Annotated in this window: 205 protein-coding genes, 3 tRNA genes, 1 other RNA gene and 1 riboswitch (1 of these 210 cut by a window edge); of the genes, 87 read left to right on the plus strand and 122 right to left on the minus strand. The window is 55.2% G+C overall.

Features of this window, described 5'->3' with window-relative positions; translation table 11 throughout:
* Positions 1-1094: 1094 nt before the first annotated feature.
* A complete protein-coding gene (locus tag G512_RS0106835) occupies positions 1095-2225 on the plus strand; it encodes an FUSC family protein (protein ID WP_143181393.1) in 1131 nt (376 codons plus the stop codon).
* Positions 2226-2270: 45 nt separating this feature from the next.
* On the opposite strand, the gene G512_RS0106840 is transcribed toward G512_RS0106835, so the two are convergent.
* The gene (locus G512_RS0106840; RefSeq protein ID WP_028481074.1) at positions 2271-2879 is read right to left on the minus strand and encodes a TetR/AcrR family transcriptional regulator; all 609 of its coding nucleotides are present in this window, start codon (positions 2877-2879) and stop codon (positions 2271-2273) included.
* A gap of 168 nt (positions 2880-3047) precedes the next feature.
* Here G512_RS0106840 and G512_RS0106845 point away from each other — a divergent pair, with 168 nt between their 5' ends.
* The 7 genes from G512_RS0106845 to G512_RS20270 all read left to right on the plus strand — a co-directional run bounded on the left by G512_RS0106845 (position 3048) and on the right by G512_RS20270 (position 12490).
* Positions 3048-4211 carry an isovaleryl-CoA dehydrogenase gene (locus G512_RS0106845; protein WP_028481075.1) on the plus strand — a complete coding sequence of 388 codons (1164 nt, stop codon included), beginning with the start codon at positions 3048-3050 and terminating at the stop codon, positions 4209-4211.
* Complete coding sequence (locus G512_RS0106850; protein WP_028481076.1) at positions 4211-5818, plus strand: carboxyl transferase domain-containing protein; 1608 nt, start codon at positions 4211-4213, stop codon at positions 5816-5818. The genes G512_RS0106845 and G512_RS0106850 overlap by 1 nt, the downstream gene beginning before the upstream one ends.
* A 15-nt stretch (positions 5819-5833) precedes the next feature.
* Positions 5834-7819: an acetyl-CoA carboxylase biotin carboxylase subunit gene (locus G512_RS0106855; RefSeq protein WP_028481077.1), complete on the plus strand. Its 1986-nt coding sequence runs from the start codon at positions 5834-5836 to the stop codon at positions 7817-7819.
* Between the two features lie 2 nt (positions 7820-7821).
* Positions 7822-9453 (plus strand): acyl-CoA synthetase, encoded by a 1632-nt coding sequence (locus G512_RS0106860; protein WP_028481078.1) that lies wholly within the window; start codon positions 7822-7824, stop codon positions 9451-9453.
* A complete protein-coding gene (locus tag G512_RS0106865; RefSeq protein ID WP_028481079.1) occupies positions 9450-10310 on the plus strand; it encodes a hydroxymethylglutaryl-CoA lyase in 861 nt (286 codons plus the stop codon). Before G512_RS0106860 ends, G512_RS0106865 begins: the two co-directional genes overlap by 4 nt.
* The gene (locus G512_RS0106870) at positions 10307-11092 is read left to right on the plus strand and encodes a crotonase/enoyl-CoA hydratase family protein (protein WP_028481080.1); all 786 of its coding nucleotides are present in this window, start codon (positions 10307-10309) and stop codon (positions 11090-11092) included. Before G512_RS0106865 ends, G512_RS0106870 begins: the two co-directional genes overlap by 4 nt.
* 108 nt (positions 11093-11200) lie before the next feature.
* The gene (locus tag G512_RS20270; RefSeq protein WP_073833176.1) at positions 11201-12490 is read left to right on the plus strand and encodes a TCR/Tet family MFS transporter; all 1290 of its coding nucleotides are present in this window, start codon (positions 11201-11203) and stop codon (positions 12488-12490) included.
* Here G512_RS20270 and G512_RS0106880 read toward each other — a convergent pair.
* A complete protein-coding gene (locus tag G512_RS0106880) occupies positions 12487-13035 on the minus strand; it encodes a cysteine hydrolase family protein (RefSeq protein WP_028481081.1) in 549 nt (182 codons plus the stop codon). The genes G512_RS20270 and G512_RS0106880 overlap by 4 nt on opposite strands.
* A 115-nt stretch (positions 13036-13150) precedes the next feature.
* Between G512_RS0106880 and G512_RS0106885 the strand changes: the two genes are divergently transcribed.
* Positions 13151-14107: a GlxA family transcriptional regulator gene (locus G512_RS0106885; protein WP_228130486.1), complete on the plus strand. Its 957-nt coding sequence runs from the start codon at positions 13151-13153 to the stop codon at positions 14105-14107.
* On the opposite strand, the gene G512_RS20275 is transcribed toward G512_RS0106885, so the two are convergent.
* From G512_RS20275 to fliI, 13 genes are all read right to left on the minus strand, one after another.
* Positions 14104-14418: a DnaJ family domain-containing protein gene (locus G512_RS20275; protein WP_036488964.1), complete on the minus strand. Its 315-nt coding sequence runs from the start codon at positions 14416-14418 to the stop codon at positions 14104-14106. The genes G512_RS0106885 and G512_RS20275 overlap by 4 nt on opposite strands.
* A 131-nt stretch (positions 14419-14549) precedes the next feature.
* Positions 14550-15473, minus strand: a complete 924-nt coding sequence (locus G512_RS0106895; protein ID WP_028481083.1) for a Gfo/Idh/MocA family protein — start codon at positions 15471-15473, stop codon at positions 14550-14552.
* A gap of 169 nt (positions 15474-15642) precedes the next feature.
* Positions 15643-16686 carry a 4-hydroxyproline epimerase gene (locus G512_RS0106900; protein ID WP_028481084.1) on the minus strand — a complete coding sequence of 348 codons (1044 nt, stop codon included), beginning with the start codon at positions 16684-16686 and terminating at the stop codon, positions 15643-15645.
* A 21-nt stretch (positions 16687-16707) separates the two neighbouring features.
* On the minus strand, positions 16708-17946 hold the full coding sequence (locus tag G512_RS0106905) for an NAD(P)/FAD-dependent oxidoreductase (RefSeq protein ID WP_028481085.1): 1239 nt from the start codon (positions 17944-17946) through the stop codon (positions 16708-16710).
* Between the two features lie 4 nt (positions 17947-17950).
* The gene (locus G512_RS0106910; protein WP_028481086.1) at positions 17951-18844 is read right to left on the minus strand and encodes a dihydrodipicolinate synthase family protein; all 894 of its coding nucleotides are present in this window, start codon (positions 18842-18844) and stop codon (positions 17951-17953) included.
* Positions 18845-19061: 217 nt separating this feature from the next.
* A complete protein-coding gene (locus G512_RS0106915) occupies positions 19062-19490 on the minus strand; it encodes a GNAT family N-acetyltransferase (RefSeq protein ID WP_028481087.1) in 429 nt (142 codons plus the stop codon).
* A gap of 140 nt (positions 19491-19630) precedes the next feature.
* Positions 19631-21121: a glycerol kinase GlpK gene (glpK, locus tag G512_RS0106920; RefSeq protein ID WP_028481088.1), complete on the minus strand. Its 1491-nt coding sequence runs from the start codon at positions 21119-21121 to the stop codon at positions 19631-19633.
* Between the two features lie 116 nt (positions 21122-21237).
* A complete protein-coding gene (gene glpD, locus G512_RS0106925) occupies positions 21238-22737 on the minus strand; it encodes a glycerol-3-phosphate dehydrogenase (RefSeq protein WP_028481089.1) in 1500 nt (499 codons plus the stop codon).
* 239 nt (positions 22738-22976) lie between these two features.
* Positions 22977-25412: a mechanosensitive ion channel domain-containing protein gene (locus tag G512_RS20280; RefSeq protein WP_083605140.1), complete on the minus strand. Its 2436-nt coding sequence runs from the start codon at positions 25410-25412 to the stop codon at positions 22977-22979.
* Between the two features lie 164 nt (positions 25413-25576).
* Positions 25577-27142, minus strand: a complete 1566-nt coding sequence (locus G512_RS0106935; RefSeq protein ID WP_028481090.1) for an aldehyde dehydrogenase (NADP(+)) — start codon at positions 27140-27142, stop codon at positions 25577-25579.
* Between the two features lie 169 nt (positions 27143-27311).
* Complete coding sequence (locus G512_RS0106940; RefSeq protein ID WP_028481091.1) at positions 27312-27758, minus strand: paraquat-inducible protein A; 447 nt, start codon at positions 27756-27758, stop codon at positions 27312-27314.
* A gap of 171 nt (positions 27759-27929) precedes the next feature.
* Complete coding sequence (gene fliJ, locus G512_RS0106945) at positions 27930-28340, minus strand: flagellar export protein FliJ (RefSeq protein WP_028481092.1); 411 nt, start codon at positions 28338-28340, stop codon at positions 27930-27932.
* Between the two features lie 28 nt (positions 28341-28368).
* Complete coding sequence (gene fliI / locus G512_RS0106950; protein WP_028481093.1) at positions 28369-29694, minus strand: flagellar protein export ATPase FliI; 1326 nt, start codon at positions 29692-29694, stop codon at positions 28369-28371.
* A gap of 350 nt (positions 29695-30044) precedes the next feature.
* Here fliI and ctrA point away from each other — a divergent pair, with 350 nt between their 5' ends.
* Both ctrA and G512_RS0106960 read left to right on the plus strand, forming a co-directional pair.
* Entirely contained in the window at positions 30045-30734 is a 690-nt protein-coding gene (gene ctrA, locus G512_RS0106955) for a response regulator transcription factor CtrA (RefSeq protein WP_028481094.1), read from the plus strand.
* Positions 30735-30903: 169 nt separating this feature from the next.
* A complete protein-coding gene (locus G512_RS0106960) occupies positions 30904-31389 on the plus strand; it encodes a TrmO family methyltransferase domain-containing protein (protein WP_143181392.1) in 486 nt (161 codons plus the stop codon).
* Positions 31390-31454: 65 nt separating this feature from the next.
* Here the strand turns inward: G512_RS0106960 and G512_RS0106965 are convergent, their stop codons facing one another.
* From G512_RS0106965 to G512_RS20285, 8 genes are all read right to left on the minus strand, one after another.
* A complete protein-coding gene (locus tag G512_RS0106965) occupies positions 31455-32435 on the minus strand; it encodes an MBL fold metallo-hydrolase (RefSeq protein WP_028481096.1) in 981 nt (326 codons plus the stop codon).
* 212 nt (positions 32436-32647) lie between these two features.
* Positions 32648-33523: a CheR family methyltransferase gene (locus tag G512_RS0106970; protein ID WP_028481097.1), complete on the minus strand. Its 876-nt coding sequence runs from the start codon at positions 33521-33523 to the stop codon at positions 32648-32650.
* Complete coding sequence (locus G512_RS0106975; RefSeq protein ID WP_028481098.1) at positions 33520-34743, minus strand: protein-glutamate methylesterase/protein-glutamine glutaminase; 1224 nt, start codon at positions 34741-34743, stop codon at positions 33520-33522. The genes G512_RS0106970 and G512_RS0106975 overlap by 4 nt, the downstream gene beginning before the upstream one ends.
* A 26-nt stretch (positions 34744-34769) precedes the next feature.
* Positions 34770-35135, minus strand: a complete 366-nt coding sequence (locus tag G512_RS0106980; protein ID WP_028481099.1) for a response regulator — start codon at positions 35133-35135, stop codon at positions 34770-34772.
* A gap of 33 nt (positions 35136-35168) precedes the next feature.
* The gene (locus G512_RS0106985) at positions 35169-35660 is read right to left on the minus strand and encodes a chemotaxis protein CheW (RefSeq protein ID WP_028481100.1); all 492 of its coding nucleotides are present in this window, start codon (positions 35658-35660) and stop codon (positions 35169-35171) included.
* Positions 35657-38467 carry a hybrid sensor histidine kinase/response regulator gene (locus tag G512_RS0106990; protein ID WP_028481101.1) on the minus strand — a complete coding sequence of 937 codons (2811 nt, stop codon included), beginning with the start codon at positions 38465-38467 and terminating at the stop codon, positions 35657-35659. Before G512_RS0106990 ends, G512_RS0106985 begins: the two co-directional genes overlap by 4 nt.
* 127 nt (positions 38468-38594) lie before the next feature.
* A complete protein-coding gene (gene chpT / locus G512_RS0106995; RefSeq protein ID WP_028481102.1) occupies positions 38595-39248 on the minus strand; it encodes a histidine phosphotransferase ChpT in 654 nt (217 codons plus the stop codon).
* Between the two features lie 92 nt (positions 39249-39340).
* Positions 39341-39760 (minus strand): YHS domain-containing (seleno)protein, encoded by a 420-nt coding sequence (locus G512_RS20285; RefSeq protein ID WP_051269052.1) that lies wholly within the window; start codon positions 39758-39760, stop codon positions 39341-39343.
* Between the two features lie 154 nt (positions 39761-39914).
* On the opposite strand from G512_RS20285, the gene G512_RS0107005 reads away from it, so the two are divergent.
* Positions 39915-40529, plus strand: a complete 615-nt coding sequence (locus tag G512_RS0107005; protein ID WP_028481103.1) for a DUF1134 domain-containing protein — start codon at positions 39915-39917, stop codon at positions 40527-40529.
* 123 nt (positions 40530-40652) lie between these two features.
* Complete coding sequence (locus G512_RS20290) at positions 40653-41753, plus strand: hypothetical protein (RefSeq protein ID WP_051269053.1); 1101 nt, start codon at positions 40653-40655, stop codon at positions 41751-41753.
* Positions 41754-41798: 45 nt separating this feature from the next.
* Here the strand turns inward: G512_RS20290 and G512_RS0107015 are convergent, their stop codons facing one another.
* Positions 41799-42593, minus strand: a complete 795-nt coding sequence (locus G512_RS0107015; protein ID WP_028481104.1) for a DeoR/GlpR family DNA-binding transcription regulator — start codon at positions 42591-42593, stop codon at positions 41799-41801.
* Between the two features lie 214 nt (positions 42594-42807).
* Between G512_RS0107015 and G512_RS0107020 the strand changes: the two genes are divergently transcribed.
* Positions 42808-43137 (plus strand): hypothetical protein, encoded by a 330-nt coding sequence (locus G512_RS0107020; protein WP_028481105.1) that lies wholly within the window; start codon positions 42808-42810, stop codon positions 43135-43137.
* 97 nt (positions 43138-43234) lie between these two features.
* Here G512_RS0107020 and G512_RS0107025 read toward each other — a convergent pair.
* The 3 genes from G512_RS0107025 to G512_RS0107035 all read right to left on the minus strand — a co-directional run bounded on the left by G512_RS0107025 (position 43235) and on the right by G512_RS0107035 (position 43892).
* A tRNA-Glu gene (locus tag G512_RS0107025) sits at positions 43235-43309 on the minus strand.
* A gap of 58 nt (positions 43310-43367) precedes the next feature.
* A tRNA-Glu gene (locus G512_RS0107030) sits at positions 43368-43442 on the minus strand.
* A 90-nt stretch (positions 43443-43532) separates the two neighbouring features.
* Entirely contained in the window at positions 43533-43892 is a 360-nt protein-coding gene (locus tag G512_RS0107035) for a hypothetical protein (protein ID WP_028481106.1), read from the minus strand.
* A gap of 64 nt (positions 43893-43956) precedes the next feature.
* Here G512_RS0107035 and G512_RS0107040 point away from each other — a divergent pair, with 64 nt between their 5' ends.
* Positions 43957-44940: an RluA family pseudouridine synthase gene (locus tag G512_RS0107040; protein ID WP_028481107.1), complete on the plus strand. Its 984-nt coding sequence runs from the start codon at positions 43957-43959 to the stop codon at positions 44938-44940.
* 152 nt (positions 44941-45092) lie between these two features.
* The gene (gene rpoH / locus G512_RS0107045) at positions 45093-46001 is read left to right on the plus strand and encodes an RNA polymerase sigma factor RpoH (RefSeq protein WP_028481108.1); all 909 of its coding nucleotides are present in this window, start codon (positions 45093-45095) and stop codon (positions 45999-46001) included.
* A gap of 99 nt (positions 46002-46100) precedes the next feature.
* On the opposite strand, the gene G512_RS0107050 is transcribed toward rpoH, so the two are convergent.
* The 4 genes from G512_RS0107050 to G512_RS0107065 form a co-directional block, all read right to left on the minus strand.
* Positions 46101-47039, minus strand: a complete 939-nt coding sequence (locus tag G512_RS0107050; protein ID WP_028481109.1) for an ABC transporter substrate-binding protein — start codon at positions 47037-47039, stop codon at positions 46101-46103.
* Between the two features lie 14 nt (positions 47040-47053).
* Positions 47054-47812: an ABC transporter permease gene (locus G512_RS0107055; RefSeq protein WP_051269114.1), complete on the minus strand. Its 759-nt coding sequence runs from the start codon at positions 47810-47812 to the stop codon at positions 47054-47056.
* 131 nt (positions 47813-47943) lie between these two features.
* Positions 47944-48047, minus strand: a riboswitch (TPP riboswitch).
* A gap of 125 nt (positions 48048-48172) precedes the next feature.
* On the minus strand, positions 48173-49957 hold the full coding sequence (locus tag G512_RS0107060; protein ID WP_028481111.1) for a hypothetical protein: 1785 nt from the start codon (positions 49955-49957) through the stop codon (positions 48173-48175).
* A gap of 39 nt (positions 49958-49996) precedes the next feature.
* Positions 49997-51289: an adenylosuccinate synthase gene (locus tag G512_RS0107065; RefSeq protein WP_028481112.1), complete on the minus strand. Its 1293-nt coding sequence runs from the start codon at positions 51287-51289 to the stop codon at positions 49997-49999.
* A 325-nt stretch (positions 51290-51614) separates the two neighbouring features.
* Here G512_RS0107065 and G512_RS0107070 point away from each other — a divergent pair, with 325 nt between their 5' ends.
* Positions 51615-52529, plus strand: coding sequence for a DMT family transporter (locus G512_RS0107070; protein WP_028481113.1), 915 nt, complete (start codon positions 51615-51617; stop codon positions 52527-52529).
* A gap of 77 nt (positions 52530-52606) precedes the next feature.
* Here G512_RS0107070 and serA read toward each other — a convergent pair whose 3' ends face one another.
* The 16 genes from serA to ruvC form a co-directional block, all read right to left on the minus strand.
* Positions 52607-54193 carry a phosphoglycerate dehydrogenase gene (gene serA, locus G512_RS0107075; RefSeq protein WP_028481114.1) on the minus strand — a complete coding sequence of 529 codons (1587 nt, stop codon included), beginning with the start codon at positions 54191-54193 and terminating at the stop codon, positions 52607-52609.
* A 103-nt stretch (positions 54194-54296) separates the two neighbouring features.
* On the minus strand, positions 54297-55472 hold the full coding sequence (locus G512_RS0107080) for a phosphoserine transaminase (RefSeq protein WP_028481115.1): 1176 nt from the start codon (positions 55470-55472) through the stop codon (positions 54297-54299).
* A gap of 305 nt (positions 55473-55777) precedes the next feature.
* Positions 55778-56566: an outer membrane protein gene (locus G512_RS0107085; protein ID WP_028481116.1), complete on the minus strand. Its 789-nt coding sequence runs from the start codon at positions 56564-56566 to the stop codon at positions 55778-55780.
* Between the two features lie 212 nt (positions 56567-56778).
* Positions 56779-58125 (minus strand): phosphoglucosamine mutase, encoded by a 1347-nt coding sequence (glmM, locus tag G512_RS0107090; RefSeq protein WP_028481117.1) that lies wholly within the window; start codon positions 58123-58125, stop codon positions 56779-56781.
* A 284-nt stretch (positions 58126-58409) separates the two neighbouring features.
* Positions 58410-60332, minus strand: a complete 1923-nt coding sequence (gene ftsH / locus G512_RS0107100; RefSeq protein WP_028481118.1) for an ATP-dependent zinc metalloprotease FtsH — start codon at positions 60330-60332, stop codon at positions 58410-58412.
* Between the two features lie 233 nt (positions 60333-60565).
* Positions 60566-61885, minus strand: a complete 1320-nt coding sequence (tilS, locus tag G512_RS20295) for a tRNA lysidine(34) synthetase TilS (protein WP_051269057.1) — start codon at positions 61883-61885, stop codon at positions 60566-60568.
* Positions 61869-62813: a tol-pal system protein YbgF gene (gene ybgF, locus G512_RS0107110; RefSeq protein WP_028481119.1), complete on the minus strand. Its 945-nt coding sequence runs from the start codon at positions 62811-62813 to the stop codon at positions 61869-61871. Before ybgF ends, tilS begins: the two co-directional genes overlap by 17 nt.
* Positions 62814-62986: 173 nt before the next feature.
* The gene (gene pal, locus G512_RS0107115; RefSeq protein ID WP_028481120.1) at positions 62987-63472 is read right to left on the minus strand and encodes a peptidoglycan-associated lipoprotein Pal; all 486 of its coding nucleotides are present in this window, start codon (positions 63470-63472) and stop codon (positions 62987-62989) included.
* Positions 63473-63614: 142 nt separating this feature from the next.
* The gene (gene tolB, locus G512_RS0107120) at positions 63615-64979 is read right to left on the minus strand and encodes a Tol-Pal system beta propeller repeat protein TolB (RefSeq protein ID WP_081657400.1); all 1365 of its coding nucleotides are present in this window, start codon (positions 64977-64979) and stop codon (positions 63615-63617) included.
* A gap of 29 nt (positions 64980-65008) precedes the next feature.
* The gene (locus G512_RS0107125) at positions 65009-65944 is read right to left on the minus strand and encodes a cell envelope integrity protein TolA (RefSeq protein ID WP_028481122.1); all 936 of its coding nucleotides are present in this window, start codon (positions 65942-65944) and stop codon (positions 65009-65011) included.
* A 6-nt stretch (positions 65945-65950) separates the two neighbouring features.
* Positions 65951-66403 carry an ExbD/TolR family protein gene (locus G512_RS0107130; protein WP_028481123.1) on the minus strand — a complete coding sequence of 151 codons (453 nt, stop codon included), beginning with the start codon at positions 66401-66403 and terminating at the stop codon, positions 65951-65953.
* 2 nt (positions 66404-66405) lie between these two features.
* Entirely contained in the window at positions 66406-67119 is a 714-nt protein-coding gene (tolQ, locus tag G512_RS0107135; protein WP_028481124.1) for a protein TolQ, read from the minus strand.
* 261 nt (positions 67120-67380) lie between these two features.
* Complete coding sequence (locus G512_RS0107145; protein WP_028481126.1) at positions 67381-67857, minus strand: YbgC/FadM family acyl-CoA thioesterase; 477 nt, start codon at positions 67855-67857, stop codon at positions 67381-67383.
* A gap of 6 nt (positions 67858-67863) precedes the next feature.
* On the minus strand, positions 67864-68913 hold the full coding sequence (ruvB, locus tag G512_RS0107150) for a Holliday junction branch migration DNA helicase RuvB (protein ID WP_028481127.1): 1050 nt from the start codon (positions 68911-68913) through the stop codon (positions 67864-67866).
* Entirely contained in the window at positions 68910-69527 is a 618-nt protein-coding gene (gene ruvA, locus G512_RS0107155) for a Holliday junction branch migration protein RuvA (RefSeq protein WP_028481128.1), read from the minus strand. The genes ruvB and ruvA overlap by 4 nt, the downstream gene beginning before the upstream one ends.
* Positions 69524-70045: a crossover junction endodeoxyribonuclease RuvC gene (ruvC, locus tag G512_RS0107160; RefSeq protein WP_028481129.1), complete on the minus strand. Its 522-nt coding sequence runs from the start codon at positions 70043-70045 to the stop codon at positions 69524-69526. Before ruvC ends, ruvA begins: the two co-directional genes overlap by 4 nt.
* Positions 70046-70301: 256 nt before the next feature.
* On the opposite strand from ruvC, the gene G512_RS0107165 reads away from it, so the two are divergent.
* Entirely contained in the window at positions 70302-70793 is a 492-nt protein-coding gene (locus G512_RS0107165; protein ID WP_028481130.1) for an Lrp/AsnC family transcriptional regulator, read from the plus strand.
* A gap of 62 nt (positions 70794-70855) precedes the next feature.
* Here the strand turns inward: G512_RS0107165 and G512_RS0107170 are convergent, their stop codons facing one another.
* The 6 genes from G512_RS0107170 to G512_RS0107190 all read right to left on the minus strand — a co-directional run bounded on the left by G512_RS0107170 (position 70856) and on the right by G512_RS0107190 (position 74297).
* Positions 70856-71599 (minus strand): YebC/PmpR family DNA-binding transcriptional regulator, encoded by a 744-nt coding sequence (locus G512_RS0107170; protein ID WP_028481131.1) that lies wholly within the window; start codon positions 71597-71599, stop codon positions 70856-70858.
* Positions 71600-71840: 241 nt separating this feature from the next.
* Positions 71841-72662 carry a TIGR00282 family metallophosphoesterase gene (locus tag G512_RS0107175; protein ID WP_028481132.1) on the minus strand — a complete coding sequence of 274 codons (822 nt, stop codon included), beginning with the start codon at positions 72660-72662 and terminating at the stop codon, positions 71841-71843.
* A complete protein-coding gene (locus G512_RS0107180) occupies positions 72659-73267 on the minus strand; it encodes a 5-formyltetrahydrofolate cyclo-ligase (RefSeq protein ID WP_028481133.1) in 609 nt (202 codons plus the stop codon). The genes G512_RS0107175 and G512_RS0107180 overlap by 4 nt, the downstream gene beginning before the upstream one ends.
* A gap of 76 nt (positions 73268-73343) precedes the next feature.
* A non-coding RNA gene (gene ssrS / locus G512_RS22365) (6S RNA) lies at positions 73344-73503 on the minus strand.
* A gap of 43 nt (positions 73504-73546) precedes the next feature.
* On the minus strand, positions 73547-73996 hold the full coding sequence (locus tag G512_RS20300; RefSeq protein ID WP_051269059.1) for a cell division protein ZapA: 450 nt from the start codon (positions 73994-73996) through the stop codon (positions 73547-73549).
* A gap of 4 nt (positions 73997-74000) precedes the next feature.
* Positions 74001-74297, minus strand: coding sequence for a DUF4164 domain-containing protein (locus G512_RS0107190; RefSeq protein ID WP_028481134.1), 297 nt, complete (start codon positions 74295-74297; stop codon positions 74001-74003).
* Positions 74298-74844: 547 nt separating this feature from the next.
* Here G512_RS0107190 and tkt point away from each other — a divergent pair.
* From tkt to G512_RS0107235, 9 genes are all read left to right on the plus strand, one after another.
* Positions 74845-76845 carry a transketolase gene (tkt, locus tag G512_RS0107195; protein ID WP_028481135.1) on the plus strand — a complete coding sequence of 667 codons (2001 nt, stop codon included), beginning with the start codon at positions 74845-74847 and terminating at the stop codon, positions 76843-76845.
* A gap of 110 nt (positions 76846-76955) precedes the next feature.
* Complete coding sequence (gene gap, locus G512_RS0107200; RefSeq protein WP_028481136.1) at positions 76956-77963, plus strand: type I glyceraldehyde-3-phosphate dehydrogenase; 1008 nt, start codon at positions 76956-76958, stop codon at positions 77961-77963.
* Positions 77964-78151: 188 nt separating this feature from the next.
* Positions 78152-79345, plus strand: coding sequence for a phosphoglycerate kinase (locus tag G512_RS0107205; protein ID WP_028481137.1), 1194 nt, complete (start codon positions 78152-78154; stop codon positions 79343-79345).
* A gap of 164 nt (positions 79346-79509) precedes the next feature.
* Positions 79510-80151: a thiamine phosphate synthase gene (locus G512_RS0107210; RefSeq protein WP_028481138.1), complete on the plus strand. Its 642-nt coding sequence runs from the start codon at positions 79510-79512 to the stop codon at positions 80149-80151.
* Between the two features lie 4 nt (positions 80152-80155).
* Entirely contained in the window at positions 80156-81232 is a 1077-nt protein-coding gene (locus G512_RS20305) for a tetratricopeptide repeat protein (protein WP_051269061.1), read from the plus strand.
* Positions 81233-81414: 182 nt separating this feature from the next.
* On the plus strand, positions 81415-81978 hold the full coding sequence (gene efp / locus G512_RS0107220) for an elongation factor P (protein WP_028481139.1): 564 nt from the start codon (positions 81415-81417) through the stop codon (positions 81976-81978).
* A 75-nt stretch (positions 81979-82053) separates the two neighbouring features.
* Positions 82054-82848, plus strand: a complete 795-nt coding sequence (locus G512_RS0107225; RefSeq protein WP_028481140.1) for an inositol monophosphatase family protein — start codon at positions 82054-82056, stop codon at positions 82846-82848.
* Positions 82849-82989: 141 nt separating this feature from the next.
* Entirely contained in the window at positions 82990-83997 is a 1008-nt protein-coding gene (locus tag G512_RS0107230; RefSeq protein ID WP_028481141.1) for a hypothetical protein, read from the plus strand.
* A gap of 3 nt (positions 83998-84000) precedes the next feature.
* Entirely contained in the window at positions 84001-85035 is a 1035-nt protein-coding gene (locus tag G512_RS0107235) for a peptidoglycan -binding protein (RefSeq protein ID WP_028481142.1), read from the plus strand.
* Between the two features lie 98 nt (positions 85036-85133).
* On the opposite strand, the gene G512_RS0107240 is transcribed toward G512_RS0107235, so the two are convergent.
* Positions 85134-85868 (minus strand): DUF1013 domain-containing protein, encoded by a 735-nt coding sequence (locus tag G512_RS0107240; protein WP_028481143.1) that lies wholly within the window; start codon positions 85866-85868, stop codon positions 85134-85136.
* A 181-nt stretch (positions 85869-86049) separates the two neighbouring features.
* On the minus strand, positions 86050-87036 hold the full coding sequence (locus G512_RS0107245) for an NAD(P)H-quinone oxidoreductase (protein WP_028481144.1): 987 nt from the start codon (positions 87034-87036) through the stop codon (positions 86050-86052).
* A gap of 148 nt (positions 87037-87184) precedes the next feature.
* On the opposite strand from G512_RS0107245, the gene G512_RS20310 reads away from it, so the two are divergent.
* The 3 genes from G512_RS20310 (at position 87185) to G512_RS0107260 (ending at position 89522) form a co-directional block, all read left to right on the plus strand.
* Positions 87185-87379: a DUF1192 domain-containing protein gene (locus G512_RS20310; RefSeq protein ID WP_036488972.1), complete on the plus strand. Its 195-nt coding sequence runs from the start codon at positions 87185-87187 to the stop codon at positions 87377-87379.
* Positions 87380-87810: 431 nt separating this feature from the next.
* Positions 87811-88332, plus strand: coding sequence for a protease adaptor protein RcdA (rcdA, locus tag G512_RS0107255; protein WP_028481145.1), 522 nt, complete (start codon positions 87811-87813; stop codon positions 88330-88332).
* 134 nt (positions 88333-88466) lie between these two features.
* Entirely contained in the window at positions 88467-89522 is a 1056-nt protein-coding gene (locus G512_RS0107260) for a hypothetical protein (RefSeq protein ID WP_028481146.1), read from the plus strand.
* Positions 89523-89548: 26 nt separating this feature from the next.
* On the opposite strand, the gene G512_RS0107265 is transcribed toward G512_RS0107260, so the two are convergent.
* Both G512_RS0107265 and rpmE read right to left on the minus strand, forming a co-directional pair.
* Positions 89549-90094 carry a hypothetical protein gene (locus tag G512_RS0107265; protein WP_028481147.1) on the minus strand — a complete coding sequence of 182 codons (546 nt, stop codon included), beginning with the start codon at positions 90092-90094 and terminating at the stop codon, positions 89549-89551.
* A gap of 239 nt (positions 90095-90333) precedes the next feature.
* Positions 90334-90558 carry a 50S ribosomal protein L31 gene (gene rpmE, locus G512_RS0107270; protein WP_028481148.1) on the minus strand — a complete coding sequence of 75 codons (225 nt, stop codon included), beginning with the start codon at positions 90556-90558 and terminating at the stop codon, positions 90334-90336.
* Positions 90559-90801: 243 nt separating this feature from the next.
* Between rpmE and G512_RS0107275 the strand changes: the two genes are divergently transcribed.
* A complete protein-coding gene (locus G512_RS0107275; RefSeq protein ID WP_036488974.1) occupies positions 90802-92604 on the plus strand; it encodes an ABC transporter transmembrane domain-containing protein in 1803 nt (600 codons plus the stop codon).
* 69 nt (positions 92605-92673) lie between these two features.
* Here the strand turns inward: G512_RS0107275 and G512_RS0107280 are convergent, their stop codons facing one another.
* Together G512_RS0107280 and G512_RS0107285 are read right to left on the minus strand one after the other, a co-directional pair.
* On the minus strand, positions 92674-93459 hold the full coding sequence (locus tag G512_RS0107280; protein WP_028481150.1) for an SDR family NAD(P)-dependent oxidoreductase: 786 nt from the start codon (positions 93457-93459) through the stop codon (positions 92674-92676).
* Between the two features lie 102 nt (positions 93460-93561).
* Positions 93562-95475, minus strand: coding sequence for a propionyl-CoA synthetase (locus G512_RS0107285; RefSeq protein WP_028481151.1), 1914 nt, complete (start codon positions 95473-95475; stop codon positions 93562-93564).
* 204 nt (positions 95476-95679) lie between these two features.
* On the opposite strand from G512_RS0107285, the gene G512_RS0107290 reads away from it, so the two are divergent.
* On the plus strand, positions 95680-96447 hold the full coding sequence (locus G512_RS0107290) for a sulfite exporter TauE/SafE family protein (protein ID WP_028481152.1): 768 nt from the start codon (positions 95680-95682) through the stop codon (positions 96445-96447).
* Here G512_RS0107290 and G512_RS0107295 read toward each other — a convergent pair.
* Entirely contained in the window at positions 96424-96975 is a 552-nt protein-coding gene (locus G512_RS0107295) for a hypothetical protein (protein ID WP_143181389.1), read from the minus strand. The genes G512_RS0107290 and G512_RS0107295 overlap by 24 nt on opposite strands.
* A gap of 498 nt (positions 96976-97473) precedes the next feature.
* On the minus strand, positions 97474-97653 hold the full coding sequence (locus G512_RS22370; RefSeq protein WP_073833171.1) for a YdcH family protein: 180 nt from the start codon (positions 97651-97653) through the stop codon (positions 97474-97476).
* A gap of 338 nt (positions 97654-97991) precedes the next feature.
* Between G512_RS22370 and G512_RS0107310 the strand changes: the two genes are divergently transcribed.
* The 3 genes from G512_RS0107310 to G512_RS0107320 all read left to right on the plus strand — a co-directional run bounded on the left by G512_RS0107310 (position 97992) and on the right by G512_RS0107320 (position 99929).
* Positions 97992-98204, plus strand: a complete 213-nt coding sequence (locus tag G512_RS0107310) for a YdcH family protein (RefSeq protein WP_028481155.1) — start codon at positions 97992-97994, stop codon at positions 98202-98204.
* A 102-nt stretch (positions 98205-98306) separates the two neighbouring features.
* Positions 98307-98813 carry a 5-(carboxyamino)imidazole ribonucleotide mutase gene (gene purE, locus G512_RS0107315; RefSeq protein WP_028481156.1) on the plus strand — a complete coding sequence of 169 codons (507 nt, stop codon included), beginning with the start codon at positions 98307-98309 and terminating at the stop codon, positions 98811-98813.
* Positions 98814-98825: 12 nt separating this feature from the next.
* Positions 98826-99929 (plus strand): 5-(carboxyamino)imidazole ribonucleotide synthase, encoded by a 1104-nt coding sequence (locus G512_RS0107320; protein ID WP_036488976.1) that lies wholly within the window; start codon positions 98826-98828, stop codon positions 99927-99929.
* Positions 99930-100006: 77 nt separating this feature from the next.
* On the opposite strand, the gene G512_RS0107325 is transcribed toward G512_RS0107320, so the two are convergent.
* The gene (locus G512_RS0107325) at positions 100007-101401 is read right to left on the minus strand and encodes an MATE family efflux transporter (RefSeq protein WP_028481158.1); all 1395 of its coding nucleotides are present in this window, start codon (positions 101399-101401) and stop codon (positions 100007-100009) included.
* A 91-nt stretch (positions 101402-101492) separates the two neighbouring features.
* Positions 101493-102296: a class II glutamine amidotransferase gene (locus tag G512_RS0107330; protein WP_178378252.1), complete on the minus strand. Its 804-nt coding sequence runs from the start codon at positions 102294-102296 to the stop codon at positions 101493-101495.
* Positions 102297-103064: 768 nt separating this feature from the next.
* On the opposite strand from G512_RS0107330, the gene rpsU reads away from it, so the two are divergent.
* Positions 103065-103289 carry a 30S ribosomal protein S21 gene (gene rpsU, locus G512_RS0107335; protein WP_028481160.1) on the plus strand — a complete coding sequence of 75 codons (225 nt, stop codon included), beginning with the start codon at positions 103065-103067 and terminating at the stop codon, positions 103287-103289.
* A 166-nt stretch (positions 103290-103455) separates the two neighbouring features.
* Complete coding sequence (locus tag G512_RS0107340) at positions 103456-104310, plus strand: tetratricopeptide repeat protein (RefSeq protein WP_051269063.1); 855 nt, start codon at positions 103456-103458, stop codon at positions 104308-104310.
* Between the two features lie 42 nt (positions 104311-104352).
* On the opposite strand, the gene G512_RS0107345 is transcribed toward G512_RS0107340, so the two are convergent.
* From G512_RS0107345 to G512_RS0107380, 7 genes are all read right to left on the minus strand, one after another.
* Entirely contained in the window at positions 104353-105237 is an 885-nt protein-coding gene (locus G512_RS0107345; RefSeq protein WP_028481162.1) for a phospholipase, read from the minus strand.
* Positions 105238-105249: 12 nt separating this feature from the next.
* Complete coding sequence (locus G512_RS20315; protein ID WP_051269065.1) at positions 105250-106545, minus strand: hypothetical protein; 1296 nt, start codon at positions 106543-106545, stop codon at positions 105250-105252.
* Between the two features lie 139 nt (positions 106546-106684).
* Positions 106685-106969, minus strand: a complete 285-nt coding sequence (locus G512_RS0107355) for an aa3-type cytochrome c oxidase subunit IV (RefSeq protein ID WP_081657401.1) — start codon at positions 106967-106969, stop codon at positions 106685-106687.
* Between the two features lie 115 nt (positions 106970-107084).
* Positions 107085-108449 (minus strand): ABC1 kinase family protein, encoded by a 1365-nt coding sequence (locus G512_RS0107360; protein WP_028481164.1) that lies wholly within the window; start codon positions 108447-108449, stop codon positions 107085-107087.
* A 152-nt stretch (positions 108450-108601) separates the two neighbouring features.
* The gene (locus tag G512_RS0107365) at positions 108602-109150 is read right to left on the minus strand and encodes an RBBP9/YdeN family alpha/beta hydrolase (protein WP_028481165.1); all 549 of its coding nucleotides are present in this window, start codon (positions 109148-109150) and stop codon (positions 108602-108604) included.
* 217 nt (positions 109151-109367) lie between these two features.
* Positions 109368-110696: an adenylosuccinate lyase gene (purB, locus tag G512_RS0107370; RefSeq protein ID WP_028481166.1), complete on the minus strand. Its 1329-nt coding sequence runs from the start codon at positions 110694-110696 to the stop codon at positions 109368-109370.
* A gap of 621 nt (positions 110697-111317) precedes the next feature.
* A complete protein-coding gene (locus tag G512_RS0107380) occupies positions 111318-113171 on the minus strand; it encodes a M3 family oligoendopeptidase (RefSeq protein ID WP_051269067.1) in 1854 nt (617 codons plus the stop codon).
* A 218-nt stretch (positions 113172-113389) separates the two neighbouring features.
* Between G512_RS0107380 and G512_RS0107385 the strand changes: the two genes are divergently transcribed.
* The 3 genes from G512_RS0107385 (at position 113390) to G512_RS0107395 (ending at position 118464) form a co-directional block, all read left to right on the plus strand.
* Positions 113390-114913, plus strand: coding sequence for a sigma-54-dependent transcriptional regulator (locus G512_RS0107385; protein WP_028481169.1), 1524 nt, complete (start codon positions 113390-113392; stop codon positions 114911-114913).
* 109 nt (positions 114914-115022) lie between these two features.
* On the plus strand, positions 115023-116672 hold the full coding sequence (locus G512_RS0107390; RefSeq protein WP_028481170.1) for a L,D-transpeptidase family protein: 1650 nt from the start codon (positions 115023-115025) through the stop codon (positions 116670-116672).
* 262 nt (positions 116673-116934) lie between these two features.
* Positions 116935-118464 carry a DUF882 domain-containing protein gene (locus tag G512_RS0107395; protein WP_456095379.1) on the plus strand — a complete coding sequence of 510 codons (1530 nt, stop codon included), beginning with the start codon at positions 116935-116937 and terminating at the stop codon, positions 118462-118464.
* 65 nt (positions 118465-118529) lie between these two features.
* Here the strand turns inward: G512_RS0107395 and G512_RS0107400 are convergent, their stop codons facing one another.
* A complete protein-coding gene (locus tag G512_RS0107400; RefSeq protein ID WP_028481172.1) occupies positions 118530-118796 on the minus strand; it encodes a DUF2312 domain-containing protein in 267 nt (88 codons plus the stop codon).
* Positions 118797-119045: 249 nt separating this feature from the next.
* Here G512_RS0107400 and G512_RS0107405 point away from each other — a divergent pair, with 249 nt between their 5' ends.
* From G512_RS0107405 to pyk, 3 genes are all read left to right on the plus strand, one after another.
* Positions 119046-119954 (plus strand): DMT family transporter, encoded by a 909-nt coding sequence (locus G512_RS0107405; RefSeq protein ID WP_228130488.1) that lies wholly within the window; start codon positions 119046-119048, stop codon positions 119952-119954.
* Positions 119955-120828: 874 nt separating this feature from the next.
* Positions 120829-121218, plus strand: coding sequence for a DUF1036 domain-containing protein (locus G512_RS0107420; protein WP_322782954.1), 390 nt, complete (start codon positions 120829-120831; stop codon positions 121216-121218).
* Positions 121215-122642, plus strand: coding sequence for a pyruvate kinase (gene pyk / locus G512_RS0107425; RefSeq protein ID WP_028481175.1), 1428 nt, complete (start codon positions 121215-121217; stop codon positions 122640-122642). The genes G512_RS0107420 and pyk overlap by 4 nt, the downstream gene beginning before the upstream one ends.
* A gap of 247 nt (positions 122643-122889) precedes the next feature.
* On the opposite strand, the gene G512_RS22040 is transcribed toward pyk, so the two are convergent.
* The 4 genes from G512_RS22040 to cpdR all read right to left on the minus strand — a co-directional run bounded on the left by G512_RS22040 (position 122890) and on the right by cpdR (position 124640).
* Positions 122890-123678 (minus strand): tetratricopeptide repeat protein, encoded by a 789-nt coding sequence (locus G512_RS22040; RefSeq protein WP_051269071.1) that lies wholly within the window; start codon positions 123676-123678, stop codon positions 122890-122892.
* Positions 123679-123750: 72 nt separating this feature from the next.
* Positions 123751-123876 (minus strand): type B 50S ribosomal protein L36, encoded by a 126-nt coding sequence (ykgO, locus tag G512_RS0107435; RefSeq protein ID WP_028481176.1) that lies wholly within the window; start codon positions 123874-123876, stop codon positions 123751-123753.
* 194 nt (positions 123877-124070) lie between these two features.
* Positions 124071-124145, minus strand: a tRNA-Val gene (locus G512_RS0107440).
* 135 nt (positions 124146-124280) lie between these two features.
* Complete coding sequence (gene cpdR / locus G512_RS0107445) at positions 124281-124640, minus strand: cell cycle two-component system response regulator CpdR (RefSeq protein WP_028481177.1); 360 nt, start codon at positions 124638-124640, stop codon at positions 124281-124283.
* 221 nt (positions 124641-124861) lie between these two features.
* Between cpdR and G512_RS0107450 the strand changes: the two genes are divergently transcribed.
* Positions 124862-125773: an N-formylglutamate amidohydrolase gene (locus G512_RS0107450; RefSeq protein ID WP_028481178.1), complete on the plus strand. Its 912-nt coding sequence runs from the start codon at positions 124862-124864 to the stop codon at positions 125771-125773.
* A 338-nt stretch (positions 125774-126111) separates the two neighbouring features.
* A complete protein-coding gene (gene hisN, locus G512_RS0107455) occupies positions 126112-126924 on the plus strand; it encodes a histidinol-phosphatase (RefSeq protein ID WP_028481179.1) in 813 nt (270 codons plus the stop codon).
* Here the strand turns inward: hisN and G512_RS0107460 are convergent.
* On the minus strand, positions 126921-127796 hold the full coding sequence (locus G512_RS0107460) for an alpha/beta fold hydrolase (protein WP_208974968.1): 876 nt from the start codon (positions 127794-127796) through the stop codon (positions 126921-126923). The two genes, hisN and G512_RS0107460, sit on opposite strands and share 4 nt — an antisense overlap.
* A gap of 183 nt (positions 127797-127979) precedes the next feature.
* Positions 127980-128336 carry a hypothetical protein gene (locus tag G512_RS0107465; protein ID WP_028481181.1) on the minus strand — a complete coding sequence of 119 codons (357 nt, stop codon included), beginning with the start codon at positions 128334-128336 and terminating at the stop codon, positions 127980-127982.
* A 305-nt stretch (positions 128337-128641) separates the two neighbouring features.
* Between G512_RS0107465 and G512_RS0107470 the strand changes: the two genes are divergently transcribed.
* Positions 128642-129112 (plus strand): Hsp20 family protein, encoded by a 471-nt coding sequence (locus G512_RS0107470; protein WP_028481182.1) that lies wholly within the window; start codon positions 128642-128644, stop codon positions 129110-129112.
* A gap of 153 nt (positions 129113-129265) precedes the next feature.
* On the opposite strand, the gene G512_RS0107475 is transcribed toward G512_RS0107470, so the two are convergent.
* From G512_RS0107475 to G512_RS0107495, 5 genes are all read right to left on the minus strand, one after another.
* On the minus strand, positions 129266-130297 hold the full coding sequence (locus G512_RS0107475; RefSeq protein WP_028481183.1) for a threonine aldolase family protein: 1032 nt from the start codon (positions 130295-130297) through the stop codon (positions 129266-129268).
* A 72-nt stretch (positions 130298-130369) separates the two neighbouring features.
* Positions 130370-130942 (minus strand): DoxX family protein, encoded by a 573-nt coding sequence (locus G512_RS0107480; protein WP_028481184.1) that lies wholly within the window; start codon positions 130940-130942, stop codon positions 130370-130372.
* 4 nt (positions 130943-130946) lie between these two features.
* Positions 130947-131747 carry an HvfC/BufC family peptide modification chaperone gene (locus G512_RS20325; RefSeq protein WP_051269072.1) on the minus strand — a complete coding sequence of 267 codons (801 nt, stop codon included), beginning with the start codon at positions 131745-131747 and terminating at the stop codon, positions 130947-130949.
* Complete coding sequence (bufB, locus tag G512_RS20330; RefSeq protein ID WP_036489046.1) at positions 131731-132615, minus strand: MNIO family bufferin maturase; 885 nt, start codon at positions 132613-132615, stop codon at positions 131731-131733. The genes G512_RS20325 and bufB overlap by 17 nt, the downstream gene beginning before the upstream one ends.
* A gap of 77 nt (positions 132616-132692) precedes the next feature.
* Positions 132693-132992, minus strand: a complete 300-nt coding sequence (locus G512_RS0107495; protein WP_028481185.1) for a BufA1 family periplasmic bufferin-type metallophore — start codon at positions 132990-132992, stop codon at positions 132693-132695.
* A gap of 643 nt (positions 132993-133635) precedes the next feature.
* Here G512_RS0107495 and gltB point away from each other — a divergent pair.
* Together gltB and G512_RS0107510 are read left to right on the plus strand one after the other, a co-directional pair.
* Positions 133636-138372, plus strand: a complete 4737-nt coding sequence (gltB, locus tag G512_RS0107505; RefSeq protein WP_028481186.1) for a glutamate synthase large subunit — start codon at positions 133636-133638, stop codon at positions 138370-138372.
* A gap of 11 nt (positions 138373-138383) precedes the next feature.
* Positions 138384-139817 (plus strand): glutamate synthase subunit beta, encoded by a 1434-nt coding sequence (locus G512_RS0107510; protein WP_028481187.1) that lies wholly within the window; start codon positions 138384-138386, stop codon positions 139815-139817.
* A 112-nt stretch (positions 139818-139929) separates the two neighbouring features.
* On the opposite strand, the gene G512_RS0107515 is transcribed toward G512_RS0107510, so the two are convergent.
* The 4 genes from G512_RS0107515 to G512_RS20345 all read right to left on the minus strand — a co-directional run bounded on the left by G512_RS0107515 (position 139930) and on the right by G512_RS20345 (position 145395).
* A complete protein-coding gene (locus tag G512_RS0107515; protein WP_073833169.1) occupies positions 139930-141249 on the minus strand; it encodes a methyl-accepting chemotaxis protein in 1320 nt (439 codons plus the stop codon).
* A gap of 133 nt (positions 141250-141382) precedes the next feature.
* Complete coding sequence (locus G512_RS20335; RefSeq protein WP_073833186.1) at positions 141383-142498, minus strand: SGNH/GDSL hydrolase family protein; 1116 nt, start codon at positions 142496-142498, stop codon at positions 141383-141385.
* A 67-nt stretch (positions 142499-142565) separates the two neighbouring features.
* A complete protein-coding gene (locus G512_RS20340; protein WP_036488981.1) occupies positions 142566-143774 on the minus strand; it encodes a lytic murein transglycosylase in 1209 nt (402 codons plus the stop codon).
* Between the two features lie 169 nt (positions 143775-143943).
* Positions 143944-145395, minus strand: coding sequence for an outer membrane beta-barrel protein (locus tag G512_RS20345; protein ID WP_051269075.1), 1452 nt, complete (start codon positions 145393-145395; stop codon positions 143944-143946).
* A 238-nt stretch (positions 145396-145633) separates the two neighbouring features.
* Here G512_RS20345 and G512_RS0107535 point away from each other — a divergent pair, with 238 nt between their 5' ends.
* From G512_RS0107535 to G512_RS0107545, 3 genes are all read left to right on the plus strand, one after another.
* A complete protein-coding gene (locus G512_RS0107535; RefSeq protein WP_028481189.1) occupies positions 145634-146647 on the plus strand; it encodes a KpsF/GutQ family sugar-phosphate isomerase in 1014 nt (337 codons plus the stop codon).
* A 236-nt stretch (positions 146648-146883) separates the two neighbouring features.
* A complete protein-coding gene (locus G512_RS0107540) occupies positions 146884-147654 on the plus strand; it encodes a motility protein A (protein ID WP_028481190.1) in 771 nt (256 codons plus the stop codon).
* Between the two features lie 21 nt (positions 147655-147675).
* Positions 147676-148530: a flagellar motor protein MotB gene (locus tag G512_RS0107545; RefSeq protein ID WP_028481191.1), complete on the plus strand. Its 855-nt coding sequence runs from the start codon at positions 147676-147678 to the stop codon at positions 148528-148530.
* 7 nt (positions 148531-148537) lie between these two features.
* Here the strand turns inward: G512_RS0107545 and G512_RS0107550 are convergent, their stop codons facing one another.
* From G512_RS0107550 to G512_RS0107600, 11 genes are all read right to left on the minus strand, one after another.
* On the minus strand, positions 148538-148990 hold the full coding sequence (locus G512_RS0107550; protein WP_028481192.1) for an NfeD family protein: 453 nt from the start codon (positions 148988-148990) through the stop codon (positions 148538-148540).
* A gap of 6 nt (positions 148991-148996) precedes the next feature.
* The gene (locus G512_RS0107555) at positions 148997-149977 is read right to left on the minus strand and encodes an SPFH domain-containing protein (protein ID WP_028481193.1); all 981 of its coding nucleotides are present in this window, start codon (positions 149975-149977) and stop codon (positions 148997-148999) included.
* A gap of 132 nt (positions 149978-150109) precedes the next feature.
* The gene (gene hemH, locus G512_RS0107560) at positions 150110-151168 is read right to left on the minus strand and encodes a ferrochelatase (protein ID WP_051269122.1); all 1059 of its coding nucleotides are present in this window, start codon (positions 151166-151168) and stop codon (positions 150110-150112) included.
* A gap of 144 nt (positions 151169-151312) precedes the next feature.
* Entirely contained in the window at positions 151313-152554 is a 1242-nt protein-coding gene (locus G512_RS0107565) for a phenylacetate--CoA ligase family protein (protein ID WP_028481195.1), read from the minus strand.
* Positions 152555-152629: 75 nt separating this feature from the next.
* Positions 152630-153646 (minus strand): ribonuclease T2, encoded by a 1017-nt coding sequence (locus tag G512_RS0107570; RefSeq protein WP_028481196.1) that lies wholly within the window; start codon positions 153644-153646, stop codon positions 152630-152632.
* Positions 153647-153748: 102 nt separating this feature from the next.
* Positions 153749-154603, minus strand: a complete 855-nt coding sequence (locus G512_RS0107575; protein WP_028481197.1) for an ABC transporter ATP-binding protein — start codon at positions 154601-154603, stop codon at positions 153749-153751.
* Between the two features lie 87 nt (positions 154604-154690).
* Positions 154691-156004: an ABC transporter substrate-binding protein gene (locus G512_RS0107580; protein WP_028481198.1), complete on the minus strand. Its 1314-nt coding sequence runs from the start codon at positions 156002-156004 to the stop codon at positions 154691-154693.
* A 68-nt stretch (positions 156005-156072) separates the two neighbouring features.
* Positions 156073-157149 (minus strand): branched-chain amino acid ABC transporter permease, encoded by a 1077-nt coding sequence (locus tag G512_RS0107585; protein WP_028481199.1) that lies wholly within the window; start codon positions 157147-157149, stop codon positions 156073-156075.
* An 11-nt stretch (positions 157150-157160) separates the two neighbouring features.
* Positions 157161-158120 carry a branched-chain amino acid ABC transporter permease gene (locus tag G512_RS0107590; RefSeq protein WP_028481200.1) on the minus strand — a complete coding sequence of 320 codons (960 nt, stop codon included), beginning with the start codon at positions 158118-158120 and terminating at the stop codon, positions 157161-157163.
* A gap of 14 nt (positions 158121-158134) precedes the next feature.
* Positions 158135-158953: an ABC transporter ATP-binding protein gene (locus G512_RS0107595; RefSeq protein ID WP_028481201.1), complete on the minus strand. Its 819-nt coding sequence runs from the start codon at positions 158951-158953 to the stop codon at positions 158135-158137.
* Positions 158950-160932 carry an AMP-binding protein gene (locus G512_RS0107600; protein ID WP_028481202.1) on the minus strand — a complete coding sequence of 661 codons (1983 nt, stop codon included), beginning with the start codon at positions 160930-160932 and terminating at the stop codon, positions 158950-158952. Before G512_RS0107600 ends, G512_RS0107595 begins: the two co-directional genes overlap by 4 nt.
* Positions 160933-161180: 248 nt before the next feature.
* On the opposite strand from G512_RS0107600, the gene G512_RS0107605 reads away from it, so the two are divergent.
* Both G512_RS0107605 and G512_RS0107610 read left to right on the plus strand, forming a co-directional pair.
* Positions 161181-163148: a PAS-domain containing protein gene (locus tag G512_RS0107605; RefSeq protein WP_028481203.1), complete on the plus strand. Its 1968-nt coding sequence runs from the start codon at positions 161181-161183 to the stop codon at positions 163146-163148.
* Complete coding sequence (locus G512_RS0107610) at positions 163145-163891, plus strand: response regulator transcription factor (RefSeq protein WP_028481204.1); 747 nt, start codon at positions 163145-163147, stop codon at positions 163889-163891. Before G512_RS0107605 ends, G512_RS0107610 begins: the two co-directional genes overlap by 4 nt.
* Before the next feature lie 92 nt (positions 163892-163983).
* Here G512_RS0107610 and G512_RS22765 read toward each other — a convergent pair whose 3' ends face one another.
* Positions 163984-164121 carry a hypothetical protein gene (locus G512_RS22765; protein WP_178378251.1) on the minus strand — a complete coding sequence of 46 codons (138 nt, stop codon included), beginning with the start codon at positions 164119-164121 and terminating at the stop codon, positions 163984-163986.
* On the opposite strand from G512_RS22765, the gene G512_RS0107620 reads away from it, so the two are divergent.
* The gene (locus G512_RS0107620; protein WP_028481205.1) at positions 164120-164440 is read left to right on the plus strand and encodes a hypothetical protein; all 321 of its coding nucleotides are present in this window, start codon (positions 164120-164122) and stop codon (positions 164438-164440) included. The two genes, G512_RS22765 and G512_RS0107620, sit on opposite strands and share 2 nt — an antisense overlap.
* A 76-nt stretch (positions 164441-164516) precedes the next feature.
* Here G512_RS0107620 and G512_RS0107625 read toward each other — a convergent pair whose 3' ends face one another.
* From G512_RS0107625 to G512_RS0107645, 5 genes are all read right to left on the minus strand, one after another.
* Positions 164517-164903, minus strand: coding sequence for an MAPEG family protein (locus tag G512_RS0107625; RefSeq protein ID WP_036488986.1), 387 nt, complete (start codon positions 164901-164903; stop codon positions 164517-164519).
* Between the two features lie 94 nt (positions 164904-164997).
* Positions 164998-166578, minus strand: a complete 1581-nt coding sequence (locus G512_RS0107630; RefSeq protein WP_028481207.1) for a TRAP transporter large permease — start codon at positions 166576-166578, stop codon at positions 164998-165000.
* Between the two features lie 6 nt (positions 166579-166584).
* The gene (locus G512_RS0107635) at positions 166585-167121 is read right to left on the minus strand and encodes a TRAP transporter small permease subunit (protein WP_028481208.1); all 537 of its coding nucleotides are present in this window, start codon (positions 167119-167121) and stop codon (positions 166585-166587) included.
* A gap of 152 nt (positions 167122-167273) precedes the next feature.
* Entirely contained in the window at positions 167274-168365 is a 1092-nt protein-coding gene (locus tag G512_RS0107640; protein ID WP_028481209.1) for a TRAP transporter substrate-binding protein, read from the minus strand.
* A gap of 702 nt (positions 168366-169067) precedes the next feature.
* Positions 169068-171083, minus strand: a complete 2016-nt coding sequence (locus G512_RS0107645) for a HoxN/HupN/NixA family nickel/cobalt transporter (protein WP_073833166.1) — start codon at positions 171081-171083, stop codon at positions 169068-169070.
* Positions 171084-171310: 227 nt separating this feature from the next.
* Between G512_RS0107645 and G512_RS0107650 the strand changes: the two genes are divergently transcribed.
* Positions 171311-172387 (plus strand): Glu/Leu/Phe/Val family dehydrogenase, encoded by a 1077-nt coding sequence (locus G512_RS0107650; RefSeq protein WP_036488988.1) that lies wholly within the window; start codon positions 171311-171313, stop codon positions 172385-172387.
* Here G512_RS0107650 and G512_RS0107655 read toward each other — a convergent pair.
* The 5 genes from G512_RS0107655 to G512_RS0107675 are packed head-to-tail and all read right to left on the minus strand — an operon-like array spanning position 172384 to position 177617.
* Entirely contained in the window at positions 172384-173325 is a 942-nt protein-coding gene (locus tag G512_RS0107655; protein WP_028481212.1) for a LysR family transcriptional regulator, read from the minus strand. The two genes, G512_RS0107650 and G512_RS0107655, sit on opposite strands and share 4 nt — an antisense overlap.
* Positions 173326-173346: 21 nt before the next feature.
* Positions 173347-174936, minus strand: a complete 1590-nt coding sequence (locus G512_RS0107660; RefSeq protein ID WP_028481213.1) for a gamma-glutamyltransferase family protein — start codon at positions 174934-174936, stop codon at positions 173347-173349.
* 41 nt (positions 174937-174977) lie between these two features.
* On the minus strand, positions 174978-175499 hold the full coding sequence (locus G512_RS0107665; protein WP_028481214.1) for a DUF2937 family protein: 522 nt from the start codon (positions 175497-175499) through the stop codon (positions 174978-174980).
* Between the two features lie 55 nt (positions 175500-175554).
* Entirely contained in the window at positions 175555-176535 is a 981-nt protein-coding gene (locus G512_RS0107670) for a WD40 repeat domain-containing protein (RefSeq protein WP_028481215.1), read from the minus strand.
* Positions 176536-176543: 8 nt separating this feature from the next.
* A complete protein-coding gene (locus G512_RS0107675) occupies positions 176544-177617 on the minus strand; it encodes a CobW family GTP-binding protein (protein WP_028481216.1) in 1074 nt (357 codons plus the stop codon).
* 202 nt (positions 177618-177819) lie between these two features.
* Between G512_RS0107675 and G512_RS0107680 the strand changes: the two genes are divergently transcribed.
* Positions 177820-179001 carry a pyridoxal phosphate-dependent aminotransferase gene (locus G512_RS0107680; RefSeq protein ID WP_028481217.1) on the plus strand — a complete coding sequence of 394 codons (1182 nt, stop codon included), beginning with the start codon at positions 177820-177822 and terminating at the stop codon, positions 178999-179001.
* On the opposite strand, the gene G512_RS0107685 is transcribed toward G512_RS0107680, so the two are convergent.
* From G512_RS0107685 to G512_RS0107700, 3 genes are all read right to left on the minus strand, one after another.
* A complete protein-coding gene (locus G512_RS0107685) occupies positions 178998-179465 on the minus strand; it encodes a hypothetical protein (RefSeq protein ID WP_143181387.1) in 468 nt (155 codons plus the stop codon). The two genes, G512_RS0107680 and G512_RS0107685, sit on opposite strands and share 4 nt — an antisense overlap.
* 86 nt (positions 179466-179551) lie before the next feature.
* Positions 179552-179995, minus strand: a complete 444-nt coding sequence (locus G512_RS0107690) for an AprI/Inh family metalloprotease inhibitor (protein WP_028481219.1) — start codon at positions 179993-179995, stop codon at positions 179552-179554.
* A 464-nt stretch (positions 179996-180459) separates the two neighbouring features.
* Entirely contained in the window at positions 180460-181509 is a 1050-nt protein-coding gene (locus G512_RS0107700; protein WP_036489063.1) for a LacI family DNA-binding transcriptional regulator, read from the minus strand.
* 520 nt (positions 181510-182029) lie between these two features.
* On the opposite strand from G512_RS0107700, the gene G512_RS0107705 reads away from it, so the two are divergent.
* The 3 genes from G512_RS0107705 to G512_RS0107715 all read left to right on the plus strand — a co-directional run bounded on the left by G512_RS0107705 (position 182030) and on the right by G512_RS0107715 (position 185410).
* A complete protein-coding gene (locus G512_RS0107705; RefSeq protein WP_143181386.1) occupies positions 182030-183007 on the plus strand; it encodes an ABC transporter substrate-binding protein in 978 nt (325 codons plus the stop codon).
* A gap of 2 nt (positions 183008-183009) precedes the next feature.
* Positions 183010-184800, plus strand: coding sequence for an ABC transporter permease (locus G512_RS0107710; protein WP_228130489.1), 1791 nt, complete (start codon positions 183010-183012; stop codon positions 184798-184800).
* 76 nt (positions 184801-184876) lie between these two features.
* Positions 184877-185410 (plus strand): DinB family protein, encoded by a 534-nt coding sequence (locus tag G512_RS0107715; protein WP_028481223.1) that lies wholly within the window; start codon positions 184877-184879, stop codon positions 185408-185410.
* A gap of 4 nt (positions 185411-185414) precedes the next feature.
* Here G512_RS0107715 and G512_RS20350 read toward each other — a convergent pair whose 3' ends face one another.
* The 3 genes from G512_RS20350 to G512_RS20355 all read right to left on the minus strand — a co-directional run bounded on the left by G512_RS20350 (position 185415) and on the right by G512_RS20355 (position 187985).
* Complete coding sequence (locus G512_RS20350; RefSeq protein WP_073833163.1) at positions 185415-186455, minus strand: ABC transporter ATP-binding protein; 1041 nt, start codon at positions 186453-186455, stop codon at positions 185415-185417.
* A 71-nt stretch (positions 186456-186526) separates the two neighbouring features.
* Positions 186527-187048, minus strand: coding sequence for a MarR family winged helix-turn-helix transcriptional regulator (locus G512_RS0107725; protein ID WP_028481224.1), 522 nt, complete (start codon positions 187046-187048; stop codon positions 186527-186529).
* A gap of 139 nt (positions 187049-187187) precedes the next feature.
* Positions 187188-187985: an ABC transporter ATP-binding protein gene (locus G512_RS20355; protein WP_051269086.1), complete on the minus strand. Its 798-nt coding sequence runs from the start codon at positions 187983-187985 to the stop codon at positions 187188-187190.
* A gap of 108 nt (positions 187986-188093) precedes the next feature.
* Here G512_RS20355 and G512_RS0107735 point away from each other — a divergent pair, with 108 nt between their 5' ends.
* Positions 188094-188888: a creatininase family protein gene (locus G512_RS0107735; RefSeq protein ID WP_028481225.1), complete on the plus strand. Its 795-nt coding sequence runs from the start codon at positions 188094-188096 to the stop codon at positions 188886-188888.
* 6 nt (positions 188889-188894) lie between these two features.
* Here G512_RS0107735 and G512_RS0107740 read toward each other — a convergent pair whose 3' ends face one another.
* Positions 188895-189254 carry an ArsC family reductase gene (locus G512_RS0107740; protein ID WP_028481226.1) on the minus strand — a complete coding sequence of 120 codons (360 nt, stop codon included), beginning with the start codon at positions 189252-189254 and terminating at the stop codon, positions 188895-188897.
* Positions 189255-189437: 183 nt separating this feature from the next.
* Here G512_RS0107740 and G512_RS20360 point away from each other — a divergent pair, with 183 nt between their 5' ends.
* From G512_RS20360 to G512_RS0107765, 5 genes are all read left to right on the plus strand, one after another.
* Complete coding sequence (locus G512_RS20360) at positions 189438-191159, plus strand: adenylate/guanylate cyclase domain-containing protein (protein ID WP_073833160.1); 1722 nt, start codon at positions 189438-189440, stop codon at positions 191157-191159.
* 242 nt (positions 191160-191401) lie between these two features.
* Positions 191402-192982 carry an ABC transporter substrate-binding protein gene (locus G512_RS0107750; protein WP_028481227.1) on the plus strand — a complete coding sequence of 527 codons (1581 nt, stop codon included), beginning with the start codon at positions 191402-191404 and terminating at the stop codon, positions 192980-192982.
* An 80-nt stretch (positions 192983-193062) separates the two neighbouring features.
* Positions 193063-194043, plus strand: a complete 981-nt coding sequence (locus G512_RS0107755; RefSeq protein ID WP_028481228.1) for an ABC transporter permease — start codon at positions 193063-193065, stop codon at positions 194041-194043.
* 8 nt (positions 194044-194051) lie between these two features.
* Positions 194052-195002, plus strand: coding sequence for an ABC transporter permease (locus G512_RS0107760; protein WP_028481229.1), 951 nt, complete (start codon positions 194052-194054; stop codon positions 195000-195002).
* Positions 195003-195014: 12 nt separating this feature from the next.
* On the plus strand, positions 195015-196742 hold the full coding sequence (locus G512_RS0107765) for a dipeptide ABC transporter ATP-binding protein (RefSeq protein ID WP_028481230.1): 1728 nt from the start codon (positions 195015-195017) through the stop codon (positions 196740-196742).
* 46 nt (positions 196743-196788) lie between these two features.
* On the opposite strand, the gene G512_RS0107770 is transcribed toward G512_RS0107765, so the two are convergent.
* Positions 196789-197409, minus strand: a complete 621-nt coding sequence (locus tag G512_RS0107770; protein ID WP_028481231.1) for a class I SAM-dependent methyltransferase — start codon at positions 197407-197409, stop codon at positions 196789-196791.
* A 140-nt stretch (positions 197410-197549) separates the two neighbouring features.
* Here G512_RS0107770 and G512_RS0107775 point away from each other — a divergent pair, with 140 nt between their 5' ends.
* The 3 genes from G512_RS0107775 to G512_RS0107785 all read left to right on the plus strand — a co-directional run bounded on the left by G512_RS0107775 (position 197550) and on the right by G512_RS0107785 (position 202794).
* Positions 197550-199769, plus strand: coding sequence for a heavy metal translocating P-type ATPase (locus G512_RS0107775; RefSeq protein ID WP_028481232.1), 2220 nt, complete (start codon positions 197550-197552; stop codon positions 199767-199769).
* A 295-nt stretch (positions 199770-200064) separates the two neighbouring features.
* A complete protein-coding gene (locus G512_RS0107780) occupies positions 200065-200817 on the plus strand; it encodes an FCD domain-containing protein (protein ID WP_028481233.1) in 753 nt (250 codons plus the stop codon).
* A gap of 396 nt (positions 200818-201213) precedes the next feature.
* Entirely contained in the window at positions 201214-202794 is a 1581-nt protein-coding gene (locus G512_RS0107785; RefSeq protein ID WP_028481234.1) for a CYTH and CHAD domain-containing protein, read from the plus strand.
* An 11-nt stretch (positions 202795-202805) separates the two neighbouring features.
* Here the strand turns inward: G512_RS0107785 and phnF are convergent, their stop codons facing one another.
* On the minus strand, positions 202806-203549 hold the full coding sequence (phnF, locus tag G512_RS0107790) for a phosphonate metabolism transcriptional regulator PhnF (protein ID WP_028481235.1): 744 nt from the start codon (positions 203547-203549) through the stop codon (positions 202806-202808).
* Positions 203550-203686: 137 nt separating this feature from the next.
* On the opposite strand from phnF, the gene phnG reads away from it, so the two are divergent.
* From phnG to phnN, 11 genes are read left to right on the plus strand one after another with little or no spacing between them, the layout of a single operon-like run.
* Complete coding sequence (phnG, locus tag G512_RS0107795) at positions 203687-204157, plus strand: phosphonate C-P lyase system protein PhnG (RefSeq protein ID WP_028481236.1); 471 nt, start codon at positions 203687-203689, stop codon at positions 204155-204157.
* 2 nt (positions 204158-204159) lie between these two features.
* The gene (gene phnH, locus G512_RS0107800) at positions 204160-204786 is read left to right on the plus strand and encodes a phosphonate C-P lyase system protein PhnH (protein ID WP_051269093.1); all 627 of its coding nucleotides are present in this window, start codon (positions 204160-204162) and stop codon (positions 204784-204786) included.
* Positions 204787-204789: 3 nt separating this feature from the next.
* Positions 204790-205899: a carbon-phosphorus lyase complex subunit PhnI gene (locus G512_RS0107805; RefSeq protein WP_028481238.1), complete on the plus strand. Its 1110-nt coding sequence runs from the start codon at positions 204790-204792 to the stop codon at positions 205897-205899.
* A complete protein-coding gene (locus G512_RS0107810) occupies positions 205896-206813 on the plus strand; it encodes an alpha-D-ribose 1-methylphosphonate 5-phosphate C-P-lyase PhnJ (protein ID WP_036488991.1) in 918 nt (305 codons plus the stop codon). Before G512_RS0107805 ends, G512_RS0107810 begins: the two co-directional genes overlap by 4 nt.
* Positions 206810-207214, plus strand: coding sequence for a FosX/FosE/FosI family fosfomycin resistance hydrolase (gene fosX, locus G512_RS0107815; RefSeq protein ID WP_028481240.1), 405 nt, complete (start codon positions 206810-206812; stop codon positions 207212-207214). Before G512_RS0107810 ends, fosX begins: the two co-directional genes overlap by 4 nt.
* Before the next feature lies 1 nt (position 207215).
* Positions 207216-208016: a phosphonate C-P lyase system protein PhnK gene (gene phnK / locus G512_RS0107820; RefSeq protein WP_036489074.1), complete on the plus strand. Its 801-nt coding sequence runs from the start codon at positions 207216-207218 to the stop codon at positions 208014-208016.
* Positions 208017-208024: 8 nt separating this feature from the next.
* On the plus strand, positions 208025-208723 hold the full coding sequence (gene phnL / locus G512_RS0107825) for a phosphonate C-P lyase system protein PhnL (protein WP_028481242.1): 699 nt from the start codon (positions 208025-208027) through the stop codon (positions 208721-208723).
* 2 nt (positions 208724-208725) lie between these two features.
* On the plus strand, positions 208726-209382 hold the full coding sequence (locus G512_RS20365; RefSeq protein WP_051269095.1) for a DapH/DapD/GlmU-related protein: 657 nt from the start codon (positions 208726-208728) through the stop codon (positions 209380-209382).
* A gap of 25 nt (positions 209383-209407) precedes the next feature.
* Complete coding sequence (locus G512_RS0107835; RefSeq protein ID WP_028481243.1) at positions 209408-210106, plus strand: DUF1045 domain-containing protein; 699 nt, start codon at positions 209408-209410, stop codon at positions 210104-210106.
* Positions 210103-211299 (plus strand): alpha-D-ribose 1-methylphosphonate 5-triphosphate diphosphatase, encoded by a 1197-nt coding sequence (locus G512_RS0107840; protein ID WP_081657404.1) that lies wholly within the window; start codon positions 210103-210105, stop codon positions 211297-211299. Before G512_RS0107835 ends, G512_RS0107840 begins: the two co-directional genes overlap by 4 nt.
* Positions 211292-211912: a phosphonate metabolism protein/1,5-bisphosphokinase (PRPP-forming) PhnN gene (phnN, locus tag G512_RS0107845; RefSeq protein ID WP_208974970.1), complete on the plus strand. Its 621-nt coding sequence runs from the start codon at positions 211292-211294 to the stop codon at positions 211910-211912. The genes G512_RS0107840 and phnN overlap by 8 nt, the downstream gene beginning before the upstream one ends.
* Here the strand turns inward: phnN and G512_RS0107850 are convergent.
* Entirely contained in the window at positions 211900-212544 is a 645-nt protein-coding gene (locus G512_RS0107850; RefSeq protein WP_162143365.1) for a TetR family transcriptional regulator, read from the minus strand. The genes phnN and G512_RS0107850 overlap by 13 nt on opposite strands.
* 133 nt (positions 212545-212677) lie before the next feature.
* Here G512_RS0107850 and G512_RS0107855 point away from each other — a divergent pair, with 133 nt between their 5' ends.
* Positions 212678-213136: a (2Fe-2S)-binding protein gene (locus tag G512_RS0107855; protein WP_028481247.1), complete on the plus strand. Its 459-nt coding sequence runs from the start codon at positions 212678-212680 to the stop codon at positions 213134-213136.
* Entirely contained in the window at positions 213133-215415 is a 2283-nt protein-coding gene (locus tag G512_RS0107860; RefSeq protein ID WP_028481248.1) for a xanthine dehydrogenase family protein molybdopterin-binding subunit, read from the plus strand. Before G512_RS0107855 ends, G512_RS0107860 begins: the two co-directional genes overlap by 4 nt.
* 74 nt (positions 215416-215489) lie before the next feature.
* Here G512_RS0107860 and G512_RS0107865 read toward each other — a convergent pair whose 3' ends face one another.
* Positions 215490-218387, minus strand: a complete 2898-nt coding sequence (locus tag G512_RS0107865; protein ID WP_028481249.1) for an AsmA family protein — start codon at positions 218385-218387, stop codon at positions 215490-215492.
* A 343-nt stretch (positions 218388-218730) separates the two neighbouring features.
* Here G512_RS0107865 and G512_RS0107870 point away from each other — a divergent pair, with 343 nt between their 5' ends.
* Both G512_RS0107870 and G512_RS0107875 read left to right on the plus strand, forming a co-directional pair.
* Positions 218731-219192, plus strand: coding sequence for a tellurite resistance TerB family protein (locus tag G512_RS0107870; protein WP_028481250.1), 462 nt, complete (start codon positions 218731-218733; stop codon positions 219190-219192).
* Positions 219193-219219: 27 nt separating this feature from the next.
* Complete coding sequence (locus tag G512_RS0107875) at positions 219220-219957, plus strand: glutamine amidotransferase (RefSeq protein WP_036488993.1); 738 nt, start codon at positions 219220-219222, stop codon at positions 219955-219957.
* A gap of 48 nt (positions 219958-220005) precedes the next feature.
* On the opposite strand, the gene G512_RS0107880 is transcribed toward G512_RS0107875, so the two are convergent.
* The 3 genes from G512_RS0107880 to G512_RS0107890 form a co-directional block, all read right to left on the minus strand.
* Positions 220006-220611 carry an acetate uptake transporter gene (locus tag G512_RS0107880; RefSeq protein WP_028481252.1) on the minus strand — a complete coding sequence of 202 codons (606 nt, stop codon included), beginning with the start codon at positions 220609-220611 and terminating at the stop codon, positions 220006-220008.
* 229 nt (positions 220612-220840) lie between these two features.
* Positions 220841-224302 (minus strand): pyruvate carboxylase, encoded by a 3462-nt coding sequence (gene pyc, locus G512_RS0107885; RefSeq protein ID WP_028481253.1) that lies wholly within the window; start codon positions 224300-224302, stop codon positions 220841-220843.
* Positions 224303-224582: 280 nt separating this feature from the next.
* Complete coding sequence (locus G512_RS0107890; RefSeq protein WP_028481254.1) at positions 224583-225302, minus strand: LuxR family transcriptional regulator; 720 nt, start codon at positions 225300-225302, stop codon at positions 224583-224585.
* A 923-nt stretch (positions 225303-226225) separates the two neighbouring features.
* Between G512_RS0107890 and G512_RS0107895 the strand changes: the two genes are divergently transcribed.
* The 4 genes from G512_RS0107895 to G512_RS0107910 all read left to right on the plus strand — a co-directional run.
* Positions 226226-229249 (plus strand): helicase-related protein, encoded by a 3024-nt coding sequence (locus G512_RS0107895; RefSeq protein ID WP_028481255.1) that lies wholly within the window; start codon positions 226226-226228, stop codon positions 229247-229249.
* Positions 229250-229259: 10 nt separating this feature from the next.
* Positions 229260-229646, plus strand: coding sequence for an RNA-binding S4 domain-containing protein (locus tag G512_RS0107900; protein WP_028481256.1), 387 nt, complete (start codon positions 229260-229262; stop codon positions 229644-229646).
* Positions 229647-229821: 175 nt separating this feature from the next.
* Complete coding sequence (fdxA, locus tag G512_RS0107905) at positions 229822-230160, plus strand: ferredoxin FdxA (protein WP_028481257.1); 339 nt, start codon at positions 229822-229824, stop codon at positions 230158-230160.
* Positions 230161-230544: 384 nt separating this feature from the next.
* On the plus strand, positions 230545-230686 hold the start of the coding sequence (locus G512_RS0107910; RefSeq protein ID WP_028481258.1) for a CarD family transcriptional regulator. 437 nt of this gene lie beyond the right edge of the window; only the first 142 of its 579 coding nucleotides appear in the window; its start codon is at positions 230545-230547; its stop codon lies off the right edge, out of view.

Below are 230686 nucleotides of genomic sequence, written 5' to 3' on the forward strand. Positions count from 1 at the left end.
TGGATGCCGGATCAGCGCTGCGCTTGTCCGGCATGACAGCTGAGGAAGGAAGAGCAGGCCGCGGGTCACATACCCAACGGCTCACCCCACGCAGGTCATCCCGGCCCCCGAGCCGGGATCCAGGCCAGCAGAGGCACGCCCCGCGAAGGCCCGCTAATCTGGATGCCGGATCAGCGCTGCGCTTGTCCGGCATGACAGCCGAGGGAAAAGGCGATGAAAGGTTCGGGGGCAACGAGGCAGGACGGGGCAAAAGTGAACCGAGCAGAGCAAACAGGATCAGGTCCAGCAGCAACGCGGCGCAAAGATAAAAGGGGTCAGAGCCCTACGATGAACTCTCTGCAAATTGTCCGACCGAAACCCTACCGACCTCATGCTCACGCAAAACAATAAGACCAAGATCCAACCTCGCCCCTACCCCACACACGTCATCCCGGCCCCCGAGCCGGGATCCAGACCGGCAATTACGCGCACCCGCAAAGCCCCGTGAATCTGGATGCCGGAGCAAGTCCGGCAGGACAGCTGAGGGAAAGGCGATGGAAGGTTCGGGGGCAACGAGGCAGGACGGGGTAAAAGTGAACCGCGCAGAGCAAACAGGATCAGGTCCAGCAGCAACGCGGCGCAAAGATAAAAGGGGCCAGAGCCCTACGATGAACTCTCTGCAAATCGTCCGACCGAAACCCTGCAGACCTCCTGCTCTCGCAAAACAATAAGACCAAGATCCAACGTCGCCCCTTCCCCACACAGGTCATCCCGGCCCCCGAGCCGGGATCCAGACCAGCAATTACGCGCACCCGCGAAGCCCCGTGAATCTGGATGCCGGAGCAAGTCCGGCGGCACTAGGGGGTTAGTCCATGTAAGCATTCGCGCACTTGGAATCAGTTGGTGTTATCTGGCGGCGCCCACAGCCACTGAGCGCAAAAAACGGCTTGTCGATCTGTGCTGAGTGCCAGACCCGAGAAACACCCAAGATCTTTCGGCTCGATCGCACCAAGCCCCTACCTGACCGGAAACAGCAAAGCTGCTCTGCAGTATTCGAGATTCAGAAACGAGTTGCCTCCTACTATGAATGGCGGGCCTCGTGAACCGAGGTGCAAGTGCACGACACCAAAACAAAAAGGCCAGACCGTTACCCCATGATTGCTGACCCGCCTAAAACCAATTGGTTTTCCAAACACCGCAGTCAACTGTTTCTGGCCATTCGCCTGCTTGCCTCCGTAATCGCTACGTATATCGTGACCACCCTCTTGGGTATTCCCCAACCACAGTGGGCGGTATTGACAGCCCTGATTGTGACGCAGGGCAGCGTGGGCGGCTCGATCAAAGCCTCTGGTGATCGATTCATCGGCACGTTGGCCGGTGCGGTGTGGGGCGGCGCGGTTGCAGCTGTCATCCCCCATAGTGATGCCGTCGGCCTTGGTGAGGCCTTGATTATCGCAATCGGACCCCTGGCCTTTCTCACCGCGATGCGGCCGGGGCTGCGGGTTGCCCCCATCACCGCCATTATCGTGCTGATTGCCCCGACAGGCATTACCGTGGATCCGGTAGAGTCAGCCGCCATACGTCTGTTTGAAATTACCATAGGCTGTGTGGTGGGACTGGTAACCTCTCTGATCGTGTTACCGGTTCGCTCGCGGCAACAACTTGGCAATGCCACCAACAGCGCCCTTCAGCAAATGGGGGAGCTGATGGGCATCTATATCGCGTCCGCGCTTGGGACCCGTACCGCCTCTGAAAGCGAGGCAACGGAAGAAGCCTTGCAAAATCATCTCGACAAGTTCGGCAGCATCACCACGGAAGCCATTCAGGAGCGGCGCCTTTACCGAGCCGTGGATTACGATCCCGCCCCCATTTTCCGAACCATCATGCGCCTGCGCCACGATCTGGTGATCATCCAACAAGCCACCCATGAACCGCTCCCCACTTCCATCGCCAGTCGGCTGGGGCCATCCCTCAATCGCCTTTCCGCTGTAACACAAGAGTTTCTTCATGAAAGCGGGCTTGCCATGCAAGGAGAAGCGCCGGCCCCTCCGCTGGAGCCAGTGGAACTGGCCATCGACGGGTTCAATGCTGCTTTTGACCAACTACGGGAAGAAGGCGGCACGCGCACTTATCCCAGCGCAACGGTGAAAAGGCTGTTCTCTCTTGGCCATGGGTTTGAGCAGTTCCTGCGCCATTGCACAGATTTCAATGAACGCACCAAAGAGTGGGTTGCGCGCGCTCACTAAGCATCATGCTGGAGAAGACACCCCTAACCTCCGAGAATGTGCAGGCTAAACCGCCTGAAAGTCGCCGCTGACAACGCCGCGCATGACAAGCCCTTGGTGGATCTCGATGATCTGCTCAACTGTCAGGCGTCCTTCCGGTCGGTACCAAAAACAAACGCCTGTCAGCATGGCAAGAATGGCATAGGTCGCCACTTCAAGGTCGGTTTCCGGGAAGTCCCCCGTCTTCACGCCCTCTTCCAGAATGCGCCAAAGGTTCAGCTCATAGGCACGGCGTTTGGCAACAACATCGGCGCGTGCCGCCTCCCCGAGCGAACGCAGCTCCATATTGGCGATGAACACATCTTCCCGCCGTTCCACATGATAGCGAATGTGAAAGGCCACAAACGCTTCGAGCTGCTCATCCGGGGTTTCGCCCTTGTCCTCCAACGCCTCCCACGCATGGATGAGCGTATCCATGTGCTCTGTCATCAGCGCAGCAAGCAACGTGTCCTTGCTTTCGATATAGCGGTAGATAGAGGCCGGTTGCACCCCCACTTCGGCGGCGAGCTGGCGCAGGGTCATGGCTTCAAACCCATGCTTGACGATGAGGGTTTTGGCCGCATCCAGGATTGCTTTTTGTGTTGTTGCTCCGACAGAGCCCTTTGTGCGTGCCACGCTGATGCCTTCTCGTTGCCGCCTACGTGTTTTCGTCTAATGTGTGATTGAATAATACCAAGGCAGCTGTTATTAATCAAACGTACGTTCGTTTAATTAAAGCGGTCTGCACAGATGATGCTGGCATGTGGGAGTGCCCGGCGAAACATCTGATGAGGAGGATATCTGATGTTTTCAGCAGTGATGAACTTCGGGCTCGGTGAAGAAATCGACGCCCTGCGCGACATGGTGCACAAGTGGTCTCAGGAAAAACTGGCCCCACGTGCTGCCGAGATTGACGAAACCAACACCTTTGCCGCGGACTTGTGGCCCCAACTGGGCGAGCTTGGCTTGCTGGGTGTAACCGCGGATCCAGACTACGGCGGCAGCGGCATGGGCTATCTGGCACATGTTGTCGCCATGGAAGAGATTTCCCGCGCTTCCGGTTCCATCGGTCTTTCCTACGGCGCGCACTCAAACCTGTGTGTGAACCAGATCAACCGGCACGGCACGCATGAGCAAAAAACCAAATACCTGCCCAAACTGTGCTCGGGCGAGCATGTGGGCGCGCTTGCCATGTCCGAACCCGGTGCCGGGTCTGACGTTGTTTCCATGAAGCTGCGCGCTGAAAAGCGGAACGACCGCTTCGTGCTGAACGGCAACAAGATGTGGATCACCAACGGCCCCGATGCAGAAACGCTCGTGGTCTACGCCAAGACAGACCCGGAAGCTGGCCCACGCGGCATTACGGCTTTCCTCATTGAAAAGGGCATGGCGGGTTTCAGCACAGCACAGAAGCTGGACAAGATGGGCATGCGCGGCTCCAACACCTGTGAACTGGTGTTTGAAGACTGCGAAGTGCCCTTTGAGAACATTCTGGGCGAAGAAGGCGGCGGCGTGAAGGTGCTCATGTCCGGCCTCGATTATGAGCGCGTGGTTCTTTCCGGCGGGCCATTAGGCCTGATGGCGGCGGCCATGGACGTGGTGGTTCCATACATTCACGAGCGCAAGCAGTTCGGCAAAGCCATTGGCGAGTTCCAGCTGATGCAGGGCAAGATCGCCGACATGTACACCAACATGAATGCCTGTCGTGCCTATGTGTACGCCGTGGCCGCAGCCTGCGACCGGGGCGAAACCACCCGCAAGGACGCCGCCGGCTGCATTCTCTACTCCGCAGAAAAAGCAACACAGCTCGCCCTTGAGGCAATCCAGACACTGGGTGGCAACGGCTACATCAACGAATATCCCACGAGCCGCATCCTGCGCGATGCCAAGCTCTATGAGATTGGCGCAGGCACTTCTGAAGTGCGCCGCATGTTGATTGGCCGCGAGCTGTTCAAGGAAACCGCCTGATGTCTGTGCTGACCTCCAAGATTTCTCCGCGCTCCGAGAGTTTTCAGAGTAACGAGGCGGCCCATCTGGCAGTGATGGAAACCATTCGCGCTGCCAGCCGCACCGCTTTGGCTGGTGGCGGCGAAGGCCCGAGAGAACGCCATGTGGCCCGTGGGAAAATCCTCCCCCGCGAACGGGTGGCGCGGCTGATCGATCCCGGATCACCGTTTTTGGAGGTCGGCCAGTTTGCCGCCCACGGCATGTATGAGGGCGCTGCGCCCTCCGCCGGGGTGATCACTGGCGTTGGCCGCGTCAACGGCGTCGATTGCATGATTGTTGCAAATGACGCCACCGTAAAGGGCGGCACCTACTACCCAATGTCGGTGAAAAAACACCTGCGCGCCCAGGAAATTGCCGAGCAGAACAACCTGCCCTGCATTTATCTGGTGGACTCAGGCGGCGCCAACCTGCCCCAGCAGGATGAGGTGTTTCCAGACCGGGACCATTTTGGCCGGATCTTCTTCAATCAGGCCAACATGTCTGCAAAAGGCATTCCGCAGATCGCCGTGGTGATGGGGTCGTGTACCGCAGGCGGCGCGTATGTGCCTGCCATGAGCGATGTAACCATCATCGTGAAAGAACAAGGCACCATTTTTCTCGCCGGTCCGCCACTGGTCAAAGCGGCGACAGGTGAAGTGGTGAGCGCGGAAGATTTGGGCGGCGGCGACGTACACACCCGCCTTTCCGGCGTGGCTGACTATCTGGCGCGGGATGATGCGCATGCACTGGCCTTGGCGCGGCAAGCAGTGTCCAATCTCAATGCCATGCGGCCGAACCAGCTTCGCCTGCAGGAGCCGGAAGACCCGCTCTTCGATCCATCGGAAATCCTTGGCATTGTGCCCGCAGATCTGAAAACGCCGTTTGACGTGCGCGAGGTGATCGCCCGCCTGGTCGATGGCTCCCGGTTCGACGAGTTCAAGGCCCGCTATGGCACCACGCTGGTGACAGGCTTTGCCCACATTCATGGCATGCCCGTGGGCATTATCGCCAATAACGGTATTCTTTTCTCTGAAAGCTCTCTCAAGGGCGCGCACTTTGTGGAGCTGTGCTGCCAACGCAAGATCCCGCTGGTGTTCCTGCAAAACATCACAGGCTTCATGGTGGGCCAGAAGTACGAGAGCGGCGGCATTGCCAAAGACGGCGCCAAGTTGGTGACAGCTGTAGCCTGCGCCAAGGTGCCCAAGTTCACCGTGCTGATTGGCGGCTCCTTTGGCGCTGGAAATTACGGTATGTGCGGCCGGGCCTATTCTCCCCGTTTCCTGTGGACCTGGCCAAACTCCCGCATCTCCGTGATGGGCGGACCACAGGCCGCGGGCGTTCTGGCCACCGTGCGCCGCGAAGGCATTGAGCGCAAGGGCGGCACGTGGTCGGCAGAAGATGAAGAGACCTTCAAGCAGCCCATCATTGACCAGTTTGAGGAACAGGGACACCCGCTCTACGCCTCTGCGCGTTTGTGGGACGATGGCATCATCGACCCGCGCAAGACCCGAGATGTACTGGCCCTGTCGCTGGCGGCATCGCTCAACGCACCAATCGAAGACACGCCGTTCGGCATCTTCCGCATGTAAGGGGGCGCGGGAAACATGTTCAAGAAAATCCTGATTGCAAACCGCGGTGAGATCGCCGTCCGTGTGGCCAGAACAGCCAAGAGCCTCGGCATCAAGGTGGTTGCTGTGTACTCGGAAGCAGACCGCAACGCGCTGCATGTTGAGGAAGCCGATGAGGCCTACCTGATTGGCCCGGCGCCGGTGAACGAGAGCTACCTGAACAAGGACGCCATTCTGGCGGCGGCCAAGAAGGCGGGCGCGCAAGCAATTCACCCCGGCTATGGTTTTCTTTCGGAAAACCCGGAGTTTGTTGAGGCCGTTGAAGCAGCGGGCCTTGTGTTCATTGGCCCGCCTGCCAGTGCAATCCGCGCCATGGGTCTCAAGGATGCTGCAAAGCAACTGATGGAACATTCCGGCGTGCCCGTGGTGCCCGGTTACCACGGCGAAAACCAAGATGCGGCGTTCCTGAAAACTCAAGCCGACCAAATGGGCTATCCGGTGCTCATCAAGGCCCGCGCAGGTGGCGGCGGCAAGGGCATGCGCCGGGTTGATGCCTCCGAAGATTTTCTCAGCGCCTTGGAGGGTGCCCAGCGCGAAGGTCAATCCAGCTTTGGCGACCCCCGTGTTTTGATCGAAAAGTACATCCAGTCTCCCCGGCATATTGAGGTGCAGGTGTTTGCCGACAGCCACGGCAACGCCGTCCACCTGTTTGAGCGTGACTGCTCATTGCAGCGCCGACACCAAAAGGTGATTGAGGAAGCCCCTGCCCCCGGCATGAGCGAGGAAATGCGCGCCGCCATGGGTGAGGCAGCGGTGAAAGCCGCTCTGGCCGTTGGCTATGAAGGTGCGGGCACAGTCGAGTTCATCGTGGATGGGTCGGAGGGACTGAGGCCCGACCGGTTCTGGTTCATGGAGATGAACACCCGGCTGCAGGTGGAGCACCCGGTAACGGAAGCCATTACCGGCGAAGATCTGGTGCACTGGCAACTTCGGGTCGCGGCTGGCGCTCCTCTGCCAAAGCGTCAGGAAGAGCTGAGCATCAACGGCCACGCTTTTGAAGCACGAATCTATGCCGAAGACGCGGAGGCAGGGTTCCTGCCTGCCACCGGCACCTTGAACGAGCTGCGCTTGCCCCAGCACTTTGCCCGCATCGACAGCGGCGTGCGCAAGGGGGATACCATCACGCCGTTTTATGATCCGATGATCGCCAAGGTGATCGTTCATGGCGAAAACCGTAGCGAGGCACTGAGCAAACTGAGCCAGGCGCTGGAAAAGAGCTGGGCCGTTGGCGCAACCACCAACATTACCTTTCTGCACGCACTGGCGAACCATGAGGGATTTGCGCGCGGTGAGATGGATACCCTGCTCATCGACCGCGAGCTGGAAAGTTTGACCCGCGTTCCGGAACCCACAGCGGAGGTGTATGCCATTGCCGCTGCCATTGATCTGGGTCTGGCGCATGATCGAGGGTATGGCACCACTCCCTGGGAAACATTGGCCGGATGGCGCCTGTGGAGCTCTGCCCACCAGTTCGCCCATTTGCGCTATCGCGACAATCTGAAGGAAATAGCCATTGCCACACATCAAGACGGGACGCTGTCGGCAGCCATTGATGACAGGACCTTGTCCTTCAAGATCCTTCGGTTGGAAGGCTACGAGATCCGCATCAGCATGGACGGCGCCCAGCGCGTTTGCCATTTTGCCAAGACAGCCCACAGCCTCACGCTATTTATCGAGGGGCAAAGCTGGCAGTTCGACCTGCCTGACCATCTGAGCGACGAAGACGAACGGGTCGATGCCGGCAGCGCCATCATCTCCCCCGTCCCCGGTCAGGTGCGTGCTGTGCAATGCACGACCGGCCAGCAAGTGGCCCAAGGTGATGTTCTAGTGGTGACGGAAGCCATGAAGATGGAACACAGCCTGAAGGCCCCCCGTGATGGCGTTGTGCTGGAAGTCATGGTGGCCGAAGGCGACCAAGTGGAAGACGGCGCTCTGTTGATCACGCTTGAGGAGGAGGCCTGATCATGTTGCCGCAAATTCGCTCCTACGAGGGCCTGCGTGAGGCCTTCAAATGGAAGATACCGGAGTTCTTCAACATTGGGGTTGATATTAGTGACAAGTGGGCCGAGCGGGAGCCAAACCGGGAAGCCTTGGTGTTTGTGCGCGAAGACGGAATGGTCAGCCACTACACCTTTGGAGATCTCAAAGAGAAATCCAATCAGCTTGCCAACCTGCTTTCCAGCCGTGGAGTGGCTCGCGGCGATCGGGTTGGCATCCTGCTGCCACAAGCACCCGAAACCGCCTTTGGTCACATCGCCATTCACAAAATGGGGGCCATTTCCATCCCCTTGTTCACCCTGTTTGGTGAGGAAGCGCTGGAGTACCGCCTCAACAACTCCGAGGCCAAGGCCATTATCACCAACGCCATGGGTGCCGAAAAACTCCAGCATCTGCGTGGCCGCCTGCCGCACCTTAAGGTGGTGCTGTGCATCGATGGGGCGTTGCATGGGGCAGAGGATTATCACGCACTGACACAATGGCACTCCACCGAGTTCGAGCCGGTAAAGACGCGGGCGGATGACCCCGCCATGATCGTTTACACCTCCGGCACCACAGGCCAACCCAAGGGGGCCTTGCATGCCCACCGGGTGTTGCTGGGCCATCTGCCGGGCGTTGAGTTTCCCCATGACCTGTTCCCGCAGGAAGGGGACCGATTCTGGACACCCGCGGACTGGGCATGGATTGGAGGACTGATGGATGCCCTAATGCCCGCATTGCATCACGGTGTGCCGGTGGTCGCCTGCCGGTTCCGCAAGTTTACGGGCGAAGCTGCGTTTCAACTGCTGCAGGATCAAAAGATCCGCAATGCATTCATCCCGCCCACTGCACTGAAAATGATGCGGACCGTGGAAAACCCGCAGGAACGCTGGAACTACAGCGTGCGCACACTAGGCAGCGGCGGCGAAGCCCTTGGCGCGGAGCTGCTGGACTGGGGCCGCAAGACCTTTGGTATCACCATTAACGAGTTCTACGGCCAGACCGAGTGCAATCTCGTGGTGGCCACGTGCAGCCAGATGATGGAGACCCGCCCCGGTATAATGGGCAAGGCCGTGCCGGGCTTTGATGTGCGCATCGTTGATGACACCGGCGAAGAGCTGCCGCGCGGCACGCAGGGCAACATTGCCATCAAGACGCCTAATCCGATCATGTTTCTGGAATACTGGCGCAACCCAGAGGCCACCGCAAAGAAGGTGATCAACGGTTTCCTGATGACAGGCGATCAAGGCGTGATGGACGCGGAAGACTGGATCCGCTTCGTTGGCCGGGACGATGATGTCATCACCTCCTCCGGTTACCGCATTGGACCGGGTGAGATTGAGGACTGCCTGTTAAAGCACGATGCCGTGGCTATGGTGGGCGTTATCGGCAAACCGGACGCCACACGCACGGAAATCGTGAAGGCCTACGTTGTGCTGCGTCAAGGCATTGAGCCCAGCAAGGAGCTGGCTGACGAGCTTGCGCTGTTCGTGAAGGAGAGGCTGGCCGCGCACGAATACCCACGGGAAGTGGAGTTCGTGGACGCCCTGCCCATGACCACAACAGGCAAGGTTATCCGCCGCGAACTTCGGCAACGGGCCATGGAGGACGACCGATGAGCGATTACGTCACCCTATTCGAGATGGGGCCACGCGACGGGCTGCAAAATGAAAAGACCCTCATCAGCACCCCTGCGAAGATCGAGCTGATCGACAGGTTATCCGACTGTGGCTTCACAAAAATTGAAGCAACGAGCTTCGTCTCCCCCAAATGGGTGCCGCAAATGGCGGACGCAACAGAAGTGCTTGCCGGTATTACCCGAAAACCGGGTGTAAAATACACAGCGCTTACGCCCAACCTGAAAGGATATGAACGCGCAGTAGCCGCCAAGGCAGACGAAGTCGCCATTTTCGGTTCTGCCTCTGAAGGCTTTTCGCAGGCCAATATCAATTGCTCGATTGAAGAAAGTTTAGCCCGATTTGCCCCCCTTGTAGACCGGGCAAGGACAGAGGGCCTACCGGTGCGCGGCTATGTGTCTTGCGTCGTCCGGTGCCCTTATGATGGAGATACGAACCCGGCAAAAGTAGCCGAGGTTATCGCCCAGCTATTGGAAATGGGCTGCTATGAAGTCTCGCTGGGCGACACCATTGGCGCAGGAACACCGGAAACCATCCGCGCCATGCTCGCAGCGTCGCTGAAGGTCGCGCCTGCGTCACGCTTGGCCGGTCATTATCACGATACCGGAGACAAGGCGATTGCCAACATAGAAGCAAGCCTGGACCTGGGGCTGAGGACGTTCGATACCGCCATTGGAGGGCTGGGCGGGTGTCCTTACGCACCCGGCGCTAAGGGCAACGTGAGTACCATTGCCGTAGCTGAGCGCCTGCATGCGCTAGGTTTTGACACCGGGTTGGATATGGAAAAGTGCCGCGCCGCCCAAGCATTCATTACGGAACTGAAGGAGGGCGCACAATGACATATGCCACGCTCGACATTGAACGGTCCGACAGCGGCATCACCACCCTTTGGCTCGCCCGCGAGGACAAGCACAACGCCATGAGCGCCCAGATGATGGACGAGTTGGTGCGCACCGCAGATGAGCTGGATGAAGACGACAGCACACGCGTTGTCATTCTGGCCGCCAAGGGCAAGACTTTTTGCGCTGGCGGCGACCTGACATGGATGCAGGCACAGGCAGACAAGGACCGCACGGGCAAAATTGAAGAAGCCCGTCGCCTTGCCGACATGTTGAAGCGGCTGGATTCGCTCAAAAAACCGCTTATTGCCCGTGTTCAGGGGCCCGCCTATGGCGGCGGCGTCGGCCTTATGAGTGTTTGCGACCTGGTCGTTGCTGCCCAGGGCACAAAATTCTCCCTGACGGAGACCCGTCTTGGCCTGATACCCGCAACCATTGGCCCGTACGTTGTGCGCCGCATGGGCGAAGGGAATGCCCGGCAGGTCTTCATGAATGCCAAAGCCTTCGGACCGGAACGCGCCCAGTCTCTCGGGCTGGTTTCGCTGGTCGCTCCAGTCGAGGATCTGGATGCCATTGTTCAGGAGGAGGCTCGAAGCTATCTAAACTGCGCTCCGGGTGCGGTGGCGGACGCCAAGGCACTGGCTTGTGCGTTGGCACGGATGCCATCAAGTACGCAGATCGAATACACGATTGGAAAACTGGCGGACCGCTGGGAGACACAAGAGGCCCAAGATGGCATCCGCGCCTTTTTTGCCAAAGAAACACCTGCCTGGCGCAAATAACGTCGCGGCGGCACAACGCCGCCCTTTGGACAACGCGGAAAACCGGCAATTTCACTTTACTTGACTGGCGGCTCTGGTAGACACCAGCGGACCGCCAGCGAGTGAAGAATGCCTGCATCTTTTCTGAAATTTTCAGTTTCCGACAAGGACCACACCCTGTTTTTCGTAGGGTGTACGGCCTTGTTGCACGCAATTGGCGCCGGCCTCATTATTCCCGTGACCCCTCATCTTGTCTCGGAACTGACGGGCACCGGCATTGCGGGCGCTGCTATGTGGGGCGGTTTCATTGCGGCGGTTTATGCCATAATGCAGTTTTTATGCAGCGCAACAGTAGGCGCGCTATCGGACCGGTTTGGCCGCCGCCCTGTTCTGCTGGTATCGCTTGCCGTCCTCGTCGTCGATTATCTCATCATGACCTTTGCCAACAGCATCTGGTTGCTGTTCGCCGGCCGGCTGATTGCAGGCGCAGCCAGTGCGACCTACGCCACCTCGTATGCTGCGGTTGCCGACATTTCCGGGCGCAATAAACGCAGCACCCGGTTTGGCATGATCGGGGCCTGCATTGGGCTCGGCTTCGTTCTTGGACCCGCGGTCGGTGGTTTGCTGGGCGAGTTGGGTATTCGCGTACCCTTTTATGCAGCTGCCGTATTGCTCGCCGTGACCCTGACCTACGGCCTGTTCTACATGCCCGAAACGCTCCGCGAAGAAAAACGACGCCCATTTGAATGGCGCAAGGCCAACCCCGTAGGTGCCGCTCTCTACTTCATGCAGTTTGAAACGCTGCGCCGCTTCTTCCTCGCCTTGTTCCTGTTTGAAATGGCCAATTTCGTTTACGCTGCAATCTGGCCTTACTACACCTTTGAAGCGCTGAAGTGGACAAGTACCCAGGTCGGCCTGTCCCTCGCCGTTGTTGGCCTTGGGTTTTCCGGCGTCAAAGGGGGCCTGATCCGCTGGATCATACCGCGACACGGGGAAGAGCGAACCGCCCTGATCGGCTTTGCGTTCTCCGTGGTGGCGTTGCTGGGTTTTGCTGTTGCTCCCAACACGTGGGTGGTGATTGCACTCCTGCCATTGTCGGCGCTGGGTGCCATGATCGTACCCGCACTAACGGGATTGATCAGCCACTCGGTCACCAGCGATCGACAAGGCGAGTTGCAGGGCGCCTTCGCCAGCATCATCGGTTTGACCGCTGTGCTCTCAACGCTGCTGATGACACAAGTGTTTGCGCTGGCCACCAGCACACCCGACCGCTTTTACTTCCCGGGAGCCCCGTTCCTGTTGGCTGCAGTGTTCATGACCACGGCAGTCTGGCCGTTTTTGCGGGCCATCAGGCAGCAGCGGCCAACTCTAGAGGTCAGCCGCCGCCTGATGCAATATACGGCAATGCGTGGCAACTAGGTTGCCAGGTAGTCGTCCGCGCACAAAATGGTAGCGAAGGCAAAGCCGAGGGCTGCCATGAACGATGCCTGGACTGCCTGGGCCGGGACCACGTTACCATTGATCTCAAGATCCCGTGTTGCGCACGCATCATGCACAACGGTGACCTTGTAACCCATATCGAAAGCGGCACGCACCGTGGAGTCGATACAGTTCTGTGTCATTGCGCCCACAACAACAATCTCTGTAACCCCTGCGGCGTCTAGAACCTCCTTGAGGTTGGTATCACGGAAGGAGTTCGCCTTTGTCTTTTGCACCACGACTTCACCGGCCACGGGCTTGCAATCCTCATGCATCTCAACGCCTTCGGTTCCCTTGTTGAAGAAAGGGGCACCACCAGCTTCAACGACATGCTGGATGTGAACCACGGTTTCACCTGCAGCGCGGGCCTTTTCGAGAAGTCTTGAAACGTTTGCAGCGGCGGCTTCCATGCCAACCAGCTCCCAGGCTCCACCCGGGAAATAGTCATTTTGCACGTCGACAACGACAAGGGCTTTACGGCTCATGATCGGATCCTTTGTTCGTGAAGAATAAGATCACGACACTGTATGAGGCGATGAGGCTTTGAAGACTTGGCAAATTCGACATTTTTCAGGCTATAACTGACAAATGGAACCCGTTTTGCCCCAGCACAACATCGCACTCCTGAACTATCCGGGAGCGCAACTTGCTGCTCTTTATGGACTGAAGGACATGTTTGAGGTCGCCAACCGACTTGCGGAAGGCCAAACCAACAGTGTTTTGAAGCCCCACATCGTCGATCTTTTCGAGGACACTGCAACTCATCTGCATGATCTGCCCACTTGCGCAGCGCTGATAGCCCCACCCAGTTTGAGCGCAGAAAAGCACACCGGACAGGGCGCCGTCCATCATTGGATCAAAACCCAACATCAAAAAGGGGCGCTGATATGCTCAGCTTGCGCCGGCGCTTATTTGCTTGCGGCCACCGGACTGCTGAATGGACGCACTGCAACCACCCACTGGGCACTGAAACAGGAATTTTCTGAAACCTATCCCAGCGTTCAACTCAATACTGATCAGTTGATCGTCGATGAGGGGGACATCATAACGGCGGGTGGAGTCATGGCTTGGACAGATCTGGGCTTGCGCGTAGTTGAGCGATTTCTGGGGCCGGCCATCATGCTGGATCTTGCCCACCAGCTCTTGATCGAGCCGGGCCGATGTGAGCAACGGCTTTTCAGCGCTTTTCGGCCGGAGCTTCACCACGGTGACGCAACCATTCTCAAAGTGCAACACTGGCTGCAAACGACTTTCACCACGCGCGTAACCGTGAAAGGCATGGCAGAGCACGCCGGATTGACGAGCCGCACGTTTCTGCGCCGTTTCTACCGTGCAACCGGCCTCAACCCGAAGGCTTATTTACAATTGTTAAGGGTTGAAAAGGCTCGGCGCCAACTGGAGCTGACCCCCAAGCCAGTCAACGAGATCGCCTGGGCTGTAGGTTACGAAGACCCCACGGCCTTCCGCAGGATCTTCTTGAGAATTGTGGGCCTGCCTCCCGGCGAGTATCGCAAAAGGTTCTCAGTGGAAGCAGCGCGCCAAGCACTGGAACGCTAGCCGCGCATCAGGCCGCGCCGGGCTTCGTTCTCAACGGATTTACGCAATTGAAGATCGGAAATGGCCTTCCGCAATTCTGTCCGTTCATCCTCATCCGTGGCTACTTTCAGTTTTGCCTGAAGGTCCTTTATAGCCGCATCTATGTCGCCGCCTTCTGTGTTGCGCATGGCACGCACGCTGAGCGCCTCGGTCGTTGAGACTTGACGCAGCCCGTAACGGCGCGGCAACGGTTTGCCTGAACCGGCGATGTCTTTGAGATCGCCTTGTGACTGGGCCCGCCGCATTTGGCGTTCAATAAGACGATCGAACATGAAATGGCTCCTTTCGAGCAGAAGTCGTCGTGTTACAGATAGAAAAATAGGAAGCGTTCATGTCGGGTTTAAGGCATTGGGACGAGGTGTCGCGGCAGATTCAGATGCTTGTGCAGAAAACACCTTCACCCTCAAAAGTGAAAGGGCTCAACAAGCACTCTGCCACCCAGTGCAAACGCATCGACGACATGAACAAGAGGCGACAAATCCATGTCGCTGCGCCCCGCCGTTACCAACTCTGACAGGCGTCGATACAACCTTGGATACTCCTCGTTCAGTCCATCATCGACCAAAGTGCCATCCACATACATCTTGGATCCACCATCTGTCAGGCACAGGTGCCCATCAGTTGTTTCCACGTCGATCGTCCACTGTTGCGGCCCCTCTTGGCGCCAGTCAAAGTCAGCACGAACGTCCGCGCCACCGCCATGATGGAACGCTACCGTTGCCGCTATCGGAGCCTGACGGTTTTTCGGGAACAACAATGTGGCTTCCTTGACATGCACCGGATCGGGAAGGATTTCCGTCATGATGGAGACTGCATTAATGCCCGGATCAAAAACACCCATTCCTCCGGGCTCGAAAATCCAATGCTGTCCCGGATGCCAGCGGCGCACGTCCTCATTCCAGGCAATGCGTAGCGATACCAGCGTTTTGTCTTCCAGCCACGCGCGCGCCGCAGGCACACACCAAGCAAACCGCGAATGCCAGGAAGCGAACAAGCCAACGCCTTTCTCTGTCGCTAAACGCTGCAACTGAAGACAGGCGGCAAGACTGTGCGCCGGAGGCTTTTCCAACATCACGTGCCGGCCTGCATTGAGCGCCTTGACAGCAACATCAAAGCGCGGTCGCGGCGGCATGGCGAGCGAGAGTGTGGAGATGTCCGGCCGTGCAGCAAGCAAGGCTTCAATGGTGGGATACGTGTCAACACCGTCCAACGCTGTTGACCGACTGACCACAGCGGCCAGTTCCCATTCTTTTGCACCGTGAATGGCAGGGATGTGCTGATCGCGGGCAATTTTTCCAATGCCGACCAGCGCTATTTTTTCCGCCATAGCCGATGCCTTTTCCGTTTACAAGGTCTACAAACGTACCGGCCGTGTGGCAGGCATGCCAGAAAAACAGCTAGCCTGCCTCACTTTATCAAGAAGAACATACCAACTCGGTTGATCTTGGTCTTGGCGCTGTCGACAAACGCGACACAATGGCGAATGCCCCCTTTGACTAACGTGGTTCATCGGGTCTAGGGAAATGAATAACCCGCTCGCCCGCCAGCTGGAAACCGGTCATGTACGGATCACGGCTATCAAGAAAGAGGGTGTTATATCCCGTCTTGCGTGCCCACCCTTCAATCGCCGGCACGATGGCTGTTTGTGAACCCACAGAAACCTCCTGCATTACCGTTCCAACAAACAGGGAACCGATAATGGATTCATGGGTAAAGGTATCACCCGGAGACAGCCTGCCCTTGGCATGCAAATGAGCCATTCGGGCTGAAGTGCCCGTGCCACATGGGCTCCGGTCCAGGGCCATGTCTCCATAAAAAACGGCGTTTCGAGCATCTGCCCCAGAAACGGTGGGCGTTCCGGTCCATTGGATGTGGCTTATGCCCGCGATCCGTGGGTCTTCTGGATGAACCATCTCGTACTTGGCATTGAGTGCAGAACGAAGACGCGGGCTCCATTCCAGCAACTGGCTGGGCGAAACATGATCCAGACCGGGATAAACGTCCTGGACCTCCACGATGGCATAGAAGTTCCCACCATAAGCCACATCCACTGACACTTCACCCAGCCCAGGAACATCAGCCCATAGCCCCTCGGCGGCAAGAAAACTGGGCACATTGGTCAAGCGCACACTTTCGACATACCCGCCATCCCAGCTGTATTCTGCAAGAACAACACCTGCCGGCGTATCCAGTCGCAACCGCCCTTCTTCCTGAGGTTGGATCAACCCTTCTTCCAGAGCCATGGTCACCGCCCCAATGGTGCCGTGACCGCACATGGGCAAGCACCCAGAGGTCTCAATGTAAAGCAACGCCGCATCGCAATCCGCCCGTGTAGGCTCCAGCAAAAGCGCGCCAGACATCATGTCATGGCCGCGCGGCTCGAACATGAGACCCGTGCGTATCCAGTCATACTGTTTGAGAAAGTGTGCGCGCCGTTCCAGCATGTCCGTGCCATTCAAACGGGGCGCGCCACCCACAACGAGCCGCACTGGATTGCCACAAGTGTGTCCATCTACACAAAAGAAGCTTTTGGATGCCATTTTCCCTCCCCAGAGCCGGATCTAAAACCGCTGCGCCCGATATGGTTCCAAAGACAGAGGTGTGTGCTCCCCGGCTACCAACGCACCAATCAGTTCGGCAGTGATCGCTGCTTGGGTCAAGCCATGATGCCCATGACCGAACGCGTATGTAATCCGATCACTGGCGCTTGATCTGCCAATCACGGGAAGCGTGTCCGGCAATGACGGGCGAAAGCCCATCCACTGTGTGCCTCCCTGTGTTTGCAGGTCAGGTACAATGTGGCGGGCACGGGTGAGCAACGCGTGCGCCCGTTTCCAGTTTGGTGGCAAGCCCAATCCGCCAAATTCGACCGCCCCGCCAACGCGCAAGCCAGTGGCCAGTTGCGACAGAACAAAGCCATAGCCCGGCAGTATAACCGTATGACTAAGATCAACACCCGATTCCGGCAAGGTTGTATTGTAGCCACGCTCTGTATCCAGCGGCACCGGATCTCCCAGTTGGGCTGTCAAAGTGCGAGACCAAGCGCCAGCAGCGATCACCACATGATCACTTTCAACGGGAGCTGCTTCATCATCAAAGGTAATGGACGCGCCGTAGTCCGACGGGCTGACCGCTCGAACAGATGACCGGCGGATTGTGCCGCCCTGCCCTTCAAAAAAGCTGGCAAGATCGGTGCAAAGCTCAAACGGTTCGTCCACGCTACACCATCCAGGTATGCGCGCTCCACCGACAACACAGGCTCCCAGATCGGGCTCCAGTTCGCGAAGTTGATCTCCATCAAGCTCTTCAACGTCAATGCCGAAATCCCGCTGCTCCTGCCATCCACTGCGCGCCCGCGCCAGTTGTCCTGCGTCGTCAAACACATCCAGACACCCCGTGTAGCGAACCCGATGAGCCGTCCCGGTTCGCTGCCACAAACGTTGCCACGCAGGCAAGGCTGCCCCATTGAGCGCGGCTTTCGCCGTCGTGCTCGCTTTGACACGTGTGGGCAGAGACGCGAGACAGAACCGCGCCATCCATGGCAGGACCTTCAAGGCATATGCTGGCCGAACCGAAAGTGGCCCCAAGGGGTCAAACAGCCAACCCGGCACATCGCGCCAGATCCCCGGCGATGCGAGCGGCGCCACATCTGTCCACGCAATAGACGCCGCATTGCCACGCGAAGCCCCCTCCCCGGGGCCCGCGCGATCAATCACCGTAACCTTGTGTCCTTCGTCTTGCAGTCGAATGGCCGTTGCAAGTCCGACAATGCCGGCACCAATAACGTGGACATGGCTCATGCGCTTAGAACTCCGGCAACTGAGGACGACAGGCAATTGCCGCTTTGATCACGCCCTCAACGCGGTCCCGCTCCGCACCGGAAAGCGCGATGCGGGGAGCCCGACACCGATCCGTCGATCCAAGCGCGTGAACTTCAGCCAACTTGATGTTCTGTACAAGGTTGGTCGATACGTCCAGATCAAGCAGCGGTCGGAACCAGCGATAAATGGCTCGCGCTTCCTCCATGCGTCCAGCTTCAACCAACTTCCAGATGGCAACGGTCTCGCGCGGAAATGCTACCACAAGACCAGCCACCCAGCCATCGGCTCCCATGAGCAGGCTTTCCAGTGCCAGATTGTCCACTCCGGTAAACACTGCGAACCGGTCTCCAAACCGATTGATGACTTCCGTAGCACGGCGGATATCATCGGTGGATTCCTTCATGGCGACGATCAGAGGATCGTTTGCAAGTTGAGCAAACATGTCCAGTGTGACATCAACCCCATAGGCCACCGGATTATTGTAGACCATAACCGGAAGGCCAGCCGCCTTTGTGACCTGTTTGATATGTGCGACCGTCTCGTGAGGCTGCGACCGATACGGGACTCCCGGCAAAACCATCAGCCCGTTCGCACCAGCTTCAGCTGCGTCCAGCGCGGCCCGACAAGCGCGCTTGGTGGAGCTTTCGCAAACCGTCATCAAGACCGGCTTCTCCCCGGCAACCCCTTTAGCGACCTTCAGGATTTCAATCTTTTCTTCCGGCTCAAGGGCCATGGCCTCCCCCAAAGACCCGCAGACAATCAGCCCGTCTACACCTGCAGCCATTTGCAGGGCAAAGCACCGCTCCATCTCGGCAATATCAAGCCGATCATCTTCAGTGAATTTTGTTGTTACAGCCGGATATACCCCACGCCACATTGCTCTGCCTCATCTGTTTACTGATATATCAGTCTTGATGAAGCAGTCACAACACGAAGTCAAGTGCCTGATATATCTCTTGCGGCAGTTTTCCTACATTGAGGAAATTTACACTACGATATCAAAGGGATTCGTCTTTACAACCAGCAAGCGCGCTAATGTCTGGAGCCCTCGCAAACGGGAGGACTCTTCCATTTCGAGGCCATGGCGGAGAGACTCAGGACAAATTGCGTGCCGACGTCGCCATGCCAAGGCAACCGGGTGCCGTCTCCTTGAAACCGAATTTGGCGTAAAGGTGATTGGCAGGCACATCGGCCAGCAAGTTCACATAGGCAGACGGGTCTGCGTGCGCTTTCAGGTGCTCAACAAGGGCACTTACAATGCGTTTGCCAAGGCCTTGCCCTTGGTAGGCAGGCTCTAAGGCAATATCGACGATCTGCAGGAAGCAGCCGCCATCCCCAACAATACGACCCATGCCAATCGTCCGCCCTTCAGTGACAAGCACCACCGCGAACCACGTGTTCTGAAGGCCCTTTTCCGCTGCCTCCCGCGAAAAGTTGGAGAGCCCGGCCACCTTGCGCAGGCGCATGTAATCCTCAAGGGACGGTGTGTTCGCGATAACTTCAAAGGAACTTTGGTCTGTCATGCAGGCACCTGATCAAGATGGGATGCAGACCCTTTTTTCGTCATTATTCTGCATCAAATCAAGCGGCGAGAAACACTGCCGCAGAAGGAAGTACCGGCCAGTGAGACGGGTGCTTTTGTTGGGTTTCGGTAAGAGCCCCCTCAGGACCGGGTGCGTTGTACCGCGTCCCGCCAGCCGTCAAGACGCTGGCGACGCTCTTCCTCGCTCATGGACGGCTCAAAGCGGCGGTCCAGATGCCACCGCTGTGAAAATTCCTCCATGGAAGGCCACACGCCCGCCCGCATACCAGCCAGCCAGGCAACGCCCAGCGCTGTTGTTTCCAGAACCATGGGTCGGTCAACGCGTGCCCCCAAGATGTCCGCCAAGAACTGCATGGTCCAGTCAGAAGCAGTCATGCCACCATCAACACGCATCACCATTTCATCATTGTCACCGCCTTTAAAGTCGGCGTTTTTGGCTTCAATCAGATCCACTGTCTGATACCCCACGCTTTCCAGCGCGGCACGGGCAATCTCTTCACGTCCCGTTGCCCGGGTCAGCCCAAAAATCGCACCGCGAGCATCCGGATCCCAATAGGGAGCACCAAGCCCGACAAAGGCCGGCACCATGTAAACTTGACTTTCCGCATCCGCCTTTTCCGCAAGGCCTTGCGTATCCGAGGCCTTGTCCACGATCTCCAGCCCGTCCCGCAACCATTGGACAGTGGCCCCGGCCACGAAAATCGACCCTTCCAGCGCATAAGTCGTCTTGCCATCAAGGCGATAGGCAATCGTCGTCAACAATCGGTTCTTGGAGCGGACCAGCTCCTCACCTGTATTCAAGAGAGCAAAACAACCCGTGCCGTAAGTGGACTTCACCATTCCGGCCTTGAAGCAGGCATTGCCAACAGTGGCCGCCTGCTGGTCACCCGCCACACCAAGAATGGGCAGGGCAGAGCCAAACAGTTCCTCTGGGATTACGCCGAAGTCATCAGAGCAATCCTTGACCTTGGGCAACATGGCGCGCGGGATGCGCAACAGATCCAGAAGTTCCTGATCCCATTCGCTGGTCTCGATGTTATAGAGCAACGTGCGAGAGGCATTCGTGGCATCGGTGACATGCGAACGACCGCCGGTGAACTTCCAGATCAACCAGGTATCGACGGTGCCGAACAACAGTTCCCCCGCCTCTGCCTGTTCGCGCGCACCTTCAACATTGTCCAGTATCCAGGCCACTTTGGTACCAGAAAAATAAGGGTCCAGCAGCAACCCGGTCTTGCGCATGAAGACCTCTTCCAGACCTTGGTCCTTCAGATCCGCGCAAAGATCGGAAGTACGCCGGTCTTGCCACACGATTGCATTATAAACTGGCTTTCCGGTGAGCTTGTCCCATACCAGCGTGGTCTCGCGCTGGTTCGTGATACCCACACCGTGGATGTCATAGGCTTCCAGATTGGAATTGTAGAGCGCCTCGCGACACGTCTCCAACGCCGTGCGCCAAAGGTCCTCCGGATCGTGCTCTACCCAGCCGGGATGAGGAAAGTGCTGCGTGAATTCCTTTTGTCCAACACCTTTGGTCTCGAACTGATCGTTGAACACAATGCTTCGCGTTGACGTTGTGCCCTGATCAATCGCCAGAATCCAGCCGCTCATAGGTCCCCCTCCCTCATCAGCCTGTTATTTTTATACGAATTTCTACGGTATTATCGAAGGAACCCCGAAAGGTCCAGAGCTTGCAAAGGAGTATGTCCCCCTTCGCCATATAGTCTTTAGTGGACTTTCTCCGCAAGATAGTCCGCCAACGCAGCTTTTTGTTCCGCGGAAAACTTCAATCCTAGCTTGCTGCGCCTCCACAGGATGTCATCAGCCGTAAGCGCCCACTCCCGCGCCCTGAGCCATTCGACCTCAACCTGGTACAAACCGGCACCAAAATGCTGCCCTAGATCCGCTTCCGATTTGGCATCCTTCAGGATTTCCAGGGCATCAAGACCGTAGGACCGCAACAACCTCCATGCGACACGATCTGAAAGATAAGGATGCAACCCCTTGAGGGCCTTGAGCCTGTCGTCAAATTCCTCGGGCCCAAATCCGCCTCCCGGCAAAACGGCGCTGGCCGTCCACGGCTTTTGATCAGCGGGCAAGAATGCCGAGAGTTCCTCAAGTGCCGATTCCGCCAAACGGCGATACGTTGTGATCTTGCCGCCAAAAACATTCAACAGCCCCGGCTCGCCCGGCTTGTGCTCATAGTCGAGCACATAGTCTCGTGTGGCCGCCTGCGCAGCCGATGCGCCGTCATCATAAAGCGGGCGCACCCCGGAATACGTGTGTACGACATCCTCCGGGCGGATCGGCTGCTCGAAGTATTCGCTGACCGCTTGGCACAGATACGCCACCTCCTCCTGGCTGATGGCAACCTCGCCTGGGTCTGCCTGATAGTCGACATCGGTCGTCCCGATCAGGGTGTAATCGTGCTCGTAGGGAATAGCGAAGACAATACGTCCATCTGTATTCTGGAAAATGAAACACCGATCATGCTCATAGAGCTTGGGCACAATGATGTGGCTTCCCTTGACCAACCGAACCCGCGATTCCTCATTGCGTCCCAAAGCACGGTTCAAAAGGCTGGAGACCCAAGGCCCCGCCGCATTCACCATGGCACGCGCCTTGACCTGACGGGTCTCGCCTGTGCCGGTATCGCGTAGGGTCACGGCCCACAAGTCGCCCTCTTTCTTGGCATTCACAACTTCGCAATTGCGATGGATTTCCGCTCCGCGTGCCTGCGCATCTCGAGCATTCAGCACCACAAGACGCGCATCATCCACCCAGCAGTCCGAATATTCGAAACCCTTGCTGAAGAGCGGCTTCAAGCTCTCGCGATACGGCCCCTCCTTCAAATTAACGCTTCGGGTACCGGGCAGGATCTTTCGGCCCCCGAGGTGATCATAGAGAAACAACCCAAGGCGAATAAGCCACGCCGGACGCAATCCCTTGTGATGCGGCAGAATGAACCGCAGCGGCCAGATAATGTGGGGCGCTGCGTTCAACAATACCTCGCGTTCAATCAGCGCCTCACGCACCAATCGAAACTCATAGTATTCAAGATAGCGCAGACCGCCGTGAATAAGCTTTGTAGACGAAGAAGAGGTTGCCTGAGCAAAGTCATTCTTTTCTGCCAGAAAAACCGAAGCCCCACGCCCCGCTGCGTCCCGTGCAATGCCGCAGCCGTTGATGCCGCCTCCAACAACAAAAAGATCAAAAACCTGATCCATCCATGACCCCTCGGCGCGGTATCGCCTTGTCTTTTGTTTCTGCTCGCGCCGTGCACACGCGAAACCTCTTACGCATAAATACGAAATAATCCGCGCTTTTCCGAAAGTCAACGAAACAAAACGAAATTCCCACGCCCGCCGCGACAGGGTCACCCATGCCAACACATTGAGTTAAAAAGAAAAAGCGGCCCGCTCGCGAGCCGCTCTCCTGTTTGTAGCAAGTCTAAAGTTGGTGGGGACTACCGTGGCCCATCCCCGTCTGCCCCCTCGGCATCGGCGGTATCCATATCATTGTCCACGCGGGCCCGACCCACCCGTACGGGTTCACGTTCCTCCTCAGAAGGAGGCAAACGCTTTTGCGCCGATACCTTGTCATCCGCATAGTGATAGGTGACCTGCGGGAACGGTATCTCGATGCCACGCTCGTCAAACACCTGCTTGATGTACTCGTTGTAGGCACGGCCAATCGACCACTGGCTTCCGGGCAGCGTCTTTATGCGGGCCCGAATATCAACGGAGGAGGCGCTGAAGGCAATGACGCCCTGCATTTCCAGATCCTCGAGAATAACAAGCCCGTTAGGCGTATCACGCAACCGCTTGAACGCCTCTTGCATGGCAGCCTTGGCATCATTGATATTGGTTGCGTAGCTGACCCCAACCACTGCAAGACAGTAACCGTAGTCCTTGGTTGCATTCGTGACGGTGTCAACCGCCGAGAACGGAATGGTGTGGGTAGATCCATCAATATCCCGCAGCCGAACTGAGCGAATAGTCAACCGCTCCACCGTTCCGCTGATACCTCCCAGAGAGACCCAGTCCCCCTCGTTCATGGCGTTTTCAACCTGAATGAACGCGCCGTTGATAATGTCCTGAACGAGCTTTTGCGAGCCGAACGAAACCGCCAAACCAAACACACCAGCACCGGCAATCAGGGGGCCGATGTTGATCCCGATTTCAGCAAGTGCTAGCAAACTGAACATTACCACCAGCAAGATGGTCAGCGCATTGGAGAACAGTTTGAACAGGGTTCGGCGCCGCGGCGTAATCATGTGTTCGCCCTGATCAGTCAGACGCAGGTCGATCCAGGACATGGTCACAACCCAAACGACCAATCCCATGCCCAGCACAAACAGGGCCGAGCTCAGGCGACTGCCAAAGCCAGTTCCCTCGCCGCCGAACAACCAAGACCAGAACGCTCCAAGCCCCCACACTTCAAGAATGCCGAGAACTGCCCCGATGACAACCAGCGTCCGGAACAACGACAGGATGGTTGGCACGAATGCATTCAATCGCGATTCCATGGTCGGCAACTTGCGCGCCATGCGAGGCGGCAACTTGATACCCCGTCGGATCGCCTTGCTGAGGGTAGCCGTCACCAATACGGACGCTACGAGAATCAACGCGGTATAGCCACTCGCATATACGATCTGCTCTACCGCATGATAGGGACGGCTGAGCCAGACCAGGAACATGGCAACAATGTAGAGGATCGCCACCAGATGCCATGTGGCGGCTAGCAATCCGAGCAACGGCCGTCCAATTTCGGACTGGATCTTTTTCTCGGCATAGGCATCAATCGCATCCTGCACCCGTTCGCGGGACCGCCAGATCACAAGGATCAGATACAACAGGGACAGCAGAACCACAGTCAGACGAATGCTGGCACCCAGGCTATAAGACCAGTTCAGGATGACGAGAGGCACAAAAACGCTTACCCCAAACCCGAAGAACGCCACCACAATGGACAGATGCCGCGACCAGTAAACAGCCTCTTCATCCGGGAACGGGAACACGCGGAGCTTGGGCCGATAGGGAGCAAACACGAACCGTATCGCCACCCGCGCCATTTCAATCAGGAAAAAAGCATTGAGTGTGAGCGTTTCCACCTGGTTGAAGCGGAAAGGCCCCGGATTGGGTGAAATATAGAGCGCCACAAAATAAGCCCCTGCCGCCGCAATGATGACGACGATGATCTCAACACCGCTTGAAAACAGAAGATAGCCACTGCGATGAAGCCAGTTGCCCGCCGTATAACGAGCCTGAAGCCTTGAAAACAGCCGCAAACTGACCTGTCGCAGGACCCACAAAATGATGTAGGCCGGAACAATGATGCTGAAGATGCCCAGCAAACCCTTCAAAAAGCGGTCTGGATCCACAGGCCCTCTGTCGTCCACAATCCTCTGATACCCTGAAAGACCAGCCCAGATCCGCTTTGCCACATCCCAAAGATCCGTACCGAACTTCTGCAGTGAACCGGCAATGGCACCAACTACCGACGATGTGACTTGCCCGACCTCACCCGAACCGGTCTCTGTTGCTGTACCTTCAGCTGATGCTGTCCCTTCGGTCGCACCCTCCGTCGTTGCTTCTGCGTTGGAAGTCCCGTTCGCGCCATCTGTCGCGGGTTTGTCTGTGGCAGCAGCTTTGGCCGCATCGGAACTCCCCTCAGACGACGTCGCGCCTTGAGCGGCGGCCGAGTTTTGCAGGAACTGAATCAAGGACTCCCGCTGCGCCGGGTCTTCCAATACCTTGATCAAGGCCTCTACAGCAGCCGGATCGTTGGGCATGGCCTGTTCTGCCTGTGCCGTTGGCGCAGGCGTGGTAGTTTGCTGAGCAAACGCTGTCCCTGTTAAGGCAAGCAGACATAGGAAGATAGAAATGACAACACGACGCACGGACAAGGAAGGCCTCTCTTGGCTGGTGCCGGTAGGACTTGATTGACGACTACTTTTCTGCGCTTCCAAGAAGCATTGCTTTGGTGACACAAAAAAGGCAGCCTCAGATTGAAGCTGCCTATCGTTAATTTCAATTTATATTCGTGGTTTTCCCGCCTTGAAACCTATCGTTTCTGAAGGACACCATCTTGAAGTCGCGGTAACCCACTGTCATCCTTGAGCATTTCGGGCATCAAGGCCGCCGGAAAATTCTGGAAGGCCACGGGTCTCAAGAAGCGCTCAATGGCTTTGGATCCTACGGAAGTGCTACGCACATCCGTCGATGCAGGATAGGGCCCGCCATGCATCATGGCATGAGCCACTTCAACCCCGGTGGAAAAGCCATTGCACAACAACCGACCAGCCTTGCGCTCCAACACGGGTACGAACGGTCGGGCATTGTCCATGTCGTCTGCATCAACCATCAAGGTGGCGGTCAATTGACCCTCCAGAGCGTCGGCGACGGCAAGCATCTCGGCAGGTGATGAACATCGCACCACCATTGCAGCCGGCCCAAACACCTCATGTTGCAGATCTTCTTCCGCTAGCCACACAGCTGCACTGACCTCGAACACGGCGGGCGACACGGCGCACCCTTCCATCGGCTTGGGCGGCACGGCCGCCCGAACATCATCGGTCCCAGCACGGCGTTCAACCGCCGTCGCATAAGCCTCGGCAATACTTTTGGTAAGCATGGAGTGAGCTTGTGTTTGCTCCAGCGTCTCACTCGCAACCCGGATGAAGGCGTCCATGTCCGTGTTGTCCAAACCGACCACCACACCCGGATTGGTGCAGAACTGGCCAACCCCCATTGTTAGCGAGCCAGCCCACCCCTTGGCCAGCTCTTCAGACCGACTTGCCAGAGCGTTGGGGAACAAGAACACAGGATTGACCGATCCCAACTCTCCATAAAAGGGGATGGGCTCAGGGCGTGAAACCGCCAGATCGAAAAGGGCGCGTCCGCCGCGCAAAGAACCGGTGAACCCTACCGCCTTAATGGATGGATGCTTTACCAAAGCCGCGCCAACCTCATGTCCGGCACCTTGCAACAAGGCAAATGATCCCATTGGCATATCGCAGGCCTTCAGCGCTGCGTGGATGGCCTCTGCGATCAACTCGGAGGTGCCGGGATGTGCCGGATGACCTTTGACGATGACAGGGCAGCCGGCAGCCAGTGCCGAGGCTGTATCACCTCCGGCCGTTGAAAAAGCCAAGGGGAAGTTCGACGCACCAAACACCGCAACTGGCCCAATCGGCCGATTCAACAGCCTCAGATCCGGACAGGGCATGGGCGCCCGGTCTGGAAGTGCTGTGTCCACGCGCAAATCAAAGCAGCTTCCCTGTTCAATATAGTCCGCAAAAAAGCGCAGCTGTCCGGTTGTTCGCCCACGCTCTCCTGACAGACGCGCTTCAGGCAACGCAGTTTCTTCCATTGCTACGCGCGTGATTTCGGTGCCCCGCGCCTCGATTTCATCAGCAATGGTGCGCAAGAAAGCCGCGCGCTCTGGTATGGAAGTGCCAGCGTAGGCATAAAAGGCAGCCCCCGCAGCCGCCGCTGCTGCATCTACTTCCGGGGTCCCTGCGTCGCAAAACTTGCGATCTGTCGCCTTTCCGGTAGCAGCAGCAACCGCCGCAAAGCTCCCCGTGGTTTCCACTGGTTCACCGTTAATCAGATGTCGCCCGTTGAGCATGGTGACTGCCTCCTCGTCCCTGCTGAGAACCATTGATCGGGAGATCGCACCGCCTCCCGTGATATATCATAGGCTCGTTTAACAGGGACATCAGAGCGAGACCAGCCCTTCAAACAGATTACATGCGGAAAAATACGGCCTTCCACGTCAAAGCCGTAGTGTTGTTGCGTCAGGCCGCCCGCGCAACACGCAAACAGAGCGGCGCAGCCAATGCCGACAACAAAGCGGCTGTCCCATAGAACCAAAGACCCGGTAATCCGCTGGCCGAGGCCAAACCGCTGGTCTTGGCTGCAAAGATCACCAGAGCGACCAGCATCACATCCATCATCGACCATTTACCAAGCGCGGACAGGGTACGCACAGCCCAGCCGGCCCGGCGCTGCAGGCAGGCCACGTGAAGTACAAGAATTTTCAGGCCCGGCAACGCGACAGAAAACAGCATGATGGCCACCGCCAACAGGGTATCGCCCTCTTGTTGCAAGCCAATTATGATGTCGATGAGAGATGGCGTGTCTTCGAGAATATAGAGACGTTCCATGCGCACCAGCGGCAGCGTCAACCCGAGCGCGAAGCTAAAGGACATCACCGGCAAGAGAACGCCCAGAATTGCAAGCATGCCAAATCCCCCAGTGGTGACCATTCACAACCGGGTGTAGACGGCAAGTATTCTACGCGCAAGTGCGTAGCAGAATCTCAGCTACTAGCCTTCAGGAAAAGCGGAGAGCCAACGCGACCCCTGGTGGAAGCAAGAACCCGGAGTCGCCAGCAGCATTCTTCCGCACAAGGATCAATTGCGATGAGCGTAACGACCGGCGATCTCGTCCATGTTGTCCTGCTCAATGGCTTCTAGTGCGTCGCGCTCACGCTTGATTTCCCGCTCTTGCATCAACTCCACTTTTTTGAGCTCTGCAATCGCGTCCTTCAACTCATCCTGGGCTTTGGACAACTGGTCCTTCAGCTCATTGGCAGAGTTGACGATGTTATCGCGGCGCTGCGCGGCAGCTCGAGCAAAAGTCGGATAGGCAAAGTGCGAGACATCATCAATCCCCACACGCTCTTGTTCCTGCCGGATCTGGTTGTCCAGCTCCTCCGCCATACGGTCGAAGTCGGCAAGCATCGTTTCAATTTGGGTAACCTGTCGACGTTTTTCATCAACATGGAACCGCTTGAGTTTGATAAGGCCCTGACGGTTTTTCATACGCATTACTCCCTTAACCCGATGGAATTTACGCAGGAGTCATTTCCAAAAGGTGAGCAAGCTGCTCATATCCGGCACTCAAACTCGTTTTTTCGTGCTTTTCTTGGCCTAAAAAGGCTTCAAGCTGTGAATTCCTGAGGATTGCCTCATCTACATCCGAATCGCTGCCTTTTTGATAGGCGCCGAGGCGTATCAACTCCTCCATATCCGAATAGGTTGCCATCAAGGCCTTGGCCTTGCGCAAAATGGGTCGCATCTCCTCCGGCACACACCTTGGCATCATGCGCGAAATCGACTTCAGAATATTGATGGCCGGATATCGCCCCCGTTCAGCAATGGCGCGCTCCATGACAATGTGCCCATCAAGGATACCGCGAACCGCATCCGCCACCGGTTCATTATGATTGTCCCCCTCAACCAAAACGGAAAACAACCCTGTTATGGAGCCGCTGCCGACCTTTCCCGGTCCCGCACGTTCCAAAAGCTTCGGCAGCTCTGTAAACACAGTGGGCGTATAGCCCTTCGACGTGGGCGGTTCTCCCGTGAAAAGACCAATCTCACGCTGGGCCATTGCAAAACGGGTTACAGAGTCCATCATACACAGCACATCATTCCCATGATCACGAAAGTATTCGGAAAGCGTCATTGTCAGGTAGGCCGCTTGCCGGCGCATCAAAACGCTTTCATCAGAGGTGGCGACGACGACAACAGAACGTGCCAAGCCTTCTGGACCGAGATCGTCTTCAATAAACTCCTGCACCTCTCGCCCGCGTTCGCCAATCAAACCTATCACGGACACGTCCGCTTCCGCGTTGCGCGCTAACATGGACATGAGTACGGACTTGCCGACACCCGATCCGGCGAAGATGCCCATACGCTGACCGCGACAACAGGTAATGAAGGTATTCAACGCCCGTACACCCACATCAAGCGGCCCCCCAACCCGGCTGCGCTCAGCTGCCGCTGGGGGAGATTGTCTTAACGACATCGGCGTAGACCCAAATTGCAAGGGTCCTTTACCATCAATGGGTTCCCCCAAAGCGTTAACAACGCGTCCCAACCAAGAACGGCTTGGGTGGATGATGCTCTCGCGCGAAATGAGTCGCGCTTTGGCACCGTGGCCTATGCCTTCGACGCCTCCGAAGGGCAAACACAGGGCAACTCCGTCGCGAAAACCAACGACTTCAGCCTGGACCGACGTTGCGTTCTCCCTGATTTCTAATAGTACGCGGGCGCCAATACTCATTTCGTGCACAGGCCCGGCCACCTCCACCAACAGCCCCCTAACTGCTTCCACAGTACCGTAAATTTCGACCGGAAGGCATTGCTCGATCTCGGTAAAAAGCGACTGCACAGCTCGGACCCCCATTAATCATTTCGAGAATGGTAACCGATCGTTTACGGTTATGGTTAATCTTAATGCTGAGAGTTTTAGCAGCTGGCAGCCCTTTTGTAGGGGGTCGTGCACAATCTGCAGGATCTCAGTAGTGGACAACCCTGTGCGCCGCGCGCGTCAATAAACAGGAACTTCTTCAGGTTGTCCTCAGAAGACTGGTTTCTGCAACGTCAAAGCGCTTGCCTGCGCGAATCGAGTTCTGTTAACCATAACTCAAGTATTGAGTCGGGGTTCAGTATTCCTTCGCAACGGTTCGCGTTTATTTGGCCGGCGCGACTGCCCAGGAAAGGCAACACGAGGGGATTAGCATGCGTGTATTGTTGATCGAAGACGACGGCGCTACAGCTCAAAGTATTGAGCTGATGCTGAAGTCTGAAAACTTCAACGTCTACACGACAGATCTTGGCGAGGAAGGCATCGACCTCGGCAAGCTGTACGATTATGACATTATTATGCTTGACCTTAACCTGCCGGACATGTCCGGCTACGAGGTGCTGCGCACGCTTCGGGTTTCAAAGGTCAAAACACCAATTTTGATCCTGTCCGGCCTTGCCGGTATTGAGGACAAGGTCCGCGGTCTCGGGTTCGGGGCTGATGATTACATGACCAAGCCGTTCCACAAGGACGAACTTGTTGCACGTATTCATGCGATCGTTCGTCGCTCCAAGGGTCATGCGCAGTCTGTGATTGTAACCGGCGATCTGACGGTCAATCTGGACACGAAAACCGTTGAGGTAGGCGGGCAACGCGTCCACCTTACGGGCAAAGAGTATCAGATGCTTGAGCTGCTTTCCTTGCGCAAGGGGACAACCCTGACCAAGGAAATGTTCCTGAACCACCTATACGGCGGTATGGACGAGCCCGAGCTGAAAATCATCGATGTGTTCATTTGTAAGCTGCGTAAAAAGCTGGCATCTGCTGCAGATGGCAAGAACTACATCGAGACAGTATGGGGCCGCGGCTATGTGCTGCGCGAACCAGAAGAGAAGGCTGCGTAAGCCACGCTCTGTTAGTTGAGTTTCCAGAACCCCCGTCATTTCGAGTGACGGGGGTTTTTCATTGGCCGCGGAAACGCACGGCTTTCATCATACCCTCTTGCTCTTTGTTGAATGTCTTTGCAGGCTCAGTGTTGTCGGGCCCGATGACAGACATTCAAACAAGGAAATCATGATGAAAGACGATCTAAAAATGACCGTTATCGGCTCCGTGCAATCGAACACCAACGGTGCTCTCATCGCAATCAGCGATGCATGGATTGAAGGTCTTGTGGGCCTTGCTGGCTTTACGCACGCCCATATCCTCTGGCTGGCAGATCACGAACGCGGTGACTGCATTTTGACCTGTCCCGCGCCCTACACCAGTTCAGCCGACGACATCGGGGTATTCGCCTCTCGTTCGCCTTTCCGCCCGTCTCCCATTGGCTTGTCCACGATCAGAATAACAGCCGTTGATGTGCAGGCCGGGCTTATCGAAACACCTTATATCGACGCATGTGTTGGCACCAAGATCCTGGACATAAAGCCCTACTTCCCGTCAACAGACAGGGTGGGTTCAGCGCTGATACCAGCCCATTTTTCGCATTGGCCGGGAACTCTTGAGGCATCAGCCGAGTTCGATTGGGCCAGCGAGTTCCGTGAACCAGAGAACGCCTAGCTGCAAACAACGACGTGCGCAGTAATCAGCAGGAGCCCCGCCGCCGAGCGGCGGGGTTTACGGCATCAGAGCTGCAGTTGATAGGATGCCGGAACATACCGAAAGCCATTGTCTCGCGCTTCGACATAACCGACCGCCGGAAACGGCATGTGGTATCCAACAAACGGCACACGGTCAGCAGCAAGCATGCCAAATATACGGCGGCGCGTTTCTGCTGCCGCCGTCTTGTCCATGTCGAAACGAACCTCCCAGTCGGGATAGGCCAGAGACCAGACATAATGGTTCGCGGTATCCGCCGCCAACAAGAGAGACTGCCCGCTGGATTCGAGCATGAAGAGCATATGACCCGGTGTGTGCCCAAATGCAGACATCGCTGTAATACCCGAGACGACTGAATCCCCCTCCCCAACAAAGGTCATACGATCAGCCAACGGCGTGACATTGTCCGCGACGAGTTTCGCAACGCCGTTGGACTCCGGATCCATGCCGGCCCAGAAATCATACTCTGTTTGGCCGGTCACATACCGCGCATTCGGGAACGCCGGTGCACCGCCTTCCATCAGGCCACCAATGTGATCTGGATGCATGTGCGTGAGGACCACGACATCGATCTGCTCCGGAGTAAAACCGGCCCCGGCCAAAGCGGCTCGCATATTACCTCGTGCTGGACGCCCACCTTCTCCAACACCTGTATCAAACAGTACAATCTCCTGCCCGGTATCCACGACCGTTGGAGTGAAGAATGCGCGGAACGTCTCATGGGGTATGAAGTTCTCCCGAGAAACTTCAGCAAAGACTTCCGGCTCCTGGTTCATCCCAAATGTGCTTTGTGGATCAGATGCGTTTACCGCGCCATCCAGAAGCGTGAACACCTTGAACTCACCAACTGCATGTTCTGCCGCCAGTGAAGGATTGGGGGCCGGCGACGGCTCCGAAGCCTGAACAAATGTTGAGGAGACCAAGCCTGACGTAATGGTACTTGCGACGGCGGCACCTGCCCCGACAAGGGCCGTTCGGCGAGAAACCTTAATCTTCACATCGTGCATGAAAAACACTCCCACGTTGAAATCTGGAAAGACTTTTTGCAACGGCTGGAAGTTGATTGTTTTATGTCTTGTTCAACCGCGGCAAAGAAAAGTAACGCCACGGATATAGGGCGGTAGACTGGTACTGCGCCCCAAGACACACGAATGTGAACATAAAAAGGGGCCAACCTGAGGTCAGCCCCTTCTTCTGAAATTCACCTGATCCTTAAACCTTAGGAATTCATGGCCTTCAAGGTCGGGAAGGCCGATCCAAGACGCGGACTCGCCGCCGCCCCCTGCTTGCGTGGGCGATACAGCCCGCGATGCTGGGGAACGGGCTCAAACGCATCACTCAGCCCGACAACCGTTTCTGCTGCACCAAGCACCAGGTAGCCATCCTCCGGGATCTGCTTGGCAAGGCGTTGCAGCACATCACGCTTAGTGTCCTGATCAAAATAGATCAACACGTTGCGGCAATAGATGATGTCGTAGGTCCCCAGATGAGAAAAGTTCTCCAACAGGTTCAATTTGCGCCACTGAACCATCGCCCGCAGCTCCGGAGACACCTGCCACAGCTCTCCTTGCTGGGTGAAGTACTTGAGCAACATCTGAATGGGCAAGCCACGCTGCACCTCGAACTGGCTGTAAACGCCTGTGCGCGCCTTCTCCAGCACCTCTGTGGAGATGTCGGTGCCGAGGATCTCGAACCGGAAACCAGCCGTCTTGTGGCGGTCTTCCTGCAGGCACATGCCCAGCGAATAAGGTTCCTGACCGGTCGACGCAGCAGCGCACCAGATCCGGATCCGCTTCTGAGACCGGCGGCCCTCCAGAAGATTTGGAAGCATCGTGTTGCGGAAATGATCAAAAGGCGTCTTGTCACGGAAGAAGAACGACTCATTGGTCGTCATGGCTTCCACGACAGTGTTCTTCAGATCTTCACTGCCCCGCGGACCAAGGTCCGCAATCAACGCACTCAGGTTCTTGTGACCCGTCCGGCGGGTAACAGGGACCAAGCGGCTTTCCACGAGGTATTGCTTTTCGTCAGACAGCACCAAACCTGAACGGCTCTTGAGAAACTGCTTTAAAAATCCATACTCGGAAGGTGTCATTTCGCCGTCCCTTCAAAGATACGCGTTAACTTCGGGCCGATCTGGTCCAATGGCAAAATCGCAGAGCAGCTGCCAGTGCGGGCCGCAGCGCCGGGCATCCCCCACACCACACTTGTTGCTTCGTCCTGAGCAATCACACTGCCTCCCTTCTGCGCGATACGTTCCGTACCTTTTGCGCCATCCGATCCCATACCCGTTAAAACGACAGCCAGGCTGGCCGCGCCATAAATCTCCGCCACGCTCTCAAAGAGCGGGTCAACAGAGGGACGACAGAAGTTGATCGGATCTCCGTCATCCAGTTTGGCCACAACGCCACCATCACTCTTGGCAAGACGCATATGCAGCCCTCCCGGTGCCACATAAATATGTCCCGGTTTGAGGAGCTCGCCATCATCCGCCTCTTTCGAGGGGAACCCGGTCGCTCGTCCAATATGCTCGGCCAAAATGGTCGTGAATGTCCGTGGCATATGCTGGGTAACCACCACAGGCACCCTACTCAATGTGTTCCCTGCAGCCTTCAACATGGCTTGCAGCGCCTGAGGCCCACCTGTGGAACTGCCAATCGCGATCACACGTGGCATTGCCGAAGAGAAGGAACGCAGCGATATGCCATCCTTGCCCACCAAGGAATGGCTACGAGCCTTTTGCATCTCCTTGCGCGCATCCAGTCGATCATGCCGTAAGGCACTGGACGCAGTCTGGCCTTCGTTGGTTTCCGCTCGCATGCGACGAGCCCGGACCAACGGTTCCCCGCGACTGGTTCCACGAACCTGCGCGCCCAAAGAGCGCAATTTTTGCAAAAGCTCTTGGCGAAACTCCACCGAAGTGGACGTCTGGCTTGTACTTTCTGGCTTGGCGACATAGTCCGTCGCCCCAAGAGACAGAGCCTTGAGACTGACCTCCGCATTGCGACGGGTCAGCGTCGAGGCCATGATGACCACCAACCCACGCTTTTTTGCAAGCAGCTTGGGTAGAGCCGTGAGCCCATCCATGATGGGCATTTCAACATCGAGGACCACGATGTCCGGGTTGCTGCGTTCAACGTCGTCTACGGCGAGTTGGCCATTACGATGCGTTGCAACCACGGTGAGATCTGGATCCTCGTCGATCCAGCGTCCGAACAAGCCACGAATGACGACAGAATCGTCGACAATCATGACCTTTGCCGGCTCGGAAGATGGGGTGCTGGCAGCAGCGTCACTACGAAAACGATTGGGCATGTTTTTTGGACCCATTTAGTTGATTGTTAAATAAGTCCAACTTCCTGGAATTTCGCCTCTATGATGTCCCGGTCAAACGGTTTCATGATGTATTCGTTCGCACCGGCCCGCACGGCCTTGGCAATGTGGGATACATCGTTTTCGGTTGTGCAGAAGACGACCAGAGGCTTCTCGCCACCTTCTTCTTCACGGAGTTTGTGCAGGAACTCCAGTCCATCCATGACCGGCATGTTCCAATCCAGAAGAATCGCGTCTGGCATCGACTCCCGACACGCATCCAGAGCCTGCTGACCATCCTCGGCTTCAGAAATAGAAAAATCCATATCTTCAAGGATGCGGCGGGCTACCTTGCGGATGACGCTGGAGTCGTCAACAACCAAACAGTGCTTCATCGAATATCTCTCTTTATGATTTAGCGCGGCGGCTTAGGCCGCCTTCGGTTCGATCAGCGATTGGAGGAGCTTGTCCACGTCCAAAATCACCATGAGCTGTCCCGGCAGGCGATGCACCCCGCCCGAAATCTCCGCCCAGCGCCAATCGAGGTTGGATGGGTTCTCTTCCCGCTCGTTCACCGGCAGGCTGAGAACTTCTCCAACAGCATCAATGACAAGACCATAGCTCTCGCCCTTGAACTCTATTCCGACAGCCATCATGCCCTGGTCTTCTTCCAGCGGCGGCAAATGAAGCCGCCGTCGCATGTTGATTGCCGTAACGATGCGGCCACGCAGGTTCAGGACGCCCTCCACCTCTGGCGGCGCCAGCGGTACCCGTGTAACCTTTTCAGGCACGAACACATCGTGCACCTGCGAGATCTGCAGGCCGAACAGCTGGCCACCAATCACCACCGTGACGTATTGAACGTGCTCGCTGCTGTTGTGCAACTGTTCATTGTTGTTGGTTGCTGCGTAGTTGCTCATGCTGCCACACCCATTTCATTGGTGAACACGTCTTTGAGCGCTGCAATCAGGCCCGGACGGTCGAACTTCGCCACATAGTCGTCAAACCCGGCATCGCGTCCCTGCTGGATCGACTGCGGGGTTACCACAGCGGACAGTGCAATGATCGGCAGATGACGGAACCGTGTATCGCCACGCAGGCTCTCGCAGAACTGATAGCCGTTGATATCCGGCATCTCGATGTCCGTAACGATGGCAGAATACTCTTCACCCTTTTCGAGCAATTCGTAAGCAGCCTGCGCACTGGCACATACAGTCACTTCATACCCAGCGGCCTTCAGAACAGGTGTCAGCATGTTGCGGAAGAACGCACTGTCATCAACGAACAGGAGCGTGCGATGAGACGGGCCTTCCTGCATTTCCTTGCGCATGAACCAGTCATCAAAGGCCAGTGGCAAGTAGTGACCCAGATCAATCACTTCAGTTGCCTTTTCCTTGATAATCGCAGAGCCAAGGATGCCTGAGCGGTCAGACACCACTTCGATCTTCATGCGGTCCTCAACGATGTCGACTATCTCATCCACAACGAGGCCCATGGACCGACCGGAGTCGGAGAACACCAGCATCGGCTGCGTGCCTTCACTCTTATGCTGGGAAGTCTCGTTAATGTAGACGAGAGGCATCAAAGAGCCACGGTACTGGACGAGGTCCCGCCCATTGGACCGTTCGATCTTGGCCACGTCGAACTCTTCCAAGCGCGTAACCAGAGACAGCGGCACGGCCTTGGGCTCTGCCGAGCCCGCGCGGAACAACAACATGGAAATTGGCGCATCGCCGTCCATCTGCTCCTCGCTGATTTCCTCGGCCTTTTCTTCCACTTCCTCAACAAGCGCACCGGATGCGTGGCTGGCCATGGCTGACGCCACGCCGTTCGGGTCTATGATCATGATCACAGACCCATCACCCAGAATGGTGTTGCCGGAGAACATGGTCAGATTTCGCAACATGGAAGACATCGGTTTGACCACGATTTCTTCCGTATGGAACACGCCGTCCACGACAACGCCAAACCGCTGGCTGCCTACCTGCATGACCACGATGAAGCCGTTGTCTTCATCCAGTTGCTCTTCCTGCTCGAAGCCCAGCAACTGGGACATTGGCACCAAAGGCAACAGCTTGTTGCGCAGACGCAGAACCGGCCTGTCCTTGATGCGTTCAATACGGTGCTCGGAATTGGACTGTACGCGAACCAGTTCCACAACAGAAAGCTGCGGGATTGCGAACCGATCGCCACTTGCTTCGACGATCAGGGTCGACACAATCGCAAGCGTCAGCGGAATTTTTATAATGAAGCTCGAACCGCGACCTTCCTGGGAGCGCACGTCGATCGATCCACCGATCTCTTCGACGTTGTTGCGCACCACATCCATGCCCACGCCGCGACCGGATACACTGGTCACCTTGGCGGCTGTCGAGAAACCGGCCGCGAAGATGAACTTCTGGATCTGCTGATCCGCCATCTTCTCCAGCTCAGCCTCGGTGGTCAGACCGTTGGCCAGCGCCTTTTGCTTGATCTTGTCAAGGTTCAGGCCACGACCATCGTCACGCACCTCGATTAGGATGTGCCCGCCTTCGTGGTACGCCGATAGAGTGATCGTGCCTTTTTCTGGCTTGCCCGCGGCAACACGCTCAGCAGGATTTTCCAATCCGTGATCAGCGGAGTTGCGGATCATGTGTGTGAGCGGATCCTTGATCAGCTCCAGCACCTGGCGGTCAAGCTCCGTATCCGCACCAATCATCTCCAGCGAAATCGGCTTCTGCAATTCCTGCGAAAGATCGCGCACGATACGAGGCAGCTTCTGCCAGGCATTCCCGATTGGCTGCATGCGCGTCTTCATGACGCCTTCCTGCAACTCTGCCGTCACATTCGACAAGCGTTGCAGTGGCACCTTGAATTCGCTGTCTTCATGACGACGCACGATTTCCAGGAGCTGGTTCCGGGTCAAAACCAGTTCAGAAACCATCGTCATGAGGTCTTCCAAGGTGTCAACCGCTACACGGATCGACTGATTGGAGACACCCTGACCATTGCTGGACCGGGCCGAAGGATTTTTCACTTCTTCCTTCTTGGCCTCACCCTCGGGTTTGTTGCTGGCAATCTTGATATCGACGCTGTCGCTTTGCGTTACCGGTGCCGGAGGTGCCGCAGGGGTTTCGGTTTCCTGCTCGCTCGCATCGGAATCCTCGTCGTCTTCAGCCGTGGCGACCTCAATCTCGACTTCCGCTTCGCGGAACGCACGCTCAAGCTCGTCCAACGAAACCTCGCCGGGACGAAGGGGGCGTTCCAAAACCTGATAGATGTCTTCGCCTTCGGTAACCGCTTCGTCAGTTGCTGCTTCAGCGGCGGGGACTGTATCCCCTGTAGCCTGGGCTGCCAACTCACCCGAGTCAGCGCTTTCAGACAGACGCTCCAGCTCTTTGATGAGATCCTGGTCGTCTCCAGCCGGTTCCTGCCCGTTGCTCATTTCGAGCTCGCCAAGGATCTCCTTGATGCGATCAATCGAAGACAGAACAAGGGAAACTGATTCTGGCGTGACCGGAACACCATCCCGGAATTTCCCCATCAGGGTCTCGGCGGCGTGCGCAATCGCCTCCAGCCGCGGAAGACCAAGGAAACCGCAGGTGCCCTTAATCGTGTGAACCAGTCTGAAGATGTTATCGAGGATCTTGGCGTTGTTCGGCTCTTGCTCGAATTTCACCAATTCGACGTCGACAACATCCAGACTTTCAAAAGTCTCAGTGAGAAACTCTCTGAGAAGATCGTCCATGGCCTGCACTCACTCAGTTTCAGAAGGGTACCCGCGATTAAGCCCCGGGGCGGGTACTTCACCTTGTTCATACTGAGCGAGTCTTGCGGCAAACTGTTAACATAGGCTGAAAGCCTGCCGACTTTACCTAACTAGAATTCAGTTTTGGCTGCGCCTTGCACATTATTTTTTCCCCATCACTATCCAGGGAAATGGTCATGCCCGCCTCTTCTGCCAAAAGCACGGCGTAAATCGGCTGAACCGTGTGCGCATCGATTCTCTCCGGCTCGCGTCCGTCAATAATCTCCGCAATCATGGTATGAACCCGGGCGTTTCGGCCCTCTGCTGTGAGGGTAAAGACCGGTTCATCCGGCCCGTTTTCCATACCGACGGTAATGGTACCGCCACGTGGTATGCACTGGTTCACGATGAGAATTAAATTCAGCAAAAGCTTTACTTTGTTCTTGGGCAGGAGCATGCGCTCCACCTCCCAGACCAGCTCTGCTTTCTCGTTTTCCATGAAGCCGGTAGCAACGCTTTGCGCATCGCCCAAATCGATCTCCGACCCGGCGGACCCGGCAGCGCCAAAGGCGATGCGAGCGAACTGCAGCTTTGCAGAGGCGTGTCGGGCAGACTTGCGGATAAGGTCCATGGCAAACTCTGCCATGTCTTCATTCCCCTCCTCGTCCAGCACTTCCAGCCCGTTGGTGATGGCCCCCACAGGACTGATGATGTCATGACAGACCCGGCTGGCAACCAAAGCGGCAAGATCGATGGAGGATAGTTCATTGAAGACAGACATTCACGCCCCGTCAGTTGGCACAAAATGGCAGTTTGATTCGAGTAGCGCCGCAAAGGGTTACATGGCTTGGGCGCCGCTGCCAAGAATGTTGGTTAACGAAACCTGTCGCAATCAACCTTTTCCGCGTTTTCGTGCGCCAATCCTATGATTTCTTCAGGAGCTGCCAGAAACAAAAACCGATTGGCTCGCAAACTGAACAAGTAGAGACGGTCATCGTGCACAGCAAAGGCCCGTGGCAAACCTTGCGCCTTCACCCCTTGGGCCAGCGCATAAGGGTCACACCCTGTGAATTGTGGTGCATAAACTTCCGGTGCCTGTTTAAACGCTGCCATATTACCACGATTGGCAAACAACCACAGGCGCCCGCCCCAGTCGACCTGATAGGTTTCGTCCCCGACGCGAGGGCGATGGTCGACCTGAAACGCCACACTATCAAAACCGCCCAAGGCATACTCGTAGCGAATGTCAGCGCCGGCTGGGACCGTTAACCCAAGGAAAAACGCTATACACACAAGAAATCTATGACTACGTGTAGAGCAACTTCGCGAAGTTACCATAAATTCCGCCTAGGGTTCGAATCAGACAATCCAGAACATGTGTGTGGTGGGCACACTACTGTGTTCTGATGACGACAGCCATTTAAATCCCGGTTAAGGAGATTTTTGAATGCTCTACACCACTTTCGGGCGCTTGAGACACATGACCGTTGTGTGCCTCGCACTTCTGGGCCTCGTCTTAGCCAGCATGGGCATGCCGGCATACGCTCAGCAGGCAACATCCGGACAACCGCAGGGCCAATCCACTTACAGCCAGAACGAGATCGTGGACGCAGGCCACAAGTTCTTCGGCAGCGTCTCTTCCGGCTTGGCCACAGTCGTTGAAAAAGCGATCAACAAGTATGGAGAGCCGAACGGTTACATTCTTGGTGAGGAAGGATCTGCCGCCTTCTTCGCAGGAGCCACTTATGGCGAAGGCCAGCTTTTTACCCGTAACGCAGGCATCCACCCGATCTTCTGGCAAGGCCCTTCAATTGGTTGGGATTTTGGTGGTGATGGCGCCCGCACCATGATGCTGGTATATAACCTGCCAACCATTGATGCGATGTACCGGCGTTATGTCGGCGTCAAGGGGTCAGCCTATCTGGTAGGCGGGTTTGGCATGCAGGTGCTCTCGAACAACAACATCTATGTTGTGCCCGTAAAAGCAGGTGTTGGTGCCCGTCTGGGACTAAATATGGGTTATCTAAAATTTACTAGGAAGCCAACTTGGAACCCATTCTGATATAACGGCTTTAACGTGGACTTTAGAGAGCCGCATGTACCTTCCCAAAGCGAGAAGCTTCGGGAAGGGATACGCCGGGGCTTCAACCGTGTATCTTGCCCCGTAATGAGCTAAGGCATTCAGGTGATTGAAACTGCGCTTTACATAGCCCTCGGATTTTTCTCTGCCAGCCTGTTGGCTCTGGGCGCCCTGCCTCTGGTTTGGGGACGCGCCGTACGGCTGACCCGCAGGGCCATCGAAGCATCCAACCCCGTCAGTTATGCAAAGGCCAACATGGCCCGCGACTATCTGCGCGCCCAGCACGCGGTAGAACGGCGCATACTTGAATTGAAGTTGGAGAGCGTTGGACGCAAACATGCAGAGGAGTGGGCGGCACGGAACCGAGCAGAAGCGAAGGTTTTCAAGCTTCAAGATGAAGTGACGGCATTAAACAAGCGGCTCGAAAAGCGGGGCCTGAAGGATCGCCTCACTCGCGGCTTCTGGGCCTCTGAAGAGGAACTCGGCCAGCAGGACAAAAACTCACCCGAGCCCGAACCCGAAACCAAGCCGGCTCCTGCACAATCTTCAGCTTCGGCTCAGGCCTCCAGTTCCACAACCGAACAGCCCGCCAGAACGGCGGAGGTCGTGCCTCTGCCAACAGAGCGCGCTGCGGTCTCGGAAAACCACCCCCTTCAACGGTTGGCACGCGAGATCTCTCGTGAAGTTTCGGAGCTGACGGCCCAGAAGCAACAACCGATCGTTTCCGACACGCCAGAAGAAGCGGCGGAGCAGGCCGGAGAGGCATTCGCACACCTCAAGGAAAACTACGAAAAACTCGAGGCGGAGCGAAACGAACTCAAAGCCAAACTGGATGAAACCGAAAAAGCTTTGAAAGCCAAGCCACAAACGGCGCGCCAGCGGACAACCAAGGCACAGAAAGAACTGAAAGCGTTGCAACTAAAATACGAAGAGGCTCAAGCCCAGATCGCTGCGCTCACCGAGCAACTACGATCCCATTCGGCCTCGGAGACACCCGAAGAGCGTTTCCAGGCACTACGCGAAGAACTCAAGGAACTGGCAGCTCAATTGGCAGCGACCGCTATAACCAAGGACGATGCGCTTTCAGACACCTTCGACTCTATCATGAAAGATCTAGGAACGATCAAAAGCGACGCCAAAGACGACGCCACACCGCAGTTGGCAGAACGTATCGAAGCGGCTCGCAAGACAGGCACCGAAGACTAGGCGTTACCTGCCCTTCCCTTGGGACAGGCGCTCAACCATCCCGTTTCAGGTTAGCGGCCCAGCCGGGTCTTTCTCCTGATCAAGCGCTTCGATCAGCCGGACTTCCCAGGTCTGCATCAGTTTCCGGATCCGAGGATCCTCCATCCGATCGCACACATAGGTATCGATCTGCTCCATGTGACCGACACGCACGGGTGCGGAGCGATCAAACTTGCTGGTATCAGCAACCAGAATAACATGACGAGCATTGGCGATGATCGCCTGAGCCACCTTCACTTCCCGGTAGTCGAAGTCGAGCAGTGCGCCATCCGCATCAAGAGCGGACGTGCCAATGACCGCATAATCGACCTTGAACTGATTTATAAAGTCTACTGCGGCTTCTCCAACGACACCGCCGTCACTGGCGCGCACAACACCACCAGCGATAACAACCTGGTTCTGTGAAAACGGGCGCAGGGTCACAGCCACATTGAGGTTGTTTGTAATCACCATCAAACCTGAGTGCTGAACCAAAGCCCGAGCGACGGCTTCTGTCGTAGTACCGATGTTTACAAACAGCGATGCCCCATTGGGGATGAGTTCCGCCGCTGCACGGCCGATGGCTTCCTTTTCACGCCCAGCCAGGTCCTTTCGGGTTGCATAGCCCACATTTTCAACACCGTAGGCCAACACGGCACCACCGTGCACACGCGACAACAGCCCCTGCTCGCAAAGATCATTCAGATCCTTGCGTATCGTTTGCGGGCTGACGGAGAAGCGCTCCGAAAGATCGTCAACCTCAACCCGGCCGTGGCTGCGAGCCAGATCAAGAATGGAATTGTGCCGCGCTACCAACATTATTCAGGTCCTGTTAAAACTTATTCAGAGCCCACGATAGAGTCTTGCCAAGTCTTTTCAATGAGCTAACGCATATCGCGGAAAAGCCCTTCCTGAATAGCGAATATCCGGCCTCTGGGCTATTGCACCATCTGATGCTTCGGGACTATTAATAGCCCATCATCGGGACTTCAGATTATTCATTTTTTGCGACATTCGACAGAGTTATGGGCAGCGAATGCTGGTCACTGCGAGGCAAACCGTACTGGAGGTCGTCGTTATGAGACAGGGTGCAGAACATAGCTCCGAGCTAACTGACAACACAAAGAACGCATCTCTGTGCACGCAAGTCGCCGCCGCTCAAGAGCGTCTTTACAGCAATTGCGAGCCGGGCAGCGAAACCTTGGATGATTACCGCAAATGGGCTGAGGAGCTGAAAAACTCGCTCGCCGATTACGTTCAACATCAAGACGACCCGGTCGCCGACTACCCCGAAAGCGCCCCGAAATCTCCGAAAAAAAGCGACTGCAGCCATTTGGGTGCTGGCCTCAAAGGGCGTTGGTTCTAATAAGAACGCAAAGACAGCATGGACGGTGACGTCAAACACAACATCGTTTGGCGCTACGACCTGCTAGATATGAAGCTTATTGGAGAGATGAAAAAAGTGGTACGCCCAAGGGGAATCGAACCCCTGTTTCCGCCGTGAAAGGGCGGCGTCCTAACCGCTAGACGATGGGCGCTCACTTAACAAGCGCTGCGACAATTGTCGCATTTCGCGGATCACATGAAGCAAGCGAATGGTACGCCCAAGGGGAATCGAACCCCTGTTTCCGCCGTGAAAGGGCGGCGTCCTAACCGCTAGACGATGGGCGCCTGCGCTTCGCTTCGTGCGATGAGGGGGATTTAATCGGTAACTTCCGGCTTGGCAACCCCCCTTGCATCGATGAATGAGACTTTTTCCACCTATCTTGCCATAAAATCGGTCCGACCCAGTTTTTTACCCGTCACAGGATCCACATAGATTAGCGCTTGGCCGGCTCCTTCATTCACCAACAAGACCAACTGGCCTTCCGACAACGCCACCTGCAAGACTTTCGCATCTGGGCTTAACGCAATCGTCGCGGCAACCGCCTCTGCGCTGACACTATTACTCCCCGCAGATATCTTGTAGAAAATGGCAGCGAACACGGCCACGAAGCCAATAAGCATGACAAGGCTAGACCCCATCAACAGGCGTCGCATTTTTTGCTGGATCCGCTGAGCTGCAGGATCTAATGCCTCGTCTTCAACCAAATCTGCGCTGTCATCAACAGGATCACGCATGAGCAAGTATTCTCCAAACGGCGTTTCGCCTAACCATACATCTGCAGAGCCGGGCGAAGACACCATGGCCTTCACCACTGTCGGGGCACAGGAGGCGGGGAAGCGTTTGGATGCCGTATTGGCCGCGCACCTATCCGACTTCAGCCGCAACCGGCTGCAAGCTCTCATTCGCGCCGGACATGTTCATGTCGGCGATCGCAAAATAGTGGAGCCCAAACACAGGGTCAACGAAGGCGACCTGCTGTCTGTTGAAGTTCCCGAACCCGAGGCGGCCGAACCGCTGCCGCAAAACATCCCTCTGAATATCCTCTATGAAGATTCAGAGGTTATCGTAGTCAACAAGCCGGCAGGGCTTGTGGTACATCCTGGGGCGGGTAACCCGGACGGGACACTTGTAAACGCCTTGCTTCATCACTGTGGTGAAAGCCTGTCAGGAATCGGCGGTGTTAAGCGACCGGGCATAGTTCACCGACTGGATAAGGACACCAGCGGCGTTCTGGTCGTGGCCAAGAACGATGCGGCTCATCAAGGACTGGCAGCTCAATTTGCGGATCACGGCCGCACAGGACCGCTGGAGCGCGCTTATAAAGCATTGGTGTGGGGCGCACCAATGGCCGCACAGGGCATCATAAATGCGAACCTCGCCAGATCACTGGCAAATCGGCAAAAGATTGCTGTGGTAAAAACGGCTGGCCGCGTCGCAATCACCCATTGGAAGGTGCTTGAACGGTTCGGCCCGCAGGACACTGATTCGCTTGCGAGCCTGGTTGAGTGCCGTCTTGAGACGGGACGCACTCATCAAATTCGTGTGCATATGGCCCACTTGGGTCATCCGCTGATCGGTGACATGGACTATGGCGCTGGCTTCAAAACGCGGCACAACCGGTTTGAGGAACCAGCCCGCTCGGCGCTGGCCGGTTTTTCAAGGCAAGCCCTGCACGCTGGCTTGTTGGTGTTCGAGCACCCCCGCACGGGAAAGGTCATGCGTTTCGAAACCCCAGTCCCAGAAGATTTTGCAACACTTCTCTCACTTCTACGGGCTGCTTAGGACAAATTTTCTCCACAAAGAGGTAGCGAATAAGCCATAATACCCCCATATGGTGATGTCTGGTGTGCTCACAGTAGAGGCACTGGAACGTGTTTGCCCAATAGGTGCCACGGGGGCACGGGGAACACTCATGGATAGAAAGGGGTGCTTAGATGGCCCGGAACTTACCGGTAGTCTCGTCCGCAGAGGGCGGCCTCAGCCGCTACATGGACGAAATCCGCAAGTTTCCCATGCTTCAACCGCAGGAAGAGTATATGCTCGCCAAGCGGTACAAGGAGCACGGGGAAGCCGAAGCCGCCGAGCGGCTCGTAAATTCACATCTTCGCCTTGTCGCCAAGATTGCCATGGGTTACCGCGGGTATGGTCTCCCGCTTGGAGAGGTTATCTCCGAGGGCAACGTCGGCCTTATGCAGGCGGTAAAACGCTTTGAACCGGATAAGGGTTTCCGCCTTGCTACCTATGCAATGTGGTGGATCAAGGCGTCGATTCAAGAGTACATACTACGCACATGGTCCCTCGTAAAAATGGGAACAACCGCTAACCAGAAGCGGCTGTTCTTCAACCTGCGCCGCCTCAAGGGCAAGATCCAGGCGCTGGATGATGGCGACCTGCGCCCTGACCAAATCAAGGAAATCGCGACCACCCTCGGCGTTAATGAGGATGAAGTGGTCAACATGAACCGTCGTTTGGGCGGGGACGCATCGTTGAACGCGCCGCTGCGCTCCACTGAAGGCGAATCCGGAGAATGGCAGGATTGGCTGGTCGACGACGGTGAAAGTCAGGAATCCATTCTTGCAGAGCAGGAAGAGTATGACGCCCGCCGCGGCATGCTGAAGGAAGCCATGGCTGTTCTCAATGATCGGGAACGACGTATCTTCGAAGCCCGGCGTCTCTCAGAAGATCCGCTCACGCTGGAAGAGCTCTCCGAAGAGTTTGGTGTGAGCCGCGAACGCGTACGCCAGATTGAAGTGCGCGCTTTTGAGAAAGTGCAGAAGGCAGTGATGCAAGCTGCCCAAGCACAGGCGCAGAGCAATCAGGAAAACCTTTTGGCCAGTTCCTGAGAGGCATAGACCACAACAAAAGTCAAAGACCTCCACAAAGGTGGAGGTTTATTTGGATGCAACAAAGCCCCGAACGCAAGCAGCGCCGGGGCTTTTTTATTAGTAGACAACGCTGGTGTAGGTCTCCACGGGCGGAGTTTGATCAATCAACCCCGCTTCCTTCATGAAGGCCGCAAACCGCTCGTATCGCCCTGCATCCAGAGCTGCGGGGCGTTTTGCAAATCGGGGAAGTGTATCCGCCCACGCGCGGCGATTCAGTTCATCATCCAGGTTGGGGTAGAGCTCAAGGAAAGCCTCCCAGGAATCTTGCGGATGATTGAGCAGGTAGATTGTCGCCTCTTCCAGTGCAGCCATGAATTTGGCAAGCCTTGGATCCCCCGTTTTATCCTTATGAGCAACCATAATCAGCTCATCATAGGGAGGCACCCCATTCTCCTCGGGATAAAAGGCAAGCCCTTTTGATCCTTTGATCTCGAGCTGGTTCAGCTCGAAGTTCCGATAGCCGCCAATGATGGCATCCACCTGACCGGCGAGCAGGCTCGGCGATAAAGAGAAATTTACGTTGATGAGTTCAACATCCTCCACGGCAAGTCCCGCTTGTTGGAGCATGGCACCCAGCATGGCGTCCTCAAAGCCGGACACCGAATACCCAACGCGTTTCCCCTTGAGGTCTTCCAATGTGTCAATGGGGCCTTCCTCAAGCACGATCAGCGTATTCAAAGGCGTGGCAATCAGCGTACCGATGCGAGCCAATGGCATACCTTCATCTATCTGCGCATGCAGGACCGGCTGGTAGGAAATGGCAATATCGCCCTGCCCTGCAGCAACCAGCTTTGGTGGCATGGCGGGATCTGCTGGTTCCAGCAACTCGACCTCGAGGCCGTGAGCCTCGAAGAACCCACGGGACTGGGCCACAGCCAGCGGCGCATGGTCCGGGTTGGCAAACCAGTCCAGAAGCACTCTAAGCTTTTCCTCGGCTTGAGCCTGAAGACCGCTCGCCAGGAAGGCGGCGAAGAACAAAGCGATCAATCGCTTCATGATAAAAGCCTTTCTCACGTTTTTTCCTGTTGCCAGGGAATGAGGCGCACCACTGCCATTTCGACAAGGGCGCGAAGCAAAAGAACCATGATGGCCAGAAGGATCAACGCGGCAAACATCGTGTCTGTTTGCATGCGCGCATTCGACTGCAGCATGATGAATGCCAAACCGCCCTTGGCCCCAACCCATTCGCCCACGACCGCCCCGATCGGGGCAAAAACGGCCGCGATGCGAATGCCGGAGGCCAAAGCAGGCAAAGCGGCGGGAATGCGAATGAACCGCAGCCTTTGCCATCGGTTGAGCCGATACAAGTGCGCCAGATCCAAGAAGGCGGGATCCGTGCGCCGCAAACCATCATGAAAAGTGGATGTAACCGAGAAGAAGATCACGATAACGGCCATGACCACCTTCGACGCCAGACCAAACCCAAACCACAACACCAGCAGTGGTGCGATGGCAAACACGGGCAAGGACTGAGTTGCCGTAATCGGAGGCAACATGAGGCGGCGCATGAGGTCGGAAGCACTCATCATCAAGGCCAACAACACCCCTGCCCCCACGCCAAAGAGAAACCCAAGAACGGTTTCTCCAGCCGTGATGGCGGCATGCTTCATCAGAAAGGCCCATTGATCCACAAATGCCGCATAAACCGAAAACGGCGAAGGCAGCATGAATGGCGGCAGCGCGAATGCCCGGACGACGAGTTCCCAAATCAAAACAAAAACGGCTATCCCCCCGCACAAGCGAAGGGCTCTCCAGACAACTTGTGTCATCACACCGCAACCAAACAGGATGCAGTTTGCCGGCCGCTTTGACAGACCGTTCCGATGAGACTTGAAAGTGGCGTCATGTGGATCTCCTCAAAGTGCACATCGCACGTCGGTAATGGAGACCCGGGAATAAATAGGCTTGGGGTTCCTGTCCCTTCGCCGGCATTACCCGGATCAGGTTCTAAGGGTTCGGCACTGCCATCTCAGCTTCCACACGGAAGCACCCCTCGGATACGCACTAACCTATAGATTATCCGTAAGTTTTCAAGAGCATCAATCGAATTAACCGGAACCGTCAAACAAAAAGCGCCGGCGAACAACACCCGGCGCTTTTGCCTTAGTCACAAAGATCATGCAGCCAGTTTAGTTCCAGCTTTCCATGGCCTTCGAAATCACGCGGTTACCCGCAACACCCTTTTCAAACGTCAGGATCGCACGTTTGCCGTTGTTGTAAAGCAAGGGAATGTCAATCCACTCCCGCTCTTGCAAGCGCTTCATGTTGGTAACGCGTTCAGCTTCGGCATCGGACAAGGCAATCCAGAAAAAATTATCGGAAACCTTGACCGCAGCACCCGCCAACGGTTCGCCCCGAGCCTGTTCGGTCGGCTTCATAATGATGCCCGGCACTTCGGAGATGCCCTGCCCGCTGAAATCACCCGGCAAGTCAAACTGCAGCTCTAACAAATGACTGGCAGGCAAGGAGTCGTCCGTATTTGGCTTGAGCGACATAGTGACGGTAACATTGCGTTCATGCATAACAGCAACGGCCTTTACCATTTGCTTGCCGCTCCCGGCAGGCTCCAGGGTCCAGATCACATTGCCGCGCGAGGCTGTCCCGGATTCACCGGGCGTAGCGGCTTCCTCGTAAAGAATACCTTGCTGAGCCACGGCCGTTTGTGTGTCCTGCTCCGTGATGCGCTCCGCCGGACGAACCGTATCAGTTCGCACGCTCACCGAGTCCAGTTCTTCGGCTGCAGGAATTTCCTGCGGTTGCGGCGCCGCAGGTGTTGGGGCATCCGTTGATGCAGCGTCATCTGTCACATCACGACTGACAGATGTCACACGTTCGGTTGTTACCGCACGCGCATCCGGTGAAACCTGAGACCCATCATCGTTCAACAACCGGTCGGTGTTCTTCTTGATCTGCGGTTCTGCCGGTTGGGCAGGCTCAGCAGGGGGCGCTTCACTGTCGGTTTCTTCCTGAACAGGCTCAATGAGCGCCATCAAATCATCTTTTTGAGAATATAGCGCGTACCCGCCGGCACCGAGCAGCGCGAGTACGATCAACAGGCCAATCAACTGCGGCATGCGCGAAGGTTTGAGACCCTCATCATTGATCGAGGCTGATGCCGACGCAGCCTTTGCCGCAGTGCGCTTGGATTGACCGCGTGGACGCTCCCTGGAGACACTTTTTGGCGTTTCCGGCTTTGGAGAAGTATCGTCATCCCCACGTGCTTGCTTGCGCGCTTCACCAGGCACCCACAAGTCCTCTTCACGAGCAGGACGCTTGGAGGACGCCGGGCTTGCTTTGGCTTCCGGCGATTCTGTTTTGCTCGGCGCTTGGGACGCCTCACTGTCAAATTCAGGCTCACGTTTTTCGCGAGGCGCTTCGGGAAAGTGTTCTCTGGCCTTCTGATTGGCTTGGTGGGCTGCGCTCCCCAAATCGGAGGCTGCCTTGACCGCCTGCTTGAAAACGTCCTGACCTTCATCAGGTTTTTCAGCGGCGTGAGAAGCGGTATCCGCGGACGGCTTTTGTGGACCTTCGCCAGCCCCGGCTGAAGGCGTGGGTTGTGAGCCCGAAGGAGTACCGGCGGGCTGTGTCTCGGTCGGGCCGCCGGTTTTGGCCGCGCCATAGCTGTGCGGCGCAGCCGGTGGTTTCGGTGCCGAAGTTGGTTGTACCGGCTGGGGGGAGGAAGCCGCCCCAAGACCGAGTGAAGCACGCGCGGCTTCAGCTTCGACCTTGCGGATAGCTTCTTCCAGCTTCAGCTGTTCCTCAGTAATCTGCGAGGGCGTCAGAGGTGGATCATAATTTTGCAGCTGCTTAACGATAGCCGAGCGCGCGCGCTGATATACACCGCGCCTCGCAGAGCCCGTATTTTCCTGAAGACCGTTGATTGTCTTCTTTAAAACGGAATAGTAGTCCGCCATTGATCCGTCCATAGCCCCCGCGGTTACTGTGCTAACGGCTTAATCTTGAAAAGGATTCTGAACGAGAATTGTGTCATCTCTTTCAGGACTCGTCGAGAGCAATGCAACAGGCGCACCAATCAACTCCTCAACATGCCGCACGTACTTTACAGCCTGCGCTGGCAGGTCTGCCCAGCTGCGTGCACCCTTGGTAGTTTCCTTCCAACCTGGCAGCGTTTCGTAGATCGGAACAACCCGCGCCTGTGCCCCTTGCGAAGCTGGCAGATAATCAATGCGCTCGCCGTCAAGCTCGTAACCTACACAGATTTTGATTTCATCAAGACCATCTAAAACGTCCAGCTTGGTAAGCGCAATCCCGCTGATGCCGCTGGTACAAACCGTTTGACGAACGATGACAGCGTCGAACCACCCGCAGCGGCGCTTGCGCCCAGTGACAACGCCGAACTCATGACCGCGAGTGCCTAGAAATTCGCCAACCTCGTTCTGCTGTTCAGTCGGGAACGGCCCTTCCCCAACACGGGTGGTATACGCCTTGGTAATCCCCAAAACGTAGTCGATGGAATTTGGTCCAAGACCACATCCGGCAGCCGCCTGCCCGGAAACCGTATTGGAAGAAGTCACAAAGGGGTAAGTCCCGTGGTCGTTGTCCAGCAGTGCGCCTTGCGCCCCTTCAAACAAGATACGCTTACCTGCACGCCGTGCTTCATCAAGAATCTGCCAGCTGCGATCCATGTACGGCAGGATCTTTTCAGCAACGCTTGCCAGCTCTTTGTAAAGGTCATCAGCAGAGATTTCAGGTTCGCCAAGACCGCGCAACAGCGCGTTGTGATGAACCAGCATGCGATCGATCTTGCCCGGCAATGTTTCAAGGTTGGCCAGATCCATCACGCGCACAGCACGGCGCCCCACCTTGTCTTCGTAAGCCGGACCGATACCGCGTTTCGTTGTGCCGATGCGGTTTTCCTTGGAGGCAGCATTTTCGCGAAGTGCATCCAGCTCACGATGAACCGAAAGGATCAAAGTGGCATTGTCAGCGACTCGAAGAATGTCCGGGGTGATCTCCACACCCTGTTCTTTCAAACGTTCAATCTCAGAGACAAGCGCATGCGGATCGACAACAACACCGTTACCGATGACAGATAGTTTGCCACGCACAACACCGGAAGGTAGCAGAGACAGCTTGTAGCTCACACCGTCAATGACAAGAGTGTGGCCCGCATTGTGCCCCCCTTGAAACCGGACGATGACGTCAGCCTGCTCGGAAAGCCAGTCAACGATCTTGCCTTTACCTTCGTCGCCCCACTGGGAGCCGACAACTACGACATTGGCCATGGATTTTCGCCCTCCTACGGCGGCGGTTGGCATAACCTGTTCGGCTATGCCCTCTTATTTGTTTGCTCTGGCACACAAACGTATATCACAACACACGAAACCCCGGGTGGAAAGCCCGGGGCATTTCCTTGGTCTTATAGCCCCAACAAACGCATCTGACGAGTCCTTTGAGCGGTTCTTTTCCCAAGCTTCACTGCGGCTTATTGCTTCCTCTTAAAGGAAGGTGTCGGACGCAACTCGCAAATCGGGTTGTTGTTAGCTGGCGTTGCCTATCTACTCCGCCGTGCCGGCCCGCTCGGGCAAGCCGAATACGATTGGAGTGGACATGACACCTGCCCCCAAAATTGATCTCGTTTCCGCCGCCATGCTGCTCTGTCTGTCACTGCTTTGGGGAGGCTCCTTTTTCCTCGCCAAGATCGCAGTCGAATTCATGCCACCAGTCACCCTTGTGTTTTTCCGGGTCCTGATTGCCGCGACCATACTATGGTTGGTTCTTGTGGTTTTCGGAGAGTCGTTGCCGCTGCACGGCAGTTGGCCCCTTAAATTTCTCGGCCTGGGGCTCGTCAACAACGTTATCCCATTCTCACTCCTGTTTTGGGGCCAACAACACATAGCATCAGGTCTGGCATCAGTTCTCAATGCTTTTACGCCCATCTTCACAATGCTGGTCGCACACCAGATGACCCGGGATGAGCGTTTAAGCACTGCCAAGGTTCTCGCTGGTTTGATAGGCATTTGCGGCGTCGCTCTCATGTTGGGGGCAGACGCACTTCTTGGGGCAACAGAACGCATTGTTCCACAAGTGGCTTGTCTAGGTGCCGCGCTGTCCTATGCCATCGCCGCAACCATGGCAAAGCGCCTTAAAGCACTGCCGCCGCTCACCATAGCTACAGGACAACTCTCAGGGTCCACAGTCATCTTGGCACCCTTGATCTTGTTCACCACCTCGCCCACACAGCTTGCCACCGTGCCCAGTCAGATCTGGGGCGCAATTGCCGTTCTCGCCATTCTTTCAACCGCCTTGGCCTATCTGTTGTACTTCAGAATTCTTCAACGGGCGGGCGCAACGAACGCCGCACTGGTCACTTTTCTGGTTCCTGTCAGCGCGATCCTTCTGGGAACGGTATTCTTGAACGAGAGGCTCGAACCCAACCAATGGATAGGGATCGTTCTGATCGCACTGGCCCTCTTGATCATGGATGGACGCCTCATCCGGCGCCTGAGGGTAGGCCGCGCATGAAAAAGCGGGCCCCGATTCCGGGACCCGCCGACCTTCTGGAAGGTTCTGATTATCTTTTTTGATTCTTTCGCAACCTATTAGAAGTGCAGTTGCTTGACCTGATTCACCTGACCGATCGCAGCAATCTTTTCCAACGCATCTGCGGGAATCTCACCGTCGACCTCCACAAGACAGATCGCCTGTTCACCCTCGGCTTTACGCCCCAGATTGAACGTGGCGATGTTTACGCCTGCTTCGCCGAGGATAGACCCGAGCTGACCAATGAAGCCCGGCTTGTCATCATTTGTCACATACAACATGTTGGCGCCCAGCTCGGCCTCCATGTTGATGCCCTTGATCTGGATGATACGCGGCTTGCCATCAGAGAACACAGTACCGGCAACAGAGCGTTCTTGTCGTTCCGTTATGATCGTCAAGCGAATGTAGTTCTCATAAACACCATGCTGTTCACGCCGGATATCTTCGATGGTTATACCACGTTCTTTTGCCATCACGGGCGCAGAAACCATGTTCACCGTCTGCAGGAGTGGCTGCAAGACACCCGTCACGGCAGCAGCAGTAAGTGCCTTTACATTCATCTCTGCCACATCGCCCTCATATTCGATGCGGATGCCCTTGATCGCCGTCTCCGTGGCCTGACCGGCAAATGACCCAAGTAGTTCGGCGAGTTTGACAAATGGCGTCAACTTCGGCGCTTCTTCAGCAGTAATTGACGGCATGTTGAGCGCATTGGATACAGCACCCTTGATCAGGTAATCCGCCATTTGCTCTGCAACTTGCAAGGCAACATTTTCCTGAGCCTCAGACGTCGATGCTCCAAGATGCGGCGTGCAAACGACATTCGGCGCACCAAACAGAGGGTTTTCCTTGGCAGGCTCTTCAGCGAACACGTCAATGGCAGCACCGCCAACCTTGCCGGAATCCAGAGCAGCCCGTAAGGCAACTTCGTCGACCAGACCGCCTCGCGCGCAGTTGATGAGATAAGCGCCATGCTTCATCTTTTCGATTGCGGACGCATCGATGATATTGCGTGTCTTGTCCGTCAAAGGCGTATGCAGCGTGATGAAATCAGCACGGGCCAAAAGTGTATCGAGATCCACCTTCTCAACACCAATATCCTGAGCCCGTTCCTCGGACAGGAATGGATCAAATGCAATCACGCGCATCTTCAAACCAATCGCGCGATCCGCGACGATGGATCCAATATTGCCGCAGCCAATCAGCCCCAAGGTTTTTGAGGTAATCTCAGTTCCCATGAACTTTGATTTTTCCCATTTCCCAGCCTGAGTGGAAGCATCTGCAGCCGGAATCTGGCGCGCTACGGCAAACATCATTGCAACGGCATGTTCGGCGGTGGTGATCGCGTTGCCGAACGGGGTGTTCATGACGATAACACCCTTGGCCGTCGCCGCGGGAATGTCAACGTTATCAACACCGATACCAGCACGACCGACCACCTTGAGGTTGTCCGCCGCAGCAAGGATCTTCTCAGTTACCTTGGTTGCGGAACGGATCGCCAACCCATCATATTGGCCGATGATCTCAGCCAGCTTCTCCTTGTCTTTGCCCACATCGGGCAGGAAATCAACTTCACAGCCGCGCTCTTTGAAAATCTCAACGGCAGCAGCGGAAAGCTTATCGGAAATCAGTACCTTAGGAGCCATAGGACATTCCTCTCGTGCAGAAGGACAGGCCTGGCACCGTCTGGCGCCAGAGCATTCCATTTCTCTTCAGTAATTCTCAAGAATTAAGGGCGATGCGGCTTGTTCAGCCAGCGGCCACCAACTTTGCTTTTTCCGAGGCAAACGCCCAGTCCAGCCAAGGCAGCAGAGCTTCCACATCGGAAGTTTCAACCGTCGCACCGGCCCAAATGCGCAAACCCGAAGGCGCATCGCGATAAGCACCGATGTCGTAGGCTACGCCCTGTGCGTCAAGCGTGGAGACGATTGCCTTGGCAAACGCGGCCTGCTTGTCTTCCGGCAAAGCGACAACATCTGCATCAACGATTTTCAAGCACACAGATGTGTTTGACCGCGTTGCGGGATCCACGGCAAGGAAGTCTACCCAGTCGGTACGTTCCACCCACATAGCGATTGCATTTGCGTTTGCGTCAGCCCGGTTCACAAGGGCTTTCAAACCGCCAAGGTCTTTGCCCCATTTCAACGCGTCAATGTAGTCTTCGACGCAGAGCATGCTTGGCGTGTTGATGGTGGCACCCTCGAAGATACCTTCGATGAGCTTTCCGCCTTTTGTCATGCGGAAGATCTTTGGCAGAGGCCAAGCTGGAGTATAGGTTTCCAGCCGTTCAACAGCGCGGGGTGACAAGATCAGAATGCCGTGAGCACCTTCACCCCCCAAAACCTTCTGCCAAGAATACGTAATAACATCTAGCTTGGAATAGTCCAGCTCCTGCGCGAACGCCGCGGAAGTAGCATCACAAATCACCAGACCTTCGCGATCCGCAGCGATCCAATCCGCATTCGGTACCCGAACGCCAGAGGTCGTTCCATTCCAAGTGAAAACAACGTCGTGTGCTGGGTTTACCTGTGTCAGGTCGGGAATCTCGCCATATGGGGCGTCCAGTACCCGGGCATCAGTCAGCTTCAACTGCTTGATAACATCAGTTACCCACCCCGAACCGAAGCTTTCCCATGCCAGCATGTCAACAGGACGGGCGCCAAGCATAGACCACATCGCCATTTCAACGGCGCCGGTATCGGATGCAGGTACAATGCCGATACGGTAGTCAGCAGGTACCTCAAGAACTTCACGAGTAAGTTCAATGGCTTCTGCCAGCTTGGCTTTACCAATTTTAGCTCGGTGGGAACGGCCCAGAGGCGCGTCATTCAAAACGGCAGGCGTCCAAGCAGGACGCTTCGCGCACGGGCCCGAAGAAAAGTTCGGGTTTGCCGGTTTAACAGCCGGCACTTCAATATTCGTCATGTGACTACCCTTTCAGATAGGTGCCCCTCGTTGGGGAGGGGTGTCCCACCGACGGGTCTATGTGAAACCAAAGGTTCGGTCAACAAACTTTTGCGCTTCTTCAGTTTTCAGAACTTGCGCGCACACCGAATGCAAAGAAATAAACTTATGAATTTCAAAGGGTTACGACTCAGTATTTTTGACTGTATTTTTTATCCCAAATGATCGAATCACCTTGAGAATCGGTTCAGACGGGCCTTTTGACCGGCAATAAAAAAGGGGCCTGCTGATGCAGACCCCGTTTTGCATTCGCTATTTCCGGCGGATCAGTATTTGGACACGACCGGCCCAGGTGTATAGTCGGCATAGCTCGGACCGAACTCGTAGCGCATTCCAACACGGAACTCATGAGCCGACAGATCGCGGTATTCGATGGAGTCCGTGGCCCCCGCATCAGTGAATTTCTTGGTTTTGGCGTCACCGATGTTCAAGTACCTATAACCAGCGTCGATGTGCCAATGGGGGCTGATTGAGTACCCCACACCAGCCATAAGAGCCCACGAAAAGTTCCAGTTCGAGCCCCCCGGATATGCAACGCGTGCACCGCCATCATTGATCGCTTTGACTGAATCAACATTCACGTAGGACGCACCAATACCCGCCCCTACATACGGCGAAAAGCCGTTGTATTGCCCCAGATCCGCATAGACATTCCAAAGAACCGTCCACACATCGAGGGTGGCATACTCATCCGATGCGGCACTGGAACCTACACAGGAACTGATACAAGCCGCATTCGCATAGAAATCCGAATCCCACTCGTAGTCCAAGGTCACATCAGTTCGCAGGTAGTCATTGAAGCGATAGCCTGCACCAACGCCGACAACACCCGTCGGATCCATATCTTCATCATAGAAACCGACATGCGCAAAACCTGCATCCGGTTGAGTATAAACCTTGTACCCAATGTCACCGCGCAAGTACCAACCGCTGTTGCTTGCTTCCGGCACCACCGGCACATGTTCGATTACCGGCTCGGGAAGATCAGCAGCCCAAACGGCGCTTGCCGCTGCAGCGGCACAAGCGAACGAAACTACGCGAACTATCGATTTCATGTTTCTGCCCCTTCTGGCGGCCGCGCCTCCCGGCTGCAGCCCTACTCAAAACTCGAGGTCAGTAGACATGATAATAATTACCTATAAATTAACTATGGTGATTTACTGTAAATTTTAACGTAAACAAAGAATTAACGCTCGGTAGCACGTTGCCATCAAATAGAAAAGGCTGCCCACGGGACAGCCTTTTGCTTAACAAAGATATGAAATACTCACGCAGCTGCTTCAACAGCTCCCGCAATGGACGCCACCACATCTCCCAGTAGAGCCGCATCATCACACTCACCCATGACGCGGATCAACGGTTCAGTGCCAGAGGCGCGAATAACGAGGCGTCCGCAAGTACCCATGCGCTCCTCGCCAGCCTTGATTGCAGCCTGAACCTCTTCATTCTGCAGCGGCTGGCCGCCGTTGTATCGCACATTCTTCAAGATTTGAGGCACCGGTTCAAACCTGTTGCAGACCTCCGAAACCGGCTTGTCGTGTTTCTTCACGCAAGCGAGCAACTGCAGGGCTGCAACCAAGCCATCTCCAGTGGTCGCAAAATCAGAGAGGACGATATGGCCTGACTGCTCCCCCCCCACATTGAAGCCGTGGGCACGCATGTGTTCCACCACGTAGCGATCACCCACCTTGGTGCGAGCAAGCTGCAAGCCGATGTCATTCAGATACCGCTCCAACCCCAGATTGGACATGACAGTTGCAACTATTCCGGGGGCGGACAAACGATTATCTTCTTGCCATGACTGAGCAACGACCGCCATCAACTGGTCGCCATCGACAATACGTCCGCGTTCATCGGCGATGATAACGCGGTCCGCATCCCCATCCAGCGCTATACCGATATCCGCCCGAACCTCATGGACCTTGCGGCACAACGCATCAACCGAGGTAGAACCACATTCCTTGTTGATGTTAAAGCCATTAGGTTCCACACCAATCGGGAAAACCTCGGCCCCCAGCTCCCAAAGCACTTCTGGCGCCACCTTGTAGGCCGCGCCGTGAGCGCAGTCGATCACAACTCGCATACCTTCAAGCGAAATATCTCGGGGTAGTGTACGTTTCGCGAACTCCATATAGCGATCGCGTACGCCATCAATACGTTTTGCCCGGCCGAGTTCTTCTGGGGGCGCCAACACACTGGACAGATCATCCGCATCAATCAAACGCTCGATTTCAACTTCCGTCTCATCGGAGAGCTTGAAGCCGTCGGGTCCAAAGAACTTGATCCCATTGTCTTCAAACGGATTGTGAGACGCGGAAATCATAACGCCGAGATCAGCACGCAGCGAACGGGTCAACATGGCAACCGCCGGCGTTGGCATCGGTCCCAGAATGAAAACATCCAACCCAGCTGCCGTAAAACCAGCCACCAAAGCGTTTTCGATCATGTATCCTGAAAGACGCGTATCTTTTCCGATCACAACGCGATGGCGATATTTGCCGCGACGAAACGTAACGCCAGCGGCCATCCCCACTTTCAGAGCGATATCCGGCGTAATTGGCCATTTATTTGCCGTTCCGCGGATACCATCGGTACCAAAATATGTTCGCGACATGCGCTTGTCCTATTTACTCTCAGGTGCTCAGATCCGTTGACGCGAAAGCCCGAAGGCGATCAAGCTAGTCACGGCTTGTGTCTGTTGTCAGACGTCAAACCTTACACGGTCAAACACCAAAAACTCGTTGGTACTTGGCTTGATACAATCATCATGGCCGCTTGTGGGGTCAAAAAATGTTTTCTTTTGTTACCAACTGGCAAATGTAGGCAATACAATCCTCTAGAAACGCAAAAACGCCCGGTTTTCCACCGGGCGTTTGCATCTTGTACAAGAGCACTGGCTCAGCCCTGTGGCTGAGGCTCCAGCCCATCGCCACTGGCTTCACCGCCAGAGCGCTTGGATCCGGTAGACGGAATACCGGAAGACCGAGCGGGAGGCACATCATCTCCCGAATCCCGAACAGGCGGCTCGCCTTCAAGCAGTTTGCGAATTTCATCACCAGACAAGGTTTCGTATTCAATCAATCCCTTGGCGATGATGTGCAGCTCATCTTCATGTTCCGAAAGAATGCGCTTGGCAGTTTCGTATCCTTCGTTCACGAAGCGTTTGACTTCTTCATCTACCAGTTGCTGCGTTTCATCAGATACGTTCTGGTTCTTGGCAACCGAGTGGCCGAGGAAGACCTCCTCTTGGTTCTCGCCATACAGAAGCGGGCCCAATTTGTCTGACATGCCATACTGAGTTGCCATGGCACGGGCAAGCTTGGTTGCCATCTGAATATCGCCAGAGGCACCAGAGGTTACCTTTTCGTAGCCAAAAATCATCTCTTCAGCCACACGTCCACCCATTGCCACAGCCAGATCCGCATAACACTTGGCTCGCGTCAGAGATACCTGATCCTTTTCAGGCAAGCGCATCACCATGCCCAACGCGCGGCCACGCGGAATGATGGTGGCCTTGTGAATCGGATCAGAGGCCGGCATGTGAAGGGCCACCAGCGCATGGCCACCCTCATGATACGCCGTCAGCTTCTTTTCCTCTTCGGTCATGACCAAGGTCCGACGTTCGGAGCCCATCATCACCTTGTCCTTGGCGTCCTCAAACTCCGCCATGGTAACCAGACGCTTGGATCGACGCGCCGCCAGAAGGGCAGCTTCGTTCACCAGATTCATCAGGTCAGCACCCGAGAAACCGGGTGTACCTCGAGCAAGAGTTTTAACATCCACATCCGGAGCCAGGGGCACCTTGCGCATGTGCACCTTGAGGATCTTCTCACGGCCCGTGATGTCCGGGTTTGGAACCACGATCTGGCGGTCGAAACGACCAGGACGCAACAACGCCGGGTCAAGAACGTCAGGACGGTTGGTTGCCGCGATGATAATGATACCTTCGTTCGGCTCAAAACCATCCATCTCCACCAGCAACTGGTTCAAGGTCTGTTCACGCTCATCATTGCCGCCGCCAAGACCAGCACCACGATGCCGACCGACCGCGTCGATTTCGTCAATGAAGATGATGCAAGGTGCGTTTTTCTTCGCTTGTTCAAACATGTCGCGAACACGGGAAGCGCCCACGCCCACAAACATTTCAACAAAGTCCGAACCGGAGATCGTGAAGAACGGCACGTTGGCTTCGCCAGCAACCGCGCGAGCGGTAAGCGTCTTACCAGTACCAGGAGGACCTACCAACAAGCAGCCGCGCGGTATTTGACCACCAAGACGCTGGAATTTTTGAGGATCGCGAAGGAACTCAACGATTTCCTGCAGATCTTCTTTGGCCTCATCAATGCCGGCCACATCATCGAAGGTCACACGGCCCTGCGTCTCAGTCAGCAGCTTTGCCTTCGATTTGCCGAAACCCATAGCCTTGCCGCCAGACCCCTGCATCTGCCGCATCACAAAAATCCAGATACCGAGAATCAGCAGCATCGGGAACCAGGAAATCAATGCACCCAGCAATGAGAAGTTCTCGGAGGGCGGCTTAGCATTGATCATGACGCCCTTCGAGCGCAACAATTCAACGTACTGAGCGTTGTCCGGTGCATAGGTCTGGAATGACCCTCCGCTATTGTAGCTGCCCGAAATCTGCTGTCCCTCAATCGTAACCTCTCGAACATCCCCTTGCTCAGCTTGACTGAGAAACTGGGAGAACGGGACTTGATTGTCGCTCGTTCTGGAGGCTGGGCTTTGGAATAGCTGGAACAGAGCAATCAGCAGCAGGCCGATGATCACCCAAAGGGCGAAGTTCCTGAAATTTGCGTTCATTTCGATCCCTTTACCGCTGAGGCGCGGAGGTCTTCGCGTTTCGTATTTTCTCTTGTCGTAACATAGGGGTCACTGATGGACCTGCCAAGGTGGACTCAAGAATGACACGACGACAATTCGATTTTCTTAAGACAAAAAACCTCAGTTAATTGTCAGGTATTCCTGCTCCCTCTCACCTCTGGCATTTCCCCAAAAGGTACGACAGAGTATTGGGTACGTTGAATACCCCAACGTCATGACAATCCAGTATGGAGCAACTTCACGACACAAGTTGGGCAACTCGGTCCGCGAAGGCCAGATATGACGCCACCCGGTTCATCGACTACCGGGATGTAGGGCATCTGTCCCGGAATTACAACAAGCGGCGCACTGGCAAAGGCAGATTTCGGCCATTCCTGAGGGGGCTGAAGTCCAAAGGCGGCAAACCCACCAACCCCTAAAGGTTGAATAACGCTACCCGCTGGCACCTTCCGCGTCTCAAACAGGAACCGATTGTCCCAGTGCCCCACCCCTGTTTCAGGCAAGCTCAATGCATCGGGAGGGTTGCGACCCAATTCTCTAAACAAGAATGCATCTGTCCGTCGCAAGTGTACGCGTACGCCCCCCAATGTTGCGCCACCTGAGGCAAACGACAAATCGATCACTTTTGTGTAAAGACGCTCAATTTTGTTTAATCTCGGCGTGTAGTTACCGCCCCCGACAAGGCGAATGACCCGCGCCAAAAGCCGCAAACCCACCTCTTCAGGCAGCTCAGATAGTGCTCCGCGCGGTAAACGCACTGGCCCTGCCGGATGCATTTCACACTTTTCACGAAAGAAACGCGCGACCCACGCATCCAATGCCGAACGCGCGCGTCCCAGTCGACGTGCCGTATCGGCAAGTTTCTCCGCGGTAAGACCCAACTCTCCAAGCATGGCCATCGATTGACGAATACGCACGCGTTCGTAGTGGGGATCCAAGTTACTGGGATCCTCAACCCACGACAGCGCCTTGGCGCGCAATGTCGCCTCAAGCCGCGCTTTCGGCACTTCGAGCAGAGGGCGCAACAGCATGGGCTCGGTATCAGTTCGCACCCGGCTCATGCCGGCAAGACCGTAAACACCACTGCCACGAGCAAGCCGGTACAAGAACGTTTCAGCCTGGTCATCCAGATGATGAGCAAGCACGATCGCACTCGCCCCACTCTCACACGCAGCTTGTTCCAAGAGATTGTATCGAGCAGTCCGTGCCTTGGCCTGCACATTGCTCGACGGCTTGGGCTCATCCCATGTCACGATACGATGGGGAATGCCCAAATCATCGCAGACCTGTCTGACGACCAGAGCCTCATCAGCTGCTTCGGGGCGCAATTTGTGATCGACTGTGACAGCTAATAGCGCGGGTTTATTGTCTAGTGATCGCCGCCACTCGGCTAACAGCACCAATAATGCTAGGGAATCGGCGCCACCAGACACGGCGACAACAAGAGACTTGAAATCAGCGAGATCGGCAAACAGCACCTCGGCTTCATCTGGCCCAATCGGTGAGTGCGCTCGATCACTTGCAGTTGGCACGGCTTCTTTCGTTCTTTGCCTGACTCAGTACTTCGTTGGAAGCGGATGGAAACTTGGTCAAAAGCTCCGAATAAGTCGCACACGCCGCATCGTTTTCGCCTAGCCCAAACAACGATTGCCCCAACTTCAACAGGCTTTCAGGTGCAATGTCACTCGACGGGTAATCAGTGTAGCTTTTCAAGAAAGCATCAGCCGCCCCCCGATAGTCACGCTGCGACAGTAAGCTCTCCCCATACCAATACTGGGCATTGGGCGCCAAATCATGATCTGGATACATGCCTAAGAATGTATCGAACCCCTCGGCAGCAGCCGGATAGTTACCCGCCATGACCAGATCATAGAACATGTTGTAGTCGGCACGTGGGTTGCCTGTAATGGAAGACTGCACATCACCATTGAATGTCGCTACATCTGGACCACCGGGCGCAACCAGTATGTTCCCATCAGAGGCGTTGCCGCTAGAGGGCGCAGAAGCGGACGGTGCGCCGTTACTACCTTGCGCCAAGGCAGAAAGATCCAGAGGCCCGGCCCCTGTACCTTGCGCCGTATCGCGAATGTTCTGGGTTTGCTCGGTGCGCGATACCCGTGGGCCTGTTTGCTGCGGTTGTTGCTGAGGCTCTACACGCCCCTGCGTGGAAGAGTTTTGTTGCGGGCTTATTGGCGAGCCACCTTCCAGCTGTTGAAGGCGATACTCGTTGTCTTCCTGAGCCCTGCGCAATTGATCTTCCAGTGTACGCACCTGGAACTGAAGCTGTTCCACCTGTCCTGTCAGCGACCGGATTTGTTCTTCAAGCTGTCCAAGACGCGCGCTGGTCTGTGCTGCATCATCCCGATCAGATCCGAAAAGCTGCGCCGACGCGGGAGCCACAACGCTTGCACACAAAAAGAAACTTAAAAAATACGTCGCAACCTTGCGGTTCAGTGTCATCAAAATCTCCCGAGCAGCACCAATTCACTGATGAACTACTAGTAACATGCTGATATCGGCCAAATTTTGACACTTGGCCCTATCAAATCACCATAGGTTATTTTTCGGGCAACCTGAGCTGAAAAAGGGGCGCTTTGGTCAAGTCGCCCCTCTTTACCTCACTTCGCTGTGTATTAGCTGCCAGCGTTGTTGATCACAGTCACAGCACGGCGGTTCTGGCTCCAGCACGACGCAGCATTACACACCGCTACCGGACGCTCCTTGCCGTAGGAAATTGTCTTCAAACGGCTTGGGTTGATACCTTTGCCAACGAGATAATCGTAGGCAGACTGTGCACGACGCGCACCAAGGGCAATGTTGTATTGCCGGGTTCCGCGCTCGTCGGCATGCCCTTCAATGGTCACCGTGTAGCTGGAATACGCCTGCAACCACTGTGCCTGCTTGTCCAAAGTCGCCCGGGCTTCCGGTGACAAAGAAGACTGATCGTTCTTGAAGAAAACGCGATCACCCACGTTCACGACAAAGTCCTGACCAGAGCCGGGAACCACAGAGCCATTAGCGCCGAGTTCCGGGCGGGTTTGAGAACACGCTGCTGCGACAAGACAAACGGTCACCACAGCAACCAAACGCGCCGCACGCGCGAATAGTACATTTGACATCCTAGTACTCCTGATCCCCAAGATTCTATTAGGGTTGACCATTGCTAACCAAACTTGGTTAATCCGCCCTTCACAAGGTTGGTTAATGGTCCGTAAAGATTCATGCAATCCCAAAAGCGCTTGGAGCAGAATTGCCCTCGTTTTAGTTCAGCAACGGCGACCATGCCGGGTCGGACGCGAAATTGGGTGTGTTGACAATCTGCTCGTTATAGCCCGTCAAGTCTACGGTCCATACCTGTGGCCCTCCCTGCGCTCCGCGTGTATCCCGGAAGAAAGTGAGCACACGGCCATTTGGTGACCAAGCAGGCCCCTCGTTGTGGAACCCTTCAGTCAAGACACGCTCACCACTCCCATCTGGACGCATAACCCCGATCATGAACCGACCTTGATGAACTTTTGTGAACGCAATCAAATCACCACGCGGGGACCATACGGGAGTGGAATACCGACCCGGACCGAAGCTGATGCGTTGAGCGTTCTGACCATTGGCATCCATCACATATAGCTGCTGTGCGCCACCGCGATCACTTTCGAAAACGATCCTTTGCCCATCCGGCGAAAACGACGGACTGGTATCGATGGCGGCAGTATTGGTTAACCGCGTTGTACGTCGGGTGCGCAAATCCATAATGTAGATGTTTGCATTGCCCCCTTGCTGCAAACTCATGACCACACGCTGCCCATCCGGAGAAAACCGTGGGGCGAAAGTCATCCCGGGAAAGTTTCCAAGAATCTCACGTTGGCCTGTCTCGATGTTCAGAAGGTAGACTTGGGGGTTCTGTCCGGAATAGGACATGTATGTAATTTCCTGAGAAACAGGAGAAAAACGCGGCGTCAGAACCAGCTCCTCACCATTGGTTAGATACCGCACATTAGCGCCATCCTGATCCATGATCGCAAGTCGCTTGCGCCGAGCATCCTTGGGCCCACTTTCGTCCACGAACACGATGCGCGTGTCGAAGTACCCCTTCTCCCCGGTCAGGCGCTCATAAATCTCATCTGCAATGATGTGAGCCAGCCGCCGCCAGTTCTGAGGTGTGGTGAAAAACTGCTGGCCGATCAACTGCTGACCGGCATAAACATCCCAAAGCCGAAATTCTGCCTTGAGACGCCCATCCGGCAATTGGCTGATCGAACCCGTCACCAACGCTTGCGCGCCGATGGTGCGCCAGTCCCCAAACCGTGGCGAGCTGTTAACATTCATGTTTTGCTGGATGTGGGCAGCAGGATCAATGGGTCGAAACAAGCCCGACCGTTTCAGGTCGGCCGTCACGATGCCTGTGATCTGTTGGCCAAGATCGGCCTGAGGCCCGTTTGTCGCAAACACTGGCAAGGCAATGGGCATGGGCTCCAGATTACCTTGTGTAATATCGATTTCTATCAGTGCATGCGCAGGGCTCAGCAGCGCAACGCTGGCCAGAACCGTCAGGAAAAGGCTCTTCACCCGCGTGACTAAACACCTCAAAAAGGCGTTTCCAGTTTGCTCTGAGGTCGCCTGTACAGACATTGACCTTAGCTCCTTTTCATCCAATCGGCTTAGTATCCAAGCATTTCGCGTGGATCAAAGTTGAGAATGATTGTCTGCCATGATTCGTACTTGGAAATCGGCAGAGAATATGGACCGCAGCGATATACAGCGCGAATTGCACTCTGGGCCGCAGCATTGAAAGCAGGATTGCCATTGGCATTCAGCACTTTCGGCTGGCCCTGAACTTCTCCGTTCTCACTCATGGAGAACTGAAGACGGACCACGAGTTCTTCCGCGCCTACAGCCCCTACTGGCGGGTTCCAACAACGCGCCACCTGCGAACGCAGCGCATCGAGCTCGGATTGGGACATGCGCACGCCGATCTGACCGCGATCTGACCCCAATGACGCAGGCTGCTGCGAGTTTGAGGTTCCACCGCCGCTCGGTGTTGTCTTGTTCAACAAGGCCGCAATATTGTTAGGGTCGAATTGTTCCTTCGGCGGCTCCGGCTCGCGCGGGCGCGGCGGAACACGGGGTTTTATCCGAGGACGAACCTTGACTATTTGCTGCTCCGGCTCTTCGGTGCGGTCGACTTCCGGCCCCAACTCGGCGGTTTCAGAAACGGCCTCCTCCGGTGCCGGCTCCGCTGCTGGCTCAGGCTCGGGTTCGGGCGCAGGAGGCGGCGGTGTCTGCTCGACGGCGGCTTCCTGCACAGGACGATCCGTTTCCGGTCCCGGTGCACTTGTCTCATTGTCACGGGGCCTGTCAGCGGCCTCAGGTTTCTCCTGAGGCGGCTTCTCAGCGGGCTTTACGGCTGCCTCGCGAATTTCCGTCTCTTCCTTGGTGCCCAATTGCAACTGTGTCATCTCGGAGACAGGAACCAGCTCAACCGGCAACGAATCCACCGGCGCAACAGACAGATCCCGCCCGCCGGTGAAGCCAATCACCCCGGCGACGAGAATGGCCAAGTGGCCTACTGCCGATGCAATAAGAGCTTTCCGCATGACCTGTTAGCTACCCTGTTCCTCGAGCGTGACCAAGCCGATCCGCTTGTATCCGGCAGCATTGATCCGCCCCATGACCTTCATGATGACGCCATAATCCGCATCCTGATCGCCGCGCACATAAAGGCGCTGGTCGTATCCATTCACGGCAATGGCTTCCAGTTTCGGGATCAACTCATCCAGCGGTATCTCGGTATCCTGAATGAATACGCGGCCATCCACATCCACAGATATGGCAATCGGCTCCACATCACCTTCCATAGGTGTGGCACGTGTTTCGGGCAGGTCAATTGGCACACCTACCGTAAGAAGCGGTGCCGAAACCATGAAAATGATCAGCAGAACCAGCACCACATCCACAAACGGCGTTACGTTGATCTCGCTGATTGGCGCGCTGTGGCGCCCGCGTCTGCCACGACGCCCGGCTCGTCCGCCGCTGGAGCCCACACTCATGCCCATGTTTACACCCGCTCATCAATGCGGCGAGACAGTATCGCCGAAAACTCGTCTGCAAAGCCTTCCATACGCGCTGCCAACTTACCGGAATCCGATTGCAGCTTGTTATAGGCAATAACAGCGGGAATGGCGGCCATCAGGCCTATCCCGGTCGCAAGCAATGCCTCGGCAATGCCCGGTGCCACCACAGCAAGGCTTGTATTCTTGGATGCCGCAATGGAGGTAAACGAGTTCATGATGCCCCACACGGTACCGAACAGCCCGATGAACGGTGCGGCGGCGCCGACTGTGGCTAAAAACATCAACCGCTTTTGCAAACGTTCAACTTCGCGGGTAATGTTCAGATCCATCACGCGATCGATCCGCTGTTGCAGGCTGGCAATCGCCGGACGCTGGCCTTCGTGCGACCGCTTCCATTCCCGCATCGCCGCAACAAACAACGCAGCCATGCCATTGTTGGCGCGCGTGGAGAGCGATTTGTACAAATCTTCCAGAGACTGGCCGGACCAGAACACATTCTCGAACCGATCCATCTGCTTGCGCGTCCGGCGGTACAAGACAATCTTGTCAAAGATGATCGCCCAACTCCAGATCGACGCCATCAGCAGACCGATCATCACCAGCTTGACGACAATATCCGCCTCGAAGAACAGCGATAGAAACGACAGGCTGGCGCCAGGTGTCGCCAGCGCAACTTCAGAAACGGCTTCAGGATTCATGCAGCAAGGCCCTCTCGCCCCTATGTAACTAGCAAATGCACTCGCGAAGGCAGCCCCTCGCCCCAGAGTGCTTCGACTTTCAGGAAAACTTGGGTGTCTTCCTGCATCCCGAATTTGGCGAAACTTCGACTGGGGCCAACCGGGATCGGCATGACGATAAAGAACTGCTTATGGTTACTGAAGAATTAAGAGGAGAGGAGTTCAATCAACCGTGATTGTAATATGATAAGAAAAAACCAGAGATTTAACAGGGAGCAGCCTTCAGTTTGCCAAGCCACTTGCCACAATCAGGCGCTCTGCCAAATGCCTTGGCATTCGCCGCGGACCGCCGCCGGGCTGGATGACAGCCACGGTAACAACAGCAGAGAACAAGATCTCACCAGCCCGCGTGACGTCCTGACGCAGCACCAATCGTGCACCTTTCAACACTTCCAGTCGCGTAACCACCTCCAGCACATCATCAATCCGCGCAGGTCGCAGAAAATTGATATCCATGTGACGCACTGCGAAGGCCAATGTTCCACCATGGACACCATCCTCCAACTCATGATGATGAATATCGCAAACCCGCAAGAAGTCTGAGCGGCCCCGTTCAATGAACTTGAGATAAGCCGCGTGATACACCACACCTGTAAAATCCGTATCTTCGTAATATACCCGGACCGCCAAAACGTGCCCGTTCGACGTCAAACGCCCGGCAAGGTCTGGCCATTCGTGCTGTGTATCTTGTGTACTCATGATGGATTACAGTTCTTCTTCGCTATCAAAAAACGTCATTTGTGGCACGTTTGTGCTGGAGGGCACAGAAAGGCCCAAATGACGGAACGCAATGGGCGTCAAAATACGACCACGGGGCGTGCGCTGAAGGTACCCATTCTGAATGAGGTAGGGCTCCACGATGTCTTCGATGGCATCCCTTGGCTCAGACAACGCAGCAGCGATGGTCTCTATACCAACCGGACCACCACCAAAGTTTCGGGCAATCTGTTCCAGATAGCGGCGGTCAAGACTGTCAAAGCCTGCAGAGTCCACTTCAAGCTGAAGCAAGGCACGATCAGCCAAAGCTGCATCGATTTCCTCAATCCCGGCCACTATTGCGAAATCTCGAACGCGGCGCAGCAGCCGCCCTGCAATACGCGGCGTTCCTCGCGAACGCTTGGCAATCTCACGCGCACCTTCTGCGCTCATGCCAATACCGAGCAGACGGGCACCGCGCGTAACGATCTGCATAAGCTCTTCTGCGGTATAAAACTCAAGCCGAACCGGAATACCAAAGCGGTCGCGCAATGGCGTCGTCAGCAAACCCAACCGGGTTGTCGCAGCCACCAGTGTGAACTTGGCCAAATCAATCTTGACTGAGCGAGCGGCAGGCCCTTCACCGATAATCAAATCGAGCTGGAAGTCTTCCATTGCTGGATACAGCACTTCTTCCACCGCGGGATTGAGGCGGTGAATCTCGTCGATGAACAAAACATCTCGATCTTCAAGATTGGTCAACAACGCGGCCAGATCGCCTGCCTTGGCAATAGCCGGGCCGGATGTGGCACGAAAATTCACCCCCAGCTCCCGCGCCATGATCTGCGCCAGGGTTGTTTTTCCAAGTCCTGGAGGCCCGACAAACAAAACGTGGTCCAGCGCCTCGCTCCGCGCCTTAGCCGCGCCAATGAAAACCTTGAGATTCTCGCGCGCCTGCCGTTGGCCGGTAAAATCATCCAACGTTTGCGGGCGCATGCCGCTATCGATCTCATCACCGCGGATTTCGGGGGTCACGATGCGCTGATCACTCTCTGTCATGCTGAAAGTTCCTTCAGGCCAAGACGGATCAACGTCTCAGCACTTGCCTCTTCTCCGGCCGTTTTAACCGCAGCGGCAACTGCTGCGGAGGCCTGAGCTGGTTGATATCCCAGATTGGTCAACGCTGATACCGCATCTGCTACCGGGCGGGCTGCGTTATTTTGCTGAACGGACGCGCTGACCTGAATGGTACTGTCATCCACACTCGCAAAATTCGGAGCCTTGTCCTTCAACTCCGACGCTATCCGCTCGGCCACCCTCTTACCAACCCCGGGCGCGCGTGTAATGGATGTCTTGTCGCCCAACGCAATGGCATTGGCAACCTCACTCGCCTTCATCACCCCGAGTATGGCAAGAGCAACCTTGGCACCAACCCCCTGCACAGTCATGAGAAGACGGAACCATTCGCGCTCATTGTCATCCTGAAAACCGTAGAGTTTAATCAGGTCTTCACGCACGACGGTCTCGATCGCCAACACCGCTGCTTCTCCCGCGCGCGGCAAATGCTGCAGTACCCGAGACGGACAATGCACCTGATAACACACACCCTGAACATCCAGCAGAACATAATCCTCACCGAAACTGTCCACCACGCCTTTCAGCTTTCCGATCATTTTGCATGCACTCCAGCTAAGGCCATACGACCTTGCGCGCTGCCCCGATGGTGCGCGTGACAAATGGCGATTGCGAGCGCGTCGGCCGCATCGTCCGAATTAAAAACCGCTTTTGGCATCAAGACCTTCACCATCATGCGGATTTGTTCTTTGTCCGCATGACCCGTTCCCACCACAGTTTTCTTCACGAGATTGGGCGCGTATTCGGCCACAGCAAGGTTATGCAGCGACGGCACAAGAAGTGCAATTCCTCGCGCCTGACCCAATTTCAGTGTCGCTCCCGCATCCTTGTTGACGAAAGTGTTTTCAACTGCAGCCTCTTCAGGTTCGTGCAGTGCGATGACGTCGTGAAGCGCGTCATGCAACTGCCGCAACCGCTCAGCCAAGCTCGCCTTGCTGTCAGACGTAAGTGTGCCACTGGCAATAAAGCTTACCCGATTGCCCTGTGCTTCAATCACACCCCAACCGGTGCGCCTCAAACCCGGGTCGATACCCAGTATGCGGATCCTGTGATTCATAGAACAAACCGGTAACAAATTATTGGGCTACGTGCCACAACAACACCGCGGCGCACAGAGTTTTACAGTGTGTTCTGCACACTAAGCCTTCGATATGACCGAATTCCGCTTCACCAGCAAACCACTCTCTTGAGCATTGCTCTTGACCAAACCGCGAACGATCTAGTCTTTTAGTCCAAACATCTTGTCGTTTTTCGATAATTTGGATAGATTTTTTGAAATATTGTTTTCAGCCATGCGGAAGTTGACATCTTTCATGCCAAAAAACGATCTCGACAAGACTGACCTTGAAATCTTGAAAAACCTTCAGGCCGACGGCCGCCTGACGAATGTTGAGCTTGCAACCAAGATCGAGCTATCTCCCTCACCGTGCCTGCGTCGGGTAAAGCAACTGGAAGAATCCGGCGTAATCAGCGGGTATCAAGCTGCGCTCAATCGCAAGGCGGTGGGGCTGGACATGACAGTATTCGTGGAAATGCGCGTGGTGAAACAAGATCGCGCCCGTGTGATGAGCATCCTCGAGCAACTGACCAACCAGAGCGAAGTTGTTTCCTGTCACCTTGTCTCAGGACAATCGGATATCCTTGCGGAAATCGTGGTACCCTCGTTGGAAGCTTACGACGCTTTCCTCTCTGACTTCCTGATGACATTGGAAGGGGTAGAAGACGTGCGCTCCAACTTTGCCATTCGGACCTTGAAGGCGAACGGCCCTCTTCCGTTGCAACATCTGGAGCGTAGTGACCAATAAAAAGAGCGGTGCAACGATCGCTGCCCGCCCCTTTTGGTCATTCATACTCGCCAGATTTCGGCTCAGCCGAGTTTCGCCATGATCTCATCATCAATGTCGAAGTTGGAGAACACGTTCTGAACATCGTCGTCTTCGTCCAGCACATCCATCAGCTTCATCAGCGTGCCAGCCTTTTCCTCGTCGACTGAAACGAGGTTCTGTGGCTTCCAGATGATTTTTACGGATTCGGCTTCACCCAACTGTTCTTCCAGCGCGGTCGAGACGTCGGAAAGGTCCTCAAACGCACAGATGATCGTGTGGCCGTCTTCATCAGAGACCACATCATCAGCACCCGCTTCAATGCCTGCTTCGAGAATGGCATCCGCTTCACCAGCTTCCGGTTTGTAAACAATCTCGCCGACACGGTCGAACATGAATGAGACAGAGCCTGTTTCACCCATGGAGCCGCCATACTTTGTGAAGTAGGAGCGCACATTGGCTGCGGACCTGTTGCGGTTATCCGTCAACGCCTCAACAATGATGGCAGTGCCGCCCGGACCATAGCCCTCATAGCGAATTTCATCATAGTTTGCAGCATCACCACCCTGGGATTTGGCAATCGCCCGCTGGATGTTGTCCTTGGGCATGGATTGCCCCTTGGCATTCTGAATTGCCAAACGCAAACGCGGATTCTTTTCCGGGTCGGGGTCGCCCATTTTTGCGGCGACGGTAATCTCTTTGGAAAGTTTGGAGAACATCTTGGAGCGCGCGGCGTCCTGACGACCCTTGCGGTGCATGATGTTCTTGAATTTTGAATGTCCGGCCATATAACTCTCAGGCTTGCTGCTTGTCTGTTGTTAAACTCTGAAGACAGGGTTCGCAGATGGCGCACCCGCCGCACACCGTATTCATGTATGCGGAGCGCAGCAGCATCGCAAACCGCCTCAATTCGTCCGTGCGCCGCTTATAAAATGTCAAAGGCGCAAAATCCAGCGCCCACTGACCATTTTTCCGAGATGACACAACGAAGCTGTCGCTTCTGATACCCCTCCGGCATCACTTGGTGAGCTATGACCAAAAATCTGGCATGACCTGAGACAGCCGCCCACCAATGCGCACGGGAGAGATCGCCGTGGCCAGACCCGTCCGGTCATCCGTCTCAACAGCCACACCGGAAATGGTCGCCTCTCCGAGCGACGGCGTGAACCGACCTCCAGGAATCTTGCGCATGAAGCGATTCACCGGTTCGTCCTTGTCCATACCCAGCACGGAATCATAGTCCCCGCACATGCCCGCATCCGACATGTAAGCCGTCCCACCCGTCAGAATTTGATGATCGGCTGTAGGGACATGTGTATGCGTACCCACAACAAGGCTGGCACGCCCATCGCAAAAATGCCCCATTGCCTGCTTTTCGCTCGTTGCTTCAGCGTGCATATCAACGATAATGGCGTCCGCAACTTCCCCAAGCGGGCACTCGTCGAGGATCTGGTCGATTGACGCAAACGGGTCATCCAGCGGATCCATGTAGATGCGTCCCATGACGTTGGCTACAAGCACGTTCGCACCGTTGCGCGCACGATATAGGTTTGCCCCCCGTCCCGGAGCCCCCGCAGGATAGTTGGCCGGACGCAAAAGCTGGGGCTGCCGTTCGATGTACACCATCGTCTCGCGCTGATCCCAAACGTGGTTGCCCGTTGTGACAACATCCGCACCGGCATCGATGACATTTTGGAGGATCTCCTCCGTGATGCCGAAACCAGAGGCCGCATTTTCACCATTCACGACCACAAAATCGAGTTGGTTCGCTTCCACAAGGCTTGGCAGTTGTTCAATCACCGCATTTCGACCAGCCCGGCCGACCAAGTCTCCGAGAAACAGGAGCCTCATTCAATATCCTTACGTGTCTTGGTGCGCAGTGGTCCGCGCTCAGTCAAAATAATATCCAGCATCCGATCATGCGGCTCCACAGGCACCTGCTCCAGCTCCTGACAGGCAAAACCAACGCCAATAGCCAGAACCGGCCCGCCTTTTTCCAATCGCGTCAACGCCCGATCATAAAAGCCCTTGCCATACCCCACCCGTCGACCGGCGCGATCGAAGCCAGCCAGGGGAACGAGCAGAACATTAGGCGCAACTTCAATCGCCCGCTCATCCGGACCATACGTGCCAAAACCCGCTGGCACGAGATCATCTTCACGCCCCAGTTTTCGGAAAATCAGTTCTTCACCCTTTACGATGGGCAAGCAGATCTCCGCCCCTCGTTCTGAGAGCTTGGACATGAGCGGACGCGGATCGATCTCATCGCGAATTGGCCAAAATCCCGCCACCTTGGCAGCAGCTGGTAACGACAATTGATCCGCATATAGCGCAATTTCAAGGGAACGTTCAATCCGCTGCTGCACGGTCAAAGCACGGCGTTGTAACAGCGCTTTCTTACGCGCGGCCTCTTTCGCCTTCTGAAGATCACTGAACTGGGAGTTTGAATTCTGCACTGGCACTTCCGATCACGACACAGTTGGACTAATTGAAAACTGTGCCGGAAAACGAGCGAGTAAAGAAGAAAAAAGGCGCGTGCCGCGTCGGCCGTCGAAAGCGTGCAATCCCGGAGAACCTACAAAGTAGGTGGGCGCCGTTGTGCCCAAGCCCACGGGCCAAGGCAGGGACAGCTCCCTTAGGAATGCGTAAGGCCCCGGGGATATAGTGTTTCTAACGCACCGCGCAGCGACGCTCAGCCCCATATAGTAAAGACTGTTTCGAAATGCCAGCACCACCTATGAATTTGTGCTGGTTTCCTCATTATTCTCTTCGCTTTCATTCGCCTCTGCTGCAGGAAGTGTCGCCAGTTTTTCCGCCAACTGCTCTATTTGCCCTGCCGCGTCCGAGACTTTTTCAGCCAACACCGCTTCACGTCCGGCATGCTCTGATTCAAGACCATCCAAACGCTTCTGCAAGGTTGCCTTTTCAGCTTCAATGCGCTGTTCAAGCTCTTCTTTCTCAGCCTTCAGACTCTCAAAACGACGCTGGGCTTCCGACGCCTGATCTGTAGCCATGATGCCTGCCATCACGGTGAGACGAAGGTCACCAATTTCTCCGAAACTGGACCGCAGCATATTGATATTGTTATCAAATTTTTCTGCCAACCCGAGGAGGCGCTCCTCTTCACCCTCGTCGCATGCCATGCGGAAGCTGCGTCCGTTGATGCTGACGGTAATTTGGGGCATACGTTCAGCCTCCGTGCTTTACAAGAACTGCGCGAATGGTCTCCATCGCGGAAACCAAGCGACGGGACACCTCGCGATTGACCGCCTCCAATCGCTCAGCTTTGGCTTCAGCTTCGTCGAGCGTTGCCGCCAATTGTGAACGATCCTCCGCCAGCCGCTGAAGATCATCTTCCAATGTTTCCACGGACTTGTCGTGAGACAGCCGTCGCCCTGCAGCCGCCTCCAGCTTACTGATGGCGGCAGTCAGGCGGTCAAAGGCCTTATCTAGGTCCTGCCCGTTTTCCATCTCCACCTTCGACATACAAAAACGTTAACCACATCTCTCCCTACAGCCCGCAAGGAGGGTGGCGCAATGCAGAATATGCAATGGGGACCTCACTATGCCATGCTTTATTGTGAAAGCTCGCGGATCGCCTCTGTTATTCACATGATATCTAAACTCTTCAGCCGAAGCCCGGAAAATAGAACAGTTTTTCCAGCCAGAGCAAAACTTGTGTTAAGCTGCAAAACATGGCGATATTTGATCAAAAATGCTCACCTATGCGTTGCTTTATACACAAACACGCACTTCTCCGTACTACCAAGCATCTACAATCTATGGTCCTATCACGGCGATTGTGTGCAGCAGTGATGCAAAAGCCCCGCGCTGCATAGGGTCATTACTTTGAGTCACATTGCCGAGTTTAATTGACTCAATGGAGCGAGGTGGTATTTCTCCTGTCGTTGAAAAATGGTCAGAACATCCGATATGAGAATGCCTCAGGGGCAAAGGCTACGGATGACTGGCTAGAACCACTGTTTCATTGACTGTAACCCGGCGGCCCGCCGGGTCGAGCAACGGGAATAAAATGACCGATCTCGAAAAACACAATCGGATGGCGAATGCGATCCGTTTTCTCTCCATGGACGCGGTCGAAAAAGCTAAGTCTGGCCACCCGGGTCTGCCAATGGGGGCGGCTGACATTGCCACCGTGCTTTTCACGAAATTTCTGAAATTCGACCCCAATGTCCCCAATTGGGCTGACCGTGATCGCTTTGTGCTGTCTGCTGGTCATGGTTCCATGTTGCTCTACTCGCTCTTGCACCTGCTGGGCTATGAAGACTTCACCATTGAAGAACTGAAGCGGTTTCGCCAGCTTGGGTCTCGCACCTGCGGCCACCCGGAATATGGGCACGGCGCGGGCATTGAAACAACCACTGGCCCATTGGGTCAGGGGCTTGGCAATGCGGTTGGCATGGCCATCGCAGAGCGCCTTCAGTCCGTTCGCTTTGGTGAAGATCTCGTCAACCATTACACCTACGTGTTGGCGGGTGATGGCTGCCTTATGGAAGGTATCTCGCAAGAGGCCCTTTCCCTCGCAGGCCATCTCAAACTCAACAAGCTCGTCGTGATCTGGGACAACAACGATATCACCATTGACGGTAAGGTATCGCTGGCGGATTCCACGGATCAGGTTGCGCGCTTCAAAGCCTCCGGCTGGCACGCCATTGAAATTGATGGCCATGATCCGGAAGCCATTGAAGCGGCGTTCACCGAAGCCAAGAAAAGCGACAAGCCAACCCTGATTGCGGCCAAAACAACTATTGGCTTTGGCGCCCCAACAAAGGCTGGTACCAACAAGGCACACGGCTCTCCTTTGGGCGACGCCGAGATCGCTGAGACCCGTAAAGGCTTGGGTTGGGATGCCGAGCCGTTTGATGTGCCAAGCGATGTGCTTGATGCTTGGCGCATTGCCGGTCTGCGCTCCGCACAGGCTCGCAAGGACTGGGAAAAGCGCTTTGAAGACGCTGATTCCGAATTGCGTCTCGAGTTTGAACGGCGCCTTCGCGGCGACCTGCCACTAACCTTCGAGCAGGCTATCCAAGACTACAAGAAGGAACTGGCCGAAACTCAGCCAACGATGGCGACACGCAAGGCATCCGAAGCGGTTCTGAAAGTCATCAATGGTGTTGTGCCCGAAACGATCGGCGGATCCGCCGATCTGACAGGCTCCAATAACACCAAGACTGAACAGACGGCACCTGTTACGACCGACGACTTCAGCGGGCGTTATATCCACTACGGTATTCGCGAACATGGCATGGCCGCTGCCATGAACGGTATGGCGTTACATGGTGGCGTGATTCCCTATTCCGGCGGCTTTCTGATCTTCTCGGACTACTGCCGTCCAGCCCTGCGTCTGGCATCGCTGATGAACCAGCGCGTCATTCACGTCATGACCCACGACTCCATTGGTCTGGGTGAAGACGGCCCGACGCACCAGCCGGTAGAGCATTACGCGGCGCTGCGGGCCATCCCCGGAATGCGCTTTTTCCGTCCGGCAGATATCACAGAGACACTCGAATGCTGGCAGCTTGCGCTTGAGCACAAGTCCGGGCCATCCATTCTGGCTTTGACCCGACAGAACCTGCCAACCGTTCGTAAAGAATACGAAGCCAAGAACCTGTGCGCCAAAGGCGCATATGTGTTAAAAGAGAGCGATGACGCGGCACAGGTCACGATCTTCGCCTCCGGTTCCGAAGTCGAGATCGCTCTTGATGCGAGTGCGAAACTGGCAGAAAAAGGCATTTCCAGCCGCGTGGTCTCCGTGCCGAGCTTTGAACTGTTCGAAGAACAATCGAAAGCTTACAAGGCAGACATCATCGGCGATAGCCCGATCAAGATTGCCGTGGAAGCTGGCATTCGTCAGGGTTGGGATCGCTTTATCGGCCCAGATGGCGGATTCATCGGTATGACAGGCTTCGGCGCTTCGGCACCTTACAAAGAGCTTTACGAACACTTTGGCATCACTGCAGACGCCATTGTGGGCGAAGTCGAACAGCGGCTCCCCGCTGACGCTGCAGACTAAGAGATTGGAAAACCCTGTCGCATGCGGCAGGGTTTTCCTACGTACGGCCGGCGGTGTTGCCGGCGAAATAAAAAAACGCGCCTCGGCGCACACACCGAATGAGGTTTAAAATGGCAGTAAAGGTAGCCATCAACGGCTTTGGCCGCATTGGACGTAACGTTCTCCGTGCAATCATTGAATCTGGTCGCACTGACATTGAAGTCGTCGCCATTAACGACCTCGGCCCAGTTGAAACCAACGCACACCTGCTGCGTTTCGACTCCGTGCACGGCAGATTCCCTGCGGAAGTAACGGTAGACGGTGACACCATCGACGTTGGCCGCGGCCCAATCAAGGTCACAGCAATCCGCGACCCGAAGGAACTGCCTTGGGGCGAAATGGGCATCGACATCGCGATGGAATGCACCGGCATCTTCACCGCCAAGGAAAAGGCTTCCATGCACCTTGAAGCTGGTGCTAAGCGCGTCCTGGTTTCCGCTCCCGCAGCTGGTGCCGACAAGACCATCGTCTACGGTGTGAACCACGACACCCTGACCGCAGAAGATCTGGTTGTTTCCAACGCATCTTGCACCACGAACTGCTTGTCCCCTGTTGCCTCCGTGCTCAACGATACCGTTGGCATCAAGAAGGGCTTCATGACAACCGTTCACTCGTACACCGGCGACCAGCCAACACTCGACACCATGCACAAGGACATGTACCGCGGTCGCGCAGCTGCACTGTCCATGATCCCAACTTCTACGGGTGCTGCAAAGGCCGTAGGTCTGGTGCTGCCTGAATTGGCCGGCAAGCTGGACGGTGTTGCAATCCGCGTCCCAACTCCGAACGTATCCGTTGTAGACTTGGTCTTTGAAGCTGAAAAAGATACTTCAGTGGAAGAAGTCAACGCAGCGATCCGCGAAGCGGCTGATGGCAAGCTGAAGGGCGTTCTCGGTTACACCGACCTGCCGAACGTTTCCACGGACTTCAACCATGATCCGCATTCTTCCATCTTCCACATGGATCAAACCAAGGTCATGGAAGGCAAGATGGTTCGCATCCTGACCTGGTACGACAACGAATGGGGCTTCTCCAACCGCATGGCCGATACCGCCGTTGCAATGGCAAAGCTCATCTAAGGTGATTTTTAAAGGGCCGCTTCTGCGGCCCTTTTTACCTGACATATGACAAATGCGCGTGAACCGGGCTAAGCGCCCCGTCCCCACCCTGTGAGAGATCGGAGCAGCCCGGTCTTAGAACGTGCGATGTTTGATTCTGGACATGTGCGAGCGCCCAAGGCCGCACACAGAAGACTCCGGAGATACTGATGTCTTTCAAAACTCTCAGCGATGCTGATCTTGCTGGCAAGCGCGTGCTGACACGCGTCGATCTCAATGTTCCGATGAAAGACGGCAAGGTAACCGATACCACCCGCATCGAACGCGTACTGCCGACAATCAAGGAAATCTCCGAAGCAGGTGGCAAGGTCATTCTTCTTGCACACTTTGGTCGCCCAAAAGGTGAAAAGGTTCCTGAAATGAGCCTGGCGCCTGTCGCGCCGGCCGTTGCAGACCTTCTTGGCAAGCCTGTTGCCTTTGCCGAAGACTGCATTGGCGATGTAGCCAAAGCAGCAGTCGATGCCATGAACAACGGTGACGTGCTGCTTCTTGAAAACACCCGCTATTACAAGGGTGAAGAAAAGAACGACGCTGAGTTCTCCAAGGAACTGGCCGCCAATGGCGATATCTACGTCAACGACGCCTTCTCTGCGGCACACCGTGCCCATGGATCTACCGAAGGCATCGCAAAGCTGCTGCCGGCATATGCAGGTCGTACCATGCAGGCCGAACTGGAAGCATTGCAGTCCGCGTTGTCAACACCGGTTCGCCCGGTACTTGCAGTCGTTGGCGGCGCAAAGGTTTCTTCCAAGATTGATCTGCTGGAAAACCTCGTTTCCAAGGTAAACATTCTGGTTATCGGTGGTGGCATGGCCAACACGTTCCTTGCCGCTCAGGGCGTGAACGTGGGCAAGTCTCTCTGCGAACATGACCTGGCTGAGACGGCAAAACGGATCATGGTCGCAGCTGAAAAGGCTGGTTGTGAAATCGTCCTGCCAACGGACGCGGTGGTCGCGTGGGAATTCGCTGCCAACGCAAAGAACGAAACCGTTGCACTGGATGCGATTCCAGCTGATTCCATGATGCTTGATGTGGGACCGGCCTCAATCGAGACCGTCAAAGCTAAGATTGACGAAGCCAAAACCCTTGTATGGAACGGCCCGCTCGGCGCGTTCGAGATTGCTCCGTTTGACAAGGCAACCGTTGCTGCGGCTCAGTATGCTGCGGAGAAGACGAAATCTGGCGACCTGAAAACGGTTGCCGGCGGCGGTGACACTGTTGCTGCCCTGAACCACGCAGGCGTTGGGGCTGACTTCTCTTACGTTTCCACCGCGGGTGGTGCGTTCTTGGAGTGGCTCGAAGGCAAAGAACTGCCGGGCGTTACGGCTCTTGAAAAAGCCTGAGCAGCGTCTCAGCGATAAAACACACATGAAGAGGGGCCTCTTGGTCCCTCTTTTTGCCTTTATTGACTTGAATTCTACAACAAGACACTGTTTAGACACACACAGTTCTGAGGCACCCTTATAAGGGGCCTCGCAGTTGCCACGAAATCTCTGGAGCCAATCACGTGCACCCACGTCTATATCTCATCACGCCCCCAGAATTTGAACTGGAGGAGTTTGCAGGCAAACTGGAAGAGGCTCTTGCAGGCGGCGATGTGGCGAGTGTGCTGATCTCTATGCCTAATGCACCAGAGGGAGTACTGCAAAAAGCCGCCAAACGTCTTGTACCTCTCATCCAGGCGGCCGATTCAGCCGCGCTGATTGAGAATGACACGCAGATCATGGGCCGATCGGGCGCGGATGGCTTGCATTTCATTGGAGATGATCAAGGCCTCGAAGAAGTCATGAGCACACTGCGCGATGACAAGATTATTGGCCACGGCGGTGTAAAAACCCGACATGCCGCGATGGTTGTCGCCTCCATGGGCGTGGACTACATGTTCTTCGGTCTTACCAACCTTGAACAAACACCCGAAGCTCACCCCAAGACACTGGAGTTCGGTTCTTGGTGGGCGGAGGTATTTGAAACACCATGTGTCGTATTGGGGGGCACCTCAATGGAATCTGTCGAAGCCTGCGCGCAAACGAAAGCTGAGTTCGTTGCATTGCGCGAAGCCATTTGGGACCACCCGGAAGGCCCGCGCGTGGCGGTTCAACAGGCTAATGCTATTCTTGCCCAAATCGAGCTCCCCGAATTCGAGGACTAAGATAATGCGATATCTACTGCGCCGATTGACCATATTGGCAATGGCCAGCCTGACTGCAGCCCCCTTGGCGCTGCAGTCGACAATGGCGCAGGATCAGAACCAGTTGCCACCACGGAGCGATGCGGCTGGTCCGCGAGATCAAACCATATTGCTATCTCCGTTCATGATTCAGCCACCAATGCGAACAGATGCGCTTGGCGGCAATACGGATATTTCTGCCGGAATTCGACCAGATGCAGATCTCGCCTACGGCGCATTCCAACGCGGCTGGTATCTGACAGCATTGGCTCTGGCAACCAAACGTGCAGAGGCTGGGCACACCCCGGCAAAAACACTGATTGGTGTTTTGTATGAGACGGGACGTGGCGTCTCGCAGGATCTGCCAAAAGCAGCCGATTGGTATGAGTTGGCCGCCAGCGAAGGTGACCCGCAAGCCGCACTGCGCCTTGCCATGCTCTACTTGGCCGGACTGGGCCGCGAAAAGGACACGGAGCAGGCCGCGCATCTTCTTTCCACCGCGGCCGATGCCAACCTGCCGGAAGCTCAATACAATCTGGGTCTGCTCTACCAATCAGGCGATGGCGTCGAACGCGATCAGGCCAAAGCCAAGAATTATCTGGAAGCCGCTGCAGAAAATGGCGATCAAGATGGCATGTACGCCCTCGGCCTCCTCCTACTCGAAGGAGATGAACAGTTCCGCGACCTTCGCCGTGCTGCCTATTGGATCGGCAGGGCAGCGAGACGTGGTGTCGTTGCTGCGCAAGTACAATACGCCATCATGCTGTTCAAGGGAGACGGTGTGGAGCCTGACGAACGCGAAGCCGCCGACTGGTTTGAGCGCGCAGCCCTTGCAGGCAACCCAATCGCCATGAACCGACTGGCCAAGCTCTATGTGAACGGCCGCGGGCGCCCTGTAAATCTCGTGGAAGCTGCAGCTTGGCAGATTCACGCAAGCTCTCTCGGCATATTTGATCAAGAGCTCGACGAAATGGCGCAATCGCTATCACTGGAAGAACAAGAGCAAGTAAGCGAGCGCGCTAGAATACTGGGAACTCAACTGCAGGAGGTACTGCGGCAATAACCAGCCAGTGGCCAGCCGGAAGATATCCCAAGAGCGGGTTCACCTGGTTCGTACGGCGCTTTTTCCTTGAATCTTGACCGGTTTTATGGTGGAGAGGCGCAACAATGATCTTGCTGCGACGACTGTTGATCGCTCCGCGCAAATCATCCCGAATTTCGACACTAAATTGATCGGTATACCCTATGAAACTCAACGGCAATGAGATCAAGCCAGGCAATGTTCTTCAGCATCAGGACACGCTCTGGGCTGTAGTGAAGGTTCAGCACGTAAAGCCCGGTAAGGGCGGTGCATTTGCTCAGGTTGAAATGAAGAACCTGATGGACGGACGCAAGCTGAACGAACGTTTCCGCGCAACTGAAACCGTCGAGCGCGTTCGTCTCGAACAGAAGGATTTTCAGTTCCTTTACGAAGAAGGCGACATGCTGGTGTTCATGGACACCGAAACTTACGAACAGCTCGAACTTCAAAAGGACTTCGTCGGCGAACGTGCTGCATTCTTGCAGGACGGCATGATGGTGACGGTTGAGCTACATGAAGAAAAGCCGATTGGCATTTCCCTGCCCTCTCAGGTAACACTGCAGATCGTAGAAGCTGATGCTGTTGTTAAAGGCCAAACGCAGTCATCTTCTTACAAGCCCGCCGTCTTGGAAAACGGGGTCCGTTGCATGGTACCGCCATTCATTACCGCCGGTGAGCGCATCGTCGTGGACACGGAAGCCGTCGAATACGTGCGCCGTGCCGATTAAGCTTCCGGCTTTGTTGTATTCCCGTCAATAATCGGAGGGCGCACCCGCCCTCCCCAATAATAATGGTGATATAGAATGGCGCGTTCAGCCCTACTCAACGTTATGGTACAGGCTGCCTCAAAGGCTGGCCGCTCTCTGGCTCGTGACTTCGGCGAAATCGAAACTCTACAGGTGTCACGCAAAGGCCCGGGGGATTTCGTATCGCAAGCCGACCACCGTGCCGAAAAGATCGTTCGCGAAGAACTGCAAAAGGCCCGGCCAAAATTCGGCTTCCTCATGGAAGAATCCGGCGAGATCGAATCTCAGGATGGTCAGCATCGCTGGATTGTCGATCCGCTCGACGGCACGACGAACTTCCTCCACGGCATCCCGATTTTTGCCGTATCTATTGCTCTTGAGCGTCAGGGACAAATCGTTGCTGGCGTCATCTACAACCCGATCATGGACGAGCTCTACACCGCTGAGCGCGGAGCGGGTGCCTTTCTAAACGACCGTCGCATGCGCGTTGCCCAACGCAAGGATATGAGTGATTGTGTCATTGGCACCGGTATTCCGTTCATTGGTGCCGGTGACCACGGACGCACCTTGCGCGAGATACGCCATGTCATGGGCGAAGTCGCTGGCATCCGCCGCTGCGGCGCTGCGGCCATTGATTTGGCATGGGTTGCAGCTGGACGACTGGACGCTTTTTGGGAAAATGGCCTGAAGCCTTGGGACATGGCAGCCGGCCTTTTGATGATTCGAGAAGCTGGCGGTTTCGTCACCGATGGCGATGGCCGCGAAAAGATGCTGGATACGGGCTCTGTTATTGCAGGTAACGAATTCACCCATCTTCAGTTGAAGGAATTGCTTGTTAAGGCGCGCGCCTGAGCCACTTTCGGCTGCCGTGCTATTCTTACCAAAACGGTAGTTATAAAAGATCTTTTCGCGTACAGCACGATTTCCGGTTTTCATGAGACCGGAAATCGCGCTATCAACGTGTATCGTTAACCACTTGATACATTCGGGCTAATGGCACGCGATTACGATCCTTACAGTTTGTCCAGTCCACAGATCTATCTGTGGCGCATGATAATCTTTCTGGTGCTGGCGGGCTTCATTGCCTTTGTTCTGATCAGCCAGATTACCGAGGCCTTCATGGCCAACCCGGCGCTCAACGGCCTCATTGTAGGGGTCGGTTTGTTGGGCATCGCGCTTGGATTCAGGCAGGTTATCCGGTTGATCCCCGAAGTGTCGTGGGTCAACGGATTTCGAATTGGCGACCCTCGCCTTGAGGTTCGTCGCCCTCCTGTTCTTCTGGCCCCCATGGCGACGCTGCTGGGAAACAAGGCTGGCGACATGACGCTGTCGCCAGAGACGATGCGATCCATTCTGGATTCGATCGGCACCCGCCTTGACGAGTCACGCGAGATTTCCCGTTACCTCACCCGCCTGCTGGTGTTCTTGGGTCTGGTTGGTACTTTCTGGGGCTTGATGGCGACCGTCTCTGCGGTGGCTGACACCGTGCAATCGCTCAACGTCGGCGGCGATGACGCTACTGTGCTGTTTGAAGATCTGGTGTCTGGCATCACCAGCCAGATGTCTGGTTTGGGTATTGCTTTCTCCTCATCGCTGCTCGGTTTGGCTGGTTCGCTCATACTGGGCTTCCTTGACCTGCAGGCTGGTCAGGCACAGAACCGGTTTTACCTGGAGCTGGAAGACTGGCTCTCCACCGTCACGGATCTGCAATCCGACGAAGGCACCATCAGCGCCAACGCAAGTAGTGCGGACCTCGCATTCGCCTTGGAGAAGCTTCGCTCCACACTTGAAGACCAAAAAGCAGCAAGTGCCAGCGAGGATGAAGCTACCGCAGCCATGAGCAATTTGGCGGAAGGCATTCAAGGTCTCGTACAACATGTGCGCTCCGAACAGAAGATGATGCGCGAATGGGCAGAAGCACAGTCGATGCAACAACGGCGCATTGAGCGGCTACTGAAAATGCTGACGCAGGAAGTAGAACGGGAAAAAGCAAAGGAATAGTTCATGGCGATCTCACGCAATCGCCGTGGCGAGCGCGGCAGTGAAGACTACTGGCCCGGTTTCGTGGACGCCATGTCCGCCCTGCTGCTTGTCTTCATTTTCCTGCTGTCCGTTTTCATGATCGGTCAGTTCTTCTTGTCTCAGCAGTTGTCAGGACGCGATACGGTTCTCAACCGGCTCAATCAACAAATCGCGGAGCTTACAGAACTTCTTGCACTGGAGAAGGCCAACGTAAGCGATCTGGAAGCAACCGTTTCCAACCTCCAATTCGACCTCGGCGAGGCAAATGATGAGCGCCAGCGCCTTCAAGGGCTACTGGATAATCGCTCCGGCGCTATCGAGGATGCCGATGGCCGCATTTCAACACTTCAAAGCCAACTGGAAGGTGAAAAGCAGGTCAGTGCCCGGGCATTGGCACAAGTGGAGTTGCTCAATCAGCAGATTTCCGCCCTGCGCCGTCAAATCGCGGTTCTGGAAGATGCTCTGGAGGCCTCAGAAGAAAGGGACCGTGAGAGCCAAACAAAAATTGCGGACCTTGGCAAGCGCTTAAACGTCGCTCTTGCCCAAAGGGTCCAGGAGCTTTCCAGATATCGCTCCGACTTTTTTGGCCGGCTGCGCGAAATCCTTGCCCAGCGCTCGGACATCGAGGTGGTTGGAGACCGCTTCGTTTTTCAATCCGAGGTTCTATTCTCCACCGGCGCGGATCAGGTGAATGAAGCAGGCAAAGCCCAACTTGATATTCTCGCGGACGCCATCAACGAGCTGGAACAACAGATCCCCGAAGAAATTGAGTGGGTTCTTCGTGTCGACGGCCACACGGACGCCCGCCCGCTATCCGGAACAGGGCGACTACGCAACAACTGGGAACTGTCAGCAGCGCGCGCAATCTCTGTGGTGCAATACCTCATTCAACGAGGCGTAGCGCCGGAACGCCTCGTTGCAGCCGGTTTTGGCGAGTTTCAGCCGCTAGAGGACGGCAATACACCAGAGGCCTATGCTAGAAACCGACGCATTGAACTGAAATTGACCCAACGCTAGCAAGACGCCGTCAATCTCACTTCAACTATCGAACCAAACAAAAAGCCGCCCTCGAAACCCGAGAGCGGCTTTTTTTAGCCTATAGGTAAAACGGCCGCTCAGCGGTTATCGCCTTCCTCGTCTTCATCATGATCAGATTTCATCGCATTCAGTTTGGCGAACACGGCATCTGCATCATATACTTCTTCTTCCGGCTGAGACTTGGGCGCAGGTTTTGCAAATGCAGCGGCCATGGCCTCTTCGGTCGTCGTTTCTTCAACCGGAGCCAGCGTATCAGGCAACGGCCCTTCGCCTTCCGGTTGTTGCGGCTTGTTCTTTGCCGCCTTCTCGACTTCCATGTCCAGCTCGATCTGAGAACACAGACCCAAGGTCACCGGATCAGCAGCTACGAGGTTGGCAGAGTTCCAGTGCGTTCGCTCACGGATCGCTTCAATGGTTGGCTTGGTCGTGCCAACCAGACGCATGATCTGCGCATCCAGCAGTTCCGGATGGTTCTTCACCAACCACAAGATCGCATTGGGACGGTCCTGACGACGCGAAACCGGCGTGTAACGCGGTCCCTTCCGCTTCTGTTCAGGCACACGGACACTGGATTCCTGAACCTTCAAGCGATAGGTCGGATTATTCTGAGCCTTCTCGATTTCTTCGCGGGTCAACTGCCCGGTCAAAACGGGGTCAAGCCCTTTGATCCCCTGAGCAGCCTCACCGTCGGCAATGGCCTTTACTTCAAGCGGATGCAATTTGCAAAATGCCGCAATCTGATCAAAGCTCAGGGCTGTATTATCTACCAGCCAAACAGCAGTTGCCTTTGGCATTAACGGCGCATTGGCCATTGTATATAACCCTCCTGTGTGCTCCCCCTCCCATTTTCAGAGAGAAAAAGCCGAATGTTCTTGGAGTTTTCGGGAAACTTGCGCGCACTATAAGCACACCGTCTCCGAAAATCAAATAGGTTCATGGCAAAGCAGTTCCCTGCCGCTTGGAAAAATCCGGCTGACACTGCTTTGCAAGCGCTCAGGCTTCTGCAACCTTCAGAACGATTTTCCCAATATGCCCGGAACTCTCCATTCGGGCATGTGCGTCTGCGGCGCGTTCAAGATCAAACACATGATCCATCACCACTTTTACTTGGCCACTTTCGTAAAGAGGCCACACCTTATCGCGCAAGCTTGCAGCAATCCGCGCCTTGAAGTCAACGGAGCGCGGACGCAAGGTGGATCCCGTATGGACCAGCCGTTTGACCATCAATCGCGAGAAGTTTACCGATTGGCTTGCTCCGTTCAGCGTCGCAATCTGACAAATACGCCCCTCCACGGCAGCAGCAATCCAGTTGCGCTCTACATAATCGCCGCCCACCATATCAAGGATAACATCGACACCGCGCTTTTCGGTGAGCCGCAGTATTTCTTTCTCAAAGGCGTGCGTCTTGTAGTTGATCGTGAAATCCGCTCCAAGATTGCGGACCGCCTCAGCCTTATATTCTGACCCCACCGTCGTGAAGACCGTCGCCCCGAATGCCTTTGCAAACTGAATGGCCGTCGTACCAATTCCAGATGTGCCCCCGTGAACGAGAAAGCTTTCTCCGCCCCGCAACCCGACCCGATCAAAAACGTTGGACCAAACCGTAAACGCCGCTTCCGCAACTCCTGCAGCTTCAAGGAAGCCCATACCCTTGGGGATTGGCAGCACATGCGAAGCTGGTGCAATACAATACTCGGCATAACCTCCGCCGGGAGTTAGCGCCAGAACGGCGTCACCGGGTTGCCAATCCTGAACATCCTCAGCAACTTCGGCGATCACCCCGGATACCTCGAGCCCCGGCAAGTCAGATGCACCAGCGGGAGGCGGGTATGCGCCCGCGCGCTGTAATGCGTCCGGTCGGTTCACCCCCGCACCAACAACACGTATGAGCACCTCGCCTTGCTTGATCGCAGGCTTAATCCGCTCCTCAATTTGCAAGACCTCCGGACCACCTGGCTCCGTAATTGCAATTGCGCGCATCTTTTCTCTCCCGCGTCATGTCATAGGGGTTGTCTTTCATTTCCAGATTTAGCGACGCAGGCAACCTCTCACAATAGGTGACAGAAACTGTTAGGCTAACAGCCAATGCGTTAGGCGGCATTCAAGTGAGCAAAATGGAGTTGAAGCCATGGGTCTGTTTGACGACGAAGAGCCAATCAAGAAAAACCCTCGTGACATCATTGTGGGTGAAACCTTGGAAAACTTTTCCAGCAGCGAATTGGAAGAGCGCGTCACACTGCTGCGCGCGGAAATTGAGCGGACCGAAAAAGAACTGAAAAACAAGGCATCTGCATCCGAGGCCGCGCATAGCCTTTTCAAGTAATTTAAATCAATGATTGAAATTAAAATTCAAACAACCTCATCTACCCTTAAGGTATTAGATAAGTATATTTAGGATCGTTAACCGCTTATTAAGGAATGTATTCTATAAAAATACATATCCAGCGAGCTGGATTGGAGCGGATCTCCCGCTCCGTTTGACGCCTCCCTGTTAAACCACTTCAGAGCCGCCTAATGCGCGGCTCTTTTTTTTGGCAACACTTGAAATCTTGTAAACGGCCAGCTTGATCCCACCTTTCACACTTCATCACATGGCATAACTTTTGCGCAGCTTCGGTTATCGCGTATCCCTTTGCACCAGACCGGTACGCTCTTAAACTATGCGTCACCAGTTTGGCCCTCGGATGGATATCAGCTGTTCCAATTCGGGACGCGACGGGGTAAGAGTCACTACTGAGCATGAAGAGTCGAGTTATGACTGAGTTACCACATCAAGACCGTCACACGCTGTCCTTTGCAACGAAGCTGGTCCGATCCGACAACTTCAACACCCTCTTCAAGGAAGGCATGGGCTTGGTTGAAGAAACGGCTACGTACCTAGATGGTATAGGGCGTGCCGAATCTCGGGAACTGGACCGTTCTGCAGCACTAGCTTACTCGACCGAGTCGATGCGCCTGACGACCCGCCTGATGCAGTTGGCCTCGTGGCTTCTTCTGCAACGTGCCGTGAATGAAGGCGAGATGTCCCAAGAACAAGCCAGCAATGAGAAGAACAAGGTTCGCCTCGACAGACATGTGACCGGTCTGGATGTTCCGGCATGGGATCAACTTCCTGAAAGCCTTACCGATCTGATCACCCGATCTGTTCGCTTGCAGGAGCGGATCATCCATATGGACACCATGCTCGCACGCGAGAATACGGTAGAGCCGGCAACCGCCAACGACAATCCTGTGGCAGCTCAACTATCCCAGCTTAACGCTGCATTTGGAAAGTAGCACCGATGCCAGCCGCGCTGGCCCTATCAGAATTGCCGGGAGTAACCAGCGGTCTTTTGCGCTAGGGTAACTCAGGCAATCTGAAGCACACGCGCTATCAGCCGGTGTGAAACAGGGCGAGTAAGGATGATCACATGGCGCCAGCTTCCAGCCACGAAGCAAGCATTGTCTTGAAAAATGGCAACGAGCCACTGGCACTACAGTCAATAACGGAGCTTCTGGAGATTTTAAGCGCCGCTGGGGAGGTTTTCGGTGACCTGCTGAACAAGGACCCCATCGCACCCATTGGATTTACTGACGATGGGTTTCCACGCCCGTTGAATGCAGGCCTGTGGTATCATGTTGAAACAAGCTTCGCCCAGCCTGCCTCGCCCCAAGCCTTCCAAAAGCTACCCGACAAATCCGTGCAATATGATGAGAGCAATCTGACGAGCGACTTTGCGCGCAATAGAAGTGTTTCAACAGGGCGCCTGGAGACACTTGTCAGTCTGTACGAGGCGAATCTACCATCCCGGCTTTTGAAATGGCATGAAAGCCCCCTTGCTGCGCTATACGAGGCAATCGCAACCTGCAACGCCCCTGAAACAATTGACGATATGGCACTCTACATTCTGAACGCCTATCGCCTAAATCAACACAACAGCATAACGCTCACCTATCAAGAGATGCCTGGTTCGGAAGATCTGGACACCTTGGTACGGGTTTTTCAGGCAACAACACTCTATTTAGAAGACGCGATACAGCTCGCATTTCATGCACCGAACCTCATTGCGGATCAGCGTACACTGTCGGCGATTGAGGAGATCTCTGAAAAGCTCAAAGGAAAAGACGTGAACCTGATGCGTCAGCTTCACGCCCCAATAGCGTGCCGGTCGCGTTTGGATTGCTGGACACTTCACGGCGGCAAAATAAACCATTTTGAGCATGCACCGGACCCGCAAGCACAAAACCGAAACCTCACGCGAGCCCGTAGCAACTGCCTCAAAGGCACCTGGACCTTTTTGGGACAGCCTCATTCCCTGGCACAAAGCAGTCAAGGCCTGACCTCTGCCCGCTCAATTTCCTGCCTCAAGAAAATCAAGATACCCAAAGAGTCCGTGCCGCGGCTCAAACAAGAGATGGTGCGACTTGGCCTCCCGAGCCTGCTCGGCGAAGACGCGAGGCGCTGGAAGACAGATCCTCTCGGGTAAGCGTGCAAGTGCCAACACCCCGTATTTCAGCGCTTGGGATATGCCGTCAATGTAAACCACTTGCTCTCGGCAGCGTTCCATTTCACCACGAAAGTCATGTTGGTTGGCGTGAATTTGGATGCCTGATTGACCTGCGTACAATAGGTACGCGGCGCTGTGGCATAGGGGTTGTCGGTAGTGACAATACCTCCAGCAACACAATCATAACCAGTGAACGGTGCCATATCCGCTGCAAAATCGCCCGGCCCCAACGTGATGACGACATTGTCGGTTGAAGTTGTCTCATCGCAAGAACCAGCGCCGTTTGTGAGGAAAATATCCTTCACCGCGTCATATTGATCCTCACCTTCGAAAAACGTGCTCGCCATGGTGGGTTTGTCCACCGCGTTGTCGCTGTAGATGCCAAAGCCCGCCACATGCTTGCCAATGTGTGATCCTTCATCTTCGTTGGTATCAAGCTCCGCAGACTGCTGAACGCTCACAAGAGTGATGCACTCTACCGAATGAGCAACCGGGGCCATTCCAAAGATGGCAAGACTGGCAAGAAAAACGAAACGATAGGGTCGGCGCATGATGATCTCCTCTCAATCCGTGATACAGACAAGAGACGGAGGAACGCGCAGCTCGTGAGGAAACCTCTTCTTGGAGGCTTAACAACAGGTTTCCTGTAGGTGATTGAAACCAGATGCTGCGCTTGGCGAAAGAGTAGTGTGCACTACGCTGCCGGCCATCTTTCAAAGCAGCATCAAATCATAAAAAAAACCCCGGCGATTGCGCCGGGGTTTCAAACCAAACTCTGGCCTTGTGAGGCTTAGCTGCCGAGAAAGCCGGAGAATTTGTTCTTGAAGCGGGAAACACGGCCACCACGGTCCATCAGCTGACGGTCGCCACCGGTCCATGCCGGATGGGTGGACGGATCGATGTCCAGCTGCAGCACGTCACCTTCGGAGCCGTACGTGGAACGAGTGATGAATTCGCTACCATCAGTCATCTTGACGGTGATGGTGTGATAATCTGGATGGATATCCTGTTTCATGGCCAATCCTTTCAGCGTCGGCCGCGCCTCCATCTCAGGTCAGGCTGGCTCTGTCCGCATTAACTGAAAAAGAGCCGCAGTCGCTCTCATGACGCGGCTCAGAAATCGTGTCGGGTCTATACCCCATAGTGACTAGGGAAACAAGAGGGCAAACAGCGCTAATCGCCACAGAATCCGCTTGCCATTTCGGGTGATGAGCCCAATCTGTGCGTACATACTGGAAAACCACAGAGCGGGGGCGAGGTGACACAGGCAGACCGGGTAGAATCGGAGACGACAAAACAACGGCGATCCCTGAAACCATTGGCGGCTCTGTTCCCCTATTTGCTGGCCCACAAGGCAAAGGTCATCGCGGCGACAATAGCGCTCGTGACTGCGGCGGCCGTCACATTGGTGCTCCCGGTCACCTTGCGCTACATGATCGATTACGGTTTTACAAAGGACAACCCTGGCCTGATTGCCGACTCGTTTCTCGCGATCTTGATCGTGGTTGCCGTTCTAGCTGTAGCAAGTTCCCTGCGATACTATCTTGTGATGTGGATAGGCGAGCGGGTCGTGACAGACCTTCGAGCCAACGCGTTTTCTCATCTGGCCAATCTCAGTGCGTCGTTTTTCGATCAAAACAAGTCAGGCGAACTGATCTCTCGCCTCACCGCAGATACAACTCTCATCAAATCCGCATTTGGTGCCAGCGCATCAATCGCGCTTCGGCATATGCTCATGTTCGTAGGTGCAACGATAATGATGGTGATCTCAAGTCCGCGCCTGTCGGTCGTGGTCATCATCGCCATCCCGATCATCATCTTGCCGCTGATTGCTTTTGGGCGCTCCGTGCGCACCCGCACCCGAACAGCACAGGACACCCTCGCCCAAGCGATTGCCTATGCAACAGAAGCGCTTGGCGCTGTGCGCACGCTACAGGCCTTCACCAACGAGGCTGCCGCATCCGAGCGGTTTCGCGGGGAAACGGAACAGGCATTTCAGGCTTCCCTGCATGCAACAAAAGCGCGCTCGATTCTGATTGGCACCATCATACTGATCATCGCATCTTCTATTGTGGGGGTTCTGTGGATTGGCGCGATGGATGTCGTGTCCGGGCGAATGACAGGTGGCGAACTCACTCAGTTTCTTATTTATGCAATCATTGCCGCAGGAGCGATGAGCGAGCTCTCTCAGGTCTGGGGGGAGCTTTCACAAGCGGCAGGCGCTGCCGAAAGGCTTTCAGAGCTCCTGCGAGTTGATCGCGAAATCAAAGCGCCGCACACGCCTCTTGTCCTACCTTCGCCTGTACAAGGAGCCCTCTCTTTTGAGAAGGTTAGTTTTTCATATCCCACAGCACGGCAAGCGGGCGTTCTGCATGACGTCTCCTTTGAAATCTCACCCGGTGAGACCGTTGCCATTGTCGGACCAAGCGGGGCCGGCAAATCAACAATTTTTCAGCTTATAACGCGGTTCTACGATCCTCAAACGGGCACCATACGCCTCGATGGGATCAACATTTCACAAACCGACCCGAAGGCCTTGAGAAGCCATATTGCTGTCGTCCCACAAGATACCGCGATTTTTGCAACCACAGTCGCCCAAAACATCAGCTTTGCAAATCCTTCCGCCACACGAGACCAGATCCATCAAGCAGCACGATTGGCACTCGCCGATGAATTCATTCAATCGATGGCGGATGGCTATGACACCACAATCGGAGAGCGTGGAGTGACACTTTCCGGCGGACAACGGCAACGCATTGCCATTGCTCGAGCGATTCTTAAGGATGCACCTGTATTGTTGTTGGACGAAGCAACCAGCGCACTGGACGCCGAAAGTGAGAAAATAGTCCAAGCTGCACTGGATCAGCTGATGGAGGGGCGCACAACACTTGTCATTGCGCACCGTTTGGCAACTGTGCTCAAAGCTGATCGCATTCTGGTCATGGATCAGGGCAATATCGTGGAACATGGCACACACGACAGTCTTGTCGCCAAGGGCGGGCTCTATGCAAAACTAGCCCGCATGCAATTCGACACCGGAGCTCAGGCACTCCCCGGATAGCTGAGCTGTGAAAAGTAACGCCTTGAGGCGAAGGAGCACTGAATACATACTCCCCCGCCACCAAAACACTCAGCTTTCCACTGGCACCGTATAGTTCAAAGGCAAACGGCCACCGTCAGCAAAGATGGTTTGCCCCGTGATGTAGCTTGCATCCGCTGAAGCAAGGAAAGCCGCTATGCCGGCAATCTCGCTTGGCTCCCCAACACGTCCCATGGGCGTACGTGACAAGACACGCTTACGCTTGGTTTCGTCAGAGTTCACAGCGGCCATCAATTCGGTGTTGATGGAACCCGGCCCAATACCGTTGACACGAATGCCATAGGGTGCAAGTGACAACGCGCTCACTTTCGTCAACTGGTTCATGGCGCCTTTCGAGACGCAGTAGCCCACCTGTTCCGGTATGGCGACGACACTGTTAATCGAGGACATGTTGATGATGCATCCTGGCACACCACCGTTCTCGACTTTTTCGACAAAGTGCTTGGCAACAGTCTGAGAACACAAGAAGGCGCCTTTGATGTTGACGGACATAACCGTATCAAAGTCCTCTTCTTTCAAGGTCAGAAAATCGCCGCCAGCAACAATGCCCGCATTGTTCACCAAAACGTCGATTTCTCCATATGTATCCAGCGCTTCGGCAACCAGATTGCGGACATCCAACCGTTCGGCAACATTGCAATGTACAAATGTTGCATCACCGAGTTCACGCAGCTGCTCTTCTGCAACCAGACCCGCCTTTTCATCAAGATCAGCCAGAATGACCTTGGCGCCGTCCACGACAAACCGCTTGGCCACTGCATACCCAATGCCACGAGCGGCACCGGTAATAATGGCCACTTTTCCTGCAAGAGACACTGTGAAACCCCCAGCTTGCTAGTCAAAAATTGCGGCGACTCTAGACTTTTGCCCGAAGCGTGTCGATGAACCACGCCGCGGTATCTGGTGATATCTGCCTAACTACGATGATTTTACAAAGCCTTTTTCGCCCAGTGCAGAGGCTATTTCTTCAAGGATCATCGGATCATCAATCGTGGCCGGCATGTTGAACTCTTGCCCATCGGCGATGCTTCGCATGGTGCCGCGCAAAATCTTGCCAGACCGTGTTTTTGGAAGCCGCTCAACGATTACAACTCGTTTGAATGCCGCAACAGGGCCGATCTGATCTCGTACCATGGCGATCAATTCCTTCTCGACCTCCTCATCGGAACGCACTACCCCATCCTTGAGCACCACAAACCCGCAAGGCGACTGACCTTTGACCTCATCGGCAACACCAATCACCGCACACTCGGCAACGTCTCCATGACCTGCGATCACCTCTTCCATCGCACCGGTAGATAAGCGGTGGCCAGCAACATTGATGATGTCGTCCGTGCGCGACATGATGAACAGGTACCCATCCTCATCCAGCAGGCCGGCATCCGAGGTCTTGTAGTACCCTTCGAATTCGGAGAGATAGCTTTCTCTGAAGCGGTCATCTGCGTTCCATAAACCAGGCAAACAACCTGGTGGTAGGGGAAGCTTTACCACGATGTTGCCAAGCATGCCTGCGGGTTGCGGCTGCCCTCCTTCATCCACAACATCAATGTGATAGCCCGGCATTGGAACAGTGGAAGACCCTCGTTTGACTGGCAACAGCCCGAGCCCAAGTGGATTGCCGGCAATACACCAGCCTGTTTCGGTTTGCCACCAGTGGTCAATCACTGGCACGCCCAGCACGTCCTCAGCCCACATGATAGTATCCGGATCCGCACGTTCTCCTGCCAGAAAAAGCGATCTCAACTCGGTAACCTCGTAGGCTTGAAACAGCTTGGCTTCCGGATCCTGCTTCTTGATGGCACGAAAGGCGGTCGGCGCGGTAAACAACGAGCTCACGCCATACTCCGAAATCACACGCCAGAACGCGCCCGCATCTGGAGTTCCCACTGGCTTGCCTTCATAAAGCACAGTGGTCGCCCCCTGCAGAAGCGGGCCGTACACAATATAGGAGTGCCCCACGACCCACCCCACATCCGAGGCCGCCCAGAACACTTCACCGGGTTTGATGTCGTAGAGCGCATCCATAGTCCATTTGAGGGCGACCATATGGCCGCCATTGTCGCGCACGACACCTTTGGGTTGGCCGGTTGTGCCAGACGTGTAGAGAATGTAGAGCGGATCAGTTGCCTCAACCGGGACACAAGGCACATCCACACCCTGTGTTTTGGCTTGGGCCATCAAATTTGTCATGTCGAAGTCACGGCCGTCTATCAAATCCGCCCGCGCTTGGGGACGCTGCGTTATCAAACAACAATCCGGTTTGTGCGCTGCCTGCTCAATTGCGTCATCCAGAAGAGGCTTGTAGGCGACTACGCGCCCCGGCTCGATCCCGCAGGACGCAGATACAATGGCTTTCGGCTTGGTATCCGTGATCCGGGTTGCCAGTTCATGGGCAGCAAAGCCACCAAACACCACAGAATGAATGGCACCCAAACGCGCGCAGGCCAGCATAGCCATAACAGCTTCAGGGATCATCGGCATATAGATCAGCACACGATCACCCTTGCCAACACCCTTGTCTCTCAGCACCGCAGCCATCGCGACAACATCGGCGAGCAATTGCTGATACGTCATCTTTTTCTTGGTGCCGGTTACCGGACTGTCATAGATCAGCGCAGGTTGGCCGGGTCTTCCCCGAAGCACATGGCGATCTAGGCAATTATAGCATGTATTGGACAAGCCTCCCTTGAACCATCGTCCATAGGCGCCGTCACTGGCGTCGAAGGCTTTGTCCCAAGGCTTGATCCAGTCAATACCCTCCGCGGCTCGCTCCCAAAAGCCAACAGGATCACTCTGCCAAGAACGATAAACCTCGGCATACCTGCTTGTCATTTTCTGCCCTCCCAACAGTCCGTGGCTCACCTGGCCTGATAGGCCTCGATTAGATGACATTAGACTGACACAGGTTTACCTAAAGGCAAGTCGCAAGCTCTCGTAAATTCGACCTAGGATTCGCAAAGAATTGCGCGCACAGATCTTGCCATGGCTCACGCGCAGTGCCACTAGTGACCGCACCAATCAGCACGTCGAGACTCTATGCTTCCCATCACTGATCCTCTTTTTTACGCTTATGCCGTTCCAGCCATACTCATCGTTGGCCTGTCAAAAGGCGGCTTCGGAGGCGGCATTGCGTTGATTGGGGTTCCATTGATGAGCTTGGCAATTTCTCCAATTCAGGCTGCGGGCATCATGCTGCCGATTCTGCTTGTCATGGATGCGGTCGGTCTGCTGTCCTATCGGCATAGCTTCCACAAACCCACGCTGAAGCTCATGATACCTGCCGGCTGTGTTGGCATCGCCATTGGCTGGGCGACGGCAGCATACGTAACGGACGATCATGTCCGTTTGATTGTCGGGCTGATTTCACTGGCCTTCGTTCTGAAGCACTGGTTTGGCCAGTCGGCAGCCGGTGAGGCAGGTGAGCAGAACCGATACTTGGGCGCTTTTTGGGGGATGGTCGCAGGGTTTACCAGTTTCGTCAGCCATTCAGGCGGGCCGCCCTATCAAATGTACACGCTCAAGCTTGGGTTGCCGCCAATCCTTTATGCAGGCACTGCGGTGTTGTTCTTCTCAGTCATCAATGCAACCAAGGTCATTCCCTACTTTTTCCTGGGTCAGTTTGATACTGCAAATCTGGCCACTTCCGTTGTCTTGATGCCGCTTGCTCCGCTTGCCACGTACGCCGGTGTACGCATTGTGCGCGTAATCGACCATAGCGTCTTCTACCGCTTCACATACACCTGCGTGTTTTTTGTCGCTTTGAAGTTGATTTGGGATGGTCTAGTCGGCCTGGGTTATCTGTGATTCTGGCAATATGCTGCCCTTGTCCTCATTGAGAATGATGGCAAGTGAGTGAATAAAGTCTCGTAACGGCATGTCGTACCGAGCGGCCAGTTCACGCACGGTCACGCGAGAGTTCTGGACCTCAATGCCAGCATGCCTCAAGTCCTGTATCAAATCAGTCGGTTCGCGATCCAAACGCCTCGCCAACACGAACAGTGCCTCATCCGACACTTGAGAGACCCGCACTTCGATGAAACGTTCGTAGGTCTGACCATCCATCGCATAGTACACCAACGGAAAGCCCAAAATTGAAAACGCGATGGCCCAGATCGCCAAGCCTTTGCGGATGTTTGGCCACAACGTGCGACGGTTGATGTAGGCGTGGACGACGCCAGGGATGATAACCAGAAGCAACAACCATTGGCGACGGAGCTCATAGTCCTCGCTGTGAGAAAACCAATAGGCACCAATAAACAGGATGACCATGATGCACAGCACGCATCCCGCCAGCACCAAGCTATCTCTGTAATGGTGTAATCTGTTCTGCATTATCGGCTCAGTTGAAACAACCACCCCGGACCTCCGGCCCTATGGGACATTCTTTAGACGCGTCTGATGACGCCCCATTAGTAACCATGATTAAGAGAGATTAGACTTGCGCAAATTGTCGCGAGGTCAAAAACGCACATTGTGGGTAATTCTGATAAGCGACGCAGACATGCCCAATTGCCGCCGTGGCAGCAACACCAAATATTCATAAAAGTTATAAACAAAACTTTCAGTTATACTCGAGACAACTTAAATATCAGGCATCAAGACCAATTACTGGGCAATATATCTGCCATTTTTATCAAAGCGCAGCGAAGTATCCAAACACCAGCCAAGAACATCCGTTGTGTTTTTGGGAACACCAAGCCCCGTTTTCACACCACAGCCCGGCATTCACATCAGTTCTTGTGAACCGCATATCATTATTTTTGAGAATCCGGGCAAGAAAAAAGCGCCACGGATGACTCCATGGCGCCGGTTCAACCTGCCTTTCAGGACCTAGTGCATCTTGTGGGAGGACTTAATCTTCGAAATCTCATCCTTGATCATGAGCTTGCGTCTCTTCATTTGGGCGAGCTCGAGGGAATCTGTAGAAGGATGGAGAGCTGCGTTTTCAATTTCGCGCTCAAGGTTGGCATGACGGCGTTCGAGTTCGGACAGATGTGATTGGATGGACATTGGTGCAAATCCTCCTGCCGTTGATTGTCATCACAACGTCATCTTGGCACTAAATATCGGGCTTGTCGAACGATGAGTGGATGTATTTTTCCTCTGATATACAACGCGTGATTTTTGGTTATAACCTCCCAATGATCTAAGCCAAACTATGTAGCGGGTTAACTTTTTGTTAGCAGTGCCGTAAAACACAATCTTGAAGCGAAACAGCTGACGACGCGACGTGATATTTCTGACTGCGAAAACTGTTGCAACACACGCTGGCAATTCGAGCTATACTCATTTTGATATCAAGCCAATTCCGGCTGCGACGCCATGACACACAAGAGCTGCATCTGATCATGTCTTCCATTCCGTTCCTACAGGATGAACTACGGCAGAAACTTGTCGAACTGCGCCTAGAGCACCGCGATCTGGACAGTGCGATTCATGCACTGATGGAAACCGGCAGATCAGACATGCTTCAGCTACAGCGGCTGAAGAAAAAGAAACTGCAGTTGAAAGACAAGATAAAGCATCTTGAGGCACAACTACGCCCCGACATCATCGCCTAGTTGCGCGCAGCACGCGACGATTCTGCGCCTCGCTTGCGCACCGGCGCGACCTGCATATAATCCGCCCATCTTTTTCCACCCCCAGCCAAGGAACCGCAGTTTATGGCAGAGGCGAGTCGCCCCCCAATCGCAATTATCATGGGAAGCCAGTCTGACTGGGCTACAATGAAACACACGGCGGAAACGCTCGACGCACTCGGCGTTGAGTACGAAGCGAAGATCATCTCCGCGCATCGTACACCAGACCGACTCTATGAGTTTTCAAAGAACGCCAAGGTCAATGGCTACAAAGTAATCATTGCCGGAGCAGGCGGCGCAGCCCACCTTCCCGGCATGACAGCAGCCATGACACCTCTGCCTGTATTCGGGGTGCCCGTACAATCCAAGGCGTTGAGTGGGCAGGACAGCCTGTTGTCTATTGTGCAAATGCCTGCAGGTGTACCTGTTGGCACTTTGGCGATTGGTCGCGCCGGCGCAATCAACGCAGCTCTGCTGGCAGCGGCCGTTTTGGCTTTAAATGACAACAATCTGGCAACTAGGCTGGACACTTGGCGGGACAAACAGCGCGACGGAGTGGCTCTGGCACCGGTCGATGAGAGTGATCAGTAAGGACACAACTTGATGAGTAGTGAAGAAAAGCAACTCAAACCGGGCGATACGATCGGCATTCTTGGTGGAGGCCAGTTGGGACGTATGATTGCCGCCGCCGCAATGCGTCTTGGCCTGAAGGTCCATATCTTCTGCCCTGACGCGGACAGTCCGGCCTTCGAGTGCTGCAGCTTCAAGACGGTGGCTGACTATGAAGACATGGAGGCGTTGCACCGTTTTGCACAATCCGTCTCCGTAGTGACCTACGAATTTGAGAATGTACCGGGTGAAACCGCAACTTTCTTGGAAGAGCATTGCATCGTCAGGCCCGGCCCACTTGCTTTGACGGTTTCACAAGACCGACTGACGGAGAAGACTTTCCTGCGCGAAAAAGCCGGAGTGGAAGTCGCCGGATATTACGCGGTTGAAAACCAAGGGGACCTTGCCACCGGCCTATCCCTGTTCGATGGCATGGGTGTCCTGAAAACCCGCCGCTTCGGATATGACGGCAAAGGGCAAGTCATGATCCGCACGGAGGAAGTTGCAGAAACCGCGCTTGAGGCGATTGGCGATCAGCCGGCGATCCTGGAAGCGCTGGTGCCCTTCGAGAAGGAAATCTCCGTCATTGTTGCGCGGGGAGTTGACGGGGACATTCGCTGTTACGACCCTGCGGACAACCACCATCAAAACCACATTCTGAAAACCTCCAGTGTTCCAGCTGAGATTCCGCGCGAGGTCGCAACGGCTGCGCTTGAAATAGCCGCGCAAATCGTGGCCGCGCTTGAATACGTTGGCGTAATGGGCGTTGAGATGTTCGCCGTACCCAATGCTGAAGAAAGCTACGACCTTGTTGTCAACGAAATCGCACCACGAGTGCACAATTCGGGTCACTGGACCCAGGATGCCTGCCCCGTGTCCCAGTTTGAGCAACATGTGCGTGCGATAGCGGGCTGGCCACTGGGCAATCCAGGCCGCACGAGCGATGTCGTGATGGAAAACCTGATCGGGCACGACGTGGATGCATGGCAAGAGATTCTGCATGAACCAAACGCGCGCCTAACCCTTTACGGGAAAACGGAAACCCGTGACGGACGAAAAATGGGGCACGTGAACCGCCTATTGCCATTGGGCGCTTAATGCAGGCAGCCCGTATCTCGTAAAAACCGAAGTAAAAAAGGCGGCTCAGAGGCCGCCTTTTTTACTTCGAACACCAATCAAAATGGGACAATCTTCCACTCTCGCCGTTTGTGAAAACGCAGCGTCAAACTTACAGCACAAAAAGTGAGGCCCAACGCCAAACCGGCCCAGATTCCTTCGGGTCCGAAACCCAGCGGAAATGCCAGAACATATGCCATCGTAAATCCGATGGCCCAGTATCCGAAAATTGCAATCATCATCGGGATCTTGGTGTCGGACAGACCTCGCAACACACCACTGGCAACCCCCTGAACGCCGTCGGCCAACTGGAACAACCCAGCAATGATGAGCAATGGAACTGCCATGACAAGCACCGCAGCCGCATTCGGATTGCTTTCATCCAGATAAAAACCAATAAGCGCTTCGGGGAAGATCCAGAACAACCCGCCACCAAAAATGGCGAATGCAGCGGCCAAAGAAATGGCACACCAGCCCGCGCGTTGTAATCCATCAGCATCCTGACGGCCGAGCGCCCGCCCAACTCGGGCGATCGCCGCATTCGAAAATCCCACGGGTATCATGAAGGCAATGCCCGTCAACTGAGCCGCAATGCCGTGAGCCGCAAGTTCCAAGGTGCCAATCCACCCCATCATGAAGGCAGAGGCGCCAAACAGGCCGGTTTCCGCAAGCAGCATCAACGAGATTGGCCATCCGAGGCGCAAAATCTCGAAAAATGCCCCCCAATCAGCACGCCACAAACGAACAAACACCTCATAGGTGCGCACCTCCGGCTGCCAGAAAATGTAGATGACCAGAATTATGGCAGAGGCAAATGCGGTCCCGACCGAGGCGATCGCGGCACCCATAATGCCCAGCTCTGGCAATCCCCAAGCGCCAAAGATAAGTCCATAATCCAGTATCGCATTCACCAAGGCGCTGGCGACCGTGGCCCAGAGCACGATTTGTGCCTTCTGAATACAGGTCAAGAAGCTCCGCAGGGCCACGACGAAAAGCGAGGGATACATCGACCATTGCACCACACGCAGATATTCTGCGGCAATGCGTGATACCTCCGGGTCCTGCCCAAGAAAAAGAAGAATGCTCTCCCCATTCCAAAGCCAGGTCATGGCCAACGAGGTATAAGCAAATGCAACCCAAATACCCATGCGAGAGGCACGGCGCACCCCGCGAATGTCTCCCTGCCCCTCAGCACGAGAAGCAAGCGGCATCACGGCCTGAATGATTCCCAGACCAGCCAACCAACTCATGAAAAACAACTGCAACGCCAGCACGGATGCAGCAAGTTGCTGTGCACCAAGCCACCCGATCATGAGCGTGTCTGTTGCGTTGATGGCCATCTGCGCCAATTGGGCCCCGATAAGCGGCAGCCCGAGAACCAAAGTCGCCTTGTATTCGGTAAGCCACAAGGACAAGGCAGGCGGCTGACCGCCGGCGTGCTCGACCCGCGTCATAAGCTGCTCCTAATAAAAGAAACGCAAGAGACACCGGTGCCGTAGACCAGTCATGTATCGTTGCGTGGGAAGTACGTCTGGCTGCCCCGGATCATGCCGGGACGAAAGCCCTATCTGCCAGCTCGGGAATATCGAGCGGCATGAAGCTGGGAGCAGCTATGCCACCAAATGAGAGGAAATGTCCAGTGGGAACTGCATGCCATTGGGCTTCGCCCGTATCCAGCGGCTCAGAGACAACTGTAAGGCTTCGGTTGCACAATCGATAATAAAGACTGGGCACCACTTGATCACTGGAATAACGCAGCGCGTACAGCCGCTCACCATCCGAAAGCGCGGCCGTTACCCGCAAGGCCGATTTTACCCCAGCCGCCAACATGATCTGGCGCACCTTATTCAAGACCGTTTGCATCGATCGATAAGGATCTTCCGCCAAACCATGACTTAACATGGCCAGGAACAGAGCTTCACTATCCGTCGTTCCGACGCGGAACTGATAATGGTGATCGTCAATCAACGCTTCTACTGGACGTCGAACCTGTTCATAGCCCCCGATTTGACCATTGTGCATGAAGAGGTAACGCCCCACAGCAAACGGATGGCAGTTTGCGCGTGATGTGGCTGTTCCGGTCGAAGCTCGCACATGGGCGAAAAATAGGTTCGACTTTATTTGATGCGTCAGGCTTCTTAAATTTTCGTCGCCCCACGCTGGCTGAGTATCACGGTACAAGCCCGGAATTGGACGTTCTCCATACCAACCCAGCCCGAACCCATCGCCGTTCATATCAACTTTGGCCTGTTCACAGCGGCGTGATTGCGCGATCAGCGAATGATCAGGACGGGTAATGAGATCATCCAGAAAAATCTCTTCGCCACGATACGCCAACCAACGACACATGCTGCAACGCCCCCTGAGCTCCTGCTGAAAACGACCCGATGAAACTCACCTTGCAATAGAAAACGTCGGCTGAACAGGACAACTCATGTAGAACAGCACTGATCTGTGTCCTATCGACCGTCACCGCTCAAAAACCATTCAAATGCACAAAAAGCATTCGGCCGTTGCTCTCAAGATCAGCGGAAACGATCGACACCGCCCACTTACAGAATCAACGGCTCACGGGCTATCAGCGCATTCGGGTATTGCCTCATAGCGATCAACGTTTGATAAGCCCCAAGCACATACGGGCATTCGTCTCCAGTAGTCCACAACTTCAGAAGGCCTTCATGAAGGTGTCTTGGATCTGTGAAAGGCTGCGACTACATTCGGGACTGCCTTGCTTGCTGTGATGCGTTTATCTTGACCGATCAAGTTCTTTGCACCCACTAGACTTGCGATATATTTTAAATCCAAGTGCTTACCTCCTCATTTCTCCCAAGCCTCAACATCGGGGGAAATAAACAACAAGGCTGCTAGACCAGCCTGCTATGAATGACTCGTCATTTTTGCGCGTAGTTGCATTTATTCGATGAGATTCCGCCTGTTCACGGTGGACAGACACAAAGCATTCTGCTAGGAACGCGCAACAACAGGCGACGCAAAGGCGGTGCATGTTCGCGTTTGGCCGAACCACTGCTGGTCGCATCGTTTTTTCATCAGTGTCTTGATAAACACGCGCTGGAGGCGAACTAAGACCTCTGGCGTTCGCAGCATAAGGATTTACGCGTGCAGGTTCTCGTTCGCGATAACAACGTCGATCAAGCGCTCAAAGCGCTTAAAAAGAAGATGCAGCGCGAAGGCATCTTCCGTGAAATGAAACTCCGTGGCCACTACGAAAAGCCATCGGAAAAAAAGGCTCGCGAAAAGGCTGAGGCAGTTCGCCGTGCTCGCAAGCTGGCTCGTAAGCGCGCACAGCGCGAAGGTCTGCTAGTCGGCAAAGGCCGTCGCTAAGCACAGCCTTCCTCTTCGTTCCCTGAAGCGAAGAGTGCAAAAACACCGGTTTCTCAAAACGGACCCACCGGCAAACCGGTTGGTCCGTTTGCCTTTTTCATGCTGGCATCCTTTTTGGAACTTTGAGAAACTGGTATCTCTTGGTGGTCAATCTTAGAGGGTGCCGATGCGGCTGGTCACGTTTCTTTGTCAGCAAGCGCCGAAAGCGAAGCTGGTTGGGCTAGGTCTGTTACTTGCCAGTGTTGCTGGCTGTCAAACCGGCGGTTTGGTCTACGACAACGTGGCAACCAATCCCGCAGCAGGATCCAGCGCCAACATAAAGTCGTTGACCGAAGTCATCGAAGCAAACCCTCAGAACGCCAACAGCTACAACACACGTGGCATTGCATACGCGCAAGCAGGACGCCTTGACGAGGCCATCGAAGACTTTTCGCAGGCTATCAAGCTTAACCCCCGCTACTATCAGGCATACGCGAACCGCGCATTGGCAGAGCGTCGCAAAGGCAACACCAGCAAGGCGATCGCAGATTACGATGCCGCCCTGAACGTCAAGCCCGACTATGTGCAAGCTCTTAACGGGCGCGGCAATGCCTATCGCGCTTTGGGGCAAAACACAGCCGCCCTGCGAGACTACAATGAGGTCATCCGGCTGGATTCAGGCAACGCTCGAGCCTACCATAACCGCGGGCTGATCTATCAATCTCAAGGTCAACATCAAGTTGCACTTAATGATTTCTCTAATGCCATTGGCATCAATTCGCGCGCTTATTCACCATTGATCGCGCGTGGTGTCACCTACATGGCATTGAACGACCCAAAGGCTGCGCTGAAGGATTTTGAAGCGGCAACAGCCATTAATGGTCGCTCAGACGCCGCCTGGGCTAACCGTGGGCGTGCCGAAGAAGCCGTTGGGGACGTCACCGCAGCACGCAAATCATACATGCGTGCGCTGCAGCTTTCACGCACCAATCAGGTTGCACGTGACGGCTTGTCCCGTATCGGCGGCAACGCCCCTTCTTGAGGGCTCAAAACCTCTTTAAATGTAAAAACACGCGCTTCAATTTCATTGGGATGTTGGCCGGTTGGTCAGCATCCAGTTCAATGTTTGTCGCCAGTCAAGCATGCGAATAGGCGTTCCATGCGAGCCGGTTTGGAACAGCGCAAAACGCACCGGGTATTGCCGGTGTTTCTTCTGCAAGGCCAAAAACAGTCCGTGCTGCCGGGTCCACGGGTACACCTGATCTGCGCTCCCATGCCCAAAAAAGATAGGCACCTTTCGTTTAACAGCTGCGCTGCCCACAAGCGCATCGTCACGAGCGCCCCCAAGGAACAACAGCCCATCAATCATTGCTGCAGTCACTGCGTTGTCCGCCAATTGATAGCACAACAAGCTCCCCATTGATCCGCAGGCCACATAAACAGCGGCATTTGGTGCCTCTTGCTTGTAGGCGGCGATCAGACTGCCAATTTCCCAATGTCCCCGCTCTTCAAAATTGGTGATGTCTGGAGATAGATACACGCCGTTATTGCGAAGCATCAGGTTTTTGATCCGGTTGAAATTGCCACCAAAGGTCTGATCATCCGCCCCCTGATGTCGATTCCCGCCCTTACCATGCAGATAAAGCGTAATGATCGCAGTCTCCGTGTTCGCGGTGCCGACACGAATATGGGGCAACCTCACTCCGTTAACAGTGATGCTGGTGTCCCGCTCCGACCATCTGGGTTTGTAAGAGACATAGTCCCCGCGCACCCGTCTTTCCGGCTCACTATCGCGCTGGCGCAAATCCCGTTCCAGTTGATAGTCAACGACAACAAGCGATCCGTCTGCCGATTGATCAATCACATCCGGATATTGAAACAAGGAATCTTTATAGGGCGCCAGCGAGAACGCTGAAGCGTTGGAAACGAAGGCGAAGACCACCACAAGAAAGACAATTGGTTTGAGCACGAAACCCCGATCTCATTCAGAACTCATGGAAAGCGACGCACTCACAGGCGCGCGTTCACGGATAAACCCATTTCTGTCCCACAGTGCTTCATGTAGCGCCCCATTGGCGAGCCCATAAACGCGGTACTCAACAGGCTCTGGAGGCTTGCGCGCATCCAACTCGCTTTGAAGCTCCAGCAATGCGGCTCTTTCCCTCAACTCCCAGCCGACGCGATCTCCTGCGATAAAGACCACCAATGCGCCAGAGGCGGTTTGGCCGACGGGCACACCTTGAACCACTTCAAGCGCCGTAATCGCTGCCACATGCTGATGGTAATCTACAGCCATCAACAGCGCCAACACCATATAATTTGCGCCGCTCGGCGCATCCGCCGTTGCAACAAGCGCCACTTGATCTTCAATGCCAGGAAGGGGACCCAGTTGCTGCATAGCTCCAACCAGAACCAGCTTTTCCGCTGGGGTCAAGGCCGACTGCGCCAAGAACGACCGTATCGTGGCATCTCTGACCTCCAAGCCCTCAAGTGCCTTTCGCATGCGTTCGTTCAACACAGCCGGGCTTTCAACCAGCATTTTGCGGAAATCTGCCGAAGTCACGATACCTGTAACGGCTACCCCCGCCGAGCCGGGAATGAAAAGCGAAGCCAATCTCACCACCCGATTGGACGACGCATAGGCCCAAGCGGCCTCATCCAGTTTGTCAGACAATGGGGTGAATGTGGTATATGGATCCACGCCGATCTGGACCGCGATTTCGCGCCGCGCCTGATCACGCCCAACAACCGCCGCCGCCAGTGTTTCAGATGGGCTTTCGCCCGCACGCGTCGGCCCCATCGGCGGTGGGTTTTTTCCAGCCAGAGTATTTACCGTGCCATCAAACATTTCGCCGACCCGCTCCGCACTCTCACTGAGAGTTGTACCGGGGCGGCGGACAAGGTCCCCGAGAAATGTAAGGGGCTTTTTGACCGCTTCAACGGCTCCGTCACCAGCCAGTGCTGTCCAGTCGGTCCTGTTCAACTGCTGTAGAGCTTGAACTTCGGCAAGTCGTTTGCGCATTTGCGCGGTACCCCGAACAGGAAAAGTTCCTTGAGGCGTTTTCAGATGATAAAAAAGGAGAGTTCCACTTCGGGAGATCGGCGGAGAAATCTCAAAGCCCGCCCCGGAAGCTGGCAGGTCCTCCTCCGCAAGCACTTGTTCAAACGACGGTTCAGGAACACCCTGAACCTGAGACAACGCTTGCGCAACCATGGGCGCAAACAAGCCAGCACCAAAGATCCCAACCGCAATAGCCGCTGCTTCAAGCCTGCCCACGCCGCACCTCATAAAAACAATACGCTACGCGTCAGTATAGATGCCAAGTGAGCAACAAAAGGGCAAAAAGTTCAGCAATATCAACCAAAGTCACGAAAACCACAGCCAAAGCTGCGGTTCACATGATTATCAGTTGGCTCTAACTGGCGGTAACTGCCAATGCCAACAAAGATAATGCCAACACAACGCCTGGAGCAGTAATCGCACTCTTTTTGGATACAGCGCCCATAACTGCACCACCGAAACTTAAGATAATCAAGATAGTGCCCAGCACGGATCCCGCCGTGCCCCCAAAAGCGATTGCGGCCAGACACACAATCCATGTCAGCACAACCGCTGCGGCGATGGTTGAGAACTTGATAAAGCCCTCGTAGGTGTTTTCGTGATCGTTATAATCCATTGCCTTAGAGCTCCCGTCAGCCATAAGACTCCCCTCACACACGTATTAATACTGAGATATACCTAGCATCAGTTACGTCAGGATGGCAACTGGCCTTTGGTCAGCGATCACAAGACATTGGATTTTGAACATGAAACGATCATGAAGACAATCCAGCTGCACTCAGCGCCTGACGCTGACGCTGCGCCAATTGCTCAACATCAAATGAATCGATCTGGTCATTAAACAGGCGATAATAGTTCAGTTCGGCCTGAAGGTGGAGAAACACACTCCCAAGACCAATTGCCGCCCTGTCCATGAAGACAAAGTATCGAGGCACGCGAACCGGCCCAAGCTCTCGTAATGCCTGATGCACCCGGAACGCTTCTTTGCGCCCATAAGCGCCCGGAGAAACGCCCTCAGCAATCGGCCGAACACGGTCTGCAAGCAAGGGCCCGTAGATGAAACGAGCCCATATGTTCAGTATTTCAATCAGGTCCTTCGTCAGTCCTTCGAAGCCCCAACGCTCATAAGCCGAAACCACCCGCTGCTCATCGTTCTCAAGCAGCCCCTTGTAAAGATCGACAACCCCTTCGACGAACTCGGGGGGAAAGATGCGTATACAGCCGTAATCCAGCAGGTTGATGCCCTCCGGTCGGCCTTGGTGCTCCACCACCGTGTAGTTCCCCAAATGAGGATCCCCATGAATGACACCAAAGTGGCTAAACGGAGCCCACCACGCCTTGAACATCATCCGTGCAATCTCATTGCGCGCTTCAAGTGACCGCTCCTTGAAGGTCAAGAGAGGATGCCCGGACAACCAGTTCATGGTCAGCAAACGTCGAGTGGAAAGCTCTGTTATCACATCAGGAACGCGGATCTCGTCATCATCAGAGAAAATCCCCCGATAGAGCGCTGCATTATTGGCTTCGCGCCGATAATCCAACTCCTCACGCAAACGCTCAGCGATCTCCTCTCCAATATCCGAAGTATCAATCGCGGGCCGCATACGACGATGTAGGCCAAGCAGCATATCAAACTGAGCAAGATCAGCTTCAACAGCACTATCCATATCCGGATACTGAAGCTTGCAGGCAAGCGGAACCCCTTCATGAGACGTCGCTCGGTGAACCTGACCAAGAGAGGCAGCCGCTGATGGATGATGGTCGAACGAGCCGAAACGCTCTTGCCACCCGGCACCCAGCTCAGCACGCATGCGGCGTTTGACAAAACCCCATCCCATCGGCGGGGCATTGCTCTGCAGGTTTGCCAGTTCGGACGCGTATTCCGGCGGCACCGCATCGGGAATGGTTGCAAGCAACTGAGCCACCTTCATCATGGGGCCTTTCAAATTGCCTAGAACCTCTCTGATTTCCGCTGCATTGGCGGATTTGTCCAGCTCACCACCAAAAAGACGGGCGCTGGCCATTTTGGCAGCAAGACCGCTCATGTTCGCTCCGACACGCGCATACCGCCCGACGCGCGCACTCAGTCGGTTTGATTCCCGATCTCGTTCACTGGCCATTCCTGCTCCCAACCCTTCTCGACAGTGCGGATAGACTCGCTTGAGTCCTCCTGATGCGTGTTCGCACTCTCAATAAGATAGGGACAACCCCGTAGAGGACAACAGCTCACATGAAGCGACCGCAAACCAGAGGAAAAAGACGACAGCAACAGTCAGAGCGCTTTCATGAAATGCGCGAAGGAAATCAAGCCCTCCGGCCACGGCCCCTGCCCGCTCTCTTCATTCAAGTGCCCACTTTCACCAGCATCTTGCAAGAGGATGCCCCAATGCCCTGCCAATTGTTGAGCCCTGTCCCATGAGCAATAAGGATCGCTTCGGCTTGCCGTCAACTGAGCCTTGAAAGGAAGGGGCGAGGTCGGCAAGGGACCGAAATCACGCAGCGACTCAGGCACCCGGCTGCTGTCGTCCACATCAGGACAGGCCACCAAATAAGCGCCCTTCACCCAATGTTGCATCCGGGGTGCGGCATGTACCACGGTAGCCACGCCGAGCGAGTGAGCTACCAAAACAACCGGCTTCGAGGCACGCTCAACATCGCGCACCAGTTGTTCTACCCAGTCGTCTAGTTTCGGGTTTTCCCAATCCTTTTGTTCCACCCGGCGGGCAGTAGACAACTTCGCTTGCCAACGGCTCTGCCAATGGTTTGGTCCAGAACCCTTCCATCCTGCGACGAACAGCGTTTCCACTTCAGAGATTTTCATGGATGGCCTCACACAAATCTGTATCGGTTTGGAAAGAACAAGTCACAGGCTGTCGATTCGCGAGCCTCACACCTGCCACCGGCTTCATCTCAACCCGGGTCGATGAAACCCCATGAACTGGATAGAATCAATTCATCAGGTCCAATCCATTCAATGACAAGCCGCACTCATAGAGCGCGGCTTGTCATTGGAAACCCAGGTCAAGGTTGACCGCCAATCACGCGTCCTTGAAAACCCGGTTGAAAATCGTGTCGACGTTCTTGGTGTGATAACCAAGATCAAACCGTTCGCGCACTTGCTCTTCAGAGAGATATTTGCGCACTTCCTCATCCGCCAGCAGTTCGGTCAGAAAGTCGACCTTTGCTTCACCAGTCGTCTGATAACTGTCCCACACCTTCATCGCGTTGCGCTGGACCAGACGGTAGCTGTCCTCGCGGGAACACCCGGCCTGTGTCAACGCAAGCAGAATACGCTGGGAATGCACCAGACCGCCAAGACGATCCATGTTGCCCATCATCCGCTCTGGATATACCACGAGGTTTTCCATCACATTGGTCAGACGGGCAAGAGCAAAATCGAGCGTCACAGTTGCATCAGGTCCGATCATCCGTTCAACAGAGGAGTGCGAAATATCGCGTTCATGCCAAAGCGCGACGTTCTCCATCGCAGGCAAGGCATAGGATCGAACCATGCGAGCCAATCCAGTCAGGTTCTCCGTCAATACCGGATTGCGCTTGTGCGGCATTGCAGAAGAGCCCTTCTGTCCCTTGGAAAAGAACTCTTCAGCCTCCAATACTTCCGTTCGCTGCAAATGACGAACCTCGGTGGCAAGACGCTCAATCGACGAAGCCACAACACCCAATGTTGCGAAGAACATGGCATGGCGATCCCGCGGGATCACCTGTGTTGACACCGGCTCTACACCAAGACCCAACTTGGCTGCCACATGCTCTTCAACGCGCGGGTCGATATTTGCAAACGTACCAACAGCCCCGGAGATGGCGCAGGTTGCAATTTCCTCGCGGGCCATTTCGAGACGCTTCTTGCATCGATCAAACTCGGCATAAGCCTGAGCCATTTTCATTCCGAATGTGACCGGTTCCGCATGAATGCCGTGTGACCGACCAATGGTAACAGTGTCCTTGTGTTCAAAAGCGCGGCGCTTCAAGGCAGCCAGCAACTTCTCCATATCGGCAATCAACAGATCGGCCGCTCGCACCAGTTGAACATTAAAGCATGTATCCAGAACATCCGAAGAGGTCATACCCTGGTGTACGAAGCGCGCATCCGGTCCGACGATTTCAGCGAGATGGGTCAGAAACGCAATCACATCATGCTTGGTTTCCCGCTCGATCTCATCAATGCGATCAATATCGAAGGTCGCAGGGCCGCCCTTCTCCCAGATCACTTTGGCCGATTCCTTCGGAATCACACCCAACTCCGCCAGCGCATCACACGCATGAGCTTCGATTTCGAACCAAATCCGGAACTTTGTCTCCGGAGACCAAATGGCGACCATGTCGGGCCGCGAATAGCGCGGGATCATGCGTGTCCTCGTTTTTCTGAACAGATCTGGAGCAGGGTTTAGCAGGCCTTTCGCGTAGGCTCAATGCCAACGCGCAGACGGCCCTCGCAAACCCTTGCTACTCATAAGTACCCACCAACAATTTCAGGAGAGAAAAAACGATTCTTTCATGATTGATTAACGACCAAAAGCAAATGCGCGAGACTCCATCTCAACAATCGCTAGAATTTGAAACGAAACAGAATTCAATACTTTCTTTGAAACAGGGACAGGTATGGCTTCACGACACACTGATCATCCCCGAATTCATTTCGAGGACCTGCCACTGTCATTTCGTCTGTTCGTGTACAGTCAGGTTCTACCGATCGCCGCGCTGCTGCTTTATGTGAGCCTTGTCCCAGCGCCCGCATCTTCCACGTCGCTGCTCACAATTTTCTTACCCTTCTTCGCAACACCAGTACTGGCGTTGGAAGGCCTCCTGTTTTGGCGTGGTTTCAAGGATTTGAAAACGAAGTTAGCCTCTTGCTAATCGTCCCCCGTAGCCATGCATTCAAGTTCCGGCCAGGGTAGATCGGAGCGCAGTAAAATGGCCCTGCCACAATACGTGACAAGGCCATCCATCTAGTCAGACTTCAGTTCATGTTACGCGGACGCACGGTCCATTTCTTCCAGCTCATCTATCAACCGCTCAATAACGGACAAACCCTTTTGCCAGAAACCGGGATCGCTAGCATCTAGTCCAAACGGCGCCAAAAGCTCGCTGTGATGCTTCGTCCCACCTGCTTTCAAAAGCTCGAAGTACTTTTCCTGGAAGCCTGTCTCTGCCTCTTCATAAACCGCGTAGAGCGAGTTTACGAGACAATCGCCAAACGCGTACGCATAGACATAAAATGGCGAGTGAATGAAATGCGGAATATACGTCCAGAAGTTTTCATAGCCACCTTCGGTATTAATTGCTGGACCCAGGCTTTCCTTCTGCACGTCCATCCAGATCTCGGCAAGACGCTCTTGTGTCAATTCACCTTGACGTCGCTCTTCATGCACCTGCCGTTCGAAGGTGTAGAACGCAATCTGTCTTACGACAGTATTGATCATGTCCTCCACCTTAGCTGCAATCATGATCCGCTTCTTTTCTGCGGTCTCAGCGCCCGCCAGAAGATCGCGAAAGGTCAGCATTTCGCCAAACACGCTAGCGGTCTCAGCCAATGTCAGTGGTGTCGGAGCCATCAAAGCACCGTTCGGGCCCGCTAGAACCTGATGAACGCCGTGTCCCAACTCATGCGCCAATGTCATGACATCCCGAATTTTGCCCTGATAGTTCAACAACACATATGGATGCGCACTGGGCACAGTCGGGTGCGCGAACGCACCGGGAGCCTTTCCTGGTACAGCAGGCGCATCAATCCAGTTATTGTCGAAAAAGCGCTTCGCAATGTCCGCAAGCTCTGGAGAAAACTTACCATACGCCGTCAATACGGTTTGACGCGCTTCATCCCACGGTATGGTGCGGGTATCCGCCTGCGGAAGTGGCGCATTGCGGTCCCAAAAATTCATTTGCTCCGTGCCGAGCCATCTCGCCTTCATCGCGTAATACCGATGAGAAAGGCGCGGATACGCCTCACGCACGGCCGCTACAAGCGCATCAACGACCTCGCGCTCAACACGGTTTGCCAAATGCCGACTATCCGCGACATCTTCAAAATTGTGCCAACGATCAAACGTTTCCTTGTCCTTGGCCAACGTATTTGTAATGAGGGTGAACACGCTGAGATTCTTGGCAAATGTCTTGGAGAGCGCTTGCGCCGCCGCCTTCCGCTTGGCAGGGTCGTGATCCTGTAAAAGGTTCAAGGTCGGCTCAATTGAAAGCTCCTGGCCATCCACCTCGTAGCGCGACGCAGATATTGTCTCGTCGAACAGCCTGTTCCAGGCCGCCGCACCAGAAACATGCTTTTCGTGAAACAGCTGCTCGATCTTGTCGTCAAGTTGATGCGGCCGTTCCTTGCGAATATCATCCAACCAAGGCTTGAAGTGCGCCAGCTCCGGGTTCTCGGCGGCGGTATCCAACACGACATCCTCAATGCGATTAAGCTCGAGCGTGAAGAAAAGTAGATGCACGCTGGAAGCGGTCAATTTTTCCTGCACATCGCCATAGAACTTCTGCCGCTTTGGATCCGTGGTGTTTTCCGTGTAACAAAGGCCTGCAAACGAGGCGATGCGACCCATCAAATCTTCCAGGGCTTCGTATTCACGGATCACTTTGGCCAGGCTCGCACCCGAGTCCTTTGCAATCTCGGCAAGCTTTCCCTTATAGGCCGCCTCAAACGCCTCTGCTTCATTCTGCGCACGCTCGAGATCGCGGTTCACGCTGTCGTCATCCATTGATGGATAAAGCACTGACAAATCCCAACGCGGGAGCTGGCCCATTTCGCCCGCCACGCCTTCTGACGCTGAAGCCTTTGTTTTTACTGAATGAATAGAGGCAGACAAGTGATCCATTGCGTATCCGTGGAGGTTCGCGAGTTCAAGGATTTGCCGAGCCTTAGGCAACCCGGCAACGTTTCCTTAAATATGACTGCATTTCTTCAGGTTGCAATGGCATGTTTTCGGACCGTCCCCATCGGTCTTGGGCAATTTATTTACTAAACTCCCGTCAGAATGCCCCGCAATGGCACAGCCGAATAGCAAAAATACCGAGATGACAGGTGGGTGAGTATATGAGTGGCCGCATTCTTATCGTCGACGACGATCCAGTCCAACGCCGACTACTCGAAGAAGCGGTGAAGCGTTTTGGCTACAAATCCAACACGGCTTCAGACGGCGCACGCGCACTGGAGCTGCTCACGGGAGACAAGGCAAGCGACTTCGATCTTGTCATCCTCGACCTTGTCATGCCGCAAGTGGACGGTATAGCCGTGTTGACACAGCTGCGAGCGGCGAAAAACAAGATTCCAGTGATTGTGCAAACCGCTCACGGCGGGATCGACACAGTCGTCAAAGCCATGCGGGCTGGCGCGCAGGATTTTGTGGTCAAGCCAGTTGGTCCGGAAAGGCTGGAAGTTTCCATCCGTAATATGCTCAAGGTTTCTGCGCTGGAAGACGAGATTACACGCATCCACAGCCAGACCACCGGTACCCTGACCTTCAAAAATATTGTCACTCGCTCTGAAACCATGGACCGCGTGCTGAGGCTTGGCGAAAAAGCAGCCTCATCCACCATCCCAATTCTAATTGAAGGGGAATCCGGTGTTGGTAAGGAACTTATCGCCCGCGCCATACAAGGTAGCAGCGATCGACGCTCCAAACCCTTCATCACAGTAAACTGCGGCGCTATTCCCGATCATCTGGTGGAATCCATCCTTTTTGGCCATGAAAAAGGGGCGTTCACCGGTGCCGTGGATCGGCATATCGGCAAATTTCAGGAAGCCAATGGAGGCACGCTGTTCCTTGATGAAGTCGGTGAACTTCCGCTTGACGTCCAAGTGAAACTCTTGCGCGCCCTTCAAGAGGGCGAAGTGGATCCGGTTGGCGCCCGCAAACCGGTTAAGGTTGATTTCCGTCTGATCTCAGCCACCAATCGACGTCTTCTGGATCAGGTCAAGGAAGGCAAGTTCCGCGAAGATCTGTATTACCGCCTCAATGTTTTTCCCATTTGGGTGCCCCCCCTCAAGGACCGGTTGGAGGATATACCCAACTTGGTCCGATATTTCATTGCACGCTTTGCTGCAGAAGAGAGCAAGCCTCAGGTTACAGGTATTGATCGGCAAGCGCTACAAATGCTGCAATCCTACGAGTGGCCGGGCAACATTCGTCAGCTTGAAAATGCCGTATACCGTGCGGTGGTGTTGTGTGATGGAGCTCATCTTTCAGTAGATGACTTTCCTCAAATCGCGCAGACTGCTGCACCTGCCAAGACTGCGCCGTCCGATGAGATGATTGCCACACACGAAGTTGGCAATAAAGTCACCCTCACCCAAGAGGACCTTCAGGATCAGGAGTTCATTCAGACCGAAGTCCGCAGCGCTTTTGATAGCAGCACCGCTCCGTTCGGCTTCATGCGCTCCATTGATGACACCGGCCATGTTCGCCGCCTGGATGATGCGGAAGCAGAGTTGATCCGTCTTGCAATCAGCCATTATGGCGGACGCATGACCGAAGTCGCCAAGCGCCTCGGCATTGGACGCTCTACGCTGTATCGCAAGCTTAAGGAGTATGGCCTCGACGATAAAAGCGTTGCTTGAATCTACCGTAGCGATACCCTAGAAGACTTGAACAACCGCGCGGCTGTGGGGCGATAGACAGCTGCGCTTGGAGGAAGCGCAGGGGAACTGCTGAAAATCGGGACAGCAAATGCAGCGTACAATCGGAATTCGGGTCAGCCTGATCGCCATCGGGCTGTTAGCAGCACAAATTGCAACGCCAGCGCGTGCCATCGTGGCAGATGAGGTATGGCCGCAGGACACCACCGCCATATCCCTCATGAACACCCCGGCGCAAACTACGATTCGCGCGGCGTTCCACGAAAATACGGTGCATCTCAACTTTCGGCAAAAGCGCGATCGCGCTGCCGCAGAATTGTTTTATGAACGGCGCGGGTTCCAGCCCGCATGGTTCAAGAATGGAGAGCTGACGTCAGCAGCGCATAACGCCATTGAACAGCTCAAACGCGCTGATGAAGATGGGCTCGCCTCCTCAAACTATCCAATCCCGGCCCTTGCAAAAGATGACGCGCAAGAACTAACACCAGAGCAACTCGCTCGGGCAGATTTCACCTTGACACAATCGGTGCTTGCTTATGCTGAGGATGCCCAATCTGGCACGGTTAGCCCGCGCAGCATCTCATCAAGCATCTCCATAGAACCGTCCAGACCCGACCCGGTGGAAGCCTTGGAGCGCATTCACCGCAGTCCGCAACCAGGAACCATTTTGGCGCAATTCCATCCACCCCATCCAGAGTACAATGCGCTTAAAGAACAATTGGCCATCCTCCGGAAGCAAACATCAGCAACCGCCGATGTTGTGAAGGTGCCGGAAGGCGGTCTGCTGCGTTTTGGATCGACAGGAGACCGAATTGCGGTTCTGCGGGAGAGACTTGCGGCACCCGCAAAAATGCCAGAGGACACCAACCGTTTCACTGAAGATCTGCGTGCGGCTGTAAAAGCGTTCCAACGAGCCAATGGCCTGAACGACGATGGCGTCGTGGGTCCGCGCACATTGCTGGCCCTCAATGCAACAGTTTCAGGAGATCCTGTGAGCGACATCATCGCCAATATGGAGCGCTGGCGCTGGATGCCGAGGGACTTGGGAGACACCTATCTTCAGGTCAATATACCAGAATTCATGGTCCGACTTCGACATGACGGCCAGACCCTCCATGAAACACGGGTTGTAGTGGGAAAGAAATCCAACAAGACACCGGTATTCTCCGACAGGATGAGCCACGTAATCGTCAATCCTTATTGGAATGTGCCTTACTCCATCGCCTCTAAGGAAATCTTGCCGCAACTGCGCCGTAACCCGCAGGCTTATCTGATGCGGGGAAACTACGAGATTCTGGCGGGAGGCAAAGTTGTTGATCCAAATCGCGTGAACTGGGCAGGGGTAACTTTCCAGAACCTGCGCATTCGGCAACGTCCGGGCTCAGGCAACGCGTTGGGAGACATCAAGTTCATGTTTCCCAACAAGCATCATGTCTACTTGCATGACACCCCGTCCAAGTCGCTGTTCCGCCGGTCAACACGGGCATTTTCCCACGGCTGTGTGCGCGTACAAAATCCATTTGAATTCGCGGATGCCTTGATGGACCTGCAAGAAACATTGACGGGCCAGAAAATACGCAGCTTGCTTGGTGGCCGACAAAAGCAGGTAAACTTGGAACGTCAGATCCCAATTCACCTCACCTACTTTACGGCATTCGTTGATTCCAACGGCAATCTGCAGCGTCGACCGGACGTCTACGGGCACAACGAAAAGGTTATTGAGGCGTTGGATCTCCAGTAATCCCTAATTATCCACAGGGAATCACAGGACATACCCCTGCATTACGTTAGGATATCAGGAGTAAAGTGCAGGCGTGTGCTGCATTTAGGCCTTCTTTTGTTGGAATGCTGGAAAACAGATATTCTCAAAATCTATCGTAAAACAGGGTAAATGCTCATTAACCTGTGTCCGTTTAAATGAACCTTTGGGGCTAATGTTCATTTAATAAACGCAAGAAAGCGAGTTTGATTTGCGTAACCGATCACTCTTCGGGCCAAAGGGACTGCGTGGCGTGTTCAGGTCACACCTGATCGCCGTGACCCTCGCCTGTTGCGCGCTCGCTGTATTCAGCACAGCAGATGCCAGCGCAGAGACACGAACCCTGAAGCTGTACAATACCCATACCAAAGAGCGGGCCGACATTACCTTCAAGCGCAATGGGCGGTATATCCGATCTGGCCTCAAGGAACTGAACCATTTCATGCGCGACTGGCGCCGGAATGAGCCCACCGATATGGATCCGGAGCTGTTCGATCTGATTTGGGAAGTCTACCAAAAAGCCAATACGAACGAATACATTCACGTGGTTTCCGGCTACCGGTCCTTGAAGACGAACAACATGCTGCGCAAGCGCTCCAGTGGTGTGGCCAAGAAAAGCCAGCACACGCAGGGCCGCGCCATGGACTTCTTTATCCCGGGCGTCAATGTAGCCAAGCTCAGGTCCATCGGTCTGCGCAAGCACATTGGCGGTGTCGGCTATTATCCACGCTCGAACACACCGTTCGTGCACATGGATACAGGAAGTGTCCGTCATTGGCCGCGCATGACTCGCAGCCAGCTTGCCAGGGTCTTTCCAGATGGAAAGACCATTCATATTCCAACTGACGGCAAACCATTGAAGGGCTACCAGCTCGCACTGGCGGAAATCAAACGGCGTGACAGTGGTGGCAGCCGAACGGCCGTGGCAAGTGCACGATCTTCAGGCAGTAGCAGCGGTTCCAATTTCTTTACCCGCCTGTTTACCGGCGGTGATGAAGATGAAGCTGAAACAACACCCAGTACCCGGCGCAACAACCCCACGGTTCTGGCGCGAGCCCAGTCGAACGACCCGGTCAGCGTAATTCCAGAGCCGAAACGCGCAACATCAACATCCCAGCCAGAACAACCCACCGCCATTCAATTGGCGGCTGCCTCAATCCCGCCGCCAGTCAAGCCGTCCTTGCGCGATGAAGCGGAGACGGCTGCCGAAGCCGAGACAGATGCTGCCAACATCATCGCCATTGCACCGCGTGGCAAGCCAGCTGAGCTCATACAAATGGCAAGTGCCCAAGCCCCGACATCGGCCGTGCCGCATCCTCGGTCTCCGCGTACCGCAGTAGATGCTATTGCCGCATTGGCGGGTGAAGCGCAGCCGGAACGCAAACCTGACAATATTCAACTGGCGGCTTATGCACCCACAGGCAACGCACGATCCGATACATCAACCGGGCGTACTGGCTTGAATGCGTTGCTACCGCCGCCCTCTGATTCTGCAGCTCAAACGGCAACAATTGCAGGCCACATTCCTGACCCGCTCGCGACTTTTGCCGGGCGACCAGCACCTTCCAGCACACTGATGTTGTCGCAGGACGAAACTGCAAGGAATTGGGGCCTTGCCTACCTTTACCATCCCAACCAACGGGAAATCGAAGGCCTGACTACCGCAGTCAATTCCATAGTGGCCAACGGGTTCTCAAAGGATATGACACAACAACGGCATGACCGTTTCTCTGGTACAGCCGTCACATTTGTGAATCGCATAACTTCGAAATGATACAAAAAACGGCCCCGCAATACGGGGCCGTTTTCATTTCAGCAAAGCTTGAAGCTTGATTAGATTTATTCAGGATCACCAGATGGTCCCGCCATGCCAAGCGCATGAAGATAGAGGTCCATCACGGCCTCTTCTTCCTCACGCTCATGCGGCTTGCGCTTGCGCATGGAAACAATCTTCCGCATGACCTTCACATCAAAGCCATTGCCTTTTGCTTCCGCATAGACGTCCTTGATGTCGTCTGCGATCACCTTCTTTTCTTCCTCAAGGCGCTCAACGCGCTCTATAAAGGCCCGCAGCTGGTCTGCAGCAACACCTCCAGTGTCAACCATGCAAGAATCCTCGAATGTTGGTCGCTAAAAAATGATGTGCGTTGTAGCTGCCAGAACTTGGAGGGGGGGTCAACATCAAGGCGGAGTTCATGCACGCGGTACACAGGTTGTCCCAGTATCAATGCAAAACACTAAAATATATCGCTGCTCACTCTCCACTTTGCATGCTGCGAAAGATTAGGCATTGAACGATTGCCTAGCCACCGATCTTCGTTACCCTTAGGTCAAATCACAATCGGGAAGCGCATCGTGAAGGCAAACCACCAAAGCACGCATGTTCCAACAGCTTCGCCTCTACTGTTGCCCTTCCTCGCGGTGTTGGCAGGCGCGACGGCCATGGGCATTTCACCCATCTTCGTCCGATTGGCGGAAGTCGGCCCTCTGACAAGTGCATTTTGGCGCGTAGCACTGGCACTGCCCATTATCGCGCTGTGGGCCCGTGCCGAGCGCAACCATCAGGAAGCTGAGCAAGACAACGCGCCGCAGTGGTCGCCCGCGACCTTTGTTGCTGGTGCGGTTTTCGCTGGTGATTTGATTTGTTGGCACTTGGCCATAATGCACACCACCATCGCAAATGCGACTTTCCTCGCCACGATGGCACCGGTTTGGGTGCTCCTGATGTCCGGCCTTGTACTGAAAGAGCACGTAACGTTGCGAATGTGGGCAAGTCTCGGGCTTTGCCTTGCTGGTGCAGCGGCTTTGACCGGGTCTTCGTTCTCCGCCAATCCAGAGCACCTCTTTGGAGATGCCTTCGGCATCCTGACCTCCGTCTTCTTCGGCAGCTACTTTCTGGCAATGCGCGCAGCACGCACGAGTGGGATCGGAAGCGGTCTGCTCATGTTTCGAAGTTCACTCATAACAGCAGCTTTGCTTTTCATTGCCGCGTGGCTGATGGAGGGAGACTTTCTACCCGATACAGTCAAAGGATTGTCGGCATTGATTGCGATTGCACTCTTGTCTCATGCAGGCGGCCAAGGATTGCTGGCCTATGCATTGGGACATCTGTCCGCCGCCTACTCATCTTTGGTCATTTTTTTGGAAGCAGTCGTCGCCGCCGGCGTGGCATGGATCATTCTATCCGAGACTCTTACCTTATTGCAGATCGCCGGTGGCGCTATCATCCTTATTGCGGTTCTCCAGGCACGTCCGAACCGCTGAGTCGGCACACCTGTGCTACGCCGTTAAATTGCAGGCTAGCCCCGTCAAACTGCAGTGACAAACAAGATATCCCGTGACAAAATCGCGCGTTACGTATTCAACCGCACACAATCCCTAGCATGCCACATTCGCCATGACCGTCTCGCCACAATTGACAGGCACCGTTGACGTAACGTGCCCCGTAGCACACGCTGTTTTCCCCACTCAAAAATTGTAGAGGAGGAACCTTGGCACCCTCGGAAATACCTTTGACATCTTACAAAAGCCACATGTTACTCAAGACTCCTGCAACATCTGAAAACGGCAGCTAACCGGGCGTCCAGCGCAGCTCTTGATTTGCCAACTCATCACTAGGAACAAGGCTATGCCTCTGTAAAATCTACATAGCCTCATATATAACAGCGTCGTTTTAGACCAATGCCCGTGCCTAGCCCGCTTTTTTTATCTTGATCCCAAGACCCGGATCACACCATAAATAGGCTTGCGCCGGGCGGCCAGTTGGCCTCCATGACGCTAATGCCAAGCAGAGTATGCAGTTGATTTTCGCCTCCTGATTGCAAAGGAAGCCACTCTCCGGAGAGGACTGGACGGCGCGGCTGAAAAGACATTTTCATGCCGTTTTTGTGTGGCCAAAACGGAGCTTCAGGTTTCTTGATTGCATTGCTGCGTGGGGGCCTGTGTCTGATGCCTTGTTTAAGGGGCGTGATCGCACTCGGTCACATTGACAAGGCGTCTAACAAAAAGCATTAAACTGCCGATTGTAGCTGTAAAGATTGTTATGAGACTGTCCAGAAACCAACGTTCATCCGGCCTTGCTCCACGCAAGGCATTCGGCAAAAAAGAACTGACGGCTGTCCTATTTGGGGCCTTATGCATGCTAAGTGCATCCCCAGCACTCGCTGATCTCCGGTTATGTAACAAGACCGATGACACAGTGAGCATAGCAATCGGGTACCGTGATAACGCGGATTGGGTAACCGAAGGCTGGTGGAATCTTTCCAAAAACAGCTGCGAAACACTAATCCCGGGTGATTTACAGTCACGATACTATTACATTTACGCTGCAGAAAACGATAAGATCGGCGAATGGGGCGGACAGGCATTCATGTGTGTCCGTCAGAAGGAGTTCACCATTCGCGGGATCGAAGACTGCGTTGCACGTGGTTACGAACGCGCAGGCTTTTTTGAAATAGACACAGGCGAACAGAGCAGCTGGACGGTCCAGCTGACTGAACCGACAAAGCAAGGAACAGGTGGACGATGAAGCGCAATAGACGGGTGAAAATCCTCGCAACCCTCGGCCCGTCCTCTTCTGATAAAGAGACGATCAAAAAGCTTTGGCAGGCTGGCGCGGACGTGTTCCGCATCAACATGAGCCACTCCAGCCACGAGATCCTCAACAACCTCGTTGGCCGGATCCGTGAAGTGGAGCAGGAAGTCGATCGACCCATCGGCATCCTTGCGGACCTTCAGGGTCCGAAACTTCGCGTTGGCACGTTTGAAGGCGACCAAAAGGTTATGCTGGAAAACGGTGCAACCTTCGTACTGGACGATGACCCGACACCGGGTGACGTCAACCGTGTACACCTTCCACACCCGGAAATCCTAAGCAGCCTTGAAGCCGGCCATCGCCTGCTGTTGGACGACGGCAAGATCCGCTTGCGCGTCACCAAGGCCTCTCCGGATCGCTGTGAAACCACTGTTGAAGTGGGCGGCAAGCTTTCCAACCGCAAGGGCGTCAGTGTTCCTGACACAGAAATCCCTGTTGGCGCACTGACCGAAAAGGACCGCAAGGACCTTGTGGCCGCTCTGGACGCCGACGTGGACTGGGTTGCCCTGTCCTTCGTACAACGCCCGGACGACCTTCAAGAAGTTCACAATGTTGCCAAAGGCAAGGTTGGTGTGCTTGCAAAGATCGAAAAGCCGCAGGCTATTGAGCGCCTCAACGAGATCATAGAGTTGGCAGACGCCATCATGATTGCACGCGGCGATCTCGGCGTTGAAATGCCGCTGGAACAGGTTCCAGGCCTGCAAAAGCGCATGACTCGCGCATGCCGTCGGGCTGGCAAGCCTGTTGTTGTGGCAACACAGATGCTGGAAAGCATGATCACGGCGCCAGTACCGACCCGCGCAGAGGTTTCTGACGTGGCAACGGCGGTATTTGAAGGCGCTGATGCAATCATGCTGTCGGCAGAGTCTGCAGCTGGCGAATTCCCGGTTGAAGCAGTGTCAACGATGGACCGCATTGCTCAGGAAGTTGAAAAGGACGATCTGTACCGCGGCATCATTCACGCGCAGCGGACCGAACCAGAAGCCACCGGTGCTGATGCAATCACCGCAGCTGCAAGCCAGGTTGCCGAAACACTCGATTTGGCTGCAATCGTCTGCTACACGGCGTCCGGCGGCACAGCCCTGCGCGCTTCCCGTGAGCGCCCGGAAAAGCCGATCATTGCCTTCTCGCCGGATATCCGGATCGTTCGTCGTATGACCATTGGCTGGGGCCTGCACTGTGTGGCAAACCTCGACGCCAACAACGAAGACGCAATGGTTGAACGGGCTTGCCAATTGGCACGTCAGGAAGGCGTAGCGCAGGAAGGTCAGCGGATTATCGTTTCCGCAGGTGTACCATTCGGCACACCAGGATCAACCAATATGCTGCGCATCGCTACCATCGGCGAAGACAACTAAAAATTTTTTGGGCTAAATTTTAATCGGTTTAGGTCAAAGAAAAGCCCGCGGTTCTGCCGCGGGCTTTTTCTGGTTCGCGTCAGACGCCGCAAGCTATTACGTATTTAAACGTAACTCCTGTACCACGCGCTCTGCGAACCCGTTTTACATGGACGCGATCCTGGTCCTGTTCTCTTTGATAAGGCAATCATCGCTGGTCAACGAGCGCTCCAGTCGCCTCATGGCTTGCTACAGCGCTGCGTTCATCCTACACCTCATCATCACCCAGTTCAGCCTCTATCTCACTCACAGCCTCCTGAGCGCTATCCAGCATCGGATAGATATCGAGAACCCTCTGATAAACTTCAAGCGCTTGCTCATTTTGATCCATGCGGCGCAAGATCATTGCCAGCCCGGACATAGCCGCGTAATGGCGCGGCTCCAACCTCAGTACCTGCTCAATGTCGGATATGGAGCGCCCGAATTCTTCCTGCAGATAGTACACGGTGGCCCGACGGTTCCAGCCTTCAGCATAATTGGGCTTGAGGCGAACCACGGCATCGAGAAGGTCGAGGGCGAGTGAGTAATCTTCATGACGCATCGCCTCTCCAGCGCGCTGCATCAACAAATCAACAGTGTGGCTTCCAGAGAGCAACATAAGTTGCTGAATGCGGGCAGCCAAGGCACGGGCTTCAATTGGCGTCTCCGCTTTGCCAAGATCACCGAACAAGCGATCTACCACACCGCTGTGAGCATGCGGCTCGGCGTCTGAATCGCGCCCACCATCTCCGTGATAGGCATCATTTTCCGGAAAGCCATCTGGTTCTGGGAAACTTTCCAAATCATCCAGAGAGGGCGGCTCAAGATCGGGATCGGCCATTTGCACCGAATGCCCCAGCCTCTCACCTGTTGCCAGCAACGGCCAGCCGAGGGCGGCAATCACGACATGATTCTCCGTCCGGTTATCAACCACCTGATCAAAGGCAGCCACCCCGACCGAACCTGACATGAATACACCGGCCACAAGAGCGGCACCAGAAAACGCAAAAAACCGCATTTCAGGAGCGTACACTCCCGAAATGCGGCAATCAACTCTAAGAATTGGTATGAGGCTGGGCCTCAGATCACCTTAACCCTGACGCGCTTTAAAACGTGGGTTCTTCTTGTTGATGATGTAAACACGGCCACGACGGCGCACCATGCGGTTTTCACGATGACGGCCTGCGAGTGCCTTGAGAGAATTCTTGATCTTCATTGTCCTGTCCCCGGTCGGGATATTGCCTTTTCGGGATCCTGACCTAGCATGATCCGCCAACGAAAAAAGGCGTAAGAACGCCTTTGGTGAAAACCCTTAAAGACATCCGCGCTGAGTCTCAAGCACTTGAGCTGCGCAGGTAATGACTTTTCAGGCAAATTCGCTGAAATTGATCAAACAACCTCGGCGAAGAATGGTGGGCGTGACAAGGATCGAACTTGTGACCCCTACGATGTCAACGTAGTGCTCTACCGCTGAGCTACACGCCCTAAACTTCTTTGAACCTGCAAGAGGTTCGCCCCCACAGCGTGTTCGCTGCGGTGGAAAGCCATATAAGAGGAATCTGAGAGCCGTGCAAGGTCTAATTTCAATTTCTGGCTTCATTTCCACACGGGTGGGGAAAATTAGGCAGCCAGCATCCGCTCCACTTCCTGTACCAGGTCGCGCAAATGAAACGGCTTGGATAACACCTTGGCATCTTTAGGAGCTTTGGAATCTGGGTTGAGCGCAACCGCAGCAAAACCGGTAATGAACATGACTTTCAGGTCCGGATCCAACTGGGTTGCCTTGCGCGCCAGTTCAATACCATCCATCTCAGGCATCACGATATCCGTGAGCAACAACGCAAACGGCTCCTCTCGGATGCGCTCATAAGCGCTCACTCCGTTATCGAAGGACACGACATCATGTCCGGCCTTTTCCAGCGCCTTTGCCAAAAACCGACGCATATCGTTATCATCTTCTGCAAGCAGGATTCGTGACATGGGTGTCAACCGTTTCGCTCCAAGACCACTCTCGCAACCAACCAATAGCTATATATTGGCGGCTCTCACGTTAAATTAGTATACCATGTTGCTGTGCCAGATCGGAAAACTGTGTGCAGCGATCGACTGGACCTTCGGGTGAGGACACTACATAGTCTGTACCTGCAAAATCAATAGAGTAAGGAGCCCGAAGCTTGGGAGAGATTTTTAGGGACCACCACATGCGGCTCATTGCTGGGTACAGTGAACCGCCCACCGAGACGGGTGATGTCGCGCCCTTTTCAGTTGAGAACGCTTTGAACCCCAAGGTTCCTTTCGTTTTCAACTCTCCCCATTCCGGTAGATTCTACCCAATTGATTTCATTGAGTCTTCACGCCTCGATCAGAAAGAAATCCGCAGTTCTGAAGACGCCTTTGTCGACCATTTGTATCGCAGCGCCGTCGAGTTTGGCGCTCCATTCATAACGGCTCATTTTCCGCGTGTTTATCTGGATGTAAATCGAGAGCCGTTCGAACTGGACCCCAAAATGTTTGAGGGCCGCCTCCCCAGCTATGTAAATACTCGTTCCTTGAGGGTAGCAGGAGGACTTGGGACAATTGCGCGCATAGTAAACGAAAACAAGGAAATCTACCGCCATCGCCTTTCCGTTGAAGAAGGGCTGAAACGCATAGAAGATTTGTATCGCCCCTATCATATGGCCATTCGCAGTACCCTTGCTCGCGTGCGCGAATTATTCGGCGTTGCGGTTTTGATCGATTGCCATTCCATGCCCTCCACGACCCAATCTCGAGGTGCACCCATACATTCGGATTTCATCCTGGGGGATCGTTTTGGCACCAGTTGCAATCCGGCCATTACAAATGCCGCTGCCGACCTTCTGACCGATCTTGGGTTTTCTGTCGGGCGCAATTTACCCTACGCTGGCGGCTTCATAACCGAGCACTATGGGCGCCCGGAGAAGAACATTCATGCCCTGCAAATAGAGATCAACCGAGCGCTTTACATGGACGAGAAAGCGCATGTGCCCAGCGAACAGTTTCCTTTGGTCCGCCGTGTTCTCACTCGCTTTATCGGCCAGCTGACCAGCATTGACTTGGGGCACACCGGATCTCAACCCCTCGCGGCTGAATAAAAAGAAGGCCGCCTCTTGGACGGCCTTGAGTCTAGGGAGGAAACGCCCAAGGAGGGCGGCGCACAATCACCTGATTGCGCCGCACAATAACAACATTGCAGTGCAGCAAAGTCAATTAGAACCTATGGTGAACCCTGATTTCTATGGGCCCCCTAAATCCGACACCACAAGGCGTCTAAGCAACTCTTGGTTTGTTTGCAGCGGCCTATCCCATCTTCACGGACTCACCACACCAATCTGCATCAACACCCGGTCATCCAAGGCCCAAAAACGAGTTGCCAGCCTCTTCCCTCGCCAGTAGGTTGATGCCACACTCACCGAAGCGTCATGGATCCCCTATGTCTCTCTCTCCCTCGTCTCGTTCCTCGCTTGTCGACTTCCTGCACGAACTCGCCGATGCGGCGGACAAAGAAACCATGTCTCATTTTCGGCGCCCCGTTCAGGTCGACAACAAGCTGGAAGGCGGCTTTGATCCGGTCACTGTTGCGGATCGGGACGCAGAAAAAGCAATCCGCGCGCTGATCAATGCGCATTATCCGGAGCATGGCATAATTGGCGAAGAGTTTGGCAGAGAACACGATACCGCTGAACATACCTGGGTGCTTGATCCAGTTGATGGCACTAGAGCTTTCATCACAGGCATACCGCTTTGGGGCTCCCTCATTGGTTTGATGGCCAATGCAAGGCCTGTTTTGGGAATGCTGAGCCAGCCCTATACTGGGGAGCGGTTCTGGGGCACGGGTGCTGAAGCGTGGCATAGCGGACCGCTTGGCAGCAGCACACTGAAAACCCGATCCTGCACCGCGATCCCCGACGCGATAATGATGACGACCGCACCACAGCTGTTTTCGGAAGAGGAACAGCCGACCTATGATGCGATTGAACGCGAAGCCAAACATGTGCGCTATGGCACGGACTGTTATGGCTACGCCATGGTTGCTTCCGGGCGCTGCGATGCCGTGGTGGAAAGCGGCCTGCAGATCTATGACATCATGCCGCTTATCCCGATCATTGAAGGCGCAGGTGGCGTGGTTACAAACTGGCAGGGTGGCGATGCTACTCAAGGCGGCCGTATCGTCGCCTGTGGCGATCCAAGGCTTCACGAAGCCCTTTTGAAAAAGCTCAGCCGAGTGCCTGACGCTTCTTCTTAAGCACAACCCGGAATGAACGCATCAAATGCAGCCCAAAACTGGGCCCGATAGGCGTCGCGCTCCATCAAGATCTCATGGTGCGCACCGTTGATGTTGATATGCCCCATCATGGGAGCAGACCGGCATACTGCCTCTGACGCTCGCGAGGAAACGACAGCATCCGACCCCGCCGTAATAACAAGAGAAGGCACTGAATAGGCGAGCCCAAACTCTGGCTTTTGCAATCGCTTCAACGCACGGCTTACGGTCCAGAACCATCCAACGGTTGGGGACCCGATCGAGAGTTCTGGAAACATTTCCAGCCAATGCTGTGTGCGCGCAAATCGCACCGCGTCCGACGTGAGTGGATTGTTGTCGAATGGCAACGCGGACCACGGCGTGCCAAAAGGCACGAAGCTTCCGCCCAACCCAACAGCCACCAGCCCGCCTGCCAGCGTTCGGGCGGCTTTCAGAGCGGTTGCGTGCATATTGAGCTCGACCAGTGGTGACGACAAGACAGCCCGCTCAATCTGCGTTCGCAGTCGTTGATGGGCCGTCATGACGATGGCCGCACCCGTGGAGTGCGCGAGTAGATAGTGTGGCCCCGGCAGGTCGGACAAGACGGCTCTGTCCAGAATCTCATGCAGATCATCAACATAACGTTGAAACGAACTGACGTGACCCTTGTGAACGTTGCCAAGCAAACGCTGTGAGCCTCCTTGGCCGCGAAGATCAAAAGCAAAGACGTAGAAACCTCGTGCCCGAAGGTCCGAGATCACTTCATAATACTTTTCAATAAATTCCGCCCGCCCCTGAACAAGGGTCACGGTGCCCTTCACGCCATTGTCAGTGGGTGCCCAGCGAGCCCAACGTATGTTGATCCCATCGCTCATTTTCATGAGTCCGCAGGTCGCTCCGAAGGGTTCCGGACTCCCATCCATCGAATTAAGCTGCATCCACGCCCCACTGCACCCTGATCATGGTTTATGGTGATAGCCTTGCAGGGCCGGAAGGCGCAACCCTATTGATTGCGGGTTGCGTTCCTTGGGACAGGCAGATCGGCAAAGGGCTTACCCTCAACGCCAATGGCGCCTCACCTTGTAACGCAAGATCCGCCCATACTGCTTACCAACAACCAACCGCACCTTTTCACGATGAGGGCCGCGTGCATGCACAACGTACTTGTTCGCGCGCTCCCGAACGAACTTGATTTTGCGAAATCCGCGGTGCCGTAGGCTGCGACGGATCTGCTTGCGGCTCATCTCACACCCACGTGGATGGTGAACCTGTTGAAGCATGGGAGTTTGTCCGGAATAAACCGCAGAACCGAAGCTGCTCGTCACGGACCAGCTTCCGGCCTGTACTTGGGGAGCAGAAACCGCCAAACCCATCAAAACAGCACCAGCAGCAAGAGTCATCTTGGTTTTCAGCATATCGTCGCTCCATCTGTCTATGTGATTGATGAAGCAACCCTAACGGGCCGGATCTGAACCTGCGGCGAAGCCATTGTTCATCGCTCATTCAGATTGGTGGCGACAAATGAATTATGTAGTTTAACGTATTTGACTACATCCCTCTTGAAAGCCCCTCCGCACTTACTAAATCAATGTCACAGACGCCAACACGGGTCTGCAGTAAATCGCAATCAACGCCATAACGGGTTGATTGCAAATATGAAACGCGGGTCGTGCGCCTCGCCGACGGCCCATGTCAGTTGCTCAACAAAGAGGACAAGACTATGCGTCATTTTGATCTCAGCCCCTTGTATCGCTCCACTGTCGGGTTTGACCGCCTATTTTCTATGCTCGACAATGTGAATGGCGATCAGACTTCAGCTTATCCCCCATATAACATTGAGCGCACAGGCGAAAACGCCTATCGCATCACCATGGCCGTCGCTGGCTTCAGTGAAGACGAACTGACGATCGAAGCCAAGGAACATGTGCTTACTGTCTCGGGCGAAAAAGCCCCGGAGCCGGAAGATCGAGAAGTGCTGTATCGCGGTATCGCATCGCGCGCCTTTGAACGCAGGTTCCAGATTGCCGAATATGTGAAGGTTGTCGGCGCTTCCATGGAGCATGGCCTGCTTCATATTGATCTTGTTCGCGAACTGCCCGAAACAATGAAACCTCGCAAGATCGAAATCAAAACCGGCCAAAAGGATGACGTAAAACAGATCGAAGGATCATCCGCTACTACCGCTCACTAAGAACCTGAAAGTCTGACTTCCTCCCCCTAGCTAGGTCAGACCTCTCCGTAGCGCCCCGCTTTCTCCCAGGCGGGGCGCTTTTTTATGCAAGTAACAACCATAAAAAAGGGCCCCGCTAGAGAGGCCCTCTTGAATGGAAGCGCTCTTTTTCAACTAGAAACGGCTGACAAAATCATCAACCATGGCAGGAGTTGTCGCAAAGCTAGTCACCAGACGAATCATCATCCGGTCAGCTGGCAAGTCATCCGTTGGCCACTCGTAAAACTTCGCCCCAGCATCCTGTAATACAGCCGCCTTGGCGCGTGGAATCACAGGGAACACTTCATTTGCTTGAGGGGTCACAGGCAGGTCCACGCCGGGAGCTGCGCTGAGACCCTCTGCCAAACGCAAAGCCATCGCATTTGCATGGCGAGCACTTTCGAGCCAGCTATCATTTTCAAAATAGCCTTCGAACTGAGCTGAGATAAACCGGCTTTTGGAAAACAGTTGTGCGGAGCGTTTACGCAAGAACTCGAAACCGGCACCGTCTTGCGGATTGAAGAACACCACTGCCTCCGCACACCAGCAACCGTTTTTTGTCGCCCCGAAAGAAAGAACATCCACGCCCTGTTTCCAGGTCATTTCAGCAGGACTGATATCGAGGGAAACCAATGCATTGGCGAACCGCGCCCCATCCATATGGAGCGGCAAATCGCGACTTTTGGCGACAGTGCTGATCGCCGCAATCTCATCCGGTGTATAAAGCGTACCGACCTCAGTAGCCTGTGTAATGGAAACAGCAGAGGGTTGGCCATGATGAACAACACCTTCAGGATAGCCCTTCAGTGCAGTTTCCAACGCCTGCGGTGTGAACTTTCCCGCATCGCCCGGTAGGCCAAAAAGCTTGTTACCGCCAGTGGTGAACTCGGGGGCACCGCATTCGTCAACGACGATATGGGCTTCCTTGTGACAGAAAACGACCCCGCCCGGCTTGGCATAGTTTGCCAGCGCGAGAGAATTGGCCGCCGTACCGGTAGACACCAGGAACACGGCAACTTCGCGCTCGAATACTTCGTTGAACTTCGCTTCAATAGAGCGGCTCAGCGGGTCCACGCCATAGGCTGGAGCAAACCCACTTGTATGGCGAGCCAGAGCCGCCATTACGGCGTCTGTGGCACCTGCCCAGTTATCACTCGAAAAAATCATGAACTACGCATACCATCGACCAGACGCGAGGCAAGTTAAAACTCACGATCTGACCGTGTGCCACTTGATATTTCAATCATGTCTCAAGCGCTTGGCGAAAAGCCCATCAAGCGACACCGCACCGGGCCCGCGCACGACAAGATAAAGCAAGGGGAAAGTCCACATCACGCGTTGATCAGCAATCTGACTGCCCGGCGCATTGTCGAAAAATCCGCCAATCGTGCCGGGATCTACGTGATGACCGGTAATGTCAACGTAGGTCATCACAGCAAGAAACCCAATCATGCCCAAACTCGCGACTCTGGTGAACAACCCCACAACGATCAGTGCGGGCAGCGCGAATTCGGCCCACGTCCCCAGCAACACAATCAATCCATACGGGAAAAAGGCTATTTGAGAGATATCGTATCCGGCCTGCTCCGTAACTTGAGGCAAGATTTGCGCATATACACCCGCCGTCGGCTCAAGAAACCCGGCATAGCCTGCTCCAATTTTGGTCAGCGCAGACTTCCAAAAATACAACAAAAGCACGCTGGCAAAAACCAAACGAGCCACTAAACCCAAAAACCAATCTCCAGCAAGCCGCTCGACAACACCAAAAACAGCAACGTAGAGGCGCACAAAGGGGGACAAAATTCCAGTCATGGGGCTACCTCCCGGTTGCTCGTTGGTTGAATTCGATAGGGCAGGACGCGACTCGAGCAAGCGCGCCTACTTGCAACAAAAACGCAAGGGCCTGCTCCAGATCAAACCCCTTAAACTGCGAGAGACTTGCCTCAGCTGCCTCTCCAAGCGCCGCGCCGGAGGCAAGGCAGTTAAAGAAAAACGCTTTGTCCTGCGGGATATCATGGGTTGTCACATGAAGCTGCGGGCGGACAACAAGAACGTGTTGAGGCCCGCTCTCACGACTGCCCTCCCCTTCAATATTTCGATTTTTGCGGAAGATATCGTGGACCGGATAGCCAGACGAAATGATTTGCGCGGTTGGATGGGCTTGAAACCGCACCAGTGGGATCACTTCTGGTTCAACGACTCGAAGGTCTTCCAGCGCTGTGCAAACCTGATCTGCCCCGTGGTAGGCACGTAGCCACGCCCATTCCAGTGCCGCAACATCTCCCAAGTACGGATAGGCCTGAAGAGGCGGGAATGCGCGTAAGAATGCCGGAAAGTCGCTGCCATATTCGGACAACACAGGCTGGGTTGGTGGTGCATGGCGTACATACTCAACCCCCAAAGCTCGGAAGTAGGCCGCTCCCAGCAACTGTTGTATCGCAGGAAAATTCGCGGCCAGTGCATCACACAAGCTGCTCAGCACATTATTTCGGTAAACCTCAAAACGCCGGGTTGATACAGCTCCATTTCTGCCCATGACACCGGCAGGAACCTCAAATTTCTGCGCAGTCAGATTTGCGGAGAAATCGCGCAGGACTTGTTCAGCGGACCTTTGCATGGAGCACCTCTTGCCCTGCACTATTGTCAAGAATCTGCTGTGCCCTGACGGCCTGCTCATGAAGTACGGGCCAAGCCGGGACATCTGCGTCCCATTCAACCAATGTCGGCTTTGCACCAATGCGCTCCACGAGACCTTGGAAGAGCAACCAAACCGGATCTGCCACAGCCCTGTCATGGGCGTCAATCAGCAGAGTATGGCCATGTTCGTCTTCATCTGGTGCGTGCCCCCCCAGATGGATCTCTCCCACATGGTCTACTGGAAACGCAGCGAGGTACTCATCAGCCGACCGCCCCGAGTTGGTTGCCGACACAAACACATTGTTCACATCCAGCAGCAAACCACATCCAGTGCGGTCTACCACGCGGTGCAAGAACTCCGTTTCCTCAAGCGTGCTGTCTTCAAAAATCACATAGGTTGAGGGGTTCTCAAGTAGCATCTGGCGACCAAGCATTTGCTGAACCTGATCAATATGTGCGGCCACCTGATCCAGCGTCGATTCTGTGTAAGGCAGGGGCAGCAAATCATTGTAGTAGGCTGGCTGATGGGTAGACCATGCCAGATGCTCACTGAACAGTCCGGGCTCATAGCGATCATGTACCTGCTTGAGGCGCGCCAGGTGTTTCGTGTTCAGAGGAACCGGCCCACCGATGGACAAACCCACACCATGTAGCGAAAGTGGGTAGTGTGCTCGGATCGCCTCCAGATAGGCATGCGGCGGGCCACCCGCCCCCATGTAGTTTTCAGCATGAACCTCGAAAAAACCAAGGCTTGGCTTAACATCCAGAATATGCCGGTAGTGATCGGCCTTGAGACTAACGCCCACAGCATGGGGCACAGCTGCATTCACTCTCTGTTGGTCGACCATGGTATCCCGCTCCACACTGTTCATCAAAGCAGGAGATGCGGACGACACACGCCGCACCCCCTATAGTTCTGTTCGGCTCATGCCTCAGGCAGGTCGCGGTCCAAGGGCGTTAGTGATCCGGTGCGCCCGTCAGGTAGTTCCATGGATTCGCAGGTGCCCTCAGGCACCAATGTCCAGGCATTACCCTGATAGTCGACGGTGGATGTCCCGGCACAGGTGGTGCCAGCGCCAGCCTTGCAGTCGTTTTCACCAGCCAGAGAAACGCCGTAGCATTTCTCCTTTGCCTGAGCCTGCGCGGTAGTAGGCGCGTTGACGGACATTACGGCAGCTGCCACAGCACTGGCGAGAACTGCTCCGGATAGACCTTTGTTGCTCATGGGGATCTCCTTGTAAGTCTTGCGTAGCTCTGAATTTGACTTTCTCGCTCGCAGTTGGACTGTGGCCATTTTCGTACTCAACAGGAAATCAAAGGCCTGTTACAATACGGTGAGCCAAGACAGGAAAAGAAAGTCTTCACGCGACTAGACAGGCTTGCGAAAGAATGTTGCGATAAACTTTAAAACACCGCGCAATTTCGACGAATCTTTCAAAAAGCTTGAAAGAACTGCAACCTTCGGCCAGAACTTCTTGCTTGCTCTGCACTGCGAAATCTGGCATCTTGCGCCAGCTTGAGATAGGACAGCACTGCTGTCCCTTATAAAATATGGCGCGAGAATGCTGCTCACGTTTTCTTCAGAGAACGCGATGCGCTATATTTACCAAAGCAAAACACCAGAGCGGGACTTCAGAAAAAGTTCCGGCGGAGCGATCTATCGCAATGCGCGCTAGCCGCTACGTGGATAGGACAAGCGGAGGCAACTCCGGATCAGGGTGGCTCTACAAGGTGGAGATCCGCTCTTCATTCGACAGATCCGTGGCACCAGTGCCTGGGCTTCGAACGAGCCGCGTCGAACAAGAACGCGACCCGAACGATAGACCTGACTCTGTTGAGGCAGTAAGTGACTGAAAGTGAGGCCAATTATGGCGAGGACAGGAGGACAGACAGTGCAAAATAGTGGGGGCCATATCAATAAGACCCGTGCCACAACAGGCACAGTTAAGGACACACTCCGCACTGCCGCCACACAGGGCCTTTACAACCCGGGCAAGGAACATGACGCTTGCGGCGTTGGCTTTATTGCCAACATGAAGGGCGAAAAGTCCCACCATGTCGTCAAGAGTGGGCTGCAGATCGTTGAGAACCTGACGCACCGCGGTGCAGTTGGTGCCGACCCTCTCATGGGTGATGGCGCCGGCATGTTGACGCAAATCCCCCATGCCTTTTTCAAGGAAGAATGCGCCAAGCTGGGCTTTGAATTGCCGCAGGCGGGTGCTTACGGTGTGGGCTTCTTTTTCATGCCCCAGAATGACGGCCTGCGTACCCAGTGCGAAACCATCATCGAGCGCTACTGTCAGAACGAAGGTCTCAAGATCCTCGGGTGGCGTGATGTCCCGGTTGACAACTCGTCTCTGTCCAAAGCGCCAGACATAGCGGCCACGGAGCCGGTGTCCCGGCAGCTATTCGTGACAACTGACGACTTTGATCCGACCAAGGACGAAAACGGTCTGGAACGCCGTCTGTTCGTGGCGCGCAAGGTCATCTCCAATCAGGTTCGCGCGGAAAGCAACGCCGTAGACAAAGGCTTCTACATCGTTTCCTTCTCCAGCCGCACCATTGTCTACAAGGGTATGTTCCTCGCCTATCAGCTGGGCGCTTACTACGACGATCTGAAGGACGAACGTTTCACCTCGGCATTGGCGCTGGTGCACCAACGCTTCTCCACCAACACCTTCCCCTCATGGGATCTGGCACACCCTTATCGCATGGTGGCCCATAACGGCGAAATCAACACCCTTCGCGGCAACGTCAACTGGATGGCCGCTCGTCAGGCCTCTGTTTCCTCACCGTTGTTCGGCGATGACATTTCCAAGCTGTGGCCAATCTCTTACGAAGGTCAGTCTGACACGGCCTGCTTTGACAACGCCTTGGAATTCCTCGTCATGGGCGGGTATCCGCTGGCGCATGCGGCAATGATGCTGATTCCGGAAGCCTGGGCCGGCAATCCGCTGATGGATGAAAACCGACGCTCCTTCTATCAGTACCACGCCGCGCTCATGGAGCCATGGGATGGTCCGGCAGCTGTTGCCTTCACCGACGGTCGCCAGATAGGCGCGATGTTGGACCGGAATGGCCTGCGGCCAGCCCGATACGTCGTCACGGATGATGATTTTGTCATCATGTCCTCTGAAGTTGGTGTACTCGACATTCCGGAGGAAAAGATTGTCAGCAAATGGCGCCTTCAGCCGGGACGCATGCTTTTGATCGATCTGGACAAAGGCGGCATCATTTCCGACGAGGACATCAAGCGCGAACTGTCCACGGGCCACCCTTACAAGGATTGGGTCCACCGCACACAGATAGTGCTGGAAGACCTGCCAGCGGTACGTGAGCGCGCGCCCGTTGCAGGTGAAACCCTGCTCGATCGCCAGCAAGCATTCGGCTATACACAGGAAGACATCAAGTTCCTGATGGAACCGATGGCAACCGTTGGCCAGGAAGCTCTGGGATCCATGGGCTCCGACACTCCGGTATCGGTGCTGTCCGACAAGTCCAAGCTGCTCTACACATACTTCAAACAGAACTTTGCACAGGTGACCAACCCGCCGATCGATCCGATCCGCGAGGAGCTAGTCATGAGCCTCGTTTCGTTCATTGGCCCGCGACCGAACCTGTTTGATCTGGAAGGTCTGGCGACCTCCAAGCGCTTGGAAGTACGACAGCCCATTCTCACCAATGCCGATCTCGAAAAGATCCGTGCAATCGGGGAAATGGCCGACAACCAGTTCCAGACCAAAACGCTCGACATCACCTACTCCGCCGAACGCGGTGCTGATGGTATGAAAAGCGCTCTTGATCGCCTTTGTGAAAGAGCTGAAGAAGCCGTACACAACGGGTACAACATCATCATCTTGTCGGACCGCGTCATTTCCCGCGCTCGCATCGCCATCCCGGCTTTGCTGGCAACGGCTGCGGTTCACAATCACCTCATCCGCAAGGGCCTGCGCACATCAGTGGGCATTGTGGTGGAAACGGGCGAAGCTCGCGAAGTACACCACTTCTGCGTTCTTGCAGGCTATGGTGCCGAGGCAATCAACCCGTATCTGGCGTTCGAAACCCTGCGCTCCAAGCATTTTGAAATGCACTTCCCTGAGGAAGTGGACGAGCAGGAGGTTGTCGAGCGTTACATCAAATCCATCAACAAGGGCATGCTCAAGGTCATGTCCAAGATGGGCATCTCGACCTATCAGTCGTACTGCGGCGCCCAGATTTTCGACGCGGTCGGACTGAGCTCGGAGTTCGTCCAAGAGTACTTCTTCGGCACGGCAACCACGATCGAAGGCATGGGCCTGTCGGAAGTAGCGGAAGAAACGGTTCGCCGCCACCGCGATGCTTTTGAAGATATCCCGGTTCTGCGCCGTTCTCTCGACGTGGGCGGGGACTATGCCTACCGTGTCCGTGGCGAAACCCACATGTGGACACCAGACAGCATCGCGACCCTTCAACATGCGGTCCGGAACAATCTGCCTGAAAAGTACCTCGAGTTCGCCAAACAGGTGAATGAAGAAAACGGTCGCTATACCATCCGGGGCATGTTCCGCATCAAGTCCGCGGAAGAGTTGGGACGCCGCCCGATCAACATCGATGAAGTTGAACCGGCGCATGAAATCGTCAAGCGCTTCTCGACGGGCGCCATGTCCTTCGGCTCCTTGTCGCGTGAGGCTCACGCCTCTTTGGCTGTGGCCATGAACAAGCTGGGCGGCAAATCCAACACCGGTGAAGGCGGTGAAGAAGCGGAACGCTTCAACCCGCTTCCGGACGGCTCACCGAATCCGGAACGCTCAGCCATCAAACAGGTGGCCTCAGGCCGCTTCGGCGTGACGGCGGAATATCTTGTTAACTCTGACATGATCCAGATCAAGGTTGCCCAGGGTGCCAAGCCCGGCGAAGGCGGCCAGTTGCCGGGTCACAAGGTGGATGCGGTGATCGCCAAGGTGCGTCACTCAACACCGGGTGTGGGCTTGATTTCGCCGCCACCACACCACGATATCTATTCGATCGAAGACCTGGCTCAGCTGATCTATGACCTGAAGAACGTGAATCCAGCCGCCGACATCTCGGTTAAGCTGGTCTCTGAAGTCGGTGTTGGAACAGTTGCGGCCGGTGTGGCCAAAGCACGCGCCGACCACATCACCGTCTCCGGTTATGATGGCGGCACAGGGGCATCGCCGCTCACCTCCATCAAGCACGCCGGTTCCCCGTGGGAGATGGGTCTTTCGGAAACCCAGCAGACATTGGTCCTCAACGGGTTGCGCTCCCGCGTCGCCTTGCAGGTCGACGGCGGCCTGCGTACGGGTCGTGATGTTCTGATCGGCGCACTTCTGGGCGCGGACGAATACGGCTTCTCCACGGCGCCACTCATTGCGTCGGGCTGTTTGATGATGCGCAAGTGCCACCTGAACACCTGTCCGGTCGGCATCGCCACGCAGGACCCTGTGTTGCGCAAGCGCTTTAAGGGCCAGCCGGAACACGTCATCAACTACTTCTTCTATGTCGCAGAAGAACTGCGCGGTCTCATGGCCGCTCTGGGTTACAGCAAGCTGGATGATCTGATCGGACGAGCAGACATTCTTGATCAGCGCGAGGCGATCGACCATTGGAAAGCCAAGGGTCTTGACTTCTCCCGTCTGTTCTATCGCCCTGACGCCTCGCAAGAGGCAAGCCGGTGGAGCGAGCTTCAGAAGCATCCTATTGATGACATTCTGGACCGTCAGTTCATCGCCAAGTGCGAACCGGCACTTGAGCGCAAGGAACAGGTCAACTTCAGCACCGAGATCCGCAGTGTGGACCGGTCTGCCGGTGCTATGTTGTCCGGTGAAGTTGCCAAACGCTACGGCGACAAGGGCCTGAAGGACGGCACCATCAACATTTCGCTGACAGGCACGGCCGGTCAGGCGTTTGGTGCGTTTCTTGCGCGGGGCGTCACGCTGGACCTTCAGGGCGACGCCAACGACTACGTCGGCAAGGGTCTGTCTGGTGGCCGCATCATCGTGCGCCCACGGGAAAACAGCAAGATCGTGCCGGAAAACTCCATCATCGTTGGCAATACGGTCCTGTACGGTGCGACTAACGGTGAAGTTTATTTCCGCGGCGTAGCGGGCGAACGTTTCTCCGTGCGCAACTCCGGCGCAACCGCTGTTGTCGAAGGCGTGGGTGACCACGGCTGCGAATACATGACAGGCGGTGTCGTGGTTGTTCTTGGGCAGACCGGACGCAACTTCGCAGCCGGCATGTCCGGTGGTGTGGCTTACGTTCTGGATGAAGACGATAGCTTCGCTTCCCGTTGCAATCTGGCGATGGTCGACATCGAACCGGTCACCGAGGAAGATGACCTGCTCGAAAAGCTGCATCACCATGGCGGCGATATCGAGCACAAGGGCCGCGTTGACCTGTCGGCAGACATGACACGCCACGACGACGAGCGTCTGCGCACAATTCTCCAGAACCACGTCAAGTACACGGGTTCGTCCAAAGCCAAGATGATCCTCGACAACTGGCAGGAATGGCGTCCGAAATTCGTGAAGGTCATGCCTGTCGAGTACCGCCGCGCGCTGAAAGAAATGGAAGCAGCGCGTCTGAGTCTGGCAGCAGCGGAATAAAGGAACACCAGATGGGTAAAGTAACTGGCTTTTTGGAGATCGATCGGCAGGAACAGAAGTACCAGCCGGCCTCTGATCGCATTCGTCACTTCCGGGAGTTCACAGTACCGCTGCCGGAGCAGGAAGTTCAACGACAAGCGGCCCGCTGCATGGATTGCGGCATTCCGTTTTGTCACGGCCCGACCGGCTGTCCGGTGAACAACCAGATTCCGGACTGGAACGATCTGGTCTATGAGGGAGATTGGGAAGAAGCAGCCCGCAATCTGCATTCCACCAACAATTTCCCCGAGTTCACGGGCCGTATTTGTCCGGCGCCCTGTGAAGAAGCGTGTACGCTGAACCTTGAAGATGTTCCCGTATCCATCAAAACGGTGGAACAGGCGATTGCCGACCGGGCCTACAAGGAAGGTTGGATCAAACCGGAACCCGCTGCCCACAAGACCGGTAAGACCGTCGCCATCATCGGCTCAGGACCTGCAGGCATGGCAGCGGGACAGCAGCTGGCACGCGCTGGACACACCGTTCACATTTATGAACGTGAACCTCGTGCAGGCGGCCTGATGCGCTATGGCATCCCGGACTTCAAGATGGAAAAGCACTACATCGATCGCCGGGTAGAGCAGATGGAAGCCGAGGGTGTCGTCTTCCATTACAATTGCGAAATCGGAAAAGACGTTACACTGGAAGAACTCCACGACCGTCACGATGCAACCCTCCTGTGCGCAGGTGCAGAAAGGCCACGTGACCCGGGCATTCCGGGCATGCACCTGAACGGCGCCATGTACGCCATGCCGTTCTTGGTTCAGCAAAACCGCCGCGTGGGTGGGGAAGATGTGTCCAGTGAAACGCCCTATTGGGCAGGAGGCAAGCACGTAGTCGTCGTGGGCGGTGGTGATACCGCCTCGGACTGTGTGGGCACGTCGTTCCGTCAGGGGGCCTTGTCGGTAACCCAAATGGATATTCGCCCCATGCCGCCGGTCAAGGAGGACAAGTTCAAGTTCTGGCCATATTGGCCAACAAAGTTCCGCACATCCTCCTCTCAAGCCGAAGGCGCGGAGCGTGAGTTCCAAGCCGCAACTCTGGAAATCATCGGAGACGAAGACGGCAAAGTGACGGGCGTCAAGTGTGCCCGAGTGGACGAAAAGCGCGTGCCCATTGAAGGAAGTGAGTTCATCCTGAAGGCGGATCTGGTTCTCGCCGCCATCGGGTTCTCAGGCCCCGAGATGAACACCTACATCAAGGAAACGGGCGACAAATTGGAGCTGGACCAACGCACCAACGTCAAGGCCAACACGGACGACTACAAGACCAGCATTCCGGGCCTGTTCGCAGCCGGTGATGTACGGCGTGGCCAGTCTCTGGTTGTCTGGGCCATTCGCGAGGGACGCCAAGCGGCACGGTCAATCGATGAGTTCCTGATCGGCCACTCAGACCTGCCGCGGTAATCGCGACCGAAAGAAAACAAGGATCGGCGTATCAGCACCTCGATCCTAAGCTCAAGAAAAAAGCGCGGCCCTCACGGATCCGCGCTTTTTGACTGTGGTGCGCCTGCAGTATTCAAGCCGCTTTGACCGTCTTCAAGAACGAGGCGACCGCATCACCAAGCTGACTGGAGACGGATCCAAGTTTGCCAGCCACCTGATGCAAGTCGGAAGACGCATTCTTGGTGCCCGCATAGCTCTCATCAAGTCCGTCCATGTCGGTCGCGACCCGGCGAGCTGTTTCGTGTGCGCTCCCCAGATTGCGCGAGATGTCTGTCGTCGCCTGCCGCTGTCCACTTACCGAAACGTTGATATTCTCCGAAATGCGGCTGATCTGTTTGATCGTCTCCCCAATCGACCCAATGGCATCAACAGCTTGATCCGTCACCGACTGTACGGATTGTACCTGCGCTGCAATATCCTCTGTTGCCTTGGAGGTCTGTCCTGCCAGTGTTTTCACTTCGCTGGCAACAACCGCAAAGCCCCGCCCTGCTTCGCCGGCCCGCGCGGCCTCGATCGTGGCATTCAGCGCCAGCAGGTTGGTCTGACTGGCAATCTGGTCAATAAGCTCAACAATCTCACCGATGGCTTTGCCGCTTTCGGCCAACCGCCGCACGATTTCATCAGTCGCCTCAACATGGGAAACCGCCTCCCGAGCAAACCCGGCAGCCTGTTCCATTTCCGTCCCAATTGTCTGAGAGGAGGACGATATATCCGTTGCAGCCTCCACAATATCACTGACTGAGTCTTGAGTGGTACGGGCCGCAACACGTGATGACGACATGATTTCTGCCGCGTTGTGCACGCTTTCATCCAGCTCGCGAGACCGCCGCTCCACTGTGCCACTGATTTCCATCAGTTCGGTCACCACAGCGCCAACCGTCTCTTCGAAGTTGACAGCAACAGCCTGCAGTGCCTGTTCACGTTCTTCAGCCAGACGCAGTTCCTGCTCCATACGGCCCTTCGCATCGGCTTCCGCCTTTTCCTGGAGGATCACACGAAACGTTGCGACGGAACGGGCAATATCACCGATCTCATCACCACGGCGGGTGCCGGAAATAGCTGTATCCAGCTCCCCGTGCGCCAGCGAATCCAGGTCTTCGCGCAGCTGGCTGAGGGATACCATGATCCCCCGGCCTAGCCAGATCGCAAGCGCCAGAAACGCAACTCCTACCGGCGTACATACCGCCGCAATATAGACCAGCTGCTGAATGATAAGATTGCTGGTGCGCTGAGATGCATTGCCGGCAAAATCGGCAGACATCAAAGCCGTATAAATATTATGAAAGGAAAACAGCGTACCGCCAGCCATGATCGACAAGGCCAGAAGCACGATCACAACGAATTTTCCTACAATCGAAAACTGGAATAGGCTCGTTTCGCTCGTTGTCGGCATTCCGGGCTTTCCTGATATCTTAAGGAGTAGTTTTGCCGATCATGCGCGAAATAACGTAAACACACCATTGATGGGGTCTGAGCAATAAGAATTAAGTGCATTTACGCACAGGATAGGTACAGGGAGGCGCGAGTTAAAAAACCGGCCACCGATCTTCGTCCACACGTCCGGGCACACGTGGCATGTCTGCCCCCGACACGGTAAGCTTGTACTGAGGTGTACCGGGCACCGGCTCCGGCTTCTCGTCAGCATTTGAGATCAGTTTTTTCTCTGGTGAGGTCAACCGACCAGTCAGGACCATGAAATTCGGGTCGTCCTTAACCCCTTCAAAAATAAAGGCACTTGCGCTGCCGAACACCCGCGCAATCTCACGTTCCACGAAAAAGGCCATCTTGCGATACCCATCCCATGTGAAGTAGACGCCGTCGCGATCCCGCAGCCGCTTCCGCTTGCCGTTGATGTCAGGTCCGTGACTTGTGTAAACGCCGTTTTCATCCAAATAGGCATTCCAGATATCGACGAAAATGCCGCCGGAAGGCTCCACTTGTTCCATATACAAGTCGTTGAGAAAGCTGAAGCTTGCGGTCTTCTGGTAGTCTTCCGCCGGGGGAAGACCCACCCAGATCATGGGCAGTTGCTCATTACGTACCGACGCTACAAGCGATGCGACTCGGAATCGATATTCCTTCATCCAGTCCGGGCCTTGAAACGGCAAGGTCTGATCGCCAAAACGAAACGCCTTGTCGTCTTCGGCACCAAGCGTGATCACCACAAGCCCGACATCCTGTTCAGACAGCGTCTTGGTGACATCTTCAGGCCAGTCCGGCTTTTTGTCCTTCACCAGACCGGTTTTGGCGTAGACCAACTTCTCAACACGTATTGAGGGTGTCTTTGCGTAGACAGCCCGCAATCCATCTGCAAGACCGCGCGCAACATCATCGCCAACCACAAGAAGAACCTTTGCGTCTTCATTCTTGGGCTCTTCATTGATGCGCGGAGCAACCGGCTGAGGCTGCGTCGGTTTGCTGCGACGTTTCGTGGTACGCCGAGGAGATCGACGTTGAATCTTCTTTTCTCTGGTTTCTTTTTTCGGCTTGAAAAGGCCAAAGAACTTGGAGAGGAATCCGCCTCCCGATCCACCATCGCGGCTTTGAGCATAGGCATGGTGTGCTTCCGTTACGATAATCGGTTCAGCAACAGCAAAGCACAAGGCCACGGCAAGCACGCGAAAGACCGCAGAGTAACGCATCAACAAATCCAGCCAACTGAGTACGATTGCTCCGGCACACCCTCATGGTGTACCGGAGCTCGTCCTATCAGAAGTCTCGTTGCAAGCGTCTTAACAAGTCAAGAGAAACGTAGCCGTCAGGCGTCATCCCCCTTGATTTCTGGTAGGCCATAACGGCCCGTTTGGTATTAGGGCCAATCTTTCCATCCACCTTTCCGGCAGAAAACCCGCCTTGATTCAAAAGGCTTTGTACTTCGGCCCGTTCATCCGACTTCAACGGCCGATCATCCCGCGGCCATGATGCCTTGAACTCATCCATACCAAGAAGTCGATCACTCAGATGACCAACAGCCAGCGCGTAAGCATTAGCGTTGTTGTAGCGCTTAATGACCCGGAAGTTATCCAGCATCAAAAAGGCTGGCCCACGAGCACCCGCAGGGAGATACAACACAGCCTGATCCCCAGGTCTCGGAAACGCAGAGCCGTTGACCCGCCGAATGCCGAGCCGTGTCCATTGCGCCAGACTCTTCTTGGAGCGCATATCTCCCAGCGTATAGTCAAAGCCCCGTGGCAACTCCACTTCATAACCCCAGGTTTTGCCAGCGTCCCATCCGGAATCCTTCAGATACGCAGCTGTAGAGGCCAGGGCATCCGGAATCGTGTTCCATATATCCCGACGCCCATCGCCGGTCACATCAACGGCGTGGGCCAGATATGTTGTCGGGATGAACTGGGTATGACCCATGGCACCGGCCCAAGACCCCATCATGTCATGGGGAGCCACATCGCCGTTTTGCAGTATCTTCAAAGCCGCAAGCAGCTGGGTGCGCCCAAAGCGCGATCGCTTGCCGCCTTTGTATGCCAAGGTCGCGAGAGAGCGAATGGTCGGCTTTACAATACTCGGATTGTCCAAAACCTGCCCATATGAGCTTTCCATGCCCCAAATAGCCACCACAACATACCGGCTCACGCCGAACTTCCGCTCGATATGGTCCAGCCAATCGCCCCATTCATCCAACATGCGCTGGCCGTTTTCGATCCGCTTGTCTGACACCGCGGAATCCAGATACTGCCAGATCGCACGCGTAAACTCCGGCTGATCTTCTGCCTTTCGGATCACATCAGGATCCGGCGTCATGCCACGGAACACTTCCTGGTACAGACTACGCGAAATACCAGCACTGCGCGCCTCAGGCCAGAAGCTCTCAACCCAACGGTTGAAGCCCGCATCAGCCAGCGCCGCACTGCCCCCGAAAGGAACCAGTAAACATAGGCAGATCAGCGCCTTTCGAACCATTCGCCTCACACGTTTCTCCGTTCAAATTTCCGATAAATTTGCCGCAATCTAGGTCACACTCGTGACGAAAATGAGCCATCGATCTTGCCGCAAGATGTCGCTAGGGAACTATCCACGTTAAAAAGTGGGCGCAAACAACCGATCACGCCCCTAAAGAACCGACCGACTCTTATCGGCGTAGGCGCAGGCCCGCCTCGATGGTGCTGCTTTCATAATTGCGACCGTTTTCTGAACTGCGAAACACCTCATAGGTGTAACGCGTTTCCAGCGCCGCAAAATCCGAAAGCGCCCAGGTCAATCCAAGACCGGAACTGAAGTCCCGCTCCGTCAAGGAAATGCCCTCATAGCGCCGGTAGCTGAAACCGGCGTCCACATCCCCAACCAAATCCTCAGAGAACTGGTGAGTATACGCAATCGTGCCGGAATATAGCAAAGATCCGGAGGCCTCTGCCAAATTGGTCGCTTCAAAGCCGGTATCAACGCCAAAGGTTACCGTATCGCGCCGTGTTGGCGACCAGATCAGCGACCCGTCCACCAACATCCCCTCCAGCTTGTCCAGTCGTGGGTCGTCGGGCCGTTCCTGCCGCCACCCAATGCCGATTTCGCCGCGTAGTTTAGGCCCTCGGTCAATCAACAGCCCCCCACGAATCTGGTACCCTGTCGCATCACGGTCCCGACAGGATGGGTCAGTTGGTGCGCAGGTATCATCAAAGCGGCGCATCAACCCGCCTGCTTCCACAAAACCACCTATTTCACCGTAGCGCTGTGTCTCCAAACGGGCTGTGCCCTCATAAACCGTATTATTGCGCGATCCACCGGACGAACTACCCGCATCTCCATAAACCGACCGATCGGCTCCCAGCGAAGCGATCGCCCCAATAACGCCAACCCGACGCTCGACGTCGAGCTGTCCTCCGAAAAACTGCTGGCTTGCGGTTTGGCCGCTGGTCACATCGTTTTCCGCAGAGGATCGAGCCTCACGACTGAAACTGTAGTCACCGCGCAAAGCAACCGCCGTTTGTTCGCCCAAATCAAGGCGGCCATCAACGGAGCCATCCAGTTGGGGGGCATTGTTGTCTTGCTCGGAAAAAAACGACTGATATGTGCCCCGCAGGCTGCCCCCCAAGGCATGACGCGCCCAATCTGAACGGACATCAACGCCGCCTTCCACGGAATAAAAACCATCTCCGGAGCCTGTCGCACTTTTGGCGGCATTGTCCGTCCAGCCGGATCCCGCGCTGAGACTTGGCAGCACAGTAAACTGGCCAACGCGAATCCCCTGCGCCATGTCCCGCCTGGTCTCACCATCAAAAACACCGGACTGTGGATCATTTGGAGCCACCCCCCCAGATTGCGCAGCGGCAATCCGTTGCGCCACTGTTGGCGCACGCAAGCCCGCAGCAGGCGTTGTCACCCCTGATACTGGCACGACTGTGCGCCGCAAATCAGGCTCTGGTCGCCGCCCTCGTTCCGTTACGGCATTTTCCTCTGCCGTTTCAGCAGGTTCGTCGTTTTCCTCCATCGCGCCGCGCAAGCCGTCCACGGTTTGCTGGGCCAAGGCCCCGGAGAGCCACCCGGCAAAAAAAACCGTAGTTACCAGCCTAATCCAGCTAAGACGCATTCCAACTTGCCCTGAACACCAGAGGATGAATTAATTCAAACACCTGCAACTCTTGGGGCATTATGGTTAATGGTCCCTTGAAAACTCAGTAGTCACTCCATTTGTTTTCTCTTTTATTTTTTGGTAATCAACTTCCGGCCTTGAAGAAATGGCCGCCAAAGTGCGACATTTGAGGCTGCTGCAAGTTCCCGAAAAACCGATTGCAAAGCGCTTTGCTCATAAATGGGGCCCCGATACAATGCACATGCCTTCCTTTCAGAAACACGACGAAAGAATTGTAACGCCATCCGCTGACTGGCTCGTTTCCGCGGAAAGAACGCTGGCTACGGAAATCGAGAGCCTCAAAACGTTGCGCGCTGCATTGGGCAATGGCCTTTCCGCTCCCTTTACGAAAGCCATCGAGACTATCGCCCAGTCCACCGGCCGCGTTATCATTTCCGGCATCGGCAAGAGCGGGATCATCGGAACCAAGATCGCAGCAACACTCGCCTCCACAGGCACACCGGCCTTCTTTGTTCATGCAAGTGAAGCCAGCCATGGTGACCTTGGCATGATCACCGAAGAAGATGTGGTCGTCGCAATTTCGTGGTCTGGAGAAACGCAGGAACTGGCAAGTCTGATCGCATTCACTCGCCGGTTCCGTGTACCGCTGATCTCAATTACCTCCAAAAAGGACAGCACATTGGGCGCAGCCAGCGACATTGTGCTTGCCCTGCCTCGCGTGGAAGAAGCCTGCCCGCATGGTCTGGCGCCCACTTCCTCCACGCTGTTGCAATTGGCCATTGGGGATGCCTTGGCCATCGCTCTTCTGGAGGCGCGTGGGTTTACGGCACAGGACTTCAAGGTCTACCACCCAGGAGGCCGTCTTGGTGCCAGCCTGCAGCATGCCCGCGATATCATGCATACCGGCGACAGCTTGCCGCTCGCACGCATGGGCACGTCCATGCGTGAGGCCATCGTATTGATGACGCAAAAAGGTTTCGGTGTATTGGGTATCACCAACGAATTGGGACAGATCAAAGGCGTCATCACGGATGGTGACTTGCGTCGCCATATCTCCTCTGATTTCCTCGACCGCAATGTTGAGGACATCATGACGGAAAACCCGAAAACCATCAGCGCCGACCTTCTGGTGGCCTCGGCCTTGGAAATGATCAACTCCTTGTCGATCACCTCTCTGTTTGTTGTGGAAGATTCTCGCCCTGTTGGCATTGTTCATCTACATGACTTGCTGCGTGTGGGCGCGGCCTGAACCTCTTCAAAATACGGAGGCCGAACCGCTCGGCCTCCGCCGCAACGGTACCTACCTCCACTCGGCCAAATATCCCAACGGCATAATCAACCTATCCTTGCCACAACATCCAAGACAACCGCAGAATACTGGCAAAAATCACACATAGATTTCGACTTTTATTAGGATTTGATTAGTCATAGATGGCGTAGTGTGAGCCGAACTAGAGAAGCACTCTATTTCACCAAGGCTCAGGAATGGATCTCGCTACAATAATCGGCATTATTGCTGCCAGCGCAGTAATTGCCATCGCGATCTTTATCGGCGGCAGCTTTTCCCAGTTTGTGGATCTCCCATCGATCCTCATTGTGATTGGGGGCGGCATGGCCGCAACGCTGGTGCGCTTTCCGCTGTCCGGCATTGCGCGAGCGTTTGCGCTAGGCGGCAAGGAAGCCTTCACGCACAAAAACGTTCAACCTCGCGACCTGATCGAGGAAATCGCAGGTTTGGCAGAAATCGTGCGCAAGCAAGGCCCACTCGGCCTTGAGAACGCCGATGTGTCAGACGATTACCTGACCAAAGGCATTCAATACATCGCCGATGGCTATGAGCATGATCACATTCGCGGATCCATGGAGCGCGAACGGGACCTGTATCTGGCCCGCCTTCAGGAAGGTAAGCGCTTTTACAAGGCGCTGGGTGACGCAGCACCAGCCTTCGGCATGATCGGCACACTTGTTGGTCTGGTGCAAATGCTGGCCACCATGGACGATCCCTCCACCATTGGCCCGTCCATGGCCATCGCTTTGTTGACCACCCTTTATGGCTCGGTCATTGCCAACGTGATCTGCCTTCCCATCGTGGACAAGCTTGATGCCAAGTTCGAGATGGAAGAGTTGAACCAGACACTGATTATCGACGGGGTTCTCCAGATCCGCGACAACAAGAGCCCCACCCTGATCCGCGAGATGCTTCTGGCGTACATGCCCGAACATCACCGCGCAGAATTCATGGAACAAGCGGCATAGCGCCGCGAGGAAGGTCGCGCCATGGCACGCAGCAAGAAGAAGGAAGAAGGCGGCGCCCCGTCCTGGCTTGTCACCTTTGCTGACCTCATGTCCCTGTTGGTCTGCTTCTTCGTGCTGATCATTTCGTTCTCAGTACAAGACCAGCAGAAACTGCAAGTCGTCGCCGGCTCCATTCGCGATGCGTTCGGCATCAAGCAGGAGTCGCGCCGCACCGGAATCATTGAGCTTGATGGCGTACCGCTGCGCGACTACATGAAAGATGCGTCCCTGCTTGAAGAACAACGCGACGCTGATTTCGCCAGTGTTGACCACATGCAGCGCAAGAAACAGGGACCGGAAGCCAACACCCACAGTGTGGAAGAGACCGACATCGAAAAGCCGCGCCAGTTCGCAACCGCCGCAGTCTCTCTACGCCAAGCCTTTCAGGAACTGCCGGAAATCACGGAGCTTTCCAGCAACATCATCATGGAGGAAACCGACGAAGGCCTCAACATCATGATCGTTGATCAGGAGGGCCGCTCCATGTTCCCTGAAGGTTCCAAGTATCCCTATGAGATCACTCGGCGGCTCCTTGCCAAAATGGCGCCAGTTCTGGCACAGCTGCCAAACCGCATCCGCGTAACCGGTCACACGACATCAGGCTATTCAGCCGTTGCAGCCTCTGAAGGACTGTGGGACCTGTCTACTGGACGGGCCATCGCAGCTCAACATATTCTGGCAGAAAGCGGCCTGCCCACAGACCGCATCCATTCGGTGGTGGGCAAAGCCGATACGGAACCCTTGTTTCCCAACGATCCCTACCTTGCCGCCAACCGTCGCATTTCCATTTTGCTCATGACTGAAGAGCCGCCCTTGCCGCTGGACTACCAGCCCTGACAAGGCATCAAGAAGGGGTTGTTTCCTCAACAACCAGTGACACGCCTTCAATCCGAACAACCCGCACTCGGGTTCCCTCAGGAAGTTCCGGGCCACGGACCCGCCACACCGTATCGTCAATGTTCAGCGATCCTTGCCCCTGTTCGATTGGGGCGGACAGAATAAACGTGCGGCCGATGTAGCGGGAGCCCCGCCGATTGAGATTCTCATCGCCTTCAGTGCGCGATCGGTTCATTGCCCAACTCCGTCCCACAAGCAAACTTGCCAGAGACAACGCTCCGAATAACACAAACATCCACTGCCAGCTCAGATCAACAAACAGTGCGATGGCCCCCACCAGCATCGCCGCTATGGCGAACCACAGGAAGATGAAACCGGGTGCCAGAATTTCCAGCGCCAGCAGCACCAATCCCAAAATCCACCAAGTATACGGCCCAAGATAGTCAATAAGCTGCTGCATGGTCTGCTACTGATCTCCTCCCGCGCCAGTCTGCGGCACACTTACACCACGCCGACGCTGTTGCGCCTGCTCGGTAAACACCTCCTTGCTTATTTCGGCAATGCCTGTCAACGAGCCAATCAGCGATGAGGCTTCCATGGGAATCATAACAGTTTTCTGGTTTGGCGACTTCGCAAGTTCGGCGAAGGCCTCCACATATTTGGTCGCCACGAAGTAGTTCACGGCTCCCATGTCGCCCTCGGCGATTGCCTTGGACACCAGCTCCGTTGCTTTCGCTTCGGCTTCCGCAAGTCGCTCACGCGCCTCCGCATCACGGAATGCGGCTTGTTGCCGTCCTTCGGCCTCCAGAATGAGCGACTGCTTGACACCCTCCGCCTTGTTGATTTCTGCCTGCCGATCCCCTTCGGCTTCCAGAATAGCCGCGCGCTTCTCACGTTCCGCTTTCATCTGGCGCCCCATGGCCTCCACCAGATCCGCCGGAGGATTGATATCCTTGATCTCAATACGAGTGACTTTCACACCCCACGGCTCGGCGGCGGCATCTACGACCCGCAGGAGTTGCGAGTTGATCAGATCTCGGTTCGACAACAACTCATCCAGATCCATGGAACCCATGACACTGCGAATATTCGTCATGGTCAGGTTCAAAATGGCGTTCTGCAATCCCAGAACCTCATAGGCGGCACGAGGTGCGTCTACGATCTGAAAAAAGGTCACGCCATCAGCCGTGATGGTGGCGTTGTCCCGCGTAATGACTTCCTGCGCTGGAACATCCAGCACCTGCTCCATCATGTTCAGCCTGTGGCCGATGCGATCAAGAAACGGGATGATGAGGTTAAGCCCTGGACGAAGGGTCGTGCGGTACTTGCCAAACCGTTCCACCGTGTAGTTGAACCCCTGCGGCACGGTTTTCACGCCTGCCAGTATGACAAGCACAATTACCGCAACAAGGATCAACAGCGTAATATCAATTCCAAGAACGTTCATGGCCTTCAGCCCTCACCCTGCGAAAAATACTAGGGCGCAAGCTACACGCATTTAATGACAAAAAAAACGTCTGCAACCGACCCACGATTGCAGACGCTCGAAATTGGTAAACGGACTGGCAGAAGGTAAGGCTCAGGTCCAGCCCTGCAATTCACGTTGCACAACAGCCTCGATAACTCTCATACCCAGATCACTATCATTGAGGCACGGAATATGCGTGAACTCTTCGCCGCCATTTTCCTCGAAAATTTCAGCCGCCTCGCCCGCGATTTCCTCAAGGGTCTCCAAACAATCTGCGACAAAACCAGGCTCCATCACGGCGATACGCTTGACGCCGTCCTTTGCCAGTTGCTCCACGGTCTTGTCGGTATAAGGTTGCAGCCACTCCTCAGGCCCGAACCGGGACTGGAACGTGACCCGCAGCTTGTCCTTGTCCCATCCGAGCTTTTCGCGCATCAGGCGCGTCGTCTTCTGGCAATGACAGTGGTAAGGATCGCCTTTTTTGAAATAGCTCTGGGGAATACCGTGGTATGACGTCAGCACCACGTCGGGCTCGTGCTCCAACTCGCCAATCTTGCGTTTTATGGAGTCCACAAGGGCATCAATGTAAACCTCATCGTCGTGATAAGGCGGCACTGTACGGATCGCAGGCTGCCACCGCATTTCCATCAATGCGCGAAATACCTCGTCATTCACGGTCGCGGTCGTGGAGGCTGCGTACTGGGGGTACAGCGGGAATACAAGAATGCGATCACAGCCTTCCGCCTTGAGGTTCTCCAACCGAGAACGGATGGAAGGGTTGCCATAGCGCATGGCCCAGTCGACCACAACGTTCGGGTGTTCAGTGAACGTTTTTGCTAGTTTGTCAGCCTGGCTACGGGTGATCGTTCGCAATGGGCTTTCGTCCAGCTCCTTGTTCCAGATCTCCTCATAGGCCTTACCGGACTTTTGCGGCCGCTTGGACAAGACGATTCCGTATAGGATCGGGTACCACAACAGCCTCGGCCATTCGATGACGCGGCGATCACTCAGGAACTCAGCCAAGTAGCGGCGCATGGGCCAATAGGATGTGCCATCGGGCGTCCCGAGGTTAACCAGCAGCACCCCCACCTTGCCGAACTTGACCGGCGGATGGTCCTTTACATGCGGAATCTGCCCTTCGGCGGGCCGTTCTTTTTCTAGCGTATCCATCTCAGCGACCATTGTGCACCCATCAACATAAAAACACGTATCATACATAGGCTTAAATGCTTTTTTGACGAGAGCACAACCTGTCGCAAGTCAGTTTTTCTTATTGCACGGCAATATTTTTTATGAACAAGCCTTGCCCAGGCGTCAGGCATCAAGGGGTCGCTCATCGCTGATCACCTTGCCGTCATTCGGCAAGGAACCGGGTTTCACAAGCTTTACCGAGCCAGCAAGACCTGTGTGCTCACGCAAAGCCGCGCGTAACTGCTCATCCAAACCTTCCGTTTGTTCACTTGTCTCCACCAACAATTCCATATGGTCTTGTTCGTCACGGCGCAGAACGGTCAGGCGGGCTTTGAGCACGCCCTCATGAGACGCCTCCACCCGAGCGATTTGGGCAGGATCCACAAACATGCCTTTCACTTTGGTTCGTTGATCAGCACGACCCATCCAGCCCTTGATCCGCATGTTGGTTCGCCCGCAAGGAGACTGACCCGGCAAAACAGCAGAAAGATCCCCCGTCGCAAAACGGATCAGCGGATACTCGGTAGACAAGGTCGTGACCACCAACTCGCCAACGTCTCCCGGCTCCACAGGCTCGCCCGTGCCCGGTCGGACGATCTCGACGATCATGTCTTCATTGACAACCATGCCTTCCATGGCTTCTGTCTCATAGGCAATCACCCCCAGATCCGCTGTGGCGTAACACTGGCTCACCGTCACGCCACGCCGGGCGTACTCCTCGCGCAGCGACGGATACAGCGCGCCGCCTGAAACCAACCCGAGCCTCAGGAAACTCAAGTCGACACCTTGTTCTGCTGCCCGGTCGAGGATCACTTTCAGGTAATCTGGGGTGCCGGTATATGCTGTGGGCCGAAGTGCCGCCATAGCCTGCACCTGAAGATCCGTATTGCCGATGCCTGCAGGAAACACCGTGCACCCCAACGCTCTGGCACTGTAATCCATTATGAATCCGCCGGGCGTCATGTGATAGGACAAGGCGTTGTGTACCAGATCACCCGCCCGTACACCCGCCGCAAACAGCGCACGCGCGCCCTTCCACGCATCATTGCCCGCGGGCTGCGGCTCCCAGATCGGTCCCGGCGACATGAAAAGCCGCTCAAAACCAGCGGCATCAACAGTGGCATAACCGCCAAGCGGCGGCGTCTGCGTCTGTGCTTCCAGCAATGAGGACTTCCTCAATACCGGCAAATCGGCCAGAGCAGCGCGATCAATGACGGCATTTGGATCAACATTTTGCAGATGAGCCTGCCATCCACGCGCCTTCGCTTTGGCCTCAGCGACCACCTTGGGCAGCCGTGCAAACAAATCCGCCTCCCGCTCTTCGGGACTGCGCGTTTCGTTGGTATCGAAATGCTGCGGGCTCATCATCCCCTCCTGCTTGTTCGTCACACATGACCGCCCATCGGCTGGGCGGCCTGCCGGGGGATAAGACAAAGGCCGCTATTGCAACCCGACAACATCCACGATGCCGCCATCACACCCCGGGTTCACCTTCTCCGCTTCACCCATCAAACGGGCAATCGGCAATCCGAACTCCAACTCTCCCTTGAGGTGAAGACGAAGTTCAGTAATCAACGTCCGCGCCCCATCCTCGGCGCAAACCACAGACACCCGCTGGCCAGCGCCTCGGCCAAACGCCTTGTCAAATGCCTGTCGGATCTCGCTTGTACTCACGAACTCACCCAGATTGCCGACAAACAGGTCACGCACCTGAGACAGGTTGACCTGCGCCAACAAGTTGATGGATTCGCGGTAGTAAGCCTCGGCACTCGGCCCGAAACAGGTGCCGTGTTTCACCCACTCATACCGGTGCAAATACGAGGCCGTACCCGGCATCACATGGCTCAAGGTCCGACGCGTGTCTTCACTCAGATCCAGCGTCGGCAGTTCGTCCCAGTGTCGCTGCTCTGCCAACTGTCGGTAGCCTGTTGGCACTTCGCAGTACACATTATCGCGCGGCTGTGGCCACAAGCCGTGCAGCGAAAAGTTCTCCGCATCCAACCGCAAAGCTGTCTGGGTCTGGCACTCCAGCTTGGACGGCCGCGTCTCACAAAAGCCCGGCTGCCAACTGACCGCCAGAACATAAGACAGGTTGCCACTTGCATCGCCCGACAGTGACAAGTCACCGTCCGGAGCATCTGCCCCGCTAGGCACGAGCGGTTCATTTGCGACAACAGTGCGCACACCGCACTCCACCTCCACCCAGCGTTGTGACGGGTTAGCGCCTTTGACACGCACCAGATAGTGTGAGGCCGCCTCCTTGTTCTTCGCGATCACCTGATAGGCGTGATCAGGTTCCACGAACACATCGCCTGGGTTCGTTTGCTTGCGCAACGACTGGTAAGCCGGACATACCTCGTCCGCCACAAAGTAGCCGTCGAGAGGTATCTGCGCGCCAGCCCGGGCCGCGATCAAAGACGTAGCGGTCGCCATTGCGATTTGTGTGAGTATTTTCATCGAAATCTCCGATCTGTCCCTTCGATGAGTCTCCGGGTATTCCGATTGAACCTCAACACAAAAGCGCATCAGATCCGAACTGTTACTTATGCGCGTACACGTTTATGCCAGCCAACGCTTACGCCGTTTGTAATGCTTCACATCTCGGAACGATTTGCGCCCTTCACTGCCTACCCCCAGATAGAACTCCTTCACATCTTCGTTTTCCCGCAGTGCAGCGGCATCACCATCCAGCACGATGCGTCCGGCTTCCATGATGTAGCCATATGTGGCGTACTTCAGAGCCACATTGGTGTTTTGCTCAGCCAACAGGAACGAAACTCCCTCGTGCTTATTCAGCTTCTGCACAATCTCGAAAATCTCTTCCACAAGCTGCGGAGCCAATCCCATGGAAGGCTCGTCAAGCAGGATCATCTCAGGCCGGCTCATCAGCGCACGGCCCACCGCACACATCTGCTGCTCGCCGCCGGAGGTATATCCTGCCTGAGAGGTTCGCCGCTCCCGCAGCCGAGGGAAGTACTCGTAAACCATTTCCAGATCGCGGCGCACTTCGGTGTATCCGTCGCGGCGCGTATAAGCACCCGTCAACAGGTTGTCTTCAATGGACAGGTGACCGAAACAATGCCGCCCTTCCATCACCTGTATGCAGCCACGGCGCACCAGAGCATTGGGAGAAAGCGCCTGTACCTGCTCACCATGAAACTCGATCGAGCCCTTCGTGACCTCGCCACGCTCAGCCTGCAAAAGGTTGGAGATTGCCTTGAGTGTCGTGGTCTTGCCTGCGCCATTGGCCCCGAGCAAGGCAACAATGCCGCCCTTGGGCACCGTCAATGAAACGCCCTTGAGCACGAGAACCACGTGATCATAAATCACTTCAATGTTGTTCACGGAGAGAATGGTCTCCGCGGCGTCCTTGGCATCTTTTTGCGGTGCGCGCGCTTGTGCGGTGGCTGTCATTGTCTTGTTCCCGGCCTGCCCTGAATTCCATTGGTATCGAGGTGAATGCCGGGCGACACATCGCCCGGCACCAGTTCACTGCGTGCCTTATTCGCAAGGCAGCCCGTCGCGCCCCGGCCACGGTGCGTTGTTCTCGGCATATTCAGCCGCTTTTTCCTTTTCCAACGGCTCGATGGACGCACGATCCGGCTTCAAGAGATCGCTGGCCTTCACGAATTTCTCGCCATCCCACTCCAGCATCCAGGCACCACCATGACCGGTGTGGTTACTGCACGAGGTCTGGAACGGCGCAGTCATGCCGGCCATACCCAGCTCCTCAAGCAGCTCATCCGTGATATTCAGGTTCTCAAGCCCCCAGCGCAGCTGTTCAGCATTCACGGCCCCGACGTCAAAATGTTCCTGAGCAGCCTTGATGCCTTCAACGAGGAACATCGACATCACCACACCGCGTTGATAGAACACCTTGTCCATGTCCGCTGGCTCTTCGACCATGGAATTACCGGCATCAACCACGTGCTCCTTGATGGCATCGATAACAGGATAATCACCCGGTACGTTCCAACTGATGGACTTGTACCCCTTGGCCTTTTCACCGAGCGGGATCAGGTCGTCATCAGACCCGGACCACCACACGCCCACGAATTTGTCCATCGGGAAACGGGTCTTGACGGCTTCCGTAAGGGCGCCGGCATTCATTGCCCCCCAACCCCACATGACAACCCAATCCGGGCGTTCACGGCGGATTTGCAACCACTGCGCAGATTGGTTCTGCATTTCCTTCAGACCAACCGGGATCGGCACAAGCTCGAAGTCATACTCTTCTGCATACTGTTCCAGCAGCGGCAGCGGCTCTTTGCCGAACGGATGGTCCAGATGCAACAGCGCGATCTTCTGGCCCTTCAGCGAGTTCATGTCGCCATCGCTGATGAAGTTCATGATCATGGACGCGCCGTCCCAATAAGAGACCGGCGGATTGAAAGCCCATGCAAAGGTGTTGCCGTCAGACATAGGCGAGAAGCCGTAACCCGGCGCCAGAATCGGTATCCGATCCACATTCGTGCGTGGCAGAACCTGAAGGGTGATGCCGGTCGACCAAGGCTGGGTCACAATGGCGTTCGCCTTGGTTTTCTCGTAGCACTCCACACCCTTGTTGGTGTTGTAGCCTGTTTCGCACTCTTCAAAGTCCACCATCACGCCGCCAACACCGCCATCACGCGCGTTCAGCATGTTCACATAGTCACGCTGCCCGTTCATGAGGGGAATGCCGGTCGCCGCAAATGGGCCGGTTCGATACGACATGTTCGGGGTGTACATGGTTTCTGCTGCAACGCTCGTTACGCCGATGCCCAGCGCCAAGCCCCCCGCGGCGACAAGTGCGCCGATCTTCGATAGTTTGGTCATAGTCTCCTCCACGTTTCCGGTCCTCCACCGGAGCCTTACCTGCGTGATGCTGCGTTTGCGCATTGTCATCAGTGCGGATAAGGCCAAATGATAAGCTTCTCCCGGATCAGCGCCCAGAACCGGGCCAATCCGTGTGGTTCCACAATCAGAAAGGTGATGATCAGGGCGCCCACGATCATGTCGTTTACATGCTCCATGGTCGCCGAGTTGATGGTCAGTCCAAGTGTGTCAGGCAAAACGTTCAAGATAACCGGCAGTGCCACGAGCAGGATCGCCCCCAAGAAGTTGCCAATAATGCTACCAAGCCCACCGATAATGGCGATGAACAGGATCTGAAAGCTGAGCGGAATGTCGAACAGATTGGGTTCAGCCGCCCCTTTCCAGAAAAACACCAGCAACGCGCCGGCAATGCCAACCACGTAAGAACTGACGGCAAAGGCTGTCAGTTTTGCCCGCATCAGGTTGATACCTACGAGTTCAGCGGCGATATCCATGTCGCGGACAGCCTTCCACATGCGCCCGTAGCGTCCGCGTGTCAGGTTGATCATGGCAAAGGCGATGATCGTGACGACCGCGAGAACGAAGTAGTACTGGGTCACCGGTGTGGCGGTCGGGCCGGTAATGACAATCCCGAAGAACTCCATGGTCCGCACTTCAATGGCACCAGAGGCATTGTAGTTGTAAAGCCATGCCCATTTTTCGAAGAGCCATACCAGGAAGAACTGCGAGGCCAACGTCGCAATAGCCAGATAAAATCCCTTGATGCGCAGCGAGGGCAAACCAAATGCCACCCCTACGGCCGCAGAAAAGAAGCCGGAGAGCGCCAGCGCGACCACGACGTTCATTTCAGGGAATATCGTCGTCAGCTTGTAGCAGGCATAGGCCCCGACCCCCATGAATCCAGCGGTGCCAAGTGACAACTGACCCGCATAACCCGTCAGGATATTCAGCCCCATGGCGGCCAACGAATAAATTAGAACCGGTACGAGCAAGGCCTTGAAAGTGAACTCGGAAGCCGTCAGCGGGAACACCACGTAGGCGGCAAGCAGAATGACCCCCAGCAGCAAGGCATCCTGCTTGACTGGAAACAGTGCCTGATCGCTTTCATATGTTGTCTTGAACTGGCCAGATGTTCTGTAGAGCATTGTGTACCCCCTTACACGCGCTCGATGATGCGCTCGCCGAACAGGCCCTGCGGCCGGAACAGCAGAACAATCAACGCCAGAATGAACGCAAACCATGTTTCGGTATTGCCACCAAGGAACGGCTGCCCCCAGTAGATCTCGAAGAGTTTTTCCAAAATGCCGATCGCCAACCCGCCAACAATGGCGCCGGAGACAGACTCCAGACCGCCCAGCATCAAGACCGGCAACGCCTTGTAGGCGATCACTTCGAGCGCAAACGACACACCGGCCCGCGCACCCCAGACAATACCGGTAGCGAGCGCGATAACGCCGGCTATGAACCAGACAATGACCCAGATGGTGGATAGAGAAATACCCACGGACAAGGCCGCTTGGTGATCATCCCCCAAAGCCCGGATTGCCCGCCCCATGGACGAGTAGTTCAAGAATGTGATGAGTGCAAAAACCAGCAGCACCGCCATGACGACCGCTGTCAGATCCTTTTCCTCGATCAATACGAACCCGCCAAAGGGATTGAACTCCAGCGCTCCGGTCGGAATGCCCAGGGCTTCGGTAATCATGACCTTGTTCTCGCCGCCAAACACGAACTCCCCGAAGCCAATCAGGAACAAGGTCACACCGATGGTCGCCATGAACAATATGATATCGGGCTGTCCCACCAATGGACGCAGAACCACACGCTCAATGCCCACCGCCAGCACATACATAACCCCAAGGGTCAACGGCACGGCAAGCCATGCCGGCACGCCGTTTTCGTGCAGGCCCACCAGCGTCAACGCGGCAAACACCACCATGATGCCCTGAGCAAAATTGAAAATACGCGACGATTTGAAAATCAGCACGAAACCCAGTGCGATCAATGCATACAGCACGCCCGAGACAAGGCCCTCCCAAAGGACCTGCATCAGAAAATCCGGCGCTTCATACATCTGCACGAAGGGATCGATCAGTATGTTGTAGAGAGTTTCCATTGTGCCCCCCAAACTCAATGTGAAACGCCCAGATAGGCATCAATGACTTCTTGGTTGTTCTGGACTTCCTCGGGTGCCCCATCGGCGATCTTGCGACCGTAATCCAGCACGACCACCCGGTCGGACAAGTCCATCACAACGCCCATGTCATGCTCAATCAGCGCAATCGTGGTTCCCAACTGGTCATTCACATCCAGAATGAACCGGCTCATGTCCTCTTTTTCTTCCAGATTCATGCCCGCCATAGGCTCGTCCAGCAGCAGCAGCTCCGGCTCCATGGCGAGTGCGCGGGCCAGTTCCACCCGCTTTTGCAACCCATAGGGCAACTTCCCTACCGGCGTTCGGCGGATATGTTGGATCTCGAGAAAGTCAATAATCTCTTCAACCTTCTTGCGATGCTCGATTTCCTCCGCCCGCGCGGGCCCGTAGTACAGGATCTGCCAGAACATGTTGCGATGCATGCGCGTCGCCCGGCCAGCCATGATGTTGTCCAGCGTGGACATGCCCTTGAAAAGCGCTACGTTCTGGAAAGTCCGAGCAATCCCTTGCGACACCGCCAGATGAGGCTTCATGGCGCGGCGGGTCTTTCCGTTGAATGTGATGCGACCCTGTTGTGGCTGATAAAACCCGTTGATCACATTGAGCATGGACGTTTTGCCCGCTCCATTGGGCCCGATAATTGCCCGGATTTCTCCGCGTTGAATATCGAAGGAAATGTTGGTGATTGCCTTGACGCCGCCAAATGACAGCGAGACGTTCTCCAGATCCAGGAGCACCTCCCGCTCTTTGCGCTGCGTGCCCGTCTTGTCTTCGGGAGATACGAGAACGTTCATTCCGCCGCCTCCTGATATGCACCCGCGTGCGTTGCGGGAAAGGTTTGCACGTCCCGGATCTCAACATCCGCTTCGATGGAGCCGATGCGCCCATCCTCAAAGCTTACCTGCGTAACAACATGCTTGTGTGTGGAACCGTCATAAAGCGCTTCGATCAACGGCGCGTATCGCTCCGCGATAAAGCTCCGACGCACTTTCTGTGTTCGGGTCAACTCGCCGTCATCTGGGTCGAGTTCCTTGTGCAGCACCAGAAAACGCGAGATCTGCGAACCTGACATCATCGGCTCCTGCGCCAAATCCCGGTTCACTTGTTCCACATGGGACTGGATCATCTCGTAGACACGCGGATTGGCCGCCAGCTCCTGATAGGAGGCATACGAAATGTTGTTCCGCTCTGCCCAGTTGCCCACGGCAATCAGGTCGATGTTGATGAACACCGCCACGAAGTCCTTCTCATGCCCAAAAGCAACGGCTTCCTTGATGTTCGGAAAGAACTTGAGCTTGTTTTCCAAATACTTGGGCGCAAACATCGCGCCATCGGTCAACTTGCCTACATCCTTGGCGCGATCAATGATCTTCAGATGGCCGTTTTCCAGAAAAATACCGGCGTCCCCGGTCTTGACCCAACCCTCGGCATCCTTGGTGCTGGTGGTGGCCTCCTCATTCTTGAAATAGGCCTTGAATGAACCGGGCGAGCGATAGAGCACCTCGCCATTTTCCGCAATCTTGATTTCCACGTCCTTGAAAGGCCGTCCAACCGTATCGGGATAAATTTCACCATCAGGTTGGCTGGTGATGTAAACGGCAGATTCAGTCTGGCCATAAAGTTGTTTCAGGTTGATACCCATGGAGCGGTAGAACCTGAAAATCTCCGGTCCGATGGCTTCGCCCGCCGTGTAGGCGACCTTGATGCGCGAAAACCCCATCTGGTTCTTTAGGGGGCCAAAGACGCAAAACTCGCCAATCGCGTAAAGCAGTCGATCTTTTAGGCTGACCTTTTCGCCGTTCAGAATGCGCTCACCCACACGATCCGCAACCCGAAGAAAGTAGTCGAACATCTTCTTCTTGGTCTTGCTGGCATCTTCCATGCGTACCATGACATGGGTCAGCAGCCCTTCAAACACGCGAGGCGGAGCAAAAAAATAAGTCGGTGCGATCTCCTTGCGGTCCGTCAGCACAGTCTCAAGGCTTTCAGGGCAGTTGACGCAATATCCAGCACAATAAGCCTGCGCCAGAGAAAACACATGATCCCCCACCCACGCCATCGGCAAGTAAGCCAACACGTCTTCGGTTTCGTTCAAATGATCGAAGTCGTTGGCGTTGCGCGCGGAAATGACCAGATTGTCATAGGTCAGCATGACTCCCTTGGGCCGACCGGTCGTCCCTGAGGTGTACAGCATGACCGCGACATCACCGCCCTCAACTTGCTCTGCATCCTGTTTCCAGGCCTGCGCCACGGTTGGATCAGAAGCCAGTATCTGCCGTCCGATCTCTTGGACATGAGCAATGGAACTCAGGCGCTTCTTGTCATAGTCACGCAAGCCCTTTGGATCGTCATAGAGAATGTGCTGGAGTTGGTTCAACTCACCGGAAATCTCCAGCACCTTGTCTACCTGCTCCTGATCCTCCACAACGGCAAAACGCGCCTCTGCGTGGTTGAGCACATACGCCATTTCGTCGGCAATGGAGTCGGCGTACAACGGCACCGGCACCCCGCCCAGCGCTTGTACAGCCACCATAGACCAGTAAAGCTGCGGACGGTTGGCGCCGATCACGGCCACCTTGTCGCCAGCGACACAGCCCAATTGTTTCAAACCCAAAGACAGGGCGCGCACCTCCTCCAGCACGTCTGCCCAGGTCCATGTTTGCCAGATACCGAATTCCTTTTCCCGCACCGCAGGGCGCTGCCCATACACGCGTGCGTTGTGAAACAGGATCTTCGGAAAGGTGTCTCCACCAGTGACAGGCGGCTCAGCCATTTTCCCTCCCAGAAAGTCTCAGCTGTTCGCCAGCTTCTTCCATTCATTTGGATCATCTAGGGAAGCCCCCGATTTTCACCGGGTTTTGCAAGTCTCCCTCTTGCAAAATGACCTCCACGTAAATGTTTAGCATAAAGGCTAGTAGTCTTTCATTTCGCCAATATGAGAAGATTGTGTCGAATTGTTTCGGTTGCAGCGCAACAACATGAAATCACAATGGTTTAATTGGTCGGGCAGTAGACGAACGTATGACGAATTCTGAACATGAAAGCCCTTGCACAACGGAAGTTTCGCAGCTCGACTTGCTGCAAGCCGCGTTGGATCACATCAATCAAGGCTTTAGTGTTTTTGATGCCAACCTGCGGCTCGTCGCCTCCAACAGCATGTTGTTCGAGATGTTGGACTTCCCCTTGCGGCTCAAGACCAGAGGAACGCATATATCGGAGTTTCTCAGGGTCAACGCCGAACGCGGCGAATACGGCGATGGTGACATTGAAGCACAAGTGGCACGGCGGGTGGAACGGGCGGCCAAGTTCGAGCCGCATGCGTTCGAACGGCAACGACCCAGCGGGCAGATCGTCTCGATTCGAGGTGGCCCCCTGCCCCAAGGCGGGTTTGTCACCACCTACACCGATGTCACGCGTGAACGCATGCACCAGCGGCAACTGGAGCGAACCGTCGAGGAACGCACCCGCGCGCTGCAACAAAGCGAGGATTGGCTGCGGCTTGTCACGGACAACGTCCCGGCGTTGATCTGCTACATAGCGCCCGGTCCGGTCTATCGGTTCGCCAACGCCCCTTATGCGGTATGGTTCAATCAAACCCCCGCATCGATCATCGGCAAGCCCGTGCGCGATGTGGTTGGGGCCGCTCTGTTTAACCAGATGGGCCCCAAGATCGACCAGGCGCTGAACGGCCAAGTGGTCAACTTCGAGTATATGCGCAAGAACCGCAAGGGCGAACCCGTAACCATGCGGTCCACGCTGGTCCCGGACCGAACCGCCGATGGCCGCTCGCTGGGCTGCTTTGTTCTGTCCGTGGACGCATCCGAACAAAAGGCCAGCGAAAACAGGTTGTTGCAATCTCAGCGCATGGAAGCTGTCGGCCAACTGACAGGCGGCCTGTCGCATGACTTCAACAACCTTTTGTCCATCATTCTTGGCAATGGCCTAAGCCTGAATCGGAAGGCTGAAACCGCCTCCCTCACCCACGAACAGATCAGCGAATACACCCGCCCCATTTTGCAAGCCGCCCAGCGCGGGGCCGATCTGACACAACGCCTCCTGACCTTTGCGCGCGGCGATCAACAGGAAGCGCGCATTCTGGATCTGAGCGGCGGATTGGAGCATGCCGCCCGATTGGTAAAAGGTTCACTGCCCCAAAACATCGAACTGACATTGGCGCTGCCAACCTCTCCGCTGCGCGCGGAGGTGGACCCGACCCTCTTTGACAATGCGGTCGTCAACCTGGCACTGAATGCACGCGATGCCATGCCGAACGGCGGTCGTCTTCATTTGGCATTGGCCTTAGAAAGGCTGGAGCCAGAACAAGCCGCCGCATTGGATTTGACCGCTGGTCCCTATGCGCGGCTTTGCGTCACTGATGAAGGCTCGGGCCTTTCGGACAGCGCATTGAAGCAAGCCTTTGAGCCGTTTTTCACGACCAAGAGCTTTGGGACCTCCTCCGGTCTGGGCCTGTCCATGGTTTATGGATTTGCAAAACAGTCTGGCGGCACGGTCACTCTTGAAAACCGCAATAGCTGCCAAGGAGCACGCGTCTGTCTGTTTCTGCCCCTTTCCCACGCCCAAACGGATGGCGATGCGCCCCAATCGGCGCCTCCCCCGCCAGCCCGTGTGGGAGACGGTCAACTCATTATCATCGTTGAAGATGAACCAGACCTCGCCAAGATCTTGACTGAACAGGTTACGACCCTTGGCTTCACGGCTCTTTTGGCGGACGACGCGCAAGACGCACTCGGATTGGTCCAAACCCTGCCGGAGGTGCGCTGCGTCCTCTCTGACATCGTGATGCCCGGCACTCTGAATGGCCTCGAGCTGGCCCACCGCATCAGGCAAGGCACACCTCAAGTCGCTGTCGTGCTGATGACCGGTTACAATACCGAAGCCAAACCCGACATTCCGGAAGGCATACGCATTTTGAAAAAGCCATTTGATGAAACACGCCTCGCCGCCGCTCTGACGGAGAGCCTGTCATGAAAATAGAGCCCACCCCACGCTCGGCGGAAGCGCAAACTGCGCAACCGCTTATCTTTGTCATTGATGATGAACCTGAAATTTGCACGCTTGTTGCCAACACGCTCACAAGCTATGGGTTTCGCACGCGCATTTTTCACAGTGGGCAGGACGCCTTTAGCGCACTCGCCAGCGAACTGCCTGCCCTCTTGATCATTGATCTCGGTCTCCCGGATATCGACGGCATGGCCCTTATCGAACGGGTGCGAGAGAAAACATCCCTGCCAATCCTCGTTCTGTCGGCACGATCCCATGCTTCTGATCGCGTGATCGGGCTGGAACTTGGCGCTGACGACTATGTGTGCAAACCATTTGACCCCCGCGAGATCGTGGCCCGCACACGGTCTTTGTTGCGACGGGCACAGCCGAGCACCAATGAAACGTCCCGGCCCAAACGCACGGCGGTTTTTTCTGGCTGGCGGTTCGAGCCGGAATCGCACTTGCTTCAAGCCCCAGATGATACCGAGAGCTTTCTATCAACCGGTGAGGCGAGCCTCCTTCTTGCCCTCTTGTCGGCGCCGCGCCGTGTCCTTTCGCGCGATCAACTGCTGGAATTCAGCGGCAACGACGACAGCATGGACCGCTCCATTGATGTGCGGATCTCCCGGATCCGCAAAAAACTCACCAGCAAGCAAACAGGCGCGCTCATTCGGACAGTGTACGGATCCGGATACATGCTCACCTCAGACGTGACTTGGGTATCGTGATCAGCTTTGCCCACACATGCATACCTGGCATGACCCAAACCCACTGCCTGACCTTTGAAAAATCAAGTAAACACAGAGTCGACAGCGGAACTTTACTTTCCATCCCGCTCAAAGACGGCGAGGAAAGTACCCATCAAAAACAAAACAAGCCGATGCGTGATGAGCATCACAGCATTCTCGGTAATCGATAATAGAGTAGAAGCATAGTCAGGCAGCGAGGAGATCAACATGAGACATCCCCTGTTTCTCCGAGCTGAAGCAGTTCTCCCCGATGCTGCTGGACGTGTCGACGTGCCCCTTGTCGGCGCTGCTCTGCTCCTCACTGCCGGACTGTTTTGGGTGCAGGTAGGCCCCGCCTCTTCAAAAGAGCCTGCCGTACCTACCTACGAAATAACGTCGGTCGCGACACCTGCTACTCCCCCATCCTCCCAAAAGCAGGACCGCCCGACAGCATTTCGATCAGCGTCCGGCGCCTCCATCCTCCTTAAAGAGGTGCGGCTCGAAGCAGAACAGCTGTCAATCCTGCTGCAACAGGACAAAAACAGCTAAGAGAAGTAGACCTCCAAGTCTCCAAGGAAGCCTCGGGCCTCTGCCATCCAAAGCAGAGGCCCTTTTTCCATGCAAATCAGGACGCGGCGCCCAATGGCACGAGGCAGCCCAGCGCGCCAAACACCAGCACGGCAAACGTGCACACCATAGCCGCAACCCGCACCTTGTTGACCTCCTTGGGGCCACGCAGCGCAATCATGTACAACACACGGGAAGTCACCAACAGCACCCCAAGTGCATGCAGGCTCCAATCCGGCAATCCGCGCAGTTCCATCAAAAGGATCAGCAGAAGGCCAAACGGTACATATTCTGCAAAGTTGCCGTGCACCCGCTGGCGACGTAGCAAATCCCGGTTTTCTCCCGTCCCCAGAGATACCCCTGCCTTGACGCGCATCTGGATGACCCGCGCCGACAAGACAACAAACAACAAGGCCAAAAGCCCCGCATAAATCGGAGTTACCATCAATCTGCTCCCGCTGAACCACGTTGTGTCCTGAAACGAAAAGGGGCGCGGGATGAGAATTGCCCGCGCCCCCAAGTTCCAAGGTGTTTGCTACCTATCCATATATGACCTGAGGTAGCCAGGTCGCAATTTCCGGCACATACCACAGGATCACCAGCATCAGGATCTGGATGAACACAAATGGAATGATGCCCCAGTAGATATCCGAGGTCTTCACCGTCGGCGGCGCAACACCGCGCAGATAGAACAGCGCAAATCCAAACGGCGGTGTCAGGAATGAGGTCTGAAGATTTACCGCCATCATGACCCCCAACCACGCCGGACTCATGGACTCGCCATTAGGCATGGGCAACTGCAAAAGGACCGGTGCCACCAGAGGAACGACAACGAACACGATCTCCAGAAAGTCCAGGAAGAACCCGAGCACAAACATCATCAACATCACGGCGATGATGGCCCCAAGCGCCCCGCCTGGCATGCCCGTAAGCAGTTCGTGCACCAGCTCTTCACCGCCAAGATCGCGGAAGATCAAGGAGAAGAACGTTGCGCCGATCAGGATCACGAAAACCATGCAGGTGATCTGGGTTGTCGAATGCATGACAGGTACAAGCACATTGTCCTTGAGCACCCTCACCAGCGAAACAACGATGCCATAGGCCAAAATGGCCGTCAGAATGCAGGCAACAACGATCCCGATCATATCCGTCGTCGGTATTTCGTTGCGCAGCACACGCAAGTCCATGAACGACGTCAAGATCAACAGCGCGACCAGAGCCAGAACCGCAGCGTAGACCGGCAGCGGCTTTTCCTCATGAAGACGATAGCCAGCCAGCAGGATTGCACCCACTGCGCCCACGGCAGCCGCCTCTGTTGGTGTGGCAATGCCCAACAGAATCGACCCGAGCACCGCAATGATCAAGGCAATCGGCGGCACAAGCGCATGCAAAACTTGAGACAATGACGGCGCATTGTCCTCATCCACTTCCATGGGCGGCGACTTGTGCGGCTGCGTGAAAGCGGTAAACAGCTGATAGAGGATATACATGCCCACCAGCGTCAAACCTGGCAGCAACGCTCCGGCAAACAGGTCTCCCACGGAAAAGGGATCCGGGGACCAGTTGCCCATCTCCCGTTGCGCGGTCTGGTAAGCGTTGGAAAGCTGGTCCGCAAGAAACACCAGCACGATCGACGGTGGAATGATTTGCCCCAGCGTACCAGATGCAGCGATGGAACCGCACGCCAACCGCGGGCTGTAACCGTTGCGCAGCATGGTTGGCAGCGATAGCAAGCCCATGGTCACGACCGTGGCGCCAACGATACCGGTTGAAGCTGCCAGCAACGCTCCCACGACTGAAACCGCAATTCCAAGCCCCCCTGGCATGCGTCCAAACAAACGCCCCATGGTTTCCAGCAGTTCCTCGGCCACCTTGGAGCGCTCCAACATCACGCCCATGAAGATGAACAGCGGAACCGCAATCAGCGTTTCGTTCGTCATTGTGCCGAAGATACGGCTCGGAATGGCTCCCAGCGTCATCGAGCCGCCAAACAGCGTCCCGAGCAGGGCAAAAACCAGCGCAACACCTGCCAGTGTGAAGGCAACCGGGAACCCGGCCATCAACAACACACAGGCCGTTGCGAACATGAAAATATCGAGAGTGTGCAGCAACCCGTCCATTATTGTTTATTCCACTCCCGCAGTCTGGAAACTTTTCAGCGCGGCCTTGTCACCGTTCAACGCCAGCAAGGACTTCATAATGATCGCGACAGCCTGAAGGGCCATCATCACGGCAAAGGCAATGATTGCGCTTTTGAGCAAGTAGCGCCCCTGAATGCCCGAGGTTTCCTGAGACCCTTCCAAGATGGCCCAAGAGGCCGCCACATAGTCCCATGACACGTAGAGAATTGTAATGCACATGGGCAACAACAGAAAAATCGAACCGAGAAGGTCCACCATGGCCTTCTTGCGCGGGTGGGCGTCACGATAAAAAATGTCCACCCGTACATGACCATCCACGCTCAACGTGTAGGCTGCGGCCAACATGAACATGAACCCATGCATGTAGGTGATCGATTCCTGCATCCAGATTGATCCCAACCCGAATACGTAGCGCATCACGACAACAATAAACTGCACAAGGACGATACCCAGCGTCAGCCACGCACAGGTTCGCCCAATGCCACCATTGAGTGAATTGATAAGCTTCATTAGGGCGCGCATATCCGCCTCTTGTTTTTCGATGCCCTGAAGTTTCGCCCGACCCGAACCCGAACGCCCCGGACAATCGATGATTTATGGTAGCTCCCCCGGAGGATAGGGCTCCCCACCGGTTCCGGCGGGAAGCCCTTTCGAACGCTCGTTATGCGTGCATATTAACCCAGAATGCGCTTGCGTGCATCCATGTAGGCGCCTTCGGAGGTGTTGATCCAACCACCAATTTCCTTGCGCGCCTTGATGTAGCTGTCATAAATCCGCTTGGACAGATCGTCCTCATTGGCCACTTCCGCAACAACTTCTTCGGAAACCTTGCCAATGGCGTCAAACACTTCTGGCGAGAACTCCTTCAATTGAACGCCGTGCTTGTTCACCAATGTGTCCAGTGCAGCACCGTTGTTGTAGTTGAACTCGGAGAACATGTAGTTGTTTTCCGCCAGACAGGCATCGCGTACCAAAGCCTTGTCGGAGTCAGAGAAGCTGTTCCACACATCCATGTTGATGCCGCAAGACAGGCCTGCGCCCGGCTCGTGGAACCCTGGGTAGTAGTAGAACTTGGCGATCTTGTAGAAACCAAAGGCAAGATCGTTCCACGGACCAACCCATTCGGTCGCGTCAATGGCACCGGACTGCAGAGCCGGGAAGATTTCACCACCAGGCAACGCTACGGCCGTTGCACCCAGTCGGCGAAGCACTTCGCCGCCAAGACCCGGCATGCGCATCTTCAGACCCTTCATGTCTTCAAGGCTGTTGATTTCCTTGTTGAACCAACCACCCATCTGAAGGCCGGTATTGCCCGCCATGAACGGCTTGACGTTGAACTGGGCTGCCAGTTCATCCCAAAGCGCCTGTCCTTCGCCAATGTTGATCCACGCATCAAGTTCGTTGGCGGTCAGGCCCATGGGAACGGCGGTGAAGAACGGGTAAGCCTTGTGCTTGCCCTGCCAGTAATAGTCCGCGCCATGGTACATGTCGGCTGTGCCGCTGGACACCGCATCAAAACTTTCGAATGCCGGAACCAGTTCGCCAGCGGCAAACAGTTTCACGGTCAAGCGGCCATCGGTGGCATTGGTAATGCGGTCAGCCACACGCTGCGCACCCGTACCAAGACCCGGGAAATTTTTCGGCCATGTGGTGACCATGGTCAGTTCGCGTTTGCCTTGCGCCAGCGCTGGCGCGGCCAGACTAGCAGCACCAGCGGTTGCACCGGCTGCAAGGCCTGCGTTTTTCAAGAAACTACGGCGGTCCATGAAACTCCTCCCAAGAGTTTAATCAAACAACAGTTCGATAAATCGACGTGTGCCCACCTCCCTCATCTATGTGGAAGGCACTATGTCATTTCCCTTATAAACCGCATGATGGACGTCTATACAAGAGAAACCGCGCACCATTCGCCGAATTAATGACGTCATGACGCAGCGCCGCAAACAAACGCGGTTCGCACATATGCCGCTTTAAAATTTTGATTTTACGTATCTTTTTCAATTTCCCTCAAAGATTTCCGTAAGGGAATACATCGCAATTAAATTTTCGTAATGAATGCTATTTTGTTACTTTATTCCAAAATATTGTGAAACCGTCAGAACAAACAAAAACACAAACAGCCCGTCAGGGTAACTTTATTCCTTATACCGCTAGGAAATAAATATAAAATATTTCAACAGCCTAGGTATTCTGGCCAGGAACCGAACATGGGCACTTGCCCCGCAGAAAGCCCGCCTACTTCCCAATATGACGGAGGTGGATAATCGCGCTCGGCATGGAGGCACCTCACAGCGCGTTTACTTCAAAATACACTTCAAGTACTTGAAGATGAAAATACAACTACCGAAACACAATAATACTTAACCGGCATATCAGAAGTCACTAAAACATCACACAAACTCTTTGTGACGTCAGTTTAGGTACAGGTGGGCATTAGTCAGCCCACCTTACTATCGATTCTCGAAGCCCTAATACCAGCCCACACTGGCGAAGAATAACGCCCCACCAATCATACAAACGAAGAGTGAGCCAACAGCTGATACCGTGCGGTGCAATAACACTCCGCTTCGTGATGAGCGCCCCCAGATGCCATAGGCGGTGTCTCGGGCCAAAACAGCAAGACTGGCGATAGCCGCCACCGTGATACCCGTACCGATCCCCATGACAAGCGTTGAGGCGATGCCAGCCCAGATCATGCCTTGAGACAGAGCAAACGCCAAAACAATTAGCGCACCCGTGCATGGACGCAATCCAATGGCCAGAATGATGGACCAGGCACTCCACAAATCCAGCTTCACGTTTTTCAGTTGCGCGGGATCGGGCGCATGGGAGTGACCACAGCACCCATCATGATCATGGTGATGATGAGAGGAATGAGCATGGCCGTGATCGTGATCGTGATCGTGAGAATGATGTGCCACGTTCGCCATGGCACCCACAGGCTCTGCAACGGCTGCTACGCCAGCGGTCTCCAGCACCGGTTTTGCCTTGCTGGACTTGTAGGCTTCATAGTCGAAGTCCTTTGTTTCAAACTGGCCGCAACCACAACTCGTTTCCGCCAGCGCTTCCCGCAGATCTGCTGGGATCAAGGGCCGCAAGACCCGCGTCCACACCATCCACAAACCAAGCGCAAAGACCATGGCATACGATCCAACTTCAAACCAGCGTGTGGTCTCGGTGATGGCCATGCTGGTCAGGCTAAGAGCAACGCCCACGCCGCCCACTAGAACAATCGCCGTCATGGCTTGAGCCAATGACGACAGAAAAGACAGCACAACGCCCTTCTTCAATGTCTGCTCATCAGCCACCACGTAAGTGGAGATGATCGCCTTGCCATGTCCGGGGCCAGCGGCATGAAACACGCCATAGAGAAAACTGATCACCATGAGCCACAAACCCGCTTCCGGTGAAGACCGGAACGAGCGTAGATAACGGGTAAGCTCCCGATAAAAATCGTTCTGCAAGGCCGCAATGGTCCCCATGGCTTGAGCCCACAGCCCGGTACCATGCTGTTGGGATTGCGTCTTGGAGTCCATTGCAGCTTGCGACGAAGACGCCCCATCCGTTGGCGTTTGAGCAGTTGCTACTGCGGTTGACTTGCCCAGCCCGTTCAGCGGAGTGGACTTGGCCTCAGGCGCGGCGGTCAGCGCGGCAATGGCGTCTTGGCCATCCATCAGCGCACTCCCTGTACCGCCGTTTTCCGCCACGAAGGCCTTGGCCTCATCACACGTGACTATCACCTGATTGATAAGGTTTTCCGTGATGCTGCGCAGCTCTATGGGGATCTGGCGTACGTCCGCCCCAATCGTCGCCAACTGAGCCGCCACCTGAGCATCCAGCTCAGGAGGGTGGATCAACTCAACTTCGCATTGCCCGGGAGGGTTCTTCAAGGTTACGGCCGTAGCAGGCGCCCATCTGAAATCAACATAATAGGTCGGGTCATACACATCCACGGTCAGCGGACGATCGGCTTTCAAAGGGTCTTTCAATGGAAGCGTGAAATTGAGTTCTGCCATGGAAACGTTTTCCGGCACCTGAACATCACGCCCTGCTGCACGGTCTTCGGCAATCGCCTTCTTGTCTTCCTCCGAGACCATCCAATAGTCATCGAAGGCGGTCGTCAGCATGCGCATCCACTCATCGCGCGGCGTCACGAAGTCCATTTCCACCCGTGTATCATCGCCAAAGGTGAAATATCCGAACTCCTCCATGCCCTGCACATTGACACCGGCCAGATCTTTCAATTCGCTCTGGCTCAGGGTCCCGTCCCCATCGGCATCAAGGCCCTGCACGGCAAAGGCCGTATACATGTCATCAAACAGCCAGGTGTGGTTGATGTGCGTGAGGTACCCCTCATCGTTGAAAACCAGCTCGGCCTTGGCTTGAATAAAGACATGCGGGTGGGCCAACGCCACACCCGGCATGACTACACAGCACAGCAGCATCAGCGCCTTGATGAGCACCGGTCGCATCACAGAAATCACAGTAAGTTCGCCCCACGAATTTGCGTTACAACATTACTCTCCGAAAATCGCGGCAAGAACAAGACATTCCTGCGGTCAACGCAGCGGATATATATTTTCACGTACCTTGGTACTTGAGAAAATTTCCTTTGAAGTCGCTTTACTGGGGCGCAAATCAAACCGAATATTGCCCGAAAACGAGGCTATGATTTCATATATCGATCATAGTTCATTTTCGGGAGGAAAAAATGAACGCACCGTTGGCACAAGCCGTTGCGTTGGAAGACACGTCGACCGCCTTTGACCATCCCGAGTTTTCGGGGCACGAACAGGTGGTCTTTGCCCATGACCCGGCTTCTGGACTGCGCGCAATCATCGCCATTCACAACACACGTTTGGGCCCGGCCCTGGGTGGATGCCGCATGTGGGGGTATCGCACCAGTCGGGAGGCGCTCACCGATGCCCTGCGTCTGTCCAAGGGCATGACCTACAAGAACGCGCTCGCCGGTTTGCCGCTCGGGGGCGGCAAATCCGTCATCATCGCTGATCCCAAAACGGAAAAAACGCCGGAGCTGCTCAAGGCATTCGGCCGCCACGTCGAACGGCTCGCGGGTGGGTACATAACCGCCGAGGATGTCGGCATCACCGCTGCGGACATGGAACTGATCGCGTCCCAAACCGGTCATGCACGAGGCACGGAGGCAACCGGCCTCGGAGATCCCTCGCCGTACACTGCTCTCGGTGTCTTTACCGGCATTCAGGCTGCCGTGGCCCACAAATTCGGCACATCACACCTGACCGGCATCACTGTTTCAGTGCAAGGGCTCGGCAATGTGGGCTATGGCGTTTGCCGTTATCTTCATGCCCACGGTGCCAAACTGGTGGTTTCCGACATTCACGAGCCGAACGTGAAACGCGCCGTCGCCGAGTTCGGCGCCCAACCCATCGACCCGCACCAGGCCCATGCCGCCGATGTAGATGTGTATGCACCGTGCGCATTGGGAGCCACAATCAACGCGGCCACCATCCCCCAGATCAAGGCAAAGATCATCGCCGGCGCGGCCAACAACCAGCTCCAAACGCCCGAAGATGGCGTAAAGCTGATGCAGCGCGGCATTTTGTATGCACCCGACTATGCCTTGAATGCAGGCGGCGTCATTTCCGTTGCGCTGGCAACATCCAGCAAGGACGACGCCATGGTTCGTGAAAAAACGCTGGCCATCGGCGATACGCTCACCGCCATTTTCAAACGCGCAGACCTCGAAGGGCTGCCCACCAGCGTGGTGGCGGACAAGCTTGCCGAGGAGCGGCTCATGGCCGGTTAAGGAACGATACGCTCCCCGACCACACCGGTGCGGGGAGCGTTAGCGCCCCGAGGGTACTTCTTGAACCACTTGACCAGATAATCCACGAAAGCCCGCACCTTGCCGCTCAAGTGCCGCCGGTGTGGGTACATGGCATAAATGCCAATATCGCCTTGGGTATAGTCACTCAGAACCGGCACCAGTGCACCACTCTCCAGCTCTTCCGAAACAAACAGCTCCGGGGTGCGCAAAAAACCCAGCCCCGCCAACGCCGCTTGCCGACAGGTTACTGCACTGTTCACCTCAATCGCGCCCTTGACCGGCACGGACAAGCGCCCTTCCGGCCCTTCAAACCCCCAATTTGCCTTATTGCGGTAGTTTGTGTCGATAATGCACGGCAACCGTGCCAACTCCGACGGATGTGTCGGCGTACCATACCGGTCCAGAATGTCCGCACGCGCACAAACCACGGTTTTGAAGTCGCGCACCTTGCGGGCAATCAAGCTGGAGTCCATCAACTCGGTCACGCGAATGGCAACATCAAACCCCTCATCCACGATATCGACAAAGCGATCATCCAGCTGCAGTTCCATGCGGACATCGGGATGATCACTCAAGAAGTCGATCATCGCTTGCGTAACCAGAAAGTCCCCCATGGAGCGAGGTGCCGAAACGCGCAGCAAGCCCCGCGCTTCCTGATGGTCTTGTTGCACCGACTCCTTGAGCTCGTCAAACCGCTGCAACAACTCACCCGCTTCACGGTAATAGGCCTGTCCCACTTCAGTCAGCGAAATCTGCCGGGTCGTGCGGTTCAAAAGGCGCGCGCCTAGTTCATCTTCCAATTCGCCCACATACTTGGAAACCAACGCCTTTGAGCGCCCCATATCCCGCGCAGCGGCCGAGAACCCGCCCTTTTCGACAACTTTCAAGAAGCACCTGATGCGGGTCACTGTATCCATGTCTTGCGTCTCCACCCGGCTCTAGGCCGCTACAGCCCCACCATCGGAGCGGGGGTCATGTGCGCCCCTCATTTCTCCGTCACCGCGGCGAATGATCATGCCTGCATGTCCCATCACATCGCTGTAAGGCACATCCAGAGGTTCAATGTCATGCCCACGGCGCTTCAGCGCAAGCAACACGTCCTCATCCATTCGGTTTTCAACACGCACACTGGTAATATCTGAGCCCCATGTCCGGCCAAGTAGCCAACGCGGCGCATCCAGCGCTTCAGCGGGATCCATGCCCCCCAGCACGGCACGAGTGAAAATCATGGCCTGTGTTTGTGGCTGGCCATCCCCGCCCATGGTTCCATAGACAACCGTTCGTCCATCCTCCATGCGCGCAAGCGCCGGATTCAAGGTATGGAATGGCAGTTTTCCGGGCTTCAGCGCATTCAGGACCTCGGGATGACAGGAGAAGCTTGCCCCGCGGTTCTGCCAGAGAATACCGGTTTGCGGCAGCACGCAACCGGACCCGAACTCCCAATAGACCGACTGAATGTAAGAGACCGCTCGGCCCGCGCTGTCAATGGCCCCAAGCCACACGGTATCACCCGGTTTGCCCTCGTGGGGCCACGGCAAGGCTCGTGTCATGCTGATATCATGAGCCGTTTTGTCCAGCCAAGCCGATGTCAAATAGGCCTTGGGGTCCTCTTTCATGACCCATGGATCGGCAAGGATCTCGTCTCGCACCAAAAACGCCCGTTTCGTTGCTTCAAGTACGGCATGGACATAATCAGCAGAGTCAAGGCGGCCAACCTCAAGCCGTTCCATCAGGCCGAGGATCAACAGTGAGGCCAAACCCTGTGTGGGCGGCGGCGCGTTATACAGCGTGCCTTGTTTCAGTTTTAAAGAAAGGGGCGTTTTCAAACGCGCTTCATACCGGCGCAAATCATCATGACCAACAGGCGCACCGATGCGTTCAAGGTCAGCAGCAATCGCCTCTCCAACATCCCCCTTGTAGAACTCATGCAATCCGCTGTTTGCCAGATAATCCAGCGTATCCGCCAATTGTCGCTGGCGTTGTACTGCGCCAACTTCGGGCGGTGCCCCCTCTTCCAGAAAGACTGCGGCAAAACCCGGCTGGTCTTTCAGCTCCTCCAGTTTGGCCGCCGTCAGTTCAGCCTGTGAGCGGGAAACTGCATACCCTGATTTGGCCTGGTCAATGGCAAAGCTCAAAAGCTCCTTCAGCGGCAAGCCGCCACCCATCGCCCGCGCCGCTTCATGGGCCACTTGCCAGCCTCCCACGGCACCGGCCACGGTAAGCGCTGCCAAGGGGCCCCGCGTTGGCACCTGATCAAATCCCTTTGCGTTGTAATGTTCAATGGTCGCCGCGGCACCTGCCGGCCCGCACGCCTCGATCACTTTGGGCGGACGGCCGGGTTCAGAAATCAACCAGAAACCATCGCCTCCGATGTGGTTCATGTGCGGATACACCACGGCGATGCTCGCAGCTGCCGCAATCATCGCATCAACCGCCGTACCGCCACTGCGCAAGATTTCAGCGCCTGCTTCCGCGGCCAGTTTGTGTGGAGCCGTTACCAGCCCACTGCGAGAAGATACAGTTTCCAACGCAGACCTTCAGCGATGAAACCCAATCGCTGTCCCTTTGTTCATGTAGTGCGCACACCGCGCCGACGCCGCAATCGCTTGCGTCCAGCTCGGCCCGCACCAACGCCACCATAAAACACCAAGTACCCCAACAAGAAGCCAAACCCACCAATGATAAAGGCTTCCTGTGTCACGGGAACAGCTGGCTCGAAGTCCTTCCATGCGGCAGAAGACAACTGCCGATCCGGCTCTTCCAGCATCACTACGATTCGGCTAAACGGCCCGGCGGACAGCATGGCCTGCCGTTGCCGCTTCAACCTGTCCAGTCGGGCGAAGCTCAAGGCCATGCTCTCGGCGCGCTTTCGTACGAACGCATTGTCGCTGTCACGCATGTACTCAAGCGCTTCAGACACACTCATGCCAAATGCGTTCGCGTCCGCCGAAAATGACAGTTTAACGCGTTCTAACGCATCAATCGCGCCACCCAAACGCTGTCGGTATTGCTGAGAAAATTCTGGCAATTGAGAGGTTGCAGTCGCGCTCATCAGCGCAACTGCCAAAGCCATGCCCCGCGCTATTCCCATGTTGTCCCCCCAAACTGCCAAGACAAGAGGCAACGGGCCAGCGCGCCAGCCGCCTCTACTCCTCAGCTATCGTGATCACACCGGCAGCACCCTCTTCCGTTCCGAAGGCGAGCCGTGTGCCCTTTCGGTCCCAGCACAGCGCCGAAATAGACCCCTGTCCGGGTCGGCGCAACAACACCTCCGCATTGTCGGAAAACCGAACCGCCATCACCATGCCATCCTTGTAACCAATGGCCAGCATATCCTCTTTGGGATGACAGCAAACCACGGAAACCTGAGTGTCGGCCCGCAATCCCAATTGAAGTGGCTGTTGCCCCATGGGGCCGTTTTTGCCGGTGAACGGCCAAAGAATTGCAGCTTCCGCGCCAGATGAGGCCAGATACTTTCCCTTGGCGGACCAACTGATGCTCTTGACCTTGAACGGATACCCGCTCATGCGCATGTCCTGGCTGTCTGACAGACGCCAACCATGCAGCGCGTTTTCCTGCATGGTTGTGACAATGTACTTGCCGTCCGGCGAATACGAAACGCCTGTATGCGCGCCCTTCCAAGTCAACTCTTGAGGGTCGCCCTGCGCATTTACCCACCAAAGCGTCACACCGTCATAACGTGCGGTCACCAGACGCAAACCCTTGGGCGCAAACGTCAATCCGCCTACGGCGCGCTGATGAACAAACTCTTTTTCCTCGCCATTGTTCAACCGCACCCAAGCCGTACGACCGGAGGCAAATGCCACCGCATCCTGAGGCCCTGTTGCAATCAGATCAATCCACTTGCGCGGACGCTCGGCCAATTCAGTCACGACACCATCTGCCGTTACCCGACAAATTCTGCCATCGGCCCCGCCTGTTACCAAAGCCTTGCCATCCTGAGTAAGGGATGCACTTAAAAGCCCGCCTTTATGGACCGGCACAACGGTTTCGGCACCACCTTGGAAATGAACTGCGCCGTCGCCAGCACCAAACACAGCGACATCACCCAGGAAAGCTGCTGAAACAACGAAGCTTTCCAAATCAACAGGAGCAATTACGGGCACCATTCACCTCACGCTTTGCAGGCCATGAAGCTCTCTTCCAGAGCTTTTTCATCCAAATCTCGTCCAATGAAAACCAACCGGCTTTCGCGGGTTTCGCCCGAACGCCACTCGCGTTGGTGATTGCCCTCGATGATCATGTGAATGCCCTGCACCACATAACGCTGAGGATCATCCTTGAACGCCAGAATTCCCTTCAAACGCAAGATCTTGGGCCCCTCAAGCTGGGTGACCTCGCCAATCCAGCGCAGAAAGGTCTGAGGATCCAGCTCACCTGCCTTGAAGGAGATCGACTTTACCGAATGCGTATCCTCATGATGATGATGGTGCTCATGATCACAGTCTGGACCGCATTCATGGTCATGGTGGTGATGATCATGGTCGCAATCCGGACCGCATTCGTGGTCATGATGGTGATGTTCATCACCCGTCTTCAAGAAGTCCGGCTCAAGTTCGAGAATTCGATCCAGATCGAACGCACCGCGGTTCAGCACGGCATCCAATCCCACAGAACACCGCTCTGTCTTGTGTAACTTGGCATAGGGATTGATCTTGCGAACCGCAGCTTCAACCGCTTGAAGTTCTTCGTCTTTTACCAAGTCAGTCTTGTTCAGAAGAATAACGTCCGCAAAGGCGATCTGGTCTTCCGCTTCATCCGTGTCCTTTAACCGGTCCAACACGTGGCGGGCATCCACCACTGCCACGACCGCATCCAGCTCGGCTGCCGCTCGCACATCATCATCCATGAAGAAAGTCTGGGCTACGGGAGCCGGATCGGCAACACCGGTGGTTTCAACGATGATGGCGTCAAATGCGCCTTTGCGTTTCATCAGGTTCTCAACGGTGCGGATCAAGTCACCGCGCACAGTGCAGCAGATGCACCCGTTGTTCATTTCGTAAACTTCTTCATCGGATTCGACCAGAAGATCGTTGTCGATGCCGATTTCACCGAACTCGTTTACGATCACCGCGTAGCGAGTACCATGGTTTTCTGTCAGAATCCGATTCAACAGCGTTGTTTTGCCCGCCCCAAGGTAACCGGTCAACACGGTAACCGGAATGCGGGAGTCAGCAGCCTCTGACATGATATTCTCCTAAATCCTGTGCAGACCCGGCGCGCGCGACGCCGGTTCATCCTTTGGACTCCAATATAATCGGTGAGGGCCACAGCAAAAGGGTTGATATGGTTATCCCCTACCCGTGACACGCTTCATTCGCCGAAAGGGCACATGGCATTACCCGCGCGGCTGACGTAGAACTCTCTGTCAAACATGGGAGGGAGAGGTCATGATCCAGCCAGTCACCGCATTTACCCGGTTGGGAGATGAGAATGCCTTTGCCGTGCTTGCGCGTGCCACAGAATTGGCCGCACAAGGACAATCCATCATCAATCTCGGCATCGGCCAACCCGACTTCCCAACCCCCGAACACATCGTCGAGGCTGCGGTAAAGGCCCTGAGGGACGGCGCCCATGGCTACACCGGCGCAACGGGTGTCAAACTGTTGCGCGAGGCGGTTGCAGCAGAGCTTGAGGCGCGCCATCAAGCCACGGTATCGCCGGACCGGATCATGATCGTGCCCGGCGGCAAGGTAACCATGCACATGGCCATCACGATGCTGGCAGAACCCGGTGCCGAAGTCCTCTACCCTGACCCCGGATTTCCCATTTATCGCAGCCTGATTGAGTTTACCGGTGCAACACCTGTCCCCGTTCCGATCCGTGAAGAAAATGACTTTGCGTTTTCTGCAGATGAAACGCTTTCACTGATCACGAACCGCACACGCCTTCTCATCGTGAACTCACCCGCCAATCCAACAGGCGGGGTCACGCAAAAGGAAGAAATTGATAAACTTGTCAACGGCTTAGAGAAACACCCCCATGTCGCTATTCTCTCCGACGAGATCTACTCGCGCATGACCTACGACGGTTTGGAGCACACCTCGTTACTGTCTTATCCCCTTCTTCGCGACCGACTTGTCCTATTGAATGGCTGGTCCAAAACATGGGCAATGACGGGCTGGCGCATGGGTTATGCGGTGTGGCCTCAACACCTGATGGACGCCGCCCGCAAGATTGCCGTCAACTGCTGGTCCTGCGTCAACGCACCTGCACAATATGCGGGATTGGCCGCGCTCACCGGACCTCAAGACGCGGTTGATACCATGATGGCAGCTTTCGATGAGCGCCGGAAGATCACGGTGGACGGGCTCAACGCCTTGCCTGGCGTCTCATGCAAAATGCCGAAAGGCGCGTTTTATGCCTTTCCCAACATCACGGAAACAGGATGGAAATCCAAAGGCTTGGCTACTGAACTTCTTGAAAATGCCGGCATTGCGACCATCGGTGGGCCTGATTTTGGTGTGCGCGGCGAAGGGTATCTGCGCATCTCCTACGCCAATTCCGCGCAAGAAATTCAGAGTGCGTTGAACCGCTTCAACACCTTTTTGACGGAAATGACACCGCCCTAACGCAAGCACGCTGCAAGCGTCTCATCCAACGCAGGCCCGGCTCCGATCAAGGGCAGATCCACTTCACTCCCAGCGGTGATGACAAGACTGCGACCACCTCGTAGTTTTTCAATAATTTCAATGTGTTGATCTGCAAGATAAGGAGAGGTGTATTCCGCCGAGTCCTCCACGACTGTCAGCGGCAATCGAGCAATGGATTGACCATCCACGGCAATTCCCAACGGTGCGCCGGGTTCAATATAACCGCCAGCCAGCATCACGAAAAACTCGGTACCCGCCCCTTTTCCGCAGCGCAAGCCGAAGCAGAAAAAGTTGCCGGTCGCCTCGTCGTCCTTGCAAATGGCCGCACCGTTGCCAATCACATCGTTTTCGACACGCTGCCAGAATGGAGATGCCGTAGCAGCACCCAAGAATAGGCAAAGACCTGCGATAATTGAGAAAATGGGAAATACGACACGCTTCATGATGATGACCCGAAAAACGATTCCAGCCACAAGCCTAGCCAAGTCTCTCCGGCAATACCACCGCGTTTTTCTCTGCGGCCTGTCGTTTATCGCTGTGCCGTTACCGTCACCGCCTTCTTGATAAGGTCAGCTAATCTCGCGTCCCCTTCAGGGCGCATCACCATGAAATGTGAGGCGGGTACGACTGATGTAAGTCCATCAAGCTCCGCCAGATCAAACTGAGCAACGGTGTTGCCGCTCTCATTTACAAGCAATAGACCGGTGTCATAACTCCACTGCCACGCGGAAATGCCATCGAAGCCGGCATGCAAGGCCTCACACCCCCACGCATCGAATGCATATCCATCGCCCGACTTGGCGGTTTGGTGCTTGAGTTCGACGACACAGGCCGCTGAAGACAGGGCATCGCTTACCCGCCATACCCCGAAAGGCTTCTTGCCGATTATATCAGCATGCGCACTGCCAACACCTAAAGCCAGCGTCAGTGCAACTGCGGCCAGCGTGGACCGATATGGAGTTCGCCCGATCATGGTAGTACATCCCCGAAACTACGCAATTAAGGTAGATACTCCGCTACTTATGGTTAAATCTAGATTAACCAAGAGGTCGCGCCAAGACCATCCCAGCAAGCAACCCCAATATCACGAAGCTTTACGCAGCAAATTACAGGAAAACGAGGATTAATTATGGCAAATTATTAGTGATTTTATGTAGATATGGCGATTAACTTGTGCACCCGGGACCAACAGATCTTACCTGTCACCCAAATGTCACGACACACCCTCGGATCAACCCGCCAACAAAACCACACAAGTCATGGCCAAGGTAAAGAAGCCAAACATCTTCAGATCCTTACGCTCTTCCTGCATCAACGCACGACGATCCACAACTTCTACTCCACTCAGCTTTACTGCTGGAATAATAAGCGATTCACCTTAACAAAGTGTAGATTTGTGATGCCAATGTCATGATGCACAGCCTTTCAAAGGGCTGTTCACACCTCGACCACAGGCGAAAGGCGCGTACCGACCGGTGGGGCGCTCTCCCGTATCCGCAGCTCCGGCCGGATCAGCTTGATGCCGCTTGGAACCGGTTCGCCATTGATTTGCTTGAGCATGATGTAAGCCGCCTCACGGCCGATGACCTCAGCCCCGTTCGCCACCGTAGTCAGAGAAGGCGTTCGGTTTTGCACACCTTCAATGTCATCATAGCCTGTAATGGCAAGCTCCGGCCCCGGCTCCACTCCGGCTCGCCGAACAGCAGTAAGAACGCCCAGCGCAACAAGATCATTGAAGCAGGCAACTGCCGTTGGTCGCGGATTGGCCGCCAGAATCTGTGGCACCGCTGCCTGACCATCTTTTTGGGTCATAAGCTCCGGAATATCGAGCTGCTTGTCCGGGTCAATGCCGGCGTCCCGCAAGGCTGCGCGCCAACCGTTGTTGCGGTCGCGCCCCGAAGAACTCTGCCGGCGACCTCCGATCATGGCAATATGCCGATGCCCCTGCTCAATCAGATGTTGGGTCATCATGTAGCTGCCACGATAGTCGTCTCCACGTACACATGGCGTCTGGACACCGGGCAAATCCCGGCAAACCAGAGTAATTGCAACGCCTTGCTCGGCAATCTGGTTAATCCGATCAGGATCCGTTCCAACTGATGGACACAGGATCAGTCCGTCAACACGATGCTGCAGGAGTGTATCGATGAATTGGTTTTGACGCTTCAGGATATCCCGGTGATTACAAATCAGGATCGTCTTGTTCTGTTCGGCCAGAACCTCTTCGAGACCCCGAAACACCTCCGCAAAATACGGATTGAGGATATCGTGAACCGCCACGCCAATCATGTCAGACTGAGACGTGCGCAACGAGGCGGCAGACCGATTATAGATATAGCCCACCTCAGTGGCGTAATCCTTCACCCTTTGCCGGGTTTCCTTTGCGACCAAGGGCGAATCCCGAAGGGCCAGCGAGACAGTCGCTGTCGAGATACCCAATTTTTCCGCAAGGTCTCCCAAACGAAGGCGCTTACCTGGTGCACGCACGTTCTGTTTCTCCAAGCTGGCAATGCCTCGGCTTCCTAGCATGCCACCTAACGAAAGCAAACAACTTGTTCCTACGATAGATTACCGCAGCAAACCCCGGATGCCCACAGATTAGACATGTAAATGTCATAACTCAACGCGCGGGAGTACCTAACCCAACGGTGTTTCCCATGAAAAACGCGTAAACCACCTAACGTCCCAGGTAGGTACAAGCTCATTTGCCATCAACGGCTTAGAGTTCAGTTGTCGTCAGCGCTACACAAACCCGCAAGTGCGATCCATTCAGAACGTTGGCACTTTTGAGCGGGATCCAAAGCGCGAAACGAATGCGCCGCAAGTGATCGCATCATGATATATCTCCTAAAAGTGAGACGCTCGAAAAGACAAAACAATTCAATTAGTTCGTCATATGGATGTAATGAAATCGTCGCATGGCCGTAACATCCGCGCAGTAGGTACACACGCAGAGCGAGAGCCCAACGCCATCGCACTCCCATTTGAGAAAAGATAAGGTATGACCATGTCACTTCGTAAACTTGTTATGGCCCTTGGTATTGCTTCCGCGCTGATTGCGCCGGCCCAAGCTGAAGAAACGCTTGTCGTCTATACCAGCCAGCCGAACGCAGATGCCCAGCAGACTGTAGACGCTTTCATGGCGGCGCATCCTGACATCAAGGTAGACTGGGTACGTGACGGCACAACCAAGATCATGGCAAAGCTGCGCGCCGAGTTCGCTGCAGGCAACCCGAAGCCAGACGTTCTCTTGATCGCCGACATCGTCACAATGGAAGGCTTGAAGCGCGAAGGTCGCCTCGCCCCTGTCGAAGGTCTGGAGCTTGAGGCCTACGATCCGGCTCTTTATGACGCCGAGCACAATTACTTCTCCACGAAGCTGATCACGACCGGCATCGTCTACAACACCAATTCTGACATCAAGCCAACCTCATGGAAGGATCTGGCAAAGCCGGAACTCAAGGGTCTGGTAGCCATGCCATCTCCGCTGACATCCGGTGCTGCCACCATCCACATGGAAGCACTGACCCAGAACGACGCATTGGGCTGGGACTACTACGAAGCACTGGCGGCAAATGACGTGAAGCCGCAGGGCGGCAACGGCGGCACCTTCAAGGCAGTTGCTGGCGGCGAGAAAATGGCTGGCGCGGTCGTTGACTTCCTGCCAATCCGCGAAAAAGCAAAAGGCTCACCAGTCGAGTTTGTCTTCCCGGAAGAAGGCGTTTCTGCCGTGACCGAGCCGGTAGCTATGCTGTCTACCGCAAACAACCCGGAAGCTGCCAAGAAGTTCGTTGCTTTCCTTCTCTCTGAAGAAGGTCAGAAGCTGGCTGCTGATCAGGGGTACTTGCCTGCTCACCCTGGTGTCGATGCACCGGCCGGCTTCCCATCCCGCGACAACATCAAGCTGATGGCGTTTGATGCCGGTGAAGCGCTGGAAACCGCTGAACAGGACAAGATGAAGTTTATCGAAATCTTCGGGGAATAAACTTGTCACTCAATCTTGTGAATGCAGGCACCGCGCCGGGAGAAACATCCCGGCGCGTTCTGCCTTTTGGCACAAGCGCAGTATGGCGCAAGGCACCAGAAGCCCTCACGCTTTGGGTAATCGTGCTAGCCGTGGCGCTCGTTGCCGGGTGGCCTTTGCTCCGTCTGGCGAGCGAGGCCGTGTTTACGGATGGGGCCTTTGATATCAGCCCTGTTCAACGCGCGCTCGAGTCTCGCTCAACATGGCGTGCAACAGTCCATTCCTTGGAAACCAGTTTCTTTGGCATGGTATTCGCCGTTTTGCTGGGCGGGCTTTTCGCTTTTCTTGTCGCGCTAACCGACGTGCGCCTGAAGCTACCGCTGGTGTTCTGCTTCATGCTGCCCATGATGATCCCACCTCAGGTGACGGCACTCTCGTGGATCCAGGTATTCGGCCCCTCGTCAGCTCTCCTGAACACCTTGGGCATCGCGCCACCACCCGGATCAACCAATCCGGTCTACTCGGTTCAGGGCATCATCCTGTTGCTCGGCATTCAGCATGCGCCACTTGCGTTCCTCTTGCTGCGCGCCGCGTTCCGGCAGATACCTAGGGAGCTGATTGAAGCAGCCAGAATGGCAGGTGCCGGTGCGGGCCGAATTGCCGCCCAGATCATTGTGCCACTCCTTACCCCTTCGCTGGTGGCCGCCGCAGGCCTCACCTTTGTATCCGCCCTCGGCAATTTCGGCATTCCAGCCATGCTTGGAATTCCAGAGAGTTATTACGTCCTGCCCACCTTGATTTATCGGCGCCTGACTTCATTCGGCCCGTCCATCATCTCAGATGTGGCCATTCTCGCCATTTTGGTGGGGGTCATAGGGTTGGCTGCGGTTCTGCTGCAAAACTACATCAAAAGCCGCATTGAATCGCGGCTAATGTCGAAGCCGGGCGCTCCGCTGTTCATTCCGCTGAAAGGCTTGCGACCAATCGTCGAAGCAGCACTCTGGCTTATTATCGTGATGATCCTGGTTTTGCCGCTGTCTGCTCTTGTCGCAACGGCTTTGGTGCCAGCATACGGCGTCGGCCTCACATCAACCACAGCCAGCCTCGAAAACTTTCAGGAAGTCTTGTTCCGGCAAAGCGCAACCTTGCGGGCTTTCATGAATTCAGGTGGGTTGGCCTTGGTCAGCGCCGTGGCCCTCGGGCTCATTGCCATTCCCCTTGGTTTTTTCATGGTCTGGCAAAAAAACCGCATTGCACGCATCGCCGCGCATCTTTCGGAAATGCCCTACGCGCTCCCAGGGGTGGTGCTGTCCATCGCGATGATCCTCGTGTTCCTGCAGCCTCTTCCGGTCCTTGGCATCAGTCTTTATGGCACAATGGGCATCATTCTGGTGGCTTACCTGGCCCGTTTCCTGGCGCTGGCCATCAAACCTGTGATCGCAGGCTATGAACAGCTGGATCCCAAACTGGATGAAGCGGCCCGAATTGTCGGCGCTTCCTTCTTTGACCGCCTTTTCAGGATCGCGGCACCGCTTCTGGGGCCAGTAGCTGCTGCTGGTGGTATTCTCGTTTTCATGACCGCACTGAATGAGCTGACCGTGTCCGCTCTCCTGTGGTCTGCAGGAAACGAAACACTCGGCGTGCTGGTGTTCAACCTGGATGACGGTGGATACACCGTTCTTTCCAGTGCACTGGCGGTTATCACGGTACTGGTCATCTTCGCCATCATGCTTGGCGCACAAGCACTGAATGGCATTTTGCCCCGAGGGGTTTTGCCTTGGACGGACGACCAGCCCACCCCACACGGACGCTAGTCATCCGTAAGGGTAACTGATCGCCATCTCCTCTCGTGCCATAGTTCACACTGAACAGGAACGGGAGGAGCCCCTCATGCCAACACCCCATGATCTGGTTTCGATGGCGCGGTACAATCAGTGGATGAACCAAAAGATTTATGCAGCCGCACAGTCGTTGCCCATTGAAGAAGTCACAAAGGATCGGGGCGCATATTTCCAATCCATACTTGGCACACTCAACCACCTCTACGTGGCCGATATTATCTGGCTGAAACGCTTCAGCCGGCATCCAAGTCAATTCACCACACTGTCGGGCCTGAATGACCAGCCTTCACCGACACGGCTGGATGAAATCGTCCACGAACGATTGCCAGAGCTTTGGGCCGCCCGTGTCAAACTGGACACCACGATCTTGAATCTGGCTGCACAGATCACCCAATTCGATCTTAATCAGGTGCTGTCCTATAAAAACATGTCCGGAGAGCCCAAAACCAAGGGCTTTTCGGATCTCTTGCAACATTTTTTCAACCATCAGACCCACCACCGCGGACAATTGACCACGTTGTTGGCACAGGCCGGTAAACACGTTGAGCCCACCGACCTGCTGGTCTTGCTTGACGATGCCTGAAGTATTAACTGCGAATGGCCCAGACACGACCTATATCAAAGGCAACTTGCGCGCCGTCCTTGATCCGCTCTGCGCTATAGGCTGTCAGTTCCACTTGTTTGGTTTCATGGGTGATTTCAATCTGAACACGAAAACGCCCGCCCAAGTAGGTCACCTCACTCACGCGGCCCGTGAACGGGCCCGTGCCAAGGGTCACGTCTTCCGGGCGAATAACGATGACAGCCGCATCGCCAATTGATAGAGACTGATTTGGCGTGACTGGAATGACATCCTCTCCAAATGCAACCGTCTCAGCGCTCATGGCAGCGGCTTTCAAAACCGCACCGGCGCCAATGAATCGAGCGACGGATTCGTTTACCGGCCGATTATACAGTTCTTCAGGACGGCAAAGCTGCTGCAATTTACCATCCAGCAATACTGCAATCCGATCTGCAATGGACATGGCTTCCGCCTGATCATGGGTAATGTACATGATCGTGGAGCCTGTTGTTTTGTGAAACCTGGAAAACTCGCGCAGCATTTCCTCACGCAAGTGCATGTCCAGATTGGCCAATGGCTCGTCCATCAACACGATGCTGGGTGCTTGCGTCAAACAACGGGCCAAGGCCACGCGCTGTTGCTGCCCACCGGACAGCTCGCTGGGGCGCCTGTTGGCCATTGGTGTCAGTTGCACCGCATCCATCGCCTGCCGCACCACTGCTTCACGCTCGTCTGCGCTTTTCCTGGCGACCTTGAGCGGAAACTCGGCATTTTCCTTGGCAGACATGTGCGGCCAAAGAGCGTAGGACTGAAACACCATGCCTACATTGCGCTCTTCTGGCGTGATGTGGCTTACAGCAGATGAGACGATTTCATCGTCAATGCGAATATCCCCATCGTCAACACGCTCAAGCCCGGCAATTAACCGCAAAAGTGTTGTCTTGCCACAGCCTGACGGACCGAGAACGCACAGGAATTCGCCTTCATGAATGGTCAGGTCCAATTCACTAAGAGCAGTATGGGAACCAAAGCTCTTCGATATATTATTTATTTTAACAGATGACATGTCGAACCTCCGTGGAGGTTCGGTACGCCCTCTTCATAAAAGTGCAATGACAATCGCACTGAAACCTGACGTTAAACCTGCGTTTCCACTGCCGCACCATTCACGGCTTCATCGCCCTGCGGACTCGCCTCTTCGGCTTCTTCATCGTCGTCATCCTCCAACATCTTGCTGGAGAGATTTTTCTCTATAACACGCAATAACTTACGTAGCTTCTTGCGGTCCTTGTCGTCCATACCCGCCAGCGCTTCGCGCTCCAGGCGCTTCCAAGCGCGATCCACAAGCTGGATCCGCTCATGGCCTTCTTCGGTCAGGTAGACACGGGCCAACCGACCATCATGTTCGGCCAGTTGACGCTCAACCAGGCCTTGGGATGTCAGGCGTGTGACCATCTTAGTGACGGTAGGAGGCTGAACGCCCAGCGCCAACGCCAGTTGGCTCATGGTGCGCCCATCCGATTCCGCCAGAACCTTCAGCACGGCTTCCTGGCCGGGATGCAGACCGATACGGGACAGATGCGCACCAGAACGGGAGCGCTGCGCCTTTGCAGCCTGTGCCAGCCGGAATGTCGTGCTCTTTTTGAAATTGAAACCCATGGCGACGCAAATCTCGCTGTTAAAGGAATCTCTACGGAGCACGCACACCGTGCTCACCCCAAGGTTTTAGCCTGCGTTTTTATCTGTCCCGTGACGGTCTGTGGATTTTGTTAGAAACCTAACAACTAATCCGGCTAAATTATAAGCTGGCGTACTCCAGTGCATCAACGGCTGTCCGGCATAACCTGTTATATTCCGGGGAGAGCCGGAAGTCCTTGCCCCGCGGATATGGCGCTTCAATAGAGAAATCCTTCAGGATCTGTCCTTGCTGACGGCCCATCACCACCAAGCGGGATGACAGGTAAACGCTCTCGTAAACAGAATGCGTCACAAACAGGATCGTCCAACCAAACCGTTCCCAAAGAGACAACAGATCGTCATTCAGCCGATTACGGGTAATTTCATCAAGAGCCGCGAAGGGTTCATCCATGAGCAAAATGCGCGGCCGTGTGATCAGCGCGCGCGCAATAGACACGCGCATCTTCATGCCCCCAGACAGTTCGGAGGGCCATTTTTGCGCACTCGCCTCCAAGCCGACCAGTTCCAGCGCAGCCATGACATCATCATGTGCCGCTGCAGCGCTGATACCTTTGATTTTCAACGGCCAGTGCACATTCCCAAACACCGTGGCCCACGGCAGCAAGGTTGGTTCCTGGAAAACAAAACCCAGATCCTCCGAAGCAGCGCCGCCAGCAAACCGGACTTGTCCGTGTGTTGGCGTCTCGAGCCCGGCAACCAGACGCAAAAGAGTAGACTTGCCGCAACCAGATGGCCCCAAAATGCTCACAAACTCACCGTCTTCAACCTGTAGCGACAGGTTCTCCAGCACGGTCCCGTGCGCTTCAAAGCGCTTTGTAACCCCATCCAGTTGAAGCTTGGGTGCCCCTGCTGAAAAGGACGGCGCAGACGCCACGACGGACTCACTGTTGATTTGCATGGCCTTTCCTTTCCGCGTATTTGCTCTTGATCTATTGATGGTGTTACCACAACACAAGTCCATAGGGGACGACCATCGCACAACCAACAGGGATTAGGGACAACCGACATGCAGGGTCTGCCGCGCCGATATTGGCAAGACATGACGACCACGGATTTTTCCGAGGCATCTCGCGAGTGGATCGCGGTTCTGCCCATTGCCGCCATAGAGCAGCATGGTCCTCATTTGCCTTTGAGCACGGATGCCTGTATCGCCGAAGGCCAAATCGCTCGAACCATCGAATTATTGCCCGATGATCTGCCGATCACCTTCTTGCCCGTTCAAGCCATTGGTAAGTCAGACGAGCACCTCTCTTTTCCCGGCACACTAACTCTGTCATGGGAAACGGCCATCAAGAGTTGGATAGAGATTGGCAAAAGTGTGAACAGGGCGGGTGTCCGCAAGCTGGTCATCGTCAATTCCCATGGCGGCAATGCCCCCTTGATGGATGTGGTCACCCGCACCCTTCGGCTCGAAAACACGATGTTGGCTGTCGAAACCAGCTGGCTTCGTTACGGCCAACCAGATGGCCTGTTTGATCAAGGTGAATTTGAGTATGGTATACACGGCGGCGACATTGAAACCTCGATCATGCTGGCCTTGAGGCCGGACCTCGTGCGCATGGACAAGGCCGAGCACTTTCCGTCCTCACAACAGGACTACATCAAGTCCTTTGCCTATCTGCGAGGCCACGGACGCCACCAGTACGGCTGGAAAACCGAAGATCTCAATCCAACCGGTGTCATGGGAAATGCAGCCGTAGCAACAGCAGAAAAAGGACGGGCTTCACTGGACCACGGTGCCCGCGGTCTGATCAAGCTGCTTCAAGACGTGCACGCGTTTGATATGACAGCGTTCCGCTAACCCAGCTCAGGCCAGTTCGCCATTCTCAGCAGCTGTTTGCCACTTGTCGACTTCAAAACCAACAAGACGGAGATCGCCGGCAACCACCAAGGGCCGTTTGATGGCTGAGGGTTCCTTGGACAAAAATGCCAGTGCAGCTTCACCCGAACTGACCTTCGCCTTCACGTCGTCCGGTTGCTTGCGCCACGTAGTGCCCCGTTTGTTCAGGATGGTCTCCCAGCCGAACTGCTTGATGAATTCATCCAGAACGACCTCATCAACACCGTCCTTCTTGTAATCGTGGAAGTCGTAGGACAGCCCGTTTTCATCCAGAAACTTGCGTGCTTTCTTGACAGTATCGCAATTGCGGATCCCGTAGAGGATCATAGCCACCTCCCCAAACTCGAACACCGATTGCCGGAAAACCTCCGGCTTTATATCTCACATTTGTACTAGGATACACGGTTTGACCCCGTCCATGCCTTAAACACACTGTAAACAGAATTGGCATTTGACCTCGACCAGATGCAGGCACATGTTGCCACGGGTCTCCGCCGACGAGAGGTGCCTATGAGTGAAGTGTCAGATAGACAGGCCTTGCATGGCTCGCGAACCCAGCAGATCCGCCTGATTTCCGGCCTTATTCTGTTTGTGTTCGCTCTTACCCATTTCCTGAACCACGCCATTGGAAACGTCTCGTTTCAGGCAATGCTGTATGTTCAGGATCTGCGGTACGCCGTTTGGCATTCCTGGTTGGGAACGGCGTTGCTTTACGGCGCCTTGATTGTGCACAGCGCCATGGCACTTTGGAAAACCGCCCGTCGTCGCACGTGGAAGATGCCGGCTTGGGAAGCCCTCCAATTGGGTTTGGGACTGGCCATCCCCTTTCTTTTACTCATTCATGTCACCCGAACCCGCATTAACGAATGGGCCTTTTCTGCCTCCGTCGACTACACCAGTGTCATCTCGATCATGTGGCCCGGCGCCTTTCTACAACAAACCATACTCATGCTGTTGGTATGGATACACAGTTGCATCGGACTGCACTTTTGGCTGCGGCTGAAACCATGGTATCAGCATATGCGTATGGGCCTGGTGGTTGTGGCAATTGCGCTCCCAATCGCAGCAACTACCGGCTGGACCCAAGTTGGCCGCATACTGACAGTGACCGATCAGACAAAGCCGGGATACAGCGCCGAACAATCCGCCATTCTCAGCGCCTATGAAAACTGGCTAATGCTGGGCTTTGCGGGCTTGTTGAGCATGACCGTTCTAGCATTCGCGCTCCGGACCGCAGTCTCCCAGTCTGGCCGCCGTGTCCAAATACACTTTCCCAACGGGAAAAGCGCTCGTGTCGTACCCGGCCCCACTCTTTTGGAGATCAGCCGAACAAATCGAGTTCCAATTGAATCCGTGTGCGGCGGACGCGCACGATGCTCGACCTGCCGTGTTCTTGTCATGGAAGGGATCGATGATACCGACCCGCCAACGGCCGCAGAAGCACGGGTTCTGGAACGCATTGGTGCCGGAAAGGGCGTCCGTCTGGCGTGTCAGCTGCGTCCTCGCAAAAACATGCGCGTCCATCCTCTTCTCTCGGCACATCCCCAACCAACAGAACCGGGCACATTGGATCGTTATCGGTGGGGCGTGGAACAACCCGTCGCCGTCATGTTCATCGATCTGCGCGGCTTCACACGCCTCTCCGAAAACCGACTGCCGTATGACGTGGTTTTCATCCTCAATCGATACGTCAAAGGGGTCACCCGCGTGATCAATCAAAATGGCGGATTGGTCGACAAGGTGATGGGAGATGGTGTCATGGCGTTGTTTGGCATCAACGTGGATCATGCAACCGCGCTGCGCAATGCCTTGATGGCGATCGTTGAACTTGAGCAGGAAATGAAGCTGATCAACGAAGAGCTAAAAAGTCAGGTGGCAACAGGTCTTCGGTTCGGCATCGGCCTGCACGCCGGACCGGCAATCATCGGCCGGGTCGGCTTGGAGGGCGGCAACATACTGGAGTCGGGCCTGACCGCGCTCGGCGACACAGTCAACGTAGCCAGCCGACTGGAAACAGCCACAAAGGCTCATAATGCTTTTGCCATCATCTCGACCAGCATATTACGCCAACTTGGGCTCAGCGAAACCGTCATTGGTGGAACTCAGCAACTGGCAGTGCGCGGACGGGAGCGCCCACTTAGCGTAACGATTCTCGATGGAACAGAAAATCTGCAATCTGTACTGCTCGCAACCGAGCCTCGACCCACCAGCATAAAGTCTAAAGCCGGATAACTCTTCAAGAGTGAGCCAAATCCACGAAAACAAATACTAAAATTCAGGCAGAAACACACATTTTCAGCAAGTTTTGCTAAAAATGCGTCCCACATGTTTCTCAAACCCTCTAGACGTGTGATTTTGCTTAAGTACACTCACTTACTCGACGTCGGGCCGGCGGTTGGGGCCAACCCAGCGTCGTTTGAATGAACACGTCATACAAGACAACCACGCACGCTCAGCGTGGGAATGAGGGGAACATGCGTAAACGCATTGCAGCAGCTGCGGTCCTACTCGCGGCTTTCACCGGACAACAAGCGTCCGCAGAAACCTTGAAGTTTGCTTTTCAAGGCACTTACAACCAGCTCGACCCGTACAGCTTGAATGAAACATTCACGCTCAGCATGCACGGCAACGTTTATGAAGGTCTGACCGCGCGCACGCCGGACCTGCAAATCGTACCGGGCCTCGCGGAGAGCTGGGAGATCATCGAACCGACGAGGTGGCGCTTTCACCTGCGCAAGGGCGTCAAATTCCACAATGGAAATGATTTTACAGCAGAAGATGTTGCGTTCTCTGCAGAGCGCATCCGGTCCGAAGGATCAGACCTGACCACGCGCGTCGAGCCGGGCGTCAAGGTTGAGATCGTTGACGATTATACGGTTGATTTCGTTCTGCCCAGCCCTAACCCCATTCTGCATTATGAGTGGAATACATGGTACATCATGGACAAGGAATGGACCGAAGCGAATGACGCTGTTGCCGTCACTTCTGCCTCAGATACCAGTCCAAACCACGCATCGCTTTATGCAAATGGCACAGGGCCATTCAAGATCACGACACATGAGCCAGGCGTCCGAACCGTTTTTGAGAAATTCGACGGTTGGTGGAACGAGCCAAAACACAATCTGGATCGTGTGGAATTTACGCCGATTGGATCCGATGCGACGCGTGTTGCTGCCTTGCTGTCAGGCGAAATGGACATGGTCTATCCAATTCCAGTGCAGGACATCAAGCGTGTCAACGAAAACGATGGAACCACGGCGCTGACCGGGCCGGAGCTGCGCACCATCTTCCTCGGCATGGATCAGCGCCGCGACGAACTGCTGTACTCTGACGTCAAAGGGAAGAATCCTTTCAAGGACGTACGCGTGCGTAAAGCTGTTTATCAGGCGATCGACATTGAAGCCATCAAGTCAAAGATCATGCGCGATCTGTCCACGCCTTCGGCCATCATGATCTCACCGTTCCTCTTCGACAACGCCGAGGAATTCGAACGTTACCCATATGATCCTGAGGCCTCCAAGGCGCTGCTGGCTGAGGCGGGATACCCGGAGGGCTTTTCCGTCGGCATGGACTGCCCGAATGATCGATACGTCAATGACGAGGCCATCTGTCAGGCTGTCGCCGCATTCCTTGCTCGCGTTGGCATCAAGGTGGACCTCAACGCACAGCCCAAGGCACAGTATTTCGCCAAAATTCTTGCATCTGGCGGGTACGATACCTCCTTCTACATGCTTGGCTGGACCCCAGGTTCCTTCGACAGCTACAATGTCCTCTTGAACCTGCACAATTGCCGTGATGACGCTGGCAACGGCGGCCCCTTCAACCTCGGTGGCTACTGCAACGAAAAAGTGGACGAGCTGACACAGCAGATCCTTTCGGAAAACGATCCGGAACAACGCAATGCTCTGATTACTGAAGCCTACCGGATCACAACAGACGAAGTTTCTCACATCCCGCTGCACCAGCAAGGTCTGGCTTGGGGTGTTGCCGACTCCGTTTCTCTGGAACAGCGCGCCGACAACCAGTTCGACTTCCGCTACGTGGTCAAGAACTGATCAAGCCTGCAAGAAAACCATAGCCCGGCGTCTTCGCGGCGCCGGGTCATTCCATAAACACAAGAATTCATTGGAATACCATGTTTGGCTTCATCTCTCGACGCCTCGTCATGGCGGTGGTCGTCATGTTCGTCGTGGCCCTGATTTCCTTCACCCTGTTCCGGTTCGTCGGCGATCCCATCAACCAGATGGTTGGCATTGAAACCACCCCTGAACAGCGCGAGGCCCTGCGAGAACGCCTTGGTTTGAACGATCCGATCATCGTGCAGTTCGCGCGCTTCATCATGGGCGCGCTTCAGTTTGACTTCGGCAACTCTTACCAGTTCAAACAACCAGTTGCCGAGCTTATTGGCAAACGCTTGCCAGCAACGCTGGAACTCTCCTTTGTGTCCGCCCTTTTCGCTCTGTTTGTTGGTGTTCCCATGGGCGTTTACACAGGATTGAACCGTCACTCCGCCATATCCAAGCTATTTTTGTCCGTCTCACTGATCGGAGTATCCCTGCCAACCTTCTTCATCGGCATACTCTTGATCTTTGTTTTCTCGGTCCATCTGCAATGGCTTCCCAGTTTTGGCCGCGGAGACGTGGTGGCTTTGGGAGGTTGGTGGACGACCGGGTTCCTGACAGTGAGCGGCCTGAAGGCACTCATTCTACCCGCGATTACGCTCGGCTTGTTTCAAATGACATTGATCATGCGCCTCATTCGCGCCGAAATGCTGGAGGTCATGCGCACGGACTACATCAAGTTTGCTCGCGCACGAGGCTTGCCCAGTCGCTCGATCAACTTCATTCATGCCCTGAAGAACACCATGGTACCGGTGATCACAATTACCGGCCTTCAACTGGGCTCCATCATTGCCTTCGCCATTATCACAGAGACGGTGTTTCAATGGCCTGGCATGGGGTTATTGTTCTTACAGGCTGTTCAGAATGTCGACATACCGATCATGGCCGCTTACCTCATGCTCACGGCCTTCATCTTCGTGACCATCAACCTCGCCGTCGACATACTCTATGTCGTGATCGATCCTCGCTTGCGTACTGAGCGTTCCGGACTGTAGAGCTGACCATGACTGATCAAACAACACGCCCTGAGGACGTCGCTGAAAAAGGCCGGATTGCGCGGATAATCGACAGCGACATCTTTCATAGTTTCATTCGCTCCAAGGTGACGGTGATCGCGGCTATAGTTACCGCGATCTTCATGATCTCAGCACTGTTGGCACCATGGATCGCACCGCATAATCCATTTGATCTGGCACAGATCAGCATTCTGGATGCTCGTGTACCGCCGATCGGCATGGACGCCTCAGATCCCAGTTTCCTGTTGGGCACCGACGACCAAGGCCGTGATATGCTTTCAGGCATTCTATACGGTATGCGCATTTCGTTGGCGGTGGGCTTCCTGTCCGTGGCCTTCGCTGCCGTTCTCGGCATATTTCTCGGACTGGTTTCCGGTTATGTGGGCGGACGGACGGATGCCATCATCATGCGCATTGCAGAGGTGCAACTGACCTTCCCCGCAATCCTCATCGCTCTGTTGATCGACGGGATCGCCAACGGCGTTTTTGGCAATCTGGACCGCGAACGCTGGGCCGTATGGATCCTGACATTCTCAATCGGCTTGTCGTTCTGGGTCCAGTACGCACGTACTGTGCGCGGGTCCACGATGGTTGAAAAGAACAAGGAATATGTGCAGGCGGCCCGTGTCATCGGCATCCCGTCCTTCATCATCATGTTCCGGCATGTCCTGCCAAATGTGATGGGCCCGGTACTTGTGATCGCGACCATCAATCTTGCGCTGGCCATTATTACTGAGGCAACCCTGTCGTTCCTCGGTGTCGGCGTGCCCGCAACACAGCCTTCGCTGGGCACCTTGATCCGCATCGGCAACGACTTTCTGTTTTCAGGTGAATGGTGGATTGCCATTTTTCCTGGCTTGGCGCTGGCCATGCTTGTGCTCGCAGTCAACCTCTTGGGTGACTGGATGCGCGACGCTCTGAACCCAAAACTGCGATAAGGAGGCCTTACGATGAGCATTCTCGAAATCCGCGGCCTCACCGTTGAATTTCCCGGTCGCAAAGACACCTTTGTCGCTGCCCGCGATATCAACCTCTCCATCGAACCCGGCAAGATCCTAGGTGTTGTTGGCGAGTCCGGCGCAGGCAAGTCGACTGTTGGCAACGCCGTGATTGGTCTTCTGGAGCATCCCGGTCGATTGGGTGCCGGGGAGATCTTTGTCCACGGCGAACGCATAGACAACCTTCCGGCCAAACGCATGCGCGAGTTGAGAGGCAAGCGCATTGGCATGATTTTTCAAGATCCCCTGACCAGCCTGGATCCTTTGCAAACCGTGGAGTTCCAACTGGTCGAAACCATGTTGGAACATCTTCCCATTTCCAAGGGGGAGGCCAAACAAAGAGCGATTGATCTGCTTGATCAGGTTGGCATTCCCAACCCGGCGGAACGGGTCAAACAATACCCACATCAGTTCTCCGGCGGCATGCGCCAGCGCGTGGTGATTGCACTTGCCCTATGCGCAGAACCAGAGGTGGTTATTGCAGACGAGCCCACCACAGCATTGGACGTGTCCATTCAGGCTCAAATTCTCAACCTCATGAAGAAGTTGTGTGCTGAAAAGAACGTGGCCATGCTGGTGATCACTCATGATATGGGCGTAATTGCAGAGATCACTGACCACGTGGCCGTCATGTATCGGGGCAATCTCGTGGAGTACGGCGAATCTCAACAAATTCTGGGATCTCCGCAACACGAGTATACCAAAAGCCTGATTGCCGCGGTCCCTCGCCCGGATGTGAGGGTGCATCGCTTCCCACAGGTCGATTACATCGAAGGCTCTGCCAAACCCTTCAAACAAATTGACATCGCGACACACTGGCTTGGCCAGTCGCGGGATTACACGCCGGTTGACGGCGCGCTGCTCTCCGTCGATCAGATCGACATGAAGTTCATGACACGGAACGCATGGCTTCCGAAAAACAGGCAGTTCTTTCAAGCGCTGAAGAAGGTCAGTTTTGATATCAAGCCCGGTGAAACCTTTGGGCTTGTCGGGGAATCTGGCTCTGGAAAATCCACGGTTGCCCGTGTCATTACCGGTCTTTATCACCCATCTGCTGGCACAGTGACCTTTGCCGGCCAGGAACTGACCAGCCTTCACGACAGGCGCCAGGTACTAGCCATGCGGCGTCAGATGCAGATGATTTTCCAGGATCCTTATTCATCGCTCAACGCACGAATGCGGGTCAAAGACATCGTGGCGGAGCCAATTAAATTTCACAAACTCGCCTCCACGAATAGCGAATGCTTCCGTATTGTGGACGATCTTCTGGATCATGTAGGTCTTGGATCAGCGGCTGGGAAAAAGTATCCGCATGAGTTTTCCGGAGGCCAAAGGCAACGCATCTCCATTGCACGGGCCTTGGCAACCCGCCCCCGCTTTCTGATCTGTGACGAGCCTACTTCAGCCTTGGACGTGTCCATTCAGGCACAAATCCTCAACCTTTTGAAAGATCTGCAGGATGAATTGGGCCTCACCATGCTGTTCATCTCACACGATCTCGCAGTTATCAGGCAAATGTGCAACCGCACGGGCGTCATGCGTTTCGGCGAACTTTTGGAAGTACAGGAAACCGAAGCATTGTTTGAAAGCCCGCAAGCTGACTACACCAAGGAACTCCTCGGCTTGATGCCAAGCATGGATATGCTGTCTCGCGATAATCTTGAGGAAGAAGTCGCCTAGCCATGCAAGGAGGGCGGGGGCTCCTGCCCTCCCGCTTCCAAGGTCTTTACAGCTTACGCGCCACGACAAGATGGCTTGGAAGACTTTTGGGGTAATCACCTGTTTCAAGCAGCTCGAAACCCGCGTGCCGTATCCGTTCTTCAAGCGCAGCTGTCCGCAGATAGGTCAATTGCGGTGCTTTGCCAATGGCCTGCATCAGGGGCACAAGGCACCTGATCCAGAGCTTGGAATCGCCCAAACAAGGCGTCTTGGAAATGAAAAGCCCATTCGGTTTCAAAAGTGAAGCAACATGGGTCAATGTTGCGTCTACGTCTGGCAGCAGATGCAACAAGTTGAAGGCCATCACGCAATCGAATTGCCCATCAGCACGTTTTCTATCCAAGGCTTCGGCTTGCACGAAATCAACATTGTCTATTTTTTGTTCCTGCTGCCGTTGCCGCGCAATGCTGATCATCTTGGCCGAGAAATCAGAGGCGGTGATGTGATGAGCAGCATCAGCCAAACGCAACGCCGTTGTGCCCGTACCGCAGCCCAATTCCAGTACCCAATGTTCTGGCCGCATGTAACTGCGTACACGATCCAGTGTTTGCGAATAGGCCTCCGGATCTCGAATTGGCAGCCGCGCATAACGCGGGGCCAACCCATCCCAAAATTCTGCGGCTGTCACTTGTTTCCCCTCCTGAAGGCATTGCAGTTCTGCATCACTATAGACCAGAGGACCGCAACGCCCCTTTCCGTTCTTGACCTTGAGCAACTAATAATACTAAGAGCGAAATCACTTCATTTCAGCATTTCATGATAGAACTTATGACCACGCACAAAGCCCCAGCATCAAATAGTGTCACCCTTGAAATCTCAGGTATGAACTGCGCTGGATGCGCCTCCAAGGTCGAGCGCGCCCTCAATCAGGCAGGCATCGTACAGCAGGCAACGGTGAACCTGGCATTGGAAACGGCAGAAATCCACACGCAAGAACAAACACCTGTTCAAGCTTTGATTGCCATCGTGGAAAAAGCCGGATTTGGGGCCAAACAACGCGAAGAAGACATTCGAAAAGCGCGTCTGGAGCGAGAGCGCGCCGAAGCTGAAGACCAACGCGTTGAGCGGCGCACACTGTATCTTCTCATAGTCTCCGCAGTTTTAAGCTTCCCGCTTGTCGCCCCAATGATTGGCATGATTGCTGGAAGAGACTGGCATTTACCGGGTCTGGTCCAGCTGTTGCTGGCAACGCCTGTTCAGGTCTTTGTGGGCGCTCGTTTTTACAAAGGTGCCTTTAATGCGCTGCGCCATGGCTCGGCCAACATGGATGTCTTGGTGGCACTTGGCACCTCCTCCGCCTTCGGCTACAGCCTCTACAAGGTGCTGCAACCCGGCGTTCTGAGTGGCAGCCATTTGTATTTCGAAGCATCCGCCGTCATTTTAACCCTGATTTTGTTCGGCAAGTATCTTGAGCATCGCGCTAAACGCTCGACCACCGCAGCGGTGCGTGCATTGGCTGCCATGCGCCCCGATATGGCTCATCGCGTGGATGGCGATACGGTGGTGGACGTTGACATCTCGGAGTTGCGACTGGGCGACACCATTCTTGTGAAGCCCGGAGAACGGATCGCGACAGATGGCGTGGTCACTGCGGGAGACAGTGCAGTTGACGAGTCCATGCTCACCGGAGAGAGTTTTCCCGTTTCAAAACACGAAGGCGAAACGGTAACGGGCGGCACCATTAACGGTTCAGGCGCGCTCTATATCAAAACAACTGCACTTGGTGAGGAAACCCGCCTTGCGCAGATCATTCGTCTGGTGGAGGGCGCACAGGCATCCAAAGCACCAGTGCAAAAGCTGGTCGACAAAGTGGCGTCAATCTTTGTGCCAACAATCGTTCTGATTGCGGCGGCCACATTTGCGGCTTGGATCTACCTGAATGGCGATATCAACGCAGCAGTTGGCGCGGCAGTAGCTGTCCTGGTAATTGCCTGTCCCTGTGCGTTGGGCTTGGCCACACCAACGGCACTGGTCGCTGGTACGGGGGCTGCAGCACGGGCTGGCATTTTGATCCGAGATATTGAAGCTTTGGAGCGCGCTTACAAGGTGGATACGGTGGTCCTCGACAAAACCGGCACGCTCACCATCGGTCGGCCAACCTTGGCGAACATTCAGGCCTTCGATCGCAACAACGAACGCTTGCTGTTCATCGCCGCCACTTTGCAACAACAAAGTGAACACCCGCTCGCGGGTGCTTTGCTGCGTGCGGCGGAAGAACAGAACATCCGTCTGGGCAAGGCCCAAGCAGTCAAAGCAGTTCCCGGTCAGGGTTTGACAGCCGAACTTGCCGGTCAGCAAATTGCCATTGGCAACAAGGCACTCATGGATCAGCTTGGCTTATCTAGCCTGATGGCTGAGGGTTTGATCAAGACCTATGAAAGTGCCGGCCAAACCGCCGTCAGCGTGGCCGTTGGAGGCAAGATTGTTGGTGTACTGGGTTTCGCAGACGCCCCGCGCGATACGGCAGCAGAAGCATTGGCCGAGTTAAAGCAACGCGGCATCAAGACTGTCATGCTTACCGGTGACGCAGAACTGGCTGCTCAGGCAGTGGCCAGTCAAATTGGGGTGGATGATGTTCGAGCCCGAGTACAGCCAGAGGGCAAAAACGCTGTCGTCGATCAATTGAAGGCGCAGGGGCACACCGTCGCCATGGTGGGAGATGGCATAAACGATGCGCCCGCACTCGCTGCAGCGGATCTTGGCATTGCAATGGGATCAGGTACCGACGTGGCCATGGAAGCCGCAGGCATCACATTGATGCGTTCTGACCCGACCATGATAGCTGACGCACTGGATGTGTCCAAGGCAACCCTTCGCAAGATCCGTCAAAACCTGTTCTGGGCGTTCATATACAACGTCATTGGCATTCCACTGGCAGCACTTGGCATGCTGTCCCCCATTATAGCGGGAGCGGCAATGGCCATGAGCTCCGTCTCTGTGGTCACAAATGCAGCTTTGCTGCGCGGCTGGAAGCCAACCAGAAAATAGCCGGAAAGGGGCCGTTGTGTGCGGTCCCGCTCCTTTCCGCGAGAAAGAAGAATTGACTTTTTGACGCGGAACTCCCATTTAGTGCGCCTGATATCACCCCATGAAGAGACAACACCGCCTGTGTGTGTGCAAGTGAATGCACTGTGCGCAAGTAGCTAGACTTGGTCAAAACTACACATAGAAACAGTTTTGTTCGGTGATATCATACCTGAATAGACAAATAGTCTTCGGTCACGCCTCATTGCGTGTCGCGGTGTAGAAGCATGACCGAAGGATCGCGCCAGGAGTAAAAGCCGTGCAGACCGGAGAACAGAAACGACGCTATCAGGATGTCGCTCAGGCGATCCGAGAGGATCTTGCGAAGGGTCGGTATGCTGTGGGTGATCGTCTGCAACCGGAGCGTCAGATTTCTGAAGAACTGGGCGTATCGCGCTCACTGGTGCGCGAAGCCATGATCATGCTTGAAATTGAAGGCTTGGTGGATGTCCGCAAGGGCTCCGGCACCTACGTGTTGCGGTTGCCAACTGACGCCCCGGCAGATACAGCCTCAGCAGCTGACATCGGCCCCTTCGAGTTACTGCAGGCCCGCCAGTTGATTGAAAGCAATATTGCTGCATTTGCCGCCACGCGCGTGACCAAAAACGACATCATGAAGATGCGACGGGCTCTGGATCAGGAACGTCAAGAGTTGGCTGAAGGCGCCGGCGGCGAAGATGCGGATGAGCTGTTTCACATGCTGATTGCAGAGGCAACACAAAATACCGCGCTTCTGGAAATGATGCGGAACCTTTGGCAGCAGCGCAAGCGCTCGCGTATGTGGGCAACGCTGCATGATCGCATCTTTGATGACGGCTACCGCAAAGAGTGGCTGGAGGATCACAAGGCAATCCTGACCGCGCTGCAGATCAAAGATCCGCAGGAAGCGCGCAAAGCCATGTGGCAACATCTTGAAAACGTCCGTGCCCGGCTGTTGGCGCTCTCGGATGTGGATGATCCAAGCTTTGATGCGTACTTGTTTGATCAAAACCCACTGGCGCTGCAGCCCTGAACGACTCGCAGCCATGCCAAGCACGGAGCGCACGCCCCGACGCAGCGTGCGTGATCACGATTGAAACCAGATTATTCAAGAATAAAGTTGGCCCGCTTTCAGTAAGCCAGCTCAATAATTCCGACTGGATAGCGCCCAATAGGCAACAGCCTTACCCGGCCTAGATCGTTTGGGGCGCTACTGGATTGTTCGGCCGAAAGCATGAGCCGTGATAAATCCAACATACTTGCCCTGAGTAATGTACGTAGATTACGCTACAGCTAGGTCAGGCTTGTTTTGCCGTGCAAGTTTCACGAGGACTTTCGCTCGATAAAAAGCCTTTACACGAAATGCTTTCCTTGGAAGGCTACCACAACTCCGTGATCGTCAGGTGCAAGCAGAGGTAGTTCGATCCCGATGAATGAAGTAGAGCTCAAACTGGCTGTTGATCGCGATGCGCTACAGCAAGCCCTCGCCAGAACAGACTTCGCTGATTTCAGCCTGAAAGCAGAAAAGACCCGAAAACTTCAGTCAATCTACTTCGACACGCCAGACAAGCGCTTGCGCAACGCAGCGACAACCTTGCGCATTCGGGAAACGGGCTCAGGTCGCGTTCAGACGCTCAAGGTGGGCACCGGCGTAATCCGCGGTTTGTCGAGTACACGAGAGTTTGAATTACCGACCGAAGAGACCGAGCCCAACCTATCCCTGATTGACGATGCGGCAGTGCGAGACCGGGTCCAGTCTCTCCTGAACGGGGCCGCCATCGCACCACGGTTCGAAACACAAATCGACCGAGTAACGCGGGATTTTACACGAAACGAGAATACGGAAATCGAGGTCGCCTTTGATCATGGCAAGGCAATTGCACAAGGACACGAGCAAGATATTTGCGAAATCGAGTTGGAACTCAAGTCAGGCCCTGTTTCTCAGCTTTACGATTTGGCGGCGCACCTTCTGGGAGACATCCCCTTTGATTTCTCCAGCCAAAGCAAGGCGGAAATCGGCCATGGCCTTGCCGATCGCCTTTCTGGTGACAAAGCAGTCGACTTAACCGCTACGGCAGCCCCTGCCGGGAAAATAGAGCTGAAGACAAATCAAACGGCTGAAGACGCGCTGGTCTCGATCCTCTCATCATGCCTGACCCAAATTGCTGGGAACCGTGCTCGACTGATAAAACATGCCGACAACGAGCGCATCGAGTTCACGCACCAAATGCGCGTCGGCCTGCGCCGCTTGCGCAGTGCTTTGAAGGTTTATCAGCCACTGGTTGCCGGCAGTGCGCTTTTCGAAATGGGGCAAGAGGCCCAGCGTCTTGCGACCTATCTGGGCAATCTCCGTGATCTGGATGTGATGGCCTCCGAAATTATAGGACCGTTGCAAGAGCGCAGCCCGGACGGCATTGAATTTCAAGGGCTGATGATCGCGTTGGATAGCGCAAGGGATACGGTTCGACAAGACGTCATTGCCCAACTGGCAACGGCGCGGGCAAACAGTTTCATCCTTCAACTCGCCCGCTACATTCAAACCCGTGAGTGGCGTGAGGAGATAAGCCCAGAGGCTTGTGAGGCTCTGGACATGCCTGCGCTCGAGTTCGCGGACTATGCCCTGCGCAAGCGCTGGAAAGCCTGTGCCAAAAGAGCCAAGCACTTGGAAACGCTGACCATTGAAGAGCGCCATGAGCTGCGCAAGGCACTGAAAAAGCTGCGCTACGCCATTGAGTTCTTCAAAACCTTGTATGACAAGGAGCAAACGGGCATCTTCATAAAATCCCTCAAGAAATTGCAGGACGTGTTCGGATACCTCAACGATGTAGCAATGACGGACCGACTGGTCGCCATGGACCTACCAGCGGCACCAAGTGGGCAACAGCTGCTTCCGGCAATCGGGTTTGTCGCGGGATGGCACAAGGCACGCGCAGATATGGCTTGGTCTGAAGCGCAACATCGCTGGAAAAAGTTGAAACACACGCCGCGTGTCTGGCGTCATGACGACTGACTTCGGATATCCTAGACGGTAAGTTGTATGCGCTCGGAAGCCATGTAGCTTCGGCCAACCTGGATAGGCGTGCCATCCTCTAGTACATCAATGCTATAGGTCGCCACGATTGCCGATCCAGGGTCAATTTCCAGAATCGCCGCCAGCTCCTTTGAACACAGAACAGCTGTGATTCGCGTCTCACCACGACGATAGTTACCGTAGCCCATTTTCTGCATCACTTTGGTGATGGAACGGGTCTGCTCATAATCTTCCCGGAGCGTCGGAAAGCGCGCCTTTTCGAAGTACCCGGTACCAGAAATGAGAGGCACGTCATCGGCAAGACTGAGGGTCTGCATTTCAAAAACAGACGTGCCCTTGGCAACCTTCAGTTCCGCAGCCAACAGCTCATCGGCTTCGATTTCACGAATACCCAACAAACGGCCGGAAACCGTTTCGGCCTGACCGCTCAGATTTTCAGTGAAGCGCGTCCGCGGCCCAATTCTGTAAGCAATTGGATTCTTGGCAACAAACGTACCACGCCCCTGATCCGATCGCAAAAGCCCTTCATCGATCAAAACGGAAATCGCCCGACGAACAGTGTGGCGATTAACTGAAAACTTCTCTGCAAGTACCTGTTCGGTTGGTATACGCGCGCCTTCTCCAAGGCCCGCACGGGTCAATTCCACGCGCAGCGTTTCTGCAATCTGCTTCCAAACCGCAATACCTGCCCGCCGCTTCAGCGGACGGCTTTCTATTTCCAACTGATCCGTCATGGCCCTGTCATGGAACATCTGTAGGAGAGATGCGAGTAAAAAATTTGTCTATACAAATAGACATATTTTATCCTAGGAACAACGTCAAACTCACGAACCGCACAACGGTTTATCAGAGGCCTCGAAGAGGAATTCATATGTCGGCAGACACGCAAACCTCCCTTAGTCCGGAATTGGAAACGCGACGGGCCGCCATGGCCCTGCTTGCCAACGCTCCTGAGGAAACACTGAAGGCTGCATGGGATGCTCTGGACACACCCCCAGCTCATACCGTGATCCGGCAGCCGGAGACGGGATTGGTCATGGTTCGTGGCCGCGCAGGCGGCACTGGCGCCCCTTTCAACCTGTGCGAAGCGACCGTGACGCGCTGTGTAGTTGCGTTGGACACCGGAGAAACTGGCTTCGGTCAATCGCTTGGCAGAAGCAAGGCCAAAGCCCTCTATTCAGCCATTTTTGACGCTCTTCTTCAGACAAAAGACTGGAGCGAGTACGTCGAAACGCATGTGCTACAGCCACTAAATACGGCAACCCAAGCTGCCGAACACCAAACCCGCGAAGAAGTTGCCGCCACCAAGGTAGATTTCTTCACCATGGTTCGGGGAGATTGATCATGACGACAGCACCTCTTGGTTTGACCAAAGCCCCTGCACCCGGTCTTGCCAATCCGGTTCATGATGCTCAATGCATCTTCAAGGCCGCCATGAACGCCTTGGCCCGCCCAGGCACCTTGCAGACACTTCACGTCACAAACCTGACTGCCCCACACCCTCTGCCCAGAACCATGGCAGCTTTGGCCCTTGCTCTACTGGATTATGACACGCCGGTTTATCTGGACACACCGCTTGCCAAAAGTCGGGACGTGGTCGACTATTTGCGCTTTCACACTGGCGCCCCTGTCGTGGACATGCAGGCAGATGCCGCCTTTGCGCTGATCAGCACACCCGAAAAGATGCCGCCGCTCTCTGGCTTCAACGTCGGTACAGACGAGTATCCCGACCGTTCGACGACCCTGATCATGGCTGCTGAAACCCTCACCAACGAAGCCGGACCACTTCTGTCGGGACCGGGCATAAAGACCACAACGCAGCTCAATGCAGCGCCTTTGGCACCGGGGTTCTGGCATCAGATGAGCGCCAATCAGACTCTCTACCCGCTGGGCGTAGATGTCCTGTTTGCCAGCGTCGACCAGATTGCCGGCCTGCCGCGCAGTACCACCATTTCTCTAAAGGAAGCCTGATCCATGTATGTTGCCGTCAAGGGTGGCGAGAAGGCCATCCGTAACGCCCACAAGCTGATGGAACGCGACCGCCGTGGGGATCGCACCGTTCCCGAACTGGAGCTCAAACAGATAGCAGAGCAGCTCTATCTCTCTGTCTCGCGTGTCATGTCCGAAGGCTCTCTTTACGATCTGGAACTCGCAGCTCTGGCGATCAAGCAGGCACGCGGAGACTTGATCGAGGCGATCTTTCTGCTGCGCGCTTATCGCACCACCTTGCCAAGGTTTGGGTATTCGGAACCAATCGACACAGCAGCCATGCTTGTGCGTCGCCGTATTTCAGCCACTTACAAAGACTTGCCGGGCGGCCAGTTGCTGGGCCCAACGTATGACTACACCCACCGGCTTCTGGATTTCAAACTTGCCGCTGATGGAGAACTGCCCGAGCCGGAAAAAGGCGCCTATGATCCTGACGCGGACATCCCACGTGTGACCGACCTCCTGAATGCGGAAGGCATGATGGAACCAGATCCGGAAACACCTCAAGATGCGGAGATCGGCGATCTAACCCGGGAGCCGCTCGCTTTTCCGGCAGATCGAGACGTGCGCCTCCAGAATCTCGCCCGTGGGGATGAGGGGTTCTTGTTGGCTCTTGGCTATTCTACCCAGCGCGGGTTTGGTGGCTCCCATCCGTTTGCCGGAGAAATTCGTCATGGCGAAGTAGAGGTGGAGTTTTTCGTTGAAGAACTGGGATTTGCTGTACCGCTGGGCACCATGACAGTGACCGAGTGCCAGATGATCAACCAGTTCAAGGGAAGCACAGTAGCGCCGCCCCAATTCACACGCGGCTATGGCCTGGCACCGGGTCAGTCAGAACGCAAGGTCATGTCCATGGCGCTCGTGGATCGTGCTTTGCGCTGTCGGGAACTGGGGGAAGAAGCAACAGCTCCAGCGCAAGATGAAGAGTTCGTGCTCTCGCACTCCGACAATGTTCAGGCGACAGGCTTCGTCGAGCACCTCAAGTTGCCACACTATGTGGACTTCCAAGCCGAACTCGAACTGGTTCGTCGCATGAACAAAGACTGGCACAGCAAGGAAGCCAATACGGCTCAGGCTGAGGAGGCGGCTCAATGACCGGACAAGACACCGACATGTTCTCCGAACACTACAACTTCGCTTATCTGGATGAGCAAACAAAACGCATGATCCGGCGAGCCATTTTGAAGGCTATCGCCGTGCCGGGGTATCAGGTCCCGTTTGCCTCTCGAGAAATGCCCATGCCGTACGGCTGGGGTACGGGTGGTGTTCAGGTTACCGCAGCAGTCATCGGATCAGATGACGTGCTCAAGATGATCGACCAAGGCTCGGACGACACCACCAATGCAGTTGCATTGCGAGGCTTTTTCATCAAGACAACCGGCGTTAAGGCCACCACCAAAACCAGCCAAGCGACCATCATCCAGACCCGCCACCGCATTCCCGAAGAGCCGCTGACCGAGAACCAGACACTCGTCTATCAGGTCCCGATCCCGGAACCACTGCGCAAACTGGAGCCGCGTGAAACCGAAACACGCAAGATGCATGCGCTCGAAGAGTACGGTCTCATGCACGTGAAGCTTTATGAAGACATCGCCAAATACGGTGAGATCGCCACTACCTACGCCTATCCGGTATTGGTGAATGACAGATACGTCATGGATCCATCACCCATTCCCAAATTCGACAATCCTAAAATGCATGAGATGGCCGCCCTTCAGCTGTTTGGTGCCGGACGCGAGAAACGCATCTATGCAGTGCCACCTTACACCAAGGTGGAGAGCCTCGACTTTCAGGACTATCCCTTTGAAATACAGAGGTTCGAAGAGCCTTGCGCTCTGTGCGGTGCAGAGAACGTCTATCTCGATGAAGTCATCCTCGACGACAAAGGTGGGCGCATGTACGTGTGCTCCGACAGTGATTACTGCGAGGAACGGCGCGAACAGGGACACCTTGGCCACATGGCCGCAAACCCGATCGCCGAACCTGAAAACAGTGGGCCGCGGGCATGATCACAGGGCTCAGTCATATGACCTTCATCGTGTCGGATCTGGATCGAATGAGCGCGCTTCTCACCGATGGGCTGGGCGCCGCCGAGATCTACTCCAGCGGCAACAAAACCTTCTCCCACTCGCGCGAAAAGTTCTTTGACCTCGGTGGGCTCTGGATCGCAACGATGGAAGGTGAACCGCTGGAAAGAAGAACCTACAACCACATCGCTTTCAAGGTGGACGAAGACGCGATCGACGGCATCCGAGCAAAACTTGAAAAGCTTGATGTTGAAGTGCTGCCAGATCGTCCACGCATCGAAGGCGAAGGCCGCTCACTTTATTTCTACGACTTCGACAATCACCTTTTTGAGCTGCACACAGGCACGCTAGAACAAAGGCTTAACTCCTATGCAAACCAGTGAAATGACACCACACACTGCAGATGCAAGTGATGATCTGCCGCTTCTGCGTGTCTCGAACGCCACCAAATACTACGGCGACCGTATCGGCTGCAAGGACGTGAACTTCGAGCTGTATCCAGGTGAAGTTCTTGCCATTGTCGGCGAGAGCGGATCGGGGAAAACGACGCTTTTGAACTGTCTCTCCACCCGCCTCGCACCAACATCTGGAGTCATCGAATATCGCAATCGCGTAGGTGCCATGCGCAATCTCTATGAGATGAACGAGGCCGAACGCCGGATGTTGATGCGAACTGATTGGGGTTTTGTACACCAACACGCTTCGGATGGCCTCCGAATGTCGGTTTCTGCAGGTGCCAACGTTGGTGAGCGCTTGATGGCTATTGGAGCCCGGCATTATGGCGATATTCGCGCCACCGCCATAGATTGGCTGGACCGCGTGGAAATAGCTGAAGACCGCATTGACGACGACCCGCGCGCCTTTTCAGGCGGCATGCGCCAGCGCCTCCAGATTGCCCGCAATCTTGTCACGAACCCGCGCCTTGTCTTCATGGACGAGCCGACAGGTGGCTTGGATGTGTCCGTGCAGGCGCGATTGCTCGACCTCATCCGGGGGCTGGTTTCTGATCTGGGTCTTTCCGTGATCATTGTCACGCACGATCTCGCCGTTGCACGGCTCCTGTCTGACCGAACACTTGTCATGCGGCGAGGTCATGTCATTGAAACCGGCCTGACCGATCAGGTCCTTGACGACCCACAGGAAGCCTACACCCAGCTTCTTGTCTCTTCCATCTTGCAACCTTGAGGCCCGCCATGAAGACCAAGATTTGCCTCTCAAACGTCGGCAAGACCTTCCGCATGCACTTACGAGGAGGAATTGAACTGCCGGTAGTCGACAATGTTTCCTTTGCCGTCTCCGCCGGCGAATGCGTCATCCTCGGCGGACCATCCGGATCAGGCAAAAGTTCCGTCCTGAAGATGATCTACGGCAATTATCGGTGCCAAACCGGCCAGATCCTCATCACAGATGGCAGCGAAATCATCAATGTGGCCGACGCAGCGCCACGGCGCATCATCCGCCTTCGCGACAGCACGATCGGATATGTCAGCCAGTTTCTTCGCGCCATTCCGCGTGTACCGGCCCTGAAACTGGTTGCGGATCCGCTCATTGCTCAGGGCACTTCTGAGGAAGAAGCATTGGAACAAGCCCGCGAGTTGCTGACGCGTCTGAATGTGCCTGAGCGCCTGTGGCAGCTGCCACCAGCAACCTTCTCGGGCGGTGAGCAACAGCGCGTCAATATTGCACGTGGCTTTATCGCCCACTACCCAATCCTTCTTCTGGATGAACCGACCGCTTCATTGGATGCCAAAAACAGGCAGGTCGTGGTGGAACTGGTCGAGGAAAAGAAACGCAAGGGCGTGGCCATGCTGGGCATCCTCCATGACCACGAAGCGCGGGATCAAATAGCAGATCGCATCATCGATGTGACACAGTTCAAGGCAGCGGCATAACCATGACCACCCAGCCGAAAATCGCCGAAACGCGCATTGATCCTTCCGTTACACTTCGTGAAACGTCGGTGGGCAGGCGCTGCGAAATCTTGCAGCGCACGGCCCTCGAATACAGCGAGGTGGGAGATTACTCCTATATCGGGTCGGATTGTATGATCTCCGACACGACCATTGGAAAATTTACCGCCATCGCGGCCCATGTACGTCTCGGGCCACCAAACCACCCCATGCATCGGCCCTCTCAGCACCGTTTCACCTACACGCCTGAATACTATGAGGCCCATCAAGAACGCGACCACATGTTCTTTGAACAAAGACGCGCAGCCCGGGTTCACATTGGCAATGACGTATGGATCGGCCATGGTGTCACGGTTCTTGCCGGTGTCCAGATTGGGGACGGTGCCGTGCTCGCCGCCGGCGCCGTGGTCGCGCACAATGTGGCTCCCTACACTATCGTTGGCGGTGTTCCAGCGCGCCGGATCAAGGACCGCTTTCCACCTCATCAGGCAGAGCAACTCGCGGCCCTGAAATGGTGGGACCTGCCAGAAGATATCCTGTTCGATAAATTGGCTCTGTTCCAATCAGAGGATATCGAGCAATTTGTTGACCATTTCCGGCTGGTTGTAGACCGTCATCAGGCAGACACACCGACTGGATAAGGCGGAAGGCAAACAGGATACCCTCATGAGATACGCTCTTTATTACTGCCCGGACAAGATAGAACAGCTCACAGATTTGGGCAGCCAGTGGTTGGGCCGCGACGCATTTACCAATACGCCGGTTACGCAACCAGATGTGGACGGCATCAGCAAGTCGGAATTTTGGGAATATACCGAAACACCCCGCCGTTATGGCTTTCATGGCACCTTGAAACCACCGTTTCGCGCTGCCGATGGTGTCAGCATGGATCACGTGCATGAAGCCGTTCAGACCTTCGCTCGGCAAACAGCGCCGTTTGAACTGGACGGACTGAGCCCAAATCGGCTGGGTAAATTTCTTGCTCTGACACCGACCCAGCCGAGTACTGCTTTGGACGCGTTGGCACGGCGGACGATTACGGAACTGGACGGACTTCGGGCACCCTTGTCTGAAGCAGATATCGCTAGACGTCGAAAAGCGGACCTGACACCAGAACAAGATGCCTACATGCTCAAATGGGGTTATCCCTACGTGTTCGAGTTCTTCCGGTTTCATCTGACATTGTCCGGCAAACTGAGCGACAAGACGGCCCTTGCTGCCATGCAGCGCGCAGCGCTGACGCACTTCGCACCCGTGTTGGGTCAACCAGTACGCATTAATCAGATCGCCCTTTTTATTGAAGACGAGGACGGTGGCCCGTTCCGGGTCGCAGATACTTTCCGTTTTGAAGGAGCCTCCCAATGAGCGAAACGCTCACATCCCCCCAGATTGCCTCCAGTGATGAAGCTGAGTACAGCGCAAATGCACTAGCTTTCACAAATGCGCGCATCGTACTGCCAGACGAGGTGCTCTCTGGTTCGCTCAACACAAACGCCGGCAAGATCAACAACATCGATAGTGGCACAACAACCACCGCCCAACACGATTGTGAGGGCGACTTTCTCATTCCAGGTCTGGTCGAGCTTCACACTGACCATCTTGAGAACCACTACAAACCGCGCCCAGGCGTATTGTGGAATCCGATTTCCGCGGTACAGGCGCACGATGCTCAAATGGCGTGTTCAGGGATCACCACGGTTCTGGATGCGCTACGTGTCGGCATGGAAGACAGCGCCGATTTTACGGCAAAAGACATGCGAGATATGGCCGATGCCATTGAGACTGCGCAAGCCGAAGGTCGTCTGCGCTCCGATCATTTCTTGCATCTGCGCTGTGAGGTCTCGGCAGACAATTGTGTAGACGGCTTTGCTCTGTTTGAAGGCGATGATCGCGTTCGCCTAACGTCGCTGATGGACCACACCCCGGGCCAGCGCCAATTCACGTCCTTGGACTACTATATCCAGTACTACAAGGAATCGAAGGGGTACTCCGACGAACAATTGCGCGAGTACATTGCACGCATGACGGAACGCGGTGCACGCAACTCTGACAAGAACCGCCGCGAAATCGCCGAGCGGGCCACCACCCATGGCATCCAACTGGCGAGCCATGACGATGCCACGATCGCGCACGTGGATGAGGCCATCGAATTTGGCATCAAGGTTGCCGAGTTCCCAACAACACTGGAAGCCGCCAAAGCATCTACCGAGGCCGGGATGGCTGTATTGATGGGAGCACCCAACGTCGTGCGCGGCAAATCTCATTCTGGCAACATTTCTGCAAAGGAACTGGCGCAGGCGGGCTATCTCAATATTCTTTCCTCCGATTATGTCCCGGTTTCCCTGCTTCACGGTGCTTTTGTGCTTGCCAAGGACGTTGACGGCATCGATCTGCCCAAAGCGATCCGCACTATCACAAAGACCCCCGCCGAATCCGTCGGACTGACAGACCGTGGGGCCATTGAAACCGGACGCCGTGCCGACTTGGTGCAGGTTCGCATGGTCGGCGACATTCCTATTGTTCGTGCAGTTTGGAATGAGGGGCGACGCGTTGCCTGACCAATCACTGACCGCAACGCAAGCTCAAGTTGACGGCCGACTTGGCCACGGTGGACTGGTGATCGTTGTCGGTCCCAGTGGTGCCGGGAAGGACTCGTTGATTGAGGGCTACAAAGCAAAGGTTGCCGGACATAGTATGTTGATGTTCGTTCGGCGCCTGATCACGCGGCCCGCAGAAGCTGGCCACGAAGACCATGAGGCGATCAGCTACACGGAGCTGGAAAAGAAAATCGAGAACGGCGACGTAGCCCTGTCGTGGGGCGCCCACAACCTGCTTTATGCACTGCCCAAGTCGGTGGACAGCCACATAGGCTCTGGAGGCGTGGCCATTGCCAACGGATCGCGCCGTATCATTCCTCATGCACTGGCCAAGTACCAACACACGCTGGTAATTCACATAACAGCACCTGTCGAGGTCTTGGCGCATAGACTGGCCCAGCGCGGTCGGGAGACGGAAGAGGACATTGCCAGTCGACTACGACGGGCAGAAATGACCTTTGGCTCTGCTCCAAACGTAACGACAATTGAAAACGTGAGCTCGCTGGATGTTGGGGTCGCGCTTTTCGAACAGGCTATTGAAACGTTCATAAAGGGCTTGTCTCAAGATCGATAAGCCTCGGCACCCAGTAAAAGAGCATGAATGTTTTGTGTTAAGGCCTCTTGGAAATCTGAGCGCAGGCGGGCAAATTCCGCCTCGCTCTGAACCCGTTCCAAGACCGGTCCCGGATGCGTCATCGGCCACAAACCAGCCACAAGAGCATTGATAGCCATGACAATCCGCTCACAGCCCGGCAACTTGATCTCCGGTTGAGCACAATGCAGCACTGCGGTCGCACGATCCAACGCCTGCAAGAACATACGTTTGAGCTCACGAAGTTTCTCTGAGCCGATGTTGCGCTCCAGTGTTGGCGCAAGATCTGTCAACAACAAGCAAACCCTTGGCTTGGAGGCAAATCCGTCGGCCAGCAACTCTGCTGTCCGACGCGGGCTAATCGGTGCTTGAACCGTCTGTTCAAGGGCATCCAACATCAGTGCCAAGTCAGATAGCAGAACACGCAACAGAATTTCTTCCCGGCTTTCGAAGTACCGGTAGACATTTGACTTCACCACACCAGCGCGCGCGGCTATTCGGGTGAGCGTGACCTCTTCAACACCCTGCTGATCGAGAATGGTCGCGGCGGCCTTGAGTAAGTCATCCGCCCGCCGAGCTTTGGCTTGCGGGGAACGCGCACGTTTGAATGGCATTTCTGTCATCCCTTCCGAATAGAACCAACTCCCTCACCTGTCAATAAGAGAACGCTGGTCACCTATTGACATAACCGTATTTACCCCTAGTTTAGGTGACCGAAAGTCTCTTAATCAGGAGGACGGCTGCGCGATGAAGCTCACGGTAAACGGTACCGAGCACGAAGTGGATGCAGACCCGAACATGCCCCTGCTCTGGCTGCTCCGCGACCTGTTGAACATCAAGGGTCCGAAATTTGGCTGCGGTGTCGGGGCTTGCGGAGCTTGTACCGTATTGATTGACGGATACCCGGTGCGATCTTGTTCATACTTTGCGGGCGATGTGGATGCACCAATCACTACCATTGAGGGTCTGGCGGGAAAAGATGCCCTTCACCCTGTACAGGATGCTTGGATTCGCCATGGCGTTCCGCAATGTGGGTATTGCCAGGCGGGTCAAATACTGGCGGCTGTTGCGCTTTTGCAGGACACACCAAACCCCACTGATGATGATATTGATGCAGCCATGACCAACCTGTGTCGGTGTGGAACCTACCCAATGATCCGCGCAGCCATAAAGGATGTGGCGAACTCTGATGGAGGTGGTCTGTGAGCACACTCGGGAAAATCACTCGCCGCACCTTTTTGGGACTTGGTGCCGCGGCCGCTGGCGGTCTGGCAGTTGGCTACTACTTCTACCAGACGCCCCATGCCAATCCCCTTGAAGATAACGCCTCTGCGGGCGACGCGATCTTCAATCCTTATGTTTTTGTCAGCGCAGCTGGTGCTATCACAATCATTACACCGCGCGCGGAGATGGGTCAGGGGGTACAAACAACCCTTGCCGCCCTTGTCGCCGAAGAACTCGAGGTCACTTTGGACCAGATTGCTGTAGACCATGGCCCGGCTAGCTCCGCCTATTACAACGAAGCCGTTATGGTAGATGGAGGCCCGTTTGCCTCTTTCGATCAAAGCTTGTTGGCCAATACGGCACGCGAGACGATGGCTGTCGCTTCCAAGTTCATCGGCATTCAGGTCACCGGTGGCTCATCCGCCACGATTGACGCCTTCGACAAGATGCGTCGGGCTGGTGCCGCTGCACGAATGGTATTGATACAAGCAGCCGCTCAAACATGGAACATCCCTGCAGAAAACGTATCAGCACAACACGGTCACTTGATCAACAAGACTACCGGCGAAAGACTACCCTATGGAGACGTCGCCGAACTGGCAGCAAAGCTGCCCCCACCAGAAGACGTCATCCTGAAAAAGCCGGAGGATTGGAAACTACTCGGGAAGCCTCAAAAGCGCGTTGAGATCGTTGAGAAAGTGACGGGGGCACCCATTTTCGGCATCGATGTGGAACTGCCCGAAATGCGACATGCCACGGTTCGCATGTCACCCCACTTTGGTGTCGGCGCGCGAACGCACGACGCCACTGCAGCCTTGGAAGTTCCCGGCGTTGAAAAGGTGATACCGCTTCAAACCCAATACGGCAGCGGCTTTGCCGTGATAGCTACAAACACTTGGGCCGCGTTCCAAGGGGCGGAAGCATTGGATGTTGTATGGCAGGATGCCACCTACCCGACAAACAACGATGCGATGACACCACTTTTCGATCGCGCGCTTGAAGAGGATGCGAGTTTCACGCTGGGTAGCACCGGCGAGCCGGATGAAGTTTGGCGCAACACACCGCCAAATCGCCAGTTGGAGGTTACCTATGAGGTTCCCTATGTTGCGCACGCAACCATGGAACCAATGAACGCAACCGCGCAATGGCGCGAGAACGAGCTGCATATCTGGTCCCCCAATCAAGCGCCCACGATTATTCAGGGGGTATGCGCCGGGCACTTTGACATGAAGACCGACCAGATTAAAGTGCATACCACGTACATGGGGGGCGGGTTTGGTCGCCGCATGGAGGCTGACTTTTCTTTGTTTGCCGCCATCATTGGCCAACACACAAACGGCCGCCCAGTCAAGGTAACCTGGACTCGGGAAGAAGATACGCGGCACGACATGTATCGCCCCCGGGCGAAAGCGCGTTATCGCGGCACCCTGTCGGATGATGGCCACCTGACAGCGCTGGATGTTGCGGTGGCCGTTCCCCCGCTCATCAAGAATACACTTGCCAGAACCTTCCCCGGCCTGCCAGTTGCCGGACCCGACAAGTTGCTGCTCGAAGGGGCCTATGATCAACCCTTGACCGTTCCTGACAGGAGATACGCTGCTCATGTCGTTGACTTGCCAATTCCAATCGGGTTCTGGCGGTCGGTTGGCAACTCGTACAACGGGTTCTTCCATGAAAGCTTTCTTGACGAAGCCGCCCACAAAGCCGGCAAAGATCCCTTGCACTTCAGGCTCGACCTGATGAACGACAACGAACACGCGCCCGCAAAACGTGTTTTGCTCAAGGTCGCCGAGATGGCCGACTGGGGCGCGCCAATGCCAGAAGGGAAGGGAAAGGGCCTTGCTCATACCCTCTCATTCGGCACATGGGTGGCTCAGGTCGTGCAAGTGGACACGTCACAACAACAGGTGCGAATAGAAAAGGTATGGTGTGCCGCGGACCCGGGTCTTGTGTTAGACCCGGCAAACTTCAAGGCGCAACTCATCTCCGGCGCCATTTTCGGCTTGAGTCAGGCGCTGGGACAGGAAATCACCTTCACAGATGGTGCCGTGGACCAAGGCAATCTCTACGATTTCGACGCCATGCGAATGCACCAATCGCCCACATTTGAGGTGGCACTTCTGGAAACGTCTCCGCGTATGGGCGGCGCTGGTGAACCCGGCACACCACCAGCACCAGCTGCATTGGCAAACGCCATTTTCGCAGCAACCGGCAAACGCCTGCGCACCATGCCGTTAAGTAAACATATCGACTTCACCTGATGTGGTTACTGAGCAACCCATAAACTCACACGGAGTGCCCAATGCTTCGTCAGGTCGCCCGGAAGCCGGGTTCGCTAGTTGCCGGTCAAAAAGCCCGCTGGCAGCCCGAACCCTTCTTCAATGGTGCTGAGTGTGTCATCAACGTTTGCTTCACCAGAGGCAACGCCGTCCACATTGATCGTTTCTGGCGCCGAACCAGCAGGTCGCGGCCCACGAGATTGAGTGGAAGGCGCCACTGTTGCGGCGGTTTCCGTTGGAGCTGCAGGTGAAACAGATTGATCATCTGGCACAGAACCACCGGGTTTCTGCGGCGGAACTGCGGCCTCACCACGATGCCTGACCTGACCATCAATGGCGGCCGTTGTCGCTGATGCTTCGCCAGCTTCTTCAGAAACAGGTAATGGCACTTCCTCAGGAGCTGGGGTGCCCTCGCCAGCTTTCTTCTGCAAGGCCATGCGAGCCTGCAGTTTTGCGGCAACGGTATTCTTGAGGCTTTCATTTACGGGGTTCAAGGATGCGGTCGTATCCCCACCAGCGACTTCACTGGCAAAGCTTGGCCGGATCAACGTTCCCGCCACAGCGATTGGCTGTTCTGCATCAACCGGATCAACTTCAGAGAGCTCTCCGCCGTTTTCGACGCGGCTTGGTTTGAGGTGCCAATTGACACGCCCATCCGCCAAATTCACTTCACCACGGCCTTCAATAAGAGCCCTATCGCTCAGAAAGGTCAGGCCCTCAAACTGCGCGCGCCCTTCGCCAAACATGACATCAGCACCCCAGGTCTGGAATGCGGTTCGCGTTCCTTGCGTCAACGGCCATCCTGTTACCGGCGCTTCAGCAAGATCCGTAATCATCTGGTTGAGATTCAGATCATACAAAACCCCACTACCCAATTGAAAGCTGACGGCGCCATCCATGTTTCGCCACATCGTCCCGCGATCACGCCCTTCAGACGCGACCGTCATGACAGCATTTAACGACCCATCTACGCGCGGCAAATCTGAAACCGCTGTGAAGAAGGGCGCAGCACTCACATCGCTAAACGCCAAATCCATTGAAAATTGGGGGTCAACCGTCGCGCCGTTTAAAAGCACGTCACCAGAAACAGTACCACCGTATAGCGACAACGTTTCCAGCGCTACATTCAACCTGCCTCCCTCGGAGCGGGCGCGTAATCTGGCATTCTGCCCGCGTAGGTCACCCGCGCTTACACGCTCCGCCTCCAAAGCAATGTCAACGTCCAGGTTGCGCAGCACTGAGAAGTCGTAGTGGCGTTCTTCGGGCTTCAATATCACCGATTGACGACGTGTAAGGACGTGGTCGAGTTGTAACTCCGACAGCTCATAGTCCCCTTCCACTCTCAGCCGATCTGCCAAGACAAGGCGCCCCTGCCCTTTCACCCGGACGTCGTCAAGAAACACATCCAGGCTTTTAAATGCCAATTCGTCCGGCCTGCTCGCAAAGACACCAGCGACCCGAAGTCGGTCCCCCTGCAAATAATCGGGCACCTTTCGACCGTACCATCGAGCAAACTCAGTCAAATCACCGGTTTCAAATGAAAGCCGTCCTTCATTTTTGCGAATTTCCTGCAATGCGCCCGAAATCCCTGCAGTGAACCGATCAGAGGTAAAAGACAGCGCCGTAAAACCGCCAACAGCCACTTCCCCCTCAATGGCAATGGGCTCGCCACGCCAGCGCGCAGAACCTTCAATGGCCACAGGGGCTTGCAATCCAGCAAAGGTCACATCCAGATCAATGTCGTCCACTGCCTCTCGGGCTTCGTCATCACCAAACGGCGCGGGCACCACCAACTCTGCAATACGCCCGTTGCGCACCCATGCCGACCCTGTCAGCTCAAAGTGATCTTGCCATTCAGAAACATCATGTCCAACCGCATAGTAAGACAGGTTCAGGTTGGATACGCCGGAACCGGGTTTCTCAATGCCAGCCAAATGAACAATGGTTTCAAACGGCACTCCCTCTCCTTCCAGAGTGCCCTTCAATTCCAAGCCATCTTCCAGATAAGTAACCGCCGACGTACCGGTGACTTGCAATCCCTGAACATGGGCCTTCATGCCACGTGTTCGGATTCCATCGGATGAAAACTGCAGCTGTGTCTCGATCTCGTAGTCGTCCAACACCTGAGCAACGTTGAGTCCGAAGACCTGTGCCATTGTGGAAAGCGAGCTTCCCCTTGCAGACAGCCCCAGCGTTCCGATTGGGACATTTTTCCACGTCAGTTGGCCAGCAGCCTCCAGTTTGTCAGCCTGCCCGATCCCTAGGTGTGCATTGAACGCGGTAGCCTGCCCAGACACAAACCGAGGGATAGAACCAACCCGCGCGCTCAGCGAAAAGGAGTGTTCTTCGTGAAAGGCGCTTGCATCCAGATCCAGAGCCCCATCACCACCATCAAAATCAGCAGCGAGGCTAAGTTGGGATAACTCCAGCCGTCGTTCGGTTTGCAGGTTCCTGTAATCAACACGGCCGCCCTCAACAGCAACGGTTTCGACGCCCAACTTTTTCAACGCCGCATAAGCTTCGCCCAACAAGGTTGGCTCAGCTCCACCTGAAGCACTTTGAAACGGGGCAAGAGGACGCCAGCTTTTCTCGCCGCCGCGGGTGACTTCGAGAAACAGCTTTGTATCATTCAACGTAATGACGGTGACCTCTGGCTCGCCAGTAAGCAGGCTCATCCAGCTGACCTCAAGATCCGCACGCCCAACCTGCGCGAACTCTATTCCATCAGCGGCAGCGCCACCTGAAATGCCAACATTTTCAACCTGAATCACCGGCGCTGGAAAAACGCCTATCTTCGTGCGGCCGTCCAGCCTCATCTGCCAGCCGGTTGCCTGCGCTACCTGCTCGATTAAAACCGCTTTAACCGCGGCCTCTGGTACAAATTGGGGTGCAACAACAATTCCGCCCCCTAGAAGGACGGCACAAATGCCTAACACCGGAACGAGAGGTTTCATATGCAGCAAAAAACTCGTTTGTGACACTATTCCCGAAGCCATTCCTTTTACCGTGGATCGATGGCTTTTGCAGCCCCCAGTGGCCTGTAGAAAACGTCCAAAATAAGACTGAGGGAACCTACCTAGCCAGATCAACTTGGGATTTGCGGCAAGGCTATGTGGAGAGATTCCGCGCGAACAATGCCTAGCCCCAATCATTTCAACAATGCTGCCACTATTATCTGCAAATGTCGCAGGTATTGCACAGCCAACCAAATATTCGCGTTGGAAGCAGAATAGATTTGGCACATGTTTGTCACCACGTTAGGTTGGCGTCACGTATAAAAGATCACAGGCAATATACATGCTCGAATCTGTAAAAAAGTTCTTGAAGGAAATCGCGCTCGGCGAGCAGGAAAAACTACCCTATCAAGACGATGACTATCGTGTAGCGGCGGCTGCCTTGATGTTCCACATCATCGCCGTTGACGGGGATGTAGAACCTGAAGAGCTGGAAGCGCTGAACAAAACGCTGAAGAACGCCTACAATCTCTCTGACGAGGAAACCACCAATCTCGTTAAAATGGCCGAAGAACGGGATAATGAAGCTGTAGACCTTTACGGGTTCACCTACGTTCTCAAACGCCAACTGAGCGAAGAAGACCGGGAAAAAGTCATTGAGATGATGTGGGAAATGGTATTCGCGGACGGAAACGTACACGAATTTGAAGATAACACGATCTGGCGGGTGGCCGAACTCTTGGGTGTATCATCTCGTCAACGCATGCTGCTGAAAAAGCAAGTAGGAGAAAAATACAACCGTTAACCCTCCTGGAGGACGTTTATCAGCTCAATGTCAGATCAAAAAAAGCCGAAGATTCTTGTTATTCTACACCAAGAAAGATCCACACCGGGGCGCGTAGGTCAGGAACTGGTGCGCAGAGGATTCAACCTCGATATTCGAAAACCGCGATTCGGCGATACCTTGCCGTGCACGATGGATGACCATGCTGGTGCAGTGATATTTGGCGGCCCCATGAGTGCCAACGACACGGATGCCTTCATCAACAAGGAGATCGACTGGGTCGGAGTGCCGTTGAAAGAAGAAAAACCATTTCTGGGAATTTGTTTAGGCGCCCAGATGATGGCGCGGCACCTGGGTGCAACCGTCTCGGCCCACAAGGATGACTTGGTAGAAATTGGCTACTATCCAATTACGCCGACTAAACAAGGCAACGATCTGATGCAATGGCCTGAAAAGGTCTACCAATGGCATCGAGAAGGGTTTTCCTTGCCGCGTGGTGCAACGTTGCTGGCAAAGGGTAACACTTATGCCAATCAGGCCATCAAGGTGGGAGAAAACGCTTATGGCATTCAGTTTCACCCGGAACTCACTTATCACATGATGAATCGCTGGACGACCCTCGCCTCTGACCGCATGAGCCTGCCCGGCGCCCAAGGACGCAGGGACCATTTCCGAGGTCGTTTCATCTTCGATCCACCCGTTTTCCGGTGGCTTCAAAGTTTTCTCGATTTGTGGATTGGCACTGCTGAAAACCCTCGTACATCCGCTACCAGGGAACTGGCATGAAAAAGCCCGGCACAAGACCGGGCCAATTTCCATTGATTTAGGCAGGGCTCACTCGGCTGGCTGCATAGCACCAACAGGCGCAGAAGGCTGTCCAAGGATTGGCGTTCCAACCGGAAGAACGTCCCGACCGCATACATCCTTGTAAATGTAGTGAGCCATGACGTACCAAGCCGCGCAAGAGCAAACAATCAGCACGTATCCCGCAATGACGTTGAAAACCGCTGGACCGAAATGACCGATAACAAGAAACAGGAAGCCGAAGAACAAGGTTCCAAAAATGGTAGCTTCTGCCTTGTGAATGTGCAGCGCGCCATACAGCATGATGCCGGTGTAGATGGTGAAAGGAATGAGGAAGAAACCAACCTCGCTGTGCGAAGCTGAGTAGAAACCGAACTCATTGCTAATGAGAATGCCAGCAAACGCCAGCCAGAACGCGCCATATAGCGTGAAGGCACTGTAGGCGAAATTGTTGCCCGTGGACTTCGCCTGAAAGCCAGCCACCAACTGCGCAAGGCCACCCACAAATACGCCCAGCCAGAGCACCGGGCCCAGGCTTTCCAGTGCCCCGATATTGTGCATCTGCAGCACGAACGTCGTGATACCGAAACCGGCCAAACCCACGACCGCAGGATTTCCAGATTTAACAGAAGACATTTCTACTCCGGCAAAAGAACTAGTTTTGTTAGCAGCATGATAAGCTCACCATCGCTCTCTATTGACGATGAGGCATTTAATGCGCGGAAGTAGACGCAAGATCATCCAAACTCAACAGTAAATACACATAGATACAGGCACGTATTAATACTGCAGAAGCACTGGTATATCTTTTAGAGAGACAAAAAAGGCGGCGCTCGGCCAATTATCCCGAGCGCCGAATTGAGTTTTACTGCTCAGACTTGAATGTCACAAGCAGATCTTTTGCGTCAATTTGGTCGCCCGGTGCGACCATAACACTGTCTATAACGCCATCTCGGTCAGCATGAATCGCTGTTTCCATCTTCATTGCTTCGATGGTCAAGATCACATCACCTGACTTGATTTCCGCTTCAGACTTGACGCAAACGGTCGTCACCACGCCTGGCATCGGCGCACTGACATGATTTGGATTACCGGACTCGGCTTTGTGTCGAATGGCATTCCCTGCTGCGCCGTGGGCCCGGTCCATCAATCGAATGTTCCGCGGCTGACCATTCAACTCGTAGAACACACGCTTTTCACCCTGGTCATCGGTTTCACCCAAAGCAAGGCAGGTCACCACCATCACCTTACCGGGTTCCAGCTCAGCCATGATTTCCTCACCCGGTTGCAAACCATAGAAGTAGGTGTGGGTCGGCAGAACACTGGTCGGACCGAACTGGGTCTGAACACGGGCGAACTCGAGGAAGACCTTAGGATACATCAGGTAAGAACACAGCTCTTCATCACTGACCAGCTTGATGTCCTTGTTCAGTAGCCCCGCCAATTCAGACCGTTTTTCTTCCAGATCCACCTCTTCAATCAGAGAACCCGGACGGACCGTGATGGGCTTTTGGCCTTTGAGGACCTTTTTCTGCAAGGCTTCCGGCCAGCCGCCCGGACTCTGCCCCAGATCTCCCCGCATCATCTGCACAACCGATTCCGGGAAGGCAACTTCGACACGAGGATCAACAACCTCGTCAGGCGTAATGCCCTGACTGACCATCATCACGGCCATGTCGCCAACAACCTTGGAGCTCGGCGTGACCTTGACGATGTCCCCAAACATCATGTTCACATCGGCGTACGCCTTGGCAACTTCGTGCCAGCGGGTTTCCAATCCCAATGATCGGGCCTGTTCCTTGAGGTTGGTGAACTGGCCGCCAGGCATCTCGTGGAGGTATACTTCTGAGGCCCCAAACCGCAGGTCTGACTCAAAGGCACGATACTGGTAGCGCACAGCTTCCCAGTAGAACGCAATCTCGCGAATGACTTCGGTATTAAGTCCCGGATCTCGAGAGGACCCGCGAAGCGCTTCCACAACGGACCCCATGCATGGCTGTGAGGTCAGACCGGAAAGGCTGTCGACAGCCACATCCACTGCATCCACGCCCGATTCAACCGCAGCCAAAATGCTGGAAGCCGCAATACCGGAGGTATCGTGGGTGTGGAAATGAATTGGCAGGCCAACTTCTTCCTTCAGTGCTTTGATCAACACCTTGGCGGCCTGCGGTTTCAGCAAACCGGCCATATCCTTGATACCTAGAATATGGGCACCGGTTGCTTCCAGTTCCTTGGCAAGGTTCACGTAGTATTTGAGATCGTACTTGGGGCGAGCGCTGTTCAAAATGTCGCCGGTGTAGCACAGAGTTGCTTCACACAGCTTGCCACTTTCTTGCACCGCGTCCAACGATACCCGCATGTTCTCAACCCAGTTCAGGCAGTCGAACACACGGAACAGATCGACGCCGTTTTCAGCGGCTTTCTTCACAAAGAACTTCACGACGTTGTCGGGGTAGTTGGCATACCCAACACCGTTCGACCCACGCAGCAGCATTTGAAGAAGAATGTTGGGCGCTTTCTGACGCACCAAACGCAGCCGTTCCCACGGATCTTCGCTGAGGAAACGCATGGCCACATCAAACGTAGCTCCGCCCCAGCACTCCAGCGACAGTAGTTGTGGCAGGCCTTTGGCGTAAGCTTCGGTGATCCGTGCGATATCATAGGTCCGCATGCGGGTTGCCAACAGCGACTGGTGGGCGTCTCGCATGGTGGTGTCAGTGACCAGAACCTGTTCCTGATCCTTCATCCACTTGACAAAACCTTGAGGACCCAACCGGTCGAGCACCTGTTTACTCCCCTCCGGTGTTGGGTGATCAAAATACGGAACCACAATCTCCGGGGAATCGGCCGGTGGCTTTGGACGGTCGCGGACATCCGGATGGCCATTCACTGTAACGTCAGCAATATAATCCAGCAGCTTGGTTGCCCGATCCGACGTTCGGATGTTGTAGAAGAGCTCCGGTGTCTCGTCTATAAACCGTGTTGTATACTTGTTGGCTCTAAAATTCGGGTGACCAATAATGCGCTCAAGAAACAACAGGTTGGTCGCAACGCCACGAATGCGGAATTCACGCAGCGCCCGGTCCATGCGGCTGCAGACCTCATCAGCCGTCGGCGCCCATGCGGTCACCTTTTCCAGCAGCGGATCGTAGTAGCGAGTGATAACAGCCCCAGAATATGCAGTGCCACCATCCAGGCGAATGCCGAACCCGGTTGCACCGCGATACGCGCTGATGCGCCCATAATCCGGAATGAAGTTCTGTTCCGGGTCTTCCGTCGTGATACGGCACTGCAGCGCGTGACCATTCAATTCGATTCGAGGTTGCTCAGGAACACCAGTCACGGCTTCGTCGCCAATTCGCCCGCCATCTGCAATGGCGATCTGCGCCTTGACAATATCAATGCCGGTCACCTCTTCGGTGACGGTGTGCTCTACCTGAATGCGGGGGTTTACCTCGATAAAGTAAACCTCTTCAGTATCCGCATCCATCAAGAACTCGACCGTACCAGCGCCGTAGTACCCGACTTCCCGGCCGATTTTCAGACCGTAGTCGCACAGTTCTTTCCGCTTTTCCGCACTGAGATATGGCGCAGGCGCACGTTCAACGACTTTCTGATGTCGGCGCTGAATGGAACAATCGCGTTCGAACAAGTGAACCAGATTGCCATGTGTGTCGCCAAGGATCTGAACCTCAACGTGCCGTGCCCGCTCGACAAGTTTTTCCAGATAAACTTCATCCTTACCGAAAGCAGCCTTCGCCTCACGTTTGGCGGCCATCACTTCACGGAGCAAAGCAGCTTCATCGCGAATGACGCGCATGCCACGTCCACCTCCACCCCAGGAGGCTTTCAGCATGATGGGATAGCCAATCTCGTTGGCCAGACGCTTGACCTCTTCCATATCATCGGGAAGCGGGTCTGTTGCTGGCATCACAGGCACACCGGCCTGGATCGCCAGTTCACGGGCAGACACCTTGTTGCCGAGTGCGCGCATGGTCTTGGGCGAGGGCCCAATGAACTTTATACCATTTTGCGCGCAGGCCTCCGCGAACTCCGGGCTTTCCGACAGAAAGCCGTAGCCTGGGTGGATCGCATCCACCTTCTGTTCTTTCGCAACACGTAGCACTTCATCGATTGACAAGTAAGCCTCGATTGGCCCCAACCCTTTGCCAACCTGATAGGCCTCATCAGCCTTGAAGCGATGTAGCGCAAGTTTGTCTTGTTCGGCGAAGATTGCGACCGTCTGCAAACCTAACTCATTTGCAGCACGAAAAACGCGAATTGCGATCTCGGATCGGTTCGCGACCAGCAGACGTCGAATAGCCAAGTGCGCCCCCTCTTTTTGGTGGTTATCGCAACTTGTTTACATATATGACTGGTCAATGAAAAGATGTTTTTAGCACTCGCGCAGTGGCAACCCCGCCAGTGCGCGACAACTATTCAGCTTTATTTGAGATCAGAAAGTGCCACTAAGACAAATACCAATCTAAGATATATCACTTATCGGTTTTACAATGACAGTATTTGCACTTATTTCTGGAATACCACCCAGATACACGCGCCCCCATAAATGCGGGAGACCTCAAAGAGATCTCCCCGCCATTTCATTACCGAATTAGGCCAAGCCGGAAACCTTCGGCTACCGCGTGGGTACGATTGGCAGCGTGGAGTTTGCGCGCAGCAGACGCCAAATACCAATCCGCGGTATGTTGAGAAATATTCAAGATCTGGCTGATTTCCCAACTCGTCTTTCCAGCCGCCGACCACTTCAAGCATTCAAGCTCGCGAGGTGTGAGTCGATGACGCGGACGATTTGCAGTACTCCCAGTCAGCTCCCGCATCTTGTTGCTCGCGTAAATCCCCACCAAGTGCAGTACGCTGATTTCTCGTTCGGTTAGATGAACTTCCGGCCCTGCAAAAATCAACATGCCCTGATAGCTCTGCTGTCCATGGATGGGCACACATACACCATCAATTATCCCATGGTTGCGGGCATCTGCGAAAATCTGTTGCCCGATCGTTGAAAGAGACCGATCCCTCGCAATACTAGACCACAAGAAAGGCCTGGAAGCCGTGCGTGCTGTGGCCACAATGGGATCATGTTGAACATAGTCTCGATCCAAATACCGTTGCTGCCATTCCGGATTCCCCCCACTGAGCACAATCGATCCATCCAAGGACGCGCCCTGCTCTGGAATGGCCGCCAACATGAAACTGGTAAAGCCAAAAGTTTGACCCAGATCAGCGATGCGGCGGGCTACCCCATCGGCCGTTTCCTCGTTGTTGATGGAATCAACGAACTCAAGTGCAGCAGTTAATGGATTCATTTTATTCACCCCTAAAAAACGCTCTCCGATGCCCCCTTACCTTACGAAAGGGGAACTTCATTTAGAAGGTGTCTCAACAAACCATTTGCTATTCAGGGCTCCGCAAACGCGTATTCAGAAAAAGAACTATTCAATAATTCTTCCTGACTGTTCGGCATCACATCCCGCATATTGACAATGAGCGTTTTTGCAGGTCTCACGCTACGTCACATTAAAGATTCTTGATTTTCAGATAAGCAAAACCGCCGCATCAGTAAAACCCCCAAGTCACAGAGCAACTTAACGAATTATTAATAACCGAGATCAGAGCGCTTTCGTATCATAACAAAAGCGACATACATCCTTGCAAAAATCCTATCAGATGCGACGCACCCTCGATTCTACAAGCCCTCACCTCGGCAATAGATGTAAAAAACTAAACCATCTAACCCGGGGAAAACGTGGAAAACTAGAAAGAATAGAAAGCAGTCAAGAAACATAACAACTAATACACTGAAAAATAGTTAGCTAGATACTGCAATTTACTGCGACTCATGATCAACGAAAAACACAGGAACTCCTGTCGCCCTTCTATGGAATATTGGCTATTCAAAGAATGCACCTTCGCAATTTGCTACTGATTACTCGAAGAGGATGAAGCTTCAGTATTCGAAAGGCGGACTTTGATTTGTTTAAAGCCTTTCTGGCGCACAAGGAGAAACTTGGCCACATTTCTTAATAAATCCGGCGGAAAGGCTTTACAGCGGGCCGTCCCAGTCTGTATAGACCCCTCATATTTTAACGGCATCATGACGAGCTGAGACCAATGTCAGTTCGACCGCCATACAGGGACCCTTTGAGAAAACCAGAGACGGCTGCCAGTGTCACACTTTCACGACAAAACAGCGGGCTCATTTTAATTCCTCCAACACTCTGATGCCGTCATGCAGACAAACCCATTGCCTCGCACCCAGCGCTCTCGAACAGTTACAGCCATCCTTGGGCCAACCAACACCGGCAAGACACACCTTGCCATTGAGCGCATGTGTGCCCATTCATCCGGCCTGATAGGGCTGCCGCTGCGCCTGCTGGCGCGCGAGGTCTACGGTAAGATCGTGGAGCGAAAAGGGCCCGATCTGGTCGCACTGATCACCGGCGAAGAAAAGATCATTCCGAAAAATCCACGCTTCTGGGTTTCAACAGTCGAGGCCATGCCAAAAGACCTGACCGTCGACTTCGTCGCCATCGACGAAGTTCAGTTGGCCGGAGACCTTGAGCGTGGGCACGTCTTCACCGACCGCCTATTGAACTTGCGTGGTCGCTCAGAGACTCTTTTGTTGGGCGCTTCAACCATCCGCCCGCTTCTTGAGAAGCTCTTGCCGGGCCTGAACATCATCACGCGCCCGCGCATGTCCATCTTGACCTATGCCGGTTCCAAGAAGATTACGCGTCTTCCGCGCCGCTCTGCCATTGTGGCGTTTTCCTCTGATGAAGTTTACGCGATCGCCGAACTCGTACGCCGGCAACGGGGCGGGGCGGCAGTTGTATTAGGGTCTCTCTCACCGCGGACCCGCAATGCGCAGGTCGAGCTGTTTCAGAACGGCGACGTTGACTGGTTGATTGCAACAGATGCGATCGGCATGGGATTGAACCTGGATGTCGATCACATTGCCTTTGCCGGACACCGAAAGTTTGACGGCTATCAGTACCGTCAATTGACCCCTGCAGAAACAGGACAGATCGCCGGTCGCGCTGGCCGACATTTGAGAGATGGCACATTTGGCGTCACCGGGCGCGTGAATGCGTTTGAGGATGACTTGGTCCACGCGGTCGAATCTCATGAGTTCGACGCCTTGAAAGTGCTGCAATGGCGGAACCCAAAGCTGGATTTTTCCTCTTTATCCGCACTTTTGCGCTCATTAGACCAATCTCCCGCCGAAGAGGGCTTGACCAAAGCCCCTCCCGCGGAGGATATCGGAGTTCTTGAACTCTCCAGCCGTGATGACGAGATCCGCGCCATTGCGACCAAAAGAGATCGAGTAGAGTTACTTTGGGATGTGTGTCAGGTGCCGGACTATCGCAATATAGCTCCAGCCAACCATGCAGATCTCGTGGTGAACATCTACACCCATCTGGTGCATTCGGGCGCAATCCCGGACGACTGGTTCCAAAAGCAGGTAGATCTTGCAGACAGAACGGATGGGGACATAGACACACTGGCCAACCGAATTGCTCATATTCGGACCTGGACCTTTGTAGCGAACCGTGCCGATTGGTTGAAGGATCCTGCTCACTGGCAGGGCGTCACCCGCGGCATAGAGGATAGATTATCAGATGCCCTTCACGAACGGCTTACTCAGCGGTTTGTGGATCGGCGAACCAGCGTATTGATGCGACGTCTGAGAGAGAACACAATGCTCGAAGCGGAGATCACCGCAAGCGGTGACGTACTCGTCGAAGGTGAACACATTGGCCAACTTCAGGGGTTCCGGTTTGCGCCGGACGCTTCGGCTGAGGGACAGGAAGAAAAAGCGGTGCGCGCCGCTGCGCAAAAGGCTCTCGCCAGCGAGATCGAAAGCCGCGCCGAGCGCCTGTCCCGGTCTCCCAATGAGGACTTCATTCTTTCTTCAGATGGCATCATTCGCTGGCAGGGTGAAGCTGTTGCACGGCTGACCGCGAGTGACTACACACTGCGGCCGGGTTTGCTATTACTTGCAGATGAACAGTTGACTGGCGGCGCGCGAGACAAGGTGGACGAACGTGTTTCATTGTGGCTGAAAACCCATATTGAGACTCTGTTGCAACCGCTCTTCGATCTTGAAGCAGCCGAAGGCGCTGAAGGCATCGCCCGCGGCGTTGCGTTCCAGCTCTCGGAAAATCTGGGCATTGTCGAACGCCAGCAGATCTCCGAGGAAGTTCGCCAACTGGATCAGACGATGCGTGGCACCCTTCGCAAGCTGGGTGTTCGCTTTGGTGCCTACCACATCTTTGTTCCAGCCTTGCTGAAGCCGGCACCAAGCCAGCTTCTTGCCCAGTTGTGGGCGCTGAAGGAAGGCAAGGAAGACGCAAAAGGCCTGGAAGAGCTGCCGCAACTCTCTGCGTCTGGTCGCACCTCCGTGCCAGTAGACCCTGAGATCGAACAGGCGCTGTACAAGGTCGTTGGTTTCCGTGTCTGCGGCCCACGCGCTGTTCGTGTTGACATTCTGGAGCGTCTTGCTGACATCATTCGACCACTCGTCGCATGGAAACCGATGGAAGAAGGCGTAGAACCACCGGAAGGCGCCATAGAAAAGGGCGGCGGGTTTACGGTTACCGTGTCCATGACGTCCCTGCTTGGCTGCGCTGGCGAAGACTTCTCAAATATCCTGAAGTCTCTGGGCTACCGCCTTGAAACCAAGGAAGTCCAACGTCCTGTCGCCAAAAAGGCAGAAGACGAAACAACAGAAGAGCAGACTGAAACCTCGACAAGCGTAGAGGCGACCGAAACTCTAGCTGAAACAGCTGACGCTGGTGAAGCGGCTTCGGCCACCAGCGCTGATGACGCCTCCGAAAGCCCGGCAACAGAAGCACCTTCAGCAGAAGCACCTGTTGAAGCTGTGCCTACCCAGCAAACGGCGACTACGGACGCTCCTGAGGAGACAGAGACAGAACTGGAAACAGTAACCATCGAGATCTGGCGACCGGGCCGTGCGGACCGTCGTCGTCAGGGTGGCGACCGCAATCGGCAACGCCGCCACGGCGACAACCAGCAGCGTCATGCAGATGGCGAGCGCAAGGGTGGCCCGCGGAACAACAAGCGCAGTCACGCAAAAGGCGGCAAGGGACGCGATAAAGGCAGCAACCCTGCCGGTCGCGGCGGCAACGCAGGGCGCAATCAGCCACAACGCGATAAACCCATAGACCCCAACTCGCCATTTGCAGCGCTACTCTCTCTGAAAGAGAACCTTCAAAAAGGCGACGACAAGTAAGCATTGTGAAATGCAGCAGGCATCTCAACGCATCGATAAATGGCTGTGGTATGCCCGCGTTACCAAATCCCGGACATTGGCGCAAAAACTCGCCATGTCCGGGCACGTTCGCCTAAACAAGGAAAAGGTGACAACCGCCAAGCAGGGAATCAAACTTGGCGACGTACTCACTATTGCCCTGCCGCGCCGCTTGTTGGTTTACAAGGTTCTGGATTTAGGCGCCCGTCGCGGCCCGGCCAGCGAAGCACAACTGCTTTACGAAGACCTGTCCCCTCCCCCGCCACCCAAGGATGAAGGCAAGCCGGAGCAGCGCGATCGCGGTACCGGACGGCCGACAAAAAGAGACCGGCGTCAGCTCATTCGCTTGAAGCAGGACACGCCCGGAGATGGTTTCTAAATACATCCCTTAGTGCGCAAAACCTTTTCAGTGTTTAGCTGTGCGCGTTCGCCTCACATGCTTGCGGATTAACGGGAAAAGCGCTAGGCAAAGAACCAAGAAACGCCCATCCACCCCGTTTGGAAAGTCACAGGGAATGCGGCCGGTGGGTGACCTGCAACCTAAGAGGATTGCGATGACATACGTCGTCACTGACAACTGCATCAAATGTAAGTACACGGACTGTGTTGAAGTTTGCCCGGTGGATTGCTTTTACGAAGGCGAGAACATGCTCGTCATTCATCCGGATGAATGCATCGACTGTGGCGTGTGTGAACCCGAATGCCCTGCAGATGCGATCCGCCCAGACACTGAGCCAGGCCTTGAAAACTGGATCGAACTGAACGCGGAATACGCCGAAAAGTGGCCGAATATCACCGCGCGCAAGGATCCATTGCCGGAAGCACCTGAGTTCGACGGCGTAAAAGACAAGATGGAAAAGTATTTTTCGGAGAAACCGGGTGAAGGGGATTGATATCCCCTTTCTCCCCAGTTATTGATCTAGTCAGATTATTGAAAACCGTGTTAACGAGCGGAAATTCTAGCCTTTGCTGAACCAAAGGTTGGAAATCCGTGGATAATGTGCTATACATCAAGATCAGTCGCTTGGTGGCACGGTATTGCCTCCGTTATGGAGGTTTTTTTATGGGCACATTCTAGCCGGCAAAGAACCGGAAAACCTCCGTCCCGTTCCCGCCACCGACAGCTGACTGATCACAGTTGAGCGCAAATGCCTGTGTGCGCCTTACCGCGCACAACGGTGGGCTTTTCGCATTTTTGACACCAAAAAAGGCGTCGCCTCCCAGCGGCGCTTTTGTGCGCCGAAAGGCGCGCAATCTTCGCAGGAGAAAGACAGCGTATGGCCACACCCGCTAAGAAGACCGCTCAGCGTCATGGTTTCAAGACAGGTGAACACATCATCTATCCCTCCCACGGCGTTGGTCTGATCACTGCCATCGAAGAGCAGAACGTCGCAGGTTTCTCCCTTGAACTTCTGGTAA

The sequence above is a fragment of the Pseudovibrio exalbescens DSM 16456 genome (assembly GCF_000422785.1).
GTDB lineage: Bacteria > Pseudomonadota > Alphaproteobacteria > Rhizobiales > Stappiaceae > Pseudovibrio > Pseudovibrio exalbescens.

Coding starts and splice junctions, on each gene's coding strand:
- G512_RS0106845 (WP_028481075.1), top strand. CDS start 3,048: ATGTTTTCAGCAGTGATGAACTTCGGGCTCGGTGAAGAAATCGACGCC.
- G512_RS0106850 (WP_028481076.1), top strand. CDS start 4,211: ATGTCTGTGCTGACCTCCAAGATTTCTCCGCGCTCCGAGAGTTTTCAG.
- G512_RS0106855 (WP_028481077.1), top strand. CDS start 5,834: ATGTTCAAGAAAATCCTGATTGCAAACCGCGGTGAGATCGCCGTCCGT.
- G512_RS0106860 (WP_028481078.1), top strand. CDS start 7,822: ATGTTGCCGCAAATTCGCTCCTACGAGGGCCTGCGTGAGGCCTTCAAA.
- G512_RS0106865 (WP_028481079.1), top strand. CDS start 9,450: ATGAGCGATTACGTCACCCTATTCGAGATGGGGCCACGCGACGGGCTG.
- G512_RS0106870 (WP_028481080.1), top strand. CDS start 10,307: ATGACATATGCCACGCTCGACATTGAACGGTCCGACAGCGGCATCACC.
- G512_RS20270 (WP_073833176.1), top strand. CDS start 11,201: ATGCCTGCATCTTTTCTGAAATTTTCAGTTTCCGACAAGGACCACACC.
- G512_RS0106880 (WP_028481081.1), bottom strand. CDS start 13,035: ATGAGCCGTAAAGCCCTTGTCGTTGTCGACGTGCAAAATGACTATTTC.
- G512_RS20275 (WP_036488964.1), bottom strand. CDS start 14,418: ATGTTCGATCGTCTTATTGAACGCCAAATGCGGCGGGCCCAGTCACAA.
- G512_RS0106895 (WP_028481083.1), bottom strand. CDS start 15,473: ATGGCGGAAAAAATAGCGCTGGTCGGCATTGGAAAAATTGCCCGCGAT.
- G512_RS0106900 (WP_028481084.1), bottom strand. CDS start 16,686: ATGGCATCCAAAAGCTTCTTTTGTGTAGATGGACACACTTGTGGCAAT.
- G512_RS0106905 (WP_028481085.1), bottom strand. CDS start 17,946: ATGAGCCATGTCCACGTTATTGGTGCCGGCATTGTCGGACTTGCAACG.
- G512_RS0106910 (WP_028481086.1), bottom strand. CDS start 18,844: ATGTGGCGTGGGGTATATCCGGCTGTAACAACAAAATTCACTGAAGAT.
- G512_RS0106915 (WP_028481087.1), bottom strand. CDS start 19,490: ATGACAGACCAAAGTTCCTTTGAAGTTATCGCGAACACACCGTCCCTT.
- glpK (WP_028481088.1), bottom strand. CDS start 21,121: ATGAGCGGCTGGATTCTGGCGATTGATCAGGGCACAACGTCAACGCGA.
- glpD (WP_028481089.1), bottom strand. CDS start 22,737: ATGGATCAGGTTTTTGATCTTTTTGTTGTTGGAGGCGGCATCAACGGC.
- G512_RS0106935 (WP_028481090.1), bottom strand. CDS start 27,142: ATGCTCAACGGGCGACATCTGATTAACGGTGAACCAGTGGAAACCACG.
- G512_RS0106940 (WP_028481091.1), bottom strand. CDS start 27,758: ATGCTTGCAATTCTGGGCGTTCTCTTGCCGGTGATGTCCTTTAGCTTC.
- fliJ (WP_028481092.1), bottom strand. CDS start 28,340: ATGAAAAACCGTCAGGGCCTTATCAAACTCAAGCGGTTCCATGTTGAT.
- ctrA (WP_028481094.1), top strand. CDS start 30,045: ATGCGTGTATTGTTGATCGAAGACGACGGCGCTACAGCTCAAAGTATT.
- G512_RS0106960 (WP_143181392.1), top strand. CDS start 30,904: ATGATGAAAGACGATCTAAAAATGACCGTTATCGGCTCCGTGCAATCG.
- G512_RS0106965 (WP_028481096.1), bottom strand. CDS start 32,435: ATGCACGATGTGAAGATTAAGGTTTCTCGCCGAACGGCCCTTGTCGGG.
- G512_RS0106970 (WP_028481097.1), bottom strand. CDS start 33,523: ATGACACCTTCCGAGTATGGATTTTTAAAGCAGTTTCTCAAGAGCCGT.
- G512_RS0106975 (WP_028481098.1), bottom strand. CDS start 34,743: ATGCCCAATCGTTTTCGTAGTGACGCTGCTGCCAGCACCCCATCTTCC.
- G512_RS0106980 (WP_028481099.1), bottom strand. CDS start 35,135: ATGAAGCACTGTTTGGTTGTTGACGACTCCAGCGTCATCCGCAAGGTA.
- G512_RS0106985 (WP_028481100.1), bottom strand. CDS start 35,660: ATGAGCAACTACGCAGCAACCAACAACAATGAACAGTTGCACAACAGC.
- G512_RS0106990 (WP_028481101.1), bottom strand. CDS start 38,467: ATGGACGATCTTCTCAGAGAGTTTCTCACTGAGACTTTTGAAAGTCTG.
- chpT (WP_028481102.1), bottom strand. CDS start 39,248: ATGTCTGTCTTCAATGAACTATCCTCCATCGATCTTGCCGCTTTGGTT.
- G512_RS0107005 (WP_028481103.1), top strand. CDS start 39,915: ATGCTCTACACCACTTTCGGGCGCTTGAGACACATGACCGTTGTGTGC.
- G512_RS0107020 (WP_028481105.1), top strand. CDS start 42,808: ATGCTGGTCACTGCGAGGCAAACCGTACTGGAGGTCGTCGTTATGAGA.
- G512_RS0107035 (WP_028481106.1), bottom strand. CDS start 43,892: ATGCGTGATCCTGTTGATGACAGCGCAGATTTGGTTGAAGACGAGGCA.
- G512_RS0107040 (WP_028481107.1), top strand. CDS start 43,957: ATGGCCTTCACCACTGTCGGGGCACAGGAGGCGGGGAAGCGTTTGGAT.
- rpoH (WP_028481108.1), top strand. CDS start 45,093: ATGGCCCGGAACTTACCGGTAGTCTCGTCCGCAGAGGGCGGCCTCAGC.
- G512_RS0107050 (WP_028481109.1), bottom strand. CDS start 47,039: ATGAAGCGATTGATCGCTTTGTTCTTCGCCGCCTTCCTGGCGAGCGGT.
- G512_RS0107055 (WP_051269114.1), bottom strand. CDS start 47,812: ATGACACAAGTTGTCTGGAGAGCCCTTCGCTTGTGCGGGGGGATAGCC.
- G512_RS0107060 (WP_028481111.1), bottom strand. CDS start 49,957: ATGGCGGACTACTATTCCGTTTTAAAGAAGACAATCAACGGTCTTCAG.
- G512_RS0107065 (WP_028481112.1), bottom strand. CDS start 51,289: ATGGCCAATGTCGTAGTTGTCGGCTCCCAGTGGGGCGACGAAGGTAAA.
- G512_RS0107070 (WP_028481113.1), top strand. CDS start 51,615: ATGACACCTGCCCCCAAAATTGATCTCGTTTCCGCCGCCATGCTGCTC.
- serA (WP_028481114.1), bottom strand. CDS start 54,193: ATGGCTCCTAAGGTACTGATTTCCGATAAGCTTTCCGCTGCTGCCGTT.
- G512_RS0107080 (WP_028481115.1), bottom strand. CDS start 55,472: ATGACGAATATTGAAGTGCCGGCTGTTAAACCGGCAAACCCGAACTTT.
- G512_RS0107085 (WP_028481116.1), bottom strand. CDS start 56,566: ATGAAATCGATAGTTCGCGTAGTTTCGTTCGCTTGTGCCGCTGCAGCG.
- glmM (WP_028481117.1), bottom strand. CDS start 58,125: ATGTCGCGAACATATTTTGGTACCGATGGTATCCGCGGAACGGCAAAT.
- ftsH (WP_028481118.1), bottom strand. CDS start 60,332: ATGAACGCAAATTTCAGGAACTTCGCCCTTTGGGTGATCATCGGCCTG.
- ybgF (WP_028481119.1), bottom strand. CDS start 62,813: ATGACACTGAACCGCAAGGTTGCGACGTATTTTTTAAGTTTCTTTTTG.
- pal (WP_028481120.1), bottom strand. CDS start 63,472: ATGTCAAATGTACTATTCGCGCGTGCGGCGCGTTTGGTTGCTGTGGTG.
- tolB (WP_081657400.1), bottom strand. CDS start 64,979: ATGTCTGTACAGGCGACCTCAGAGCAAACTGGAAACGCCTTTTTGAGG.
- G512_RS0107125 (WP_028481122.1), bottom strand. CDS start 65,944: ATGCGGAAAGCTCTTATTGCATCGGCAGTAGGCCACTTGGCCATTCTC.
- G512_RS0107130 (WP_028481123.1), bottom strand. CDS start 66,403: ATGGGCATGAGTGTGGGCTCCAGCGGCGGACGAGCCGGGCGTCGTGGC.
- tolQ (WP_028481124.1), bottom strand. CDS start 67,119: ATGAATCCTGAAGCCGTTTCTGAAGTTGCGCTGGCGACACCTGGCGCC.
- G512_RS0107145 (WP_028481126.1), bottom strand. CDS start 67,857: ATGAGTACACAAGATACACAGCACGAATGGCCAGACCTTGCCGGGCGT.
- ruvB (WP_028481127.1), bottom strand. CDS start 68,913: ATGACAGAGAGTGATCAGCGCATCGTGACCCCCGAAATCCGCGGTGAT.
- ruvA (WP_028481128.1), bottom strand. CDS start 69,527: ATGATCGGAAAGCTGAAAGGCGTGGTGGACAGTTTCGGTGAGGATTAT.
- ruvC (WP_028481129.1), bottom strand. CDS start 70,045: ATGAATCACAGGATCCGCATACTGGGTATCGACCCGGGTTTGAGGCGC.
- G512_RS0107165 (WP_028481130.1), top strand. CDS start 70,302: ATGCCAAAAAACGATCTCGACAAGACTGACCTTGAAATCTTGAAAAAC.
- G512_RS0107170 (WP_028481131.1), bottom strand. CDS start 71,599: ATGGCCGGACATTCAAAATTCAAGAACATCATGCACCGCAAGGGTCGT.
- G512_RS0107175 (WP_028481132.1), bottom strand. CDS start 72,662: ATGAGGCTCCTGTTTCTCGGAGACTTGGTCGGCCGGGCTGGTCGAAAT.
- G512_RS20300 (WP_051269059.1), bottom strand. CDS start 73,996: ATGCCCCAAATTACCGTCAGCATCAACGGACGCAGCTTCCGCATGGCA.
- G512_RS0107190 (WP_028481134.1), bottom strand. CDS start 74,297: ATGTCGAAGGTGGAGATGGAAAACGGGCAGGACCTAGATAAGGCCTTT.
- tkt (WP_028481135.1), top strand. CDS start 74,845: ATGACCGATCTCGAAAAACACAATCGGATGGCGAATGCGATCCGTTTT.
- gap (WP_028481136.1), top strand. CDS start 76,956: ATGGCAGTAAAGGTAGCCATCAACGGCTTTGGCCGCATTGGACGTAAC.
- G512_RS0107205 (WP_028481137.1), top strand. CDS start 78,152: ATGTCTTTCAAAACTCTCAGCGATGCTGATCTTGCTGGCAAGCGCGTG.
- G512_RS20305 (WP_051269061.1), top strand. CDS start 80,156: ATGCGATATCTACTGCGCCGATTGACCATATTGGCAATGGCCAGCCTG.
- efp (WP_028481139.1), top strand. CDS start 81,415: ATGAAACTCAACGGCAATGAGATCAAGCCAGGCAATGTTCTTCAGCAT.
- G512_RS0107225 (WP_028481140.1), top strand. CDS start 82,054: ATGGCGCGTTCAGCCCTACTCAACGTTATGGTACAGGCTGCCTCAAAG.
- G512_RS0107230 (WP_028481141.1), top strand. CDS start 82,990: ATGGCACGCGATTACGATCCTTACAGTTTGTCCAGTCCACAGATCTAT.
- G512_RS0107235 (WP_028481142.1), top strand. CDS start 84,001: ATGGCGATCTCACGCAATCGCCGTGGCGAGCGCGGCAGTGAAGACTAC.
- G512_RS0107240 (WP_028481143.1), bottom strand. CDS start 85,868: ATGGCCAATGCGCCGTTAATGCCAAAGGCAACTGCTGTTTGGCTGGTA.
- G512_RS0107245 (WP_028481144.1), bottom strand. CDS start 87,036: ATGCGCGCAATTGCAATTACGGAGCCAGGTGGTCCGGAGGTCTTGCAA.
- G512_RS20310 (WP_036488972.1), top strand. CDS start 87,185: ATGGGTCTGTTTGACGACGAAGAGCCAATCAAGAAAAACCCTCGTGAC.
- rcdA (WP_028481145.1), top strand. CDS start 87,811: ATGACTGAGTTACCACATCAAGACCGTCACACGCTGTCCTTTGCAACG.
- G512_RS0107260 (WP_028481146.1), top strand. CDS start 88,467: ATGGCGCCAGCTTCCAGCCACGAAGCAAGCATTGTCTTGAAAAATGGC.
- G512_RS0107265 (WP_028481147.1), bottom strand. CDS start 90,094: ATGCGCCGACCCTATCGTTTCGTTTTTCTTGCCAGTCTTGCCATCTTT.
- rpmE (WP_028481148.1), bottom strand. CDS start 90,558: ATGAAACAGGATATCCATCCAGATTATCACACCATCACCGTCAAGATG.
- G512_RS0107285 (WP_028481151.1), bottom strand. CDS start 95,475: ATGACAAGCAGGTATGCCGAGGTTTATCGTTCTTGGCAGAGTGATCCT.
- G512_RS0107290 (WP_028481152.1), top strand. CDS start 95,680: ATGCTTCCCATCACTGATCCTCTTTTTTACGCTTATGCCGTTCCAGCC.
- G512_RS0107295 (WP_143181389.1), bottom strand. CDS start 96,975: ATGCAGAACAGATTACACCATTACAGAGATAGCTTGGTGCTGGCGGGA.
- G512_RS22370 (WP_073833171.1), bottom strand. CDS start 97,653: ATGTCCATCCAATCACATCTGTCCGAACTCGAACGCCGTCATGCCAAC.
- G512_RS0107310 (WP_028481155.1), top strand. CDS start 97,992: ATGTCTTCCATTCCGTTCCTACAGGATGAACTACGGCAGAAACTTGTC.
- purE (WP_028481156.1), top strand. CDS start 98,307: ATGGCAGAGGCGAGTCGCCCCCCAATCGCAATTATCATGGGAAGCCAG.
- G512_RS0107320 (WP_036488976.1), top strand. CDS start 98,826: ATGAGTAGTGAAGAAAAGCAACTCAAACCGGGCGATACGATCGGCATT.
- G512_RS0107325 (WP_028481158.1), bottom strand. CDS start 101,401: ATGACGCGGGTCGAGCACGCCGGCGGTCAGCCGCCTGCCTTGTCCTTG.
- G512_RS0107330 (WP_178378252.1), bottom strand. CDS start 102,296: ATGTGTCGTTGGTTGGCGTATCGTGGCGAAGAGATTTTTCTGGATGAT.
- G512_RS0107340 (WP_051269063.1), top strand. CDS start 103,456: ATGCGGCTGGTCACGTTTCTTTGTCAGCAAGCGCCGAAAGCGAAGCTG.
- G512_RS0107355 (WP_081657401.1), bottom strand. CDS start 106,969: ATGGCTGACGGGAGCTCTAAGGCAATGGATTATAACGATCACGAAAAC.
- G512_RS0107360 (WP_028481164.1), bottom strand. CDS start 108,449: ATGGCCAGTGAACGAGATCGGGAATCAAACCGACTGAGTGCGCGCGTC.
- G512_RS0107365 (WP_028481165.1), bottom strand. CDS start 109,150: ATGAAAATCTCTGAAGTGGAAACGCTGTTCGTCGCAGGATGGAAGGGT.
- purB (WP_028481166.1), bottom strand. CDS start 110,696: ATGATCCCGCGCTATTCGCGGCCCGACATGGTCGCCATTTGGTCTCCG.
- G512_RS0107380 (WP_051269067.1), bottom strand. CDS start 113,171: ATGGATCACTTGTCTGCCTCTATTCATTCAGTAAAAACAAAGGCTTCA.
- G512_RS0107385 (WP_028481169.1), top strand. CDS start 113,390: ATGAGTGGCCGCATTCTTATCGTCGACGACGATCCAGTCCAACGCCGA.
- G512_RS0107390 (WP_028481170.1), top strand. CDS start 115,023: ATGCAGCGTACAATCGGAATTCGGGTCAGCCTGATCGCCATCGGGCTG.
- G512_RS0107400 (WP_028481172.1), bottom strand. CDS start 118,796: ATGGTTGACACTGGAGGTGTTGCTGCAGACCAGCTGCGGGCCTTTATA.
- G512_RS0107420 (WP_322782954.1), top strand. CDS start 120,829: ATGCTAAGTGCATCCCCAGCACTCGCTGATCTCCGGTTATGTAACAAG.
- pyk (WP_028481175.1), top strand. CDS start 121,215: ATGAAGCGCAATAGACGGGTGAAAATCCTCGCAACCCTCGGCCCGTCC.
- G512_RS22040 (WP_051269071.1), bottom strand. CDS start 123,678: ATGCGGTTTTTTGCGTTTTCTGGTGCCGCTCTTGTGGCCGGTGTATTC.
- ykgO (WP_028481176.1), bottom strand. CDS start 123,876: ATGAAGATCAAGAATTCTCTCAAGGCACTCGCAGGCCGTCATCGTGAA.
- cpdR (WP_028481177.1), bottom strand. CDS start 124,640: ATGTCACGAATCCTGCTTGCAGAAGATGATAACGATATGCGTCGGTTT.
- G512_RS0107450 (WP_028481178.1), top strand. CDS start 124,862: ATGCGGCTCATTGCTGGGTACAGTGAACCGCCCACCGAGACGGGTGAT.
- hisN (WP_028481179.1), top strand. CDS start 126,112: ATGTCTCTCTCTCCCTCGTCTCGTTCCTCGCTTGTCGACTTCCTGCAC.
- G512_RS0107460 (WP_208974968.1), bottom strand. CDS start 127,796: ATGAGCGATGGGATCAACATACGTTGGGCTCGCTGGGCACCCACTGAC.
- G512_RS0107465 (WP_028481181.1), bottom strand. CDS start 128,336: ATGCTGAAAACCAAGATGACTCTTGCTGCTGGTGCTGTTTTGATGGGT.
- G512_RS0107470 (WP_028481182.1), top strand. CDS start 128,642: ATGCGTCATTTTGATCTCAGCCCCTTGTATCGCTCCACTGTCGGGTTT.
- G512_RS0107475 (WP_028481183.1), bottom strand. CDS start 130,297: ATGATTTTTTCGAGTGATAACTGGGCAGGTGCCACAGACGCCGTAATG.
- G512_RS0107480 (WP_028481184.1), bottom strand. CDS start 130,942: ATGACTGGAATTTTGTCCCCCTTTGTGCGCCTCTACGTTGCTGTTTTT.
- G512_RS20325 (WP_051269072.1), bottom strand. CDS start 131,747: ATGCAAAGGTCCGCTGAACAAGTCCTGCGCGATTTCTCCGCAAATCTG.
- bufB (WP_036489046.1), bottom strand. CDS start 132,615: ATGGTCGACCAACAGAGAGTGAATGCAGCTGTGCCCCATGCTGTGGGC.
- G512_RS0107495 (WP_028481185.1), bottom strand. CDS start 132,992: ATGAGCAACAAAGGTCTATCCGGAGCAGTTCTCGCCAGTGCTGTGGCA.
- gltB (WP_028481186.1), top strand. CDS start 133,636: ATGGCGAGGACAGGAGGACAGACAGTGCAAAATAGTGGGGGCCATATC.
- G512_RS0107510 (WP_028481187.1), top strand. CDS start 138,384: ATGGGTAAAGTAACTGGCTTTTTGGAGATCGATCGGCAGGAACAGAAG.
- G512_RS0107515 (WP_073833169.1), bottom strand. CDS start 141,249: ATGCCGACAACGAGCGAAACGAGCCTATTCCAGTTTTCGATTGTAGGA.
- G512_RS20335 (WP_073833186.1), bottom strand. CDS start 142,498: ATGCGTTACTCTGCGGTCTTTCGCGTGCTTGCCGTGGCCTTGTGCTTT.
- G512_RS20340 (WP_036488981.1), bottom strand. CDS start 143,774: ATGGTTCGAAAGGCGCTGATCTGCCTATGTTTACTGGTTCCTTTCGGG.
- G512_RS20345 (WP_051269075.1), bottom strand. CDS start 145,395: ATGCGTCTTAGCTGGATTAGGCTGGTAACTACGGTTTTTTTTGCCGGG.
- G512_RS0107535 (WP_028481189.1), top strand. CDS start 145,634: ATGCACATGCCTTCCTTTCAGAAACACGACGAAAGAATTGTAACGCCA.
- G512_RS0107540 (WP_028481190.1), top strand. CDS start 146,884: ATGGATCTCGCTACAATAATCGGCATTATTGCTGCCAGCGCAGTAATT.
- G512_RS0107545 (WP_028481191.1), top strand. CDS start 147,676: ATGGCACGCAGCAAGAAGAAGGAAGAAGGCGGCGCCCCGTCCTGGCTT.
- G512_RS0107550 (WP_028481192.1), bottom strand. CDS start 148,990: ATGCAGCAGCTTATTGACTATCTTGGGCCGTATACTTGGTGGATTTTG.
- G512_RS0107555 (WP_028481193.1), bottom strand. CDS start 149,977: ATGAACGTTCTTGGAATTGATATTACGCTGTTGATCCTTGTTGCGGTA.
- hemH (WP_051269122.1), bottom strand. CDS start 151,168: ATGGATACGCTAGAAAAAGAACGGCCCGCCGAAGGGCAGATTCCGCAT.
- G512_RS0107565 (WP_028481195.1), bottom strand. CDS start 152,554: ATGAGCCCGCAGCATTTCGATACCAACGAAACGCGCAGTCCCGAAGAG.
- G512_RS0107570 (WP_028481196.1), bottom strand. CDS start 153,646: ATGAAAATACTCACACAAATCGCAATGGCGACCGCTACGTCTTTGATC.
- G512_RS0107575 (WP_028481197.1), bottom strand. CDS start 154,603: ATGACAGCCACCGCACAAGCGCGCGCACCGCAAAAAGATGCCAAGGAC.
- G512_RS0107580 (WP_028481198.1), bottom strand. CDS start 156,004: ATGACCAAACTATCGAAGATCGGCGCACTTGTCGCCGCGGGGGGCTTG.
- G512_RS0107585 (WP_028481199.1), bottom strand. CDS start 157,149: ATGCTCTACAGAACATCTGGCCAGTTCAAGACAACATATGAAAGCGAT.
- G512_RS0107590 (WP_028481200.1), bottom strand. CDS start 158,120: ATGGAAACTCTCTACAACATACTGATCGATCCCTTCGTGCAGATGTAT.
- G512_RS0107595 (WP_028481201.1), bottom strand. CDS start 158,953: ATGAACGTTCTCGTATCTCCCGAAGACAAGACGGGCACGCAGCGCAAA.
- G512_RS0107600 (WP_028481202.1), bottom strand. CDS start 160,932: ATGGCTGAGCCGCCTGTCACTGGTGGAGACACCTTTCCGAAGATCCTG.
- G512_RS0107605 (WP_028481203.1), top strand. CDS start 161,181: ATGACGAATTCTGAACATGAAAGCCCTTGCACAACGGAAGTTTCGCAG.
- G512_RS0107610 (WP_028481204.1), top strand. CDS start 163,145: ATGAAAATAGAGCCCACCCCACGCTCGGCGGAAGCGCAAACTGCGCAA.
- G512_RS0107620 (WP_028481205.1), top strand. CDS start 164,120: ATGAGACATCCCCTGTTTCTCCGAGCTGAAGCAGTTCTCCCCGATGCT.
- G512_RS22765 (WP_178378251.1), bottom strand. CDS start 164,121: ATGTTGATCTCCTCGCTGCCTGACTATGCTTCTACTCTATTATCGATT.
- G512_RS0107625 (WP_036488986.1), bottom strand. CDS start 164,903: ATGGTAACTCCGATTTATGCGGGGCTTTTGGCCTTGTTGTTTGTTGTC.
- G512_RS0107630 (WP_028481207.1), bottom strand. CDS start 166,578: ATGGACGGGTTGCTGCACACTCTCGATATTTTCATGTTCGCAACGGCC.
- G512_RS0107635 (WP_028481208.1), bottom strand. CDS start 167,121: ATGCGCGCCCTAATGAAGCTTATCAATTCACTCAATGGTGGCATTGGG.
- G512_RS0107640 (WP_028481209.1), bottom strand. CDS start 168,365: ATGGACCGCCGTAGTTTCTTGAAAAACGCAGGCCTTGCAGCCGGTGCA.
- G512_RS0107650 (WP_036488988.1), top strand. CDS start 171,311: ATGAACGCACCGTTGGCACAAGCCGTTGCGTTGGAAGACACGTCGACC.
- G512_RS0107655 (WP_028481212.1), bottom strand. CDS start 173,325: ATGGATACAGTGACCCGCATCAGGTGCTTCTTGAAAGTTGTCGAAAAG.
- G512_RS0107665 (WP_028481214.1), bottom strand. CDS start 175,499: ATGGGAATAGCGCGGGGCATGGCTTTGGCAGTTGCGCTGATGAGCGCG.
- G512_RS0107675 (WP_028481216.1), bottom strand. CDS start 177,617: ATGTCAGAGGCTGCTGACTCCCGCATTCCGGTTACCGTGTTGACCGGT.
- G512_RS0107680 (WP_028481217.1), top strand. CDS start 177,820: ATGATCCAGCCAGTCACCGCATTTACCCGGTTGGGAGATGAGAATGCC.
- G512_RS0107685 (WP_143181387.1), bottom strand. CDS start 179,465: ATGAAGCGTGTCGTATTTCCCATTTTCTCAATTATCGCAGGTCTTTGC.
- G512_RS0107690 (WP_028481219.1), bottom strand. CDS start 179,995: ATGATCGGGCGAACTCCATATCGGTCCACGCTGGCCGCAGTTGCACTG.
- G512_RS0107705 (WP_143181386.1), top strand. CDS start 182,030: ATGTCACTTCGTAAACTTGTTATGGCCCTTGGTATTGCTTCCGCGCTG.
- G512_RS0107715 (WP_028481223.1), top strand. CDS start 184,877: ATGCCAACACCCCATGATCTGGTTTCGATGGCGCGGTACAATCAGTGG.
- G512_RS20350 (WP_073833163.1), bottom strand. CDS start 186,455: ATGTCATCTGTTAAAATAAATAATATATCGAAGAGCTTTGGTTCCCAT.
- G512_RS0107725 (WP_028481224.1), bottom strand. CDS start 187,048: ATGGGTTTCAATTTCAAAAAGAGCACGACATTCCGGCTGGCACAGGCT.
- G512_RS20355 (WP_051269086.1), bottom strand. CDS start 187,985: ATGCAAATCAACAGTGAGTCCGTCGTGGCGTCTGCGCCGTCCTTTTCA.
- G512_RS0107735 (WP_028481225.1), top strand. CDS start 188,094: ATGCAGGGTCTGCCGCGCCGATATTGGCAAGACATGACGACCACGGAT.
- G512_RS0107740 (WP_028481226.1), bottom strand. CDS start 189,254: ATGATCCTCTACGGGATCCGCAATTGCGATACTGTCAAGAAAGCACGC.
- G512_RS20360 (WP_073833160.1), top strand. CDS start 189,438: ATGAGTGAAGTGTCAGATAGACAGGCCTTGCATGGCTCGCGAACCCAG.
- G512_RS0107750 (WP_028481227.1), top strand. CDS start 191,402: ATGCGTAAACGCATTGCAGCAGCTGCGGTCCTACTCGCGGCTTTCACC.
- G512_RS0107755 (WP_028481228.1), top strand. CDS start 193,063: ATGTTTGGCTTCATCTCTCGACGCCTCGTCATGGCGGTGGTCGTCATG.
- G512_RS0107760 (WP_028481229.1), top strand. CDS start 194,052: ATGACTGATCAAACAACACGCCCTGAGGACGTCGCTGAAAAAGGCCGG.
- G512_RS0107765 (WP_028481230.1), top strand. CDS start 195,015: ATGAGCATTCTCGAAATCCGCGGCCTCACCGTTGAATTTCCCGGTCGC.
- G512_RS0107775 (WP_028481232.1), top strand. CDS start 197,550: ATGACCACGCACAAAGCCCCAGCATCAAATAGTGTCACCCTTGAAATC.
- G512_RS0107785 (WP_028481234.1), top strand. CDS start 201,214: ATGAATGAAGTAGAGCTCAAACTGGCTGTTGATCGCGATGCGCTACAG.
- phnF (WP_028481235.1), bottom strand. CDS start 203,549: ATGACGGATCAGTTGGAAATAGAAAGCCGTCCGCTGAAGCGGCGGGCA.
- phnG (WP_028481236.1), top strand. CDS start 203,687: ATGTCGGCAGACACGCAAACCTCCCTTAGTCCGGAATTGGAAACGCGA.
- phnH (WP_051269093.1), top strand. CDS start 204,160: ATGACGACAGCACCTCTTGGTTTGACCAAAGCCCCTGCACCCGGTCTT.
- G512_RS0107805 (WP_028481238.1), top strand. CDS start 204,790: ATGTATGTTGCCGTCAAGGGTGGCGAGAAGGCCATCCGTAACGCCCAC.
- G512_RS0107810 (WP_036488991.1), top strand. CDS start 205,896: ATGACCGGACAAGACACCGACATGTTCTCCGAACACTACAACTTCGCT.
- fosX (WP_028481240.1), top strand. CDS start 206,810: ATGATCACAGGGCTCAGTCATATGACCTTCATCGTGTCGGATCTGGAT.
- phnK (WP_036489074.1), top strand. CDS start 207,216: ATGACACCACACACTGCAGATGCAAGTGATGATCTGCCGCTTCTGCGT.
- phnL (WP_028481242.1), top strand. CDS start 208,025: ATGAAGACCAAGATTTGCCTCTCAAACGTCGGCAAGACCTTCCGCATG.
- G512_RS20365 (WP_051269095.1), top strand. CDS start 208,726: ATGACCACCCAGCCGAAAATCGCCGAAACGCGCATTGATCCTTCCGTT.
- G512_RS0107835 (WP_028481243.1), top strand. CDS start 209,408: ATGAGATACGCTCTTTATTACTGCCCGGACAAGATAGAACAGCTCACA.
- G512_RS0107840 (WP_081657404.1), top strand. CDS start 210,103: ATGAGCGAAACGCTCACATCCCCCCAGATTGCCTCCAGTGATGAAGCT.
- G512_RS0107850 (WP_162143365.1), bottom strand. CDS start 212,544: ATGCCATTCAAACGTGCGCGTTCCCCGCAAGCCAAAGCTCGGCGGGCG.
- G512_RS0107855 (WP_028481247.1), top strand. CDS start 212,678: ATGAAGCTCACGGTAAACGGTACCGAGCACGAAGTGGATGCAGACCCG.
- G512_RS0107865 (WP_028481249.1), bottom strand. CDS start 218,387: ATGAAACCTCTCGTTCCGGTGTTAGGCATTTGTGCCGTCCTTCTAGGG.
- G512_RS0107870 (WP_028481250.1), top strand. CDS start 218,731: ATGCTCGAATCTGTAAAAAAGTTCTTGAAGGAAATCGCGCTCGGCGAG.
- G512_RS0107875 (WP_036488993.1), top strand. CDS start 219,220: ATGTCAGATCAAAAAAAGCCGAAGATTCTTGTTATTCTACACCAAGAA.
- G512_RS0107880 (WP_028481252.1), bottom strand. CDS start 220,611: ATGTCTTCTGTTAAATCTGGAAATCCTGCGGTCGTGGGTTTGGCCGGT.
- G512_RS0107890 (WP_028481254.1), bottom strand. CDS start 225,302: ATGAATCCATTAACTGCTGCACTTGAGTTCGTTGATTCCATCAACAAC.
- G512_RS0107895 (WP_028481255.1), top strand. CDS start 226,226: ATGCAGACAAACCCATTGCCTCGCACCCAGCGCTCTCGAACAGTTACA.
- G512_RS0107900 (WP_028481256.1), top strand. CDS start 229,260: ATGCAGCAGGCATCTCAACGCATCGATAAATGGCTGTGGTATGCCCGC.
- fdxA (WP_028481257.1), top strand. CDS start 229,822: ATGACATACGTCGTCACTGACAACTGCATCAAATGTAAGTACACGGAC.